Here is a 226504-nt window from a genome sequence, read left to right as displayed (position 1 = left end):
TGATCCGCCGCAGCGGCTCCTCGGGCACGCCGCTCTGCAGCGCCACCTCGATGCGCCGCTCGAGCGCGGCGTCGGGGTCGCTCGCGGCGAGCTTCACGTGGTCGTAGTTGGGGTGCATCCACAGCTCGCACCCCGAGCGCTGGACGACGGTCGCCGCCTCGCCGTAGTGGTCGGAGTGCGCGTGCGTGCACACGAGCAGACGCACGTGCTCGAGGCGCAGGCCGACCTGGTCGAGCGCCCGCTCGAGGTGCGCGAGCGAGCCGGGCTCGTGGATGCCGCAGTCGACGAGGACGATCCCGTCGCCGGCCGCGAGCGCCCACGCGTTGCAGTGCGGCACGCCGGGCCACGGCAGCGGCAGGCGCAGTCGCCAGATGCCCGGCAGCACCCGCTCGCCCCGCCCGACCTCACGCCGTCTCGTCGCCATCGAGCGGCCGACTCTACAAGCGCGGGAGTAGCCTCCGGCCATGGCCGCCACCGACGTGACGACGACGCGCGACGCCGGAGCGGTCGCGCGCGACTACTTCCCCTCGATCACCGCCGGCAGCGCGCAGCCACAGCGCGACAACTACGCGGCGGACGCGGTGATCAACGTGCCCGGCATCCTCGGCGATGCCTCCCCTCGCGACCTGATCGCGTACTTCGAGGAGCTGTGGGGCGCCGTCCCCGACTTCAAGTTCGAGGTGCTCGACATCGTCGCCGAGGGCGATCAGGCGGCCTGCCACTGGCGCGTCACCGGCACGTTCGCCGGGCCGGGGCTGCTGCAGGGCCTCGAGCCGACCGGCGCGCGCGTTGACGTCCGCGGCGTCGACTTCATCACGGTGCGCGACGGGCGGATCGTGCGCAACGACGCGTACACGGACGGCATGACGCTCGCCGAGCAGCTCGGCGTGATGCCGCCGAAGGGCTCCAAGCAGCAGCAGCGCATGCAGGGGCTGATCAACGGCAAGACGAAGCTGGCGCGCCGCTTCCAGGCGGGCGACGCCGAGCAGATCGCCGAGGGCGTCCGGCGCGTCCAGGGGCACGACCCCGCGAAGTGCAACGTCTACTTCGTGCGCGACGGCGACGGCGTGCTCATGTTCGACGCGGGCGCGCGCGTCATGGCGCCCGCGGTCGCGCGGGCGGCGGCGCAGCTCGGCGGGCTGACGCGGATCGTCCTCGGCCACGGGCACACCGACCACCGCGGCACCGCGCCGTCGTTCCACGTGCCCGTCCTCTGCCACGCCGACGACGTGCAGGACGCGGAGGGCAGCGGCGGCTGGCGCTACTGGGATCCGAAGCTGAGCTTCCTGCCGGCGTGGCAGCGGCCGGCCCACAAGTTCCTCCACAAGCGCGTGTGGGACGGCGGGCCGGTGAAGATCGCCGGCACGGTGGCCGAGGGCGACGACGTCGCGGGCTTCCGGGTGGTGCACCTCCCCGGCCACGCGCCCGGGCTGATCGCCCTGTGGCGGGAGAGCGACCGCGTGGCGCTCACCTCCGACGCGTTCTACACGCTCGACCTGCGGGGCAAGGACGTCCCGCCGCAGGTGCCGATCGCCGGCTACAACCTCGACACCGAGCAGGCGCGCGCGTCGCTGCGCAAGCTCGCCGCGCTGGAGCCGGCCGCCGCGTGGCCCGGGCACGCGGGTGCGGTGACCGGCGACGTACGGGCGCAGCTCGAGCGCGCCGCCGCGGCGACCTGATGGGCCGTCGATCTCGCGATCGCGCCCGGCGGGCCGAAGGCGCCGGCGACCTGCAGGCGCCGACCTCGTCCTACTCCGACCCCGCCGGCAACGTCCTCGTGCTGCGGGGGTCGATGACGCCCGCGACGCGGCGGGAGTACGCCGAGCTGCGCCCGCAGGTGCGCGAGGACCTGTGGCAGCGGCAGGTCGAGTTCCTCTTCGAGCGCCTCGCGGTCTCGTGGACCGTGTCGGGTGTGGAATGGACGAAGCAGAAGGAGCTGCTGCAGCGCTACCGGCTCGCCTCGGCCGACGAGCGGTCCGGGGTGCGCGATGCGCTCCGTTCTCATCTTCTTGAGTGGTTCCCCGACGTGGAGGCGCCGTGATCCCCGATCGTCTGCTCCTGGGCTCCGGCCCGTCGCCCGTGCCGCCGCGGGTGCTGGACGCGCTCGCGCAGCACACCATCGGCCATCTCGATCCCGCCTTCGCCGCGGTGATGGAGGAGACGGCCGACCTGCTCCGCCGCACGTTCGGCACCGCGAACCGCGCGACGTTCCCCGTCAGCGGCACCGGCAGCGCGGGGATGGACGCGATGGTCGCGAACCTGATCGAGCCGGGCGACCGCGTCGTCTGCGGCGTGAACGGCCTGTTCGGCGAGCGCATGGCCGACGCGCTCGGCCGTGCCGGGGCCGAGGTGATCCAGGTCTTCGCGCCGTGGGGCCGCGCGATCCCTGTCGAGGACCTCGCTCGCGCGCTGTCGGACGGCGCCGACGCGCTGTTCGTCGTGCACGGCGAGACGTCGACGGGCGTCTGCCAGCCGCTCGACGGGCTCGGCGAGGCGTGCCGGTCGCACGACGCGCTCTTCCTCGTCGACTGTGTCACGTCGCTGAGCGGTCAGCGGCTGCTGCTGGACGAGGCCGGCGTCGACGCGGCGTTCAGCGGAACGCAGAAGTGCCTCAACTGCCCGCCGGGCCTCGCCCCGTTCACCATCGGCGAGCGCGCGATCGCCAAGGTGCAGCGACGGCAGACGCCGGTGCGGTCGTGGTACTTCGACTTCGGCCTCGTGCTGTCCTACTGGCTCGAGGGCTCCGGCGGCCGCGCGTACCACCACACCGCCCCGATCAACCTGGTCTACGCGCTGCGCGAGGCGCTCGTTATCGTCCAGGAGGAGGGCCTCGAGGCGCGGTGGGAGCGCCACGCCGTCGCCCACCAGCGGCTGCACGCGGCGCTGCGCGTCCTCGGCTGCGAGCGCCTCGCCCCGGAGGGCGAGCAGCTGCACCCGCTCCTCGCCGTCCACCCGCCCGAGGGCGTCGACGGGGAGGCGGTTCGGAAGCGGTTGCTGACCGAGCACGACATCGAGATCAGCGGCGGGCTCGGCGACCTCAAGGGCCGCCTCTGGCGAGTCGGCGTGATGGGCGTCGGCGCCGAGCTCGAACCCCAGCAGCGCCTCGTCCGCGCCCTCGCCACCGAGCTCGGGAGAGACGTGGAGGAGCCGCTCGCCGCGCTCGAAGCGACGGCGAAGGCATGACGCTCGACCCGGCGCTCTTCGCGCGTCTTCTGACGGGCTACTGCCTGGAGGTCCAACCCGATCAACAGGTGGTGGTGCGTTCGACGACCCTGGCGGCGCCGCTCCTCCTCGAGCTGCAACGGGAGATCCTCGAGGCCGGCGCGTGGCCTCTCCTCCGGACGGAGCTGCCCGGCCAGACGGCGGGCTACTACGAGCATGCGCGCGACGTGCACCTCGACGGCTACAGCGGCCTCGCGATGGACGAGGCGAAGAAGGCGGACGCGTCGCTGGCGATCCAGGCGCCGGAGAACACGCGCGCGCTGGTGGGGATCGACCCCGAGAAGCTCTCCCGAGCGGCGATCGGACGGCAGCCGATCCGGCAGCAGGCGCTCAAGCGGCGGTGGTGCATCACGGTGTGGCCAACGGAGGCGCTCGCGCAGGAGGCGGGCATGTCGCTGCGCGCGTTCACCGATCTCGTCCGCAGCGCGCTCTTCCTCGACCGCCCCGACCCCGTCGCCGCGTGGGGCGGCCTGCGCCACTTCCAGGAGGGCCTGATCGGCAAGCTCGAGAAGGCGGACACCGTTCGCATCGAGGCCGAGGGCACCGACCTGACGCTGAAGGTCAAGGGCCGCACCTGGGTCAACAGCGACGGCCGCCGCAACATGCCGAGCGGCGAGGTCTTCACCGGCCCCCACGAGACGTCGGCCAGCGGCCGCATCCGCTTCGACATCCCGTCCTCGCCGGCCGGCGTCCACGTCCAGGGCGTCGAGCTCGAGTTCCGCGACGGCGTCGTGGTCAACGCCCGCGCCGACCACGGCGACGACTACCTCCAGCGCACGCTCGAGACCGACGAGGGCGCCCGCCGCCTAGGTGAGCTCGGCATCGGCACGAACTTCGGCATCACCCGCCCCGTCGGCACGATCCTCTTCGACGAGAAGATCGGCGGAACGGTCCACCTCGCGCTCGGCCGCTCGTACCCCGAGACCGGCGGCAAGAACGAGTCCGCGGTCCACTGGGACCTGATCTGCGATCTTCGCCGAGGCGGCCGCCTCAGCGCCGATGGCGAGGTCATCCAGGAGAACGGCCGCTTCGCCACCTGAGGCGCCGCGGTTCGGTCATCCGTCCACGTTCCTCAACTCGGCCGCTCAGCCGCCGATCCAAGACCTCGAGTCCGGGCGCTTCGTCTCACACCGAGGACCCGAGGCCGACTGCTGTACGTGCGCCCCGCCGGGCCCCCCTGTCTCGGCGGGGCGCACGTGCAAGGTGAACCGCCCTATCGTGCCCCCGGTGCGACGCACGAAGATCGTGGCGACGATCGGGCCCGCCTCCCGCGATCCGGAGGTGCTGGTTCAGCTGATCGAGGCGGGCATGGACGTCGTCCGCCTGAACTTCTCGCACGGGACGCACGAGCAGCACGCCGAGACGGCGCAGTGGGTTCGTGCCGCCGCCGGCCGTGCCGGCCGTCCCGTCGCGATCCTCCAGGACCTCCCGGGACCGAAGCTGCGGATCGGCAAGCTCGTCAACGGCGTGGCCGAGCTGAAGCCCGGCGACGTCGTGACCTTCCGCTGCGGCGTCGAGGACGGCGAGGGCGACGCCCGCCACATGACGATCTCGTGGGACGGGCTCGCCGACTCGGTCGAGACCGGCGAGGTGCTGTACCTCGCCGACGGCGCCGTCCGGCTGCGCACGCAGGCCGTCCGGGCGCCGGAACGCGAGCTCGACGCGCGCGTCGAGATCGGCGGCACCGTCGCGTCGCGGCAGGGCGTGAACCTGCCCGGCGAGACGTCCGCGCTGCCCGCCGTGCCCGAGGAGGACATCGAGCACCTGCAGGCCGGCATGCAGATGGGCGTCGACATGGTCGCGCTGTCGTTCGTCCGCTCGCCCGACGACGTCACGACGGTTCGCGAGCACACGCGCGTCCCGCTCATCGCGAAGTTCGAGAAGCCGCAGGCGATCGAGCGCGCGGAGGAGATCCTCAAGGTCTCCGACTGCATCATGGTCGCCCGCGGCGACCTGGGGATCGAGCTGCCGATCGAGGAGGTGCCGATCGTGCAGAAGCGGCTGCTCGCGCTCGCGGGCGCCTACGCGCGCCCGGCGATCACCGCGACGCAGATGCTGGACTCGATGGTGACCTCGTCACGGCCGACGCGCGCGGAGGTCGCCGACGTCGCGAACGCGATCCTCGACGGCACCGACGCCGTGATGCTCTCGCAGGAGACCGCCGTCGGCGCGCACCCGGTCGGCGCCGTCGAGATGATGGCCGCGATCGCGCGGCAGACCGAGAAGGTCGCGCCGTACGACCGATGGATCGACCACCGCGTCCGCCGCGACGAGCGTGACCCCGGCTACACCGTCGCCTACAACGCCTGCCGCGCCGCGCGGGAGCTCGACCTCGCCGCGCTCGTCATCCCGACGCTCTCGGGCCGCTCCGCGCGCCTCGTCTCCGCGCACCGCCCCGACGTCCCGATCTTCGTGCTCTCCCCCGGCCGCGAGACCGTCCGCCGCTGCCAGCTCATGTGGGGCGTGCGCGCCGCGTCGATCCCCCGCTTCGACATCACCGAGGAGCTCATCGCCGCGTCGGCCCAGCGCGTCGTCGAGCTCGGCTGGTGCAAGCGCGGCACGCGCGTCGGCATCACCGCGGGCCTGCCGAGCGGCCGCCCCGGGACGACGTCGCTGCTGCAGATCCAGCAGCTCTAGGCGGCGCGGCTAGCGTAGAAGTCGGCCTCGAGGCGGCCGAGCTCCGTCACCGGCGGGTCGTCGTAGACCCACTCGCGGGCGATGCGATGCCAGTTGTTCGACGCGCGCAGCTGGGAGAGGACGGCGAGCGTCAGCGTCTCGAGGCGGCGGCCGAAGAGATGGTCGGGCGGGACGGTCTCGTGGCGCATCTGGGCGTACCACGTCGACCGCGGGTCGCTCATGTCGATCATGACCTGCGTCGCGATCTCCGGCGTGAGGACGAGCTCCTCGTCCTCCGTGTACCACCACGTCAGGTCGCGGAACTGGGCGAGCAGCTTGCCGGCGTTCGCGCCGGCGCGGTCGCGGATGAAGCCCGAGTCGACGAGCGCGTCGAGCAGCGCGTCGGCGTCCTGCTCGATCCCGGCCCTCCCGATGCGGATCTCGGCGTCGCGCACCGACTGCGGGATCCGCTTGAACAGGCCGAAGTCGAGGAACGCCATCCGGCCGTCGTCGAGCAGCAGCGAGTTGCCGGGATGCGGGTCGCCGGAGAACTGGCGGTGGCGGTACATGCAGCCGAAGTAGAAGCGGAAGATGATCTCGCCGATCCGGTCCCGCTCGTCCTGCGGCAGCTGCTTGAGCTCCTCGAACCCGCGGCCGGAGACGAACTCGCTGACGACGACCTTCTCGTGCGACAGCGACGTGACGACGTCCGGGACGACGATGAACGGGTGCTCGCGGAAGATGCGCGCGAGCGTCTTCTGGTTCGACGCCTCGAGCTCGTAGTCGAGCTCCTCGTGGATCCGCTCGCGGATCTCCTGCGTCAGCGACTGCACGTCCAGCCCCGGGAACACCTGACGCAGCAGGCGCATGATCACCCCGAGGTTCTGCATGTCCGCGCGGACCGCGGCGGCGACGCCGGGGTACTGGACCTTGACCGCGACGTGGCGCCCGTCGTTGAGCGTCGCCTTGTAGACCTGACCGATCGACGCGGCCGCGATCGGCACCGGGTCGAACGTCTCGAAGACCTCGTCGAGCGGCTCGTCGTACTCGCTCTCGAGGACCTTCTTCATGTCCTTGAACGAGACCTTCGGCGCGGCGTCGCGCAGCTCGGCGAGCTTGCGCTGGAACTCCTCGCGGTAGTCCTCGGGGACCAGGCCGACATCGAGGAACGACAGGACCTGGCCGAGCTTCATGGCCGCGCCCTTCATCGTCCCGAGCACGGCGACGATCTGCTCGGCCGCCTCGATCTGGCGCTTCTCGAGCGCGGCCTGCTTGCCGTCGTCGTCGCGCACGACGTTCGCCGCGCGCGTGCCGGCCTGCTTGGCGGCCTGGCCGGCGGCGAGCCGCCCGATGGTGCTCAGCCGCCGCAGGCGGGAAGTCGGGATCGGGTCCTTCTCGCGCGCCATGACGGGCGGGGGCTACCCCTGCCGCTTGACCTGCGAACCCGGCACGATGTCGTCGCTGCCGTCCTCCCAGCGGATCCACGCCTTGTAGCCGCCGTCGTAGTCGGGCCCGAGGAGCACGAGCTGCGCCTTCTGGTCCCACACGGTGACGGTCTCGGATCCCTCGGAGTCCAGGCCGCGCCACAGGCGGATGAAGGGGTTCGACTCCCACTCCTCGCCGACCGTGGTGGGATCGGTGTGCCCGGGCCGGATGACCGTCTGCGGGTCGAGCTCCATGAGCTTGCCCATGATCGAGTCGCGCAGGTCCTCGTACGTCGTGTGCTCGGGCGCGCGCACGCCGCCGACCGAGCCCTTGAACAGCGTGTCGCCGGTGAAGACCTCGTTGCCGGCGACGAAGTTGAGCATCCCCTTCGTGTGACCGGGCGTGTGGACGACCATGATCGGCAGGCCGCCGGCCTCGAGCTCCTCGCCCTCGGAGATCGTCCCGGTCGTCCCCTCCACGAGGTCCTCCTCGAGCGGGTGGATCAGCACCTCCGCGTCGGGGAACGCCTCCTTGAGCTTCGGCAGCTCCGAGACGTGGTCGTGGTGGTGGTGCGTGAGCAGGACGTGCGTGACCTCGAGGCCGCGCTCGCGCGCGCGATCGATGAGCGGCTCCACCGGACCGCCGGCGTCGACGAAGAACGCCTTGCCGCCGTCCCCTTCCACGAGGTAGGTGCACGACACGAAGTCGTCGTTCATCGAGCGCATGGTCTCCATGGCTTGCGATGCTACGACGCGATGCCTGCTCAGCTCATCCACACCTGCTACCGCATCGGCGACATCGACCGCTCCGTCGCCTTCTACGAGGCGCTCGGCTTCGAGGAGATGGCCCGCATGCCGATCCGCGACGAGGCGATCAACGTCTTCATGGGCCTGCCCGGCGACGGCGCGCGGCTCGAGCTGACGTACAACCACGGCGTCGACTCGTACGAGCTCGGCACGGGCTACAACCACATCGCGATCACCGCCGAGGACCTCGACGCGACGCTCGGCCGGCTCGCCGAGCAGGGCATCGAGCCCGAGAAGCCGCCGTACACGGTGCGCGAGGGCGGCAGCCGGCTGTGCTTCGTGCGCGATCCGGATGGCTACCGCATCGAGCTCATCGAAGTCGCGGCTTGACGCCTACGGCGGCTGCGTGTCGCGCGCAAGCGCTCTAGCCGGCGATCAACGCCTTCCCAGCGGGCGCGCAGAGGGCGACGACGGTGATCTTGGCGGTCTCGCTCGTCACACCGGCGGAGATGTTCACCGGGGGTGTGAACGCGTAGACGATGTAGCGGTTCTCCCGCCGAGCCGGGCCCGCGACGTTGATCCTCGCGTGCTGGCCGGTGCTGGCGAAGCCGCCGCTGATGACCTTCGTGCCCTTGGGGCACTGCGCGTAGCCGTCGGCCGCGTTGCCGTTGCTGACGGTGAACGTCGACTTCACGACCTCCACGTTCCCTGCGGCGGCGGCGGACGGGCGCGGGTCGCTCCGCGCGTTGCCGCCGAGGGCGATGACCAGAGCAACGGAAGCGATCACCAGAGCGGCCGACGAACGGTGACCAGGGTCGATGCGGCGAGATCGCGTCATCTCACGCCTCCCGATGTGAACTGCAGGGTCGAGCTCCGAGGCTCCAGTCCGACGCTAGGCCGCGTCCCGCGCGCCGTCAACATCTGGGCGAGAACGGCTCGTCGGAACGCGCCAACTGAGGGAATAGGCGCGGGCACAAGGCGTTCTCTCGAGATGGGACCGCCATGACCGACCGCCACCTGCCACCCGACGACGAAGCCGATCTCGCCGCTCTTGCGGACGATCGGCTGGATCCGGAGCGCCGGGCGCGGCTGGAGGAGCGGCTTCGCTCCGACCCCGCGCTGGCCGCGCGCCTCGAGCGCCAGCGCGAGGCGGTCTCGGTCATCGCGAGCGCGGTCGGCGACACGAGCGCGCCGTTCGCGCTGCGGGAGCGCCTGTCCCGGGGAGAGCAGGCGGCGCCGGCCCGGCGGCGCCGCCTGCGCCGGTGGCTCGCGCCCGCCGCGGCGGTGCTCGCCGCGACCGTTGCCGCGGTCGCGATCACGGTCTCCGACGGGCTGACGGTGGAGGAGACCCTGGCCGCGGCACGGCGGCCGCCCGCCTTCGCCGCGACGCCGGATCCCACGGAGCCCGCGCTGCTGCGCGACCGCGTCGACGGCGTGCGCTTCCCGAACTTCGCCGCCAAGTTCGGCTGGCGGCCGGCCGGCGTACGCACCGACGAGATCGGCGGCCGCAAGACGCGCACGGTCTTCTACCGCAAGGGCGAACGGACCGTGGCGTACACGGTCGTGGACGGCGACCCGCTCGACGAGTCGGGCCGCGCGGGGCAGTACGAGGGCATCGACGTGCGGACGTTCGCCGCGGACGGACGCCGCGTCGTGACGTGGGAGCGCAACGGGCGCACGTGCATCCTGTCCGGGACCGGCGTCGGCACCGAGACGCTGCTCGACCTCGCCACCTGGAAGGGCAAGGGCTCGGTCGAGTTCTGATCAGTCGCGGACCGCGCGGGCGACCCGGTCGCGCCCGCGGTACAGCCGGCTCATGATCGTGCCGACGGGCACCTCGAGTGCGGTGGCGGCCTCGCCGTACGCGAGCCCCATCACGTCGACGGCGACGACCGCGTCGCGGTAGTCCGGCGGCAGCGCGGCGATCGCGGCGAACACCTCCTTGGCTTCGAGCACGCCCGTCGGCGAGAGGGAGGCCGGCGCGGCCAGCCGGTGCTCGGTGTCCTCGAGCGGGGCCGTCCGCGGCCGGCGCGAACGCTTGCGCAGCGTCGAGACGTACGTGTTGCGTAGCGCGGCGAGCAGGTACGGGAGCGTGTCCTCGTCGGCGGCGATCTGCCGCGGCTTGCTCAGAACGCGCGCGTAAGTCTCCTGCACGAGGTCCTCGGCGTCTTCGCGGGATCCCGAGAGCGCCCAGGCCGCCCGGTACAGGCGGTCGAGGTGGTCTCCGAGCGTGGCGGTGCGCAGCTGCGGGTTCACCCGGGCCCAAGCATGGCCGAATCCGCGAGCGCCCGCGAACTTCTCGCGGGCCGGGAATAGCCGGCGCCCGTCGGCGTTCGGTGTGTCGTACCCCAAGCCACCGCAGGAGCTCCAAGACCCATGACACGCCCCGTTCCCAAGCTGACCCGCGCCACGGCGCTGGCCGCAGCGACCGCCGCCGCCGCGCTGGCCCTCCCGGCGGGCGCGAACGCCGCGCTCCCCGCGTCCATCACCGGCACGAGCGTCACCTTCCGCGGCGACGAAGCGCCGGACGTCCTCATCATCGGCGACGACGGCACGCACCTCACCCACAACCGCGATGGCCTCGACCAGTTCGCCTCGCCGACGGACTTCGACAGCGGCACGCCCGGCGTCCAGGCGCTGCCGGCCGACGGCACGATCTCGCTGACCGTCAACGCGGGCGACGGCAACGATCAGGTCACCATCGCGACCAACTTGCTCGCCTCCGTGACCGTCGACGGCCAGGGCGGCAACGACGTGATCACCGGCGCGGCGAACGACGACGACCTCCGCGGCGGCGATGGCAACGACCAGCTGCGCGGCGGCGCCGGCAACGACCAGCTCACCGGCGGCCCCGGCACCGACGACGTCGAGGGCGGCGCCGGCAACGACGTCGCGACGTGGAACAACCGCGACGGCAACGACGTCGTGGACGGAGACGCCGGTGCGGACGAGACGGTCGTGAACGGCGCGTCCACCGCGGGCGACGTCTTCACCATCAAGCCGGATCCCGCCGTCGCCGGGCGCGTGCGCTTCGACCGGACGAACCTCGTGCCGTTCTTCATCGACCTCACGAGCGAGAAGCTGACGGTCAACGGGCTCAGCGGCGACGACGTGGTCACCTCGCAGAACGGGCTCGCGCCGCTGACCACGCTGGCGCTGTCCGGCGATCAGGGCAACGACGAGCTGTCCGGCGCCGACGGTCCCGACGTCATCCGCGGCGGCGACGGCTCGGACGTCCTGACCGGCGCCGGCGGCGACGACAGCCTGACCGGCGACCGCGGCGGCGACGTCGCGATCGGCGGGTCCGGCGATGATGTGATGGTCTGGAACAACGGCGACGGCACCGACGTCAACGAGGGCGACGACGGCTTCGACACCGTCGAGGTCAACGGCGCCCCGACGGCGGGTGACGGCTTCGGGGTGGCGCCCGACTTCACGCACGCGCAGCAGGTCCGGTTCACGCGCGGGAACCTCGTTCCGTTCTCGATCGGCATCTCGACGAGCGAGGTGCTCGCCGTCAACGGCCTCGGCGGCGATGACACGTTCGCCGCGGCGGACGGCACCGGGCTCGACATGGTCGTCGCGGGCGGGTCGGGCAACGACACGCTGCGCGGCAGCGAGCGCGGCGACACGCTCGCCGGCGGCTCGGGCAACGACACGCTCGTGGGCAACGCGGGCGCCGACGCGCTCGACGGCCAGGACGGCGACGACATGCTGCTCGCGCGCGACGGCGAGTCGGACCTCGTCCGCGGCGGCGCCGGGACCGACGCGGCCGAGACCGACCAGCCGCGTGTCGACGTCCTCGACGGCGTCGAGCAGGTCAGCGCGCTGCCGGTGCAGTCCAACCGGCCGCCCGACGCCGGCCCGCCGGCGCCGCCCGCCGCCCCGCCGGTCTCACCCGCCCCGCAGGGCAGCAAGACGGCCACGGGCGTCGCGACGCTCGTCTCGAAGCGCGTCGTCTTCAAGCGCGCCCGGCACGGCTTCGTGGCCACCGTCCGCGTCCGCGCCCCGCGGGGCACCCGCGTGCGCGGTGACGTCGAGCTGCTGACGGCCCGCCGGGTCCGGCTCGCCGGCATCGCCGCGCAGCTCGCGCTCGGCATCGGCCGCTTCGACCTCCCCGCGGGCACGACCGCGTCCGTCCGGGTCCGGGTCTCCGCCATCCCCCGGCGGGTCCTGCGGCACGGCGTGATCGCTGCGCGCGTCCGTACGGCGTCTACGGACGCCGGCACCGCGGTGCCGCGCCTCGCGCGCCTCACCGTCGTGCGCCGCTGAGGGGGGGACGCCCGCCGTGTCCCGCGATCACCGGAGGGATCGCGGGACGGCGGCCGTCCGCATCACCAGCCCGCGGCGCGGGCGAGGCCGAGCGCGTAGTCCGGCCACCAGGCCCCGGCGACGGGGCCGCCGTTGCATGTCCCGTCGCTCTCGCCCGGCCGCTTGATCCACAGCGTCGCGTCGAGCCGGCTCTCCGCCGACCACGTCGACGGGACGGCGCCGAGCGCGCGGCCGCCCGGGTTGCACCACTGGCCGTCGGGCGCCGGGCCGAGTCCGTTGCGGCTCGTGTCGAGCACGTAGTGCTTGCCGCCCGCGGCCTCGGCGAGCGCGCGGGCGTAGGGCAGGAGCTCCGCGGTGGAGCGGAAGTTCGAGACGTTCAGCGAGAAGCCCTGGGCGTTCTCCGCACCGGCCTTGACGAGGCGCGCGGCGGCCTCGCTCGTAGTCAGCCAGGCGGAGTGGCCGGCGTCGAGGTAGACGCTCGCGCCGGGCTTCGCGGCGAGGACGGAGACGGCGTCGCGCAGCAGCGCGAAGCGGGTGTCGCGATCGGCGGCCGAGAGGCAGCCGGTGAGCGCGAGCGCGTCGGGCTCGATGACCACGATCGCGCGGCGGGTCCCGATGCCGCTCGCGAACGCGCGGATCCACACGCGGTACGCGTCGGCCGAGCCGCTGCCTCCCGCCGACAGCCCGCCGCAGTCGCGCTGCGGGATGTCGTAGGCCACGAGCGTCGGCACGGCGCCGGCGGCGGTGGCGGCGGTGACCTCCGCGTCGACGGCGGCGCGGACGTCGCCCGACCACGCGCCGAGCCACTTCGCGGCGGGCTGGGCGGCGAGGCGGTCCATCACCGCGGCGTCGGCGGGGCGCGAGAGGCGCCACGCGGCGGCCTGCTTCGCGGCGTCCGAACCGGGCGCGACGTAGAGCTTGCTCCAGCGCAGCGGCGTGGCCGCGGTCGACGTGAAGGCGAGCCGGTCGACGTGCAGGTTGCGGTCGCAGCCGGTGCCCGTCGCGTCGTTGGTGAAGCGCACGACGACGGAGTGCGCGCCGTCGGCGAGCGACACGTCGGCGGCCACGGTGGTCCAGGTCGTGCTGGGCACGGACGCGGTCAGGACGCGGCGGCTGTCGACGTCGACGGCCACCTCGGGCGCCCCGTTGCACTGGTCGCCGCGCACGCGCACCGACAGCCGGCGGGCCGCCGCGGTCGTGACCGAGCCGCCGGCGCTCGCGGTGCTCCAGAGCATGAGCGCCTTGCCGCCGCTCGCGGAGGCATCGGTGCGGATCATGCCCGCGGACGAGGCGAACGCGAGCGTCTCGGCCTCGCGGTTGACGGTCGCGGCGGCGGCGACGACGGGCAGGGCGAGGGTGAGGAGCGCGGCGCCCGGGAGGGCGGCGCGCAGGCGGCGGTGAAGGGACATGCGGCCGGGTCATCGACCGCCCGGCGCGGCCCTTCACCCGCCGGCGCCTCACCCTGGACGGTCAACGCCTAGCCTCTTGACGGTGAGCGATCGCCTCGCCGTCATCGACCTCGGGTCGAACTCGTTCCGCCTCGTGGTGTTCGCGGTCGAGGGCGAGGCGTGGAAGCGGTCGGACGAGATCTACGAGCCCGTCCGCATCGGCGAGGGCCAGCCGGTCGACGGCCCGCTCGGCGACGAGCCGCAGCGCCGGGCGCTCAACACGCTCGAGCTGTTCGCCCACTTCTGCCGCGCGACCGGGCTGAGCGGCGACCACGTCGACCCGGTGGCGACCAGCGCGATCCGCAGCGCGTCCAACCGCGACGCGTTCCTCGACGAGGCGCGCAAGCGGACGGGCCTGCAGATCCGGGTGCTCAGCGAGGAGGACGAGGCCCGCTACGGCTACCTCGCCGCGGTCAACTCGACGTCGCTGAAGGACGGGGCCGTGCTCGACATCGGCGGCGGCTCGCTGCAGATCGTGCGCGTGAAGGACCGGCGGGCGAAGCATCTCCGCTCGTGGCCGCTCGGCGCCGTCCGGATGACCGAGCGCTTCCTGCCGGACGACGGGCCGGCGAAGCCGAAGCACCTCAAGGCGCTGCGCGCGCACGTCGCCGAGCAGCTCGCCGACTCGCCGTGGATCCAGAAGACCGGCGACCGGCTCGTGGCGATCGGCGGCACGGTGCGCAACCTCGCCGTCGCCGCGCAGATCGCGGCCGACGTCCCGACGTTCGGCGTCCAGGGGTTCGTGCTCACCCGCGAGGCGCTGGACGACCTCGTGACGCGGCTGGCCGAGCTGCCGCCCTCCAAGCGCAACGAGGTCGCCGGCATCAAGGCCTCGCGCGCCGACGTCATCCTCGGCGGCGCGGCGGCGATCCAGGCCGTGCTCGAGGCCGGTGACTGGAACGGGCTTGAGGCCACGGAGGCCGGGCTGCGCGAGGGCGTCTTCTTCGAGCGCCACCTCGCTCCCGACGGGATCTTCGACGACGTCCGCCGCGCCTCGGTCTGCAACCTCCACGCCCAGTACGACGCCGTCGACAGCGTGCACGTCGAGCACGTGGCGCGGCTGGCGCTCGGCATGTTCGACGAGCTCGCCAACGCCGGTGTGCATCCCGGGGACGCGGGCGAGCGGGAGCTGCTGTGGGCCGCGGCGATGCTGCACGACATCGGCGTGAGCGTCGACTACGACGACCACCACAAGCACTCGCGGTACCTGATCCTGAACGCGGGCCTGCCGGGCTACACGCAGCGCGAGATCGCGCTGATCGCGCAGATCGCGCGGTACCACCGCAAGGGCACGCCCGGCCTCGACGACCTCGCGCCGCTCGGCGAGAAGGGCGACCGCGAGCTCGTCACCCGCTGCTCGGCGCTGCTGCGGCTCGCCGAGCAGATGGAGCGCAGCCGCGACCAGCTCGTCTCCGCCGCGCACGTCAGCGTCGCCAACGGCGCGGTCGAGCTGCGCCTCGAGGGCGAGGACACGGCGCTCGCGCGCTGGGCGACGAACCGCGAGACGTCCGTCTTCCAGCGCGCCTTCGACAAGCAGCTGACGGTCGTCTGAGCCGCGCGGAGGGCGCGGGCTTCAGGGTCGCCCGGGTCTAGCGCTCGTCCTGCCGCATCGGCAGGGCCACCGGCGTCGTCGCGACCGCCTCGACGACCTCGGTCTCCTCGACGCTCTCCTCGTCCTCCTGGTGCGAGCCGTCGCACAGGACGCGGAAGTTGCCGGAGACGCCGCCGTCGTTGTGGATCGTGATGCCGGGCAGGATCGTCTCGCCCTCGTCGAAGCCGAGCCGCTCCATGTCGAAGTGGGCGAGGCCGATGCCCCACGCGGTGTGGTCGGGGTTCTCGCGGTCGTGGACGTTGACCGCGATCTGGAACGCCTGGAGGTTCTTGGCGATCTTCGACGTGTCCGTCATGCCGTTGCGGTCAGCGTACCCGCTGCCCGACGGCCTCCACCAGCTCCGCCACCGACGGCGCCGCCAAGCCGTGACGAGCGGCGGCGCGCAGCACGGCGCCGCCGATCGCGTCAAGCTCGTCGGGCTCGCCGTTCAGCACGTCGCGGGCGAGCGAGCTCGTCTGCCCGGGGTCGAGGTCGAGCAGCTCGCGAAGCGTCTTGTCGGCGTCCGCGCCGGCGCCCTCGGCGCGCGCCACCGCCGCCGTCTCGTCGACCGCGCCCTGCAGCAGCGTCCGCCAGCGCGGGTGGTCGAGCACCGCGCCGATCGGCAGCCCGGAGGCGGCGGTGGCGAGCGCGAGCGCGTTCAGCCGCGCGAGCTTCGACCACAGCACCTCCGCCTCGTCGTCGAGGACCTTCGCCGGGATCTCCGCCGCACGCAGCACGTGCGCGAACGCGCGGACCGGCAGCTCGTCCGGCGCCAGCTCGATCCGGAACACCGCGCTCGTGTGCACGACGTGGCCCGGCTCCACGCGCTCCGCGGCGATGCGGATCGAGCCGGCGACCGCGCGGTCGCCGAAGCGCGCCCGCAGCACCGCGAGGTGCTCGACGCCGTTCAGCAGCGGGACGACGAGCTTCGGATCGGCGTGCACGCGCTCGAGCGCTCCCTCCAGCGCCGGCGCCTTCACCGCGATGACGCAGACGTCGACCGGCACCTCGAGCGCCGTCGCGACGCGCGGGGACGCGGTGAACGAGCCGAGCCGCACGCTGTCCACCTGCAACCCGTCGCGCGCGAGCACCGCGGCGGTCTCCTCGCGCGCGACCACCGTCACGTCGTTGCCGGCGCGCGCCAGCGCGCCCGCCACGAAGCCCCCGACGCCGCCCGGCCCGACGACGGCGACGGTGGCCCTCACCTCACCTCCCGACGTCCGCCGTGGTGGTGACCCGGGTGTAGTGCGAGATGTAGTCCTTGGCCTCGAGCTGGAGCTCGTAGGTGCCGCGGCGCGACGGCGTCCACGTGTACTGCTGCGTGCCGCGCCCCAGCAGCAGCGTCGGAAGCACGGCGACGACGCTGCCGTTGCGGCGGACGACGAGGTTCACGGACGAGACCTTGGACAAGCTGAAGCGGATCTTCGCGGGCTTGCCGGCGCGCAGCTTCGGCAGCGCGAGGAACCGGACGCGCGTGCGCTCGTGCATGTACTCGGTGAAGCGCTCGGCCATCGAGCAGTAGAGGTCGCGCTCGGTCCGCGCGCACATCGCCTCGAGGAAGTCGCGCACGAGGCGGTGGTAGCCGAGGTCGGACTCGCGGCCGCCCTGGCTGTAGAGCGACCACGCGCCGGTGTCGGCGGAGGGCAGCACGGCGTACGCCTCGGCCTCGCCGGCGGCGAAGAGGTCGCGCGCCTGCTGGTCCTGCGCGGCCTCGGCGTAGTCGTACAGCCCGACGAGCGCCTGGAGGAACCCGTTGTACACGCGCAGCGACGGGTCGAACGAGTAGAGGAGGTAGTGGTTGCCCCGGCTCGTCGCGACGCGGACGCCGGTCGGCGCCTTGACCTGGAACGCGCCGAGCGCCGTCTTCGCCGCGTCGAGGTACGCGGGCGCCTGGAGGTACTGCGCGCCACGCGCGAGCGCCTGCATCGCGGTCGCGGTCGCCATCCCGCTGATCCAGGGCGGCGTGCCGCGGCCGAAGGCGAAGTAGTACTCCCAGGCGCGGAACCCGCCGCGGTCGACCATGAGGCCGACGAGCGCGTCGAGCGACTGGCGGAGCTTGTTCGGGCGGCAGCGGCTCTTGCCGGCGTCCGGCTCGGTGCACGCCTTCGCGTAGCCGTTCGCGCGCCCCGCCGTCGCGAGCTGCTGGATCTGCAGGCCCTGGCCGGGGTACCACTGGTAGACGACGTCGTCGAAGGTGACGCGGTTGCTCGCCGACGCCGCCGTCGCGCAGGGACCGCCGCCCGCGGCCGCCGCGCGCGCCGTCGCCGCCGGCGGGCCGGACCGGCTCCACCAGTTCGTGTTCACGTCGAGCTGCCGGAAGAGCACCGGCATGCGCGAGACCGACAGCAGCTTCTTGCGCGCGATCGTCTCGAGCGTCGTGATGACCGACGAGAGCTCGGTCTTCTGCGAGCCGTACAGCCGCTTGCGCGCCGCGATCGCGTCGGTGTACGACGTCTCGTAGCCCTGCGCCACCTCCGGCGTGATGACGCCCGCGTCGGCGGCGGCGCGGATCACCGCCTTGACGCTCGGGCCCTTCTTCGCCGCGGCGGCGGTCGCGACGGGCGTCGACGGTGCGGTGGGCAGGCAGCCGGGGCCCGAGGCCGCCAGGGCGGACGCGGGCGTGACGATCAGGACGATCAACGCGGTGAAGAGGGCTCTCACGGGGGACCGGAACACGGGACTTGCCAGAACGGCGCGCTGTGCAGAGGATCGTGCGATGAGGTTCGCTTCGCCGCTCGCCGCCGTCTTCCTCGCCCTCTTCGCCGCTTCCGCCGCCGCAGCGGAACGCTCGATCACCGTCACCCGCGGTGGCGTGACCGCCACGATCCGCGGCGACGCCGAGTCGCGTGAGCCGCGCTTCGGGATCCTGCGGCGCGTCAAGGACCTCACCGTACGGGTGGAGAGCGCGGGCGCGGTGGCCTTCGACGGCGCGCTGCCCGCGTGCCGGCCGGACTGCGGCGAGAGCTTCACGGGCACAGCCGCCGAGCTGCGCATCCGCGACCTCGACGGCGACGGGACGCCCGAGGTGCTCGTCGACCGGTTCATCAGCGGGGACATCTGCTGCAGCGACTCGACCACGGTGCTCGACGTCCTCGGCGGCGCGTGGACGGCGCTGCGGCCCGTGCGCTTCGGATCGGCCGTGGCGCTGAAGGACATGGACGGCGACGGCGATCCCGACCTCGCCGGGGACGACCCGCGATTCTTCACCCGCTTCGCCCCGCGTGTCCTCGGCGTCTTCCTCCCGCTGCGGGTCCACCGCTACGAGGGCGACGGCGTCTTCGTCGACATCACGATGGCGCTGCGGCCGCGGCTGCGCGCCCAGCGCAAGGAGTTCCTCTCGTACCTCGCGGGCGCGCCGAAGGGCGTCACGCGCGCGGCGCTCCCGTCGATCGCGGCCCTCGACCACCTGCTGGGCGAGCACTGGAGAGCGGACCGGAGGTTCGCCGCGGCGGTGAAGGCCAAGCGGATCTCGTCCGCCCTCGCGGCGCGGATGAAGCGCTTCCTCAAGCGCAGCGGCTACTGCGCCGGATGTCCGGCGCCGAGCCCGATCGACGCGAAGATCCCTTAGGGGACCGGATCGACGAGGACGCCGGGGTTGAGGATCCCGGCGGGGTCGAGCTCCTTCTTCGCGGCGCGCAGCGCGGCGGCGAACGGGTCGGGACGCTGGCGGTCGTACCAGGGACGGTGGTCGCGGCCGACGGCGTGGTGGTGGGTGATCGTGCCGCCGGCGGCGATGACCGCGTCGGAGGCGGCGGCCTTGATCGCGGCCCACTGGTCGACTTCCTCGCCGCGCCGCGCGGTCGTGAGGACCGTGTAGTACGGCGCCGGGCCGTTCGGGTAGACGTGGGTGAAGCGGCAGGAGACGAGCGCGCCGTCGCCCGCGGCCTCACGGGTCGCGGCGAGCACCTGCTCGTGGAAGGCCGGGAAGCGCTCCCACGTGATCGCGGTCTCGAAGGTGTCGCTCATGACGCCGATCGCGACGAAGGTGTCGCGCAGGTACGGCGCGCGGAGGAACGCGTTGCGCCACTGGCCCTCGGCGCCGCTGCGGTCCTCGCGGATCTCGACGTCGCCGCCGTGCTCCTTCACGAGCGCGACGGCTTGGTCGAAGGCGGGCCCGACGTCGTGGCCGGCGGACTCGAAGCCGAGCACGAGCACCGCCGCGCTGCCGTCGGCCGCGCCCGTGTACTGCGCCTCGAGCGGGTCGATGAGGCGGCAGTTGCTCGGCCGCAGGCCGGACTGCGCCACCGCGCGCACCGCCTCGGCGCCCTCCAGGAAGGTGGGGAACCGCACCGCCGCCGAGCGGCGGGACGTCGGCCGCGGGCGCACGCGCACCCACGCCTCGGTGACGACGCCGAGCGTCCCCTCGCTGCCGACGAGCAGGCGGTCGGGCGACGGGCCCGCGCCCGAGCCGGGCAGCCGCCGCGAGTGCCACGTGCCCGACGGCGTGATCGCGCGGACCGACTCGACGAGGTCGTCGATGTGCGTCTCGACCATCGCGAAGTGGCCGCCGGCGCGCGTCACGACCCAGCCGCCGAGCGTCGAGAACTCGAAGGACTGCGGGAAGTGGCGCAGCGTGAAGCCGCGCTCGCCGAGCTGCGCCTCGAGCGCGGGGCCGAACGTGCCGGCCTGGATCCGCGCGCTCCACGCGACGTCGTCGAGCTCGAGGACCCGGTCCAGGTGCGAGAGGTCGAGCGAGATCCGCGGTCCGTCGACCATCGGCGTCACGCCGCCGACGACGCTCGTGCCGCCGCCGAACGGGATCACGGCGACGCCTTCGGCCGCCGCCCACTCCAGCGCCGCCTCGATCCCCGCCTCGTCGCGCGGCCGCACGACCGCGTCCGGCGCGTACGGGAACTGGCCCCGGAAGCCGCGCACGACGTCGCTGTACGACTTCCCCCACGCGTGCGAGGCGCGCGCGTGGACCGAGTCGTCCCACGCGTCCTTCAGCGCAGGCGGCGCCGCGACGCGCGGGTCCGGCAGCGACACCCGCTCGAGCGGCACCGGCGTCTCCACGGTCCCATCGCCGAGACCCAGGACGTCCTTGATCCCACCGGCCGCCGCCCGCAGCTCGCTCTCCGTCGGCTGGTCGTCCTCGAACCCCCAGCCCCAGTGCTTGCGGCGGCGAGAGCCGGTGGGGGTGCCCCCGCCCGGGAGATCTCCGGAGGGGGCGGTCCCTCCACGACGATCTCCGGCGGAGGCGCCGCCGTCCGGGGTCTCCGCGGCAGTGGTGTCTTGCGACGTCTGGTCGGCCACGCTCGTACCTTCTCACGTGATGCCGGACGCACCCGCGCTCCTCGCCCGCGGCCCGTGGGACCTCGATCGGGTCGCGGTGACGTGGCGCGACGAGACCTTCGAGGCCGCCGACGAGCACGTCGCGCAGGCCGACGCGGCGATCGCGTCGCTGCGCGACCGGGGCTCGCCGAGCCACGACGGCGTCGCCGCGCGGCTCGTCGCGTTCGAGCAGGACGAGGACGAGCTGCGCCTCGAGCTGCAGCCGCTGCGCTGGGCGCTGAGGCTCGTGCCCGGCGATGCGTCGGACTCGCTCGCCGCGCTGTGCGTCATCCGCGACGCCGAGGGGCGCTGGCTCGCGGGGCGGCGCGCGATGTGGCTCGCGTCCTGGCCCGGCCGCTGGGCGCTCGGCGCCGGCGGGTCGGTCGAGGTCGGCGAGAGCCCCGCCGAGACGCTGCTGCGCGAGCTCGACGAGGAGTGGTCGGTCCGGCCGGAGCGCGCCCGCGCCGAGGCGCTCATCCGCCTGCCCCACGGCCTCGTGATGCTCGTCGGCCAGGCCTGGCTCGCCGCCGGCGCGGAGGTCACGCCCGACGACGAGCACGACACCTACGCCTGGTGGCCGGCCGATCCAGCGGCCTGGCCCGCCGAGGCCGACGAGCCCCTGCGCCGCATGGGCACCATGCTCGCCGCGTCGTCGTGAAGCTCACCTACACCTTCATCAAGCGCTGCTCGTTCGCGCACTCGGCGATCTACGCCTGCCTGCTCGCCGCCTGGGCGATCCCCGGAGCGCAGACCGCCGAGACCGTGTTCGGCTTCGCCCACGGCATCGGCTGGTTCTGCATGGTCGGCCTGAGCTTCGCCGGCGTCCACCGGCGCGTCCTGCCGTTCTGGCTCGGGTTCCTCGTGGCCGTCGGCGGAGCGGTCGGCCCCTTCATCGGCTCGGCCGCCTTCGTGTGGCGAGACCGCAAGGGCGCGCCGCGGACGACCGCGCTCAGCCGGCCCTGATCTTCTTGTACGGCGTGTAGAAGGAGGCCAGGACCGGGTTGCCGCTCCAGCGGATCCGGACCTTCAGCCGCCCGTTGCCGAGCCGCTTCTTCGACTTGAAGGTCACGGAGATGCCCCAGGAGCAGTTCGTCCGGATCTTCACGCGGCGGCTCGAGAACGTCGTGCCGCGGGCGCTCTTCGTCTGCGCCTGCATCGTCCCCGACCGGCACGCCTGCCGCGCGGTCACGCCCGCCGGCAGCGGGATCTTCCCCGCGAACCGGTAGGAGAACGGCGCACGCCGGTCGCGCTTCGGGGTCGGGAGGAACGTCGGCGCGACGACGCGGAACTTGTTGACGCCCACGGACCGGAAGTCCGACCCGCTCTGCTCCGACGTGTCGATCGCGACCGCGATCAGCGTGTTGCGCCCGACGTCGCTGCCGAGCGGCTTGTAGAGGAACTCGTACGGCGCGGTGGTGTCGACGGCGACCTGCTTGCCGTCGTCGAGCAGCCGCACCTCCTTGACCCCGCGGTCGTCGGAGGCGTTGACCACGACGGGCACGCCGAGCCCGGCGTCGACCCGCGCCGCGGCGAGCGGCGTGACGATCGACACCACCGGCTGGGCGTCCTGCAGCGCCGGCGCGACGGCGAGCCGGTCGACCAGCTCGCAGTCGGCCCGCACGCGGTCGAGCTGGTCGACCGTCGCCTTGTCCGTGCCGCGGCCGCAGATGACGTCGTCCGCGTAGCCGTCGCGCGCGCTGATCGCATCGTCGCGGTCGCCCGCGTCGATGACGTCGCTGCCGCCCAGCGCGTCGATGACGTCGTCGCCCGGCCCCGCGCTGATCGTGTTGAACGCGTCGCTGCCGCGGATCGTGTCGTTGCCCGATCCCGTCGTGACGTTCTCGACGTCCGCGGCGACGTCGTCGGACTGGCCCTCCGGCCCGTCATCGGCCGCGCCGTCGAGCGACACGCGCACCGGAAGCGACGTGTACGCCGTCGTGACGGGGTCGACGTACTCGGCGTGCAGCTCGGCGACGTCGACGCCGTCGCCGCCGTTGAACATGTCGCTGCCGTCGCGCTTGACGTCGTCCGGCGCCGGGCCGAAGAACCCGGAGCCCAGCAGGTAGTCGTCGCCCGCCCCGCCGTTGAGCTGGTCGGAGCCGACGCCGCCGCCGAGGTAGTCGTCGCCGTCCTCGCCGTTGAGCACGTCGTCGCCTCCGCCGGCGCCGCCGAAGTCGCCGATGAGCGCGTCGTCGCCCGCCCCCCCAACGAGCGTGTCGTTGCCCGCGTACCCGTAGAGCCGGTTGATGCCCGCGTCGCCGATGAGCAGGTCGGCGCCGCTGCCGCCGTCGACGTTCTCGATGTTCTTGAGCACGTCCCCGTCCGGCCCGGACCCCGTCGCGAGGTTCACGGTGAGCGCGGCGGTACGCGCGCTGTAGTCGGCGGTGTCCGCGCGATCGGGTCCCGGCGTCACGCCGCTGCCCGGCGCGGGCGTGCTCGTCACGTTCGCTCCGCCATCGAGCTCGTCCGCGCCCGGCGAGCCGATGAGCCGGTCCTCGCCCGCGCCCGCGTTGACGATCGCCTTCCCGTTGGTCAGCCCGCTGAAGCTGGCCTTGTCGTCGAGGTCGTCCAGCGACGCCGTGAAGGTCACGGCGGTCGCCGAGAGCACCGCGCACTCCACCGTGTTCGGCGTCGCCGGGCCGTCGGGGTTCGTGCAGCCGCCGCCGGTCGTGATGGCGGCGGCGCCCGTGTCGCTCAGGTTCACCGAGTCCGAGTCGCGCGTGACGACGAGGTCGTTCGTCTCGCCGGCCGCCGCCGTGAAGGTGATCGATCCGCCGCTGCGCGTCACCGTCGCCGCCTGCGCCGAGAGCGCGCCGAGGAGGAGCAGGGCGAGGGCGAGCGCGGCGGCGAGCGCCGTTCTCCGGGTGGTCATGGCAGCGCATGGAACACCCTGTGCGTAGGTAGTGCCAACAGGGGTACGTTCGGCCACGGCGAACAACCGTTCCGACGCGCTAGTCTCAGCGAAGGCCACATGGCGGTCACGACGACCATCCAAGTAACGCTCCCCGCAATGGGGGAATCGGTGTCAGAGGGCACGGTCCTCGAATGGCACAAGCAGGAGGGCGACACCGTCGAGGCCGACGAGACGATCGTCGAGATCTCGACGGACAAGGTCGACGCCGAGGTGCCCGCCCCGGCATCGGGCACCGTCACCAAGATCCACTTCGCCGAGGGCGACACCGTCGAGGTCGGCGCCGTGCTGGCGGAGATCTCCACGAACGGCGCCGGCGGCAACGGCGCCGGGCCCGCCGCGGAGGCCGAGGCTGAGGCCGCGCCCGCCGAGAGCGCCGCGCCCGAGGCCGCCGAGGGCAACGGCGGCGGGGCGACCGCCACCGGCCAGATCATCGACATCGTCACGCCGCAGGCCGGCGAGTCCGTCGCCGAGGGCACGATCCTCGAGTGGACCAAGCAGATCGGCGACGCCGTCGAGGCCGACGAGACGATCGTCGAGATCTCCACGGACAAGGTCGACATGGAGCTGCCCGCCCCCGCGGCCGGGACGCTCACGGAGATCCTCGCCGAGGAGGGCGAGACCGTCGGCGTCGGCCAGGTCATCGCGCGCATGGAGGTCGGCGCGGGCGCCGGCGCTCCGAAGCCGGCCGCCGAGCCGAGCGCCGGCAACGGCGCCGCCGCGGCTCCCTCCGCCCCCGCCGTCGTCCCCGACGACGCCAAGATCTCCCCCGTCGCCCGCCGCGTCGCCGCCGCCGAGGGCGTCGACCTCACCGGGGTCACGGGCACCGGCCCGAAGGGCCGCATCACCAAGGACGACGTGCTGGCCGCCAAGAACGGCACGTCGGCCGCTCCGGCCCCCGCGGCCGCCGGCGAGAAGGCCGCAAGCTCGACGCTCATCAAGGGCGGCGCGGCGATGCTCGCGCGCTACATGGACGAGAGCCGGTCGATCCCGACCGCGACCTCGTTCCGCACGATCACCGTCACGGTGATGGACGGCCGCCGCAAGGAGCTCAAGAACGCCGGGCTCAAGGTCTCCTTCACCCACCTCATCGCCTACGCGATCGCGCTGGCCGTCCAGCAGGACATGCCGGTCATGTCGCACACGTTCGAGGAGGTCGACGGCAAGCCGCATCGCGTCGACGCCGGCGCCGTCAACCTCGGCATCGCGGTCGACGTCACGAACAAGAAGGGCGAGCGGACCCTCATGGTCCCGGTCATCCGCGACGCGGGCCGCATGTCGTTCGCCGACTTCAAGGCCGCCTTCGACGATCTCATCGCGCGCTCGCGCGAGAACAAGCTCACCGCCGACGACCTCACGGGCGGGAACATCTCGCTCACGAACCCCGGCGGCATCGGCACGATCGCGTCGGTCCCGCGGCTCATGGTCGGCCAGGGCACGATCGTCGCGACGGGCTCGATCGCCTACCCGGTCGGCCTCGGGAACATCGGCGCGATGATCGGCGCCGAGAAGGTCATGACGATGACCTCGACCTACGACCACCGCATCATCCAGGGTGCGGAGTCGGGTCAGTTCCTGCAGGTCGTCGAGTCCTACCTGCAGGGCGAGAACGGCTTCTACGACGGCGTCTTCGGCTCGCTCGGCGTGGAGCTCGGCGCGCCGCCCGCACCGCCCGCCCCGGCCGCCGCGGCCGCCGCCGCGCGCGAGCCGGCCAAGGCCCCGGTCCGCGAGGGCGCCATCGACGAGGAGCTGCTGCAGGCCGTCCAGGCCGCGACGTCGCTCGTCAAGGCGCACCGCACGCACGGCCACCTCGCCGCGAAGCTCGACCCGCTCGGCGCCGAGCCCGAGGGCGATCCCGCGCTCGACCCGAACCAGGTCGGCCTGACGCCCGAGCTGATGGCGCGGATCCCGTCGTCGATCCTGCGCGTGTACGTCCCGGGCGCGACGCTCGCCGATGCGCTGCCGCACCTCAAGGAGACCTACTGCGGCACGATCGCCTACGAGATCGAGCACATCTCGTCGCATCGCCAGCGCGTCTGGCTGCGCGAGAAGATCGAGTCCGGCGAGTACCGCAAGCCGCTGACGACCGACGAGCAGAAGTGGCTGCTCGGCCGGCTCGTCAAGGTCGACGCGTTCGAGCGCTTCATCCACAAGGCCTACCTCGGCCAGAAGCAGTTCTCGATCGAGGGCCTCGACCTGACGGTGCCGATGCTCGACGAGCTCATCCAGCTCGCCGCCGCGCACGGCGCCCGCGAGGTCGTCGTCGGCATGGCGCACCGCGGCCGGCTCAACGTGCTCGCGCACAACCTCGGCCGCCCGTACGACACGATCTTCGCGGAGTTCGAGGGCGCCAACACGCTCGAGGCGGTCACCACGATCCCCCAGGGCGGCACCGGCGACGTCAAGTACCACCACGGCGCCCAGGGCTCCTACCAGCTGCAGAGCGGCGAGGCGATCCTCGTCAACCTCGAGTCGAACCCGTCCCACCTCGAGTTCGTCGACCCGGTCGTGGTCGGCGCGACCCGCGCGGCGCAGACGACCCGACAGGGCCCGCACGCCCACCAGGACGCAAGCTCGGCGGTGCCGGTGCTGCTGCACGGCGACGCCGCGTTCCCCGGCCAAGGCGTCGTCGCGGAGACGCTCAACCTCCAGGCGCTCGACGGCTACCAGGTCGGCGGCACGGTCCACCTCATCACGAACAACCAGGTCGGCTTCACGACCGAGCCCGACGACTCGCGCTCGACGCGGTGGGCGTCCGATCTGGCGAAGGGCTTCGACGTCCCGATCATCCACGTCAACGCCGACGACCCGGCCGCGTGCATCTCCGCCGTGCGCCTCGCGTTCGCGTTCCGCCAGGAGTTCGGCCACGACGTCGTCATCGACCTCATCGGCTACCGCCGCTACGGCCACAACGAGGCCGACGAGCCGGCGTACACGCAGCCCGAGATGTACGGCCGGATCAAGGGCCACAAGCGCGTGCCGGACCTCTTCGCCGAGCGCCTCGTCGACCAGGGCGTCATCACGCAGGACGAGGTCGACGAGCGCAAGAACGCGATCTGGGACGAGCTGACCTCGCTGCACCAGGACCTCAAGCAGCAGATCGCCGCCGCGGCGGCCGAGGGCGAGCACGAGCAGCCGACGGGCGAGTACCAGCTCGACCGCTCCCCGTCGCCCGAGGTCAAGACCGCGGTGTCGGCCGAGCGGCTCCTGCAGCTCAACGACGAGCTGCTGCGCGTCCCCGAGGGCTTCACCGTCCACCCGAAGCTCGTCCGCCAGCTCGACCGGCGCCGCAACGCGCTCGGCGAGGACGGCGGGATCGACTGGGCGCACGCCGAGGCGCTCGCGTTCGCGTCGCTGCTGACGGAGGGCACGCCGGTCCGCCTGACCGGCCAGGACGCCGAGCGCGGCACGTTCTCGCAGCGCCACCTCGTCCTGCACGACGCGAAGAACGGCCAGAGCGTCTGCCCGATCCAGAACCTCCCCGGCGCGCTGGCCCCGTTCGAGCTGCACAACTCGCCGCTCAGCGAGATGGCGTGCGTCGGCTTCGAGTACGGCTACTCGCAGGAGGCGCCGGAGACGCTCGTCATCTGGGAGGCCCAGTTCGGCGACTTCGCCAACGGCGCGCAGGTCATCATCGACCAGTTCATCGTGAGCGGCCTCGCGAAGTGGGGCCAGACCTCGCGGCTGACCCTGCTGCTGCCGCACGGCTACGAGGGCTCCGGCCCCGAGCACTCCTCCGGCCGCCTCGAGCGCTGGCTGCAGCTCGCCGCCGAGGGCAACATCCGCGTCGCGAACGTCTCGACGCCGGCCCAGTACTTCCACCTGCTGCGCCGCCAGGCGCGCATCGCCAAGCAGCGGCCGCTGATCATCATGAGCCCGAAGTCGCTGCTGCGCCTGCCGCAGGCGACGAACCGGATCGAGCACCTCTCCGAGACGAAGTTCTTCCCCGTCCTCGGCGAGCCGCGCGTCCCGGTCGAGAAGGTCAACCGGCTCATCCTCTGCACCGGCAAGATCTACTACGACCTCGTGCACGCGCCGCAGCGCGAGGGCAACGAGGGCGTCGCGATCGGCCGCGTCGAGCTGCTCTACCCGTTCCCGCAGAGCGAGGTGCTGGAGCTCATCAACACCTACCCGAACCTCCGCGAGGTCGTGTGGGTGCAGGAGGAGCCGCGCAACATGGGCGCCCGCGCGCACATGTCGCCGCGCCTCATGCAGATCATGCCCGAGCACCTCTCCTTCGGGTACATCGGGCGGCCCGAGCGCGCCTCACCGGGCGAGGGCTACCCGGTCGCCCACTCCGAGGAGCAGGCCCGCATCATCGGCACCGCGCTGGACCTCTCGATCCCGGTGTCGCTCTACCCGCGCAAGGAGCCGGGCCAGCGCTAGGGGCGCGGCTCGGCGAGGCCCTCGATCACGACCATCGCCTCGCGCGCGTTCGCCGCGTAGCGGACGCGCGGGTCCTCGCGCACGTCGTCCGGCACGCCCATGCCGCCGACGAGGATGCCGCTCGGTGCGTGACCGGAGGCGAGGATCTCGTCGAGGGCGCTCGCCAGGTTCGATGCCGACGCCGCCATCGTGACCGACAGGCCGACGATCTCGGGGGCGTGCTTGGCGACGATCGGGGCGATCGACTCGACGGGCACGGCGGCGCCGAGGTAGTGGACGTCGAACCCGGCGCCCTCGGCGAGGTCGCCGATCATCCGCAGGCCGGTGACGTGGCCCTCGGAGCCGACCGCGGCGAGCAGGATGCGCTCGCGCGAGCGGCGCGGGTGCCGCGTCGCCTGCCGGCTCGTGAGCTTCATGACGTCGTAGGCGATGCCGGTCGCGAGGTGCTCGTCGGCGATCGACATCCGCCCGTGCTCCCACTGGTGGCCGACGTGCGCCAGCGCGGGGCCGATGACGTCGACGTAGAGGTCCGCGACGCTGAGGCCCTCCTGCGCGATCGCGTCGAGGGCGATGACCTCCGCGAGGTTCGCGTCCCCCTTCTCCAGCGCGCGCGTGAACTCGTTGCGGAGCGCCACTGCCTCCGTGCTGCTGCTCGCCATCCCCGACTGGTTGTACCCGATCAGCCGTCAGGAGAGAGCGGCTGAGCGCCGAGCGCGTCCCGCACGGCCCCGGCGCCGGGTGCGATGTCGTCGCCGAGGCGCGGCAGCAGGTCCGCGAGGCGGGGCTCGAGCTCGTAGGCGCGGCGGACCCGTTCGACGCCCGTCGCGAAGTCGCCCGTCGCGGCGGCGAAGAGCCCCGACCAGAAGAGCAGCTCGCCGCTCTCGGGTGCGAGCTCGCCCGCCTCCTCGTAGCGCCGCGCGGCCTCCTCGGGGCGCCCCTCGGCCATGAGCTCGTCGGCCTCGCCGGCCAGCGAGAACGCGCGGTTGAGGCGGAGCAGGCGCCGGAGCTCCGCGTGCGGGTCCGGGTGGTCCTCGACTCGCAGCTCGACCACCCTGCCCCACGGGTCGCCGAAGGCCGGGATGACGACGAGCGCGGCGGACTGCCGGCCGCGGACGTCGCCGCCGACGGCCTCGCCGGCGTCGAGCGCGGTGAGCAGCCGGTCGGCGAGCGGCAGCGCCGGGTCGGCGGCCGCGAACGCCTCCGCCATCGCCGGCCACACCTCGGCCGAGCTCATCATGTTCCCCTGCGACGACCAGCCGTCGGCGAGGTGGTGGCCGGCGTCGCCGACGCAGCCGTCGCCGGTGTGGACGGCGATGCGTCCCTGCACGTCGACGACGGCGGTCTGGCGGTACGACGCCGCCTCGTCACCGGCGAGCACCGCCTCGAGCGCCTCGTCGGGCGTCGCGCCGCGCTCGAGCAGATCGAGGATGCGCGGGCCGTGCGACGGCTCGGGCACCGACTGCGTCGCGACTGCGCCCACGCCGGGGCGCACGTGCGGCACGACCGAGCCGACGCTGAACCAGTGCGACTGGACCGCCACGCCGAGCTGGCCGGCGTCGCGATCGAAGGCGATGAGGCTGTAGGTCACGCTCGGAACCTTGCCATCTGCACGCGGTCGCCATCGAAGCGGACGCCCTCGGCGATGAGGAGCTCCTTCTGGCGCTGCCCCTTCGCCAGCGAGCCGTCGGCGCGGACGACGCGGTGCCACGGCAGATCGGGCTCGTGCGTCTCTGAGAGCACGCGGCCGGCCATCCGCGGCGCGTGCGGCGTGATGTCCGAGTAGGCGGCGACGCGGCCGTGCGGGATCGCGCGGACGCGCGCGAGGACCTCGGCGACTTCCATGCCCGTAGTGTGATGGCGCGTGTGGGCGCAGCGGGACATCACCCTCCGGGCGCGATCGCGAGGCTTCCACCTCGTGACCGGCGAGATCGAGGACGCGATGCCGGAGCTGCGCGAGCTGCGCGTCGGCCTCGCGCACCTCTTCATCCGCCACACCAGCGCCGGGCTGACCCTGAACGAGAACGCCTCGCCGGACGTGCGCCGCGACTTCGCCGCGTGGTTCGACCGCGCCGTCCCCGAGAACGCGCCGTGGTGGACGCACACGCTCGAGGGGCCGGACGACATGCCCGCGCACATCAAGGCGTCGCTGCTCGGCCCGTCGCTGCAGCTGCCGGTCAGGGACGGCCGCCTCCACCTGGGTACGTGGCAGGGCGTCTACCTCTGCGAGCTGCGTGACCGCGGCGGCGCCCGCACCGTCACCGTGACGCTGCAGGGCGAGTGACGGTCTACGGCACGCTCGTCGAGCGGCACGGCCTCGCCGCGAGCCACGCGCTCCTCCTCGAGGAGGTCCCGCCCGCGAGCCGCGTGCTCGACGTCGGCTGCGCCGAGGGCTACCTCGCCGCGCTGCTGAAGGAGAAGGGGTGCGAGGTCGTCGGCATGGAAGCCGACGCGCGCGCGGCGGAGATCGCGCGGTCGCGCGGCGTCGTCGTGATCGAGGGAGACGTCGAGGACGCGGAGAACCGCGATCGCGCGGCCGCCGCCGGAGGCACCTGCGGCGCCGCCGCCTCCGGCGGGGACTCGTCGCTGCCGTACGACCGCGTGCTGTTCGGCGACGTCCTCGAGCACCTCCGCGATCCCGCGGCGCTCCTGCGGTGGGCGCTCGGCGTGGCGCCGGTCGCCGTGGTCTCGCTGCCGAACATCGGCCACTGGACCGCGCGCCGGGAGGTCCTGCGTGGCCGCTTCCCGCAGGCCGATCACGGGTTGTTCGACCGCACGCACCTGCGGTTCTTCACGCGCGAGACCGCGCGCGACCTCGTCGAGGACGCCGGGTGGCGCGTGACGCGCGAGCAGTTCGCCGGTGCGCCGTTGCCGCTGGAGAGCCGGGTGCCCGCGCTGGGCCGCCTGCGCCCCGCGCTCGTCAGCCGCCGCCCTGAGCTCTTCGCGCTCCAGGTCGTGCTGACGTGCGCAGCCGGCGCAGCTCCATGACGGCGAACGGCGCGCGGCGCTCGAGGCGCCGGCGCGACTGCAGCTCCTCCACCTCGAGCTCGGTCACCGAGTCCCGCGACGCGTAGATCGCGCGGCGGCCCGGCCGCGAGGACACGACGCGCACGAGCCGCCGGTCGCGGAAGAGCAGCCCCACACCGTCGTCGGCGGCCCAGCCCGGCGGGATGTCGCCGCGGGCGACGGCGTCGAGGAAGACGGGCTCGCGCTCGGGCTCGCCGTCCAGGTGCACGCTCAGCGACCCCGGCAGCAGCCCGAGGCCGAGCGCCGGATCCGGCCGCCCGCTCGACGTCGTGATGCCGGCCTCGAACCAGCACATCGCGCCCGCGCTCAGCCCCGCGAGGGTCACGCCGGCGTTCCAGCAGTCGACGAGGATCCCGTCGAGCCCGTGCTCGCGCCAGATGGCGAGCATGTTGCGCATCGAGCCGCCGCCGACGTAGATGACGTCCTGCGCCAGCAGGTGCTCGCGCACGTCGATCTTGGTCGAGCCGAGCCGGAACAGCGAGAGGTGGGACGGCTCGCACTGCATGTCGCCGAACGTCGCCTGGAAGCGGCGGACCTGCTCGTCCGCGTCGCCGCTCGCCGTGGGCAGGAAGCAGACCTTCGGCGTCGCGGCGCTGCAGAGGTCGAGGATGTACTCGTCGAGCGCGGGCTCGTCCGGCTCCATCGTGAAGCCGCCACCGCCCATCGCGAAGATGGTGCGCACTCAGGCGGCCGCGCTCAACGCGCCCAGGTACCTGCTCTCGAGCGGGACCACCCCGTCCGCGTCGACCCGGTAGGCCCGCGCGTCCGGGCGCGAGGTCACGACCCCGGCGAGCTCCGTGCCGGTGAAGTGCAGCGCCGCCCCGTCCTCGGCGGCATAGCCCGCGCGCATCCCGTCGCCGACGAGCGCGGTGAACGCGTCGAGGCGCTCGGGCTCTGCGTCGACGTGCACGCAGTTCGAGTGCGGCAGCAGCCCGAGGCCGCTCACGGCGCCGGGCCGGCCGCGGAACGCGGTCAGCGCGTCGGCGAACCAGCACAGCGAGCCGGCGCTGACCCCGCACAGCACGACGCCGCGCTCCCACGCCTCGCGCAGCGCCTCGTCGATCCCGTGCGCGCGCCAGACGCCGAGCAGGCTGCGCACGCACCCTCCCCCGACGTAGATGACGTCCTGCTCGAGCAGGTGCTCGGCCGGCTCCGGCGCGGTCCGGTCGCGACGGAACAGCGAGACGTGGCTCGGCTCGCACCGCGCGGGCGAGAACGCGCGGTAGAAGCGCACGACGTAGTGGTCCGCGTCGCCGCTCGCGGTCGGCATGAAGCACACGCGCGGGCGGTCGGTCGCCGCGAGGGACAGCACGTAGTCGTCGAGCAGCGGGTTGCCTGCCTCCATGCTGAACCCGCCACCGCCGAAGGCGACGATCTGCGACACGCGGCGGAGGCTAGGTGCGTGCCCGGGCCCACGTCTTCGGACCGGCGGTCGGAACCCGGTTCGACCTCAGGTCCCGGTCCAGACCGGGTCGCGCTTCTCGGCGAACGCGATCGAGCCCTCGCGGGCGTCGTTCGACACGAACACGGGGCCGATGACCTCGCCCTGCTTCTGCCAGAAGTCCGCCTCCGCCCAGTCGCGCTGGGCCTGCAGCACCTGCTTGGTCGCGATGAGCGCGAGCGGCGCGTTGCGCGCGATGGTCGCCGCCAGCTCGAGCGCGGCGTCGACCGCGCCGCCCGGCTCGGCCAGCCGGTCGACGAGCCCGATCGCGTGGGCCTCCTCGGCGCCGATCGGCTCGCCGGTCAGCGCCAGCTCCATCGCCCTGCCGTACGGCACGCGCTGCGGCAAGCGCAGCAGCGCGCCGCCGCCCGCGACGAGCGACCGCTTGACCTCGGGCAGCGCGAACCGCGCGTCGCGCGCGGAGACGATGAGATCGCACGACAGCGCGACCTCCAGCCCGCCCGCCATCGCGAACCCCTCGATCGCGGCGATGAGCGGCTTGCGCGACGCCCGCTGCGTGATCCCCGCGAAGCCGCGGCCGTCGACGTACGGCCGCTCGCCCGCGACGAACGCCTTCAGGTCCATCCCGGCGCTGAACCCCTTCCCCGCGCCGGTCAGCACGCCGACCGCGAGGTCGTTCGCATCGTCGAGCTCGTCGAGCGCGGCGCCGACCCCCTCGGCCAGCGCCTTGTTCACCGCGTTGCGCGCGTCGGGACGGTTCAGCGTGATGAGCAGGACGCCGTCGCGCCGCTCGGTGAGGACCTCGTCGGACATGTCGCGGGACGCTACGGGACGCTACGGGAGGCAGGTCCGGAAGCGCCGCACGGCGCGGAGCTTGTGGCCCTTCGTGGTCGTCGCGGTGATCGTCACCGTGTACTGGCCCTTGCCGAGCCCCTGGAGGTTCACGGGCACGCGCGTGCGCCGGTGCTTGTTGATGATCCGGGAGCGCAGCTTGCCGCCCTTGAACGACTGGGCCTTCTTCCCGGTCACCTTCACGCGCGCGGTGCGGATCCTCTCCTTGCGCGCGGTCCGCAGGCTCACGCGGATGATGCGCCGGCTGAAGCACGGCACGCGCTGGCCGTTGGAGGTGATAGTGGTCGACGAGCTCGTCGGCGCCGGCACGGTGACCGGGTTCGCCGCCGAGGACTGGCCGCTGCAGTCGCCGTCGCCGCGCAGCGCCGGCCCGGACGTCTGGCGCACGAAGAGCGGCAACGCGACCGGCCGCTGCCCGCCGCTGACCGGATCGGGCGAGTACGTGTCGCCGGTCGCGATGAGCACGCATCCGACGGAGTCGACGCTGTTGGTGAAGAAGTCGCCGAGCCGCCGGTCCTCGCCGGTGGCGACGCACGTCGTGCCGGACTGGCAGATGTTCGAGTTGACGCTGATCGGCCGGCCGACCGGGTCGATCGTCTCGCCCTTCGGGCTGTCGGTGTCGGCGCCGAGCAGCGTCGCCGTGCGCACCGAGATGTCGGCGTTCTCGCACGCGAGGTCGACGACCTCGTTCGTCTCGTACCAGACGACGTTGACCTTGCCGCGGTCGCCCGCCGTGATCCACGGCCAGAACACGCGCTTGCCCTGCGGCGCCGCGATCGTGACGGGCGCGTTCCAGTGCTCGCCGAAGTCCGGGGAGTACGCCATCCGGATGCTGTTCGCGACCGGCGTGGGATCGCCGCCGCAGCCGCCGCTCGTGCCCTCCGCGCGCGGGTCGTCGTCCCACACGAGGTAGACGCCGCCCTCGTCGTCGAGCGCGATCGACGGCCAGTGCGCGTACATCGTGCTCTTCACCGCGACGTGGTTCTTCAGCTCCGTGTCCGTCGGCTTGCCGGTCGCGACGCCGATGCCGCCGTCGCCGGTGTTGATCGGCTCGATCAGCCGGCCGCTCGCGTGGTCGTAGAAGAGCTTGCCGTTGCCGTCCGGGCTGGAGATGCCCGTCTGCTCGCAGCTGTTGCCGCCGTCCGACGAGCGGAAGATGCGGTGCCCGAGCGCGCCCGACGCCGTGTTGGTGGCGAGGAACACCTCGTCCTTCTTGCCGCCCGCGAGCCACGGGCGGTCGCCGTCGTGGCACTGCGCGGTGCCCTGGTCCCAGGTGACGCCGCCGTCGGTCGACGAGAACAGCGCGTCGTTGGCGAGGTTGATGCCGGTGTTGTAGAGCCGGCCGCCCTCGTCGGTCGTCAGGTCCGGATCGGAGAAGCCGTTGTTCTGGCTCGGGTCCTGCGTGAAGCCGGCGAACGCGTTGACGTGGTTCCAGCTGCGCCCGTCGTCCTTGGACCACCACATGTTCACCTGGTTGCGGTAGCTGCCCAGGAACGTGAACGTCGTCAGCGCGGGCAGGCCCTGGCGGTAGATGTGCGTCGTGCCCTCGTGGCTCGTGTAGAGCAGGATGTGGCGGGTCGGATCCTCGGTGACGAGCGGCTCGCCGCCCGCGAGCTGCTGGTCGACGTAGGACGGCCTGGTGAACTCCAGCGGCGCGGCATCGGCGGTGACGACGGCGAGCAGCGAGGCGGCGAGCGCCATGCAAGGAGCGAGGATCCGGCGCATCATCGGCGCGACGCTACTCCTGGGCGAACGTGGATGCGTCACCGCCGGTCCGGGAAGTGGTGCGCTGTAGCTTCGCGCCGTGATGAACCAGGTCGCAACGAACGTCTGGCAGCTCCCGCTCACGCCCCGCAACGGGGTCAACGCGTACGTCGTCGGCGATGTCCTCGTCGACGCCGGGACGGCCGGTCAGGGCAAGGGCATCCCGGCCAAGCTCGCGGGCCGTGCGATCACCGCGCACATGATCACCCACGCGCATCCCGACCACGTCGGCGGCTCGCGCGCCGTGATCGACGCGCTGGACGTGCCGTTCTGGGCGCCGGCGGGCGACGCCGTCGCCTGCGAGGCGGGCGCATCGGTCGTCGGGCCGTCGCGGATCGAGGGGCTCATGAAGCGGGGGAACAAGTTCCCCGCCGTGCCGGTGGCGCGGCAGCTGCGCGAGGGCGACGTCGTCGCGGGCTTCATCGTGCTCGACACGCCGGGCCACTCGCCGGGCCACGTCTCGCTGTGGCGCGAGGCCGACCGCGTGCTCATCTGCGGCGACGTCTTCTTCAACCTGCACCTGCTGACGTTCCGGTACGGGCTGCGCCAGCCGCCGGGCCCGTTCACCGTCGACCCCGCGCGGAACCGGGCGTCGGAGAAGCGGCTCGCGGAACTCGAGCCGTCGATCGTCTGCTTCGGCCACGGCCAGGTGCTGCGCGACGCGGCGCCGAAGCTCCGCGCGTTCGTCGACCGGCTCTAGACGAAGAGCGTCAGCTCGGGCTCGCGCTCGCCGCGCAGGACCGCGAGGTCCACGTCGACGCAGTCGATGCCCCGAGCCTCGGCGAGCACGCGCGCCTGCGGCTTGAAGACCTGGGCGGCCAGGACGCCGCGGCAGTCCTGCATCGCCGGGTCGAGCTGGATGCGCTCGAGGTAGCGGTGCAGCTGCTCGACCGCGTCGATCGTCGCCACCCGTTTGATCTCGACGGCGATCCAGCCGTCGTCGTCGTCGCGGCACATCAGGTCGACGGGCCCGATGTCGGTCGGCCACTCGCGGCGAACGAGGCGGAACCCCTCGCCGCACCAATGCGGCTGCTCGGCCAGCAGCAGCTGCAGGTCGCGCTCCACGCCGTCCTTCACGAGCATGGCGCCGGCCTCCGGCTCCCCCATCTCGTGGCTGACGTCCGAGAGCACCTCATGGAGGCGGATGTCGAGAGCGTCATCGCCCTTGAGCTTCCGCACGACGATCCGTTCCCCTTCCTCCTCGATGACCGTGGGCGGCGTCATCCAGTTCAGGGGCTTGTAGCCGCCGGCGTCGGCGTGCACCATGACCGACCCGTCCGCCTTGATCATGATCAGGCGCAGGGCCTCGGGCAGGTACGCGGTCAGGCGGCCGGAGTAACCGACCTCGCAGCGGGCGACGATCAACCTCATGCGGCCGCCGAGGCTAGCCCGGCGCACGGACGGCGCCGGGCTCGACCCCGGAACTTGCGGGGAACGCCGGATCAGGCCTCCGGCTGCTTGTAGAAGGCGTAGTCCGCCTCGTACGGGATCTCCGCGCGCGCCCCGGCCGTCATCGCGGTGCACGTCGATGCCGCGGGGGCGAGGCCGCCGACCGTGTGGATGCGCTGGATCGCGTTCGTGTGGGCGAACCGGTCGCCGTCGGGCCCGGCCGTCGCCGACGTCGCGGCGAGCAGCAGCCAGTCGACCGCGGTCGGGTCGACCTTCGCGCCGGCGGCGCGGGCGGCCTTCACGGTGCTGCCGTCGGCGGCCTGCCAGGTCGGGCCGCCGGAGTGCGTGCCGATCTTGCCGCCGCTCGGGCCGTAGAGGTCGGCGCGCGGTGCGACCAGCCGCCACTCGTGAGCGGTCCCTGTGGCGGTGCAGTCGTAGATCTGCACGCCGACGGCGTGGGCGATCAGGAAGAGCTTGCTGCCCTCGGGCGGCGCGAGCGTGCCGGGAACGCCGTCGGGCGCGGCCGGGCCGGCCTGGGCGGCCTGCGCGAGGGCAAGCGCGGCGAGGGTGGTGAGGAGCGCGGTCTTGAACATGGCGCGCACCGTCGCTCGCGGACCCTGCACGAACCCTTCGCAGACCCTGCACCGGGCACGAACCGGCGCACGGAACGGGCTCCCTGCGGTACTTCATCGCCCGTGCTCTCCCGTCTCGTGGTCCCGCTCGTCGTCGTCTTCACGCTCGTCGCGGCCGCCCCCTTGCACGCGCAGGCCGTCACCGACCAGGTCGTCGATCCCGACGGCCCGCTCGTCTACGTCGTCTCCTTCGACGCGCTCGACGGCGATCGCGTCGACGCCGGCAAGGCGCCGTACCTGAGCCAGCTGCTCTCCGGCGCGAACGGCAACCGCGCGACGTACTACAAGGAGTCGCGCTCGATCATGGTCGCCGAGACCAACCCGAACCACGTCGCGATGGCGACCGGCGCGTTCGGCGCGACGTCGGGCATCCCCGGCAACGCGTTCGCGGTCTACGGCGACCAGGCGCGCAAGGACTGCAACGCCGGCGCGGACGGGACGACGGACGGCGAGGTCGCGACGTGCCTGCTCGCCGAGACGTTCTTCGCCGCGGCCAAGCGCCAGGACCCGGGCCGGATCACGACCGCGGGCATCTTCGGCAAGCCCAAGCTCGCCGATCTGTTCGCCACCAAGCGCGTCGACCCGAACGCCTACGACGCCGACTTCCTCTGGTCTCCGTGCAACCCGTCGACGCCGACGCCGTACTGCGACCCGTCGGCGCCGGCGCGCCCGAACGACGGCTACGCGGTGCAGGACAGCGAGGTCATGGACGTCGTCCTGCGCACGATCGACCAGGGCGTCACGAAGGACGGGAAGCAGCGGCGCCCGAACCTGACGTTCGTCAACCTGCCGACCATCGACTCCGCCGGCCACGCGTTCGGCACGGAGTCCGGCGCCTACGACCAGGCGATCGCGCTGGCGGACGCCGAGCTCAAGCGATTGGTCGACACCCTGCAGCGACGCGGCCTGTGGGCGCGGTCCGTGCTCTTCGTCGTCTCGGACCACAGCATGGACACGACGATGGGCAAGACGTCGATGGCCGATGCCTTCGGATCCGACGCGGACGGCACGACCATCGTGCAGAACGGGTCCGTCGACATGGTCTACCTCGCCAACCGCTCCGACCCGAACCGGTTCGCGAAGCTCAAGACGCTGCGCGAGAAGGCGCTCGCGTCCCCGGGCGTCGACGAGGCGCTGTACCGCGAGCCGAACCCGCTCGACGGCGGCACCGCGAACACGCTCGACGGCGCGCATCCCGGCTGGCGGATCGGCGGCGAGCGGACCGGCGACCTCTTCATCACCCACGCGGTCGGCGGCGCGTTCTCCGATCCGGCGAACCCGCTGACCGGCAACCACGGCTCGCCGTACACGTCCGACAACATGTTCGCCGTCATCTCCGGCGGCACGCTCGCGCGGCAGCAGACGGTCGGCGGCATCGTCGGCCCGCGCTTCGATGACACGCTCCTGAACCCGGACGAGGCGCAGAACGTCGACGTCGCGCCGACGGCGCTGGCGCTCCTCGGCCTCTCCCCCACGGCGAACAACGAGGGCCGCGTGCTGAGCGAGGCCTTCGAGGCCGGCGTCATCCCGCAGTCCCTCGGCGGCACCGGGCCGCCGACGACGCCCGTCGCGTCGTGCCGCGCGCCGTCGCCGCTCGTGAGCGTGGGGATCAAGCTGCAGCGCTCGCGGTTCGCGGTGACCGGCCGCAAGGACCTCGGCCGGCTGCGCATCGACGTGCTCCGCAACGGCAAGCGCATCGCGCGCTTCCGCCGCGCCGCGGGCTTCCGCGCGAAGGCGGCGTTCGGGCGGCGCGGGTCGTACGTCGTCGAGGTCCGCGGCCGGGGAGCGGTCCGCCGCTTCGCGCTGCGCCGCCGCGGCGGCTGGTTCATCTCCTCTGCGGCCGCCGACGCCCAGCCGGCCTGCGGCCCGCTCGTGTCCGCGCGGTTGACCGCACCGGTCGCGCGTCGGTCGACGACGCTCGTCGTCCGCACCACGACGCAGGGCAAGTTCACCGCGCAGCTCATCCGCGGCCGGCGCGTCCTGCGGCGCTACACCGGAACCGGCGCCGGGTCGTCCCAGCGCGTCCGCATCGCAACCGCGGGGCTGAAGCCCGGCAAGTACCGCGTCCGCGTCGTCGGCACGGGCGGCCCGACCGGCGCCGAGAACGGCCGCGCCACGATCGGCTTCATCCGCGGCTAGCGCATCAACCGAGGACGAGCTCGGCCGCGGTCCGGAGCGTCGCCGGATCGTGCGCCTGGACGAGCAGCGTGGTGACGAGCGAGTCGCGCCACGCCTCGAGGTCGTGGCGCACCTTGTCCTTCGGCCCGACGAGGGCGAGCTGCTCGACCAGCCGCGTCGGCACCTTCGCGGCCGCGTCGTCCTTGCGCCCGGAGAGGAAGAGCTCCTTGATCTCCGCCACCTCGGCCTCGTAGCCCATGCGGATCGCGACGTCGGCGTGGAAGTTCTTGTCCTTCGCGCCCATGCCCCCGAAGTAGAGGGCGTACATCGGCCGCAGCATGTCGGCGGCGCGCTCGACGTCGTCGTCGATGACGATCGGCACGCCGGCCGCGACCTCGAAGTCGTCGAACGACCGCCGCGCGCCGTCGCGGCCGAAGCCCTCGGCGAGGGCGTCCCGGTAGAAGTCCTCGTAGCCCGGCGAGAAGAACAGCGCGAGCCAGCCGTCGCACAGCTCGGCCGCCAGCGCGATGTTCTTCGGGCCCTCCGCGCCGAGGAAGATCGGGATGTCCTCGCGCAGCGGATGGATCGTCGTCTTGAGGGGCTTGCCGAGCCCGGTGCCCCGCCCCTCCGGCAGCGGCAGCGGGTAGTGCGGTCCGTCGCTCGTCACGCGCTCGCGCGCCCAGACCGACCGCATGATCCCGATGTACTCGCGGGTGCGGGCGAGCGGCTTGGCGAACGGCTGCCCGTACCAGCCCTCGACGACCTGCGGCCCGGACACGCCGATGCCGCAGATGAACCGCCCGCCGCTCAGGAAGTCGAGCGTCTGCGCCGCCATCGCGGTCGCCGTCGGCTGCCGCGCCGACAGCTGGAACAGCGCGGTCCCGAGCCGGATCCGCTCCGTCCGCGACCCCCACCACGCCAGCGGCGTCAGCACGTCCGATCCGTACGCCTCCGCGGTCCACACGGAGTCGAACCCGAGCCGCTCGGCCTCCAGCACCAGCTCCTGCGCGTTCGGCGGCGGGCCCGCTCCCCAGTACCCGACGTTGAGTCCCAGGGAGAGGTCGCGCGTCATGGAGGGGACCTTGTCATGCTCCGCGCGTGCGACTCGCAGTCATCGTGCTCGTGCTCCTCGCGCTCGGCGCCGCGCCGGCCGGGGCGCGCAAGGGGCCGCCGCTGCGCCCGTTCGCGCTGTCGAGCACGCGGGCGTGGGCCGACGGCTGGCAGGTCGCGTGGTTCGACCGCAGCGGCCGGCCGGTCGTCCTCGATGCGCGCACCGGCCAGCGCCGGACGCTGGCGCGGCCGCTCTGCGACCAGCAAGTCCCGTTCGACTTCCGCGTCGGCGTGTTCGCGGTCGAGTGCATCGACGGCGACCACCTCTTCTCCGCCGCCAGCGGGCGCTCCCTGGTCGCGGGGCGCGACATCACGCGCTTCGGGCGGCGGTGGGTCCTCGTCGACGGGCGCTGGGTGAACCGCCGGACCGGCGAGACGCGCACGCCGTCCGACTCAGCGACGACGTGGGAGGACCCCGATGCGCGCGGGCTCGTCCGCCGGGTCTGCTCGCCGTTCGTGCGCAGGCCGCTCGACACCGGCGGCTTCATCAGCTTCGAGCAGCACAGCGGCTGGGCGATGCGCAACGCGATGGAGCTGCTGCGCTGCGGGCGCCGCGGCACGCGCCTCGAACAGCCCGGCTGCCGGCTCGAGACGCGCCTGCTCCCGCGGCTCACCGGCTGCATCCCGTTCGCGTTCGCGGCGTTCGGCGACACCGTGCACGAGGCGGTCGAGGTCTGGCGGCTGCCGTCGCTGCGGCGCTTCACCTGGCCGTTCGCCGACATGCCGGACGAGGCGCGCACGCAGGTGCCCGCGTTCACGCCGCGCTGGCTCTTCGTCGCCTACGACGTCCGCTATCTCGAGTGGAAGGTGCTCCGCGCGCGGATCCCGCGCTAGCCCGCGGCTAGCGCTGGGGGCTCACGACCGCGGTGCTCGTCGCGGACTTCGTGCCGTCGGTCTCCGAGGTCGCGACGAGGTCGAGCGTCGTCGGCTCGAGCCGCTTGGCGTCCGTGATCGTCACGTAGACCGGGACGTCGACGGTGTCGCCGGCCGGGACGTCGATGACCTCGGATAGTCCGACCAGGTCATGTCCTCGGGGAGCACCCACGACTTCGGATCGATGGGAGCGGGCGGCGTGGCGAGGCCGGCGGTGCGCTTCGCGGCGCGCCCCACCGCTTTCTTGCGCGTCAGGCCGCGGGTAGGACGCGCGGGGCGATCTCGCGCAGCCGGTCGAGGAGGTCGGTGACCTCTCCGTCGGCGCCGAGGATCATCGCGCGCTCGGCCGCCTCGATGCCCTCCGTCACGCGATCGGTGCGGGCGAGCGCGAAGGCGTGGCGGGTCCAGGCGTTCACGGACTCCGGGTCGAGCGCGGTCGCCTGCTCGGTCGCGGTGACCTCGGCTCCGACGTCGCCGGCGAGGTGGTAGGCGAGCGCGAGGTCGAGCAGGCCGTCGACGCTGGGGCCGAGGCGGCGGGCCTGCTCGAGCGCGCGCAGCGCGGCGTCGCGCTGCATGAGCCGCAGGCGCAGACGGCCGACGCGCTCGTGGGCGTCGGCGTCGGAGGGCGCCCGGTCGACGGCGCGGTCGGCGGCCTCGGCGGCGAGGTCGATCGCTCCCATGTCCTCGTAGATGCGCGCGGCGTAGCGGTGGGGAGCGGGGCGCTCGCGGTCGGCGCGCGCCCAGTCGCGCACCGCCCGGCCGGCCGCGGCGAGGTCGCCCGCCTGCCAGAACGCGAGCGTCAGAAGCCGCAGGACGGCGACGTTGCCCGGTTCCGCGTCGCGCGCGTACACGAGGCGCTGCGCGGCGAGCTTGAAGTCGCCCTCGGCGAGCGCATGCTGCGCGGCGGTCATGAACCGCTGCACGCGGTCGGCGCCCGGGTCCGGCTTCGAGAAGTCGACGAACTGCAGCGAGCCCGCGGGCACGGTCCGGACGCCCTCGCTGAAGCGCATCCGCGCCCACTGCTTGACGTCGTCGCCGTCGCCGGTGAAGTAGATGCCCTCCACCGTCCCGACGCCCCATTCGGGGTACGAGAGGCAGCGCGCGTACTTGTGCACGACCGAGTGGTCCGGCACGCGGGAGCCGAACGGGTCGTGCTTCTGCCGGTCGGCCGCCTCGGCGCGCATCCTCTGCTCGGCCTCGTAGGCGCGGCGGCCCTCCTCGGCGCGCGCGGCGCGGGCGGCCGCGGCGCTCACCTTCACCGCGTTCTTCGTGACGCGGCCGCCGCGCGAGGTCTCCGCCAGCGACTCGAGCTGGTCGGCGGCCTCGTTGATCGCCTTGAGGTGCCGCTCGTGCTCGTGCTGCTTGCCCGGCGGCGCGATGTCGGGGTGCCAGAGCTTCGCCTGCCGGCGCCTCGCGAGCTGGACTTCGCGCTTCCCGAACGGCGGCTCGAGCTCCAGCAGGAGGAGGGCTTGTTCGAGGTCCAGCACCTGAGGCATGAACCCCTCATTCTAGACTCGGCCCTGTGTCGAGCCAGTACGTCTTCACGATGAACCGCGTCTCCAAGCGGTACCCGCCGGACAAGGTCGTGTTCGACGACCTGACGCTGGCGTTCTACCCCGGCGCGAAGATCGGCGTGCTCGGCTACAACGGCGCCGGCAAGTCGTCGCTGCTGAAGATCATGGCCGGCATCGACGAGGACTACCGCGGCGAGGCGCAGCTCGGCACCAACCGCACCGTCGGGATGCTCCAGCAGGAGCCGCAGCTCAACGAGTCCAAGGACGTCAAGGGCAACGTCGAGGAGGGCGTCGCCGAGACGAAGGCGCTGATCGACCGGTTCAACGAGCTCTCGATGAACTACTCCGAGGAGACCGCCGACGAGATGGCGCGGCTCCAGGACCAGATCGACGCCGCGGACGCGTGGAACCTCGACACGCAGCTCGAGTACGCGATGGACGCCCTGCGGCTGCCGCCGGCCGACGCCGACGTCACGAAGCTCTCCGGCGGCGAGCGGCGCCGCGTCGCGCTCTGCCGCCTGCTGCTCCAGCAGCCGGATCTGCTGCTTCTCGACGAGCCCACGAACCACCTCGACGCCGAGTCCGTCGCTTGGCTCGAGCGCTACCTCGCCGAGTACGCCGGCGCCGTCGTCGCCGTCACCCACGATCGCTACTTCCTCGACAACGTCGCGGGCTGGATCCTCGAGCTCGACCGCGCCAAGGGCTACCCCTTCGAGGGCAACTACTCGGCGTGGCTCGAGATGAAGGCCAAGCGCCTCGCGATGGCCGAGCGCCAGGACAAGGCGCGCGAGCGCGTCATCTCCGCCGAGCTCGAGTGGGTGCGCACCAACCCGAAGGGCCGGCGCACGAAGAGCAAGGCGCGTCTGCAGCGCTACGAGGAGCTCGTCAACGCCGAGAAGCAGGTCCGGCTCGACGAGGTCCAGATCCACATCCCGCCGGGGCCGCGGCTGGGCTCGACCGTCATCCGCGTCGACCACCTCAAGAAGGGCTTCGGCGACCGCCTGCTCATCGAGGACCTCTCGTTCGACCTCCCGCGCGCCGGGATCGTCGGCATCATCGGCGCGAACGGCGCCGGCAAGACGACGCTCTTCCGGATGCTCACCGGCAACGAGCAGCCGGACGCCGGCACGATCGAGATCGGCGACTCCGTCGAGTTCGCGTACGTCGACCAGTCGCGCGACGCGCTCGACCCGGACAAGACGGTCTGGGAGGAGATCTCCGGCGGCTACGACCACGTCAAGGTCGGCGACCAGGAGATGAACTCGCGGCAGTACGTGTCCGGGTTCAACTTCAAGAAGGGCGACCAGCAGAAGAAGGTCGGCAAGCTCTCCGGCGGCGAGCGCAACCGCGTCCACCTCGCGAAGCTGCTCAAGACCGGCGGCAACGTCCTCCTGCTCGACGAGCCGACGAACGACCTCGACGTCGAGACGCTCCGCGCGCTCGAGCAGGCGCTGCTCGACTTCCCCGGCTGCGCGGTGATCATCTCCCACGACCGCTGGTTCCTCGACCGCATCTGCACGCACGTCCTCGCGTTCGAGGGCGACTCGCAGGTCGTCTGGTTCGAGGGGAACTTCGAGGCCTACGAGGAGCACCGCCGCGAGCGCCTCGGAGCCGAGGCCGACCGCCCGCACCGCATCTCGTACAAGCGCCTCACGCGCGCCTAGCCGCCCCGCCCGTCGGGCGGGTCTGGGAGAGTCCGCGCCGGTGGACGAGCCGACCCCCGCTCCCATCATCAGGCCCCGCCTGCGGATCGCGCTCGTCACCGTCGAGATCGGCGCCGTCGCCCTGACCCTCGGGATCCAGGCCGTCAATCCGGACCTGATCCTCCGCGACCGCCCGAGCATCGGCGCGGGCGTCGAGACCGCCGCCGGCCTCATCGCGTTGCTCACGGCGTACCTCTCGGCGGGCCGCTTCACCCGGACCGCGCGGCGCACGGACCTCGCGCTGGCGACGGCGCTGGCCGTGCTCGCGCTCACGAACCTCCTCTACAGCACGTTCCCGTCGCTCGCCGACAAGCTCGAGGAGAGCCAGATCTGGAGCGCGGTGATCGGGCACGTCATCGCCGCCGCGATGTTCACCTACGCGGGCTGGACGAGGTCGCGGCTCGAGCCCAACCCCCGGCGCGCGTACTACCGGTCGGGGGGCCTTCTGCTGGGCGCGCTGCTCATCTCGGCGTTCGGCGGCGCAGCCCTCGCGGCGATCGCGTCGCGGCCCACCCGCGTCGATCCCTCGGGCGTCCACGCGAGCGGCGTCCTGCTCGCCGCGCTGATCACGGGAGGCGTCCTCTACGCGATCGCCGCCTTCGGGTTCCTGCGCCGGTACGAGCGGACGAGCGACGAGCTGATGGCCTGGCTCGCGGGCGGCACCGCGCTGGCCGCGGCGTCCCGCCTGGCGTACTGCTTCACGCCGTCGATCGAGGCCACCGACGTGGCGCTCGGCGACTTCCTGCGGCTCGGCTTCTTCGGGATGATGCTCGTCGGGGCGGCGCGCGAGATCCTCCAGTACCAGCGGTCGGTCGCCCGCCTGGCGTTGTCGGAGGAGCGAAGGCGCGTCGCGCGCGACCTCCACGACGGCCTTCAGCAGGACCTGGCGTTCCTGGCGTCGCAGACGGCGTGGCTCGAGAGCCGTCAGCCGGACGATCCGGTCACGCGACGCATCGCGGCGGCGGCGCGTCAGGCGCTCGACGACTCGCGCGCGACGGTCACCGCGCTCAACGCGGACATCGACGCGCCGCTGGCCGAGGTGGTCGCCGGCGTCGCGCGCGAGCTGACGAGCCGCGAGGACGTCGGGCTCGAGCTCGCGATCGACCGCGGGGTCGACGTCACGCCGGAGCAGCGGCAGACCATCGCGCGCATCGTCCGCGAGGCGGTGGCGAACGGGATCCGCCACGGCGGCGCGACGACGATCCGGGTAGAGCTCGCGCCCGATCCGCCGCGCGTGGTCGTGCGGGACGACGGGCGCGGCTTCGACCCCGACGCTCCGCGGACGCACGGCTTCGGCCTGCTGGGCATGCGCGAGCGCGCGGCGGGCATGGGCGCCGCCTTCCAGCTCATCTCGGACCCCGGCCACGGGACCACGATCGAGGTGCGGTTGAACGGCGCCGGAGGCGGCGTTCAACATTGAACGGTAGGTATGGCCGCTCAGCTTTCGAGCCGATGGCAACCTTCGTCGCGTCAGCATGGGTGTCGAGAGAACGGGCCAGTCGTCCCCCTAGTTCCGGGTGGGGACGCCGAGCTGAGCTTCTGGCGGCAACCTGGCACAGCGAGCTCGTCGACATCGACCCCTTCCATGCGTGACACAGTCGCGCCGGCGCCCGACTTGAGTCCCCGGGCGCCGGCGCGACGGGTGCTTCCCGGGGCCGCGGCTACGGCCGCGGCATCGGGTGCCTAGACGAGCCGGCGGTCCGTCGCGACGACGGCGGCCTGGACGCGGTTCTCGACGCCGAGCTTCGTGAGGATCGCCGAGACGTTCGCCTTGACGGTGCCGGCGCTGAGGTGCAGCTCGCTCGCGATCGTCGCGTTGTCGAGCCCGCGGACGAGGAGGCGGAGGACCTCGGTCTCGCGCTCGGTCAGCGCGGCGGCTCCGGCGGGGGCGGGCGCGGGAGCCATGACGGACCGCATCTGCTCGAGGATCCCCGGCGAGAGCCAGGTCGCGCGCTGCGCGGCGGCGCGGACGGACGCGGCGATCTCGTCGGGCGGCGCGTCCTTGATGACGTAGCCGACCGCGCCCGCGTCGACGGCCTCGGCGACGTCCTGGATCGCGGTGGAGACGGTCATGGCGAGCACGGGAGGGCTGGTCTCGCCCGCGCTCAGGCGGCGGATCGCCTCGACGCCGCCGATGCCCGGCATGTGGATGTCCATGACGACGACGTCGGGCCGGACCTCCCCGGCAACCCGGATGCCCGCCTCGCCGCAGTCGGCCATGCCGACGACGTCGAAGCCGAGCTCGCGCAGGACGTCGGCCAGGCCATGCCGGAAGAGGCCGTGGTCGTCGACGATGACGACCCGGCGGGGACGCTCGGCGATCATGACCACCGCGCTTCCTCCAGCAGCGCGGCGGCCTCGCGGCGGTCGGCCGCGCCGAGCTTGTGGACGAGCGACGAGATGTGCCGCCGGACCGTCACGGTGCTGACGCCGAGCGTCTGCGCGGTGTCCTTCGTCGAGCGGTGCGCGCGCAGCGCCTCGGCGGTGCTGCGCTCGCGCGCGGTGAGGCGCACCTCGCGCCCATCGGGCAGCGCGACGCGGGCGGGCCCGCGCGGCCGGCGGACCTCGTCGAGCAGGTCGACGAGCAACGCCCGCGGGAACGCGGTCTCGCCCCGGACGACGGCCTCGACGACGACCGGCAGGCGCGACGGATCGACGCCCGTGTCGAGGTACCCGACCGCACCGGCGCGCACGGCGTCCAGCAGCTCGCGGCCGTCACAGGAGTCGCTCAGCACGATGACGCGCGCCCCCGGGGCGACGCCGTGCACCTTGCTGACGACGCCGATGCCGCCGCCGGGCAGGCGACTCGACATGACGACGACATCCGGCCGTGACGTGGCCGCGGCGAAGACGACGTCCGGCCCGTCGGATGCGTCCTCGCAGATCCGGAAGCCGGCCGGCTCGAGTGCAGCCCTCAGTCCGGCGCGCAGGCCGACGCCCGTGACACCGATCAGCACCACCGCACCGGTCGGTGGCGGCGCCTCGGGCCATGCAGTCGTCTCCAGCGCCGTCACGGGAGCAAGCCAAGCCGCTCGAAAGCAGTCGTTCAAGTTCTGAACGGGATTCTGGACGAATTGACGAGGTGAAGATCATCCCCACCCCCGAGCCGACGGAGGGCAGTGGAGGTCCGCGGAGGCCACAGACGCCATTCCGGTGCATAAGCGCGGCGCCTGCGATGTCGAGCGTTCTTGACGCTGCACGAAGGCTGATCACTCAACCGGTGGACCGCCGCTGGCGCGAGGTTGACTCTCGTGTCGCGGTTCTGGTTGGGTCGAACCCAGGCACACGGTTCGGTGCCGCGCATAGAACGGAAGCGCGAACCCCACCCGCGAAGGACGCAGGGACGCTCCGGACAAGTCGAAGGCTCACGAGACCGTGAGCCGTGGTCGGAGGTTGTTCTGATGCGGACTTCGCCGTGCTCAGACACGCTGCTGTCGTCGTCTTCAGTCCGCGCATCGCGCGATCGCCTCACCCGGTTCACCGTCGTCCGTGCGATGTGCGCCGTGCTCGTCGTCGCCGTCTGCGCACTCGGCTTCGTCGCCGCGTCGGCGTCCGCCGTGACGATCCCGTCGAACTACTTCAAGGTCAAGGACCAGCAGGGCGCGAACGACCAGCCGTCTCAGGTCGACCTGACGCAGATGGGCCGGGACGAGTCCGACCTCAACACGTACAAGCTGTTCTGGAGCTGGGACTCCACGGACGACTGGACCGGGGGCGGGCAGACGGGCGACGCGTGCGCGCTCTTCGACAGCGACGGCGACGGCAACATCAACACCGTCGTGTGCGTTCGGGTCTCGAACCCGACCACGGCCCCGTCGACGGTGACGCAGAACGCCGGCTCGCCCTACCTCTTCAGCTGCTCCGACGCCCGCACGGACCGCTGCTCCCAGCCGAACGGCCCGCTGCCGTTCACGAGCACCGACATCAAGACGGGAGCGCTGTCCGCCACCGGGCCGGTCTCCGGAGCGAACCTCATCACGGACACCGATCCGTTCGCGAACCTCCTGCCGGACCAGAACTGGCCCAACGACTCGACGATCGAGGTCTGGATCAACAAGCTGGTGCTTCCGGCGAACTCGGTCCTGGTGAACGTCTGCTCGTACCCGTCGGCGGGCGCCGGCGGCAACAACGCCCCGTTCGACTGCATCGTCTCGCCTGGCGGCGGCTTGCTCCTGATCAAGAAGATCGCCCCGAACGGCGCGACGCAGACCTTCACGTTCGCGGCGAACAGCACGGCCACCGGCAACGACCCCATCAACGCCTCGGCGACCGTGCCGGCGAACGGTCAGTCGGACCCGATCGGCCTCTACATCGGCACGAACAACACCGTCACCGAGACCGTCCCCTCCGGCTGGGCCCTCAGCAGCGCGACCTGCAAGACCTCGAGCGGCGCGTCGACGGGAACGCTGAACGTCGCCACGGTGAGCGGGATCCTCATCGAGTCCGGCAAGGTCACGACGTGCGAGTTCACGAACCTCGCCAAGCCCGCCCTGACGGTGGTGAAGGACAACGACGCCGACCACGACCTGGCGTACAACGACACGGAGACCGTCCCGTCCAGCGCGAGCTACCCGTGGACGGTGACCTACAAGGCGACCATCAGCAACGCCTCGACGAGCTCGTCGGCCACCATCACGGCGATCTCGGACAACAAGGTCTCGGGGACGCTGCGCTCCGCGTCCACGACCGACACGGACTGCGCTGACGTGATCGGCACGTCGATCGCCGGCGGCGCCTCGGTGACCTGCTACTTCGACGCACCCGCGTTCGCCAACGCGAACACGTCGCAGGTGCAGAACACGCTGAGCGTGACGGCGACCAACAGCGCCGGCTCGGACACCAAGACCGACACGTCGACGGTGAACTTCACGCCGGCGCCGAGCATCGATCTGGTCAAGTCGGCGACACCGAACTTCAGCAGCCCGCCGAAGGCCGGCGACAAGATCGACTACTCGTTCACGATCAAGAACACCGGCAACGTGACGCTCACCGGCGTGAAGCTGACCGACGCGCTCGTGGGCCTCAGCGGCGCGACGTGCGGCAGCGTCACCTCGCTCGCGCCGGGCGCATCGACGACGTGCACGGCGAGCTACACGCTCACGCAGGCCGACATCAACGCGGGCAAGGTCGACAACTCGGCGACCGCCAAGGGCACCCCGCCAGCCGGGTCCGATGTCTCGGACACCGACGGCACGTCCACGCCCATAACGCGGGCAGCGAGCATCGAGCTGACCAAGTCGGCCACGCCGAGCTTCAGCAGCCCGGCGAAGGCCGGCGACACGATCGACTACTCGTTCACGATCAAGAACACCGGCAACGTGACGCTCGGCAGCGTGCAGCTGACCGATGCGCTCGTCGGTCTGAGCAACGCGACGTGCGGTGGGATCGGCGCCCTGTCGCCCGGCGGGTCGACGACCTGCACCGCCACCTACACGCTCACGCAGGCCGACATCAACGCCGGCAAGGTCGAGAACTCGGCGACCGCCAAGGGGACTCCGCCGAGCGGTTCCGACGTCGCAGACACGGATGGCACCACGACGCCGATCACTGGGACGCCGCGCATCGAGCTGACCAAGACCGCCACTCCGGACTTCAGCAGCCCGCCGAAGGCCGGCGACACGATCGGCTACTCCTTCACGATCAAGAACACCGGCAACGTGACGCTCAGCAGCGTGCAGCTGAGCGACGCGCTCGTCGCTTTCAACGGCGCGACCTGCGGCAGCGTCACCTCGCTCACTCCGGGCGCGTCGACGACGTGCACGGCGAGCTACACGCTGAAGCAGTCCGACATCGACGCGGGGAAGGTCGACAACGAAGCGACCGCCAAGGGGACTGCGCCGGCGGGCGACGACGTGACCGACAAGGACGGCACGTCGACGCCGATCACCCGCGCCGCGAGCATCGCACTGACCAAGTCCGCCACGCCCGACTTCAGCAGCCCGCCGAAGGCTGGCGACGAGATCGACTACTCGTTCAAGCTCGAGAACACCGGCAACGTCACGCTCACGGGCGTCGAGCTGACCGACGCGCTCGTCGCGTTCAACGGAGCGACCTGCGAGAAGACCAGCCTCGCCCCGGGTGAGACCGCGACGTGCACGGCGAGCTACACGCTCAAGCAGTCCGACGTCAACGCGGGCAAGGTCGACAACGAGGCGACCGCCAAGGGCACCCCGCCGGCCGGTGACGACGTGACCGACAAGGACGGCACGACGACGCCGATCACCCGGGCGCCGAAGATCGATCTGACCAAGTCCGCGACGCCGAAGTTCGGTGCCGACAACACCGCGCAGGCGGGCGAGAAGGTCGAGTACTCGTTCCTCATCGAGAACACCGGCAACGTGACGCTGACGGGCGTGCAGCTGAGCGACGCGCTTGTCAGCCTCAACGGGGCCACCTGCGGCAGCGTCACGTCGCTTGCGCCGGGCGCGTCGACGACGTGCACGGCGACGTACACGCTCACGCAGGCCGACATCGATGCCGGCAAGGTCGACAACGAGGCGACCGCCAAGGGCACCCCGCCGGCGGGCGATGACGTGACCGACAAGGACGCCGCCACGGTCCCGCTCGACGAGGCGCCGCTGGTGGTCCTCGTCAAGGCGGCGACGCCGGACTTCGGCGCCGATGGCGTTCCGCAGTCGGGGGAGAAGATCTCCTACAAGTTCACGATCACCAACACCGGCAACGTCACGCTCACGAGCGTCGACCTGACCGACGCGCTGGTCGGCTACACCGACGCCACCTGCGAGAAGACCAGCCTCGCCCCCGGCGAGATCGCGACCTGCACGGCGAGCTACCCCCTCACGCAGGGCGACATCGACGCCGGCAAGGTCGACAACAAGGCGACCGCATGTGGTCTGTCGCCGACCAGCAGCGAGGTGTGTGACGAGGCCACCACGAGCACGACGCTGACCGCGGCGCCGAAGATCGATCTGACCAAGTCCGCGACGCCGCAGTTCGGTGCCGACATCACGGCGCAGGCCGGGGAGAAGGTCGAGTACTCGTTCCTCATCGAGAACACCGGCAACGTGACGCTCACCGGCGTACAGCTGACCGACGCCCTGGTGGGTCTGAGCGGCGCGACGTGCGAGAAGACGAGCCTGGCTCCCGGCGAGACCGCCACCTGCACGGCGAGCTACACGCTCAAGCAGTCCGACATCGACGCCGGCAAGGTCGACAACGAAGCGACCGCCAAGGGCACCCCGCCGACCGGTGACGACGTGACCGACAAGGACGCCGCTTCGGTGCCGCTCGACGAGGCCCCGCTGGTGGTGCTCGTCAAGGCAGCGACGCCCGACTTCGGCGCCGATGGCGTTCCGCAGGCCGGGGAGAAGATCTCCTACAAGTTCACGATCACCAACACCGGCAACGTCACGCTCACGAGCGTCGACCTGACCGACGCGCTGGTCGGCTACACCGACGCCACCTGCGAGAAGACGAGCCTCGCCCCCGGCGAGATCGCCACCTGCACGGCGAGCTACACGCTGACCCAGGCCGACATCGACGCCGGCAAGGTCGACAACAAGGCGACCGCGTGCGGTCTGTCGCCCACCAGCAGCGAGGTGTGTGACGAGGCCACCACGAGCACGACCCTGACTGCGGCGCCGAAGATCGATCTGACCAAGTCGGCGACGCCGCAGTTCGGCACCGACGACACGGCGCAGGCCGGCGAGAAGATCGACTACTCGTTCACGATCGAGAACACGGGCAACGTGACGCTCACCGGCGTGCAGCTGACCGATGCGCTCGTGAGCCTCAGCGGGGCGACGTGCGAGAAGACGAGCCTCGCTCCCGGCGAGACGGCGACCTGCACGGCGAGCTACACGCTCAAGCAGTCCGACATCGACGCCGGCAAGGTCGACAACGAAGCGACCGCGAAGGGCACCCCGCCGACGGGTGACGACGTGACCGACAAGGACGGCACGTCGACGCCGATCACCCGGGCGCCGAAGATCGATCTGACGAAGTCCGCGACGCCGAAGTTCGGTGCCGACAACACCGCGCAGGCCGGCGAGAAGATCGACTACTCGTTCCTCATCGAGAACACCGGCAACGTGTCGCTGTCGGGCGTGCAGCTGACCGACGCGCTCGTGAGCCTCAACGGGGCGACGTGCGAGAAGACCAGCCTGGCTCCCGGCGAGACGGCGACCTGCACGGCGAGCTACACGCTCAAGCAGTCCGACATCGACGCCGGCAAGGTCGATAACGAGGCGACGGCCAAGGGCACCCCGCCCGCCGGCGATGACGTGACCGACAAGGACAGCGCCAGCGTTCCGCTCGCGTCGGGGCCGAGCATCGACCTGACCAAGTCGGCGACGCCGCAGTTCGGTGCCGACAACACCGCGCAGGCCGGCGAGAAGGTCGAGTACTCGTTCCTGATCGAGAACACGGGCAACGTGACGCTCACCGGCGTGCAGCTGACTGACGCCCTGGTGGGTCTGAGCGGCGCGACGTGCGAGAAGACGAGCCTCGCCCCCGGCGAGACGGCGACCTGCACGGCGAGCTACACGCTCAAGCAGTCCGACATCGACGCCGGCAAGGTCGACAACGAGGCGACCGCCAAGGGCACCCCGCCCACGGGCGACGACGTGACCGACAAGGACGCCGCCACGGTGCCGCTCGATGAGGCGCCGCTGGTGGTCCTCGTCAAGGCGGCGACGCCGGACTTCGGCGCCGACGGGATCCCGCAGGCCGGGGAGAAGATCTCCTACAAGTTCACGATCACCAACACCGGCAACGTGACGTTGTCGGGCGTGGACTTGGACGACAGCCTGCTGGGCTACACCGACAAGGAGTGCGAGAAGAGCACCCTGGCGCCGGGTGAGAGCGCCACCTGCACGGCGAGCTACACGCTGACGCAGGGCGACGTCGACGCCGGCAAGGTCACCAACAAGGCGACCGCGTGCGGCCTGTCGCCGACCAGCAGCGAGGTCTGCGACGACGACACCACGACCACCACGCTGACCGCCGCGCCGAAGATCGACCTGACCAAGTCGGCGACGCCGCAGTTCGGTGCCGACAACACCGCGCAGGCGGGCGAGAAGATCGAGTACTCGTTCCTCATCGAGAACACGGGCAACGTGACGCTCACCGGCGTGCAGCTGACCGACGCACTCGTGAGCCTCAACGGGGCGACGTGCGAGAAGACGAGCTTGGCTCCCGGCGAGACGGCCACCTGCACGGCGAGCTACACGCTCAAGCAGTCCGACATCGACGCCGGCAAGGTCGACAACGAGGCGACCGCCAAGGGCACCCCGCCCGCCGGCGATGACGTGACCGACAAGGACAGCGCCTCGGTTCCGCTCGCGTCGGGGCCGAGCATCGACCTGACGAAGTCCGCAACGCCGAACTTCAGCAGCCCGCCGAAGGCCGGCGACAAGATCGACTACTCGTTCACGATCAAGAACAGCGGCAACGTCACGTTGACCGGCGTGCAGCTGACCGACGCGCTCGTCGCGTTCAACGGGGCGACCTGCGAGAAGACCAGCCTCGCCCCGAGCGAGAGCGCCACCTGCACGGCGAGCTACACGCTCAAGCAGTCCGACATCGACGCGGGCAAGGTCGACAACGAGGCGACCGCGAAGGGCACCCCGCCGACCGGTGACGACGTGACCGACAAGGACGGCACGACGACGCCGATCACCCGCGCGCCGAAGATCGATCTGACGAAGTCCGCGACGCCGAAGTTCGGTGCCGACAACACCGCCCAGGCCGGCGAGAAGATCGAGTACTCGTTCCTCATCGAGAACACCGGCAACGTGACGCTCAGCAGCGTGCAGCTGACCGACGCGCTCGTCAGCCTCAGTGGCGCGACGTGCGAGAAGACCAGCCTGGCGCCGGGCGAGACGGCGACCTGCACGGCGAGCTACACGCTCAAGCAGTCCGACATCGACGCCGGCAAGGTCGACAACGAGGCGACCGCGAAGGGCACGCCGCCCGCCGGCGATGACGTGACCGACAAGGACGCCGCCACGGTGCCGCTCGACGAGGCGCCGCTGGTGGTGCTCGTCAAGGCGGCGACGCCGGACTTCGGCGCCGACGGCGTCCCGCAGGCCGGCGAGAAGGTCTCTTACAAGTTCACGATCACCAACACCGGCAACGTGACGCTGTCCGGGGTCGACCTGACCGATGCGCTGGTCGGCTACTCCGACGCGACCTGCGAGAAGACCAGCCTGGCGCCGGGTGAGACCGCCACGTGCATGGCGAACTACACCCTGACGCAGGGCGACATCGACGCCGGCAAGGTCACGAACAAGGCGACCGCCTGCGGCCTGTCGCCGACCAGCGGCGAGGTGTGCGACGAGGACACGACGACGACCACGCTGACGGCCGCGGCGAAGATCGATCTGACCAAGTCCGCCACGCCGAGCTTCAGCAGCCCGCCGAAGGCCGGCGACAAGATCGACTACTCGTTCACGATCAAGAACACTGGCAACGTCACGCTCAGCAGCGTGCAGCTGACCGACGCCCTCGTGGCGCTCAACGGGGCGACCTGCGGTGGCTCGTCGTCGCTCGCGCCGGGCGCGTCGACGACGTGCACGGCGAGCTACACGCTCAAGCAGTCCGACATCGACGCCGGCAAGGTCACCAACGAGGCGACCGCCAAGGGCACCCCGCCGACCGGTGCCGACGTGACCGACAAGGACGGTACGACGACGTCGATCACGGGCGGTGCGGCGCTGCAGCTGACGAAGCAGGCCAGCCCGGCGACGTACTCGGCGGCCGGTCAGGTGATCACCTACACCTACGGCCTCAAGAACACCGGCAACGTGACCCTGACCGGGCCGTTCGTGGTCACCGATGACAAGATCACGGGACCGGTCACCTGCGGTACCTCGAGCTCGACGCTGGCACCGGGCGCCACGTTCGGGGGCACCTGCACGGCGAACTACACGATCCAGTCCGGCGATCTGAACGCCACCGGCACCGGCTCGGTCACCAACAAGGCGACCGCGACGGCGAAGGACCCGCAGGGGTCGACGGTGACATCGAACCAGGCCACGGCCACCGTCAACCAGATCGTGATCGAGAAGGTCGCCCGGATCACGCCGACGCAGACGACGTGCGCGACGTTCGCCGATGGCACGTCGCCGGACCTGAACACGCTGTCGTACAACGTCCAGCGGAACAAGGTGAACAACGTGGCGCCGGGCGTGATGTTCTACTACGTGAAGATCACGGCTCCGTCCTCGTCGTTCACCATCGGCGTCCCGCAGTCGAACGACGGCGGCTGGAAGCTGATGCCCATCCAGGACGTCGGCCAGATCGTGCTCTACAACAGCAACTGCACGAAGAGCGCAAGCCAGGGCACGACGAGGTTCGACAACCGGACCGGGCTCTCGACGATCCAGGTCGGCGCAGCCACGACGGGCGCCGTCTACTACGTCGGGATCAAGTACAGCCCGAGCGGTCTCTCCGGGCAGGCGGTCAAGGCGCCGTTCCCGACGGTGACCTACTCGTTCTCGACCACGCTCGACGGGACGGCCGTCGGCGGGAGCCAGGACTCGATCACCGTGGTCCCCAAGTAGGCGCGATCAGCCCGTGACGAGGAAGCTCGTGGTTGCCAGCACCGTGCGCCGGCTGTAATCGGCGCTGAACTTCACGAGGCTCAGGCGGCAGGTGGCGCCACCTCCCAGCCAGAGCTGCCGGATGGGATCGAGGAGCTGGAAGACGCCCGGCGTCGGCCCGCTCGGGTAGATGCTGCGGTACTGCGACCAGATGACATCGCCGGGCGTGTACGACCCATCCCCCGGATCGCCGAGCACGGTGTCGGGACCCGCCCAGCACTCGGCGAGTCCCCATGGCTGGGTCGTCTTCGACGTGTACCCGGCGGTGAAGGTCGAGCCGTACGCAAGCGCGCCATCCGTGGCGCGGGCGGTGGCGGACTCGACCCAGATGGCATCGCCTTTCGGGGCGGCCGCGGTCGCACTTGCGGCTGGGACGACCGCGGCGACGGCTGCTGCCGCCGCGCCGGCGTGCAGCAGCTTCCGCATCCAGTTCGTCGAGCGCATGACGGTACCTCCGTGGACAGGCGGTTGAGGACGGTGCTCGTCCGACCGCAACATCGGCCCGCCTCTCCGTTGCCACGACGGAACGTGCGTGCTGCTGGACGCAAATGGCGCGACGCCAGGCCGTCCATGTGGCGCCGGTGGACGCCGATCAGTGGGTACGACCGGACGCACATGGCTCTTCCGACACCGACTTCCGACACCTTCGTCCTCGTCTCCGGCGCCTCCGGCGGGATCGGCGAGGCCCTCGCCCGTGAGCTCGCGCGCCGCGGCTACGGCCTGACCCTCGTCGCCCGGCGGCGCAAGCTGCTGGCCGCGCTGGCCGAGGAACTGCGATCCGAGCACGACGTGACCGTGAAGGTGCACGTCGCCGACGTCTCGCGCGACGAGGAGCGCGCGCGGCTGATCGCCGCCGTCCGCGATGACGAACGCAGCTTCGTCGGGCTGTGCAACAACGCCGGGACCGGGCAGTTCGGCCGCGTGGTCGACCACGAGCCCGCCGACGACGAGGCGGTCTTCCGGACGAACGCGCTCGCGCTCTTCGACCTGACGAACCAGCTCGTCCACGACCTCGCCGCCCGCGGCGAGGGCGCGATCCTCAACACCGCCTCGATCCTCGCGTTCGCGCCGCAGCCGCAGAACGCGACCTACGCGGCGACGAAGGCGTTCGTGCAGTCGTTCTCCGAGGCGCTGCACGCCGAGCTGGGCGGCACCGGCGTCTCGTGCACCGTCGTCAACCCCGGGCCGACGCGCACGGAGATCTTCGACCGCTCGGGCGCGCCCGGCGCGGCCGGCTTCGGCCCCGGCGTGCTGTGGCAGGACCCGGACGACGTCGCGCGCGACGCCGTGGAGGGCATGGTGCGCGGCAAGCGGTCCGTGACGCCCGGCCTCACGAACAAGCTCGCGGTGCTCGGCTACCGGTTCACGCCGCGTACGGCGCTGCTGCCGCTCACGCGCGTCGCGCAGTCCGGGCCGGTCCGGAAGGCGCTGCTGGGCGACGAAGCCAACTAGAGCGCGTCGTCACCGGCCGCCCACGCGGCGCGCCTTCGAGCGCGCCGCGGTGAGGCGGTCGTTGCCCACGAAGCGCGCCTTCGCGCGCAGGACGCCGCGGCGGTCAACGTGGAGGCGGGCGGCGAACGTGCAGTCCGGCCTGAGACCCGCCACGCGGCGGGCGACCGTCCGGCCCGCCCTCGTCGCCACGCTCACGACCACACGTCCGGCGCACGCCGAGATGCCGTTGGGGGCGAGGACCTCTCCCGCGACCCGCACGGTCCTCTCGCGACGCGTCGCACGGTCGATGACGACGCGCGGCCGCTCCCGGCGCGCGGTGCCGAAGGTCGCGACGAGGTCGCGGAAGCGGGCGAACGCGGGCTTCGGCACGTAGTCGTCGCGCAGCAGGCCAACGGCGGAGAAGAGGTCGGTCCCGTCGGAGACGTTGTCGCGGAGGTTGAACCAGCGGTAGTCGGTGACGCCGAGCTCGCCGGACCACTTCGCGACCGCGCGCACCGTCGAGTCGAGCGCGGTGTCCTGCGCCGCCTCGCTCCGGCCGAGGTTCGTGGCGTAGCCGTTCTCGCTCACCCACAGCGCGACGCCGTCGCCGAGACCGGCCTTCGGGAAGTAGCACCGCCGCACGAGCGTCAGCGCCTCGATCGCCTCGTCGCCCGCCGACACGTCCGGCCGCGGCACGGGCGGCCACACGAGGCCGGGGTAGACCTGCAGCCCGACCTCGGTCAGCGCGGCGCGGAACGCCGGCGTCGCCTTCGCGGCGACCTCCTCCCAGAACTTCCGGTCGCTGTCCGGCGACCAGCGCCACATGACGTTGAAGCCGAGGTCGACGCCGCGCCGGCCGAGCCCGTCGAGCTCCTCCCGCGCGGCCACGACCCCGCGGACGAGCGCGTCGACGACCCCGTCGTACGCGCCGTCGGACGTGTTCGGCGAGATCGGGAGGTTCGCCTCGTTGGTGATCGTGAAGCCGGTGACCGACGGCCGCGCGCCGAGCGTCCGCACCGCCTCGCGCACGAACGCGACGAACCCGTCGACGTCGCCCTCGTGCCCGTCGGGCGGGTGGTAGCGGACCTGCAGCTCGGTGCGCAGGCCGGCGCGCGCGTAGCGATCGACATCCGCGGCGGCGCGGCGGATCCCCTCGGCGCCGTCGGACCAGAAGAGGCGGTTGATACGCAGGACCAGCTCGCGCCCCGGCGGGCGCAGCGACTGCAGCGCGGCGACCGTGCGCGCGGGATCGATCGGCGCGGGCGTCTCCTGCGCCGCGCCCGCCGTTCCCGCCATCCCCGGCGTGATGCCGAACCGCAGCGGCGTCGCCGGCTTCGTCACCGGCGGGAGGTCCGCCATGAGGCAGTCCCCGCCGTCCTGCGCGCGCGCCGGAGCCGCCACGACGCACGTGATGAGGACCGCCGCGAGACCCACGCGCCGTCGCATGCGGCGGATCGTAGGCGCACGGACGACTGGGCACCGCCAGTTCGAGCGAACGAGCGCGTTCAAGGCCGCATGTCCCGCCTCGCGCCCGCGCTTGTCGCCGGCCTGCTGCTCGCCCTCCTGTCCACCGGCGTGGCGCCCGCCGGCACGCTGCGCGCCGGCGTCGCCACGGTCGACGCGACGTACCACGTCGGCTCGAGCGCCGGCCAGTACGCCTCGACGCGCGACGGCGGCTACGGCGACTTCGACCCGCACCTGCAGCAGGGCAAGAACCAGGCGTCGTACGGCGTGCAGTCGCGGCTGTCGATCCGGGCGCTCGTCGTGCAGGCCGACGGCGGCGACAAGCTCGCGCTCGTCAAGGTCGACAACTACATCCCGCAGGACATGCTGTGGCGCCGCGCCGCGCAGCTGCTCGAGGCGAAGGGCATCGGCATCGGCAAGCGGAACCTGAGCATGACGGTCACGCACGACCACTCGTCGCCCTACTACACCTCGACGGCGTGGGGCGCCTGGGCGTTTCAGGACGTGCTCGACGTGCGGTTCTTCGACTACCAGGCGCGGCGGATCGTCTCCGCCGTCGAGAAGGCGAACGCGTCGCTCGCGCGCGTGCGGGTCAGCGCGTCGACGGGCGAGATCGACCAGCTCCACAAGCACTCGTTCGGGCCGGCGACCGCGGACGACGGCACGCCCGCCGGCTACCCGGAGTCCGACGCCGAGCACGTGTTCTCGCTCGTGCGCTTCGACCGGCTCGACGGCCGGAAGGCGACGCCGCTCGCCAACCTCCTCACCTACTCGGGTCACCCCGAGATGCTCGAGGGCAACGACCTCATCTCGGCCGACTACGTCGGCGCGCTCGAGCGCATGCTCGACCGCCGGACCGGCGCCACGACGATCTTCACGCAGAACGCCGTCGGGACCGCCGAGCCCGAGCGCTCCCGCTACCACGACGTGCATCAGCGCCTCGAGTTCGATCACCGCCAGTACGGGCAGATGGAGGTCGCTGCCAGCCTGCTCGCCGATGCCGTGATGGGGACGTGGAACGCGATCGGCGCGCAGAAGGCGGGTGGCCGGACGCTCGTTCCGTGGATGACCGACGCGCCGCTGAAGGTGAGCGACCGCTGGTTCCCCGGCCCGCTCTCGCACCCGTACCCCGGCGTGTCGAACTGCCGCACCGACCAGGCGCTCTCGGGCAACCCGGGCATCCCGGTCGTCGGGCTGCCGGACTGCAACCGCGACGCCGACGGGCGCGGCGTCTTCGAGGCGGCCAAGCCCGTGTTCGAGCAGACGCCGTTCGGGCCCGGGCTCGACACCGACGACGCGGAGGCGCTGGGCGTGCCGATCCCGGAGAACTACTCCGCTCCCTCGTACGCGGCGCTCCAGGAGACGGTCGGGATCCACCTGCAGGCGTTCCGGCTCGGCGACGTGCTCTTCACGCTGTGCTCCTGCGAGCAGTGGAAGGACCAGGCGCGCAACATCCAGACGCGCACGGATCGCGTGCCGGACAACGAGTGGCTCGGCTACGACTGGAGCGAGTCGTGCACGCCGCGCGACTCGCTCGCGTGCCGGCGGATGTGGGCGCAGGTCCACAACGACGCGGCCGGATGGAACGACGTCGCCTACCTGCCGTACGCGGAGAGCGAGCCGGCCGAGCCGTCGGAGATCAAGGGCAACTACACGCACGACGACCTCGACGACTTCGGCGGCCGGGCGCAGACGGAGGCGTACGCCCGGTCGCACGGCTACGCGCTGACGGTGCCGATCTCGATGGCGAACGACTACAACGGCTACATCGCGACGTACCGCGAGTACCAGCGCGGCGACCACTACCGCAAGGCGCTGACGGGGTACGGCCCGCACTCGAGCGACTACCTCGCGACACGGCTCGTACGGATGGGGCAGGAGCTGAGCGGCGACACGGCCGCGGCGACGGAGCTCGACGGCGAGCCGCTCGGCCCCAAGGAGATCGCGAACCAGGCGCACGCCGACGCGAAGGCGCGGGCGATCGGCGAGGTCGCGAGCGGCGTCGCGTCGGCGTACGCGGCGACCCTCGGCGACGACGCCGGGGCGCCGGGCGCGGTCTCGGAGCCCGCGGACGTGGAGCGCTTCGGCGCCGCGCTGTTCCGCTGGCGCGGCGGCGACAACTACGTCGACAACCCGGCCGTCCGGGTGGAGCGCCGCGCCGGATCGCGCTGGGTGCCGTACGCCGACCAGTCCGGCGAGGTCGTCACGCACGTGACCTACCCGTCGCTGCCGGACGGCGCGGTGAACGCGTACACCGGGCGGCACGAATGGGAGTGGACGGCGACGTGGGAGGCGTTCGTCTCGGGCGTGCCGCTGGTCGATGCGTCCGGCGTGAAGCGGCGCGCGACGCCGGCCGGCACCTACCGCTTCGTCGTGTCCGGGCAGCGGCGGACGGGCGGCAGGACCGTGCCGTACTCGGTGACGTCGCGGGCGTTCGCGGTCCGTCCGTGGGATGGCGTGAGCGTCGCGCCGGCCGGCCTCGTCGACGGCCGCCCCGCGTTCATGGCCGGCCCGGGCGGCGACCGCGACGGCGTGCTCATGAAGGAGGACGACAAGCCCGTCCGTGGCCCCGTCGCCGGCATCGACTTCCCCGACACGTACACGTCGCCCCTGCGTCCCCGCTTCATCCGCGACGGCCGCGCCGCCGTCCGCGACCCCGCCGCGCCGGACGACATGACGCGCCTCGAGTGGTACCGCCTCGACTGCTCCTTCCGGCCGTGGCTCGACCGCGCCGACCCCGCGACCGTCGTCATCACGATCCGCGACGCGGCCGGCGACGAGACGCGCGTGAAGGCGTCGCGCATCGGAGACACGTGGGTCGCCCCGCGCGCGCTCGCGAAAGGCGAGACGGCGTACGTCGCCCGCGGCGACGCCCGCGACGCCTGGGGGAACTTCAACGGCTCCCCCTCCGCGCGCATCGAGGGGGTCTGACCCCCTCCATGCGCATGCATGGGGTCAGACCCCATGCATGCGCATGGTGCCTGACCCGTCGTTGCGTGTGCAGTACCTTCGGGCGGGTGCTTCACCTGGTCCTGCGCTGCGCGCTCGCGGCCGTCCTCCTCGCCGCCGCCGCGGCGAAGCTCCGCCGGCCCGCGGAGAGCCGCGCCGCACTCAGGACGCTCGCCGGGCCTCTTCCCCTCGCCGTCCTCGTCGGCCTCGAGCTCGCGCTCTCGGCCGGCGTCGTCGCGGGACTCGACGTCGCGGCGTTCGCGGCGGCCGCGTTCCTCGCCGCCTCGGCCGGGCTGCTCGCCGGCGCGCTGCGGCGCGGGAAGGCCGGGGCGCCGTGCGGGTGCTTCGGCGCTCGGTCGAGGATCAGCCGCGTCGCGGTCGCCCGCGCCGGGATCCTCGCGGCCGCGTTCGCCGTGCTGCCGCTCGTTCCGCGTGACGATCCGTCGCACGACACGCTGCTGACGATCGGCCTCGTGGTCGCGCTGCTCGCGGTCGCCGGGCTCGGCGTCGCCGTGCTCGCGCTGGCGCGGGAGGTCGGGATGCTGCGGCTCGCGATCGGGCCGCAGGCCGCGCTGGAGATCCCCGAGGAGGGCCCGCCGCTCGGCGGCGACAGCGGGCTCGCCGCCGCGCTGGATCCGCGGCCCGGCGCCGACCTCGCGCTCGCCGTCTTCACCTCGGAGGGCTGCCGGATGTGCCAGGCGCTGCAGCCGGCGATCGCGTCGCTCGCCCGGCACCCGCACCTCTCCGTCATCGCGCTCGACGAGGTCCGCGACGCCGAGCACTGGCGCCGCCTCGAGATCCCCGGCAGCCCGTACGCGATCGCCCTCGACCGCACCGGGACCGTGCTCGCGAAGGGCACCTTCAACTCGCTCGCCCAGCTCGAGTCCGTGCTCGGCACCGCGGAGCGCCGGAGGGCGCCCGCCCATGCGTGACCTCGGCCGGCGTCGCCGGCGCGAAGACGATCAGGGGCCTCCGGCGCCGAGCCTCACGGAGGATCTCGCCCTCTCCACCTCGCGGCGTGGGCTGCTCGCGAAGGTCGGTGCGGGGCTGCTCGGCGCGACCGCGGGGTCGGCGGTGAAGGCGGTCATCGATCCCGGCGAGGCCGACGCGTACCACTTCTGCGGCCACATCTACACGACCGACTCGTGCCCGCACCCGACCGGTCTTCCGCGCATCGACGCGCGCGGGCTGCCGCTGCGCGCGAAGGACGGCCAGCCGATCGACAACACCGGGCGGGTCGTGAACAAGAAGGGCCAGCCGGTCGACGCCAGCGGTCGCGTCCTCACCGATCCGGACGGCAAGCCGCTCCCCTCCGCCCCGCGCACGCCCGTCTGCGACCAGGTCGCCGAGCGCTATGGCTTCGCCACGAAGGTCGACGGCGCCTGGTACCGCTGCTGCGGCGGGCACGTGCGCAAGCTCGTCGACTGCTGCTCGAAGTCGAAGAAGCGCATCAACGGCGACGCCTCCCTGACCGGCTACTGCTACGCCGGCCGCCGGGTGTTCTGCGTCATGTACTACGACACGAAGGTGCCCTGCTGAGAGCTGCGCCGCTCGGCGTCGCGGCGATCGTCGTCGCGCTCCTGCTCCCCGGTGCCGCGAGCGCCCGCACGCTGAGCGCGGTCTCCGCGGCCGACGGGCGCATCACGGTCGCCGACGGCTCGAAGGCGATCCTGCACGAGGCGGCGGCCGGGACGCCGGGGCGCTTCGGCGTCCGCGTCGGCGGCCGCTGGTACCCCGCGACCACGCCCACCGCGGGCGGCGCGACTGCGGCGGGCGGCTTGGACGTCACGTACGCGACCGCCGACCCGGCGGGCCATGGCATCCACCTGACGGCCGCGCGCGACGGAGAGGGCGCGCTGCGGCTCACCGCGCAGGCCACCGGCGACCTCCCGAGCGTCGAGGCCGTCGGCGTGTCGTTCGAGGCGGTCGCGGGCGAGCGGTACCTCGGCTTCGGCGAGCGCTCCGACGTCGTCGACCAGCGCGGCAACGAGGTCCTCAACCGCGTCGAGGAGGGCCCCTACCTGCCCGACGACTACGCGGCGGTGCGCGGCTCGATCCCGCCGTGGGCGCTGCGCGAGTCGCGTGACGCCTCCTCGTACCCGATCCCGTGGCTGCTGTCGACGCGCGGCGTGGGCGTCCTCGTCGACGAGGACCGCGACACCCGCTTCCGGCTCGCCCGCGGCGGGACCGGCAGCTGGGACGTCGACACCGACGGACCGCGCCTGCGGCTGCTCGTCCTCGCCGGGCTGCGGCCGGCCGACGCGCTGCGGCGCCTGACCGACCGGATCGGCCGCCAGCCCGCTCCCGCCGCGCCGTGGCAGTGGGGCGCGTGGTTCCAGACCGGCCACGAGAACACCGAGCCGGACGAGCTCGCCCACGTCGACGAGCTGCGGCGCGCGGACGTCCCGGTGAGCGCCGTCGAGACGCACATGCGCTACATGCCGTGCGGCGCCGATCGCGGCCACGAGGCGGAGGAGCGCGCGCGGACCGCGGCCTTCCACGCCCGCGGCCTCGCGGCGCTCACCTACGTCCGCGAGGCCATCTGCTCCGACGACGCCGCCGCGTTCGCCGACGGCGAGCGACGCGGGGCCTTCACGCGCGGCCCGGACGGCCGGACGCGGAGCTACGAGGCGTTCGTCGGCGGCCGGACCACGCAGGTCGCCCAGATCGACTTCAGCTCGGCCGCGGGCGACGCGTTCCACGCCGACCAGCTCGGCCGCGCGGTCGCCAACGGCTACGACGGCTGGATGGAGGACTACGGCGAGTACACGCCGCCGGACGCGGTGAGCGCGGACGGCACCCCGGCCGCCGAGATGCACAACCGCTACCCCGTCCTCTACCACCGGTCCGGCTACCGGTTCGCCACGAGCCGGGCGCGGGAGATCATCCGCTTCCAGCGCTCCGGGTGGACCGGCGCCGCGCCCTACGCGCAGGTCGTCTGGGGCGGTGACCCGAGCACCGGCTGGGGCTTCGACGGCCTGCGCTCCGTCGTGACGCAGGCGCTGAGCATGGGGCTCTCGGGCATCTCGACGTGGGGCTCGGACATCGGCGGGTTCTTCACGATCGGCGAGCCCCGCCTCACGCCCGAGCTGCTCAAGCGCTGGATCGAGGTCGGCGCCGTGTCGGGCGTCATGCGCACGAAGGCGGCGGGCATCGGCGTCGCCAAGTCCGGCCGGCCGCAGATCTGGGACCGCGACGTCCTCCCCGTCTGGCGCCGCTACACGAAGATCCGCACGCAGCTGCTGCCCTACCTCCAGGCGGCCGATGCCGAGTACCGCCGGACCGGCATGCCGATCATGCGGCACTTCGCGCTCGCCTTCCCCGGCGACGCAGGCGCCGCCGGCGTGGAGGACGCCTTCGCGTTCGGCCCCGATCTCGTCGCTGCGCCGATCCTCGATCCCGGCAAGCGGCGGCGGACGGTGCGCGTGCCGCGCGGCCGGTGGGTCGAGCTGTGGCGGGCGTTCAGGTACGCGGGGCGGACCGGCGCGCTGAGCCTCGGCACCCGCCCCGCGCGGGTGATGAGCGGCGGGCGCGTGCGCACGCTGCGCGGCGCGCTCGAGGAGCTGCCGCTGCTCGTCCGCGCCGGCGCCCTGCTGCCTCTCCTGCCCGCCGACGTCGACACGCTCGCCGACCGCTACGACACCCGCGCGCTCACCTCGCTGCGTGAACGCGCCGGACGGCTGCGGATCCTCGCGCTGCCGCGCGGCCGGTCGAGCGCACGCGCGGGAACGGACGTCCGGATGAGCTCACGCGAGGGTGCCCGCGGCTGGTCGCTCACGGTCCGCGCGAGCCGGCCGCGCTCGATCACCGTCGAAGCGTCGCTGGCGACGCTGCGCCGCCCCTTCCGGCCGCGGTCGGTATGGGCCGGAGGACGCGCCGTCCCGAGGACCCGCTGGTCCTACGACCGGCGCTCGCGCGTGCTGCGCGTCCGCGGCCTGCGCGGCCGGTCGATCGGCCTGACCGCGCTCAGAGGTCCGGCAGGGTGATCGCGCCGCGGTCGACGCAGGTCTTGTAGGTGCGCTTCGCCTTGATGAGCTTGCCGGTCTTCGTCCGCGCCGTGATGCGCAGGACGTAGGACCCCGGGGCGCGGCCGCGGAGGTCGACGCGGGCGGTCCAGCGGCCGGCGCGGCGGGTGACCTCGAGCTTCTTCGAGCCGAGCGTCATCACCACGTGGCGGAAGGTCCGGCCGATGTTCCGGCGCAGGTGGACGGTGAAGACGCGCTCGCTCGCGCACGGCTCCAGCGCGGGGGCGACCACGGCGGACGTGGGCAGCACGCCGATCGCCGCGGGCGGGAGCGCGAGCGGCCGGGCGTTGTCCTCCGGCGCCGGGTCGGTCTCGTTGCCGGCTGCGCTGGCGACGGTCGCGATCGACGCCGGGTCGGTGCCGGGGTCGAGCGAGAGCACGATCGCCACGCGGACGTCGGCGCCGACCGGCATGTCGCCGATCACGCAGCGCACGCGCCCGGAGGCGTCGACGGTGCACGAGCCGCCCTCGACGGTCGCGCTCGCGACCCGCGCGCCCGGGAACGGCCCGTCGGTGAGCACGACGCCGGTCGCCGGCGCCGGCCCCTCGTTGTGGACCGTGAGCCCGTAGCGGTACTCGCTGCCGCCCGTGCTGCGCGGCGCATCGGTCACACGGACCTGGACGTCGGCGACGGCGGGCGGAGCGGGAGGCGCCGGAGGCGTGGGCGCCGGCGCCGGAGCGACGGGATCCTCGGCGAGGCCGAAATCGGGCACCGCCGGCGCCGACCCGCTCGTCACCGTCACCGCCGACCAGCACGGCGCCGGCCGCTTGCACGACCAGCCCGCCGGCACGACGATCCGCACGCGGTACGCGCCCGGCGCGACGCCGGTGAACGAGAAGCTGCCGTCGGCCGCGGTCGAGAGCTGCGGCTCGCCGCCGTTGCGGATGCCATCGGCGTTCACGTCGAGGAACACGCTGCGCCCGGCGGCCCCCGGCTCGCCGGCCTCGCGCGCCGCGCCATTGGCATCGCTGTCGACGAACACGGTCCCGGCGACGGTCGAGTCCTGCCACGTCGCGACGTCCCGGACGGCGCTCTGCCCCGCGGCCAGCGTCAGGGCCGAGCCGCAGCCGCCGGTGCAGTGCCGGTCGGCCGGCAGATCGACGCGCAGCCTGTAGGTGCCCGCCGCGAGGCCGGTGATCGCGTACGTGCCGCCCGCGGTCGTGACGGCCTGCGCCTCGCCCGCGTCGGCCACGCCGTCATCGTCGTCGTCGAGGAACACGGTCACGCCGGGCAGCGCCGGCTCGCCCGCATCGACGGCGCCATCGCCGTCGAGGTCGTCGACGACCGTGCCGCTGACGTCGGCCGGCGGCACCACGACCGGCACGGTCGAGTTGCCGAAGTCCACGCCGCTCGCGTTGCCGCGCGAGACGACGGCGACCGTCTGCGCGCACGCGCCGGTCGTGCAGCTCCAGCCGGCGTCGACCACCTGGCGGAAGCGGTGCGAGCCGGGCGCGAGGGTCATCGACCACGCGCCGCCCGCACCGGTGGCCACCCCGGGCTCGCTCGCGTCCTTGTTGCCGTCGCGGTCGACGTCGTCGAACACCGTCACGCCGGCGCGACCGGTCTCACCCGCGTCGCGCACGCCGTCGCCGTCGGCGTCGTCGAACACCACGCCCGAGGCGTCGCCGTCGGTGTACGCGCCGAAGTTCACGTCCTGCGCCTGCTCGCCGGCCTCGAGCGAGATGTCGGTCCGGCAGGGGCTCGGGTAGGAGCACGTCCAGTCCGCCGGCTGGTCCTCGGAGCGCACGACGTACGAGCGTGGGGCGAGCCCGGTGAAGGAGAAGTCGCCGTCGGCGTCCGTCTGCGTCGACGGCTCGCCGCCGTCCAGCGCGCCGTTGCCGTTCGCGTCGAGGTAGACGGTGCGGCCGGCGAGCGCGGCGTCGGTCGGCTCGGGGTAGTCGCCGGCGCCGTCGGCGTCCTCGAAGTACGTGCCGGTGAACGACGCCGGCGTCCACGACGAGAACGTCCGGCCGGTCACGGCGTCGCCGCTCGACAGCGTCACGCCGTGCACGCACGGCGACGGGATCGAGCACGTCCACCCGGCGGGCAGCACCTGCCGCACGCGGTACGCGCCCGGCTGCAGGTCGTCGAAGCGGAAGTTGCCGAGGTCGTCGGTCGTCTCCGTCGGCTCGCCCGCGTCGACGGAGCCGTCGTCGTCGAGGTCCAGCCACACGGTCCGCTCGGGCTGGTCGTTCTCGCCGAACACCTGCGCGCCGCCGTCGGCGTCACGGTCGGTGAAGAGGTGGCCGGCGATCGAGCCGGTCGCGTGCACGCCGATGGCGGGCGCGACCGCGTGCTGGCCGGACACCAGGGAGAGCGTGACGGCGCAGGGCACCGGCGAGTCGCACGGCGCGCCCGCCGGGAGATCGAGCCGCAGCTTCCACGTCCGGGCGACCAGCCCGCTGAACGCGTACGAGCCGTCGGCGGCGGTGAGCGTCGTCGGCTCATCGGCATCGCGCGTCCCGTCGTCGTCGCGGTCGAGGTAGACGCGGCGCGCCGAGGCGCCCGGCTCGCCGGCCTCGCGGGCGGCGCCATCGGCGTCGAGGTCAACGAACACCGTGCCCGCGACGTCGGCGCCCTCGTACGAGCCGAAGTCCCCGCCGCCGACCGTCGCGCCCGACACCACGTCCGCGGCGAACGAGCAGGACGATGGGTACGAGCACGCCCAGCCTGCGGGCAGGACCGGCCGGACCACGTAGTGGCCGGGGCGCAGTCCGGACAGCGTGTACGCACCGCCGCCGGTCGTCGTTGCGCGCGGCTCAGCGGCGTCCCAAGCGCCATCGTCGTCGAGATCGGCGTAGACGTCGCGGCCGTCGAGCAGCGGATCGCCGCCGACGCGCGCCGAGCCGTCGAAGTCGGCGTCCTCGTACGCCGTGCCCGCGATCGCGCCCGGCGTGTAGGAGGCGAACGCACGAGTCGCGGACGAGCGCGACGTGACCGTCACGGAGAACGCCGGCGTCGCCGGAGCGCTCTGCGTCCAGCCGCCCGGCAGCACCTGCCGCACGGCGTACGTGCCCGGCGCCAGCGCCGGGAAGCTCCACGAGCCGTCGCCCGCGGTGGTCGTCGAGGTGTCGCCGCCGTCGAGCGAGCCGTTGCCGTTCGCGTCGAGGAAGATCGTGCGGCCGGAGATCGCGGTGTCGCCGCCCTCGAGCGCGGCGCCGTCGGCGTCCGCGTCGGCGTACGCCGAGCCACCGATCGAGCCGGTCGTGGACGTGCCGAAGTCACGGCCGCTCAGCCCGCCGGCCGACGTCGTGATCGTGTGGGCGCACGTCGGGGCGGGACGCGTGCACGTCCAGCCCGCGCTCGAAGCGAGCCGGACGGTGTACGTGCCGGGGTTGAGGCCCGCGATCGACCACGCGCCCGCCGCGTCGGTCGTCGCCGACGCCTCGCCCGCGTCCTTGACGCCGTTGGCCGGGTTGTTGTCGACGTACACCGTGCGGCCCGAGACCCCGCCCTCGCCGGCCTCGCGCGCGGCGCCGTCGGCGTCCAGGTCCTCGAAGACCGTGCCCGACAGCGTGACCGGCCCGTAGACGCCGAAGTTGCGCCCGGTGTCCGACTGGCCCGAGCCGATCGAACCCGTCTGGATGCACCCGGCGGGCGTCGAGCACGTCCAGCCGCCCTGCACGACGACGCGCACCTTGTAGTTGCCGTTCGGCAGCCCGGTCAGCGAGTAGACGCCGAGCGAGTTCGTGAGCGAGGTGGGCTCGCCCGCCTGGTAGGCGTTGTCGCTGTTGGCGTCGTAGTAGACGCGCCAGCCCTCGAGCCCGGCCTCGCCGGCCTCGGGGCCGGTCGCGTTCGCGTTCAAGTCGTTGAAGACGGTGCCCGAGATCGAGCGCGACACGAAGTCGCGGAAGTTGCGCGCCGTGACGGTCGCGTTGGTGCCGATCGCCAGCGCGTAGGTGCACGGCGACGGCGAGGTGCACGCGTAGGCCCCGTTCGGCGCCTGGCGCAGCGTCCACGTGCCGGCGGCGACGCCGGTGATCGTGTAGGCCCCGCTGCTGCCGGAGACGGCCGATGGCTCGTTCGCGTCGAGCGTGTTGTCGCCGTCGTAGTCGACCCACTGCGTGAAGCCCGCGAGGCCAGTGCTCGAGGTGTCGTCGACGACCGTGCCCGAGACGGTCGAGAAGCGCGACGCGCCGAAGTCGCGACCGGCCGCCGTCAGCCCGGAGGTGGCGGTCACGCTGTGCTCGCAGGCGGCCGGCGTCGCCGCGGGGCGAGTGCAGTACCAGCTCGCCGAGGCCGGGACGAGACGCACGACGTACGTGCCCGGGATCAGGCCGGAGAGGCTGTAGAGGCCGGAGGCCGAAGTCGTCGAGGCCGGCTCGCCGAGGTCGAACGCGTCGTTGCCGTTCGTGTCGGCGTAGACCTGCCAGCCCGATAGCGCCGCGTCGGCCCCGTTCATCGCCGCGCCGTCGCCGTCGGCGTCCTCGAAGACGCGCCCGCCGATCGTCGCCGCCGCGTACGCGCCGAAGACCATGCCCGACGCGGCCGAGCCCGACGTGAACGTGCGCTGCGCGGAGCACGGCGACGGCGTCGAGCAGGTCCAGCCCGCACCGAGCGCCGGGCGCAGCTTCGTGGTTCCCGCCGGGACGTCGGAGACGGTCCAGGAACCGTCGCCGGCGCTCGTGCCGGCCGGCTCGCCCGCGTCGCGGACGCCGTCGTCGTCGAGGTCGGCGAACACGTCGACGCCGCCGAGGCCCGGCTCGCCCGCGTCGAGGACGCCGTCGCCGTCGAGGTCGTCGAAGAGCGAGCCCGACGCGGTCGACGGGCCGACGTCGCCGAAGTCGTTGCCGGTCGAGTTGCCGCCGACCGGGATCGAGCGCTGGTAGGAGCAGGGGCTCGGCGCCGAGCACGACCAGCCGGCGCGCGGCGCCTGGCGGATGCGGACGGTGCCCGACGGGACGTCCAGGATGCGGTAGAAGCCGGTCGCGTCCGAGACGCCCGACGGCTCGCCCGCGTCCCAGGTGCCGTCGTCGTCGGCGTCCGCGTACATGCGGAAGCCGGACAGCGGCACCTCGCCGCCGTCGCGCGTGCCGTTGCCGTTGGAGTCCTGGAAGACCGACCCGGTCGCCGCGCACGACTGCAGGTTGACCGGCACCGGCGTCGTGTAGTCGATCATCGCGGACGAGATCGAGGACGACGAGCGCGAGTGGATCTGCATCTGGACGAAGCCGAAGCAGGGGCTCTCGCCCATCGACCGCAGCACGGCCGGGAGGTCGACCGCCGCCTCGCCGAAGGCGTTCGCCGGGAAGAGCGCGCCGTAGGCCGACGGGTCGACGAAGTTCTGGATGCCGGCCGCACCGTTCATCGCGCCCTGGAAGCTCGTGCCCGGGGCGATCGGGCCGGAGCCGCTGAACGTGCCGGTGCCGCCGTACGGGCACGGGTGGCCGGGCGCCGGGGTGAGGTCGCCGCGCCACTTGTAGAGCGCAGACGTGACGGTCGAGCCGCCGACCTCGAAGGAGAGCAGCAGGTCGCCGTTGGACCGGCACGGGATCGTGGTGCCCGTCGCGTTCGTCCACGACGTGCCCGCCTGGTTGAGCTCGAACGTCAGGAACGAGTTGCCCGTCGTGTCGTTGCGGAAGAACGCGAAGTGGCCGAAGCTGGTCAACGCCGTCGTCTCGGAGTTCACGTAGCCGACGCGGAGGTTCGACTTGCCCGGCGTGCAGCCGCCGGCCGAGCGGTTGAACGCCCAGTCCTTCGGCGCGAGCTCCTTCACGCCGCCGACGAAGCAGTCGTCGTTGGCGTCGGGCGACACCTTCACGCGGCCGGCGGTCGAGGCGCCCTGCCAGTCGAGGGCGACGGCGTCCTCCTGGTTGCCGTCGCCGGTGTCGAAGGCCGAGCCGGACAGCGGCGCCGCGTGCGCGGGCGCGGCGGCGAGCAGGAGGGCGAGGAGCGTGAGGAGGAGGAGGACCGGTCCGCGGGCGGGCATGCGGCGGCGTCCGCGAACGGAGTGGGGCACGGCCACTTCAGTCGCCCGGCTTCCGGTGCGCTTGAGCCCGGTGGCGCGCCGGCGTTCGCGCATCGGCCGATCGGCCGGGGGTGCAACGCGGCCGCTAGCCTGCCGCGGCGTGCTGACCGCGCTGCTCTGCGCCGCCGCGTTCGTCGCCGGGCTGACCGGCGCCTGGTCGCCGTGCGGCTTCTCGATGGTGGCGACGATCGGCGAGCACGGCGGGTCGCGCGGGCTCAAGCTCGCCGCCTGCCTCGCGTTCCTGCCGGGCGCGCTGCTCGGCGGCGCGATCACCTTCGGCGCCGCGGCCGCGCTCGGATCCCTCGCCGGCGGGGGAACGGTCGCGATCGCGCTGGCCGTCGTGATCGCGACGGCGGGCGCGCTGGCCGAGGCGGCGGGCCTCCGCATCGCGCCGCAGATCCGCCGCCAGGTGCCCGAGCACTGGCGCCGCACGTGGCCGCTGCCGCTGGCCGTCGGCGCCTACGGCGTCCTGCTCGGGCTCGGGTTCACCACGTTCGTCCTCACCTTCGCCGTCCCGGCGCTGACCGGCGTCGCGCTGGCCGTCGGATCGCTCGAGACCGGCCTCGCCATGGGTGTCGCGTTCGGCCTCGGCCGCGCGCTGCCGGTCGTCGCGCTCGCGCCCTTCGCCACGGCGCCGCTGGGCCTGCGCGCCACCGAGCTGATGGCCGAGCGGCCCGCGATCCTGCGCGGCTTCCGGCTCGCCGACGGCGTTGCGCTCGCCGCGTGCGCGCTCGCGCTCGGCCTCTCCGGCGCGCCCGCGCAGGCCGCCACCGTCGCGGCGCCCGTGACGCTTGCCGCGCCGGCGACCGACCCGTCCGCCGCCGGGACGGAGCTCGCCTACGGCTTCCCGGGCGGGACCGCCGGGGCGCTCCTGCGCGACGGCGCCACGACGCCGCTCGACGTCGCCCGCCCCGCGATCGGCGGGTCGCTGCTCGCGGTCATGGCCGGCACGGAGCTCCGCGTCGCGCGCCGCGCCACCGGCGAGCCGGTCAAGGCGTTCCAGGCACCCGGCGCCGACGCGCTCGCGGTCTCGGACCGCTGGGTCGTCTACCGGCTGCCCGGCCCGCCGCAGCAGCTCATCGCCGTGCCGTTCGACGGCCGCCCGTGGGTCATCGCCGCGTCCGTCGGCGGCTCGTCGACGCTCGGGCGCCCGGCGCTCGACGGCGACCGGCTCGTCTTCCACGTCGCCGGCGCGACGTCGAGCCGCATCACCGAGTTCGACCTCGCCGCCGGCACGCGCCGCACCGTGCGCCGCAGCTCGCGCGTGCTGCTGACGAACCCGTCGATCCGCGGCGCATGGATGCTCTACGTCGAGACCACGCCGTACAGCCAGTCGCTGCGCCTCGCGCCCCGGACCGGCAGGGGCAGCCGGACGCTGCTGCGCATCGCACCCGCGATCCGCGCGGACGCCGGGCACGAGCCGGGCCTGAAGCCGCACCGTCCGTCGCAGGCGCCGGAGCGCCCGGCGAAGGACGGGCCGGCGGGCTCGACGACGACGCTGTGGACGACCGCGCTCGCCAACGACGCCGCCTACGTCACGCGGCTGCGCGAGCTCGCCGACGGCACGCTCGACACCGCGCTGCTGAAGCTCGCGCGCTAGAGCACGGAGAGCAGCTCGCGCGCCGACGAGACGACCGCGTCCGCGTCGCCGAGGTCCTCGCGCCGGAACGGCCCCGTCGTCACGCCGATCACGCGGACGCCGTCGGCCCGCGCGCACGCGATGTCGAGCGGCGTGTCGCCGATGACGACCGTCTTCTCGCGCGGATACGGCTCGTCGCGCGTGCCCGCACGGGCGCGGGCGATGCCCGGCAGCATCGTGCGGTCCTCGTCGTCGGACCCGAAGCCGCCCTGGCCGCGCGCGAAGAAGCGCCCGATGCCGGCGCACGCGAGCTTGTGGTGCGCGATGCGCTCGAGGTTGCCGGTGACGAGGCTGAGCGTCACGTCCTTGCGGCCGTGCAGCTCGGCCAGCACGTCGAGCACGCCCGGCGCGACGTGCGGCGAGAGGTCCGGGCGGCAGCGCCGCCGGTACTCCTCGACGGCGATCTGCCGGAAGGCGGGCATCCGCTCGTCGATGCGTTCAGCCGAGACGCCGTGGCGCAGCAGCAGCGCCCGCGCGATCCACGGGTCGGTCCGCCCGGCGGTCTGCACCTTCGCCTCGCGGACGTCGTCGACGCGCCACACGCGCCGGATCGCCGCGAGGATCGCCTCCCGGTGGTCGTCGGCCGCCTTGATGAGGAGCGTGCCGTCGATGTCGAAGAGCAGCAGCACCTGCCCCGCACCGTACTCTTCCCGCCTTGTCCGAGGACCTCGCACCGGTCGCGACCGGCACCTTCGATCACGACACCCGCCTCGCGCCGCTCGGCGACGGCGCCTACGAGGGCGTCATCGGCGACACCTGGTGGACGCCGCGCGGGCCGCTCGGCGGCTACGTCATGGCGATCGTCCTGCGCGGGCTGCAGCTCGCAGTCGGCGACGACGCGCGCCAGCCGCGCTCGTTCACGATGCACTTCCTGCGCCCGCCGAAGGCCGGCCCGGTCGTCGTGCGGCCGGTGGTCGAGCGCGCGGGCCGGTCGCTGACGAGCGCGAGCGCGCGGCTCGAGCAGGACGGCGAGCTGCTCGGCCTCGCGATCGCCGCCTTCTCGGGCGCGTGGCCGGGGCCGCTGCTGACCGAGGAGGCGATCGCCGCGCCCGAGGTCGCGCCGCCCGACGGCCGGATCGCGCCGCCGCCGCTGCCGGGCAGCGACGCGCCGTCGTTCCTCGGCCAGCTCTCGATGCAGCCGCGCTTCGGCGCGCCGCCGTTCACCGGCGCCGACCACGGCGAGGTCGGCGGCTGGCTCGGGCTGCGCGAGGAGCGCCCGCTCGACGCCCTCGCCGTCGCGCTGCTCGCCGACGCGTGGTTCCCGGCGCCGTGGCCGCGCCTGCGCCGCCTCGCCCCCGCGCCGACGATCGACCTCACCGTCCACTTCCGCGCGCCGCTGCCGCTGCCCGACGGGCTCCTGCTCGCCCGCTTCCGCTCGCGCCTCGTCCGCGACGGGTTCTTCGAGGAGGACGGCGAGCTGTGGGCCGCCGACGGCACGCTCGTCGCGCAGTCCCGGCAGCTCGGCCTCCTCATCGGCGCGGACGGCTGAGTGCGCGCGGCGACGGTCACCGTCAGCACGCTCCTGCCGGCCGCCGACCCCCGCGCGCTGTGGGCGCGAGCGCGGACGATGGCCGGTGTCAACGACGAGCTGCGCCCGCTCGCCCGCATGACCGTCCCGCGCCGCGCCCGCGGGCTGACGATCGACAACGCGCCCATCGGCGAGCGGGCGTTCACGAGCGTCGTGCTCGCCTTCGGCGTCGTCCCGTTCGACCTCCACCGGCTGACGATCGCCGAGCACCGCGAGCGCGGCTTCCTCGAGCGCTCCTCGTCGCTGCTCCAGCGGACGTGGGAGCACGAGCGCTCGATCTCGGGCGAGGCCGGCGGGGCGCGCGTGACCGACCGCGTCACCTTCGCGCCGCGCCTGCCGTTCCTCGCGCCGGTCGCGCGATGGGCGGTGGGTCGCGTCTTCGCCCACCGCCATCGCCGTCTCGCGCGCTAGCTCACGTCGAGCGTGACGCGCTTGCTGAACCCGTTGACGTGCTCGAGGTCGCCGGGCACCTTCACCCGGTAGACGCCGTCGCGGGAGACGCGGACGCGCATCGAGTACGTCGACAGCTCGGTGCCCGCGTCCTGGAGCACCGTGCGCGCGACCGTCGTGAACCTCCCGGTCGACGACCGGCGCTGGATCAGCACCGCGCGGCCGTCCTTCGCGGGCCGGACGGAGCCACGGAAGCGCACTCGCGTCCCGGCCTTCGGCGTCGTGTCGGAGACGATGACGCCGACCTTCGTCCGCACGGTCACGAGGCGCCCGGCGCTCGCGAGCCGCGGCGAGAGCTCGGCGATCGCCCGCTACTGCGTGTTGAGCGCCGGCTTGACGGTGAACGAGAACTTCCCGGACGGGTCGCTCGTCACGGTGGTGACGTCGTCGTACTTGTCGCCGTACGGCCGGGTCGTGTCGGCCTGCAGCCGCACGACCGTGCCGGCCGCGGCCGATCCGATCAGCCGGCCCGAGACGGCGGTGGCGGCGCCGAACACGACGGGGTTCGGCTTGGCGTCGAGCTTCGAGATCGCCGTGTTCCCGGCCTTGGGACGCTTCTTGCTCTGGGCGATCGCGCCGGGCGTCAGCGCTGCGAGCGCGACGGCGGCGACCACCGGCATGGTCTTGCGGTGCACCGATCCTCCGGATGTCGGGTTGACCCTGTGCAGGTGGAACGCCGCAGCGGTCCGGAAGTTGGCGTCAGTGCGCCGTACGGACGTGCTCGCGGAACGAGCGCCAGCGCAGCGTCTCGTAGACCGTGAGCAGGATCCAGATCGCGGCGAGCAGCGCGAGCGCGGCGCCGCCCGAGACCTCGGTCGCGACGGGGATGACGGCGAGGCAGGCGAGCGCGGTGACGATGCGGGCCCGCGCGACGGTCTGCGTGTTGCGCAGGCGGAACGCGACGTGGGCGAGCGCGTACAGCGCGAGCCCGGCGCACAGCGCGACCGCCGGCATGTCCTTCATCGCGTCGCCGGTGTGCTCGAGCACCTTCTTCGTCCCGAGTGCGAACAGCACGATGCCCGCGACCATCGGGAAGTGCAGCAGCGCGTAGGAGTGCAGCGCGATCTTCAGCTGCGCGACGCCGACCGCCTCGCGGAACTTGCGCTCGGCGACGAGCGCGTAGAGGTCGAAGTACGCCCACCACAGCATCGCGACGACCACCATCCCGGCGACCGCGGCGAAGATCTCGCCCGCGCCCAGCTCCGTCCCCTCGACGCCGACGCCGATCGCGACGATCGACTCGCCGAGGGCGATGATGATCACAAGCCCGAACCGCTCGGCGAAGTGCGCCGCCTGCACGTGCCAGCCCTCGACGCCGTAGGCGAGGACGATGCCGTAGTCGAGCACCACGGCGGCGAGCCACAGCAGGTCGCGCGCCGTCCCGTCGAACGCGATGCCGGACAGGATGATGAGGCCGGCGCCGGGGATGATCGAGAACACGAGCGACGTCACCTGGTGGGCGAGCTCGCGGTCGCCCACGCCCCGCGCCGCCAGCGCGAAGAGCGCGGCGTGCAGCAACCGGACGAGCGCGTACGAGACGCCCCACAGGACCGTGTCGTCGCCGAACGCGTGCGGCGTGGCGAGCGCGATGAGCAGCATCGCCGCCATCGCCGCGAACATCACGACGCGCGTGAGGACCTGCTCGGGGTCGACGGTCGACGTCAGCCACGCGTAGCCCGACCACGCCCACCAGATGATCGCCAGCACGATCATCGCCCGCCCCATCGACGCGAACGTCGGGTCGGCGGCCATGAACGCCGTGACCTGCGTCAGCGCGAAGACGAAGACCAGGTCGAAGAAGAGCTCGAGCGGCGACACGTGCGCGTCGGACTCGGCGCGCATGAGCCGCCGCGCGCGGACCGCCTCGACCTCGGCCCCGCCGGCCATCAGCGCAGGAAGGACGTCTCCGCGGTCAGCCGCTGGGCGAACGCCGCGATCAGCCGCGCCGCGTCCTCGACGTCCGACAGCTGCACGACCTCGACCGGGGAGTGCATGTAGCGCAGCGGCACGGAGACGATGCCCGTCGGGATGCCGCCGCGCGAGAGGTGGAACGCGTCGGCGTCGGTGTACGAGCCGCGCGGCGTCGCCTCGTCGGAGTGGCGGATGCCCTCCGCGTCCGCGGTCTCGCGCAGCAGCCCGACGACCGCCGGATGCAGGATCGAGCCGGCGTTGATCACCGCGCCGCCGCCGAGGCCGTGGTCGCCCTCGGTCCTCTTCTCGACGCCGGGAGCGTCCGTCGCGTGCGTCACGTCGACCACGATCGCGACGTCCGGGCGCAGCGAGTGCGCCGTGGTGGTCGAGCCCCCGAACGACGTCTCCTCCTGCGCGACCGCGCACGCGACCACGTCGCCCGGCGCGCCGCCGGCCTCGGAGACCAGGCGCGCCGCCTCGAGCGCGACCCAGCAGCCGAGCCGGTTGTCCATCGACCGCGACGCGAACCGCCCGCCGCGCAGCTCGACCGGCTCGCCGGCGATGACCGCCCAGTCCCCCACGCGCACGGCCGACCGCGCCTCGTCGCGAGTCGACGCGCCGATGTCGATGTGGAGGTCCTTGAGCTTGGGCGCCTTCTCGCGCTCCTCGTTCTCGAGCAGGTGGATCGGCTTCTTGCCCACCACGCCGGTCACGGTCCCGTTCGCCGTGTGCAGCTCGACGCGCTGGCCGACCAGGTTCACCGGGTCCCAGCCGCCGACGCCGCCGAACCAGAGGTAGCCGTCGTCGTCGATGTGCTTGACCATCAAGCCGATCTCGTCGATGTGCCCGACGACCGCCAGCGTCGGCCCGCCGGCGGTGCCTTCCACCCGCGCCGTCGACGACCCCACGACGTCCGTCTGGACGTCGTCGGTGAACGCGCGGGCGGCGGCCTGCCAGGCGGCGGCCGCCGCTCGCTCGCGCCCGGAGGGCCCGGGCGCGGTGAGCAGGGAGCGGAGGTGATCGGGAAGCGCGGCCATGAGCGCCCCGACCCTATCCGCTATCCGGCGTCTCGAAGCGAGCGCAGCACGTACTGGAGGATCCCGCCGTGGCGGAAGTACTCCGCCTCCTTCGGGGTGTCGATGCGGACCCGCGCCTTCAGCTCCCTGCCGTCGGCGGTGACCGTCACCTCCTTCGGCAACTCCCCGTTGTTGAGCGGCTCGGCGAGCCCGGTGATGGTGATCTGCTCCTCACCGGTCAGATCGACCCCGCCTTCCACCTGCAGGGGCAGCACGCCCATGCCGACGAGGTTCGACCGGTGGATGCGCTCGAACGACTCGGCGATGACTGCGCGGACGCCGAGGAGCTTGGTCCCCTTCGCCGCCCAGTCGCGCGAGGAGCCCGACCCGTACTCCTTGCCGCCGAGCACGACGAGCGGCACGCCCTCCTCGGCGTACTTCATCGCGGCGTCGTAGATCGACATCTCCTCGCCGTCCGGAAGGTGGCGCGTCACCCCGCCCTCCGTGCCCGGCGCGAGCTGGTTGCGCAGGCGGATGTTCGCGAACGTGCCGCGGATCATCACCTCGTGGTTGCCGCGCCGCGAGCCGTACGAGTTGAAGTCGCGCGGCTCGACGCCGTGCTCCTGGAGGTACCTGCCCGCGGGCGAGTCCTTCTTGATGGAGCCGGCCGGCGAGATGTGGTCGGTCGTGACCGAGTCGCCGAGCTTGGCGAGCACGCGCGCGTTCTCGACGTCCTGGACGGGCTCGGGCTCGGCGGGCAGGCCGTCGAAGTACGGCGCGTGGCGCACGTACGTCGAGTCGTCCGCCCAGGCGAACCGGTCGCCGGTCGGGACGTCGAGCGAGTTCCAGCGCTCGTCGCCCGAGAACACCTCGGCGTACGAGGACCGGAACATGTCGGACTGCACGGCCCGCTCGATCGTCTCGGCGACCTCCTGCTCGGACGGCCAGATGTCACGCAGGTAGACGTCCGAGCCCGGGAACGGGTCGTTGAACGGGTCCCAGTCCATCGTCCCGGCGAGCGCGTAGGCCACGACGAGCGGCGGCGACGCGAGGTAGTTCATCTTCACGTCGGGGTTGATGCGCCCCTCGAAGTTGCGGTTGCCCGACAGGACCGACACGACGGCGAGGTCGTGCTCGTTGACCGCCTCGGAGATCTCCTCCGGCAGCGGGCCGGAGTTGCCGATGCACGTCGTGCAGCCGTAGCCGACGAGGTTGAAGCCGAGCTGCTCGAGCGGCTCCGTCAGGCCCGCCTTCTCGTAGTACTCGGTGACGACGAGCGAGCCCGGCGCCAGCGACGTCTTGACCCAGGGCTTGCGCTCGAGGCCCTTCTCCACCGCGTTGCGGGCGAGGATGCCCGCGCCGAGCATGACCGACGGGTTCGAGGTGTTCGTGCACGACGTGATCGCCGCGATCACGACGTGGCCGTGGTCGAGGTCGGTCTCGGTGCCGTCGGCGAGCGTGACGGGCGCCGTCGTGCGGACGCGCTCGGCGACGCTCGAGTGGTCGTGGGACCGCGCCGGCGACGGGTGCGGGTCGCGGGCGCCGTCGCCGTTGACCGGCTCGACGGACGAGGGCGGGTCGCTCGCGGGGAACGACTCGGCGTTGTCGTCCTCGGCCGCGGAGCGGTGCGGCGGCACGCCCGCCTTGTCGCCCTCGTTGTCCTTGTCCGGCGTCCCGGCGAACTCCTGCAGCGCCTCGCGGAACTCGACCTGCGCGTCGGACAGCGACACGCGGTCCTGCGGGCGGCGCGGGCCGGCGATCGACGGGACGACGTCCCCGAGGTCGAGCTCGATGAGGTCCGAGTACGTCGGGTCCTCGCTGTTCTCGTCGTGCCAGAGGCCCTGCTCGCGCGCGTACGCCTCGACGAGCTCGATGTGGTCCTTCGGCCGGCCGGTGAACTCCAGGTAGCGCAGGGTCTCGGCGTCGATCGGGAAGATCGCGCACGTCGACCCGAACTCCGGGCTCATGTTGCCGATCGTCGCCCGGTCGGCGAGCGGGAGGTTCGCCAGGCCGTGGCCGTAGAACTCGACGAACTTCCCGACGACGCCGCGCTCGCGCAGCATCTCGGTGACGGTGAGCACGAGGTCGGTGGCCGTCGCGCCCTCCGGCAGCTCGCCCGAGAGCTTGAAGCCGAGCACCTGCGGGATGAGCATCGACATCGGCTGGCCGAGCATCGCCGCCTCGGCCTCGATGCCGCCGACGCCCCAGCCGAGGACGCCGAGGCCGTTGACCATCGTGGTGTGCGAGTCCGTGCCGACGAGGGTGTCGGGGTACGCCTGCCCGGTCTTGTCGTTCGGGAAGACGACGCGGGCGAGGTACTCGATGTTGACCTGGTGGACGATCCCGGTGTCCGGCGGGACGACCGAGAAGTCGGCGAAGGCGCCCTGGCCCCAGCGCAGGAACGCGTAGCGCTCCTGGTTGCGCTCGAACTCGCGCTCCGCGTTGCGTTCGAAGGCGTCGCGGGTGCCGAAGAAGTCGACCTGCACGCTGTGGTCGATGACGAGCTCGGCGGGGACGAGCGGGTTGATCTTCGACGGGTCGCCGCCGATCTCGTCGGCCATCGCGTCGCGCATCGCGGCGAGGTCGACGACGGCGGGGACGCCGGTGAAGTCCTGCATGAGCACGCGGGCGGGCGAGAAGGCGATCTCCTTGCTCGGGTCGGCCTTCGCGTCCCAGGTCGCGAGCGCCTCGATGTCAGCCGCGTCGACCGAGCCGTTGCCCTCGGTGCGCAGGAGGTTCTCGAGGAGGATCTTGAGCGAGTAGGGCAGGCGCGCCACGTCGTACTTCGCCTGCAGGGCATCCAGCCGGAAGATCTCGTAGGACTTGCCCCCGACCTCGAGCGAGGCGCGGGCGTCGTAGCTGTTCGGGTTCGGCATCGTGATCTCCAATTGAGGAAGCTTCCATCTTCGCACCGTGCCCGCTCGCGCTGCCCTCATCACCCTCGCCGCCTTCCTGCTCGTGGCGGCACCGGCCGCGGCGGCGCCGATCCCGGGCTGCCCGATCGACGCGGGCGCGCTCTGCACGCGCGTGACGGTGCCGCTCGACCGCGCCAACCCATCGCTCGGGACCGTGCGGCTGCTCGTCGCGCGGCGCCCCGCGGACGGGCGGCGGCAGCGGACGCTGCTGGTGCTGGCCGGCGGCCCCGGGGAGAGCGCCACCACGACGTTCGGCTCGACGCTCGACGCCGTCGGCGACGCGGTCCTGCGCCGGACCGACGTCGTGTCGTTCGACGCCCGCGGCACCGGCTACTCCGGCCTCGTCGTCTGCGCCGGCATGCAGCGCGACCCGAAGCAGCGGTCCACGGGTGCGGCGGCGGCGTGCGCGCGCAAGCTCGGCGCCCGGCGCGGGGCGTACACCGCCGCGGACCAGGTGGAGGACATCGAGGCGGTCCGCAGCGCGCTCGGGATCCGCAGGCTCGACCTCTACGGGACGTCGTTCGGCACGAAGATCGCGCTGCAGTACGCGCAGGCCCACCCGGACCGCGTCGGGCGCCTGCTGCTCGACTCGGTGCTGAAGCCGAGCGGCCCGTCGGCGATCGGCACCGAGGTGCTCGGAGCGCTGCCGCGCGTGCTGCGCGCGTCGTGCCGGCCGCCGCGCTGCCGGTTCACGAAGGACCTCATCGGCGACCTCGCCGCCGTGGTCCGTCGCGTGCGCGCGCGCGAGACGCGCGGGACGGCGTACGACCGCTTCGGCCGCGCGCACCGCGACGTGCTCGGGCCGGTGGCGATCCTCGACCTCCTGCTGGAGGGCGACTTCGCGCCCGCGCTGCGCGATGCGATGCCGGCGGCCATCGTGGCGGCGCGCCGCGGCGACCCGGCGCCGCTGCTGCGCCTCGCCCGGATCGACGCGCTCGCCCAGACCGAGTTCCGCACGCGCGACTTCTCCTCGGGCGCGTACGCGGCCGGCAGCTGCGAGGACCTCGTCGCGCCATGGGATCCGGCGGCCGACCCGGCGACCCGCCGCGAGCAGGCGCGCTCGTACCTGACGGGCCTCGGGCCGCAAGCGCTGTTCCCGTTCGACGCCGAGACGATCCTGCGCGCCGACTACCTCGCGCTGTGCCTGCGGTGGCCCGCGCCGATCCACCCGCCGCACCGGCCGGCCGACGATCTCCCGGACGTCCCGATGCTGCTCGTCGAGGGACGCCAGGACCTGCGCACGCCGCTCGAGGACTCGCTCGAGCTCGCCCGCCGCGCGCCGAACGCGCAGGTGCTGTCGGTGCCCGGCGTCGGCCATGCCGTGCTCGTCTCGGATCCGGGGTCCTGCTCGCGCCGCGTCGCGCGGCGCTTCCTGCTGCGGCTGCCGACCCGCGGCGCGCGCTGCCGCGGGCCGGCGCCCGAGGGGAGCCAGCCCGCCGTGCCGCCCCGGTCGCTGCGCCGGCTCGGGACCGTCCGCGGGCTCCCCGCGCGGGTCGGCCGCACGCTGCGCGCCGTCGACCGGACGCTCGACGACGTCGTCGTCTCGCTGCAGATCGGGGCACCGTACGGCGGCGGCCTGCGCGGCGGCTCGTACCGCCTCGCCGACTCGGGCGTCGTCCTCAGGCGCTACGCGTACGTCCCCGGCGTCGCCGTCACCACGATCACCAACCGCGGCGACGGCGTCCTGCTGCGCATCGGCGGGGCGGCGGCCGCGCGCGGCCGCCTCCGCCTGCGTTCGAGCGGGGCCTACCGAGGCGTGCTCGGTGGCCGCGCGATCACCGGGCGTCTGAGCGCGGGACCGCCGGGGGGAGCCTGAGCGACACCTCGCCGAAGTCGAGGCGCACGGGCTGCTTGCCGCCCTCCGGCACGCGCCACGAGATGGTCAGCGGGACGGTCTGCCCCGGCTTGATCGTCGCGATCTGCCCGAGCCGCCTGCGCTCGAAGTCGCCGACCCGGTCGGGCATCTGCGACCACGCGTAGAGCCCGTGCGCGAACACCGGCAGGAACCGTGCCGCGGTCCGCACCGCGTGCCCGTCGGGATCGAGCGCCCGGATGTCGTCCGCGGTGAGCTTGACGTCGCGCAGCGAGTCGTTGCGCAGCTGGGCCTGGAAGACGCGGTCGGTGGGCTTGCCGGACTGCATCAGCAGCGGCTTGCCCTGCCACGCCAGCGACGAGCGCTCGTCCTCCCCGCCGCCGAGCAGCACGACGGCGGCGATCGCCACGGCGAGCACAAGGCCGGCCGCGGCCGCCAACCGCGTGCGCGTCGCGGTCGTCATGGCTTCGCCGGCTTCGGCGGCGTGTTGAACCAGGTGCAGCCGGGCGGATCCTGGTTGTCCTTCGGGTTCCACGTGGCGCAGGGCACCTCGGGCGCGATCTTGTCCGGCCGCGACACCAGCCCGGCCGAGCCGCCCGACTTGCAGTCCGGCAGCGGGTCCGGATCGCTGACGATCGCCCCGCCGGGGCCGACGCCCTTGTTGCCCTCCCAGCAGTTGCCGTCGCCCTGCTCGTCCCAGAAGACGTCGTTGCCGTTCGGGAGCACCTCGCCGTTCGGCGCGATCCCGAACGTGTTGTTCGTGATCTGGTTGTTGTGCGAGGTGTCGCGCTGCGCCTCCGGGCTGTTGTCGCCGCGGATCGACCCCGGCACCCAGAAGAGCCGGTAGCCGGACCGCCAGTTGTCCCAGATGCGGTTGTTGCGGATCACGTTCCCGTTCGCGCCGTAGAACGCGAAGCCGGTGCCGACCGGGCTCTGGAACTGCGGGCACACGTGCTCGCGCGGGCGCTTCTCGAACGGGGTCGCCGCGCAGTACTGCTGGTTGCTCTGCTCGAAGAAGTTCTGGTTGTTCGAGTAGACGAGGTTGTCCTCCCACTTCGAGCAGTCCTGCGGCATGCCCGGGTGGCCCGAGGCGAACGAGTCGTTGACGATCCCGACGCCGTTGTCGAACCACTTCGAGTCGTGCACCCACGTGCCGTTGCCGGCGGTGCCCGACTGGCCGAGCACGTTGTCGTGCGAGCTGGAGTTCTTGATCTCGATCCCGAACCGCAGGCAGTGGCCCTCGGGGCCCGAGCCCGGGTAGATGCCCGAGTCGCCGTTGCGGTAGCCCTCGACGCGGTTGTAGAGGCCGTTGTCCGAGGTGAAGGTCAGGACGCCGTAGTTCTGGTTGTACCGGCCGACGACGTCCTCGATCAGGAACCCGTTCGTCTCGACGACGTCGAGGCCGTTGAACGACGCCTGCTCGGCCGCGACGTTCTTGATGACGAACCCGTCGGCGCGGTCGGCGCGGATGACGTCGCGCTTCAGGCGGTCGCCGACGAAGAGCACGTCGGTGGGCTTGCGGCCCATGCCCTCGATCTGGAGGTTGCAGCGCTGGTCGCACTCGCGGTCGGGGTCGTTCGGGTCGTCGCCGAGGATCTGGACGAGGTTGCGGGAGTTCTTGCAGTCCCACTGGAACTGGTAGGTCGGGACCTTGCCGTCCTCGCCGTGGCTGTCGTTCGTCGGCTCCCAGTACTTCGTGTCGTCGCGCGAGCACTTGGGGTCGTTGTAGGGGACCTTGCGGCTCGGCTCCTCGCGGTAGGTGCCGGGGAAGATGCGGATCCGGTCGTTGCTGCGCGCCGCGTCGACGGCGGCCTGGAGGTTGCGGAACTTGCAGGTCTTGAGCTGCTTCAGGCGGAGCCGCCGGGTGCGGGCGGTCTGCTTGCCCTTGCCCTTCCAGAGCTGGTTGACGAGCCGCTTGGACTCGGGCCGGCAGACGGTCAGCAGCTTGCCCCCGGTGGCGCGGTACGTCGGGACCTTGCCCTTGCGCCAGTCGGGGAAGAAGGTCGTCCGCTCGGGGTGTGCGTGCGCGGCGGCGATCGGGACGAGCAGCGCCGCCAGCGCGAGAAGGGGAATCCATTTCCGCATAGGGACCGGTTTCTAGCCGAGGACCCGCACAGATGTCTCAGTTCATGTGGTACAAGCCGGTTGTGCCGCCGGTCCGGGTCCCCCAGCAGGCGCGAGGAGAGGAACGCAGGGAGCGCATCCTGCGGGCCACCCTCGCGGTCATCAGCCGTCAGGGCATCGGCGCGGTGACCCATCGCGGCGTGGCGGGCGAGGCCGGCGTGCCGCTGGGAACGCTCACCTACTGGTTCGCCGCCAAGGACGACCTCCTGCGCGAGGCGCTCCTGCTCTTCGTCGAGGAGGAGACGTCGCGGCTGCGGCGCGTCGAGAGCACGCTCGAGGAGGGGCTGCCGGTCGAGGAGATCGCCGAGCGGTTCGCGGCCGCGCTCGCCGGCGGCCAGGCCGACTCCGTCGCGCAGTTCGAGCTCTACCTCGAGGCGTCGCGCAACCCCGCGCTGCGCGAGGCGGCCGAGCAGTGCTTCGCCGCGTACGACGACGTCGTCCGCGCGGCGCTCCGGGCCGCCGGCGTGGGCGACTTGGGCGACGAGGCCGCGCTCTTCGTGTCGCTGGCCGACGGGATCGGGCTGCGGCGGATGGCGACCGTCGACGCCCCGGCGCTGCGGGAAGGCCTGCTCGCGCTGTTCGCTGGCCTCGCCGCGCGACAGCGCGCCTAGCCGCGCTGGAACCGCCGGCGCCGGCGGTCGACTTCGAACCAGACGCGCGTGCCGTTCTCGTCGTGGTCGACGCCCCACCGGGCGGCGAGCGCGTCGAGCATGCGCAGGCCGAAACCGGACGCGTCGTGGCGGACGTCGGGGTCGAAGCCGGGGCCCTGGTCGCGGACCTCGATCCGCGCGAAGTCGGGCTTCAGCCGCGCGGCGAGCACGATCTTCGCGCCGCCGCCGGTCTCGCTGTGACGGATCGCGTTCGTGACCAGCTCCGACACGAGCAGGCACACGGTGTGGTCGAGGTCGGGGTCGAGCCCCTCGCCGATGAGCAGGCGCCGCGCAGCGCCGGCCGCCTTCGGATCGACCGGCAGCGCGACCACCACGTCGTTCGTCTGCTGGGTGAGGGTCACGTCATGCACTGTTGCCGCTACAACGCACCAACATGCACCATCTTGCGGTGTCAAGAGCTCTTGGCGCCCCGAGCCTAGGCGTGTCAGCGTTCGTTGAACCGGGGACAACGATGGCATGAGCGACCGCTTCCGGCGCGAAGGCGACCCCGAGGACGGCGCCGTCTCCGCCACGACCACGACGACCCACGAGCCTCCGACCGAGGCGACCCGGGTCCACGAGACCGACCGCGAGCCCGTGCGGGAGCGCATCGCCGGTGCGCCGCTGGACCGCGAGACCATGCGGACCGTGCGTGCCCGCCAGCGCGAGGAGTTCGGCGGCATCAACTGGGGCGCGTCGTTCTTCGGCTGGCTGTCGGCCATGGGCCTCGCCGCGATCCTCGTGGCGATCCTCAGCGCCGCCGGCACCGCGCTCGCCATCTCCAACGACGCCGACAACGGCGACGCGGGGACCATCGGCATCGCGGGCGGCATCGCCGTCCTCGTCGTGCTCGCAGTCGCGTACTTCGCGGGCGGCTACGTCGCCGGCCGGATGTCGCGCTTCGACGGTGCTCGCCAGGGCCTCGGCGTGTGGATCATCGCGCTCGTCGTCGCGGTCGTGCTCGCGGTCGCCGGCGTCCTGCTCGGCGGCGAGTACAACGTGCTCTCCAAGCTCGACCTCCCGCGCATCCCCGTCGACGAGGGCGACGTCACCACCGGCGGGATCATCGCACTGGCCATCGGGCTCGTCGTCACGATCCTCGCCGCGATGGCGGGCGGCAAGGCCGGCGAGCGCTACCACCGGCGCGTCGACCGCGCCGTCGTCGCCGACTGAGCCGAGCAGGTTGAGACCAGCCTGACACTGACCTCATGGGCGGCCGTGCTTACGGTCCGCCCATGGGATTCTTCAAGGACGTCCGGCAGCTGCAGAAGCAGGCGAAGGAGATGACGCCGCCCGAGCATCGCGGGGTGATGGGCGGCTTCCGCGCGATGAAGGACCTGACGGCGCAGGGCGCGGCCGTCATGGGCGACATGGCCGCGGACGGCAAGAAGGCCCAGCACCTGATGGCGAACGGCCGCGTCGGCTCGGCGACGATCACCGCGGTCCGCCAGACGGGCATGTTCGTCAACGAGAACCCGCAGGTCGAGATGGACCTCCAGGTCTCGCTCGACGGCAGCGCGCCCTACGCCGCGACGCACCGCCAGGTCGTCGCGATGATCGCCATCCCGAGCTTCCAGCCCGGCGCGACCGTCCCCGTGCGCGTCGACCCGCAGGATCCGCAGTCGCTCATCGTCGCCTGACCTCCCGACCCGGAGCACCCGACCTCCGGCCGCTCAGACGTGGCGAGGCGGCCGAAGGCGCCCGCGCGGCGCCGTGCCCCGATCAACCGGAGATCGTCAGGGGTGCGGCGCCGTCGGGATGCGGTCCTCGCTGCGCGGCTTGCGCTTGCCGAACAGCCGCTGGTACGTGAGCTTGGCGAGCTTGGTCGCGCCCCGGCGCCGCTCGGCGTCGGTCGAGCCGCGGACCGTGAACCCGACGATCAGCATCGTGCCGTCGCGGTAGGCGACGAGGCGGTTCAGCGACGGGGTCCAGAACGCGCCGGCGCCGCCGTACGTGCGGTCCTGACCGACGCCGCGGACGAGCCGCGGCCGCCGCGTCTCGTCCGGAGCGTGGAACTCCTGCTGCTCCTCGATCCGGTACCAGTAGCGGCGCGCCGCGTCGACGGCGCGGTCGACCGTCACCCACGTCGCGGCGCCGCGCACGTGGAAGCGGCAGTCCGAGAGCTCCTCGGACGCGTGGCCCGTGCGTTCGATCTTCGCGACGCGCGCGCCCGCCGCGCTGAGGATGGGGCGCACGTCGGCTTGGGAGATCGCCCGGCAGGCGGTCTTGCCCTTCGGTCCCCGCGTGTGCGCGGGCGGGGCGTCGGACCCGTCGGCCTGCGCGTCCGCCGCGGTCTCGGCCGCGGCGTCCTCGGCCATGGCGCCGACCGTCACGATCGGGTCGGGTCGGTCATCGGAACGCTCCCCTCCGTCGCCGCACGCCGCGGGGAACACGGCGGCGGCGGCGAGGAGGGCGACGAGTGGACGTGGAGGCATCGCCCACATCGTGGCGCATCGACGATCGCCGTTCATCGTCCATCAGGAGGATGTGACGCCCGTCGAAGGACTGAGGGAGCGGGCTAGCGGCGTATGCCCCGGGGCGGCGGCCTTCCCCGTCGCGGCGGCGCCGCGCGCTCCGTCAGCGCGCGAAGACCACGCGCACCGGGTCTCCTGAGGACCGGCCCTACTGCGGTTCGTTCCATGCGGAGATGGTGCTCGCGGGGCCGGTTCGCCACCACCGACCGGCGGTCCCGATCTGCCTCGACCAGCGGTCCCCGGCGGGGTAGCTTGGCGGAGAACCGAACCCCCCTCTGCGGGATTCCCCCGGTGTCGGGTGCATCGGTTGCGGGCACACTGGATCCCGTGCGCGTCCTGATCGTCGACGACCACTCCGGTTTCCGTGCCATGGCACGGCGGATGCTCGAGGCCGAGGGCCACGACGTGGTCGGCGAGGCCGCCGACGGCGCGGAGGCGATCGCCGAGGCGGGGCGCTGCTCCCCCGACGTCGTGCTGCTCGACCTCCACCTCCCGGACACGAGCGGGCTGCAGGTCGCCGAGGCGCTGACGGCGTCGGCGAACGCGCCCGCGGTGGTGCTCACCTCGACGCACGACGAGGCGGAGCTCGCCGAGCTCGCGCGGCAGCGTGGCGCGCGCGGCTTCGTGCCCAAGACGCAGCTCAGCGGCGCGGCACTGGCAGCGGTCAGCGGCGCCGGTTAGGGTCGGCCCTCCGGAGGAGGGATGACCACGCAACCGCCGACAACGGCCCCGCTCCGCGAGCGGCTCCACAGCGACATGGACGCCGTGCTGGACGCGGCGCTCGACTGCGTGGTCGCGATGGATTCGTTCGGCCGCGTCGTCGCGTTCAACCGCGCCGCGGAGAGGACGTTCGGCCACGCCGCCGCGGATGCGGTCGGCCGCGACATGGCGGAGCTGATCATCCCCGCGCGGCTGCGCAGCGCGCACCGCGCCGGGCTCATGAAGCACCTGCACGGCGGCCCGACGACCGTGCTCGACCGGCGCATCGAGATCGAGGCGCTGCGCAGCGACGGCACCGAGTTCCCCGTCGAGCTGACGGTCACGCGCGTCGCCGGCGAGGGCGAGCCGCTCTTCGTCGGCTACCTGCGCGACATCAGCGAACGCCGCGCGCACGAGTCCGAGCTGCGCGCCTCGCGGGTGCGCATCGTCGAGGCGGCCGACGCGGCGCGCAAGCGGATCGAGCGCGACCTCCACGACGGGGCGCAGCAGCGGCTCGTGATGCTGTCGTACCTGCTGCGCACCGCGCAGTCCAAGGCGGGCTCCGGCGACGACGCGTCGGGGCTGCTGGACGAGGCGGTCGCCGAGCTCGAGACCGCGATCGCGGAGCTGCGCGAGCTCGCCCGCGGCATCCACCCTGCGGTGCTGAGCGAGGGCGGCCTCGCTCCCGCGCTGAAGTCGCTCGCGTCGCGCGCGCCGCTGCCCGTCTCGCTGACCGTGCCCGCCGACTGGGGGCGGCGGTACCCGGAGTCCGTCGAGGCGACCGCCTACTTCTTCGTCGCCGAGGCCCTGACGAACGTCGCGAGGCACGCGGGCGCCTCGGAGGCCTGGATCGTGATCACCGAGCAGCGGTCGTGCCTCGAGGTCGCCGTCCGGGACGACGGCGCCGGCGGCGCCTCGCCCGACGGCGGCAGCGGTTTGAACGGGCTGCTCGACCGCGTCGTCGCGCTCGGCGGGACGCTGCGGGTCGACAGCCCAACCGGAGAGGGGACCACCGTGACCGCAGAGCTGCCATGCGAGTTCTGATCGCCGACGACTCGTTCCTCGTGCGCGAGGGCGCCGCGCGGATCCTGCGCGACGCGGGGATGGAGGTGGTCGCTCAGGCGGCGGACGCCGAGGACCTCATGCGCAAGGTCCGCGCGCACAAGCCCGACGTGGCCATCGTCGACGTGCGGATGCCGCCGGGCGACGGGCCCGAGGGGCTGCGCGCCGCCCGTGTGATCCGGCGCGAGCTGCCCGACACCGGCGTGCTCATGCTGTCGCAGTACGTCGAGGAGCACTACGTGCAGGAGCTGCTGGCCGACGGCGCCGAGGGCGTCGGCTACCTGCTCAAGGACCGCGTCGCCGACGTCGACCGCTTCGCCGACGCGATCCGCCGCGTCGCGCAGGGCGGGTCGGTGCTCGACCCCGAGGTCGTCGCGATGATCATGGGCGGCTCCAAGGGCTCCGCCGACGACGGCCTGACCGCGCGCGAGCGCGAGGTGCTCGCGCTGATGGCCGAGGGCCGGACGAACAGGGGCATCGCCGAGGAGCTCGTCGTCACCGAGCGCGCCGTCGAGCGCCACGTCACGAGCATCTTCTCCAAGCTCGGCCTCACCACCGACGACCACGCCCACCGGAGAGTGCTCGCGGTCCTCCGGCACCTCGGGCACGTCTGAGCGCCGCAGGGTTGTCACCCGCGGGGTCGCGGTGAGACGATCTCCCTGCAACGAGCGGATCGGAGGATCCACATGGAAACCGCTCCCATCGACCCCGAGGAGACCGTCTTCCACCTCGGCCTCACGCGGGCGCAGATGAAGCTCACACACACCGCGCTCCACACGCTGCTCGACGGCTTCGGGCACGAGGAGCGCGACGTCGCGGCGATCGTGCGGGAGGTGCTCGCGAAGCTCCCGTCCGATCAGGACATGCGGGCGATCGACCTGACGACGGAGCTGAGCCGCCGGCGGACTGCTGCGTAGGGCCGGCTCGGCGAGGGTCCCTTCGAGCGGGAGCGACGGGACTCGAACCCGCGACCTCCGGCGTGACAGGCCGTTGCGGTGAGGGCGACGCAGGACGACGACACAGTCGAAGCGGCTGCAAACCTGACAGTTCTGACGGTGCGCCGGGCGAACCCCTCCCGCGAGCGCTGGCCGAGCCGCCAGGTCGTCTGGGCCACAACTGGGCCACGCCCGACCGGCTCACCGCGATCCGCTGATGTCGGGCGGGACCGGACCGCTGACGCCCGCGGAGCGCGCGGAGCTCGTGAGGCACGAGGCCACGATCGAGCGGGGCTTGCGGGCCTTCGCAGAGACCGCTGAGGCGCTCTGGGCCATCCGCGAGCGCCGGCTCTACCGCGAGTCGCACTCGTCGTTCAAGGCGTACACCCGCGAGCGCTGGGACTTCGACGACAGCCGCGGCCGGCAGCTCGCCGACGCGTGGCCGACCGTTACCGCGGTAACGGCCGCGGGGCTGCCCGCGCCGGCCAACGAGCGCGTCGCGCGGGTGCTCGTCGCGCTCGACGGCGACGACGAGAGGCTCCGCGTGTGGGCCGAGGCGGTCGAGCGCCACGGCGCGCCGGACAGCACTGACGTCGCGGCCGTCGTCGCCGACGTCGGCGAGGTGGCCCTACGGGAGCGCGCCGCCCGCGCGCGCCGCGACGCGGCGCTGCGGCGGCTGCGCGGAGACTTCAACGGCGGGTTCGTCACCGCCAGCGCGAGGCTCGATGCGCTCGCCTGCGCCGAGGGCGGCTGGGAGGCGCTGAGCGACGAGCGCGCCGACGCGCTGGCCGCAGAGCTTGGGGCGCGGCTCGCGGCACACGACCGGCTGCGCCGCCGGTCGGGGTCGTCGACGGCGAGCGAGGAGCTGGAGCGGCGGGCCGTTGACGCGGGCGGCTGGGCCGCGCTCGCCGACGACGCGCACCGCGACGCGCTCGTCGACGGGGTAGCCGACTGGGCCGCGGCGCGCGACGCGGAGCACGACCGGCGTGCGATCGAGCGGCTCGGACGCGACGCCGCGGGACTGCCAGGCGGTCCGGACCGGTGGCCGTCGTCATCGCCGCCCGGCGCCCCGCGCTGGGGCCGGTTCGCCCCGTGGCACGAGCCGACGCCGGAGACGCAGAAGCGCCGCTCCCTGCTGCTCGACGCGCTCGCCGACGTGACGGTGACCGCCATCATCGACCGCGCGCTCGACGCGACCGCGCCGACGCTGCGGCGAGAGCTCGAGGCCGACCGCGCATCGCTCGTCGTCGAGACGCAGGCGCTCATCGAGGCCTTTATGAGCCGCCTGCTCGGGTTTAGGCCGGTCGCGCTTCCGGCGCCTTCCATCGCGACCGGTGCGAGGTCGGCTGGGCTCGCGGAGCACTGCGTCACCGACGCGCCCACCAACGACACGATCGTTGCACCGACCCGCTGGACGGAGGACGTCGCATGACCGGCGCTAATAAGCCGGAGCGCTGCGAGTCGTGCGGCGCGTCCGGAGTCGAAGTTCATCGCTGTGACGCACATGGCCTCACCGTCTGCTCGGACTGCCGCCCCCCGCTTCTCGACACCACCGGCAGTTGCACGAACACAAGCCCTTGCACTAACACAGCAAAGATCCCTTGCTCCGTAGCCGAGGGTGTTCGTGCGTGTGTTGGTGCAACCGATGGTGTTCGTGCAACGGGCCCCGACCGGCTGCAGTCCCAGGACCTGCTCGACCTGAGGGACCGCGGCGAGCTCGCGGCGCGACCGGTCTGGCTCGGAGATTGGCCGGAGGGAGCCCTGCGCGACTCGGCCGCGTTTGTGGCGATGCTGTTCGGCCTGCAGGCCGCGGCGGGCGAGAGCTGGCCTCTTCCGATCGGGTGCGAATGGGCCTCGCGCTACGTGGGGCGGAGCAAGCGGGCCGTCGCCTACGCGCTTCGCGTCCTCTGCGAAGCGAAGTTCCTCACCGTTCGGCCGGGCGCTCGGCCGGCGCGGCGCTACGTCCTCGGGCCGCGGGCGCTGCTAGGTGAGCCCGCGCAAGTTCGTTCGGCCCTCAGCCCAGTCGCGCCGGGCAACGTCGAAGGACGCGAACGGGCTGCCCTCGGGCCAGCCCGGCCGCTCCGGCCCGGTCCCGTCGAGCCACTCGGCGAAGCCGACGACCAGCGCAGTGTGCGGCGCGCAGTACGGACTCGGCCCGCGAAGGGCCTGGACGGGCTCAGCGCAGCCGCGGGCGGCGCAGCGGGGGAACGCTCGATCGGGCGGCATGCCGCCGATGCTAGGCCGACGGTCGGCGGAGAGGAATACGTGCACGACCCCGCCGACCCCGACGTCGAGCGGGCTGAGCGCCTCGCGCAGCGCCACGCGGATGACCTGTGGCGGCGTACTTAGGCGTCGGGCCGCTTGCGAGCCGACCGGAGCTTCACGACTGTCCCGGGAGGCACGATGAGTCGGTCGTCATCTGTGTGAAGCTGAGCGTGCTGCGGCGATCCGAACCCGTCTCTACGCAATACGCCGTCGCCGTCGACGACCGCCCAGCCGCGCGTCGGACCTGTCGGAGGCTCCACCGTAGGAATCGCATCCTTTGGACGCCAGTCCTGCGGATCTCGCGCATCGCTGCTTGGGCCGCGGTGACCGTCGCGGGGAGTGAGCGGGCTCGTCCGCTCGGTGAAGATCCCGGTGCGAGGCGAACGTGGTCGGGCGCCGCGGCTCGGCATGCTCGCAACCTAAGCGACCAGGCAGGTGGCGGGAAGCCCTAACGGCACACGGGACCGCTAGGACGTTGATGAGGACGCATACAGCGGCGCAGGATTGCGTCGGACAGCCGGACGCAGGGGCGACGCAGGGCGCGCTCGTTCGCGGCTTTCTAAGGCCTCAAGAACCGCGGCTCGTCCGGCAGCGGGCCGACCTCCACAGCAATCCCGCCGACCGCGAGGCTCAGCGTGTCGCCGCTCACCCGCGCCCACCGCAGCGCCGCGGCGTCGACGAGCAGGCTCGACGAGTCGCCGACTCCCGCCTCGATACCGCCGCCCACGACGGTCGGGGCGGAGAGCTCGCCCTCAAGGATCGCTGCCAGCGGCGGCTCGGCGTCGGCGGCGCCGACGCTCACGACGACCGTGCGGCCGGTCCGGCGGCGAAGGAAGTCGAGCGCGAGGTCGAACGACTCATCCGGCATCGGCTGCGGACCTACCCGCGATCATCGCGACGATGCGCCGTCCGCGCGTCGTACTGCGTGTCGACGATCGAGTGTGATCGCTCGATCAACGCCGTGCGGTCCGCGGCCTGTCGGGCTTGGTGCCGTACCAGTCGACGATCAGCCGTTTGCTGTCGGGGTCAAGCGCGAAGTACACGCGGCCGACCTCGTTAGACGACTTGGCGTCGTCGATCTTCACGTGCGGCAGGCGGGAGTACCAGGTGCCGTCGTACTCGAAGTGGCAATCGTTCTCGTAGGTGGAGTCTTGAAGTGCAACCTCGAGGCCGCCCTCCTGGAGAGCGAAATCTTCGAAGCGCATGTTGAGGCGGGCACCTAGCTCGTTGTAGGCGCGCCCGACCCGCTCAAGGCGGCGAAGCGCGTCCCAGATCCGATCGGGATGTGGGTAGCGACCGTCTCCCGTCGCACACTGCAGCGCCTGATCGGTCAGCCGGAAGCCCGGCCCATCGAGCGTCGGCAGGTGCTCCGCGAGCTCCTCCCAGGAACCCACGTCGATCGTCGCCGGGTCGGCATCTTCCTCGGCCGTAGCGTCGTCGCCCGCACCCTCCTTGAACCGCGTGAGCGTTTCAAGGTTCGTCCGCAGGCTCGCGCTCTCGGCCTCCAGGGTGGCGATGCGCTTCCCTTGGTCCTCGGCGCGAGCCGCCAGCTCGAGCGATTCCTCGATCACGCGCAGTTCGGCCTCCGCAGCCTGCTCCGCGTCGCGTTGAGCGGCATCCCGCTCCGCCTCGGCCTCGTGGACCTCCTCCTCCAACGCGGCGATCCGCGTCTTCAGATCGTCGACGACGTCGGCCGCGACGCGCCCTTGATCCTGCTCCTGCCGCTCCCGCTCGAGCTCCCTCCGCCGGTCTCGCTCACGTCGCGCACGCTCACGCTGAGCCTGCTCTCGTTCGCGACGCTCGCGCGACACGCGCAGGACGAACTCGCGGCGAGCACGCAACAGACCTGGGTCCGTAGGCACCCGGCCGGTGGAGATCGGAGCCAGCAGCGCTACGAGCTGAGCGACTACTGAGCGCCCTCCTCGACGGCCCGCTTGCAGCTGAGCCGCTGTCCAGTACGGATGTCGCAACGTGTCGTCCGGCGAACCAAAGCCGGGCCAGAACAGCCGCAGGCCGCCGCGAGGCACCTCGTACCCCTCGCGGCTCAGGGCCGCGCGCACCGCCTGGTCCGCCTCGCTGTCGCTCGCACGGACGACCTGCGCGAGTCCCGCGAGAGCTCGCGAGAGCGTGTCGACCAAACCGCCGTAGACGTCACACGCTGCCATCAGAACCGGCAGCGCGCGACCGGGCGCCCGAAGGACGTCCGCGATGAAGGCCTCTTCGTCGGCCGCTGCGACGGTGCGTGATCCGGGCGCCAGCTCAAGGGTCCCTGCGTAGGCCAACAGCGGCGGCCGCATTAGGTCCTGCACAACCCCCGGTGCCCGCAGCTCGATGCGCCAAGGCTGGAGGACGTGCACGCTCGCTCCCCGCTCGAGCCGGACGGTCGCGCGCACCGTGTCGTCGACGTCGCTGATGGTGACCGTCGCCTGCCAAGTCAACGAGCTGTCTTTCGCGTCCGGGTGCCTCAGCCGGAGCTCGACGGCGCGCGCCGGGCCTTCTAGGAGCGTCCACCACTCCACCACGGCATCGGTCGGACGAGGAGCGGCTGGCCACCTCCCGGTAGACGCCTCGCGGAAGTCAGGCGGGTCGCCGGCAACGCGCTGCCACGCCCAAGCGGCCGCGCGCTCCGTGGCGATGTCGAAAGCGTTGGCGCCGCCGATGTCGACGAGCTGCATCGTGGTCGCGTACAAGTCGCGCATGGGGTCGCGCATTGTCGGCACCGCCGGGGTTTGCAGTCAAGTCTCTGAGTGGTTTACGGCTTCGTCGACCGCGGCGGAGGTCGTCCCGTTGGCCACGACCCTGCACTCTGCGGGATCTGAGCACTTGTACGGCCTAGACAACGACCGCCGCGGTTGGTACGGTCGGCGGGCAATCGACCCTGTGGCCATCACGATGGCGCAGGAGGAAGGGGACAGAGACATGTCCACGCAGGTGCATCAGTTCCAGCAGATCCTCGAGCAGCTGGACGAGGAGGTCGAGCGCGGCATCGCGAACGTCCTCAGCGCGGACGGCTACGTCGACGAGTACGGCGAGCCCTCCGACGACGCGATGCGCGACGCGGCGTTCAAGGTCATCGTCGACAACGCGGTCGCGAACTCGAAGGCGGAGCGCTCGAAGCGGGCGCTCACGAAGGGCGACCTCTACGCGGCGGTGTTCCCGTCCGGCCCCAAGGACGAGGACGCCAACGGAGACCCGGTCCAGCAGCGCATCCTCGACAAGCTGTCGTCCGCGGTGTGGGGGCTGACGCAGACGGCCCGGTCCGGCTACGTCCAGCGGCGCTTCGACGAGGAGGAGTCGACGCTCGTGCTGTGCCGGACGAAGGTCTACCGGAACGCGGAGCAGAAGCAGGCGGTCTACGCCACGGACTCCGAGGTCCTCATCAAGGAGGACGCGGTCGACAAGGAGATCAAGGCGCTCGCGAAGCGGGTCAGCGCGGTCCGCCGCGACTTCAGCATGCTGATCGAGCGGCACCCGAAGCTGAGGAAGGCGATCTCCGACCAGCTCGGGGTCGAGGTTCGCAAGATGACCTCGGAGCTCGACTTCAGCGCGGACCCGGCGGCGAACGGCTCGCGGAAGCAGCTGAACGCCTAGCAGCGCCGGAATCGAGTCGCCGGCTGCGCTAGTCGCAGCCGGCGGTTCGGCCGGCAAATGCCTCGGAGCGATGAACAGTTGAGCGAGAAGAGCAACCGCGAGATCGTCCTTGACCTCCTGCTCGACGGAGTCGAGCGGACTGATGCGGAGATCGCGGACGAGACGGGCGTGCCCGTCAACAAGGCCTCCGGCGCGCGAGCGACGCTGTGGGAGCAGGGCCTCGTCGAGCGCGTCGAGAAGGACGAGAACAACCGTAGGTACCGGTGGCGCATCTGCCCGCCCGAGCGACAGGAGCAGGCGCGGCGCGCCTTCAGGGACAGCTCTGAGCGGCGCACTGTTGGGCGTCTACGACAGCTGAGCACCGGCGAGCGCGCGAACATTGTCGCCGAGCTGCTGTCCGACGATCAGGTGAACGACGCCGTCGTCGCACAGCTCGAGCGGGGCAAGGAGTGGCGTCGTGCGCGCGCGAAGGCCAACGAGATCCGGGCGGAGCGTGCTGCGGCGCGGCGGGTCCGGCGGAGCGAGCTGCGCCGAGCCGCCCTTGAGGGAGATCCGAAGCTCCAGTTCATGACGCAGCTCAGCTACTTGCGCGACACGATCGATGGCCTCTTCGCGATGCGCCGCTGCGTCGAGGACGAGCAGGCGCGGCTCGGCGCCGGGGACGATCCGCAGATCCAGACCTCGGACTGGCTCTCGCTCGCTCGCAATGTCCGCGAGGTTCTCGAGCTCGGCCAAGTTCTGTTCGCCGACGTTGCCGAGCTCGTCGGGGAGCCGATCAGTAGTTGCCCACTCTGCGGCGAGCGGCTGCATAGCGCCGCCGTTCACATCGGCGAGGGCTACATCGACGTCGAGATCCTCGAGGACGAGGAGACCGTCAACACCTGACCAGCGGCGGCCCCGGCCGTCCGCACGGTCGCCGGAGGAGCGGGCACCCGAGCTGCGTCATCACGATGCCGCAGCGATGATGCGCCCGTGAAGCGGCAGGGACGTCAGCGTCCCTGCCGTCCCTCCGCGCCGACAGCCCTGGCCGGCGAAAGGCGCTCGCCGCGAACCGCTGTCTCCACGCGGTCCGCCGCGTCCGCCGGGGGCTCATGCTCCCAGACCCGCACGACGGTCCAGCCGGCCTCGAGCAGCGCGGCGTCGTCTGCCCGATCGCGCGAAACGTTGCGGCTGAACTTCTCCCGCCAGAAGTCGGCATTGGCGCGTGGCTCGGTGGAGTGCTCGGGACAGCGGTGCCAGAAGCAGCCATCCACGAAGACGGCGACCCTCGGGCCGGCGAAGACGAGGTCCGGACGGACGCGGCGGTCCGCCGCCTCCACGCGCGAGTCCTTGCGGAAGCGCAGGCCGCGACGGTGGAGCTCGGAGCGCAGCAGCCGCTCGGGCTTCGTGTTCGCCCGCCGGTTCGCCTCCATGGTCCGGCGCGCGACGTAGCTACTCGGCGGCGGCGAATCGCCCACCGCGCAGACGCTAGCTCGCCGGGCCGAATCCGAGCGCACGCGCGACGGCGAGCGCGACGTGGTAGCCGACGGGCGGCGCCACGGAGTTACCGATCTGGCCGAGCGACATGTACACCGCGCCGTGGAACGTCCACCACGACGGGAACCCCTGTAGCAGGGCGACCTCCGGAACTGACAGGCGGTGGTGACCGTTCTCGGTCGGAAACCGGCGCGCCGCGAGACGGCTCCTGGCGACGCCGTTCGGCCACACGTGAATCGCCGCCCAGGCGCGCTGCGCAGCCGTGCTGCTCAGCACGGACGTCGTGTGCCGCGGCCCCGTGAGCGTGCTGCGCACCGTCGGCGCGAGTGAGTCGACGCCGACCGGATGCAGGCCGAGCGCCTCCCGGACGCCCATCGTCCGCTTCAATCCCGTCTCGTCGACGGGCGCGGCCGGCCCGCGATGGAGGTGGTCGGCCCGATGCGTCGGTCCGGGCACTCGGAACCGGCTCAGGTGGTCGGCGCGGCGAAAGCCGACGAAGAACACCCGGTGGCGGACCTGTGGGACGCCGAACTCATGCGCGCTGAGCTGGAACCGCGCGATCTTGTACTGGCGGCCAAGCGGGCCGAAGAACGCCTTCTCGAGGTATGGCGCGAACTTCGGACCGCCGAGCGCTCTCACGTTCTCGCACACGAACGCGAGCGGTCGCGCCTGCCGCACGGCCCTGACGAACTCGGGGATCATGTTGCGCTCGTCCTCGTGGCCGCGCTGCCTGCCTGCCGAGCTGAACGGCTGGCACGGGGGGCCGCCGTGGAGGACGGCGAGTTCGCCCCGGTAGGCCGTCCAGTCGACGCCGCGGACGTCGCCCTCATCCCCCGACCGCACGGTCCAGCTCGGGCGGTTCTCGCGGAGCGTCTCGCCGGCGGCGTCGAGGGTGTCGAAGGAAGCGACGTGCGCGAAGCCCGCACGCTCGAATCCGAGGTCGAGTCCGCCGCCGCCCGAGAACAGCGACAGCGCTGGAAGCAGATGCGGCGCGACCCGGGGCATGAGCGCCGCGGGGTCGAGCGACGGTCGGTGCATCGGCTCGGAGGCGTCGTGCTCCTTCTCCAGTGCCGCGATCTTGGCGAGGCGGGACCTGACCGCCTTGTCGCGGAAGAAGGCGCGCTGCTCTTCCGTCAGGTCGCGCGGTTGGTACCACGGAGCGGCGGTGCCGCCTTGGTGGTCGAACAGGGTCGCGGGTACGTCGGCCATGCGCCGCGCACCCTATGAGGAGTTCCGGATCGACCGCGCTCGGGCCCCTTAAGGGGCCCTAGGCGAGGTCGGCAGATGCTACGCGGCCAGCTCGACGCCGTGGGCGTCGCTGAGCGACTCCACGACGAGCTCGCGGAGGCGCGCCGCGTGATCGTCGGTGATCCGCTCCCAGCCTGCGAAGTAGCTCGGCGGGATGTGCGGGTTGTTCAGCGTCGACCCGCGGTGGATCACGTAGGCCAGCCGCCGGCGCAGCATGTCCAGCATGGCCGCGCGGGAGAACATGCCGCCCGGCAGATCGGCCGCCGCCCGGTAGTCCGCAGCCTTGAAGTGGTTCTTCATGAGCCTCTTGGCGTCCTCGGGCGTGAACTGCTCCGCGTCGCCGAGCACCGAGCTCAGTGTCTCGTCGGTGAGCAGCGCTGGCACGCACGTCTCGAGCGCGACGTCCGGGGCGATGTACTCGGCCTTCTGGTTGAACCACGCCGCCATGGCTTGCGGGCTCCCGTATAGGCAGTACTGCAGCTCCTGATCGCCGCTCGAGTTGCGGTCGTAGACGCCGATGATCCAGTGAAGCCGGCGCCACTTCTCGATGTGGTGTAGCCCCATGTCGCGCACCGTCGAGACGTCCGGCAGGCCGCCGGTCGACGACTTCAACTCGAAGTCGATCGTCATCCCGCGGAACTCCTCGGGGATGGCCGCTCCCTTGAGCTCGAGTAGGGCGTCCTCGTCGGAGCGCCCGGCGCCGTCCTTGCGCTTGAGGTTGAAGAGGGTGCGCATCTCCCTCTCGCGTGCGTCGTCCTGTGCAGGCATGGACGACATGACAGCAGTCGCCAACATCTGTGTCAAGAACATCTGTTGCCAGCTTTCCGTCTGAATACCGCTTAGCTTCGCGGCTTCTCTTCGACATCTGTCGTTGCGAGATGGGTTGCGAAGGGTCGGACAGTGACGCATGCTGATGACATGCAGAGCACCGGCAGATCTCGCGAAGCACGCTCGGACTCCGACACCATCCAGCGCCGGCTCCATGGGAGCACTTCGACGGCTGGGCCCATTGCCGTCGCTAACGCGTATCGCGCTCTCATCGCGGCCGAAGCCACCGTCGAGGAAGCTCGCTGCCACGCGGAGACCGCTCGCGAAGCGCTGGACGCTGCGCTCGCCGCGCTCGGCTGGCATCGTCGACCCGTCGTTGCAGAGGGCGCCTACTACGCAGACCCAGCCCGGCCGGACGAACTCGCGACGCTCGACACAGTCCTTCGAACGATGGGCGTCAGTTCAGCCGGTGGATCGCAGGTGCAGCAGCACATCGAAGGCGCGGCATGAGCGCGTTGATGCAGGAGATGCAGGCGAGGCTGGACGCCGTGCTGAGCGCTCCAACGGGGCGGCACCGCGTCGCGGAGCTCGCTCGTGAGCGTGCGAAAGACGGCAGACCCAACGGCGTGCTCGTCAAGCAGGCGGCCGTGACGGAGGCGACAGCGAAGGCGACCGACGAGACGACCGGCGCGTTCGTTGCGCTCGTCGCGACCTGGTGCGTCGACCGCCAGGGCGAGCGATTCGTCGTAGGCGCTTGGGACCGCGCCCTCGCGACGCTTCGCGAGAACGGCCGGCCGCTCCCAGTGCTCTACAGCCACGCCGTAGACCACCCGGACAGCGTCATCGGGCTCGCCATGCCGAACGACCTCTGGGTCGACGCGGAGGGCCTCTGGCTCCGCGGGCAGATCGACACCGGCGACCAGACCGGCCGCCGCATCTGGCGGATGGTCCAGCGCGGCGCGCTCGCGTGGAGCGTCGGCTTCCGGGGACCCAAGAAGCGGCGCCGCGCCGACGGGGTAGTCGAGATCTCCGAGGTTGCGGAGTTGCTCGAGGTGAGCGCCACGCCGTGCCCCGCGAATCCCAAGACGAGGACGACGGGTGCCAAGTCCGTGCACCAGGCGCCGACGATGGCGGACCTGCGTGACAGGGAACACGCGATGGGGCTCTTCGATCGGCGCTCAAGGGACCCCGCCTCGAGCCCTTGGCCGGCGACGGAGGATCCCGACACCCGACGCATCCCCTCGCACTTGGAGCGGATCAGACAAGGCATGCACGACGAGATGGTGAAGGCCCTCGGCGGTCCGATCGACCCGCTGCTCGGCCGGGCGCGCCGGGTCGAGCGCGAGTTCGAAGATCAGCTGGCTCTTGAGCGACTTGCAGAGCGAGCGCGACTCATCGAGGCCGAGTTCGGCGAAGGACCCTGAGGCGTGACTCGGGCTGCATAGAGCCCACCCCCAGGCTCAAGGAGAGCTTGGGGCGACGCTGCATAGATCGATCGCCATCTAGGGGTCGCGGGGGCTGTCCATTCGCGTAGGCTGCGCTCAGTTGGACGCTGCGCACCGCGCATTGCTCGCTGAGATCCGCCGCCGCCTGGAGGCGGCGCGTGACGATCCGCGCGTGACAAACGCCGACGGCTCCAACTACTGGGGTCCGTACGTGACGCGCGCCGTCAACGAGCGCGCGGACGACGGTCCTGCGCTCGTCCAGTACATCCAGGCCGTCCTTCGCAAGCCCGGTGACTCCGAGGGCTGGAGCGCGCTGCTCGAGGCCGACCGGCTGGACATCTCGTTCGAGGAGATGGTCGCGAACGCGGTGGACCCGATCCGCGGCCTGTTCACGGACGCGGACCGAGCGATCGCGCAGCGGTCCCTGGGAGGACAGCAGCAAGAGCTCGACCGCCGGCGAGAAGCTGCCGAGGCAGCCGAGGTCGAGCGCGACCACCGGATCGTGGCCGACGTCGCGGCGCGTCGCCGGGCGGCGGGGAAGCCGTGGACGGCCGAGATGGAAGAGCGAATGCTCGCCGAACGCGCAGCGCGAAGGCGCGGTGACTAAGGAGAGAGGCCGCCGAGCGGAGTTCGGGACGGATCCCGCCCCTCCGGGCTGAAGAGGCGGGATCGTGAGCCTTGCCGAAGCCTTGCCCCAGGGAGCCCAGCGGAGCCCAGCCGTGACCAGCGAGGTCCAGTCCATGACTCTGCCAGTGTGCTTCAGGGTCCGGTGCGGCAGGGACGATTCTCCGCGACCGTGGCAGCTCTCGTCAAGGCGTCGTGTTAACGAATCAACCTCACCCCGTCAGGCCCGGTGTCGGTCTCGATTCGACGTGCCAACGTGGCGAGTGCCGTCGTGCCACAGCAGCCAGAGCGACGGCATGCCTCGGACGTGCCACGAGGAAGGAAGGGGGGGAGGGTTCAGGTGGATAACGGCGTTATGCAGGACCGCGGCGTGGGTCAGCGGGAAGAAGACGATCGCGATTCCGACCCCCCTGGCGGCGCGGCCGGCGTCCTCGACGAGCGGACGCTGCGCGAGCTGGAGCGGCTGGCGCGCAGCCGCCCGCGGTCGAGCCGCGGGGTGGCGGTGAAGATCTCAGCGATCCGAACGCTTGAGCGCGTCGGGCGTCGCCGCCTCAAGCGCGAGATTCCCCCGATGCCGGACGGCTGGCACCCGCACCCGCAGGACCGCTGGGGCGAGCTCGACGCCGACGACTCGGAGGCGACGCGCGAGCGCTGGTGGGCGGCGCTGAACCGGTGAGCGATTGGCGGCCCCTGCACGCAGACCATCCACAAACGGTGGACGAACGGTCAGTTGTGTTGGTGTGCACGCGATGCTTACGGTCCTCGGCATGCGCCCACGGATTTGGCTCTCGATGTTGACCCTCGCGCTCGTCGCTCTCACGCCAGCAGCCGCCGCGGCGCAGGACTACAACGAACCGCTTCCGATGGGTTCCTTCAGCCCTCAGGACGGCGCTAGCTTCGACGTCCGGAACGGAGTTCCGATCGCGTGGGAGATCACCGACAGCATTAGGGCGAGAGGGGCCTTCAGCCCCAACATTGAGGTTGCGACGCAGAACGTCGCAGGGCAGGACGGCACGCTGGCGGACGACTTCGTGGTGGACTTCTTCGGCCTGTATGAGAGCGACGCAACGCCGGGGATCTACCGCGGCCAATCGAACCGGGGCGGCACCCGCGGCGGACAGTGGCTCGACGCTCCGGGCACGTACTACTGGCAGGCGCACGGCCATTACAGCGACTACTCCACGCCTGTGATGACGCTGCGTTACTACAAGTCGCCGGTCTTCACGATCGTCATCAAGGCGAGGTCGACGCCCACGCCCGCGCCCGCGCCCGCGCCCGCGCCGAGCATGGTCAGCGACACGGCGGCTCAGTGCGATTACTGGGCCGCGCAAGAGAACAAGCGATGGAGCGCCTATCGCAAAGCAAAGCGGCTGTACGGCAAGCGGAAGACGCCTGCGCGTCGCCGGGCCATGAAGGCTGCCCTCAGGCGGCTGAAGACCGCGCAGACCAAAGCGAAGCTTGCGTGCGACGTGTGAGCCGGAGGGCGAGCACGTCTAGTAACAGTTGAGCTTGCGCACCCTCTCGTCCGCGGCTTCGGCGTAGCCCTCGCTCCACGTGCGCTGCTCGGAGCCGGGCTCGCGGGCCTCGGCATTGTCCATCGCCTGGTCGAACTCCGCCTGAAGCTTCGCGCAGGACTTCGGACTCCTACCTCACACGCGACCGCGAAGGGGGGCGGACTCCTACCTCACACGCGACCAATCTTCCGGATGCGCTTGTAGGCGGCCGGGTTGCCAGGTCGGTCGTCGGCGCGGCTTGGCTTCGACGCCTCGCCGCTGTGGTCGCTTTCGCCGCCGGCCGTCTCGCCGCATCCCGGCAGCACCGCTGCCGTCACCACCACCACACCGAATGTCCGTAACACGGCGCGGCACCCTACGCGAGGAAGTGCACAGTCGCCCGCGCTGGGACGTCTTCCGGGGCGACGGGTCGAGCTGTGGGCCCGTCCGGTGAGCGGCGGCCGCGAATGCTCGCCCATCGCGTGGGCGATGGGCGGTGCACTACGGACGCGCGGTCGCGAACGGGCCCCTAATGTCGTGGCATGCCAAAGCTGAACCCGCAGCAGAAGGCGCAGGCGGGCGAGCACCTCGTGGCCGCGGAGATCCACCGGCGGGGCGGCTACGCCGTGACGTTCAGCGGCAACATGCCGCAGATCGACCTGCTCGCGAGCGACGTCGAGCAGGAGCGCACCGTCACGATCCAGGTGAAGACGATGTCCGGCGTGAAGTGGCAGGCGTCGACGGCCATCGGAAAACCGCGGACGGAGCAGCCGGCCGAGAGCCACTTCTGGGTCCTCGTGGACATCGGGACGGAGCCCGGGCGGGCCGCGGACTTCTGGATCATCCCCCAGTGGTGGCTGGAGAACCACGTCCATGAGGAATTCGAGGCGTACAAGGCGCGCCACGGCGGCGCGCGGCCGAAGAACCCGGCGTCGACGCACTGGGCGATCGAACCGGACGAGGTCGCCGAGTGGCGGGACAGGTGGGAGGTGCTGGGCATCACGCCGGAGTGGCTTTGACGCCTGCGACGTCATCGTCCACCGAGCGCTCGATCGCACCGGCCATGCTGATGCCGTGATCACGGGGGCTCATCGCGATCTCTGGACTGCGACGGGTGGGTGTCCAGTCCTGCCCGAGGACCCCGTCGAGCGCGAGCAGCGCATCGCGCGCGACATCGCCGAGTTCCTGTACCTCTGCCGGTTCGAGGGTCTGCATGTGCCCTCGTCCGAAGAGGTCCGGAGCGAGCTGATCACCGAGTAGCTCGCTCCCCGGCGCCGGATCGGGGGACGACACCCTGCGAGCGGATGCCTGAGACCGCGACCCGGCCACCCAACGGGCTCAAGAAGCGCCGCCGGGGCGGGCCGCGCCTGCTGCTGCGCCACCTGCTCCAAGGGGGCCTCTCCGACGAGGCCGTTCCCTTCGCAGCGGGCCTGTGCGTCGAACTCGACGCACAGGCGCGGCGCGCGCGAGAGTCACGAGGCGATCCAAACTCGGCGGCGGACGCGAGCCCGCGAACCTCTCCCTGACGACGGCGCGCCGTCCGCTTGCGGCCGCCGGATCGAGGGCTCCCGTCGAGCTTCTCGCGGACGTCGCGACATCCGCATTCCGCGAGCCGCGCTCCAGTCGGCGAGTTCGACGAGTTCCCGAGCTGACCGCCAGCCCTCATGAGGGTGTCGAGTCCAACGAGGAGCATTCGATGGAGATGGACTTCCACGAAGTCGACGCGCTCGTCGGCGCCGACGGGACACTCACTTCCATCCAAACCTCTCTCGCGCGGGCGGCAAGACGTGGGGCGAGAGGCCCTGCAAACCAAGCACATCTTGGTCGCGCCGACGTAGCATCGGCACGGCCGAAGCGCATTCCCGGCAACCCGACGGCCGCCAACCGTCCCGAACGCCCGCCCGCAACACGGCGGGCGTTCGCGCTTGTACGGCCCCGATTTCGACACGACCGGCACTTACGGTGCTTCGCGCCCCGGCTGGCACCGGGGCGGACGGACACCGGGAATGCACTGGATCTCCACAGCCCCCGACCGACTCGGCGCGGAATGACCGGCCGGCTGCTCACGACCCGCGAGGTCGCGGACCGGCTCGCCGTCAGCAGCGAGACGGTGCTGCGCTGGAGGCGCCAGGGCACGGGGCCGCCGTCGCTCACGCTTCCCGGCCGGGCGGTGCGCTTCCCCGAGGACTCGCTCGAGGCGTGGCTCGTAGAGCGGGGCGACGCCCAGTCGAGGAGTGTCACCAACCCCGGAGGACGCCGCCCGCACGCCACCATAGGGCTCGTCACCAACCCCTGAAGTCGAGGAGGCATCATGCCGCCCATCCAGCGAGGCCACGCGTACCGGCTCGGTCCAAACCGCTGGGGCCTGCGCTACCGCGAGGCCGACGGAGCGCAGCGCCGCAAGAGCCCCTTCCGGTCGAAGTCGGCAGCGCTTGCTCACTACCGGGACGTGATCGAGCCGCGGCTCCGCGGCGACGCACCGAGTGCGCCGGACATCAATCTCGCCGAGTTCGTCGAGCGCTACCTGGAGCGTCGCAAGGCATCGGTGCGGCCGCGCACGATCGACACGCTTCGCGAGCGGCTGGGGTACGCGGGCACCGCGTTCGGCGACGTGCCCCTTCGGGACCTTGAGCGCATGGCGGGCGAGATCGCGACGTGGCAGGCGAGGCTGCCCGACCGCAGCCGCTACGGCATCGTGCAGGCCCTTCGGCAGACCCTCGAGGCAGCGGTGCGGTGGGACCACATAAGCCGCAACCCCGCGAAGCTGGCGGGTCAGAATCGTCAGCCGTCCCCGCGCGAAGTTCGGGTCTTCGCCCCCGACGAGCTCGAGGCGATCGAGGCCGAACTGTCGCCCGCGTACGCACCGCTGCCGATGTTCGTCTCGGCGACCGGGTTGCGGCCCGAGGAGTGGCAGGCGCTCGATCGTCGGGACGTTGACCGCCGAGGCCGCGTGCTGCGCATCGAGCGAACCGTGAGCGGCGGAGAGGTCGTGCCGCTCGGCAAGACCGACGGAGCGCGTCGCGAGGTCCCGCTGTCCCGGCGAGCCATCGCGGCGCTCGACGCGCTGCCGACCCGGCTCGACACGCCGTTGCTCTTCCCCGCGCCGAAGGGCTCTGTCCTCAATCTGAACAACTGGCGCCGCCGCGAGTGGGCCCCGGCGATCGAGGCGTCCGCGACGCGCAGGCCCGCGCGCGTCTACGACCTCCGCAGCACCTTCGCGAGCGACGCGCTCGCCGCGGGAGTCTCAGTGTTCGAGCTCGCGCGCATCATGGGCACGAGCGTCCGGATGATCGAACGGCACTACGGGAGGCTGCTCGACGGGGCCGGAGCCGCGATCGCTCACCGCCTAGACACCTTCGACGCTGAGCGTCGGCACGGTGGGCACCGAGAGGCCGGCGATGCCTGACGCGTCTGGGCCGCTTCTGGGCCAGGGGTCCGGACCGCGCACCGAGGGTCTCTGGACGAACTCGCCGCGTTTGCTGGGGGTCCGCGAGGCGGGAGCGACGGGACTCGAACCCGCGACCTCCGGCGTGACAGGCCGGCGCTCTAACCAACTGAGCTACGCCCCCTCGACGGGAGGCCTGAGGATAGCGCCTGGATCGCGGCGCAACCCGCCCGCGGTTGGCGTGTTCTGCTTGCTGCGGATGCGAAGCCCTCGACCCGTCACCCTGCTGCCCTTCACGGGTGGCGTGATCGCTCTCTCCCTGGCCGCGGCCACGCTCGCGTTCGGCGCCGCGGTGACGGGCGACGACCGCCCGGAGCGGATCGTCGGAACGGCCGAGGTCGACGTGGTGTCGGCGGGCGGCGGCGCGGACTTCGTCGACGCGCTCGGCGGCAAGGACCTCGTCTACGGCGACGAGGGGCGCGACACGCTGCTCGGCGGCTCGGGCGACGACGCGGTCTTCGGCGGGCCCGGCGACGATCGCGTCTTCGGCGGCTTCGGCGACGACCCGACGCTCGACGGCGGTCCGGGCGACGACGTCGTGGTCGGCGGTCCCGGCGACGACGCGCTCGACGGCGGTCCGGGCGCGGACGTCGGCGACGGCGGGATGGGCGACGACCGGATCGACGGCGGACTGAGCGGCCTGGTCGCCGGCGACCGGCTGCGCGGCGGCGCGGGCCACGACGTGATCGACGGCCATGATGGGCGCGACCGGATCGAGGGCGGCGATGGCGACGACCGGCTCTCCGGCGGAGACGGCGACGACCGTCTCGACGGCAACCGCGGCGCGGACGTGCTCTTCGGCGGAAACGGCGCCGACGTCCTGCAGGCGCGAGCGGCCGACGACGCGCGCGACACGGACGGTCGCGGCGACGAGCTGCACGGCGAGGCCGGCGACGACGTCCTGCGCGCCCGCGACGGCGAGGCGGACCGCATCGACTGCGGCGACGGGAACGACGTCGCGGTCCTGGACTTGGACGACGTGATCGTGGACGCCACGGCGGCCGAGCCGAACGGCTCCTGCGAGCGGGTCGACCGGCTCGCCGCGAAGGCGGGACGGCGTGGCGGCGACGAGACGGAGGGCGCCCGGCGGTAGGGGACGGGATCAACGCCCGAACGCCGGTCGCCCAACCGCCTCACGGGCGACCGGTGGACCGCCCGGCCGCATGACGCGGCGGGTGTCCGACAGAACGGCCCGCGCCCCGGACGCGGGCCGTTCCCGTTCCCCGGCCCTGCCTCTTCCGCCCCGAGGTGCCTGGTACCGCGGTGTCATGATCCGGCGCGGATGGCTCTGTCCCCGCCTCCTCCCGTCTCGACGAACCCGTTCAAGCGGCTTGCCGCGGACTGGCGGATGGAGCGCGACGCGGATGGGCCGTGGCCGCCCGGCGACACGAAGCCGAGCCTGAAGCGCACGCAGCAGGCCGCGCGCAACCCGCTGCCGATGCTGCTCGACGCCTACGAGCGCTACGGGCCCGTCTTCACGCTGCGGATCTTCCACGGGCGGATCGTGTTCATGCTCGGCCCGGCGGCGAACCACTACGTGCTCGTCTCGCACGCCGACAACTTCCGCTGGCGCGACGGGCACTTCGGCGACCTCATCCCGCTGCTCGGCGACGGGCTCCTGACGATCGACGGCGACTTCCACCGTCGCTCGCGCAAGGCGATGCTCCCCGCGTTCCACCGCGAGCGGATCGCCGCCGCCAGCCGGACGATCCTCGACGAGGCGACCGCCGGCGTGGGGCAGCTGCAGCCGCACGAGACCGTCGACCTCTTCGGCTGGACCCGCCGCCTCGCGCTGCGGATCGCCATTCGCGCGCTCTTCGGGCTCGACCCCGACCGGGCGACGCGCGGCGTCGACATGGCGCACGCGTTCGAGGAGGGGCTCGGGTTCTACAGCCGCGACTACTTCCTCCAGACGATGCGTGGGCCGGGCACGCCGTTCTGGCGGATGCAACGCGCGCGGCGGCTGCTCGACCGCGTGATCTTCGCCGAGATCGCCGACCGCAGGCGGACGGGCGAGCGCGGCGACGACCTGCTGTCGCTGCTGCTCGACGCCCGCGACGAGGACGGCCGCGCGCTCGACGACCGGCACGTGCGCGACGAGGTCATGACGCTGCTCTTCGCCGGGCACGACACGACGACCTCGACCGTCGCGTTCCTCTTCTACGAGCTCGCCCGCAACCCGGAGGCCGCCGAGGTCGTGGAGCGTGAGCTCGACGACGTGCTCGGGGGCGATCCGCCCGCGGTCGAGCACCTCTCCGGCACCGCGCTGCCGCAGCTCGAGATGGCGATCGACGAGACGCTGCGCCTGTACCCGCCCGCGTGGATCGGCCCGCGCCGGTCGGTCGAGCCGTTCGAGTTCGCCGGCCACCGGGTGCCCGGCGACGTCTTCGTCGAGTACTGCTCGTGGGCGAGCCATCACCTCCCCGACGTCTTCGAGGACCCGGAGGCGTTCCGGCCCGAGCGCATGGCGCCCGAGCGGAAGGCCGCGCTGCCGAAGGGCGCGTACGTCCCGTTCGGCGGCGGGTCGCGGACGTGCATCGGGATGCGGTTCGGGCAGGCGGAGGTCCGCGCGCTCGCGATCCTCCTGCTGCAGGCCGGGCGGTTCGAGCTGCAGCCGGGCTACGCGCTGAAGATCCGCCAGGCGCCGACGATCGGGCCGCGCGGTGGGCTGCCGATGACGCTGCGCCCGCGCCGCTAGAACGGGTCGCGGCGGCCCATCGCCGCGCGCGCGAGGGGAACGGAGAGGAGCGCGCGGCGGAGGCGGGCGGAGGCATCTTCGAGGGCGGCGGCTCGGTCGAGCTCTTCCCGGGCGGCGGACCAGCGGCGCTCGCGGATGAGGCCGGCGGCGAGGGCGCGGCGGTCGGCGGCTTCGACGCGGCGGCGAGTGGCGGGGTCGACGAGGGCGGCGTGGGTCTCGTGGAGCGCGAGCTGCTCGCGTGCGAGCGCGGCGATGTCGCCGCTCATCGCTCCGGGGTGCCGGCGGTAGGCGACGACGGCGCCGGGCGCGACCGTCAGCGTCTCCCCCGCCCCGAGCAGCCGCAGCCAGAGGTCCCAGTCCGCGACCGCCGGCGTTCCGCGGGCGATGCCGCCGGCGCGCTGCACGGTGTCGGCGCGGAGCAGCGCGCCCGACACCGCGTACGGGTTGCGTTCGAAGAGCTGCGGCAGGCGGGCGGGCGGCAGCGGCCACTTCTCCCCGGTGGGGCGTCCGTCGGGGCCGATGATCTCCGCGCGGGCGAGGACGGCCGCCGCCGAGGGCCGGCGCCGCAGCGCGGTGAGCTGCGCGCGCAGCTTCCCCGGCCGCCAGACGTCGTCGGCGTCGCAGAGCGCGATGAGCGGCACGTCGCGCAGCGCGGCGACCCCCGCGGTGCGCGCTGCCGGCAGGCCGCCGCGCTCGGGCAGCGTGACGAGGCGGCAGCGGGCGGCGTGCTCCACGTGCAGCGCGATCGGCTCCGGTGAGCCGTCGTCGACGACCACGACGTCGTCGGGCGCCGGGTCCTGGGAGAGGATCCCGTCGAGCGTCTCGGCCAGGTACGGCGCCCAGCCGTGGATGGGGACGACGACGCCGACACGCACGGCGCGGAGACTAGACGCGGGCGGCGCGGACATGGCGCATGCGGACTAGACCGGCGCTGACGGGGTATGGCGTGCGCCGGTGCCCGATCCCACCCCCTCGACTGCCCCTGCCCGCGTCACGTTCCCGCGGACCGCGTGGATCGTCCTGGCCGCGTTCGCGACGCTGCAGCTCGGACTGCTGGTCGCGCAGTTCGCGCTGCAGCGCGATCAGCAGACGACCGTCGACGCGCAGCTGCGAACCGCCGTGCGGCAGGCGAATCAGGCCCTGCCGCTGCTCGAGGACGCGCGGCCGCTCGTGCAGGACCTGCGCGACAGCGAGCCCGGCCTGCGGCGGGTCGGCCGCAAGGGCGAGGCGCTCGCCGACACGCTGCTCCCGCTCGCGCGCGAGCTGCGCAACGCCCGCGCCGACGAGGTCGCGCGTGAGGTCGGCGCGCTCTCGCGCACCCTCCTCAACGCCGACGTCGGCGCGACGACGCGCGCGGTGAGGGACCTCGCCGTCCGGCTGCAGCCCGTCGGCGACGTCACCGACGAGCTCCTCCGTCAGGACCGCTTGCGGCGCCTGCTCGTCCGCTCGACGTCGGTGCTCGGTGAAGTGCGCCAACGCGACCTCGTCGCCAAGGGCGCCGCGGCGGCGGAGGCGGTGCCCGCGGAGATCGTGCCGCTGCTCAAGCGGACGATCCAGCTGCAGCAGGAGCTGCTGGAGATCGCGCGCTCGACGGAGCGCCACGCCGCCAGCCTCGACAGGAAGACGGGAGGAGAGGTGCCCTCAGCGGGTACGACCCTTCCATGATCATCGGAGCTGTCATCGCCTTCTGCATCCTGCTGCTGATCCTCGCCTTCCTCTTCCCGCGCATGTCGCGGCACGTGGAGCGGGGCGGGCAGAAGCCGCTGGGTGTCGGAAGCCGCGCCGGGGGCAAGGCGCCGGGCCCGCTCGGCCGCCTGTTCTCCAAGCCGTTCAACTCGGCCCAGAAGGCCGTGTCGAAGAGCGGCTCGGCCGGCCGCCGCGGCCGCGGCAAGGCGCCGGTCTGAGCACCGCCGTCCGGACGATGCGGCCGCGATGATCGCGGCCGCTGGGTAGTCCCAGCCGGTGCCTGTCGCTCTCGCGCCCGGTTGGGACGCGCTCGAGCCCTATGCCCTGGGGCTGCTCTTCGTCGGCGCCGTCATGTTCGTGGCGGTCGCCGCGCTTTCGCACGAGCACGACCGCACGTGGTCGGCGACCGTCGTCTACCTCGTGCTCGGCATCGCGGGCGCGGTCGCGCTCGAGGTGCTCGACATCGCCCCGCTCGACCCGTTCGCCGAGGACGGCCTCGTCATCGAGCGGATCACCGAGCTCGCGCTCGTCGTCGCCGTCTTCGCCGCCGGCCTGGCCGTCGAGGGCTCGATCAGCGCCCGCAAGTGGATCAACGTCGCCAAGCTGCTGCTCGTCGTCATGCCGCTGACCATCGGCCTCGTCGCTCTGTTCGGCGTGTGGGCGATGGGGCTGTCGGTGGGCGCGGCGATCCTGCTCGGCGCGATCCTCGCGCCGACCGACCCGGTGCTCGCCGGCGACGTGGGGCTCGGCGCGCCCGGCGAGAACACGGAGTCCTCCGAGCCGCGCTTCAGCCTCCACACCGAGGCCGGCATGAACGACGGGCTCGCGTCGCCGTTCGTGGTGCTCGGCCTGCTCGTGGCGGAGCACGACGACGAGGCGGGCGGCTGGCTCGGCTCGTGGTTCGCGGTCGACCTGCTCTACGCCGCGGGGGTCGCCGTCCTCATCGGCGGCGCGCTCGGCTACGCCATCGCCGGCGGCACCGTCCGGTTGCGCAACCGCCGCTTCCTCGCCCCGGAGTTCGACCAGTACGTCGGCCTCGCCGCCGCGCTCGTCAGCTACGGCGCGACGGAGGCCGCGGGCGGCTACGGGCTGCTCGGCGTGTTCGTCGCCGGCTTCGCGTTCCGCCACTACGAGTTCGGCCACGAGGTCAACCGCCGCGTCCACGACGGCGCCGAGGGCTACGGCAAGCTGCTCGAGCTCGCGGTGATCCTCATGCTCGGGTCGCTCGTCACCTTCGACCGGCTCGAGGTCCCCGGCGTCGCGGGCTGGCTGCTCGCGCCGGTGCTGCTGTTCCTCATCCGTCCGGGGCTCGTCGTCCCGCTCGCGGACCGCACGCTGATGAGCGCGAAGGAGCGGCTGTTCCTCGGCTGGTTCGGCGTGCGCGGCGTCGCGGCGCTGTTCTACGCCGCGTTCGTCGTGCGCGAGGGGGTGCTCGACCGCGACGAGGCGACGACCGTGTTCTGGACCGTCGCCGCCGTCGTCATGGTCTCGATCGTCCTGCACGGGCTCACGGCCACGCCGCTCACACGGCGCTGGCTGGACCCGAAGACCTAGGCGGTCACCTCCGCGCGCTCGCGCGCGATGACCGTCGTCACGGGCAGCCCGAGCCCGTTGAGCTTGTGCGGCAGGTCCAGCCGCAGCCACCGCGACACCCGCTTCGGCAGCGTCGAGACGATGATCTCGTCGAACCCGTGGGCGTTCACCGCGTCCTCGATCGCGCTCAGCGGGTTGGCGTCGCCGACGAGCGACTCGACCGGCCGGCCCGCCGCCTCCTCGAGCATCGGCAGCGCGAGCTCGATCACCTGCTGGGCCTCGTCGACCGTCACGTCCTCGGGATCGGCCACACGATCGAGGCCGTGCACCGACTTGGGGACGAGGAGGGTGAACGTCGCGTCCCCGCGCGCGGCGCGCTCGCGGACGGCCTCGATCAGCGCTGGCGTCGCCGCGGTCTTGTGCGCGACGACGAGCACTCGTGCGGATGCGCTCATGGCCGACGAAGCTACGCCCGAAGGGCGCCGCGGTCAATGCGCGGCGGCGGTGCCGACGGCGACCGGCGTGCCGTCCTCCTCGCGCGTCAACCGCTGCGCGAAGTACACGGGGATGAACGAGAGGAGGATCACGAAGACCGCGACGACGTTGACGATCGGGAGGTTCCGCGGGCGCGACAGGTTCGTGAGGATCCAGATCGGCAGCGTCTCCTCCGACCCCGCGGTGAACGTCGTGACGATGACCTCGTCGAACGACAGGGCGAACGCCAGCAGCGCACCCGCGAGCATCGCGCTGCGCAGCGCCGGGAACGTCACGAACCGGAACGTCTGGAACTGGGTGGCGCCGAGGTCCATCGACGCCTCCTCGAACGACATCGACGTGCGCCGCATCCGCGCGACGACGTTGTTGTAGATGACGACGATGCAGAAGGTCGCGTGGCCGACGATGATCGTGAAGAGGCCGAGCGACACGCCGAAGGGCTCGAGCACCTCGCGGAACGTCGCGTTCAGCGCCATGCCGGTGACGATGCCCGGCAGCGCGATCGGCAGGAGCACGAGGAACGAGATCGTCTCGCGCCCGAAGAAGCGGTAGCGCGCGACCGCCATCGCCGCGAGCGTCCCGAGCAGGAGCGCCAGCGCCGTCGCCCCGCACGCCGCCTTGATCGACATCCACAGCGCGTCGCGGGCGCCCGGGTTGTGCACCGCCTTGTCGAACCAGTCGAGCGTCAGCCCGGGCGGCGGCCACGACTGGATGCGCGCCTTGTTGAACGCGTAGACGACGATCACCGCGAGCGGGATGTAGATGAACGCCAGCGTGATCGCGGTGCCGATCCGCAGCGCGATGCGTGCTCCGCGGCTCAGCCTCACAGCGCGTCGAACGCGCCGAGCCGGCGCGCGATCAGGAGGTACACGATCATCACGATCACGGGGATCGTCGCGAACGCCGCGGCGAGCGGCAGGTTGTTCGCCACGCCGACGTTCGTGTAGACGACGTTGCCGATGAACTGCGTCTTGGAGACGAGCGGCGGCGTGATGTAGTCGCCGAGCGTCAGCGAGAACGTGAAGATCGACCCGGCCACGACCGCCGGAAGCGCCAGCGGCAGCACGACGCGGCGGAACGTCAGCCACGTGCCGCCGCCGAGGTCGCTCGACGCGTCGACGAGCGAGTTCGGGATCCGCTCCAGCCCCGCGTAGATCGGGATGACCATGTACGGCAGCCAGAGGTACGTGAAGACGAGCCAGATGGCGACGTTCCCGTAGCCGGGCCCCTTGAGGCCGATCGGGTCGAGCGCCCAGTTGAGGATCCCGTCCTCGCTGAGGATCGTCCGCCACGCGTAGACCTTCACGAGGTAGCTCGACCACAGCGGGACGAGCACGGCGACGACGAGCAGCGCGCGCACGCGCGGCTTCGCGACCTTCGCCATGTAGAACGCGATCGGGAACGCGAGGATCGCGTCGGCGATCGTCACCAGCGCCGCGATCACCACGGTGCGGACGACGATGTCCTTGTAGACGCCCGAGTTGACGAGCGTCTCGAAGTTCTGCGTCCCGTACTCGTGGATGACGCGGCCCGAGAACGGGTCGAGCTTCCAGAACGCCGCGACGAACAGCACGGCGAGCGAGCCGAGGTACGCGATGACCAGCCAGCCGACCGGCCCCGCCAGCAGCAGAGAGAGCCGCAGACGGGGCCGGCGGTGCAGCGTGGTGGCGAGCGCCGCCATCAGACGTCCTCACGCATGACGACGGCGCCGCTCGGTGCTAGCCCTTGACTTCGGTCCAGGCCTGGACCCACTCCGAGTAGTCCTTGCAGACGGCGCCTCGCGAGTCGCCGCACTGCTTGGTCGGGGTGGTCCAGAACGAGACCTTGTCGAAGTAGGCCTCGTCGTTCGCGTGGAAGATGTCGCAGTGCTCCTTCACCGCGGTCTCCGCGCACGCCTTCGGGTTCGACGGGGCCTCGCCGAACCACTCGGCCACGGCGGCGTTCGCCTTCGGGCTGATGATGTGGTTCATCCACATGTACATGCAGTTCGGGTGCTTGGCCTTGGACGAGATCATCCACGTGTCCGACCACCCGGTGGAGCCCTCCTTCGGCAGCACCGTCCCGACCTTCACCTTCTTGTCGGCCTCGATGAGGTTCGCGATGACCTGCCACGTCGTGCCGACGACGGTGTCGCCGTTGTTGAAGGCGGCCTGCTCCTTCGTGTAGTCCGACCAGTACTCGCCGATGATCGCCTTCTGCTGCTTGAGCAGGTCGATCGCGGCCTGGAACTGCTTGTCGTCGAGCTCGTACGGGTTCTCGATCTTCAGGTCGGGCTGCGTGGCCTTCAGGTACAGCGCCGCGTCGGCGATGTAGATCGGGCTGTCGTACGCGGTCGTCTTGCCCTTGTACTTCGAGTTCGGGTCGAACACGATGCCCCAGCTGTCGGGCGCCGGCTTGACCTTGCTCTTGTTCCACATGAGCAGGTTCGCGCCGCGGCCGTGCGGGATGCCGTACATCTGCCCGTCGACCGAGTTGAACGCGCGGTTCTTCAGCGCGTCGTAGACGTCCGCGTAGTTCGGGACGAGGTCGGTGTTGACCGGCGCCACGTCGCCGCCGGCGATGAGGCGCAGCGTCGCGTCACCGGACGCCGACACGCCGTCGTAGTTGCCGGTGCGCATCAGGGTCACCATCTCGTCGGACGTGTTGCCGACCTTGACGTTGACCTGGCAGCCGGTGTCCTTCTCGAAGTCGCTGACCCAGTCGACCTTCGGATCCGTCGAGCCATCCTCGACGTAGCCGGCCCACGCGATCAGGTTGACCTTGCCCTCGCCCTTCCCGAGCGACGCCATCGGCTCGAGGTCCTTCGGCGGCGTCACCTGGGCGGCGACGCCGTCCTGGCTCTCGCTGGTGCTGGCGCCACCGCCGCTGTCGCCTTCGTCGTCGCCGCAGCCGATGGCTGCGAACGCCAGCGCGGCGGTGAGACACAGCACCGCCGCCAAGAAGCGTGACTGGATCACGGACTCTCCTCCTCGTCGCGGATGGCCGACGCCTGCTCGGCGCGCCACCCGACCTTGACCTTCCTCCCGCGTGCCTCCAGCGCCTCGGACGACGTCGTCGCGAGGTTCTGTGAGACCACCTGCAACGTCTCGCCGCCGTCGAGCTCCACGAGGTACTTCGTGACCATCCCCGCGTAGCTGGCGTCGGCGATCCGCCCTCCTTCGACGTGCCAGCCGGACCGATCCGCGCTGTCGTGCTCGTCGAGCAGGTGGACCTTCTCGGGGCGGACCGTGAAGCGGCGGCCGTCCCGTTCGAGCACGTTCGACGTCCCCACGAAGCCGGCCACGAACTCCGTCTCCGGATGCTCGTAGACGTCGGCGGGGGCGCCGACCTGCTCGATGCGCCCTTCGTTGAACACCGCCAGGCGGTCGCTCATCGTCAGGGCTTCCTCCTGGTCGTGCGTCACGTAGACGAACGTGATGCCGACCTCCTGCTGGATCCGCTTGAGCTCGAACTGCATCTCCTGGCGGAGCTTCAGGTCGAGTGCGCCGAGCGGCTCGTCGAGCAGCAGCACCCTTGGGCGGTTGACGATCGCTCGCGCGAGCGCCACCCGCTGCCGCTGCCCGCCGCTCAGCTGGGCCGGCTTGCGCGTGCCGTACCCCGTCAGGCGGACCATCTGCAGCGCGTCCTCGGCGCGCTGCCTGCGCTCGGGCTTCGGGACCTTCTTGATCCGGAGCCCGTACTCCACGTTCTCCTGCACGGTCATGTGCGGGAAGAGCGCGTAGTCCTGGAAGACCGTGTTGACGTCGCGGTTGAACGGCGGCTCGTTCGCGACGTCCTCGCCGCCGAGCCGGACCTCGCCCGAGTCGGGCAGCTCGAACCCGGCGATGAGCCGCAGCGTCGTCGTCTTGCCCGAGCCGCTGGGGCCGAGCATCGTGAAGAACTCGCCGTGGCGGACGTCGAGGTCGATGCCGTCGACGGCTCGCACGTCGCCGTACGTCTTGACGAGCGCGCGCAGCGCGATGTCCGGCGTCTGGGCGCCGTTCTTCTCGGGGGATGAGATGTCGGAGGTCCGCGCCGTCGACGCCATAGGTCCGCAGGGCGAACCTATTCGACGACGCGGATGAGACGCAAGCGAAGGATCCTGCGCAGGAACCCGGCCGGCGCGGGCGAACGTCCGTCCAGGTTCTCGGGCGTCATGGGCGGGGCCGGACTCGAACCGGCGACTCTCACGGTGTAAGCGTGATGCTCTGACCAACTGAGCTACCCGCCCGCGGGACCCCGAGCCTAGTGGCGAGCTGCCAACCGTGACCACCGACACCGACCCCTTCGAGAAGTCCACGCGGATCTCGCGCGATCCATCGGCGCCCGTTGCTCCAGCGTCGCGGCGCGACGGCGGGGTGGGTCAGCCGATCGGGCCGACGGTGATCCGCATCGATCGGTTGATGCAGGTTGCGGTGGGGATCGCGGTCCTGCTCGTGCTCGTGTCGCTGGCGAACACGTTCGCCGACGTCGTGCTCGATCGAGGGTCGGTCGAGTTCGTGAACATCGACCAGGAGGCGAACCTGCCCAGCTGGTTCCAGTCCGGCCTGCTGGCGGCGTCGGGGCTCGTTGCGCTGGCCATCGCGGCCGCGGTGCGGCGGGTGCGCGGTCCGTGGCTGTGGCACTGGCTCGGGCTGGCGGTGCTGATGACGTGGGTCTCGATCGACGAGGCCTCGCAGGTGCACGAGCTGCTCATCGATCCCGTGCGCGACGCTCTGCACACCGACGGGATCCTCTACTGGGGCTGGGTCATCCCCGGCTTCGCGGTCGTCGTCGTGCTGGCGTTCGCATACCTGGGGTTCATCCGCGCGCAGCCGGCGCGGTTGCGCAACGGGCTGTTCCTCGCGGCGGTGCTCTACGTGAGCGGCGCCTTGGTCATGGAGGCCGTGAGCGGGACGATCGACAGCGAGACGCTCTACAAGCTGAGCACGACGCTCGAGGAGTCGCTGGAGTTGTCCGGCCAGCTCGTGCTGCTGTGGACCCTGCTGCGCGCGTGGGCGCCCGGCGGGACGCTGGTCATCACGCCCGAGCGGTAGCTTCCCGCCCCGTGGATCTCGGGCTCGCCGGTCGTGTCGCGCTCGTCACCGCGGGGTCGCGCGGGATCGGGCGGGCGATCGCCGCGGAGCTCGTCGCCGAGGGGTGCCGCGTGGCGATCACGTCGCGGGATCCCGCGGCCGCCGCCGCCGAGCTGGGTGTGCTCGGCGTTCCCCACGACTCGCACGACTTGGACGCCGTGCCGTCCGTCGTCGCGTCGGTGTCGGAGGAGCTGGGCGGGCCGATCGAGGTGCTCGTGGTGAACACCGGCGGACCGCCGGGCGGCGAGCCGCTGTCGTTCACCCGGGATCAGTGGGAGAGCGCGTACCGCGAGCTCGTCCTGCACCCCATGGCGTTCGTCGAGGAGGTCATCGGCGGGATGCGGTCGCGCGGCTGGGGCCGGATCGTCAACGTCGTCTCCACGAGCGTCCGCGAGCCCCTCCCCGCCCTCATGCTCTCGAACGCCCACCGCTCCGCGACGCTGGCGGCCTGGAAGACCCTCGCCCGCGAGGTCGCCGGCGACGGCGTGACCCTCAACAGCGTGCTCCCCGGCCAGATCGCCACTGACCGCATTGCGTCGTTGCATGGCGGGTCCCTCGACGCCGCCCAGGAAGCAGCCCGCTCCAACATCCCCGCGGGCCGCCTCGGCGAACCCGCCGAGATGGCCGCCGCGGCCGCGTTCCTCTGCTCCGACCGAGCGGCCTACATCACCGGCGTCGCGCTCCTCGTCGACGGCGGTCTGACCCGGTCCGTCTAGTACCCGGGGGACTCGGACCGACGCCTGCCGAGTGGACGGTCGCCCAACGCGCCGGCCGCTGTGGCGATGCCTCCTTCGCCTCGCCTGAACGTTGGTCACCCGCCTCCCGGACGCAGCTCCCGGCACCGCTCAGCGCATCTTCCCGATCCCGTCCGTCCGGTCATGGCTAGCGTCGCGGCGACCGACCGAAGGAGAGGTGAGATGAGGCGGATGAGGACGTTCGCGCTGCTGTGGGCGGCGCTCGCTCTGACGATCGGCTCGGCGACCGCAACCGCGACAGCGGGTGTGCTGCCGGCGAAGGCGCGCGCCGGCGGTCAGTCGCTGACCGAGCTCCTCGCGGCCGCGAACCGGTTGGCGCTCGAGAGCCCGTTCGAGACGAACCCGCTGGGCGGCGACCCATGCGCCATGCTCACCGACCGCATCATCGCGCCGGCCGCTCCCGGCGGAGAGACCACCCACTGCACCGTCCCGTCGGGCACCCGCGTCCTCCTCGTCGGCAGCTTCGCGGAGTGCAGCGACGCAGAGGACCCGCCGTTCGACCTGGCGGCGTTCCCCAACCCGGCTGTTTGCCCCGAGGCGTTCATCGCCGGGCTCGGCATCACCGGTCACACCATCACGCTGGACGGGCGCACGACGGATCTGCTGGCCCGCGAGCCCGTCACCACCACGCTCGACACCGTCGTGCTCCCCGAGGACAACATCCTCGGTGTCCCGGCGCAGACGACGCGCACGATCGCAAGCGGCTGGCTTGCGTTGACGTCGCCGCTGAGCGTCGGACAGCACACCATCGTGATGACGGCGACCGGAGGGCTCGCGGAGTCGCTCCCCTGGACGTTCGTGATCGACGTCGTGCCGCGCGGGCAGGCTTAGCCGGCTCGCGCACGAGCTTACCGGCCTGCCTCCCCGCCGAGGCGATGACTCGCCTAGTACCCCCAACGGGACTCGAACCCGTGATCTCCTCCTTGAAAGGGAGGCGTCCTAACCACTAGACCATGGGGGCCTGTCGTCGGGAGTCTAGGCCGTCTCTCGGGGGCGCCCCGCGGACCGTCGGATCCGGCTCACCGCTCTACAGTTGCCGCTGGCCCCCGTGGCGTAGTGGTTAGCGCACGCGCCTTTTAAGCGCTGAGGCGAAGGTTCGAATCCTTCCGGGGGCACTACGCATGCGGGTCGAGGAGCCCGACGGCCCAGTGGTCGTCTTCTCGCCAGCACGTCGCGGTCGCGAGCGTACGCAGCCGGTGGCAGTTCGCGCAGCGGACGTCGCATTTCGCGATCTCCAGCTCGAGCGTTCTGAGACTACAGCCTCCCGCCAGGCGCACGACGGCTGCGCGCTTGTCCGCTCGGTGATCGAACTCGAGGACGATCGGGTCGTGCTCACCGCAATCGACGCAGCCGGATCGTCGCAGGGTCTCGATGAGATGGTCCTGGTTCCGACGCTGTGGACCGGTCCAACTGACCGGAGGAACGCCGGAGGCCCGGTAGGTCCCCGCTCTGCGCGCCGTCCTGCGGCGGTGGCAGTTGACGCAGACGACCTCACAGCGTTCGAGCTCTGCTCGGACGACATCGAGACGGCGACCATCCGCAAGCAGCGTGGCGACGTTGGCGGTCTTCTCGCCCAAGTGATGGTCGAACTCCAGGACGAGCAGCTCGTCCTCCCCGCAGTCGACGCACGAGTCCCCCTTCAGGCGCTCCAGCACCAGAGCGCGCGCAGCCTCGCGGCGCCGCCGGTGCGCAGCTGCCGACTGCTCGCGGTGGTGGTCGCCCCGCGCGCGGAAGTAGTCGCGGAAGCAGTCCCGGCACCAGTGCTGGTGACCGTCGCCGTCGCGGCTGAACGCGGCGAGCGGCAGGATCCTCTCGCACCGCGGACAGCCCTTCGAAGGATCTCCCGGCTCGACCCTGATCGACACCGGCGACGGGCCGCTCGGGCGGCCGGCCTTCCGGACCTTCGTTGGGCGGGGCGGCGGGGGGATGTCGCGGACCCACACGCTGACTGAAGAGGCCGAAACTCCGAGCTCCTTCGCGATCCGCTTTACGCTCCAGCCCTCCGTGCGGAGCCGCCGTGCCTCTTCTCGCTCGCGATCCTTGCGTTGCACGAACCTATGTTCGCATCTGAACCGGACGTAGGACCGGCCGCTGCGGCGAGCTTGACGGGGTTCTTCAGGGCCGCTCGGCGGGACTACGGGTTGGTGGTGCTGGAGGGGTTCCATCCGGTGAAGCACGCCGTTCGGTTCGGGGCGGAGGTCGTGCGGTTGGTGGCCGTGGAGGGCGCGGACGTCGCCGGGTTGGCCGGGGCGCTTGCGCCGGACGTCGCCGATGTCGTCGGGCGGGCGGAGGTGGTGGCGGCTTCGGCGTTCGAGGGGCTGGCTCCTCAGGTCCCGCGGACGGGGGTGATCGCGGTGGCGCGGCGGCCGGTCGTCGATGCGGCGGCGGTGCTCGCGGCGGGTGGGGCTCCTTGCGTGCTGCTCGATGCGCCGCAGGACCTCGGGAACGTCGGTGCTTGCGTGCGCGTCGCCGCGGCGGCCGGTGCTCGAGGGGTGGTGACGACGGGCGGGAAGGATCCGTGGAGCCCGGCGGCGCTGCGGGGGTCGGCGGGGTTGCACTACGCGCTGCCGGTCGCTCGGGTCGAGCGGTGCGACGTGCCGGTGATCGCGCTCGATCCGGAGGGTGAGCCGCTGACGCCGGGTGCGATCGGCGACGGCGCGGTGCTGGCGTTCGGGACCGAGCGGGACGGGCTGAGTGACGAGGTGCTCGCCCAAGCCACCGCCCGCCTCGCACTGCCCATGCAACCAGGCGTCTCCAGCCTCAACCTCGCGACCGCGGTGAGCGCGGTGATGTACGCGTGGCGACTCGGGCGCGGAGAGGCGTGAGAGCGCAGCCGCGCGGAGAGGCGTGAGAGCGCGGCCGCGCGGCGCCGCGTCGCCTCAGCGCGCGGCGGCGGTGCGGCGGCGGGGCTTCGACTTCGTGCGGTCGAGCTCGCGGAGGAGGAGCTCGATCGACTTCTCGAGCTGGGCGATCGTCGCCGCCTCGACCGTGCGGACGCCGCACTCGCGGTTGAGCCAGCCGTTGATCTCGTTGAACGAGCGGCCGTCGATGCGGCGCAGGGTGGCGACGAGCTCGTGGCGCTGGGCGCGCAGGGCGGCGCGCTTCTCGAACGCGGAGAGCGGCGGCTCTTCCTCTTCCGGCGCGGACGCGACCGCGCTCGGGAACGAGACCGCGGGCGGCGCGGCCGGCGGGATCGCCGCGGGGATCGGCGGCGTCTCGGGCGCCCCGAACAGCGCCATCTGCGGCGCCACGTCGGCGGCGAGGGGGACGAACCCGGCCTCGGAGGGCTCGGTCTCCACGCGCGCGGCGCGCTCGAGCAGGTCGTCGTCGAGGAGCCCCTCGTCGACCCCGCCGTCCGAGGGCGGCCGGAGGTTGTGGCGCAGCTCGGTCTCGACGTCGGCGGCGAGCGTCCGCAGCCCGCGGTCGGCCGGCAGGTACACCCAGGCGTGCTCACGCGGGCGGCCGGGGATGACGCGGACGAAGCGCCCGACGATCTGGCGGAACAGCAGCGGCGTCTTCGCCACCGTCGCGTAGACGCCGACGCGCAGGCGCGGGATGTCGACGCCCTCGGAGACCATGTTCACGGCGACGATCCACGGCTCGCCCGACCGGCGGAACGCGTCGAGCTTCTTGTGAGCGTTCGCCTCCGTGTGCAGCACGACCGTCGGCAGCGTGCCCGTGATCTCGCGCATCGCCTTCGCGACCGCCCGCGCGTGCTCGGAGTCCGCGGTGACGACGAGCCCGCCGGCGTCCGGATGCCCCGCTCCTCGCGCCTCCACGAGCTTCGCGTGCGCGGCGCGGAGGATGCGCGGGAGCCCGTCGGGCAGCTCGGTCGAGATCGCCGTGCGGTAGCGGCGCCCCTCCTCGCGCTTGGAGAGCACCTCGTCGAACGACGTCTCGATCACGTCGTCGCCCGACTGCCACTGCAGCGTCCCGTCGTACGGCACGAACGCGACGCGCCGGCACACGCCGTCGCGCACCGCGTCGGCGTACGTGTACGAGATGTCCGGGACCGCGAGGCCGTCGTCGTAGCGGACGCCGGGGATCGCGGACTGGTCGGAGCGGAACGGCGTCCCCGACAGCAGGAGCCAGCGGCGGGCGGCGCGGAACGCCGCCGCGAACCCGTCGCCCCACGCGAGGTCCTCGCCGAGGTGATGCGCCTCGTCGGCGATCACGAGCGTCCCCGGCGAGCACGTCTTCGCGTACTCCGCGGGCGACGTGGCGATGCGCGCGTACGTGATCGACACGCCCTGGAAGTCGCCGGGCGGCCGCAGCGTGGGCGCGTCGGGCAGGAGGTGCAGGCCGAGGCGCGCCGCCGCGCGCGCCCACTGGCGGGTCAGCGGGGAGGTCGGCGTGATGACCGCGACGCGGCGGATCTTGCCGGCGCGCAACTGCTCGGCCGCGAAGACGAGCGCCGGGTGCGTCTTGCCCGCGCCGGGCGCCGCCGAGATGAGGAAGGAGCCCTCCTCCCAGCTCGCCATGGCGTCGAGCGCACGGCGTTGCCAGTCGCGAAGTGTCGGTCCGGGAGCAGACACGGGCGCGCCAGTGTGGGGCACGCACCGGACGGACGCGGACGGCCCTCGGGAGAAGCCCGCAAGGAGCGCGGAAGTGGGTGCGAAGGCGCACGAGGACGTGCGGCCGCGGCGCTAGCGGCGCTAGTGGCGGAAGTGGCGGCGGCGCGTGAAGACCATCGCCGCGCCCGCGGCGTCGACCGCCGCGATGACCTCGTCGTCGCGCACCGACCCGCCGGGCTGGACGATCGCGGTGACGCCGTTCTCCATCGCCAGCTCGGGCCCGTCGGAGAACGGGAAGAACGCGTCGGAGGCGAGCGCGACGCCCTGCAGCGGCTCGAGCCGCGCCTTCTCGATCGCGAGCCGCACGGAGTCGACGCGGCTCATCTGCCCGGCGCCGATGCCGATCGTCGCGAGGTCCTTGGAGAGCACGATCGCGTTCGACTTCACGTGTTTGGAGATGCGCCAGGCGAAGAGGAGGTCCTCCCACTCCTGCTCGGTCGGCGCACGAGCGCTGACGACCTCCATCTCCGACCGCTCCGTCACCCCGGTGTCGCGGTCCTGGACGAGCAGGCCGCCGAGCACCTGACGCTCGTCCTGGTCGCCGACGAGCGGGAGGCGCCGCTCGTTGTCCTCGAGGATCCGGATGTTCTGCTTCTGCGTCAGGACCTCGAGCGCCGCGTCGTCGTAGGCGGGCGCGAAGAGCACCTCGATGAACTGCTTGTTCAGCGCCTCGGCGAGCTCCTTGTCCACCGCGCGGTTCAGCACGATGATCCCGCCGAACGCGCTGACCGGGTCGCACTCGAACGCGCGCTGGTAGGCCTCGAGCGGCGTCCGCCCGACGGCCGCGCCGCACGGGTTGTTGTGCTTGACGATCACGCACGCGGGGACGCTGAACTCGCGCGCGATCCGGCGCGCGGAGTCGAGGTCGAGCAGGTTGTTGTACGAGAGCTGCTTGCCGTGGTGCTGGCGGACCATCGACAGCACGTGCATGCGCGCGCCGACCTGCGCGTAGTAGGCGGCGCGCTGGTGCGGGTTCTCGCCGTACGCGAGGTCGACGACCTTCTCGAACGCGCGCACGTGGAGGTCGGGGAAGTCCTCGCCGCGCTCGGCGAACCAGCGCGCGATCGACGTGTCGTACCGCGCGGTGTAGGCGAACGCCTCGGCCGCGAGCGACTCGCGCGTCTGCGGCGAGAGGTCGCCGCCGCTCATCCGCAGCTCCTCCAACACGGCGTCGTACGACGCGGGCGAGACGATGACCGTCGTGTACGCGTGGTTCTTCGCCGTCGCGCGGATCATCGTCGGGCCGCCGATGTCGATGTTCTCGATCACCTCGGCGTCGCTGGCGCCGCGCCGGGCCGCGGTCTGCTCGAACGGGTAGAGGTTCACGCAGACGAGGTCGACCACCTCGATGCCGTGCTCGTCGATGGCCTGCTGGTGGCTCGGGTCGTCGCGGACGGCGAGCAGCCCCGCGTAGAGCCGCGGGTGCAGCGTCTTGACCCGGCCGTCCATGATCTCGGGGAAGCCGGTGAAGTCCTCGATCGAGCGGACCTCGAGCCCGGCCTCCGCGAGTGCCTTCGCCGTCCCGCCGGTGGAGACGATCTCGATGCCCAGGTCGGCGAGGCCGCGGGCGAAGTCGACGAGGCCGGTCTTGTCCGAGACCGACAGGAGCGCGCGCTTGACGGTGACCGGCTTCGGATCCACCGCCGTCAGGGGATGGGCGTGAGCCACGCGAGCGGAGCTTAGTGGTCCGGGGTGTCGGCTTGCGCGCCGGGGGGAAGATGACGCTCATGGACGCGGAACGGCAGGAGAAGGGGATCGACGAGGCGGCGGCGCCGCTCGAGGAGTCGCAGCGGGAGATGGAGCACGAGCTCGACCGCCTCGGCGACGAGATCGACGAGGCGAAGGCGGCGGCGGACCAGCGGCCCGAGGCGGGCTCCGACTCGCTCGGCGACGTCGCCGGGGACTGGGAGGACGAGGCCACCGGGTCGCAGCAGGGCGAGGACGCCGAGGACACCGAGAGCGAGAAGGCGCCGGAGGCGCACGACCGCGAGGGCTCGACGGAGGGCTAGTCGGCGACGATCACCCGGCGCGACGAGGCCGGGTCGAACGAGACCTTGCCGGCGGCGATCCGGCGGACCGCCTCGGGGAGGAGCTCGTGCTCGAGCGGCTGGAGCCGCGCGTGAAGCTCCTCGGGCTCGGACGTGTCGCCGATCTCGAGCGTCCGCTGAAAGATGATCGCGCCCGTGTCGACGCCCTCGTCGACGAAGTGGACGGTGACGCCGGTGACCTTGGCGCCGTACGCGAGCGCCTGGGCGATCGCGCCGATCCCCGGGAACGCCGGCAGCAGCGACGGGTGGACGTTGATGACGCGCTGGGGGAAGTGCGCGAGGAACACCGGGCTGACGAGCTGCATGTAGCCGGCGAGCACGACCAGCTCGACCCCGCGGTCCAGCAGCCACTCGGCCATCGCGACGTCGCGCGCCTCGCGGTCGGCGAAGTCGTCGCGCGGGAAGACGCGGGTCTCGACGCCCGCGTCGCGCGCGCGGTCGAGCGCCTTCGCCTCCGCCTTGTCCGACGCGACGGCGACGACCTCCGCCTCGCGGCCGTGGACCGTGTCGAGCAGCGCCTGGAGGTTGGTCCCCGAGCCGCTGGCGAGGACGCCGACGCGCAGGCTCACCGCGTGACTTCGAGCTTCGGGTAGTGGCCGCCGGTGGAGCGCAGGCGGCCGGCGGCGATGAGCTCGTCGACCCGCGAGAGGACCTCCTCGTTGCGGAGGTGGCCGAACGTGCCGTACCCCGGCAGACCGTCGTACGAGTACTTCTGCACGACCTTCGACCGGCCGCCGCGGAGGATCTCCACGGCGCGCGTGCGGCCGACGGTCGGGTCGGCGGTCGCGACGACGTCGAGGATCGCGTCGTCGAGATCCAATGCGCCCCCGCCGGGCAGTCGCGTCGTGCGCGGCGGCGCCGCGGCGGCCGGCACGAGGGACGGTTCGCACACGTCGCAGCACAGGCCGTCGGGCGCGGGCGCGGCGCGGTCGCCGAAGTGGCGCAGCAGCGCGACCCTCCGGCACGCCTGGCCCTCGACGAACTTCCACACGTCGCGGTAGTGGCGCCAGCGGATCTTCTGGCCCTCGGAGGCGAGCGTCTTCGCGTGGGCGCGGGCGCGCCCGTTCCACTCGCCGACGTGGCGGCCCCGGACGCGGTCCGGCGACGACGGGGCCGGCTGGACGACGCCGGCGCGCGCGAGGATGCCGACGATCGCGCGGATCTGGTCCTCGTCGCAGTCGCCGGCGATCAGCTCCTCGACCGGGACGTCGTAGCGGCCGTCGATCGCGGCGCTCAGCAGGCGGCGCGCGACGCGGACGACGTCCTGCTCATCGAGCTCGCCGCGCTGGATGAAGAAGACGTGCAGGCCCTTGTCGCGGCCCTCCGCGAAGAGGAGGCAGCGCGCGGGAAGACCGTCGCGGCCCGCGCGGCCGGCCTCCTGGTAGTACGCCTCGACGGAGCCCGGCACCGCGTCGTGGCACACCGTCCGCACGTCGGCCTTGTCGACGCCCATGCCGAACGCGTTCGTCGCCACGACGACGTCGACCTCGCCCGCCATGAACCGGCGCTGCGCGTCGGCGCGCTGCTCGCGGCCCAGGCCGGCGTGGTACGCGAGGACGTCGCGGTCGAGCGCGCTCGCGAGCCGGTCGGCCAGCTCGTCCGTCCGCGCCCGCGTGCCCGCGTAGACGATCGCCGGCAGCGCGCCCTCCTCCTCGAGCGCGGCGACGAGCCGCCGCTCCTTGTCCGTGCGCGACTTGCACGGCACGACGGCGAAGGAGAGGTTCGGGCGGTCGAAGCCCGTCGCGACGCGAACGGGGTCCTGCAGTCCGAGGCGCGTCGCGATGTCGGCGGCGACCTGCGGCGTGGCCGTCGCGGTCGACGCGACGATCGCCTGCGCGCCGAGCCACCGCGCCGCGTCGGCGAGCCGGAAGTAGTCCGGCCGGAAGTCGTGGCCCCACTGCGACACGCAGTGCGCCTCGTCGACGACGAAGAGCCCGACCGACGCCGCGCGGATCTGCTCGAGGAAGCCTGGCGACGAGAACCGCTCGGGCGCGACGTAGAGGATCCGGTGCTCGCCCCGCACCGCCCGCGCGATCGTCGCCCGGTTGGCGTCGGCGTCGCGCTGCGCGTTGACGAGCCCCACGGCGCCGGGCGCGACCCGCTCGAGCGCTTCGACCTGGTCCTGCATGAGCGACACGAGCGGCGAGACGACGATCGTCAGGTCGCCCCGCATGAGCGCCGGAAGCTGGTAGCAGAGCGACTTCCCCGCGCCGGTCGGCATGACGACGAGGACGTCCCGGCCTTCCAGCGCCGCCTCGACCGCCTCCCGCTGACCGGGGCGGAAGTCGTCGAAGCCGAAGGTGGAACGGAGGGCGGCGCGGGGGTCCATGGAGTCGCCGACCGTAGCGGCCGACCCGGAAGGCAACAGCCCCCCGAACGACATCTGCGACAGATCCTTCACAGTGCGTGTGGGAGGCGCTTCTCCCACATCTCGAGCCGGCCGAGGCGGCGGTAGCCGAGCTTCGCGTAGACGGGCTCGCCGGCCTTGGACGCCTCGAGCGACGTGGACTCGCAGCCGCGGTCGCGGGCGGCGCGGAGCGCCTGCTTCATGAGCGCCGGGCACAGCCCGCGGCCCTGTGCCGACGGGTGGGTGGCGACGAGGCCCATCCAGCAGTCGCCGTCGACCTCGTACGACGCGACGACGGCCTCGCCTGGCACGCCGAGCACGTGCAGGCCCTCGAGCGGCGGGCCGGCCATCGCGCCCGCCGGCATCCGGTAGGCCGCCTCGTTGATCGCGATGACGTCGTCCCACCCCAGCGGCTCGCCGAGGTCGTCGCCGTCGAGATCCAGATCCCGCAGCCACGCTCCCATCGACTCGGGAGTCGCGTCGAGCACATGCCCGCCTGACGCGAGCGCGTCGGCCAGCGAGCGGTCCTCGGTGTTCACCCACACCGTCCACGCGCGCACGCCGCGCGACGCGTAGAGCGCCTCGACCTCGTCGCGCACGGCGATCAGCGCCGCCGGGTCCTCGTAGACGACGGCGTTGAACAGAGAACGCTCGGGCAGTGACGGCGTCACGGCCGCCCACGCGCCGTCGAAGGCCACGCCGTCGAAGAGCCGGTAGAACGCTGCCTCGGACCGGCGGCGACGCGCTTCGAGCGCGTCGGGCATCAGACCTTGACGAGCGGGAGCTCGTTCTCGAAGGCGAACTTGTCGGCGCGCGGCTCGCCCGTCGCGAGCGGGTAGTTGCCGCTGAAGCACGCGTCGCAGTGCGTTTTGCGCGACCCGCGGACCGCCTCGTAGACGCCGTCGAGCGACAGGTACGCCAGCGAGTCGCAGCCGAGCTCGGCCGCGATCTCGTCGACCGTCCGCCCGTGCGCGACCATCTCCTCGCGCGTCGACATGTCGACGCCGTAGTGGCACGGGTGCTTGATCGGCGGCGCCGAGATGCGCATGTGCACCGCGGCGGCACCGGCGTCGCGCAGCATCTGCACGATCTGCCGCGTCGTGTTGCCGCGCACGATCGAGTCGTCCACGACGACGATCGACTTGCCGCCGACGATCTCGGGCAGCGGGTTGAACTTCATCCGCAGGCCGTGCTTGCGCAGCTCCTGGCCCGGCTGGATGAACGTGCGGGCGACGTAGCGGTTCTTGATGAGCCCGTCGTCCTGCGGCAGCCCCGAGGCGCGAGCGAAGCCGCGGGCCGCGGGCGTGCCGGAGTCGGGCACCGGGATGACGAGGTCGGCGTCGGGCGCCGGCGCCTCGCGCGCGAGGATCTCGCCCATCCGGCCGCGGGCGGCCTGCAGCAGCTCCCCGTTCATGCGCGAGTCGGGACGCGCGAAGTAGATGTACTCGAAGACGCAGAACGCCTGGCGAGCGTTCTCGACCGCCATGCGCGACTCGATGCCGCGCTCGCTCAGCGTCACGACCTCGCCCGGCAGCACGTCGCGCAGGTGCTTGGCGCCGATGATGTCGAACGCGCACGTCTCGCTGGCGACGCAGTAGCGGTCGCCGATCATGCCGAGCGCCAGCGGCCGCAAGCCGGCCGGATCGCGGAACGCGATCACGCGGTCCTTCGCGAGCACGACCGTGGAGAACGCGCCCTCGAGGCGGGGCATGACGTCGCACACCGCGTCCTCGAGCCGGTCGGCCGGGTGGTCGGCGAGCAGCGCGGCGATGATCTCGGAGTCCGAAGTGGAGCTGAACCGGACGCCGCCTCGGCGCATCTCGGCGTGCAGCTCGACCGCGTTGACGAGGTTGCCGTTGTGGGCCAGCGCCAGCTGGTGGTGATCGGACCGGTAGACGGGCTGCGTGTTCTCCCACGCGTCCGAGCCGGTGGTCGAGTAGCGGACGTGCCCGACGGCCAGCTCGCCGCCGAGGGTACGCAGCTTCTGCTCGTCGAACACCTGGCTGACGAGACCTCGATCGCGCAGCGTCATGATGTGTCCGTCGCGATCGCAGCTGGCGATCCCCGCCGACTCCTGCCCCCGGTGCTGCAGGGCGTAGAGGGCGAAGTAGGCGAGCCGGGAGACGTCGTGGCCGGGTCCGTAGATCCCGAAGACGCCGCACTCGTCGCGCGGACCGTCGCGAAGGTCCATGGCGCTGGCGAGCGTAGCAGCGGCAGCGGCGGTCAACCGTGGGTCGATCGGCCCCGAACGGATCTGGACGCCGCACGATGCGAGGTGAAAGCGTCCAGTCCGGTCGACGGGGAGTCAACTTGTTGGCGTTCGTGCCGATCCATCCGGGGCTATGAGCAGGTTCGTCGTGTCTCTCGCGGCCGTCGCAGCGGCGATGGCCTTCGCGGGGTGTGGGGAGGAGGAGCGCGCGCTGCCGCCCGAGCTGGGGACGCCGCGCGTGGCGCTGACGCTCGACTGGCCGGGCGTCGCGCCGTGGGCCCTCATCACCTACGCCCGGCAGGACGGCTCGCAGTGCGCAGCGCTCGGCTCGCTGACGAAGGCGGGTCCGCGCGTGCTCGGCGCGATGCAGCTGGATCTGGCGACCGGGCTCGCGACACGTGGGCGGTGCTTCGAGCCCAACGGCTCGGTGCTCGTCGACGTGGACGAGTCGCCCGGCCGTGAGGTGCAGATCGTCGGCGGCCTCGCGGCCGACGGAGTCGTGCGCCTGCGGATCGCCGGGCGGGTCGTGAAGCCGCGCGAGAACGGTGCCTTCCTCCTCATCACCGACGGCGCCCGGCCGGTTGGCCGCACGCTCGTCGTGGAGCGGCGGGGCGGTCGTCGCGAGACGGTCGCCCTGCCGCCCCAGCGCTCTTCCTGAGCCTCTCGCCGGCGCCTGGTCGCGGCGATGAGAAGGACGGCCGCCCGGCCCGGCAGGAGCCGGGCGGCCGCCCGATTGCGAGAGATGCGGCGCGGAGAACCCGCGAGGTGGGGCGTCAGGGGAAGAGCGGCGCGAGGCTCGCGTGCACCTGCGCGAGCTCGTCGAGCCTGGCGTCGATCCGCTCGCCGCCGGCGGTGACGAGGAGGCGGTCGCCCTTGACGCGGCCGACGAGCTGCAGCTCGACCCGCTCGCCCAGGCGGCGGAGCGCGTCCTCGCTGCCGGAGACGACGAAGCCGCCGGGGGCCTCGCCGAAGAGCCGCGTCTCGAGAGCGCCGGCCGGGCCGAGACCGTCGGCTGCGTCGTCCACGGGGCCGAGGTCGACGACCGCGCCGACCTCGCCGGCGAGGACGCTCTCCGCGAGGGCGACGAGCAGGCCGCCCTCGGCGATGTCGTGGGCGCTCGCGAGGTCGCCGGCGCGGACGGCGTCGCGCACCGCCTCCTGGGCCGCGCGGACCGCGGCGATGTCGATCTCCGGCAGCCCGTCGGGCAGCGGCTCGCCGCGGAGCTTCGCCAGCTCTGACCCGGGCAGCGCCGGGCGGAACGGCCCGCAGACCGCGATCGCGTCGCCCTCGGCGGCGAAGCCGAGGCGTCCGGCGCGCGCCGGGTCGGGCAGCTCCCCGACCATGCCGATGACCGGCGTCGGGTAGATCGGCCCCGCGGTCGCGCCCTCGTTGTAGAGCGAGACGTTGCCGCCGACGATCGGCGCCTCGAGAGCACGGCAGGCGTCGCCGATGCCCCGCACCGCCTCGGTCAGCTGCCACGCGATGTGCGGCTTCTCGGGGTTGCCGAAGTTGAGGTTGTTCGTCGTGCCGAGCGGCTCGGCGCCGACGCACGCGAGGTTCGACGCGCACTCGAGCACGACGCCCACCGTGCCCCAGTACGGGTCGCACGCGACGCGCCGGCCGTTCCCGTCGATGCTCGTCGCGACGGCGTTCCCGCCCGCGAGCTGCAGCACCGCGGCGTCGGCCTGCGCCGGCCGGCGGACGGTCCGCGACTGGACGATCCAGTCGTACTGCTGGAAGAGCGGCAGCCGCGACGCGAGGTTCGGCGAGCCGAGCAGCGCGAGCAGCGCGTCGCGCGGCGTGCCGCCCGCGAACGTCCGCGGCGGCGCCGGGTACAGCGGCGAACTGGGCTTGGCCGGCTCGAGGTCGTAGAGCGGGCAGTCGTCGACGAGGGCGACAACCGGCATGTCGCCGACGACGCGGTCGCCGTCGCGGACGACGACGTGATGCGTGTCGGTGACCGAGCCGATCGCCGTCCCGTGGACCTCCCACTTCGCGCAGATCGCGAGCACCTCGTCGACGCGCGCGGGCTCGACGACGCAGAGCATCCGCTCCTGCGACTCGGAGACCATGATCTCGAAGGGCGCCATCCCGGCCTCGCGCAGCGGCACCTTCGCGATGTCGATCTCGACGCCGACCTCGCCCTTCGACGCCATCTCCGACGCCGACGAGGTCAACCCGGCCGCGCCGAGGTCCTGGAGGGAGACGAGGAGTCCGCGCTCGAGCAGCTCGAGCGAGCACTCGAGCAGCTTCTTCTCCTCGAACGGATCGCCGACCTGGACGGTCGGGCGCTTGTCCTCGTCCGCCTCGCCGAGCTCCGCGCTCGCCAGCACCGACGCGCCGCCGATCCCGTCGCGCCCGGTCGACGCGCCGAAGAGGACGAGCACGTTGCCGACGCCCGCGGCGGCGCTGCGGATCATGTCGTCAGCGCGCGCGAGGCCGAGCGCCATCGCGTTGACCAGGCAGTTCTGCTCGTACGGCCCCTCGAAGTAGACCTCGCCACCAACCGTGGGGACGCCGATCGAGTTGCCGTAGTGCCCGATGCCCGCGACCGCGTGGTCGAGCAGGTAGCGCGAGCGGGCGCTCGTCGGCTCGCCGAAGCGCAGCGAGTCGAGCACCGCGATCGGCCGCGCGCCGATGGCGAAGATGTCGCGCAGGATGCCGCCGACGCCGGTGGCGGCGCCCTGGAACGGCTCGACCGCGGACGGGTGGTTGTGCGACTCGACCTTGAACGCGACGGCCATCCCGTCGCCGACGTCGACCGCGCCCGCGTTCTCCCCCGGGCCCATGACGACCTTCGGGCCCTCGGTCGGCAGCGTGCGCAGGAGCTTCTTCGAGTGCTTGTAGGCGCAGTGCTCGCTCCACAGCAGCGAGAACATCGCCAGCTCGACGTCGTTCGGCGGCCGGCCGAGCTTGTCGACCACGAGCGCGTACTCGTCGCGCGTCAGGCCGAGCGCGACGGCGTCCTCGACCGAGGGCAGCGTCGTCTCAGGCACGGACGAGCGCGACCGACTCGAACAGCTTGAGCCCGTCGGCCGAGCCGGTCAGCGGATCGACCGCGTGCTCCGGATGCGGCATGAGCCCGACGACGTTGCCGGCGGCGTTCGCGACGCCCGCGATGTCGTTGGTCGAGCCGTTCGGGTTGCCGTCGTGGGCGTACCGGAACACGACGCGCACGTCGTCGCGCTGGTCCTCCGGGACGTAGTAGCGGCCCGACTGGTGCTTGACGGGGATCGAGAGCACGTCGCCGTTGCCGGCCGCGGACGTCCACTGGGTTCCCTCGTCGACGACCTCGAGGCCGACCTGGCGGCAGATGAAGCGCCGCTCGAGGTTCGGCAGCAGCGCGCCGGGCAGCAGGCCCGCCTCGCAGAGGACCTGGAAGCCGTTGCAGATGCCGAGCACCGGGCCGCCCGCGCGGGAGAACTCCGCCACCGCGGTCATGACCGGCGAGAACCGCGCGATCGCGCCGGCGCGCAGGTAGTCGCCGTAGGAGAACCCGCCGGGGACGACGACCGCGTCGACGCCCTTGAGGTCGGCGTCGCCGTGCCACAGCAGCTCCGCCTCCCCCACGCGCTCGCACGCCTGGAGCGCGTCGACCTCGTCGCACGAGCCGGGGAACCGGATGACGCCGAAGCGCGTCACGCCACGACCTCGTAGTCCTCGACGAGCGGGTTGGCGAGCAGCTTCTCGCACATCTCCGGCACCCGGGATGCGTCCTCGACGTCCAGCTCGATCAGCCGGCCGACGTGCACGTTGCGCACGCCGTCGAAGCCGAGCGCCGGCAGCGCCTGCTCGACGGCCTGTCCCTGCGGGTCGAGGATGCCCTCCTTCGGCCGGACGAGGACGCGAACGCGCGGCATCACGCGCTCCCGGTGCGCTGCAGCCAGGCGTCGAACTCCTCGCCCGTGATCTTCTCGTACGCCTCGACGTACTTCGCGCGCGTGCCCGCGACGACGTCGTCGGGGATCTCCGGCGCCGGCGGCGTCTTGTCCCACCCGGTCGACGAGGCCCAGTCGCGGACGAACTGCTTGTCGTAGCTCTTCTGACCGCGGCCCGCCTCGTAGTCGTCGGCGGGCCAGAAGCGCGAGGAGTCGGGCGTGAGCACCTCGTCGCCGAGGACCAGCTCGCCCTTCTCGTCGAGGCCGAACTCGAACTTCGTGTCGGCGAGGATCACGCCGCGCTCGCGAGCGTGGTCGGCGGCGAACTGGTAGAGCGCGATCGAGACGTCGCGCAGCCGGCCGACGAGGTCGCGGTCGCCGACGGCCTCCGCGGCCTGGTCGAAGTCGATGGTCTCGTCGTGGCCGACCTCGGCCTTCGTCGACGGCGTGAAGATGGGGGTCGGCAGGCGCTCGGACTCCTGGAGTCCGGGCGGCAGCTCGATGCCAGAGACCTTCCCGGTCGCCTGGTAGTCCTTCCAGCCCGAGCCCGTGATGTAGCCGCGCACGACGCACTCGACGGGCAGCATCTTGAGCTTGCGGGCGACGATCGCGCGGCCGCGCGCCTCCCCGGGGACGCCCTCGGTGGCCGAGATGAAGTGGTTCGGGATGATGTGGCCGGTCCGGCCGAACCAGAAGACCGACAGCCCGGTGAGCACCTTGCCCTTGTCCGGGATCCCGTTCGGGTGGACGACGTCGTACGTCGAGATCCGGTCCGACGCGACCATCAGAAGGCGGTCGCCCAGGTCGTACATCTCGCGGACCTTCCCGGACGCGAGGAGGGGCAGGTCGGCGAGTGCGGTAGTCACTGTCCGCAGGCTACCAACGGGTTATGACGACCGGCCGCCGCCCCGGCGGGTCGTCACAGCTCCTCGAGCACGTAGGCCGCGACCGGCTCGCGACGGCCCTTGACCTGCAGGTCGCCGAGCGGCGTGACGCGCGCGCCGGAGAGCCCGGAGAGCGTCTCCGCGCTGACCACGACGCCGCCCACCGGCGCGGCCGCCTCGAGCCGCGCCGCGGTGTTCACGGTGTCGCCGATGATCGTGTAGGTCCGGCCGTCGCGCGGCCCCACCATCCCGACGCGCGCCTCGCCGGTGTTCACGCCGGCGCGGAAGCGCGGCCACTCGGGATGCTCACGGGAGAGCCGGGCGGTCTCGCGCTGGAGGTCGAGCGCGGCCAGCGCGGCGCGGCGGGCGTGGTCCGGCTGGTCGCCGCGCGTGTTGAACGTCGCCATGATCGCGTCGCCGATGACCCGGTCGATGTCGCCCCCGTGGCGGCGGACGATCGGCGGCACCGCCGCGTCGAAGTACGCGTTGAGCATCTCCGCGACCTCGTCCGGGTCGCGGCCCTCGCTGAACGCCGTGTAGCCGGCGAGGTCGGCGAAGAGCACGCTCAGCCGGCGCCGGCCTCCGGCCGTCCGGTCGAGGTAGAGGTCGCCGAAGCGCTCCTCGGCGGGCTCGCGGCGCACCGCGACGGCGATCGCGGCGAAGGCCACGAGCATGAGGACGTGCCAGAGCCACCAGCTCGCGTGCCAGTTGCGCGCGAAGGCGATCGCCGTCATCGCCTCGGCGAGCAGCACGAACGCGGCCGCGCAGGCGAGCAGCACCGTCGCGCGGCGGCGCGTCCACAGCCGCAGGAAGCTCAGCGAGGCGCCTGCGTACGCGACCACCGCGACGAGGGCCGGCACCACGAGCGGGCCGGACGCGCGCTCGACCGGCCGGGGCGAGTCGAGCGGCGGCAGGTCGGCGAGCGACACGATCGCCCAGACGCCGCAGAGCCCGAGCAGGCCGTACCGCAGCGCGCGCTCGTGCCGGACGACCCGCTGCGCCGTTCCCTCGTCGAGGGGCGCCGCCGCCGCGGCGGCGAAGAGCGCGGCGAGCACCAGGCCCACCGGCGTGGCGAAGACGAACCCGGCGTTCGGGTGATCGAGGAGCACGCGCGGCGTCGCGAGCGCGTGCAACCCGAGGAACGCCGCCGCCGACAGGAAGGCGAGCGACACGAGCACGAGGCGGGCGTCGGCGCGGCGGCGCGCCACCGCCTCGGTCGCCAGCGCCAGCGCCACGTTGACCCCGGCCGTGATCGTGACGAGCCAGAAGTGCGACGGGTGGTGCTCCCACCGCACGTCGGCGGACGGCGCCGCGAGCAGCAGCACGAGCCCGCCGAGGGGCGCGAGCAGGGCCGCGGCGAGCGGGACGGACGGGGACACCGCGCCATCTTCGCTTACCGGCGGGGGCCGAGTTCAAGTGCGCAGGTGATCGACGAGCCGTGAGGCCAGGCCCGTGTACTCGAGCGGCGTGAGCTCGAGCAGGCGGGCCCGGTCGGCCTCGTCGAGGTCCGCCTCGCGGACGAAGGCGCGGAGCTTCGGCTCGTCGATCCGGGCGCCGCGGGTGAGTGCCTTGAGCTGGTCGTAGGGGTCCTCCCCGCCGCGCTTGCGCATGACGGTCTGGACCGCCTCGGCCAGGACCTCCCACGCGTCGGCGAGCTCGCCGCGCATGGCCGCCTCGTCGACGTCGATCTTGCCCAGCCCGCGCAGCGCCGCGCGGATGGCGAGCAGCGAGTGGCCGACGACGACCCCCGCGTTGCGGATGAGCGAGGAGTCGGAGAGGTCGCGCTGCAGCCGCGAGACGGCGAGCGTCGACGCCATGTGGTTCCCCAGCGCGGTCGACACGCCCGCGTTGGCCTCCGAGTTCTCGAAGTCGATCGGGTTGACCTTGTGCGGCATCGTCGACGAGCCGACCTCGCCTGCCACGACGCGCTGCTTGACGAGGCCCCGCGAGATGTAGGCCCAGACGTCGCGGTCGAAGTCGACGAGCACCTGGTTGAAGCGGCCGAGCGCGTGGAACAGCTCGGCGATCCAGTCGTGCGACTCGATCTGCGTCGTCAGCGGCGCCCACGTCAGCCCGAGCGACGTGACGAAGCGCTGAGAGATCGCCTCCCAGTCGCGATCGGGGTGCGCGATCGCCAGCGCGCCGTACGTCCCGACCGCGCCGTTGAGCTTGCCGCGGAACTCCTGGCGGTCGACGAACGCGATCTGCCGGCGCCAGCGGTCCACGAAGACCGCCATCTCCTTGCCGAACGTCGTCGGCGTCGCCGGCTGGCCGTGCGTGCGGGAGAGCAGCGGGACGTCGCGCGTGGCCTCGGCCAGCGCGGTCACGCCGCTGACGAGCTCCTGCGCCGCCGGCCGCCACGCCTCGGTGATGGCGCCGTGCAGCATCAGCGCGTGCGAGAGGTTGTTGACGTCCTCGGAGGTCAGGCCGAAGTGGACGAGCTCGCGCACCTCGGCGGGCACGCGCTCGCGCAGGAAGTACTCGACGGCCTTGACGTCGTGGTTCGTGCGCCGCTCGATCGCCTTGACCTCCTCGGCCTCCGCGTCGCCGAAGGCCTCGTGGACCTGCCGCAGCGGCGTGGGATCGAGCTGCGGGGCGAGCACGAGCAGCCACTCGATCTCGACGCGCACGCGGGCGCGGATGAGCGCCCACTCCGACACGTGGTCGTGCAGGTCGCCGAGCTGCCGCGCGTAGCGGCCATCCAGCGGCGAGATGGCGCGCAGACTCACAGCGCGATGCCCCGGATGCGCAGGAGCTCCCACGCCGCGAGCGTCGCCGCGTCGCGGATCTCGCCCGCGAGGACCATCGCGTCGACCTCCTCGCGCGTGAAGCCGCGCGACTGGATGCCGACCTCGGTGGACTCCGGCCGCGCCTCCCCCGCCTCGAGGTCGGTGGCGAGCCACAGGTCGAAGCCCTGCGACGACATCCCCGGCGAGTAGAAGAGCTTCCCGAGATGCGTCAGCGTGCCGGCGGTGAAGCCGGTCTCCTCGAGCAGCTCGGTCCGGGCGGTCTCCTCGGGCGACGCGTCGCGATCGTCGATCGCGCCCTGCGGAAGCTCCCAGAAGAACCCGCCGACGGGGTACTTGACCTGACCGACGAGGTGGACGCGCTCGCCGTCCCACGGGATGACGAGCGAGCCCTCGTTCTTGTCGACGACGGCGTAGATCCCCGGCGAGCCGTCCTCGCGCTCGATCGCGTCCTCGCGGACGCGCAGCCAGGCGTTCTCGTAGACGGTCCGCGAGGAGAGCGTCTTGATGGTCACGCAGACAGGATGCGCAGCGCCAGGTGCGCGGCGTTGCGGGGGTTGTCGAGCCCCACGCAGCCGACCGGCACGCCCGGCGGCATCTGCACGATCGAGAGGATCGCGTCCAGGCCGCCGGCCGCGGTGAGGCGGCTGGTGAGCGGGACGCCGATGACCGGCAGGTCGGTGTGCGCGGCGGCGACGCCCGGCAGCGCGGCGGAGATGCCGGCGCCGGCGATGATCACGCGCAGGCCGCGGATCCGCGCGTTCTTGCAGTAGTCGGCGACGAGGTCCGGGTCGCGGTGGGCCGACATGACGCGCAGCTCGTACATGACGCCGGCGTCCTCGAGCACCTTGCCGGCCTTCTCCATCTGCTCCTTGTCGGACTCGGAGCCCATGATGATCCCGACGCGCGGCGCGTCCTCGGCCAGCGCGTCGAGGTCGGCGGTCTCGGTCTCGGTGATGGGGGCGGTCTGCTGCTCGGTCATGGATGCTCCACGGCACGCAGCGCGATGTCGCGCCTCAGCTGCCGTCCGTCGAAGGTGATCAGGTCGGCGGCAGCATAGGCCGCTTCCCGCGCGGTGGCCGCATCGGGGCCGAGCGCGGTGACGTTCAGCACGCGGCCGCCGGCGGTGACGATCGCGCCGTCGCGCTCCGCCGTTCCCGCGTGGGTGACCTCGATCCCGGCGGGGACGTCGTCAAGGCCGCTGATGACGTCGCCCTTCGAAGCCGACTCGGGGTAGCCGCCGCTGGCGAGCACGAGCGTCACCGCGTGCTCGGGCGACCAGTCGAGCTGCGCGTCCGCGAGCCCGCCGGCCCGCGACGCCGCCTCGAGCAGCGCGAGCAGGTCGCTGCGCAGCCGCGGCAGCACCGCCTGCGTCTCCGGGTCGCCGAAGCGGACGTTGTACTCGAGGACCTTCGGGCCGTCGCCCGTGAGCATCAGGCCCGCGTAGAGGACGCCGTGGAACGGCGTGCCGCGCTCGCGGAGCAGGTCGACGACCGGCTGGTGGACCGCCGCGCAGACCGCGTCGACGTCGACGCCGGGAACCGGGGAGTAGGCGCCCATGCCGCCGGTGTTCGGGCCCTCGTCGCCGTCGAAGATCCGCTTGTAGTCCCGGGCCGGCGCCAGCGGGATGGCGCGCTCGCCGTCGCAGATCGCCAGCAGCGAGAGCTCGCTGCCGTCGAGGAACTCCTCGACGAGCACGTCGCCCTCGCCGAAGCGGCGCTCGACCAGCATCGCCTCGAGGGCGGCGCGCGCCTCGTCCTCGGTCTGCGCGATGACGACGCCCTTGCCCGCCGCCAGCCCGTCGAACTTGATGACGACCGGCAGCGAGGTGACGGCGCCCATGCCCTGGTCGACGTCGCCGACCGTCCGGCTCGCCGCGGTCGGGACGCCGGCGGCGAGCATGACCTCCTTGGCGTGCGCCTTCGAGCCCTCGAGCTTCGCCGCCTCCTGCGACGGGCCGAACGCGGCGATGCCCGCGCGGTCCAGCGCATCGACGAGGCCGACGACGAGCGGCGCTTCGGGCCCGACGACAACGAGGTCGACGCCCTCGTCGCCCGCGAGCTTCACGAGGCCCTCCACGTCGTCGACCGCGACGGCGGCGCAGGTCGCGTCGAGCGCGATCCCGGGGTTGCCGGGCGCGGCGATCAGCTCCGGCCGCTGGGGCGAGCGCGCGAGCGCGCGGACGATCGCGTGCTCGCGGCCGCCCGCGCCGACGACGAGGACCCGCACCTACAGGTTGGAGATGAAGTCGTCGATCGGGATCGCCGACAGCGTCTCGTAGTGCGACGTGCCGCGCGACCCGAGCTCGAGCGAGACGCGCGTCATCGTCTGGTCGTCGGGGGCCTCGACGACGCTGATGAAGTCGAAGTGCCCGAGGGTCGCCCACTGCGCCTTCACCTGGGCGCCGAGCTGCTCGACCTCGCGGTTGACCTCGCGGATGCGCTGCGGGTTGTTCTTGACCGTCTGGACGCCCTCGGGCGTCAGGGTCGAGAGCATGATGTACGTGGGCATACGTCGAAATCTACGGATTTCGTCCGGCCGGACCTCGCAAGCTCGGTCCTCTGGACGACGTCACGTTTCCAACACGTCGAGCACTCGATCCACATCTTCCACTGAGTTGTAGGCGTGCCATGAGGCGCGAAGGCGACCCGCGCGAACCGCGGCCACGATCCCTGCAGCCTCCAGTCGCTCGGCGCCATCGGCCTCGGCGACCACGATCGGGCTGTCGCCGGGCGGGAGCCCGAGGCCTTCTCGGAACCGGTTCGCGAGCTCGAGGTCGTGCGCGTGGATGCGGTCGACGCCGAGCTCCTCGACCACCGCGAGCGTCGCGGCCGTGCCGACCCAGTTGTGCCACGCGGGCGACGTGTCGAGCCGCCGCGCGTCAGCCGCGAGCCGCAGCGGCGTGCCGTAGTACGAGCCGTGCACGTCGTCGCCGGCGAACCAGTTCGCCGTCCACGGGACGATGTCGTCGAGCCGGTCGCGGCGCACGGACAGGAACGCCGTGCCGCGCGGCGACATCAGCCACTTGTACGCGTGCGCGGCGACGACGTCGAAGCGCGACGCGTCGAACGGCAGCCAGCCGATCGCCTGGGTGGCGTCGACGATCGTCATCGCCGCGCACGCGGCGAGCGCATCGAGATCGGCGATCGTGCCGTCGCTCGACTGCACGGCGCTGAACGCGACGACGTCGGCGTCGGCCGCCGCGTCGGCGAGGTCCGCGAGCGGGACGACGCGCGCGCCGCGCACGAGGAACGGCCACAGCAGCGACGTGAAGTCGCCCTCGGGCACGACGATCCGCGCGCCCTCCGGCAGCGACGACGCGACCGTGCCGAGGAAGCCCGCGACCGTCGCGCCGATCGCGACGTCGCCGGCGGCGACGTTTACCAGGCGAGCGAACGACCCACGCGCGTCCTCCGTCGTCGCGGCCCAGCCCTCCCAGCTCGTCCTCCCTCCCCTCCACGCGGAGAGGGCCTCCTGCAGCGCGTCCCACGCCGGCGTGGGCGGGAGCCCGTAGGACGCCGTGTTCAGGTAGACGCCTTCGGGCTCCCAGAGCGGCGCGAGCACGCCGCCGACACTAACGGCGGCGTGCCTTGCCGTACCGCGCCTCGAGCTTCGTCATGCGCGCGACGTCGGTCGCGCAGAAGGGCTGATCGGTCCAGGCCTTGCGCGCGATCTGCTTCGTGCCGTTGTTGAACCACTTCGACGTCGGGTCGGTCGACAGCGAGTGCCCGAGGTTCGTGAACGCGCGAACGCCGCACCGCTTGGCGCCGCCGAACTGGACCGCCTGGATGTAGGTCTGGCCCGCCGTCACGCCGGTGTAGCCCTTGGCCGGGTCGAACGTCGTCTGCAGCACGTTGAACGACCCGAGCTCGCTGAGCCCGCCGTGCAGCGGGATGCGCTCGCCACGGACCTCGTACTGCCACGCCGTTAGCGGCGCGTCGAGCGGCATGCCGGCGTTCTGCAGGTCGGCGATCGCCTCGTGCAGCGCCAGATGGACGGCCGGGTTGGCGGTGTTCAGGCCGCGCGGCGTGCCCACGGGGTCATTCGGGTCGAAGGGCACGCTGAACGGCGAGCCGGGCGCCCGCAGCGCGCGCGAGGCGAAGCGCCGGAAGAGCAGCGCGCCGCGCGCGTCGAGGTCGTCCCGGCCGCTCCAGCGCGCGAGCATGTCGCACGCCTCGGCGGGCACGCCCGGCTCGGCGCGGCACATCGCGACGAGCTCGGGACGCCAGAGCTCCTCGGCGAGCAGGCGGTTGTTGAACATCGTCTCCTTGAGCGACTCGAGCGTGAACTTGCCCCCGTTGCGCAGGCCGTCCTCGATGAGGATCAGGCCCATCCGCTGGCGGAGGCTGCGCGGCGTCCGCTCGCTGCCCATGATGCGCGGGAAGCCCTCGAGCCTGGTCCTCGCGTTCGACAGCCAGTACGAGTCGTTCGAGTTCTCGGTGTAGTCGCTGCGCCGCAGGGACGGCTGGTTGCGCGCCGGCATGAGCCCGGCATCGCACGCCGACCGCGAGCCGTCGAGGACGAAGACGCGCGCCGCCGCCTCGAGGCCCTGGCCCATCGGCGTCGAGCACGTGTCGAGCTTCGCGTTGGTGACGCCCGGCTGCGACCCGATGTCCGCGTAGTACGCGTCTCCCGCCCGGTCCGCGGCGATCGTGTTGACCCACGGGATCCCCCGGTACTTGCGCACGATCCGGTCGAGCTCCTTGACCGACTTGGCGCGGTCGGTGAAGAAGTAGTGGTTCATGAGCCGCCCGAGGTTCCCGGCGTTCGCGTCGAACATCGCGAAGGCCTTGGCGTTCGTCCACGGGAAGATGGGCACGCCCTGCAGCGACGTCAGCACCGGGCCCCGGTCGGTGCTGTACAGCGTTCGGGTCCGGTCCTCGAGCCCGCCGTCGGGGCGCCGCGCCTTCACCGTCACCGTCGTGCGCCGCATCTGCTTCGGCTTGCCGTCGACGACGTAGGTGGTCGGCGAGCCCGGCGCGAGCTGCAGCTCGTAGATCGCGAACCGGCGCGCCGTCGAGACGGTGTGGCTCCACGCCAGGTGCCGGTTGAAGCCGATGTTCACCACCGGCGCGCCGTACAGCGCGGCGCCGGAGACGTCGACCTTGCCCGGCACGGTGAGCTGGGCCTGGTAGAAGCGCTCCGAGCCCGTCCACGGCTGGTGCGGGTTGCCGAGCAGCATGCCCCTGCCGTTGTCGGTGGCGCTGCGGCCCAGCGCGATGGCGTTGGAGCCGACGCCGCGGGGCGCGAAGCGCTCCGCGAGGTCGTCCGCCGCGAGCGGGCTCACCGCGCGCGGCGTCGCCGCGGGCGCGGGCGGCTGGGCGCCGCCGATGCCGTCCACGGCGACCATCCCCGAGGCGAGGAGCGAGAGCTGGTAGAAGCGGCGGTAGGCGTCGATCTCGCGGATCGGCTTCACCCACGGCTTCCCGGCGCACGCCGGGTCCTCGACCGCCGAGCGCTCCTTGCGGACGACGTCGTTGTAGCCCTTCGTGTAGCCGCGGACGACCGCCCGGATCGGCGCCACCGGGCCGCGCGGCGGCTTCTGCGCGAGCAGCTTCTCGACGACGCGGTTCTTCGCGATCTTCGCCCACAGGAAGTCGCTGGCGAGGTTGTTCGGCGTCGTGGACGTGTTCTCGATCGCGTAGGTCGCGTCGGGGCCGAAGTACCGCGAGCGCTCGGCGCGCACCGTCGCGTACATGTTCGCCAGCACGCAGAGGTTGTCGTGGGCATGGGCGCGCGCGAAGCCGTACCCGAGCCCCTCCCACGTCGTCGCACGGACGTGCGGCGTCCCGTCGGAGCCGCGGCGGATCGTGACCTCGCCGGGCGGGGCGGCGAAGGCGGACGAGGCGAGCGCGAGGAGGGCGAGGACGCCGGCGAGGAGGGACAGCCGCATGCGGGCAACCTACGGCGTCCCTCCCCGGAACGACGTTCCGGTGACCGCCGGTCAGATCGTGATCGCGGGGTCGCCGAGCGGGACGACGCCCTTCATGAAGACGAGCTCGCCGTCGCCGGCGTCGACCTTCACGACGTCGCCCTCGCGGAACTCGCCGTCGAGGACCGCCATCGCCAGCTTGTCGACGAGCGTCTTCTGGATCACGCGCTTCAGCGGGCGGGCGCCGTACGTCGGGTCGTAGCCGAGGTTCCCGAGCAGCGTGCGCGCCGCATCGGTGAGCTCGACGGTGATCCCGCGGCCGGCGATCCGCTGCAGCACGCGCTCGGTCTGCAGGTCGACGATCGACCCGATCTGCTCGCGGCTGAGCGGCGCGAACTCGACGATGTCGTCCAGGCGGTTGATGAACTCCGGCCGGAAGTGGCCCTCCGCGCCGGCCCTGCCGCCCGGGATGTTCGAGGTCATGATCAGGACGACGTTCTTGAAGTCGACCGTCCGGCCCTGGCCGTCGGTCAGGCGCCCGTCGTCCATCACCTGCAGGAGGATGTTGAAGACGTCCGGGTGGGCCTTCTCGACCTCGTCGAGCAGCACGACGCCGTACGGCCGGCGGCGGACCGCCTCGGTGAGCTGGCCGCCCTCCTCGTAGCCGACGTAGCCCGGGGGCGCGCCGACGAGCCGCGCGACCGCGTGCTTCTCCATGTACTCCGACATGTCGATGCGGGTCATCGCGTCCTGCGAGTCGAACATGAACTCCGCCAGCGCGCGGGCCAGCTCCGTCTTGCCGACGCCCGTCGGGCCGAGGAAGAGGAACGTGCCGATCGGCCGGTCCGGATCCGACAGCCCCGCGCGCGAGCGGCGCAGCGCGTTGGAGACGGCCTCGACGGCCTCGTCCTGGCCGACGACGCGCCGGTGGAGGCGCTCCTCCATGTGCACGAGCTTCTCGACCTCGCCCTCCATGAGGCGCGAGACCGGGATGCCGGTCCACTTGGCGACGACCTCGGCGATGTCCTCGGAGGTGACGACCTCCTGGAGGAACCCGGTGTTGCCGTCGGTGCGCTCCTCGGCGGCCGCGAGCTCCTTCTCGAGCTCGGGGATCGTGCCGTAGCGCAGCTCGGCCGCCCGCTGCAGGTCGGCCGAGCGCTCGGCGACCTCGGTGTCGTGGCGCGCGCGCTCGAGCTGCTCGCGCAGCCGGCCGACGTGCTCGATCGCGTCCTTCTCGGCCTGCCACTCGGCCTTCATCTCCGACGAGCGCTCGCGCAGGTCGGCGAGCTCCTTCTCGATCGCCTCGCGCCGGTCGGCCGACGCGGGGTCGGTCTCCTTCTCGAGCGAGGTCAGCTCGATCTCGAGCTGCATGACGCGCCGCTCGACCTCGTCGATCTCGGTCGGCAGCGAGTCGATCTCGATGCGCAGGCGCGACGACGCCTCGTCGATGAGATCGATCGCCTTGTCGGGCAGGAAGCGGTCGGCGATGTAGCGGTGCGAGAGCGTCGCCGCGGCGATGATCGCCGGGTCGGAGATGCGCACGTTGTGGTGCACCTCGTAGCGCTCCTTGAGCCCGCGGAGGATCGCGATCGCGTCCTCGACCGACGGCTCGTCGACGAGCACGGGCTGGAAGCGGCGCTCGAGCGCGGCGTCCTTCTCGATGTGCTTGCGGTACTCGTCGAGCGTCGTGGCGCCGACCGCGCGCAGCTCGCCGCGGGCCAGCATCGGCTTCAGGAGGTTCGCGGCGTCGACCGCGCCCTCGGCCGCGCCGGCGCCGACGATCGTGTGCAGCTCGTCGATGAACAGGATGATCTGGCCCGAGGCCTCCTTGACCTCGTTGAGGACGGCCTTCAGCCGGTCCTCGAACTCGCCGCGGTACTTCGACCCCGCGATGAGCGCGCCGATGTCGAGCGCGACGACGCGGCGGTCGCGCAGCGACTCGGGCACGTCGCCGGAGACGATGCGCTGGGCGAGCCCCTCGGCGATCGCGGTCTTGCCGACGCCCGGCTCGCCGATGAGCACGGGGTTGTTCTTCGTCCGGCGGCTGAGGACCTGGATGACGCGGCGGATCTCGTCGTCGCGGCCGATGACCGGGTCGAGCTCGCCGCGGGCGGCGCGCTCGGTGAGGTCGACGCCGAACTTCTCGAGCGCCTGGATCTTGTCCTCGGGCGACTGGTCGGTGACGCGGGCCGAGCCGCGCACCTCGGAGATCGCGCGGACGAGCTGGTCCTTCGTCGCGCCGGCGGAGCGCAGCGCGTCGCCCGCCTTCGAGCCGTGGCCGGCGAGCGAGAGCAGCAGGTGCTCCGTCGAGACGTACTCGTCCTTGAGCTCGCGCATCTCGTGCTCCGACGCGCGGAGCACCTGGACGAGCTCCGACGACGGCTGGCCGGAGACCTCGCCACCGGCTCCCATCGTCGGGAGGCCGTCGAGGGCGGCGGTCAGCGGGCCGCGCACCTGCGCGGACTCGACACCGAGCTTACGCAGCACCGCGGGGACGATCCCGCCGTCCTGCTCGAGCAGCACCGCGAGGAGGTGCTCCGGGGTCGCCTGCGGGTTGCGGCGCTCCTCCGCGAGCCGGCCCGCGGCGGCAATGGCTTCCTGTGACTTGATGGTGAATCGATCTGGCTGCATGAAATCTCAGTCGCGATGACTTAGATCGAGTGTAGCGGTCGAAACGCGACCTGTCACGCGTGGCGGTTCGGCGTCGCGGGTACTCCGAACCCCATGACTCCCGATCACAACGAGAAGCTGCAGGGCCACGAGAAGGCGCGCTTCCCGTTGCTCCTGCTGCTCGGCGTCGCGCTGGCCGTCGTCGTGATCGTCGTCGCGATGGTGGCGCTCGACTCGGAGTACGGCATCCCGATCGCGCTGCTGACGCTCATCTGCGTCATCGCCGCGGTCGGCTTCAGGCTGATCGCCGGCTCGAACCGCACCGACGCCGACTCGTCGGACAACGTCCCGAAGCAGCCGGCCCGCAGCGAGCGGCCGCTCGGCGACACGCCCGAGGCGCACGACGAGATCAACCCGCACGACGTCCCGCTCGACAACCCCGGCCGTCCCGAGGTCGAGCGCGAGGCGCGGACCGTCGAGGGCACGACGACCGGCACGCGCGACGGCCGCTCGGTCGCCGGCTAGGCGCTCGACCCGTCCGCTTCGCGGTTGAGGTTGCGCACGGGCACGACCTCGCCGCGGCGGTACTGGACGAGCTCGCCGCCGCGCTCGCGCCGCAGCTGCTCGTTCTCGGCGCGGGCCTGCGCGAGCTGGCGCTCGAGCGTCTCGGCCTTGCGCGTGGCGCGGGCGAGCTGCGCCTCGAGCTCGAGCACGCGCTCGACGCCCGCGAGGTTGAGCCCGAGCTCGGCCGTCATCTCCTGGATGCGGCGCAGCCGCTCGACGTCGCGGTACGAGTAGAGGCGGGTGCCCTTCGGGGAGCGCTGGGGCTCGATGAGCCCGCGCGCCTCGTACATCCGCAGCGTCTGCGGATGCATCTCGGCGAGCTCCGCCGCGACGGAGATCATGAAGACGCCGCGGTCGTGGGAGACCTCGATGCGCGTCGTCGTACGCCGCCGCATGCTCATGCGAAGAGCCTCCCGCGCGGGTTGCCGTTCATGACGGAGGCGAGCTCGTCGATCGCCTTCTGCTGCTCGGACGTCAGCTGGTCGGGGACGTCGATGATGAAGCGATAGTGGATGTCGCCGCGGCCCTTGCCGCCGAGCAGCGGCGGGCCCTCGCCGCGCAGGCGCTGGACGGTGCCGTGCTTCGTGCCGGCGGGGACGCGCAGGCGCTTGCGGCCGTTGAGCGTCGGGACCTCGATCTCGGCGCCGCGCAGCGCCTCGGGGATCGTGAGCGGCACCTCGACCTCGAGGTGGTCGCCCTTGCGCTTGAACACCGGCGAGTCGGCGACGTGGGTGATGACGAAGAGGTCGCCGGTCGCGCCGCCGTTGCGGCCCGGCTCGCCCTTGCCTGCCAGCCGGATGCGGCTGCCCTCGCGCACGCCCGCGGGGATGTTCACGCGGTACTTCTTGACCGTCCGCGTCGCGCCGCTGCCGGCGCACGTCGGGCACGGGTCCTCGATGACCGTCCCGCTGCCGCCGCACTGCGTGCACGGCTGCGAGATCGAGAAGAGCCCCTGGCCCTGCGACTCGACGCCGCGGCCCTGGCAGCGCGGGCACACCTTCGGCGTGGTGCCGGGCTTCGCGCCCGTGCCGTGGCACGTCGTGCACGTCGCCGACATCGGCACCTGCAGCGACACCTGCGCGCCCTCGACCGCCTGCTCGAACGTGAGCTGGACCTCGGTCTCGAGGTCGCGGCCGCGCTCGGTCCGCGGCGCGCCGGCCTTGCCGCGGCCCGCGCGCCCGCCGGCCGCGCCGCCCGCGGCGCCGCCGAACAGGTTCGAGAGGATGTCGCTGAACGACCCGCCGGGATCGAAGGTGCCCGACCCGCCGGGGCCGCCCCCGAAGCCGCCGGGCCCACCGGCGCCGAAGGGGTTGAACCCCCCGCGGTCGTACTGCTTGCGCTTGTCGGGATCGCCCAGGACGTCGTACGCGTGCTGGACCTCCTTGAAGCGCTCCTCCGCCTTGGGGTCGTCCGGGTTGCGGTCCGGGTGGTACTGGCGGACGAGCTTGCGGTGCGCCTTCTTGATCTGGTCGGCCGTCGCCTTCTTGTCGACGCCGAGCACCTTGTAGAGGTCCTTCTCCGGCATGGGGCGCTCCTAGGCGGCGACGATCACCTTCGCGGGACGGATGACGTCCCCGCTCGTGAGCCGGTAGCCGGACTGGTAGACCTCGACGACGATGCCGCTCGCCGCGTCCTCGACGGGTTGCTGCGCCATGGCCTCGTGCACGTTCGGGTCGAACGCCTCGCCCTTCGGCGAGTACGCCTCGACGCCCACGCGCCCGATCGCGGCGAGCACCTCGGCCTGCACGAGGCGGAAGCCCTCGATGAGGTGGTCCTCGGCGTGCTCGGCGGCCGCGAGCGCGCGCTCGAAGTTGTCGAGCGCGGGCAGGAGCTCCTTCACCACGCGCGCGACGCCGCGGTGCTCGGCCAGCGAGGCCTCGCGCGCGGCGCGCTTGCGGAAGTTCTCGAAGTCCGCCTGCGTGCGCTGGGCCAGCTGGAGGAACTCGTCGCGCTGGGCCGCCTTGGCCTGCAGCTCCTCGAGGTCGTGCTGGACCTCGGCGGCCGCCTCGGCCTCCTGCTGCTCGGGCGACGGCGGCGGAGCAGCGGCCTCGGCGGGCGCCGCGTCGTGCGCGGCGCCCTCCACGGCCGGCTCGGTGATGCGAGCCTCGTGCTCCACTAGCGACCCTCGTCCACGACCTCGGCGTCGACGACGTCCTCCTCGGTGGAGGCGTCGCCCGTCGCGCCGTTGGCCTCGGCGGTCGCGCCGTCGGCCGCGGCCTGCTGCTGGGCGCGCTGGTACATCTGCTCGCTGACCGCGTGGAAGGCGGTCTGCAGCGCCTCGGCCTTGGCGTTGATCTCGTTCGGGTCCTCGCTCGTCACGACCTCGCGGACGTCCTTGATCCGCTGCTCGATGTCGCTCTTGGAGGACTCGTCGATCTGCTCGGCCAGGTCCTTGAGCTGGCGCTCGGCCTGGTAGGCGGCGTTCTCGGCGTTGTTGCGCGCCTCGGCGAGCTCCCGCGCCTTGCGGTCCTCGTCGGCGTGCGACTCCGCGTCGCTGACCATCCGCTTGATCTCGTCGTCGGACAGGCCGCCGCCCGCGCGGATCTCGATCTTCTGCTCCTTGCCCGTGCCGAGGTCCTTCGCGGTCACGTTGAGGATGCCGTTCGCGTCGATGTCGAAGCCGACCTCGATCTGCGGCACGCCCCGCGGCGCCGGCGGGATGCCGGTGAGCTGGAACTTCCCGAGCGACTTGTTGTACGTCGCCATCTCGCGCTCGCCCTGGAGCACGTGGATCTCCACCGACGGCTGGTTGTCCTCGGCCGTCGAGAAGACCTCCGACTTGCGGGTCGGGATGGTCGTGTTGCGCTCGATGAGCTTGGTCATGACGCCACCCTTGGTCTCGATGCCGAGGGTCAGCGGCGTGACGTCGAGCAGGAGGACGTCCTTGACGTCGCCGGACAGCACGCCCGCCTGGACGGCCGCGCCGACGGCGACGACCTCGTCCGGGTTGACGCCGCGGTGCGGGTCCTTGCCCGTGAGCTCCTTCACCTTGTCCTGCACGGCCGGCATGCGGGTCATGCCGCCGACGAGCACGACGTGGTCGACGTCGGTGACGCCCTTCTCCTTGGCGTCGTCGAGCGCTTGGCGGACCGGGGCGACGACGCGGTCGAGCAGGTCCGACGTGAGCTCGTTGAACTTCGCGCGGGTGAGGCGCTGGTCCAGGTGCTTCGGGCCGGACTGGTCGGCGGTGATGAACGGCAGGTTGATCTGCGTCTCCTGCGCCGTCGACAGCTCGATCTTCGCCTTCTCCGCGGCCTCGAAGAGGCGCTGGAGCGCCATCGGGTCCTTGGACAGGTCGATGGCCTGGTCCTGCTTGAACTGCGAGACGAGCCAGTCGACGACCGCCTTGTCGAAGTTGTCGCCGCCGAGGTGGTTGTCGCCCGAGGTCGACTTCACCTCGAAGACGCCGTCGCCGATCTCGAGCACCGACACGTCGAACGTGCCGCCGCCGAGGTCGAAGACCAGGATCGTCTGGTCGGCCTCCTTGTCGAGGCCGTAGGCGAGCGACGCGGCCGTCGGCTCGTTGATGATGCGCTTGACGTCGAGGCCGGCGATCCTGCCGGCGTCCTTCGTCGCCTGGCGCTGATCGTCGTTGAAGTACGCCGGGACGGTGATGACCGCGCTGTCGACGGTGTCGCCGAGGTACGCCTCCGCGTCCGCCTTGAGCTTCTGGAGGATCATCGCGCTGATCTCCGGCGGGGAGTACTGCTTGCCGTCGATCTCCACGCGCGCGTCGCCGCCGGGGCCGGAGACGACCTGGTACGGCACCATCGACTCCTCCTCGCGGACCTCGGCCTCCTTGCGGCCGACGAAGCGCTTGATGGAGAAGACGGTGCGGCCCGGGTTGGTGACCGCCTGCCGCTTGGCGACGGTGCCCACCAGCCGCTCGTTGCCCTGGGTGAAGGCGACGACGGACGGCGTCGTCCGACCACCCTCGGCGTTGGGGATGACGGTGGGCTCGCCGCCCTCGAGGACGGCCATGCACGAGTTCGTCGTGCCGAGGTCGATGCCGATCGTCTTTGGCATGGTGCTAGTCGGGTGCTCCTGAGCCAGTCGTTTGGAAGAGATCTGAGCCAGAGTGTAGTAGATCTTCAGCGGTCCACCAGGCCGCGTGACTCGATCGTCTCCCGCACGACCCGGAAGCCCCGGCGCTGGTAGTTGGCGAGCGCGTGCGGCCCGTCGAGGTCGCAAGTGTTGACCTTCACGAGCGGGGCGAGCGCGAGCGCCCGCGCGGTGATCACGGCCAGGAAGGCGCCGCCCAGGCCGCGCCCGCGGAACGGGGCGAGCAGCCCGTACATCTCGATCGCGGCGAAGGGGCCGTGCCCGCGCAGCTCGGCGTAGCCCGCGGGCGTCCCGTCCTCGTGGAGGAGCCACGTCTCGACCGAGTCGGCGTAGGCCTGCCAGCGGTTCGCGCTCCAGCGCAGCCGGTCGATCCAGTGGAAGTCCGCGCCGATCTCCTCGTAGAACCAGCGGTTGAGCGGCCCGAACGGGACGGCGGCGTGCTCCGCGCGGGCGGACGGCGGGAGCGGCTTGGCCGGTGCGAGCTCGGTGAGCTCGAGGTCCCAGACCTTCGTGGCTACGCGCGGCGGCTCGGGCACAGGCGGCGCAGCTCGCAGCGTTCGCACGCCGGCCGCTGCGAGTGGCAGGTGCGGCGGCCGTGGCGCAGGAGGTTGACGTGCAGCTCGAGCTCGGCGCCGCGCGGCGTCAGCGCGAGCATCGCGTCGTGCAGGCGGTCGAAGCTCTTCGTCTCCGGGAACAGGCCGAGGCGCTCGCCGACGCGGGAGACGTGCGTGTCGACCGGCACGTCGCGCATCCCGAAGCTGAACAGCAGCACGCACGCCGCCGTCTTCCGGCCCACGCCGGGCAGCGCGGTCAGCCGCTGCTGCGCCTCCGGCACCGGCAGCTGCTCGAGATCGTCCAGCGAGAGCGGATCCCCGATCGCCTCGAGGATCTGCTTGATGCGCACCGACTTCTGTCGGTGCAGCCCGCCCGGCTGGATCGCCTCCTCGATCTCCTCGGTCGGCGCCGCCCGCACGGCCTCCCAGTCGACGCCTCCCGGAGAGGCCGTCGCGCGGGCCTCCCCCGCGCCCTCTTCGGCGGGCCCGCCCGCGAATCGCTCCCGCAGCCGGAGGAAGGCGACGTCCCGGTTGCGGTCGTTGGTCGACTGGGAGAGGACGGTGAGGATGAGCTCGTCGATCGGGGCGCGGTGCGGTGGCATCACGGGGACGCCGTAGGTCTCGCGCAGGCGCTCGCGGATCCGGCGAACGCGGCCCCTCACGCCACGGCGCCCCACCGCTGCGTCGCCGCGCCCGCTTCCTGGACGGCGTCGCGCATGGCGGCGGCGATCGCCGGCGGGTAGAAGCCGGTCGCTGCGAGCCCGGCGAGGATCGTTCCCATGAACGCGTCGCCGGCGCCGACGGTGCTGACGGGCTTGAGCACCTGGGCGGGGACGTCGGCGCGCAGGCCGCCGCCGCGGAGGATCGCGCCGTCCGGGCGGGTGACGATGACGTGCTTGGCGCCCATCGCGATGAGCCCCTCCGCCGCCGCGGCCGGGTCCTCCTCGCCGGAGAGCAGCCGCGCCTCCTCGGCGTTGCACTTGCAGAGGAACGCGCCCTTGACGAGCGCGCGCGCCTCCGACGCCGCTTCCGCGGGCGCGTTCCAGCGGTGCAGGCGGAGGTTCGGGTCGACCAGAACCGGCTTGCCGAGCTCGATCGCGCGATCGCGCGCCGAGAACGTCAAGGCGCGTTCACGCTCGCCCACGATCGTGTTCGAGGTGAGGAAGAGCGCGTCGCTCGCCGCCACCGCGTCGAGCAGCCGCGGCCCGAGCGCCTCGACGACGGCCTGGATCGTGTCGCCGTAGATCGCGTACGACGGCTCGCCGCCCTCGTCGACGGTGACGAACGCGACCGGTGTGACGAGCCCCTGGTGCAGCTCGAACCAGCTGAGCCCGATCCCTTCGCTTTGCAGGCGTTCCTGGAGCCAGGCGCCCCACGCGTCGTCGCCGGCGCCGCCCGCCAGCTCCACTTTGGCGCCCCGCCGCGCGGCCGTGACGGCCACGTTGGCGACCGCCCCGCCGAAGTGCGGGACGAACGCGTCGGCGTCAGCGAGCACTGACACAGGGCGCTCGCAGATGAGATCGACGAGCGCCTCTCCAAGGAGAAGGGTGGGCACGCGGAGAAGATGCCACGTGCGAGCCGGGCCACGTCGGAATCCGTCGCTAGGGTGCCCCGCTCGTCGTCCTCGCGGCCCTCCCCGGGCCGTGCGTCCCACCTCGTCCAGAACCATGCGCCGCTTGCTCGTCGCCGCGCCCCGCTGCGCGTTCTCACCGGTCCCGGCCGTACCGGCCGTCTCCGTCCGGAGACTCGCCCGGAGGCTGCTCTCCGTCGCGGCTGCCGCCTTCTTCATCGCCGCGCCCTCCGCCGGCGCCGAGGTGTGGCTGCCGGGCGCCTCCTTCGCCCCCCGCTCCGCGACCTCGTCGTCGCTGTCGCCGGTCGAGCGGTCGGTGCTGCGGCGCATCAACGCGCTGCGGTCGATCAACGGGGTGCGGCCGCTGCGCGCCTCGGCGGCGCTCACGGTCGCGGCGCGTGAGAAGGCGGCCGAGGTCCAGTGGTCGTCGCACCTCGAGCACGACTCCGAGGACGGCACGCCGATGGCGACGCGGCTGCGCCGGTACGTCCGTGCGCGGGCGGTCGGCGAGACGCTGGGGATGCTGTCGCCGGACACGCCCGACCGGGCGGCTGCGATCGTGAGCATGTGGATGAGCTCGCCGACGCACCGGTCGACGCTGCTGTCGCCGGCGTACCGCCGCGCGGGCGTCGCGCTCGTGCAGGGGGAGCGGTTCGACGTCGTCGCGGTCGACCTGGCCAGCCTCCGCTAGCGCTCGTCGCCGCCGTCATCGGCGGCCTCCTCTACATCGCGTTCGCGCCGCCGACAGCCGACCTCGCCGCCGCCTCCTTCCGCGCCGACCTCTTCGCGCGCGAGGGGTTCACGCTCTACAGCACCGCCTGGTACGGCGGCCACCACACGCCCGGCTACAGCGTCCTCTACCCGCCGCTCGCCGCGCTGCTGGGCGTCCGCCTCCTCGCCGCGCTCTCCGTCGTCGCCGCGACCGCCGCGATGTCGTGGCTCGGCGGCCGCACCGCCGCGCTCTGCGCCCTCCCCGCCCTGCTCGCCGGCATCGTCAGCGGCCGCGGCCCCTTCACCCTCGGCGCCGCCCTCGGGATCGCCGCGGTCGCCGCCGCGGTCCGGAGAGGACCCGGTCTGGCAGCCATCCTCGCCGTCCTCACCGCCTTCGCCTCCCCCGTCGCCGCCCTCTTCGTCGCGCTGGCGGGAGCCGCGCTGATCGCCACGCCTCTCCGCCCAGCGGGCGAAGAGGAGCTCGCCGGGCGCCTCCCGGCCCTCCGCAGCCGGCCGGGGGCCGCGGCCGGTCTTGCGCTGATCGCCGGAGCGGCGGTCCCGACCGCGTTCCTCGTCGCGCTGTTCCCGGAGGGCGGGACGTTCCCGTTCGTGGTGAGCGCGTTCCTGCCGTGCGTCGTCGCCGCGGCGGCGGTCGCGATCGCGTCTCCGCCGGGACCGGTGCGGACCGGGGCGGTGTTGTACGGGGTGCTGTGCGTCGCCGCGTTCGTCGTCCCGTCGCCGATCGGGGGGAACGCGGTGCGGCTGGGGGCGCTCGCGATCGCGCCGATCGCCGTTGCGCTGCTGTGGCCGCGAAGGAAGGTCCTGCTCGCCGTGCTCGCGCTGCCGCTCGCCTACTGGATCCTCCAGCCGGCCGCCCGCGACGCCCTGCGGACGATCGGCGACCCGGCGACGGAGGCGTCGTTCTACCGGCCGCTGACCGACTTCCTCAAGGACCGCCCGCCGGGACGCGTCGAGATCCCCTTCACCCAGAACCACTGGGAGACGCGGTACGTCGCCGACGACCTCCCGATCGCCCGCGGCTGGGAGCGCCAGGTCGACCGCGACCGAAACGGCCTCTTCTACGAAGGCACCCTCACGCCCGCCCGCTACGAACGATGGCTCCGCGAGAACGCGATCGCCTACGTCGCGCTGCCGCTGGGGATCCCGCGGGACGCGTCGGGAGAGGCCGAGGCTCGCCTCGTCGCGAAGGGGCTCCCGTTCCTCGAGGAGATCGACACGCCGGGGCGCTGGCGGGTCTTCGCGGTGCGGAACGCGGCGCCGGCCGCGGATGGGGCGGCGCGGTTGATCTCCTTCACGCCGACCGGCGCGGAGCTGCGGTTCGACCGGCCCGGGCGGTCGGTCGTGAAGCTGCGCTGGACCCCGTTCTGGCGGGACGGTTCCGCGTGCGTGCGCGAGGCGCCGGGCGGCTGGACCGAGGTGACGAGCGCCGCGGCCGGGACGGTGCGGCTGTCCGCGAGCCATCCGTTAGGTCTCGTTAGGAACGCCGAAGCCGTGTGCACGCCTGGTTAACATCGTGCCCTGTGCCCGTCCGCGCACAGCGCATCCTCGCCCTCCTACCGCATGGTCCGATGGACGCGATGCGGCAGGTCGCGCTGTTCTGGTGCGCCTACCAGGGCTACAGCATCGTGCGCGGCTTCGCGGACGATCCGGGCGCTGCCAGCCGGGCGTTCGAGAACGGCCGCGGGATCATCTCGCTCGAGCGCACGCTGCACGTCTTCGTGGAGCCGAGCGTCCAGGCGTGGGTCAGCGGTTCCGGCTTCATAACGGACGTCGCGTCGTGGATCTACCTCAACGCGCAGACGTCCGTGACGCTCGGCGCGCTCTTCTTCATCTACATCTGGCGCAACGAGAGCTTCTACTTCGTGCGGAACATGATGATGGTCGCGATGGGCCTCGCCCTCGTGGGCTACATCCTCTATCCGACGGCGCCGCCGCGCTTCTTCCCCGAGTGGGGCTTCTTCGACAGCGTCAGCGACTTCGCCGGCGTGAAGTCCGACAGCACGATGGCCGACGCGCTCTTCAACCCGTACGCCGCGGTGCCATCGATGCACGTGGCCTTCTCGCTCATGATCGGGTGGTCGCTCAGCCGCTTGGTCCGCAACCGCTACGGCCGCGCGTTCTGGCGCGCGTACCCGGCCCTCATCACGTTCGTGATCGTCGCGACCGCGAACCACTTCATCATCGACGCCGTGCTTGGGGCTACCGTGGCTGCGGTCTCCGCGCTCGCCGCGCGTGAGCTCGGGCGCGCCCGCCCGGCCGCGTGGCAGTTCGCCCCCCGACCCGCCACGCTTTGAGCACCTACGCCACCCGTCGCGAGCAGGCCCGCAACCTGCTCATCGAGTCACGCCTGACGCCGAACGCGATCTCGCTCACCGGCCTGGCGCTGAACGTCCTCGCCGCCGTCCTGGTCTACCTGGACTACTTCTTCCTCGGCGGCATTGCCTTCATCGTCGGCTCGATCTGCGACACGCTCGACGGGCGCTACTCGCGGATGTCCGGCAAGGGCACGCAGTTCGGCGCGTTCCTGGACTCGACGCTCGACCGCGCGTCCGAGGGGATCGTGCTCTCCGCGGTCGCCGCGCAGTTCTCCGACGCGGGGAACGACTTCGCCGTCGCGGCCACCGTGATCGCGGTGCTCAGCTCGGTGATGGTGTCCTACACGCGCGCTCGCGCGGAGGCGCTCGGCATCAAGGGCGACGTCGGGATCGCGCCGCGGGCCATCCGCGTCGTGATCCTCTCAGTGGGGCTGCTCTTCGCCAAAGGTGCTTCACTTGGTGACTTCGAGCTCCTCGAGCCGGCGGTCTACGTGCTGGCCGTGCTGAGCATCGTGACGGTCTTCCAGCGGATCTTCTTCGTTCGTCGACAGCTCGCGGGCAGCTGACCGCAGCGCGCGTAACGCGGGCGTCGACCCGGGGTAAACAAGCTCCGGAACTTCAGGAGGCAACTTGACCAGCAGCAACGGACACACGGCCGCCGCCAACGGGAACGGCGCCACGAACGGGCGCCAGACCGACAAGGTGCGCGTCGCGATCATCGGAGTCGGCAACTGCGCGAGCGCGTTCGTGCAGGGCGTCCAGTACTACAAGGACGCCAGCCCGGACGAGCCCGTCCCCGGGCTCATGCACACCGATCTCGGCGGCTACCACGTCCGTGACATCGAGTTCACGGCCGCGTTCGACATCGACAGCGAGAAGGTCGGCAAGGACCTGGGCGAGGCCATCTGGTCCGGCCAGAACAACACGATGAAGTTCGCCGAGGTCCCGGCGAAGCTCGGTGTGCAGGTCCATCGCGGGATGACCCACGACGGCCTCGGCAAGTACCTCTCGCAGCGGATCACGAAGGCCGAGGGCAAGACCGCCGACATCGTCAAGATCCTCCAGGAGACGCAGACCGACGTCGTCGTGTCGTACCTCCCGGTCGGGTCGGAGCAGGCGACGAAGTGGTACGTCGAGCAGATCCTCGAGGCCGGTTGCGGCTTCGTGAACTGCATCCCGGTGTTCATTGCCCGCGAGGACTACTGGAACGACCGGTTCAAGGCGAAGGGCCTGCCGATCGTCGGCGACGACATCAAGTCGCAGGTCGGCGCGACGATCGTGCACCGCACGCTCGCCCGCCTGTTCCACGACCGCGGCGTGAAGATGCTGCGCACGTCGCAGCTGAACGTCGGCGGCAACATGGACTTCTTCAACATGCTCGAGCGCGAGCGCCTGGAGTCCAAGAAGATCTCGAAGACCAACGCGGTCACGTCGATCATGGGCCACACGCTGCCCGAGGACGACGTCTACATCGGGCCGTCGGACTACGTGCCGTGGCTCACGGACCGCAAGTGGGCGCACATCCGCGTCGAGGGCCAGGCCTTCGGCGACGTGCCGCTCAACGTCGAGATGAAGCTCGAGGTGTGGGACTCGCCGAACTCGGCGGGCATCGTCATCGACGCCGTGCGCTGCTGCAAGCTCGCGCTGAACAACGGCGTCGGCGGCCAGCTCGACGGCCCGAGCTCCTACCTCATGAAGTCGCCGATGAACCAGCGCCCGGACGACCTGGCGCGCATCAAGACCGAGGAGTTCATCGAGGCGCACTCCAAGACGAAGTCGGCCGCCGCGCGGGCGACGAAGGCCAAGGAGGCCGTCAAGGAGGACTCCGCCTCGGTCGCGAAGCAGGCCTAGCCCGCCGCGACACCGCTGTCCGTACGAAGGCCCGCCCCCGGCGGGCCTTCGTCTTGTTCGGCCTAGACTTCCCGTTTCCCGTGCCCGAGCCGCTGACGATCGCGCAGGTCACGCCGTACGCGCTGGAGTCGGCGCACGAGGTCAACCTCCACGCCCGCCGCGTGACCGAGCAGCTGCGCGAACGGGGCCACACCGTCGTCCTCATCGCACCCTCGCGCGAGCAGGAGCGCATCCGCTCGTCGCGCGCCGACATCAAGGCCGGCCGCGCGCTCGAGCAGGAGGTGCTCGCCATCGGCGAGGTGCTGCCCGAGCTGCCGACGTCGGCGAGGGCGCGCGCACCGGGCCTGCCGCTCGACGTCGCCCGCACGATCGAGGAGCTGCTGACGACCACGCCGTTCGACGTCGTCCACGTGCACGAGCCGTTCGCGCCGTCGGCGGCGAGCGCGGCGCTGCGCAACAGCCGCGCGCTGAACGTCGGCACGTTCCACGCGCCGGCCGAGCGGCTCGTCTCCACGCAGCTCGCCCGCAAGGTCGTCCAGCTCGTCTTCGGCCGCCTCGACGCGCGCCTGGCGAGCTACGGCGCGACCGCCGACCTCATGCAGCGCGCGTTCGGCGGCGAGTACCGCGTGCTGACGCCCGGCGCCGACGTCGTGGACCGCGGCGCTCGTGAGGACGGCCCGGTCCGCATCGCGTTCGTCGATACGGAGGAGCGCCAGGCGCTGCGCCTGTTCCTGCGCGGCCTGCGGCGCCTCGAGCGCGGCCTCGACTGGGAGGCCGTGATCGTCAGCCGCCGCGATCCGATGCTGCCGCCCGCGCTGCGCGACCGCATCCGGGTCGTCGCCGCCGAGGACGGCGTGCTCGCGCGCGCGGACGTCGTCGTGGCGGCGTCGGACGGCACCGCCCCGGCTCCCGGCGTCGTGCTGCGCGCGATGGCGTCCGGCGCCGTTCCGCTCACCCCGTCGCTTGCGGTCTACGAGGACCTGCTGGCCGACGGCGAGCGCGGTCTGCTCTACGCCGCCGACGACGCGATGACGCTGGCCGCCCAGCTCGGCCGGCTGATCGGCGACGCCGACCTGCGCGCCCGCTTGGCCGGCGCCGCGGCGCCGCTGCGCGCCGACCTGAGCTGGGACCGCGTCACCGGCGAGCTCGAGGACGTCTACGACGGCCTCGTCGCGCGCCGCCACCCCACCGAGGGCAACGCCGAGGTGCGTAAGCGGATCGCCGGCAACCGCCGCATCGACGTCGACCTGCACATGCACACCGACCACTCGGGCGACTGCGCCACGCCGGTCGAGGTGCTGCTGCGAACCGCGCGCGACCAGGGCCTCGGCGCGATCGCGGTCACCGACCACAACGAGGTCTCCGGCGCCTTCGAGGCGCAGGAGAAGGCCGCCGAGTACGGCGTGAAGGTCATCATCGGCGAGGAGGTCAAGACCGCCCACCAGGGCGAGGTCATCGGCCTGTTCCTCCAGGAGAAGATCCCGCGCGGGCTGACGCTCGAGGAGACCGTCGCCGAGATCAAACGCCAGGGCGGCGTCGTCTACGTGCCGCACCCGTTCGACCGCATGCACGCGGTCCCCGACTACGAGCACCTGCTGAAGATCATCGACGACGTCGACGCGATCGAGATTTACAACCCGCGCGTGGCGATCGGCTCCTTCAACGAGGAGGCCGAGCGCTTCGCCGCCAAGTACCGGATCCTCGCCGCCGCCGGCAGCGACAGCCACGTCGCCCAGGGGCTCGGCTCGGTCCGCGTGCGGATGCCGGACTTCGACGGCCCGGAGGAGTTCGTCGAGGCGCTGCGCGAGGCGGAGATCATCACGAAGCCGTCGAGCCTGCTGTACGTGCAGGCCCTGAAGTTCCTCGAGACGAAGGCCACGCCGGCCGGCGCTCGGCAGGCGGTCAAGCGCCGACGTGTCCGGAGGGCCGAGCGCAAGGCGTGATGCACGGGGAGGGAGAGCGCCGCGCGGAGCAGAACAGGGTGGGGCGCATGCCGGCCACCGACGACGAGATCCGCGAGAAGTACCTCGAGCGAGCGATCCGCGAGCTCAACGCCCTCACCCGCGAGGTCCAGAGCTGCTCGCTCTGCCCCCGCGGCAACCTGATGCCCGTCCTCGGCTCCGGCCACCCGCGAGCCGACGTGATGCTGCTGAAGCTGGCCCCGACCATGAGCGAGATCGAGGAGGGCGTCGCGTTCTACGGCCGCTCCGGGACCGCGCTCATGAAGGCGCTGCGCCGTCTGCAGATCGATCCGCTCGCCGTCTACGGGACGCTCTTCGCGAAGTGCCCCGTGGGCCATACCGAGCAGGCGGATCCCGTCTGCATGGCGCGCGTGCTCGAGGAGATCGCGATCGTGCAGCCCAAGATCATCGTGGTCATGGGCGAGGACGCGCTCTTCGAGCTCAACGACCTGCAGGTGCCGCTGTCGCGGCCGCTGGAGCTGCGGCCCGGCGAGATCCAGCAGCTGACCCCCTCGATCGACGCCCTCTTCGTCCCGAACATCGACGGCGCCCTGGACGAGGAGGCGGCCAAGCGCGAGTTCTGGACCGCCTTCCGCGTGCTCGGGACGTGGTACGCCGATCTGCCCCCGTACTAGCGGCGGGCCTGGCCGTCGCGCTGGCGACGGCGTACTTCCTCCTGATCGACGACCTGCCGAGCGTGTCCGGGGACGGCGGCCGGATGCTCGCCGCCTTCTTCGGCGCCGTCGCGGTGGGGGTGTGCGCGCTCGCGCCGCTGCCGTGGCGCCACGACGTCGCCGGGCTGGTGGTCCTCGGGATCGGAGCCGCGCTGCTGGCCACCGCGCTGACCGGGCAGGACGTCGGCGCCGCCGCGAACCCGGTCGAGGCGATCTTCGCCGCCGCCGTCGGCCTGCTCTTCGCACGCGCGTTCGCGCTGCCGCTGGCGGTCGTCGCGCTGCCGGTGCTCGTCGCGGGGATCGACGCCGCGTCGGTCTTCGCGAGCTCCGACCACGAGGTCGCGGACTTCGATCCCGTCGACGTCCTCACGTTCGACCTACCCGCCTGGGGCGGCGGCGCGAGCATCACGAGCCTCGGGTTCCTCGACGCCGCGTTCCTCGCCCTGTTCGCCGCGTGGGCCATCCGCTACGGCCTGCGCCCGCGGGTCGCGATCCCGCTCATGGTCGCTGGCCTCGCGCTGTCGACCGTGCTGGCCGTAGCGGTGGACCGGCCGATCCCGGCGCTGCCCTTCCTCGCGGTTGCCTTCCTGGCGCCCGGGGCGAGGCGGCTGCCACGCTTGTTGCGAAGCGCCTAACCTCTTGGGCATGTCGCTCGAGGAGAAGACCGTCGATCCCGCGGTCCCCGACCGGTGTCAGGTGTGCGGCGCTCCGCTCATCCCCTCCGAGCAGCGCGCCATCCTCGACTCCGGCAGTCCGCCGCTCTGCTCCATCCACGCCACGGAGGACGTGCCGCTGGAGGAGGAGCAGGGCGCCGAGGCGCCGCCGGGCTGACGGTCAGGGAAGCAGGACGATCTTGCCGAGCTTGCCGCCGCTCGTGAAGCGGTCGTAGGCGGCCTCGGCCTCGTCCAGCGCGAAGGTCGCCGCGACGGGCACCCGGACGGCGCCGCGCTCGAGCAGCGGGAGCACCTGCTGCTCCATGAGGCGTGCGGTCTGCGCCTTCTCCTCCAGCGGGCGCGCGCGCAGCGTCGAGGCGCGCAGCGACGCGCGCTTGCCCATGAGCGCGACCAGGTTGACCTCCGCCTTGAAGCCGGCGCCCACGCCGATGACGACGATCCGCCCGCCGGTCTCCAGCACCTTCAGGTCGCCGGGCACGTTCGGGGCGCCGACCAGCTCGAGCACGACATCGAACGGGCCGAGTCCCTCGAAGTCTGCGGGGTCGACGACCTCGTCGGCGCCGAGCTCCACGACGGCGTCGCGCAGGCTCTCGTTGCGGACCGTCGCGGTGACGCGCGCGCCCGCCGCGCGGCCGAGCTGCACCGCCGCCGTGCCGACGCCGCCCGCCGCGCCGTGGACCAGCAGCCGCTCCCCCGGCTTCAGCCCGCACTGCGTGAAGACGGCGTCGTGAGCCGTCGTGAAGACCTCGGGCGTGCCGCCCGCCGCGGGCCAGTCCAGCGACGATGGAACGGGCATGAGCTGGCGCTCGTGGACCACCGCGAGCTCGGCCTGCCCTCCGCCTCCGACGATGCCCATGACGCGGTCGCCCTCCGCGAAGCGCGTGGCGCCCGGGCCGAGCGCGGCGACCTCGCCGGCGAGCTCGAGTCCCGGGATGTCCTGCGGCGAGCCGGGCGGCGCCGGGTAGGCGCCCTTGCGCTGCAGGATGTCGGCGCCGTTGATGCCGGCGGCGCGGACGCGGACGAGCACCTCGCCGTTCCCCGGCTCGGGGTCGGGATGCTCGGCGATGGTCAGGGCTCCGTCGGCGATCGTCACGGCAAGCATGGCGCGGCAGGATGGCACGTCCCCGTCTTTGCGTACTGTGCGCGGGCGATGGCCGACCCCGACCTCGAGAAGCGGGCCGCCGGCCGGGCCGCAGCCGCGCTCGTCAAGGATGGGATGACGGTCGGGCTCGGCACCGGCTCGACCGTGAAGCACTTCGTCGACGCGCTCGCCGAGCGCGGCCTCGAGGGCCTGCGCTGCGTCGCGACGTCGCCGGGGACCGAGCACCAGGCGCGCGGGCTCGGGCTGGCGGTCGAGTCGTTCGACCGGCTCGAGCGGCTGGACATCGCGGTCGACGGCGCCGACCAGATCGCGCCCGACGGGTGGATCGTCAAGGGCGGCGGCGGGGCGCACCTGCGCGAGAAGGTCGTCGCGGCCGCGTCGAACCGCTTCGTCGTCATCGCCGACAGCACGAAGGTCGTCGACGAGATCCGCGCGCCGATCCCGCTGGAGCTGCTCGCCTTCGGCGCGCCCGCCACGCTCGCGGCGCTCAAGACCGCCGCGTTCCGCCACGCGCCGCCGAGCCCCGACGGGGGGCTGATCGCGGACTTCCTCGGCGACGTCGGAGATCCGGCGGAGCTCGCGGCCCGGCTCGCCGCGGTCCCCGGCGTGGTGGAGCACGGCCTGTTCCCGCCGGACTTGACGACCGATGTCGTGATCGCGCGCGGCGACGAGATCGAGCGGAGGGCGATCTCGTGACCGGGATCCTCGACGAGCTCGGCGAGCTCGACCTCCCGCAGGCGGTGCGTGAGGCGGTGGCGGCGGACAGGGTCGCCGCGGTCATCGGCGACGGCAGCCGCGTGCTGGCCTCGACGACGCCGTACCTCGACATGGTCGGGTTCACCCGCGCCGAGCTCGACGCCGGCGAGCTGTCGTGGATGCGGCTCACGCGGCCCGAGTCGCTGACCGCCGACGCCCGCGCGATCGGCGAGGCGCGCGCCACGGGCCGGGCGCGGCCGTACGAGAAGACCTACGTCCGGCGCGACGGCTCGATCGTGCACGTCGTCGTCAGCCTGCTGCTCGTGTCCGTCGAGCCGCTGCGCCTGTTCGCCGTCATCGCCGAGCAGCAGGACGACGAGGGCCGCGCGCTCTGCGAGGCCCTCGGGACCGGCGCGCCCTAGCCGCGCTCGAGCACCGCGACGCACTCGATGTGGTGCGTCTGCGGGAACATGTCGACGGGGCGCACGCGCTTGAGCACCCAGCCCGCCTCGGCGAGCTGCGCGGCGTTCGGCGCGAGCGTCGTCGGGTTGCAGGAGACGTAGACGATCCGCTTCGGCGCGGTCTCGATGACGCGCCGCACGACCTTCTGCGAGAGCCCCGCCCGCGGCGGGTCGACGACCACCACGTCGGGCTTGCCGGCCTTCTCGGCCAGCTCGCGCAGCGCGAGCCGCACGTCGCCCGCGAAGAACCGCGCGTTGCCGACCTCGTTGCGCCGCGCGTTGTTGATCGCGTCGGCGATCGCCTCCTCGACGACCTCGAGCCCCCAGACCTCGCCGGCGCGCGGCGCCAGCGTCAGCCCGATCGTGCCCATGCCGCAGTACAGGTCGTAGATGCGCTCGTAGCCCTTCAGGTCGGCGTACTCGCCGGCGATCGCGTACAGCCGCTCGGCCATCGTCGTGTTCGTCTGGAAGAACGCCTCGGGGGAGATCCGGAACTCGAGGCCCGACAGCTCCTCGCGCAGCTGCGGCGCCCCGGCGAGGTGCTCGGTGACGCCGCCCATCGTCGTCTCGCCGACGGTCTGGATGCGCGTCCAGAAGAGCCCCGCGCCGTCGCTCGCCCGCTCGAGGCCGTCCTCGCCGTCGAGCACGCCTTCGCTCGTCACGAGCCGGACCTGGAGGTCGCCGCTGCGGCGGCCCTCGCGCAGCACGAGGTTGCGCAGGAAGCCGCGCTGCTCGCGGCGGTCGTACGCCGTCAGCCCGGTCTCGCGGGCCCAGTCGACGATGCGGCGGCGCTGCTCGTTGATCGCCTCGGAGGCGAGCAGGTCGTCCTCGACGTGGACGATCTCCTCCCACGAGCCGGGCTTGTGGAACCCGCACACGAGCTTGCCGTCGTCGCCGGTGCCGAACGAGTACTCGAGCTTGTTGCGGTAGCGCCACTGCTCGTCGGCGGGGACGATCGGCTCCAGCTCGAAGCCGTCGAGGCGGCCGATGCGCCGCAGCGCGTCGTCGACCTGCTCGGTCTTGACCTCGAGCTGGCGCTCGTACGGCAGCACCTGCCACGACGCGCCGGGATGGCCGGGCGCCTGCGGCACCACCCGGTCCGGCGACGGCGTGAGCACCTCGAGCGTCCGCGCCTCGGCGTAGGCGCGCTTGCGCTTGGTGACGACGGCGCGCACGCGGTCGCCGGGTACGGCGCCCCCGACGAAGACGACGTAGCCGTCCATGCGCGCGACGCCGTTGCCGCCGTACGCGAGCGCGTCGACGGTCAGCTCGAGCTCTTGCCCTCGCTCGGGACGCTGGACCTGTGAGGTGGACGCGGACACCCCACGACGGTAGCGTCGGCCTGGCATCCAACAAGGAGGCACCATGCGGTACTTCGTCGACTGCCGGGAGATGCCGAGCGAGTCGAACTGCACGATCGCGATCTCCGCCGACTCGGAGGACGAGCTGGTCGAGGCCGCCGTGCAGCACGCCGTGGCCGTGCACGGCCACGAGGACAACGCCGAGCTGCGCGAGGGCATCCGCAGCGGCGTCCACGAGGGCATGCCCGCCTAGGACGCGTTCGCGGGGCGACGTCCGCGCCGCCCCGCCTCCGGCCGCTCGGGCCGGGTCAGCGCAGGCGCTTCTCGGCGGCCGCGAGCACCGACTTGCGGTTCGCGTTGCGCTTCTCGTAGTCGACGAGCACGCGCAGGTCGGCCGGCTCGAGGTCGTCCAGGCGCGACGTGATCTGCGCGGCCGTCAGCTCGTCGTACAGCTCGATCGGCAGCGCCGGCTCCTGGCTGCCGGCGTTCCGGCGGGCTCGGTCGACCTGCCGCACCGCACGGGTCACCGGCCCGGCGCCGGGCACCATCCGCTCGAGCCGGGCGAGCACGTCGTCGGTCTGCTGGCGGCCCGCCTCGACGAGGCGGTCGACGAGCTCCTCCGCGTCGCTGCGGGTGATCCTGCCGCGGCGCACGGCGTCCTCGACGGTCTCCCGCAGCCGCTCGCTCGGGAGGAGCAGCAGATCGCGCAGGGCGATCAGCGCGTTGCGGGCGTCGTCGTCGTCGGCCGTCGTCGCGCCCCGACCCGAGGGCTTCTTCGGCTGCGGCATGAGCGGGACGGTACTACCGGACCGGCTGGACCCACCCCGGGTCACCCACGAGCAGCTCGAGCAGCGCCTTCTGCGCGTGGCGCCGGTTCTCGGCCTGGTCCCAGATCCGCTGGCGCGGGCCGTAGAGGACCTCGGCGGTGATCTCCTCGCCGGGATGCGCGGGCAGGCAGTGCAGCGCGATCGCTCCGTCCGCCGCGCGGTCGAGCAGCGCGTCGTCGATGCGGTACGGCGCGAGGTCCGCCCGCCGCTGGTCGGCCGTCGCCTCGTCGCCCATCGAGACCCACACGTCGGCGTAGATCGCGTGGGCGCCCGCGACCGCCTCGGCGGGGTCGGTCGTCAGCGTGGCGGGCAGGCCGTCCTCGAGCGTGTAGCCCTCGGGCGATGCGATCGCGACCTCGACGCCGGCGAGCGAGCCGACGAGCGCGAGCGATCGCGCGACGTTGTTGCCGTCGCCCACGTAGGCGAGCTTCAGCCCCTCCAGGCGGCCGAACGTCTCGCGCAGCGTCTGCAGGTCCGCGAGCGCCTGGACCGGGTGGTGGCCCGCGGTGAGCATGTTGAAGACCGGCACGTCGCTGTGGGCGGCGAGCTCCTCGAGGTCGGCGTCCGGGCCGGTGCGCACGCCGATCGCGGCGACGTGGCGGCTGAGGACGAGCGCGGTGTCGCGCAGCGACTCGCCGCGCGACAGCTGCAGGTCCTCGGACTTGAGCACGACCGGGTGGCCGCCGAGCTCGAAGATGCCGGCCTCGAACGACAGCCGCGTGCGCGTCGAGGGCTTCTCGAAGATGAGCGCGACGGACCGGCCGCGGAGCGCGCTGCAGGCGTGCGGGTCGGCCTTGAGCTCCGCCGCCCGATCGAGCAGCGTCTCGAGCTCGTCGCGATTGAGCTCCGTCCCCGTGAGGAAGTGCCTTGACACGGCCGATGAGCATGACAGCGCTGACCTGGAACCTCTTCCACGGCCGCTCGCGGCCGCCGGCCGGGCGCGACCTGCGGCCGGAGTTCACCGCGGCGCTCGCCGGGTGGGACTGGGACGTCGCGATGCTGCAGGAGGTTCCGCCGTGGTGGCCGCTCCCCCTCGCCCGCGCCTGCGGCGCGTCGATGCGCATGGCGCTGACGAGCCGCAACGCGTTCCTGCCGGTGCGCAAGGCGATCGCGGTGCTCGCCCCCGACCTCATCAAGTCCGGCGGTGGCGGGTGCAACGCGATCCTCGTGCGCGGCGCACGGATCGCCGAGCACCGGAAGCTCCTGCTCACCCGCCGGCCCGAGCGGCGCGTGGTGCACGCCGTGCGGCTCGAACCCGCCGGCGTCTGGGTCGCCAACGTGCACGCGTCGAAGCAGGAGCCGCGCGCGCGGGCGCTCGCCGACGTCGCGCGCGCCGCGGACGCCATCACCCGATGGGCCGGGGAGGCGCCGGTCGTGTGGGGCGGCGACTTCAACATCGGCGACCCCGCTCCGCCCGGCTTCACGCGCGCGGCGTCGCATGGGGTCGACCACGTGCTGCTGCGCGGGCGCGCCGCGCAGGGAGCGGGAACGACGCTCGACGCCGGCCCGCTGTCGGACCACCGCCCCCTGCGGCTCGAGATCGCCTAGCGGCCGCGGAGCTGCTCGACGAGCTGCGGCTCGATCGCCGCCGCCTCGTCGTTGGGCACCTGGCAGGTGCCGGCCGCGACGTGACCGCCGCCGCCGTAGCGCAGCATCAGCTCGCCGATGTCGACCGGCGAGGTGCGGTCGATGATCGACTTGCCGCAGGCGAAGACCGTGTTCTGCTGCTTGAGGCCCCAGAGCACGTGGACCGAGACGCGCGTCTGCGGGAAGAGCGCGTAGATCATGAAGCGGTTCGTCGGGTGGATGACCTCCTCGTTGCGGAGGTCGAGCACGACGACGTCGCCCTCGACGCGCGCGCAGCGGCGCAGCTGCTCGACGGCGCGCGCGGCATGCGCGTGGTACAGCTCGACGCGCTCGGCGACGTCGGGCGTGCGGAGGATCTCCGTGACGCTGAGCTCGGTGCACGCGTCGATCAGCTGCATCATCAGCTGGTAGTTCGAGATGCGGAAGTCGCGGAAGCGGCCGAGGCCGGTCCGCGGGTCCATGAGGAAGCTGAGGAGGATCCAGCCGGTCGGCTCGAGGATCTCGGCCTCGCTGAAGTTCGCCGAGTCGGCCTTGTCGACCGCCGCGAGGATCTCGTACCAGGGGCTGCCGCCGAACGTGCCGTCGCCGCCGAAGTGGTCGTAGACGACCCGCGCCGCGGAGCGGGCGTTCGGGTCGATGATGTGGTTGGCGGGCGACTCCTCGCCGAGGCGCTCGAGCTCGGAGTCGTGGTGGTCGAAGGCGAGGTGGACGCCGGGGACGTACGGGAGGTTCGTGGTGATGTCCGTCGGGCGGAGCTCGATCTTGCCGTCCTGCATGTCCTTGGGATGGACGAAGAGGATGTCCTCGAGCATGCCGAGCCGCTTCAGCAGCGCGGCGCAGACCAGGCCATCGAAATCGGAGCGCGTGACCAGGCGGTGACGGGTAGCGGTGTCGGTGGCCATGTACGCGTACGTCGGCCGCTGGGCCCGGGAGTTGAGCAAGGGAGCGCCCGGGATCGGCCGTTCGGCCGGTCCCTACTGGCGCGAGCGAAGGCCGAAGCCGCGCAGCATGAGCAGCGCCTTGCCGCCCAGCGACCCCCGCTCGGGGAGGATCCCGAGCTGCACCCCGGCGTGGTAGGCGTCGAGGAACGTGCGGACGCGGAAGATGCGCTCCTCCTCCTCGGCGAGCTCGCAGACGAAGACGGCGTGCACGACGACGAAGCGGCCGGTCGCGGGCAGGCCCTCGAGCTCGCCGCGGTGCGTCGCGACGAGCTTGACCGGGTCGCTGACGTGGCGGTCGCCGATCATGAGCGGGCCGGTGCGCTCGATCCGCACGTCCGGGAACGCCTCCCACATCTGCTGCACGTGGGCGGCGAGCGCCTGCGGGCCGTCGACGGGCTCGGGTAGCAGCGGGTCCTCGTAGTGGACGTCGGGCGTGCAGAGCGGCGCGAACGCGCCGGGGTCCTTGCTCGCCCATGCCGCGTCCCAGGCGTCGAAGAGGTCGTCGATGGCGTTCAGAACTGCGGCACCCCTTCGCTGGTCGTCGACTCCTCGGCGTAGCGGCGCCGCGGGATGCGCCCGGCGCCGCGGGCGAGCAGCCCCGCCTGGACGGCGAGCGCGATCGCCCGCCCCATCGCGATCGGGTCCTGCGCCTTGGCGATCGCGCTGGCGGCCATGACGCCGTCGCAGCCGAGCTCCATCGCCAGCGCCGCGTCGCTCGCCGTGCCGACGCCCGCGTCGAGGATCACCGGCACGCCGGCCTGCTCGACGATGAGGCTGAGGTTGTACGGGTTGCGGATGCCCATGCCGCTGCCGATCGGCGACCCGAGCGGCATGACGGCCGCACAGCCGACGTCCTCGAGGCGGCGCGCGAGCACGGGGTCGTCGGTCGTGTAGGGCAGCACGGTGAAGCCGGCCTCGACGAGCTCCTCGGCAGCGAGCAGCAGCTCGGGCGCGTCGGGCAGCAGCGTACGGTCGTCGCCGATGACCTCGAGCTTGATCCAGTCCGTCCCGAAGGCCTCCCGGGCGAGCTTCGCGGTGATGACGGCGTCGCGCGCCGTGTAGCAGCCGGCGGTGTTCGGCAGGACGTCGACGCCGGCCCGGTCGAGCACGTCGACGAGCCCGGTGCGCCCGACGGTGTCGACGCGCCGCAGCGCGACGGTCACGAGCTCCGCCTCGGTCGCCGAGATCGCGGTCTCGAGCAGATCCAGCGTCGGGAACCCGGTCCCCAGGATGAGGTGACTCGTGTACGTGCGGTCGGCGATCGTCAGCACGTCTCGGTCAACCTCCCTGCACCGCGGTGACGACCTCGACCTGCGCGCCGTCTTGGAGGTGATGGCGCGGCCATTCGCCGCGCGGCACGACCTCCGCATCGACCGCGACCGCCACGCCGCGGCCCTCCGCCGGCACCTCGAGATGCGTGAGCAGCGAGGCGATCGTCGTCCCGTCGGCGACCGTCTCCGGCCGCCCGTTCACCACGATCGCGGTCACGCCGTCACCAGCCCGAGCGTCTCGACGACCTGGCGGGCGGTCGCCGGCGCGAGGAGCACGCCGTTGCGGAAGTGGCCGGTCGCGATCGTCACGCGGCCCTCCCGGCGGACGATCGGGAGGTTGCCGGGCGAGCCGGGGCGCAGGCCGGCGATGGTCTCCTCGACGACGAGCTCGGACAGGCCGGGGACGATCTCGGTGGCGTCGCGTAGGAGCTCGAACAGCCCGCCGGCCGTGACCGTGGTGTCGAAGCCGCGCTCCTCCATCGTCGCGCCGAGGACGTACCGGCCGTCGCCGCGCGGAACGAGGTAGCCGCCCTCGAAGCGCAGCACCCGGGCGACGAGCGGGGCGTCGTCGCGGTGGCCGGGGTCGCGCAGGCGCAGCGTCTGGCCCTTCACCGGCCGGACGGGCACGTCGGCGAGCGCGCCGGTCCACGCGCCCGCGGCGACGACGACCTCGCCGTCGATCTCGTCGAGGCTCGTGATCTCGCGGGTCTCGACGGGAACCCGTTCCTTCAAGGCGGCGACGACCGCGCGCGGGTCGACCGCGAAGTCGCCGGGCACCTCGAGCGCGGCGCGGATCGCAGGCGCCAGCGCGGGCTCGAGCCGCCGCGCCGCGCTCGGCCGCAGACGCTCCACCGGCAGGCCGAGCCGCTCGCGGAACGCCGCCTCGCGTTCGAGCGCCTCGGCCTCGTCGCGGTCGCGTGCGACGTGCAGCGTTCCCGCCGTGTGCATCGGCACGCCGAGCTCCGCGGCGAACGCCGGCCACGCCGCCGCCGCCTCGAGCCCGAGCTCCAGCAGCTCCGGGTTCGAGAACTCCGCCTCCGAGACCGGCGCCAGCATCCCCGCCGCGACACGCCACGCCCCGTCGCCGCCGCGGTCGTAGACGACGACGTCCCACCCCGCCTGCTGCGCCCGGTACGCGATCGAGAGGCCGACGATCCCGCCGCCCACGACGGTCAGCGGCTCTGCGGTCTTCGGGTGATGAGTGGAGGTCAAGAGGTCTCCCTTCGCCGGCATGATCCGGATCAGGTCGTGACGGTCGGCGCTGTGCCCTCTCAGCCCGCGTCGCGGGCTCCCGTGTCACGCTGAAGGCTAGTGCAAGGTCTCGCGACTGCTCGGCTCTACTTCGTCTGCGGCTGCCGTCCCGGCGGGCGGCCGCTTGCCGACGTGCTGCGCCCGGCGCTCGCCGCGGGCGTCGACGTCTTCCAGCTGCGCGAGAAGGACGGGCCCGACGACGTCGTCCTCCGCCACGCCGAGCAGGCGCGCGCGCTGTGCGACGAGCACGGCGCGACGTTCATCCTCAACGACCGTCCCGACCTCGTCGCGGCGGCCGGTGCGGACGGGGTGCACGTCGGCCAGGACGACACGCCGGTCGCCGAAGCCCGCGCGGTCGTCGGCGACGACCGGATCGTCGGGCTCTCGACCCATTCCGAGGCGCAGGCCGACGCGGCGGGCGGCGTCGACTACTTCGCCGTCGGCCCGGTACACGCGACGCCGACCAAGGAAGGACGGCCGGCGATCGGTCTGGCTCCGGTGCGCCACGCGGCGGAGACGGCGACCGTGCCGTGGTTCGCGATCGGCGGGATCGACGCCGACACGATCGGCCCGGTGCTCGACGCCGGCGCGGCCCGCGTCGTCGTCGTCCGCGCGATCGCCGAGGCGGACGATCCCGGCGCGGCGACGCGCGCGCTTCGCCACCGGCTGGAGGTGATGGTCTAGATGGGCCAGCGGAGCCGGAAGCGGCGCGATCCCGCGGAGGAGCCCTCGCCGGGCGACGCGATGCGGCGCGGATACGCCCGCGGCCGCGAGCGCGACGAGCAGCTCCGCGCGGAGCTCGAGCCGCTCGCAGCGGGCGAGCGGCCGGGCGCCGTCACCGTCGCGGCGATCGTCGCCGCCCTCATCGCCATCGCGAACGTCGTCCTCTGGGCGGCCGGCGTCGAGGTCGACGGGAGGAAGCCCGCGGCCGGCGGGACCTTCGTCTTCGCCGGGCTGATGGCCGCCGCCGCGATCGGCATGTGGCGGGCGCGGTACTGGGCGGTGATCGGCTTCCAGACCCTGCTCGCGCTCGTCCTCGTCATCGCCGCGCTGAACGTCTTCGTGGTCAAGGACGTGCTCGCCGGGATCGCCTACGTGGCGATCCTCGTCCTGGGCGGTTTGTTGTTCTGGAAGCTCATCCGAGCGATGGCTCGCTTGCAGATGCCGGCACGCGGCTAGATTCCTGCCCCATGCCCGAGAGCTCCTACGACTGCATCGTCATCGGTTCCGGACCGGGCGGGTACGTCGCGGCGATCCGCGCGGCCCAGCTCGGCATGAAGACGGCCGTGGTCGAGAAGGGAGAGGTCGGCGGCCGCTGCCTGAACGTCGCGTGCATCCCCGCCAAGGCCGTCCTCCGCTCGGCCGACATCCTCACCGAGGTTCGCGAGGCCGGCGACTTCGGCATCACCGTCGCCGAGCCGAGCGTCGACTTCGGCGCCGTCAGCGACCGCCGCAAGAAGGTCATCAAGACCCTCACGGGCGGCGTCGCGGGGCTCTTCAAGAAGAACGGCATCGACGTCATCGAGGGCGTCGGCGCGCTGACCGCGGACGGGAACGTCAAGGTCGGCGAGAGCGAGATCGGGGCGGGCAAGGTCATCATCGCGACCGGGTCGGTTCCGAAGCCGATCCCCGGCACGGAGTTCGGCGGGCGCGTCATCGGCACGGAGGAGGCGTGGGCGTTCGAGGAGCTCCCGGGTTCCCTGGCCGTCGTGGGCGCCGGCGCGTCGGGCAGCGAGATCGCGTCGGCCTACGCGCGGCTCGGCACCGAGGTGCTTTTGTTTGAGGCGCTCGACCGCGTGCTGCCGACCGAGGACCCGGACATCTCGAAGCTCGTCGAGCGCGGTCTGAAGAAGCAGGGCATGAAGGTGCTCACGAAGACGCTCGTCGAGAACGTCAAGAGCGGCGACGACGGCGTGACCTTCACCTACGGCGACAACGAGGGCAAGGTCGACTGGCTCGTCATCGCGGCCGGCCGCGGGCCGGACGTCGAGGCGCTGGGCCTCGACGCGGCGGGCATCGAGCTCGACGACCGCGGGCTCATCGCCGTCGACGGCGCGCTGCGCACGTCGAAGGAGAACGTGTACGCGATCGGCGACCTCGTCGCGGGCCCCGCGCTCGCCCACAAGGCGTCGGACGAGGGCATCATCGCGGCCGAGGACGCGGCCGGGAACGAGACCCACCCGCTCACCCACGTCGACATCCCGCGCGCGACGTTCTGCACGCCGAACGTCGGCTCGTTCGGCCTCACCGAGCAGCAGGCCAAGGACGCCGGCTACGACGTCGTCGTCGGCAAGCTGCAGTACGGCGCGGTCGGCGCCGGCACGGTCTACGGCGACCGCACGGGCCTCGTGAAGGTCGTCGGCGAGCGCAAGTACGGCGAGCTGCTGGGCGGCCACATCGTCGGGACGCGCGCGACGGAGCTCATCCAGGAGCTCGTCAACGTCCGCGAGCTCGAGGGCGGCTACAGCGAGGTCGCGCGCATCGTGCACGGCCACCCGACGCTGAGCGAGGCGGTCATGGAGGCCGCGCGCGACGCCGATGGCTGGCTCATCCACGGGTAGCCACACCGTCGTCGACCTCGCCCCGGCGGAGGAGCCGGCGGGGCGCGCCTTCTACTTCGATCTCTCCTCGCCGGACGCGTGGCTCGCGGCCGAGCGCGTCCTGCAGGTCGTCGAGCAGCCGTGCGAGTGGATCCCAGTCGAGCTGCCGTTCGACCCCGCGTTCCGCTGCGCGGAGGAGGAGGCGTCCTACCGCGAGGACGTCGAGCGCGCGGCCGCGGCGCAGGCGCTGCCGGGGGTCCGGTGGCCGGCGTCGTTCCCGTTCGACTCGTCGCTCGCCCAGCGCGCGGCGACGTTCGCGAAGGGCGGCGGCAAGGCGGTCGGGTTCGCGCTCGCCGCGTTCCGCCAGGCGTTCAACGGCGGCAAGGGGCTCGACGACGAGGCGACGGTGCTGATCGCGGGCGCGGCGGTCGAGCTGCACCCGCGCGCGCTGCTGATCGGAGCGGACAGCAAGGCGACGCGCCGCCGCCTCGAGGAGGCGACGGCGCTTGCGGTCGAGCGCGGCGTGACGAGCACGCCCGCGCTGTGGGTCGACGGCAGCGTGAGCGAAGTGCCGCGCACGCACGGTGCCTGACCCCGTTGTTGCGCTAGCGGACGGCCAGCCGCTTCTTGGCGGTCTGGGCGGCGCCTCCGGCGTTCGGGCTGAAGGTGACGGTGGTGGCGAGCTTGCCGCGCAGCGCGCGGCGCTTCTTCGCCGCGAGGCGGATCGTCAGCGTCTTCGGCCCGGCCTTCGCGACCTTCGCGCGGGCCTTGCCGGCGCCCTTCACCGTCACGGCGAGCGTCCCGGCGCCGGGGGCGACGACCCTCACCGCGAGGCCCTTCGAGGTGCGGCGCAGCGACGACGCCGTCACGCGGCCCGCCGCGGCGCCCGTGGTGGGAGCGGCGACCGGGGCCTGCGGGGCGGCGACCGGGGCGGCGGGCGCCGCGGGCTTCGCCGGGCGGCTCGCCGGGACGTCGGCGGGACCCCAGTCGGGCTGCTTGGCGCCGGGCACGATCACCTTCAGCGCCGCGCCGGCCGGCAGCGCGCAGGCGCCGCTCAGGTCGACGCCGGTGACGACCTGCACGCCCTCCGCGTCGGAGTAGGCGAGGCCGGTGCCATCGGGCGACCACGACGGGCTCGCCGGCGCCGTCTCCTTCGAGTCGTGCTTGCCCTCGGGCGTGATGCGGAAGCACGCCTCGGGTTCGGCCGGGATCACGCCGTTCGTGCGGTAGACGCGGATGTGCCAGTCGACGGGCGAGGGCTCCCTCGCGACCGCCGCGAGCTTCGACCCGTCACGCGACAGCTCCGGGTCCTTGACGTCCCACGAGCCCATGATGCCCTCGCGGAACCAGCGCACGAGCGTGCTCTTGCCGCCCGCCGCGATCCCGTCGTTGACGACCGCGTGCTCCGACAGCGGGACGCCCGCGTCGGAGCGCATCAGCGAGTCGTCGTCGATCCACGACCCGTCCTTCCAGCCGGTCAGGTTGCCGCCGAACTCGTCCCACGCCGTGAGCCGGTCGGGGTGCGTGATCGCGGTCCCGCTCTCCAGCCGGTTCTCCATCACGTTGAGGATCGGGTTGTACGAGTAGTGCTGCCAGTAGTACGTGTAGGAGACCTTCGAGCCGTCGGGCGAGATCTCCGGGTCGAACGGCCCGTGGAAGTAGTTCGTCGACGTGTCCTTCGAGTCGGGCGCCGATGCGGGCGGCGGGCCGTCCGAGACCGGCGTCTGGAGCTCCGCGGTCACGTTCCCGAGCCGGTCCAGACGATGGAGCGTCTCACCGGTCAGCGCCATGATCGTCCCGTCGTCGGCCTGCGAGGCGTAGCTGTACGCGCCGGAGTCCGTGACCTGGAACTGCCGCGCGCCGTCGGGCGTCGTCAGCCAGACGTTGCCGTCCTTGATGTACGAGATCGAGTCGGCCGACGCGACGTCGGCGGCGGCGCCGACGGCGAGCGCGGTGGCGGCGATGGCGAGGAGGGAGCGGGGAGCGGGCATGGCCGGGACGATCGCCCCACCACCCACGGCGTACATCGGGGGTGTCCCCGGTGTTCGCGCAAGATCAGACCCGGGTCGTAGGGGGTGTCCGACCCCGATCGGCCACCCGGGCGAGGTTGCGCACGAGCAGCTGCACGACCGGCGCGTAGGTCACCTTCAGCGCCGCCTCGACGGCCGGCGACGCGATGATGTCGACGGCGACGGTCGCGCCGCCGGGGCGCGGCTCCACCCGGTGCACGAGCTCGGCGGGGCCGACGCGCCACGTCCACGAGCGACCCGGCTCCTTCGCGGTGATCCGGGCCGGGATCGGCACGACGCCGAGCAGCCGGGCGGCGCCGAACGCTCCTTCGCGGACCTCCGGCTCCCCCAGCCCCCACGCGCCGCGCAGGTGCGGCGCCCACTGCGACCAGAGCGCCGGGCGAGCCAGCAGCTCCCATGCCCGCTCGGGGCTGGCCGTGGTGTCCGCGGAGCACGTGAGCACATCGTCTCGACTACCCGCCGAGCCGCGCTAGTGTGCGCCACGACGGATGGCAGAGCGCGTCGCCGATCGTTCGCAGGACCACGAGCTCCCGGAGCCCGATCAGGCGCGTGAGTGGCTCACCGCGATGGTCCTCATCCGCCGCTTCGAGGAGCGCGCCGGCGAGATGTACGCCAAGGCGAAGGTCGGCGGGTTCCTGCATCTCGCGATCGGCGAGGAGGCGACGATCATGGGGTCGGTCCGCGCGCTGCGCGACGAGGACTACCTGATCTCGACGTACCGCTCGCACGGCCACGCGCTCGCCCGCGGGACGCACCCGAACGCCGTGATGGCGGAGCTCTTCGGCAAGGAGACCGGCTGCTCGAAGGGCCGCGGCGGGTCGATGCACATGTTCGACCACGAGAAGCGGTTCATGGGCGGCTACGGGATCGTCGGCGGCAACCTGCCGCTCGGCGCCGGCCTGGCGCTCGCGTCCGACTACCAGGGAACGGACGACGTGACGCTGTGCGTGTTCGGCGACGGCGCGTCGAACCAGGGCACGTTCGGCGAGACGATGAACCTCGCCGCGCTGTGGAAGCTGCCCATCGTCTTCCTCGTCACCAACAACCGCTTCGGCATGGGCACCGCGGTCGAGCGCCATTCCGCGGTCACCGACCTCAAGCTCAAGGGCGAGTCCTTCGGCGTCCCCGGCTTCGACTGCGACGGCATGGATCCGGTCGCGACGTACGAGGCGACGCGGGAGGCCGTGCGCCTCGCGCGGGAGGAGCGCAAGCCGGTGCTCGTCGAGGCCGAGACGTACCGCTTCCGCGGGCACTCGATGGCCGACCCCGAGGAGTACCGGTCGAAGGAGGAGGTCGAGGAGTGGCGCAAGCGCGACCCGATCGAGACCTTCGGCAAGCGCCTGGTGGACGAGGGCGTGCTCTCCGAGGACGAGCTGTCGAAGCTCGACGAGGAGGCCGTCGCGCGCGTCGACGAGGCGGTGCAGTTCGCCGACGAGTCGGACTTCCCGCCGCCCGAGTCGCTCTACGACCACATCTACGTGCTCGGCGACCAGGTCAAGGGCTGGCACTCCGTCGACACCCGCGGCGAGGGCGTCCACCGCGGTGAGGACGAGCGCTCGATGGGCGAGCTCGGCGCCCGCGCCGCCGGCCACCGCGAGGCGAGCAACAGCGGCGGCGACGCCGAGGACTCGCCGGGAGACGAGTAGGTGGCCGAGCTCCGCTACCGCGAGGCGCTCAACGCGGCGCTGCGCGAGGAGATGGACCGCGACGAGCGCGTCTTCCTTATGGGCGAGGACATCGGCGTCTTCAACGGCGCGTTCAAGGTCACGAACGGGCTGCTGAAGGACTACGGCGAGAAGCGCGTCCGCGACACGCCGATCTCCGAGAACACGATCGTCGGGATGGGGGTCGGCGCGGCGATGGGCGGGCTGAGGCCGGTCGTCGAGCTCATGACGATCAACTTCTCGCTGCTGGCGATGGACCAGATCGTCAACCACGCCGCCGCGATCCACTACATGTTCGGCGGAGCGGTCAAGGTGCCGATGGTGGTGCGCATGCCGCAGGGCGCCGGGCACCAGCTCGGCCCGACGCACTCGCACTCGTTCGAGGCGCTCTACCTCCACGTGCCCGGGCTGCTCGTCGCCGTGCCCACCACGGCGGCCGATGCGAAGGGGCTGCTGAAGGCGGCGATCCGCGACGACAACCCGGTCGTCTTCATCGAGCACGAGTCGCTGTACGGGCAGCGCGGCGAGGTGCCCGACGACGACGACCACCTCGTCGAGTTCGGGAAGGCGCGGGTCGCGCGCGAGGGCGGCGACGTGACGATCGTCGGCATCTCGCGCATGGCGCTGACCGCCGAGAAGGCGGCGGAGACGCTCGCGTCCGAGCACGACATCGAGGCCGAGGTCATCGATCCGCGCACGCTGCGCCCGCTCGACCTCGACACGATCCTGCAGTCGGTCGAGAAGACCAACCGCGCGGTCATCGTCGAGGAGGGCTGGCCGCACGGCGGTGTCGGCGCGAACCTCGCGGCGCTCATCCAGGAGCAGGCGTTCGACCACCTCGACGCGCCCGTCGCCCGCGTGACCGGCGCCGACCTGCCGATGCCCTACTCGAGGCCGCTCGAGCAGATCGCCTTCCCCCACGAGCCGCAGATCATCGAAGCGGTCCTCGGAACGTTCCGGGACCTGTGAGGAGAGCCCGTTGCCCGACGTCGTGATGCCCCGTCTCTCGGACTCGATGGAGGAAGGGACCATCCTGCGCTGGCTCAAGCAGGAGGGCGACGAGGTCAAGAAGGGCGACGAGCTCGCGGAGATCGAGACCGACAAGGCCACCCTCACCTACGAGGCCGACGCCGACGGGATCTTCACCCCGGTCGCCTCCGAGGGGGACACCCTCGCGATCGGCGAGGTGATCGCGAAGATCGGCGAGGCGAGCGAGTCGTCTTCGGCCGGCGACGACTCCTCTTCGGCCGGCGAGGAGAAGAAGGGCGGCGAAGACGAGGAGGGCGACGACTCCTCTCCGCGCGCCGACGAAGAGGAGGAGGGCGGCGGCGAAGAGGACGAGGGCGGCGAAGAGGAGGGCGGAGACGACTCGCCTCCCGCCGGCGAAGAGGACGAAGGGGACGGCGACGAGGACGACGAGGCCTCTTCGAACGGCGCGGGTGATGGGGAGCGGGTGAAGGCGTCTCCGGTTGCGCGGCGGATCGCGAAGGAGCGGGGCGTCGATCTCGCGTCGGTCGAGGGGACCGGTCCGGGTGGGCGGATCATCAAGTCCGACGTGGAGGGCGCGGAGGAGAAGGCGCCGGCGAAGGAGGCCGAGGAGCACGAGCCGACGCCGGCTGCGGCGGCGTCCGCGGCGCCGCCGCCGAAGTCCGAGCCGGACGTCGCCGAGCGCGGGACCGCGAAGGGCGACGTGCGGATCGAGGAGCTGACGCGGACGCAGCAGATCGTCGCGCGGCGGATGGCGGAGTCGCGGGCGACCGTCCCGGACTTCACGGTCCAGACCGAGGTCGACATGGAGCGCTGCGTCGAGCTGCGCGAGGAGCTCAAGCGCGCCGCCGGCGAGGACGGGATCGCGCCGTCGTACAACGACATGGTCGTCAAGGCCGTGGCGATGGCGCTCAAGGAGTTCCCGCGGGCCAACGGCGCGTACCGGGACGGCCGCTACGAGCTCTACTCGCGCGTCAACATCGGCGTCGCCGTCGCGGCGCAGGACTCGCTCGTCGTCCCGACGATCCACGACGCCGACCTCAAGAACCTCGGCACGATCGCGCGCGACACCCGCAAGCTCGCCGCGCGGGTCCGCGACGGCACGATCACGCCGCCCGAGTTGTCGGGCGGCACGTTCACCGTCTCGAACCTCGGCATGTACGGCGTCACCGAGTTCACCGCCGTCATCAACCCGCCACAGGCGGCGATCCTCGCCGTCGGCTCGATGGTCCCGACGCCGGTGGTGCGCGACGGCGAGGTGGTGGTGCGGAACGTCATGAAGATGACGCTCGTCTGCGACCACCGGATCCTCTACGGCGCGGACGCGGGCCAGTTCCTGAGCCGGGTGCGCGAGCTGCTCGAGGAGCCGCTCGGGATGGCGCTCTAGGGCTGCTGCTGCTGCAGCACGGCGACCGTGCCGCCGACGACGTCGTCGACCTGCTGCACGGCGCGCCCGGTGTTCCGAACGGTGTCGGCCACCGCGCCGGCCGTCCCGCGCACGGGGTCGCCGCTGCTCGGCACGACCTGGTCCGCAGCGGCGCCGGCGGCGTCGCCGGCCTGCTGGACGGTGCCGGCGACGGCCGATGTCGTCTGCTCGACGGCAGGTGAGACATCGGGCGTCGCCGGCGTGTCCGGCTTCGGGACGGGCGTGCCGGGAAGGTCGGAAGCCGGAGTGGGCGCCGTGGTGGGCGTCGCCGTCGCGGGGCGCTGCGGCGCCGTGCCGGTCGTGGGAAGGACCGACGTGCGGCGTTCCACGGAAGGCCGTCGCGCGGGGGTGCGGCCGAGCACGATCGGGGCCGCGGCCGGTCGGCGCGGGCGCAGGGCGGCGCCCGGAGCGCTGGCGGCGCGGGCGCCGGCAGCGGCTGCGGCCGGCGTGGCCAGCGGCACGTCGCTGAGGACGATCCGGGTGACGTCGTCCTCGGGGTCGATCCCCGGCCAGCCCCGCACGGCGACGGCGGCGCTGATGAGGAAGAGCAAGGTCACCGAAGCAGCGACGAGGGACATGCCCGCACCGCAGCTCGCGACGAACGCTCGCGTTACCCGCACATCCACCTCATCGTCACGACCTCCGGGTTCCTTGAATCACGTCAGAACCCTGCGGTCCGGCTGAGCGATTCGTTCGATTCGCGGTTCTCGTCGACCTTGATGCCGGGCGGCGTCGTGTCGGTCCGGACGAGCACGCAGAACCACCGCTTCGGGTCCGGACCCGGCGAGCAGGTGCGGTAGAGGTCCTCGTCGACGCGCAGCACCGTCGCCTGCTCCGGATGGCGGCGGAACTCGGCCGGCGCGTTGCGGTGCGCGAACGAACGCCCGGCGAGCAGCGCCGCGGTCGCGTCGCGCCGCTCGGCGTCGCGTCCCGCGTCGTGCGCGAGCCCGCCCGCGAGCAGCCCGGCCGACACGCACAGCAGCGCCACCCGGCCCGTGTAGTCCTGCGCGACGACCCGCGGGAGGTCGGGGCGCCGGCGCCGCAGCGGGATCGCGGCGAGCGGCCCCACGACGGCGACCGCGAGCAGGTTGAAGAAGCCCGCCAGGAGCAGCGCCGGCACCAGATCGGTGCCGCGGTCGCCGGCCAGCGGGAACTGCCCGAGGAACACCGCGTCGGCGATCGTGAGCAGCCCGAAGAGGGGCCACAGGAGGGCGCCCCGCCAGCGCCAGCGCAGTCGTGCCCGCCACAGCGACTCGGTCGCCATCGACCGGAGAGTAGGGCGTTCGCGCCCATTGCCACGAACACCGCAAGGAACCGCAGCCGCCTCCGTTGTGTCCGACATGGGGTCGACGAGCGTGGTGATCGGTGGTCGCAACGCGGCCGTGCGGGAGGCGATGCGCGAAGCGCTCTCCTTCGCTGGGATGACCGTCGCCTTCGAGGCGGTCAGCGGAGAGGAGGCTGCGCTGCTCTGCGGCCTTGAACGACCCGGCGCCATCGCGCTGGCCTTCGACCCGACGCTGCTCGAGGCACCGCGGGAGCTGATCGAGCTGCGCAACGCCGTCCCCGAGGTGCCGATCGTCGTCGTGTCGTCGGCGACCGGCCGGCGCCCGGTCGACAAGGCGCTGCGCAACGGCGCCTGCGGCTACGTGTACGCCGACCAGGTCCATCGCACGCTGCCGGCGGCCATCGCGGCGGTTCGCGCCGGGCTCATCGCGGTGCCGACGTCGCTGCGCCGCCACGCGGTGGCGCCGACGTTCTCCATGCGCGAGAAGCAGGTGCTCGACCTGGCGGTGCAGGGCTACACGAACACGCAGATCGCGCACGAGCTGTTCCTCGCCGAGAGCACGGTCAAGAGCCACCTGTCGGCCTGCTTCCGCAAGCTCGGCGTGAGCTCGCGGTCCGAGGCCGCCGAGGCCCTCGCCCACACGTAGAGCGCGTGCCACACTGGAGGTCGTGCGGGACGACCTCTGGGTGTGCCGGCTGGGACGGCAGTCGTACGGCGACGCGCTCGCCCTGCAGCACCAGCTGCGCGAGGCGCGGCAGGCCGGCGAGGTGCCCGACCTGCTTCTGCTGCTCGAGCACGACCCGGTCTACACGCGCGGCCGCCGCAGCGACCCGTCCGAGCTGCCGATGGACACCGGCATCGAGGTCGTCGACGTCGACCGCGGCGGCAAGGTCACCTACCACGGCCCCGGGCAGCTCGTCGGCTACCCGATCATGGCCGTCGACGACGTCCTCGCGTTCGTGCGCACGATGGAGCGGGCGATGATCACCGCGCTCGCCGACGAGGGCATCGCCGCCCGCTCGCGCGCCGACGAGGGCCGCGACTACACGGGCGTGTGGGTCGAGGACCGCAAGATCGCCTCGATCGGCGTGCACATCCAGCGCGGCGTGAGCACGCACGGCTTCGCGGTGAACGTCGACGCCGACCTGCGGCCGTTCGAGTGGATCGTCCCGTGCGGCCTGTCCGGCGTCGCGATGACGTCGGTCGAGCGCGAGCGCGGCGACGCCGACATGGACTGCTTCCGCAAGCGCATGGCGTTCCGGTTCGCCGAGGCCTTCGACAAGCGCCAGCGGCTGGTGTCGCGGGACCGGTTGAGCCGCTCGCTAGTCTCGGCTACGTGAGCACCGACGCTCCTCGCAAGCACCAGACGCGCTCGCGGGCGAACCCGGGCGGGATGGACGTCCTCAAGGTGCTCGGCGGCGAGGTCCGCCCGCTGCGTGAGCGCAAGCCGCCGTGGTTCAAGGTCCCGGCGCCCGGCGGGAAGCGGTACCTCGAGCTGCAGGGGCGGATCAAGGAGGAGAACCTCCACACCGTCTGCCAGGAGGCCGCCTGCCCCAACATCGGCGACTGCTGGGAGCGCGGGACGGCGACCTTCATGATCCTCGGCGACACGTGCACGCGCCGCTGCGGGTTCTGCAACGTCAAGACGGGCAAGCCGACGTGGAACGACCCGCTCGAGCCCGCGCGCGTCGCCCGCTCCGTCGCCCGGATGGGCCTGCGCTACGCGGTCGTGACGAGCGTCGACCGCGACGACCTGCCCGACAAGGGCGCGCGCATCTGGGCCGCGACCATCCGCCAGATCCGACGCCAGGCGCCGAGCTGCAAGGTCGAGGTCCTCACCCCCGACTTCCAGGGCCACGAGATGCCGCTGGCGACCGTCATCGCCGAGCGCCCCGACGTCTTCAACCACAACGTCGAGGTCGCGCCGCGCCTGTACCCGGTCGCGCGCCGCGGGTCGCGCTGGCACCGCTCGCTGCGCGTGCTCTCCAACGCCAAGGAGATGGGCGAGGGCGAGGTCAGGACGAAGTCCGGCTTCATGGTCGGGCTCGGCGAGACGCACGAGGAGCTCGTCGAGGCGTTCGGCGACCTGCGCGAGCACGGCGTCGACTTCCTCACCGTCGGCCAGTACCTCCGCCCGAGCGAGCGCCATCTCCCCGTCGTCCGCTACTGGCACCCGGACGAGTTCAAGGCGCTCGAGGACGCGGCGTACGCGCTCGGCTTCGAGCACGTGGCGGCCGGCCCGCTCGTGCGGTCGAGCTACCACGCCGACGAGGCGGTCAAGCACGACCAGCCCGGCGTCGGCCCGCTCGCGGCCGCGCAGTAGCCCGGCCCGCTCCGCCGCTTGTTCCCGCTCAAGGACAACATCCCGACCGATCGGCTGCCGATCGTCACGCTCGCGCTCATCGTCGCGAACGTGCTCGTCTACTTCTTCCTGCAGGACGGCGGCTGGGAGGTCACCTCGAACACCGCGGGAGCGTGGCCGGTCAGCGACTACGCGGCCGTCCCGTGCGAGCTGAGCGGCGAGTGCGCGTCGTCCGGCTCGGTCGCCGACATCCCGACCGTGTTCACCTCGATGTTCATGCACGGCGGCCTGCTGCACCTCGGCGGCAACATGCTGTTCCTGTGGATCTTCGGCAACAACGTCGAGGACGCCATGGGGCCGGTGAAGTACCTGCTCTTCTACCTCGCGGGCGGCGTCGCGGCGATGGCGCTGCAGACGCTCGTCGACCTCGACGGGGTGACGCCGACGCTCGGCGCCTCGGGCGCGGTCAGCGCGGTGCTCGGCGCGTACATCGTCCTGCACCCGCGGGCGCGGGTCATCACGCTCATCTTCATCGTCCTCTTCTTCACGATCGTCGAGCTGCCGGCGATGCTCGTGCTCGGCCTGTGGTTCCTCCAGCAGCTCGCGTTCGCCGCGCTCGACTACGGCAGCGCCGGCGAGGGCGGCGGCGTCGCCTACTTCGCGCACATCGGCGGGTTCGTGTTCGGCCTCCTGCTGGTGCGGGTGCTCGCGACGCGCGAGCGGCCGTCGGCGCCCGCGAGGTACCGCGTGTGAACCGCAACCCGGTGCTCGTCGCGGCGCTGCTCTTCATCGTCCTGCTCGCCGTGCTGACGATCGTCGTCGCCGTGCGCAACGGACCGGACGTGCTGACCCTCGCCTCGCTGCTCGTCCTGGCGATGTTCGGGTTCGGCATCGTCGGCGCGTTGCGCGATCCTCCGCAGGGATGAGCGGTCCGTTCCTCGACACGCCGCGCCGACGGCGCGAGGAGCAGCGACGCCGTCGGGTCCGCCGGCGCCGCGTCGTCGCCGTGGTCGTGCTCGCGCTGATGCTGGGCCTCGGCGTCATGGCGGTGCGCGCCGACAGCCCCGGCGGGCGCGGTCCTGCGCGGGCCGCTGCGCCGCCGGTCGACGCGCGTGCGCCCGGCGGGCAGACCGCGCTCGGCCCGCTGTCGTCGGCCGTCGATCTGACGGTGCCCGACCGCCTGCGCGTGCCGTTCAAGAAGCCCCCGCGCGCGGGCCTGCTCGTCAACGTCGACACCGGCGAGGTGCTGTGGCGCCGCAACGCGACGCGCGCCCTGCCGATCGCGTCGGTGACGAAGATGATGACCGCGCTCGTCGCCGTCGACCACCTCGGGCCGGACGACAAGGCGCGCATCACGAAGGCCGTCCTGAACTACAGCGGCTCGGGCGTCGGCGTGCTTCCGAAGGGCAAGCGCGTGAAGGCCGAGACGCTGCTCTACGGCCTGCTGCTGCCTTCGGGCAACGACGCGGCGCGGGCGCTCGCCTTCCGGGTCGCCGGCAGCCTGAACGGGATGGTGCGGATGATGAACGAGCGGGCCGCGTCCATGGGCCTTCGCTGCACGCGCTTCGCGTCGGTCGAGGGGCTGAGCGACCGCAACCGCTCGTGCCCCGCTGACCTCGCGGTCATCGCGCGGCGGCTGCTCGACACGCCGCGGCTGGCGAAGATCGTCCGTACGCGCACGATCCGGCTGCCGATGCAGATCAAGGGCGGGCGCGCGGAGATGTGGAACCACAACCCGCTCGTCCTGCGCGGCTACCCGGGCGTGCTGGGGATCAAGACCGGCTTCACCGACGCCGCGGGGCGCTGCCTCGTCGCCGCGGCGCGCCGGCGCGGCGTGCGGCTCGCGGCGATCGTCCTGCACTCGCCCGACCCGGGCAAGCAGGCGCGCCAGCTGCTCGACCGTGGCTTCCGAACGCTCGACTGAACCTCACGGCGTCCCCGCGCGTACACCCGGGGACGATGCCGATCCCTGCCCGCAAGGCGGAGCACCTCACCATCGCCGCGGACGGCGGCGTCGAGCACCGGTCGAGCACGGGCCTGGAGGCCGTGCGGCTGCTGCACCGCGCCCTGCCGGGGCGCGACCTCGGCGACGTCTCGCTGGCGACCACGCTGCTCGGCTTCGAGCTGGGCGCGCCGCTCATGGTGAGCGCGATGACCGGCGGAACGCCCGAGGCGGCGGCGATCAACGAGGCGCTCGCCCGCGCGGCGGTGGAGCACGGGACGGCGATGGTGCTCGGCTCCGGCCGCGCATTGCTCGAGGACCCCGGGCTGCTGAGCACCTACCGGCGCGGCCCGCGGCCGCCGCTGCTGCTCGCGAACCTGGGTGTCGTCGGGCTCGACCCGGAGAGCGCGAAGCGGCTCGTCGACCTGCTCGGCGCCGACGGGCTGTCGGTGCACCTCAACGCCGTCCAGGAGGCGGTGCAGCCGGAAGGCGAGCCGCACTTCGCCGACGCCGCGGAGCGGATCGCGGCGGTCGTGGAGGCGCTCGCGCCGCTGCCCGTCGTGGTCAAGGAGGTCGGCTTCGGCATGTCCGCGCGCGACGTCCTGGAGCTGAGCCGCGCGGGCGCGGCCGCGGTCGACGTCGCGGGCGCGGGCGGGACGAACTGGGCGACGATCGAGGGGCGCCGGACGCCGTCGGCCGGCGCGGTGGCGGCGGCGTTCGGCGACTGGGGCGTCCCGACTGCGCGGGCCGTGACGTCGGCAGTGCGTGCCGCGCCCGGGTTCCCCGTGCTGGCGAGCGGCGGGCTGAAGGACGGCGTCGACGTCGCGAAGTGCCTGGCGCTCGGCGCGTCGGCGGCCGGCCTGGCGCGGCCGCTGCTCATCGCCGCGCAGGCGGGGCGGGCCGGCGAGGCGCTCGGCGTGGTGGTCGAGCAGCTGCGCATCGCGACGTGGGCGTGTGGCGCCGAATCGGCGTCCGCGCTCGACGGAGCGCACGTCGTATGAGGGTCGTCGTGATCGGCGCGGGGCTCGGCGGGCTCGGCGCGGCGCTGCGCCTGCAGGGCGCGGGTCACGACGTCGTCGTGGTCGAGCAGCGCGACCGCCCCGGCGGCCGGGCCTACCAGCTGCGCGACGCCGGGTTCACGTGGGACACCGGGCCGTCGCTCGTGACGATGCCGTGGGTCCTCGAGGACGTCTTCGCCGCGGGCGGGATGGACCTCCACCGCGAGGTGGCGCTCGAGCGGCTCGACCCCTTCTACCGGATCTTCTGGGACGGCGAGGACGAGCACCTCGACTTCGTCGCCGACCGCGATCGCATGCGGGGCGAGATCGCGAAGTTCTCGCCGCGCGACGCGTCGCGGTTCGACGGCTTCATGGACGCGATGCGGCCGGTGTACGAGGAGGGCATCCTGGCGGCCGGCCGGCGGGAGTTCTCCTCGCTGGTGGACCTCGCGCGCTTCACGCCGAAGATGCTGCGGCTCGGCGCCGCGGCGCCGTTGTGGCACGCGGTCGGCCGGCACTTCTCGCACCCGCGCATCCGCGAGGCCTTCTCGTTCCACTCGCTGTTCATCGGCGGCGATCCGTTCCGGGTGCCGGCGATCTACGGGGCGCTCGTGTACCTGCAGTTCCTCGACGGCGTCTGGTACGCCCGCGGCGGCGTCTACTCGATCGTCGAGGCGATGGCGCGGGCGCTCGACGTGCGCTGCGGGGTCGCGGCGACGCGCGTGCTGCACCGCGGCGGGCGCGTGACGGGCGTGGCGCTCGCGGACGGGACGACGCTGCCCGCCGACGCGGTCGTCTCGAACGCCGATGCGCTGCGGACGCACGAGCTCGTCGGCCGGCGCCCGCCCGTGAGGCGGCAGCGACCGACGATGTCGTGCTTCCTGCTCTACCTCGGGACGGATCGCCAGGTCCCGAAGCTGCTGCACCACACGCTCTTCGTGGGACGCGGCTTCAAGCCGTTCATCCGCGACGTGACGCGCACCGGGAGGCTGCCGTCGACGTTCTCCACCTACGTCCACGCGCCGTCGCGGACCGAGCCGGCGATGGCCGCGCGCGGCGGCGACTCGGTCTGCGTGCTGCTGCCCGTGCCGAACCTGCGTGCGCGGGGCGTGGCGTGGGATCGCGGCTCCGCGGACCGGCTGCGCGACGCGCTGGTGCGCGACCTCGAGACGACGTTCGGGCTCGACGGGCTCTCGGCGTCGGTGGTGGTCGAGCACCGGATGACCCCGGCCGACTTCGCGTCCGAGCTCGGCGCGGTCGACGGCAACGCGTTCGCGATCGAGCCGACGCTGCACCAGTCCGCCGCGCTGCGGCCGCCGAACCGCGACCGGGGACTGCGCGGCCTCTACCAGGTCGGGGGCGGCACGCATCCCGGCGCGGGCATCCCCGGCGTGCTCCTCGGCGCGGAGGTCACGGCGTCGCTCGTGCAGTCCGACTTCGGGCCCGCGCGGTCCGTGCGAAGGGAGGTGGCCCGTGTCGGCTCCTGACACGACGCTGCTCGAGGCGCGGACGACGACGCGGCGGGTGGCGCGGACGTTCTCGATCGCCTGCCGGCTGCTGCCGCGGGCGGTCCGCGACGACGTGTACCGGCTCTACCTCGTGTTCCGCACGCTCGACGACCTCGTCGACTTCGGCGACCCGGGCGCCGAGGCGGCGGTCGCGGCGGTCGAGGCGTGGTGCCGCGGCGGGTTCCCGGTGTCGCGCGAGGCGCTGATCCTCGACGAGCTCGACCGCTTGTACGGGCTGCCGCGCGGGGCGCTGCTCGACTTCTGCCGCGGGATGCGCGACGACCTCGCGGGCGAGCCGATCCTCACCGAGGAGGCGCTCGACACGTACTGCTACCGCGTCGCCGGGACGGTCGGGATCGTGATGGCGTCCGTGCTGGGGACGCGGCCGGGCAGCGATGCGCTCGGCGCCGCCGCCGCGCTGGGCAAGGCCATGCAGCGCACGAACATCCTGCGCGACATCGACGAGGACATGGCCGCGGGGCGGATCTACCTGGCGCGCGAGACGGTCGAGCGGTTCGGATCGGTGGCGCCGGGCCGCCGCGCGGCGCTGCTGCGCGACCAGATCGCGCGCGCCGACGCGCTGTACGACGAGGGCTGCGGCGGCATCGACCTGCTGCTGAGCGGCCGGCGGGCGATCCGCGCCGCGGCCGGGATGTACCGGGAGATCCTGCGGCAGATCGAGCGCGAGGGCTACGGCGCCCGCGCGGGCCGCGTCGTCGTCCCGCGGTCGCGCAAGCTGCTCGTCGCCGCGCGGAACGGCGTGGTCGGGAGCGGCGCGGCGTCGATCCTCTCGGCGTGAGCGCCCCGGCTCGCCCTCGCGCCACACTGCGGTCCGTGTTCCGCGTGCTCTTCGCCTCCGTCGTCGCGGCCCAGGTCGCCTACTCGAGGCTGCCGGCCTCGCGACGCGTGGCGGCCACGCGGGGGATCGTGCTGCTGGTTCTCGCGACGTCCTTCGCCGAGGCGGCCGGTTCGCGCGGAGGCCGCCGGGCGGCGGCGCTGCTCGGCTCGGCCGGGGGCGTCGGGTTCGGCGCCGAGCTGCTCGGCGTCGCCACCGGGAAGCCGTTCGGCCACTACACGTACAGCGGCGGCCTCGGGCCGCGCGTGCGCGGCGTGCCGCTGCTCGCCGCGGCGGCGTGGGCGATGATGGCCCGGCCGGCGTGGGTCGTCGGTGGGCTCGTGGCGCGGTCGCCGCTGCAGCGGATCGTGGTCTCCGCGGGCGCGCTGGCGGCCTGGGACGTCTTCCTCGACCCGCGGATGGTCCGCGAGGGCTACTGGACCTGGCCGGGCGGCGGCGCGTACGAGGACGTGCCGCTCTCGAACTTCGCGGGCTGGGTCGGCACGGCGGCGGGCGTCTTCGCCGCGTGGTCGGTCCTGGATCCCGGCGACGACCCCCGCGGAGACGGTGACGGCGCCCTCGCGCTCTACATCTGGACGTGGGCCGGGGAGACGTTCGCCAACACGGTCCTGTGGCGCCGTCCCCGGGTCGCGCTCGCCGGTGGCGCCGCGATGGGCGCCTTCGCGGTCCCCGCGCTCGTGGCCCGGCGGCGCGAGGGCGCATGAGCCGCGTCGTCGTCGTCGGCGCCGGTGTCGGCGGGCTCGCCGCGGCGGTGCGGCTGCTGGAGGACGGGCATGACGTGACGGTCCTCGAGGCGGGCCCTGCGCCGGGCGGCAAGGCCGGGCGGCTCGAGCGCGACGGGTACCGCTTCGACACCGGCCCATCGCTGCTGACGATGCCGTGGGTGTTCCGCGACCTGCTCGGCGACGCGCTGCCGGAGCTCATCCGCGTCGAGCCCGTCACCACGTACCGGTTCGCGGACGGGAGCTCGGTCGAGCTGTCGGCGGACCTTCCGCGCGCGCTCGAGGCGCTGGAGGCGTGGTCGCCCGGCGCCGGCGACGACTGGGCCCGCTTCCTCGGCGTCTGCGCGTCTATGTGGCGCGCGTCGGTCCCCGTCCTCACCGGCGAGCCGCCGTGGCCCCCACGCCGCCCGGGACCCGGCGAGCGGCCGCCCGATCCCCGCGACCTGCTGCGCGTGCGACCGTGGTCGACGTTGCGCGGCCTCGCCCGGTCCGTCGCCCGCGACGACCGCCTGCTCCTCGTCATCGAACGGTTCGCGACATACGCCGGCGCCGACCCGCGGCGCGCCCCGGCCGCGCTGGCGGTCGCCGGCTACGTCGAGCACGCCTTCGGCGCCTGGCACGTCCGCGGCGGCATCCACGAGCTGATCCTCGCCCTCGCCCGGCGCGTCGAGACCCTCGGCGGCCGGATCGCCTACGACACGACCGCGACCGGCATGCGCCGCTCCGGCAACCGCGTCACCGCCGTCTCGATCGCCTCCACGCCCTCAAAGCCAGGCACCTCGGGGGGCGAAGACGTCGTTGCGGCGCCCGGGACCTCGGTGCCAGGCACCTCGGGGGGCGAGGATGTCGTCGGGGCGGACTGGGTGGTGTGGAACGGCGAGGCGGCGGCGATTGACCGCCTGCTCGGCGCGGCGCCGCGGCGCCGGCGCGAGCGGTCCCTTTCCGGCTACGTGCTCATGCTGGGCGTGCCGCGCCGGACGGGAATCGGGCACCACACGATCGCGTTCCCGCGCTCGTACGACGCGGAGTTCGACGACGTCTTCGCGGCGCGACGGCCGGTGCGGGACCCCACGCTCTACGTCAGCGTCCCGACCGTCACCGACCCGACAGACGCGCCGGACGGCGGCGAGACCTGGTTCGTGCTCGTCAACGCGCCCGCCGGGCTGCCCGCGCACGCGTGGGACGGCTACGACGAGCACCTCCTCGCGCGGCTGCGCGCGGCGGGGCTCGACCCCGGCGAGGTGGAGGTGCGCGCGGTCCGCTCGCCCGCCGACCTCGAGCGCGAGACCGGGGCCGCCGGCGGGGCGATCTACGGCGATGCGCCGCACGGGCGGCTCGGGACGCTCGGCCGGCCGGGGCCGCGGGTTCGCGGCGCCGAGAACGTGCTGCGCGCCGGCGGGACCGCGCATCCGGGCGGCGGCCTGCCGCTCGTCGCCTTGAGCGGGATGCTGGCCGCGCGCATCGCCGGCGCCGGCTGATCAGCGTGCGCTCAGCGGATCGGCGGCGTCCCACGTGCCGCGCGCACCGTACGGCCGGAAGCGGGCGAACAGCTCCTCGGAGTACCAGCCCTCCTCGCGCGTGCGGCGGATGACGTCGCGGTGCACGTCGTCGGCGTACGCGAAGGCGCGGGCGTCGGCGAACGCCCGCCAGATGGAGAACGTCGCCTGCCGCCCGACCGGCCACTCGCCGATGCCCACCGAGGCCAGGAGGCCGGGCGAGTGCAGGAGCCGCTGCGTCGGCGGCGCGATCGCGCGGTGGAACGGCATGAGGCGCCGCGGGCTGATCGTCGCGCGGGTGAGGATCGCGACCGGCTCGTCGGCCTCCAGTCGCCCCGCCGCCCCGGCGAACAGCGGGTGGCCGCTCCATGACCCGTGCGCGCGCACCGGGTCCAGCCGCACGTGGTACGTCTCCTCGGCGTGCTGCGCCCACCGCGCCGCCACGGGCGAGGCGCGCAGGAACCCGTCGAGGTCGCGTTCCGTCTCCCAGACGGCGAAGAGCGCCCACCGGCGCAGGTCGGCGCTCGCCGTCATCGTCCGCCCGCGGCCGGTTCCGAGGAGCTTCCAGAACGCCAGCCCCGGCGTCGCGCGCAGGAGGGGGCGATCGAGGCCCATGCGCGAGAGCCCCGCGCGGGCGGCCGGCCGGCCGTACCGGATGAGATGGAAGGAGGCGAGCGCCACGGGACGCCTGCAAGGCTAGGCGGAGGATGGAGACCGTCCGCGCCATCGAGCGCCTGCGAGGCTAGGCGGCGGATGGGGACCGTCCGCGCCATCGAGGGCCTGCGAGGCTAGGCGGCGGTGGAGACCGTCCTCGCCTGCGTGATCGGCTACCTGCTCGGCTCGGTGCCAGTTGCGCTCATCGTGGCGCGCCGCCACGGCGTCGACCTGCTCACGGTGGGCGACGGCAACCCCGGCGCATGGAACGCGCTCGACCACCTGGGCCCGCGGAGGGCGCTGCCGGCGTTCCTCGGCGACGGCCTCAAGGGGCTGCTCGCCGGGGTCGTCGGCCACCTGCTCGGCGACGTGTGGACGGCGTACGCCGCGGTCGCGGCGGCGATGGTCGGGCACGCGCTGCCGGTCTTCGCGCGGTTCCACGGCGGCAAGTCGGTCATGACGTTCGTCGGCGGCGCGTTCGCGCTCGCGCCGCTCGCCGCGCTCGTCTCACTAGTCGTCGGCACCGCGGCCGGCGTCGCGCGCCGGTCCGCGGCGACGTTCGCGCGCGTCGGCGTCTTCACCTTCCCGGTCTGGCAGCTCGCCCTCTACCCGGTCGAGCAGGCGGCGGCGACGGGCGGGCTCATGTGCATCATCGGCGTCCTGTTCGTCCTCCGGCGTAGACCCGCCCGCGCCACTCGCGCGGAGGACGCAGCACCGACAGCGTGAGCCGCACGGCGGTCGCGGGATCGGCGAGCGGCGAGAGCAGGAACGCGAGCCCGCGCGGCCGGTAGCCGCGGGCCTGAGCCGCGACGAACGCGCAGCGCACCGCCACCAGCACGCGGTCGAGCGCGGTCGCCCGGCCGGTCAGCAGCCGCAGCACCGGCAGCGCCATCGCGCCCCACACGACGACGAGGTCGAGCGCGACGCGCGGCGGCGTGCTCACCGCCGGATCGATGATCGACCGCCCCCAGCCGTGCCACGTCTCGCGCAGCGACTCGTACATCCGCACCTCGAGCAGGTCCGCCGCGTCCGCGAAGCCGACCCGCCAGCCGATCGCGCGCAGCGACCGCGCGAGCGCGACGTCCTCGGTCATGTAGCCCGCGACGCGCGACCACCCGCCCACGCGCAGGAACGGCTCGCGCCGGACGACCACGCACTGGCCGTTGAGGATGGTGCGGTGCAGCGGCGGCGGGTCGCCGATCGCGTCGCCGGGCCCGAAGCGGTAGACGATCGTGGCCAGCAGCGACGGGTGCAGCCACTGCTCCCCGGCCGACTCGACGACGAACCGCGGGCCGGCGCTCAGCACGTCGTAGGCGGCGGCGCGCTCGACCAGCGCTGCGATGAGGCCCCGCTTCGGCCGCGTGTCGGCATCGAGCGAGACGACCCACGCTCCCCGCGCCGCCAGCACGCCCTGGTGCAGCGCCCACGTCTTGCCCGCCCAGCCGGGCGGCGCGGGAGCGCCCGCGACGACCCGCGCGCCGAGCGATCGCGCCAGCGCCGCCGTCCCGTCGGACGACTCGTCGTCGACGACGATGACCTCGACCACGCCCGGCTCCCCGCGCAGCGGCTCGAGCACGCCGGCCAGGCGCCGCTCCTCGTTTCGCGCGGGCACGACGACGGACACCCCGCCGTCGGGCTCGGGTGCGCCCGCGGCCAGCGGCGGATGGCGATGGCGGCCGCGTGCGAGGCGGCGGAAGGCGAGCATGGCACCGAGCAGGCGGATCACGCCGTGTATGTTCCGACTTCGACTGGTCGGTCAGCCAAGCGAGGGAGATCCGTGGACCTCAACGACAGTCCTGAACAGGCGCAGTACCGCGAGAAGGTGCGCGCCTGGCTGGAGGAGCACAAGGGCGAAGCGCCGGTCCTGGAAGGACCGGACGCCATCACCGACGAGGACGAGATCGTCGCCGCGCGGCGCGTGTGGCAGCGCAAGCTCGCCGAGGGCGGTCTCGCCGGCGCGACGTGGCCCAAGGAGTACGGCGGGCAGGGGCTCGGTCCCATCGAGCAGGTGATCATCTCCCAGGAGATCGCCCGCGCGGGCGTGCCGGGGATCCTCGACGTCATCGGCGTCGGCATGCTCGGGCCGACGATCATCGCCCACGGCACCGACGAGCAGAAGCAGCGCTACCTCGGGCCGATGCTCCACGCCGACGAGGTGTGGTGCCAGCTCTTCTCCGAGCCCGCCGCGGGCTCCGACCTGGCCGGCATCCAGACGCGGGCGCGGCAGGAGGACGGCGGCTTCTCGATCTCGGGCCAGAAGGTCTGGACGACGAACGCGCAGTTCAGCGCCTACGGCCTGCTCCTCGCCCGGACGGACGCGGACGTCCCGAAGCACAAGGGCCTCACGATGTTCATCGTTCCGATGGACGCCGAGGGCGTGACGATCCGCGGCCTGCGGCAGATCTCCGGCGAGGCCGAGTTCAACGAGGTCTTCTTCGACGACGTGAGGCTCGGCGACGAGAACGTCGTCGGCGGCGTCGGCAACGGCTGGGGCACGGCGCTCACGACGCTGATGTTCGAGCGCGTGACGATCGGCTTCGGGTCCGAGGGCATGGGCTACCGGCCCGAGCGCTTCGCGACGCGGCTCGCGCAGGACGAGGCGAGCGCGCGCAACGGCGAGGTCCGCCAGCGGCTCGGTCACATCGCGAGCGAGCTGCTCGCGGTCAAGTTCACCGGCTACCGGATGCTCTCGGCGCTGCAGCAGGGCCAGATCCCCGGTCCCGAGGCGGGCCTGTCGAAGATCACGACGGTGAACGCCGGCATCGCGGCGTGCGACCTCGTCGCCGACGCGATCGGGCCCGACGCGCTGCGCGAGGACGTCGAGAACCCGTTCAGCTACCACACGTCGTTCCTGCCCGGCCTGAAGTCGGCGGGCGGCACGGAGGAGATCCTGCGCAACACCATCGGTGAGCGCGTGCTGGGGCTGCCGCCCGAGCCGCGCCTTGACAAGGGCATCCCGTTCAGCGAGCTGCGGGCCAAGGAGCGGGAGGCGGCCGCGTCATGAACCTCGAACTCAACGACGAGCAGGTCTTCCTGCGCGACGCGGCGCGCCAGGCGCTGTCGCGGACGAACACGATTGAGGCCGCACGCGAGACGCTCGACGGCGGCTCGCGGCCGGACCTGTGGCCGACGGCGGTCGAGGCAGGCTGGACCGGCCTGCTGGTGGGCGACGAGCGCGGCGGCGCCGGGCTGAGCGCCTTCGACGCGATGCTCGTCCTGCAGGAGACGGGCCGCCGGCTGGCGGGCGTCGAGCTGATCGGGCACCTGCCGGCGACGGCGCTGCTCGAGGCGGCCGGCTACGACGGGATCGAGGAGATCGCGGCGGGCTCGAAGCGGGCGGTGTTCGTTCCCGCGCAGCCGCCCGGCGATCTCGATCCGGGCTGGACGGTCGAGGCGCGCGAGGGGCTCTCGCGCGGCGCGGCACCGTCGGTGGGCGACGACGGCTCGGTGAGCGGCGTCGTCTCCTGGGTCGTCGACGCGCCCGGCGCCGACGTCTTCGTCGTGGTCGGCGAGGGCGGTGCCGTGGCGGTCGTCGAGGCCGGCTCGGGCGTGTCGGTCGAGGAGGTCTTCCGCTACGACCCGACGCGCAGCATCGGCCACGTGACGTTCGACGGCGCGTCCGGGACGCGGCTGCCGGTGTCGGCGGACGACGCCGCGCGGGCGTGGTACCTCGCGCAGGCGCTGCTGGCCGCCGAGTGCGTGGGCGCGGTCGAGACGTGTCTCGAGATGGCGGTCCAGTACGCGAAGGAGCGGTTCACGTTCGGCCGCGCCATCGGCTCCTACCAGGCGGTCAAGCACGGGCTGGTCGAGGTGCTGCGGCGGCTCGAGAACGCGCGCTCGCTCCTGTACTACGCGGGCTGGGCGTACGAGGACGGCCACGACGAGTTCGCCGTGGCGGCGTCGGCGGCGCGGTCGTCGGCGGGCGAGGCGCTCGACTTCGCGGCGCGCGACAACATCGCGGTGCACGGCGGGATCGGCGCGACGTGGGAGCACGACGCTCCGCTGTTCTTCCGCCGCGCGCAGCTGTCGCGGCGGCTGCTCGGCGGGACGTCCGGCTCGACCGACCGCGTGGCGGGCGAGCTGCTGCGCCAAGCCGGCGGCTCGCTGCCGACGACGGCGGCGGCGCAGTCCACGCCCGCGACCGCGACCGCGACCGCGACCGCGACGAGCGTCTAGAGGGTCACCGGGAGGCGGTGGGCGGCGAAGTTGCGCCGCCCGCCGCACTTCGGCGCGCTCGGCCTCGCCGCGCGTGCCAGGATCAGTCGCCGTGCGCTTCTGGGCCCACGACCGGCATGTCATCCCGCTGCCGCCGGGGCACCGGTTCCCGGCGAGCAAGTACCGGCTGCTGCGCGAGCGCGTCGAGGCGCTCGGGCTCGGCGGGGTCGTGCACGCCGGCGCCGCGCCGTGGGACGCGCTCGCCCTGGTGCACACGCCCGAGTACCTCCACCGCCTGCAGGCGGGTGAGCTGACGCGGCGCGAGGAGCGCGGCCTCGGCCTGCCGTGGTCGCCCGAGCTCGTCGAGCGCGGCCGCCGGTCCTCGTGGGCGACCGTCGAGGCGGCGCGGGACGCCCTGCGCGACGGCTACGGGATGAACCTCGGCGGCGGCACGCACCACGCGTTCGCCGACAGCGGCCGCGGGTTCTGCGTCTTCAACGACGTCGTCCTCGCGACGCGCGTCCTGCGCGCCGGGCACGAGCTGCAGCGGGTGCTCGTCGTCGACTGCGACGTCCACCAGGGCGACGGCACCGCGACGCTGTGCGCCGGCGATCCGCTCGCGTTCACCCTGTCCGTCCACGCCGCGGCGAACTACCCGTTCCACCGCGCGACCTCCGACCTCGACGTCGACCTCCCGACGGGCACGACCGACGAGCCGTACCTCGAGGCCCTCGAGCGTGCTCTCGACGAGGCGATCCCCGTCGCCCGCCCCGACCTCCTCTTCTTCCTCGCCGGCGCCGACCCGTGGGAAGGAGACGCCCTCGGCCGCCTCGCCCTCACCAAGCAGGGCCTCCGGGCCCGGGACGAGCTCGTCCTCGCCACCGCCGACGCGATCGGCGTCCCCGTCTGCGTCACGCTCGCCGGCGGCTACGCCCCCGACATCGCCGACACCGTCGACATCAACCTCCAGACCACACGCGCTCTGCTCGACCGCACGGCCGACTTCCTACAGTTCTGAGTCTCACCGGGGGCGTGGTGCTAACGGGAACACGCGGCCTTTGCAAGGCTGAGTTGGGGGTTCGATTCCCCCCGCCTCCACTCCCGCGACGTGGCGCTCCGCCCGTGCGAGGGATAGGGTGCGCCACCGGGTCACATGGCCGGCACCGAGGAGAGCCAGCAGCAGCAGGCGGGCCGCGATGCGGCGGTCCCCGAGGAGAACGGCGTCGACCGCTCCCCGCGCGTCGCCAACCGCGCCGCCTTCACGAAGCCCGCCGAGATCTCGAGCTACGAGATCGTCACGCGGTACTTCGAGGACGCCGCCGATCAGCTCGGCCTCGAGGAGGACGTGCGGGCGGTGCTGCGCTCCTCCTACCGCGAGGTGCAGGTGCAGGTCCCGGTCCGCCGGCGCGACGGGCGGATCCACGTCTACTCGGGCTACCGCGTCCAGCACAACGGGGCGCGCGGGCCGTACAAGGGCGGCGTGCGCTTCCACCCGGACGTCGAGCTCGACGAGGTGCGCGCGCTCGCCGCGCTCATGACGTGGAAGACCGCGATCGTCGGCGTCCCCTACGGCGGCGCCAAGGGCGGCGTCAACTGCCCGGCCCGCGACCTCGAGCCCGACGAGCTCGAGGCCGTCACCCGCGACTTCATGCAGAAGATCGACAGCGTCGTCGGCCCGATGCGCGACATCCCCGCCCCGGACGTCAACACGAACGCCCAGATCATGGCGTGGATGATGGACGAGTACGGCAAGAAGCACGGGCACACGCCGGCGATCGTGACGGGCAAGCCGATCGCGCTCGGCGGCTCGTACGGGCGTGAGGCGGCGACCGGCCGCGGGCTCGTCTACGCCTTCCGCGAGGCGGCGCCGCAGATCGGCCTCAAGCCGCAGGACGCGCGCGTGGTCATCCAGGGCTTCGGCAACGTCGGCAGCTGGGCGGGCCGGATCCTGGAGGAGCTCGGCTCGAAGATCATCGCCGTCCAGGACATGGACGGCGAGATCCGCAACGACGACGGCATCGACACCCGCGCGCTGACCGAGCACCTCAAGGCCGGCCGTCACATCGAGGAGTTCCCCGGCGCGACGCCGCTCCCCGTCGAGGAGTACATGGCGACCGATTGCGACGTGTTCATCCCCGCGGCGCTCGGCGGCATGATCCACGGCGACAACGCCCACCTCCTGAGCACCCGCATGATCGTCGAGGGCGCGAACAGCCCGATGACGCCGCGGGCGAACGACATGCTCGAGGAGAAGGGCGTCCTGATCGTCCCGGACGTGATCGCCAACGCCGGCGGCGTCGTCGTCTCCTACTTCGAGTGGGTCCAGAACCTCCAGCACTTCACGTGGGACGAGCGCGAGGTCAACGACAAGCTCGGGACCATCATGCGGCGCGCGTTCCGCGAGGTGCTGCAGCGCTCTCGCGACAGCGACTGCTCGCTGCGGGTGGCGGGCTACACGCTCGGGATCGAGCGCGTCGTCGAGGCGGCCAGGACCCGCGGCTACATCTAGTGTCGTGATCCGCAAGTTCGGCTGCAGCTGGTGGATGCCGAATCGTGCCTGACGGCGACCGGCATCCACTGTCGTACTGGTAGTCCGGCCGTGGATGCCGGGTGCCGTCAGGCGCGATAGCGGCGCCGCCAGATGCCGGCGAACTTGCGGATCACGGCACTGACACGAAGAGCGCCTCGGCCATGGAACCGAGGCGCTCTCCAGTGCGTCCTTGCCCTCCGGGTGGCAAGTCGCGTGGCGGCTGTTCCCCAACGCCGCTCACGCGTCCGTCACGCCCCTCATCGGTGGCGCCCCGGCCGTGCTCGACGTTCACGAGGCCCTGATCGAACGGGCGTCCAGCGCTAGAGGAGGACGGTGCCGCGGGCGACGACGACGGTGTCTCCGCCGACGCGGACGCGATCCCCGTCGACCGAGCACTCGAGGCGGCTCGGGCGGCCCATCTCGAGCCCCTGCTCGACCACCAGCCGGTCGATCCCCGTGCGGGCGTGGAGGTACGCCATGAGCGGCCCGGCGGAGGAGCCGGTGGCGGGGTCCTCGCTGACGCCGGCGGGCTCGAGGTAGAACGAGCGGGCCCGCGCGCGCTCGCCGTCGACGATGGCGTAGTAGAGCGTGATCGCCCCGTGCGCCCCGAGCAGCTTCTCGAGGTCGCTGAACGCCGGCGCCGGGCGGTCGAGCGTCGTCACCGGCACGATGACCTGCGGCACGCCGCACGAGACGACCTGCGGCACGAGGTCCGGGTCGGCGGCGTTGCCGGCCAGCGCCGCGGCGGGATCGAGCTCCGGCCCCATGACGGCGGGCTCCTGCAGCATCGAGGCCCGCGCGGTACGCCCGTCGGCCGCGACCTCGACGTCGACGGGCTGGAGCCCCGCCGGCGTCTGCTGGACGTAGGTGGCGTCGCGGTCGCCGCGCGCCATCGCCACGGCCACGGCGGTGCCGAGCGACGGGTGCCCGGCGAAGTCGAGCTCGCCCCGCGTCATCCAGATGCGGTTGCGGTAGTCGGCGCCGTCGCGTGTCGGCGCCTGCACGAACGTCGTCTCCGACAGCCGCGTCTCGCGGGCCAGGGCGAGCATCGCGCCGTCCGAGACGCCGTCGGCGTCGTGGACGACCGCGAGCTGGTTGCCCGTGAGCGGCGTCGCCGTGAAGACGTCCAGCCAGGTGAGCGGGAGGTCGGCCAGGGCCGCGCGAAGCTAGAAGTCGAAGTCCTTCGGCGGGCGCTGCTCGAACCAGAGCCGGTCGTGCTCCGGCGTCTCCTGGAGGAACTCGGGGGTCTCCTCGAGCACGTCCTCGTCGCGCTGCTCGCCCTCGGCGGGAGCCCGGTCGTCGAGCGGCGGCGGGTCGCTCCAGCCGATGTCGTCGTCGGCCGGGGCGCGGAAGCGATCGGCCGAGACGGCGCCGTGGTGCTCCTGCGTGGAGGGCAGGGCCTCGGAGGCGTCGGGCAGGTCCTCGTTGAGGTCGCCGAACGGCTCCGCGCGGTCCTCCTCGGGGGCCGGACGGTCCTCCGGCAAGGTCGCCGACGCGCCAGGTGCCTCCGCGGATGCCGGCGCCGGCGCGTCGGGGATCGCGGGCATCTGCCCCGGCCCGAAGGCCTCGCGCTCCTGCGCGGCGACCTCGCCGGGATCGGCGCCGTGGCGGCGCTTGAGCTCCAGATGCTCGCGGATCGCGTCGTCGAGCAATCCCATGTGGCCGGAGACTAGCGGGCGCGCCGGGCGCTCTCGGCCACGGCCCGCTCGCTGCGGTTCTTCCCCGCCCGCTTGGCCGCGTAGAGCGCGCCGTCGGCGGCCGCGACGAGCGACGGGTGGTCGGTGGCGGATTCCGGGATCGCGGCGGCGCCGAAGCTGGCGGTCACCTTCACGATGCCGCCGTCGGGCAGCGGGATGTCGAGCTGCGCGATGCCGGTGCGGACGCGTTCGGCGAGGTTGAAGGCGCCCTCGAGGTCGGTGCCGGGCAGGACGACGGCGAGCTCCTCGCCGCCGTAGCGGGCGGGCTCGTCGATCTCGCGCGACTGCTCGCGCAGCACCCTGGCGACCTCGGCGAGGACGCGGTCGCCGGTCTGGTGGCCGTACGTGTCGTTGACCTGCTTGAAGTTGTCGATGTCGAGCATCACGAGGCCCACGCCGCTCTCGAAGCGGCGGGCGCGCTCGATCTCGCTCGCCAGCGTCTCCTGGAACCGGCGGTGGTTCGACAGGCCGGTGAGGTCGTCGGTGACCGCCTGGCGCTGCACGGTCTCGTGCAGGGCGACGTTCTCCAGCGAGACCCCGACTTGGCCGGCGAGGTAGTGGAAGAGCTCGGTCTCCGAGGACGTGAACGTCCCGCCGCTGCGCCACACGGTGACGACGCCGAGCACGTCCTCGCCTTCGGCGCCGCGCAGCGGGTGGGCGAGCGCGCTGCCCTCGTCCGACGTGACGTCCGAGCTCTGGCCCGTCTCCATCGCCTCGCGCTCGGCGCGGAGGATGAGCTCGCCAAGCGCGCCCGGCTCGCCGCTGGCCGACCGCAGGTCGCCCTCGTGGGAGAGCGCGCGGCCGCCGTCGGCTCCCACGCCCTCGGCCGTCGTGCTGACGGCGATCCCGAGCAGCGCGTCGCGGTCGAGGTTCGACGCGAACGCCTCGCCGAGGCGGTGCAGCGTCTTCTCCAGCCGCGTCCGCTCCCGCCGCAGGTCGGCCAATCGCCCTTCGAGCTGCCGCGCCATCCGGTTGAACTCGCCGCCGAGCGCCGCGAACTCGTCGCGGCCGTGCGTCGGCACCTGGGTCGTGAAGTCGCCGCGGCCGAGCCGCCGTGCGGCCTGGAGGAACGATCCGATCTGGGCCTGCAGCGACCGCGACACGAGGATCGCGCAGGTGATGGCGAGGATGAAGAAGCCCGCGAGCACGCCGCCGGCGAGCAGGCGGCTGCGGCGGATGTCCGAGTCGACCGCGCTGAGCGGCGACGTCACGGAGACCGTGACCCGGTCGTCGCCGAAGCCGCGCGCGTCGAAGCTCGCGACGCGGTAGTCGTCGTCGCCGACGGAGACCTCGCCGACGCGCGGCAGCGGCTTGTCGCCCACGCCCTGCAGCGTCGACGCGAGCTTGCGCTGCGCCGTGCGGACGACCACGCCGAGGCTCGCGACTTGGTCGACCTCGCGGGCGTAGACCGGCGCGGTGCGGTCGGAGATCTGCAGCTCGCCGAAGCGGTTGCCCTGCGCATCCTCGAGCGGCCGGCGCGACGGGGCGATCGCGTCCTTGGCGCCGACGTCGACCCGCTCCCCGGAGCGGTCCTCGATGCGGATGCGGGCGAGCCCCAGCTCGGTGAGCAGCTCGGTTGCCCGCTTCGTCGCCGCGGCGTCGTCGCCCCGGCGCAGCGCGGTGGCCAGCTCCCGGTCGCCGCCGACCTTCGGCGAGAGCTTGAACGCCTGGTCGCGGTCGCGCGCGTAGATGTTCCCGGCGACCTCCTGGCGGGCGCGCAGCTCGGCGTCCGCCTTGCCCCGCTCGTTGTCGGAGATGAGGCTGAAGAGGACGAACGCCACCGAGACCATCGGCACGATGACGATCGCCACGAAGAACAGCGTGAGGCGATTGCGGAAGCTCACGTGCCGGTCCCAGTTCCCTCGAGCCCTCAGGGTAGGGCTCAAGGGTCATTCTCCCTTGACGCCGGGCCCCCTGCACCCGGCGTCGACTATCCTTGCTCCTCCGCGGGGCTATAGCTCAGTTGGGAGAGCGCCTGGATCGCACCCAGGAGGTCGCCGGTTCGAGTCCGGCTAGCTCCATCACCTCCACGGCCCGCGGCGCCACACCTCGTTAGCGACCGCGCGGCCGATCCGCTGGCCGTCGACGTCGGAGGTCCGGAAGTGGATGCCGGACCAGACGCGGGCGTCGACGATCTCGGCGATGGCCTGCGAGAAGCTCGAGAAGCTCCGGGTCAGGCCCGCGTTCGTCGTGTCCGTCCAGCCGATGTCGTCGGTGCCGAAGAAGTGCTGGAGCGTCTTGACGATCGCACCGCTCAGGCCCGCGTGCCCGGAAGGCTCGTCCGGGTACGGCGGCGTCGGGATCAGCGGCGTCCACCCGGCCTGCGGCTGCGTGCGGGGGTTGCCGTCGGAGGCCGCCTCGCGGATCGCGGTGATCGGCCGCCACGACAGCCACACCGCCTTGTCGTCCCAGACCGCGATGAGGGCGTCGGTCCCGGCCATGTAGAGCATCGCGAAGAGGCGCGCGTTGCCGGCCAGCGACACGTGCTGCTGGGCCGACAGCGTCCGGAAGACGCGGCTCCACGTCGCCGGCGGGTTCTCGGCCCAGTACCGCGCGGCGTGGGTCTGATCCGCCGTGCGCTCCGTGCTGTCGGACGCGCCGACCGCCTTGACCTCGTTGAGCTCCTTCGCGTACTTCGGGCTGTCCAGTGGCAGCGGGCCATCGGAGCGGTACGCCGCCGGGTCCTCGATGACGAACGGCTTGACGTCCTTCAGCCACGCGTTCGGGTCGTTGACGAACGCCGGCAGGACGGGCCGCCAGACGCCGGGCTCCATGCCGGTGGAGAACCGGAAGGGACCGAAGCGGCCGTCGTTCGCCCGCTCGGCGAGCATCGCGGCCGCCGCGGCATGCCCGGCCTCGACGCCGCCGGTCTTCCCGGGGCCGTCCGGCACGCCGGCCAGCGACGTCGCCAGCTTCGCGTCGAGCCCGCCGGCCTGCGCCGGCACGAGCGCCACGAGCACGTCGTGTGCGGCGGTCGCCACCGCCGCCTCCTTCGAGTCCGACGGCGAGCCGAGCGGTGCGTTGACGGCGTCGAGGACGGCGCCGTGGACCATCGCCATGTGCGGCATCGACTGCTGCGGCGGCTGCGCCGCGGTGGCCATCAGCGCGGTCGTCGCGTGCTGGTTCCACTCGGTCACGGCGTCCGCGCGGGCGGATGCAGCGGGCACGAGCAGGGCCGAGCAGACCGCCAGCAGGCCGAGCCCGGAGCGGGTCGGGGAACGTCTCATCTCTGCACCTCCATCGGGGTGACGCCGGTGTGGACCGGCACGTCGTTGCGGAACAGGTCGAGGACGGGGGCGTGCGCCTCCACGAGGCGCAGCAGCTCCTCGTAGCGGTTCGATGGGGCCGAGCCGCGGACGTGGATCGCGACGCGCACCGCCGCGAAGCCCGGCCGGACGCCGGCGGCCAGGCCCAGCGCGGCGCCGAGGTCGATGTCGCCCCGGACGTCGACGCGCAGCTCGTCGAACGCGATCCCGGTGCGGCCGGACCAGTAGCGGAATGTGATCGCGGTGCTCGCGCCGAGCGCGGCGAGCGCGTACTGCTCGGGCGTCGGGGCGGTCCCCTGCCCCCCGAGGGCATGCGGCTCGTCGACCGGCACCGCGCGGCCGCCGAGACGCACCACGACGGTGGTGGGGCCGGTGAGCAGCGCCCGCGCCGGCACGGTGACGACCGGCTCCGGCTGCTCGGCGATGTGCGCCGCCGCCGCCGCGAACGGCGTCTCCGGGATGGTCCTCTGCATCGTCGCCTCCTCGTCGGTCGCCGAGTTCATGGCGGGAGGAGTACGGGCGGCCGGTTGCAGTCCGGTTGTGGATGGGCGAAAGTCGGGCTGCAGCGCCCGTTCGGTCGCCATGGAGTTCCGTGTTCTGGGTCCACTGGAGGTGTCCGAGGACGGCCGTCCGGTCGATCTCGGCGGCCCCACGCAGCAAGCGCTGCTCGCCGTGTTGCTGCTGCACGCCAGCGAGGTCGTCTCGGTCGACCGGCTGGTCGACGAGCTGTGGGGCGAGGAGCCGCCGGCGACCGCCGTCAAGACGCTGCAGGCCCACGTCTCGCGGCTGCGGCGGGCGCTGAACGGCGCCGCGGACGGGCGGCTGGAGACGCGCGGCCACGGCTACGCGCTGCGCGTGCGGCCCGGCGAGCTGGACGCGGACCTCTTCCGCGACCTCGTCGAGGAGGGGCGCCGCCGCCTTGCCAACGGCGACACCGACGGGGCGGCGACGACGCTGCGCAGCGCGCTCGAGCTGTGGCGCGGCCCCGCCCTCGCGGGCGTCGGCCGCACCGCGTTCGCGCGGTCGGAGATCGCGCGGCTCGAGGAGCTGCGGCTCGGCGCGATCGAGGAGCGCATCGACGCGGACCTGTCGGGCGGCCGGCACGCCGAGCTCGTGCCCGAGCTGGAGCGGCTCGTCGCGCAGCACCCGCTGCGCGAGCGCCTGCGGGGCCAGCTCATGCTCGCGCTGTACCGCAGCGACCGCCAGGCGGAGGCGCTGGCGAGCTACCAGGAGGCGCGCCGTGCGCTCGCCGAGGACCTCGGGCTCGAGCCGAGCCAGAGCCTGCGGCGCCTCGAGCGCCAGATCCTCGAGCAGGACCCGGCGCTCGCGGCCCCACGCGCGCCGAGCCGTGCCGCGAGCCGCGCCGCCCCGCCGCGCAGCCGCCGGCGCCTCCCGCTGCTGCGAACGCTCGCCGCGGCGCTGGTGGTGCTCGCGGCCGCCGCCGTCGTGGTGCTGCTCGCAAGCGGCGGCGAAGGCGACGACCCGGAGGCCCCGCGCCTGGAGCGGGCGGGCGCGTACCTCCTCGATCCGGCGACGGGCGCGCCGCGCACCGCGGTGCCGCTCGGCCGTTCCCCCGCGGAGGTGGTGGCCGGCCGGGACGCGGTCTGGACGCTCGACGCCGACGACCGCACGATCTCGCTCATCGACCGCCGCGAACCGTCGGACGTGCGCCGGTTCAGCACGGCGACCACGCCGACCGACGTCGCCGTCGGCGCCGGCGCCGTCTGGGTCGGCAACGCGTCGCCCACGTCCCGGTTCGGCAGCTTCCCGGTCAGCGTCTCCCGCCTCGATCCCGAGTCGGGGGCCGTCGACGCGACCGTCGCGCTGCCCGGAGCGACGAGCGGCTCGTACTTCCACGGCGGCGGCCAGAGCAAGCCGCGGGTCGCGGTCGCGGATGACGCCGTGTGGGTCGTCAACCCCGATCGCACGCTGTCGCGCATCGACGCGCGGACGAACCGCCGCGCGGCGCGGATCCGGGGCCTCGTCGCCGAGAGCGTGGCGGCTGGCCCCGAGGGCGTCTGGGTCGTCGACGAGGGTCCGGACGGTGCGGGCCTCGCGCAGATCGATCCGCGGACGAACGGGATCGCGCGGCGCGTCCCCATCGCCGCGGAGAGCCTGACGGCCGTCGCGGTGGGCGGCGGGTCGGTGTGGGTCGCCGATCCGGTGGGCGGGAGCGTGTGGCGCGTGAAGCCGGTGCCCGAGCCGGTGCTCCGGCAGATCCCCCTCGAGCTCGGCGTCCGCGGGATCGCCTTCGGCGCCGGGCGCCTCTGGGTCACCAACGAGGTCTCGGGCGCCGTCCATGCGATCGACCCGGCGTCCAATCGGGCACGCATGGTGGCCCGGCTGCCCGCCGCGCAGGACGTCGCGGTCGGCGCCGGGGGCGTCTGGGTGACCACCCTGGGCGCGCCCTCCCGGGACGAGACGCTGCCGTCGGCGACCTGCGGCGCCATCCGGTTCCGGAGCGCCGGCCGTCCCGGCCTGCTCGTCGTCTCCGACCTCCCGCTGCAGGGCGACGGCCGCCGGTTCGTGCAGCCGATCGCGGAGGGCATCCGGTTCGTGTTCGAGCGCCGCGGCTTCCGAGCCGGGCGGCACACGGTCGGCTATGGCTCCTGCGACGACTCGACCGCGCAGGCGGGCGGCACCGACGTGTCGCGCTGCTTCGCCAACGCCACGCTCTACGCGCGCACGCCGGACGTCGTCGGCGTCATCGGCGCGTACCACTCGTTCTGCTCCGGCATCGAGATCCCCATCGCCAACCAGGCGCCGGGCGGCCCGCTCGCGATGCTCAGCCCGTCGAACACGGTGCTCGGCCTCACGCGGGCGTACCGCAACGGCCCGCCCGGCGAGCTCGAACGGATGTACCCGACGGGCGAGCGCAACTTCGCGCGCATCGCCGCGGCGGACCACCTCGCGCCCGTCGCGATGGCGCGCACCGCCGCGGACCTCGGGCGCCGGCGCGCCGTCGTGCTGTGGGACGGCGAGGACTCCGACGTCGAGGAGTTCGCCACGACGCTCCGCGCGGCGGCGCGCACGCTGGGCATCGACGTCGTCGACGCCTTCCCGTGGGATCCCGGCGCCCGGCGCTTCACCTCGCTCGCGCGCCGCGTCGGCGGCGGCCGGCCGGACGTCGTGCTGCTGGCCGGGGCGGCTCCCCCCGAGAGCGACGCGCTGCTGCGCGACCTGCGCAGCCAGCTGGGGCGCGGACCCGCGCTCATCGCCAGCGACGGCTTCGCCGCCTTCGACACCTTGAAGGAGAGCGGCCGGGCCGGCCACGGCTTGTACGTCGCGAACTACGGCATCCCGAACAGCCACCTGCCCCCGGCAGGGCGGAAGCTCATGCGGGATGCCGGGCGACCGTCCGACGATCCGGACGCCGGGTTCGCGTACGGCGCGCAGGCGGCCGACATCATGCTCGACGCGATCGCCCGCTCGGATGGCACGCGTGCGTCGGTCACGCGGGCGCTGCGCGCGACGCGCGTCGAGGACGGCATCCTCGGCGACATCCGCTTCGACGCGAACGGGGACCTCGTCGAGGGGCCGGTGACGATCTACCGGATGACGTCCCGCGGACCGCGCGTCGATCGCGTCGTCACCGTGCGGGCGCCGGGCGGCAACTGACCGCCGCGCGTGCCGCCCCGAGCCGGCTAGGCGGCGGTACCGCGGGCTGCCACGAAGGCGCGCGTGCCCTCGGCGGCGCGGCCGTCGGCGATCCAGGCGGCGCAGGCGGCCACCGAGAAGCCGCCGCCGAGCAGGCAGACGCCGGTCCAGCCGTCCGCCTCCCACGCCCACGCGGCGAGCGCCGAGGCGACCGCTCCGCAGAGGAAGTTCACGGTCATGTAGGCGGTCGTGACGCGGCTGCGGGCCTCCGGGCGCAGGGCGTAGATCGTCGTCTGGTTGAGGATGTGCTGGCCCTGCACGCCGAGGTCGAGGACGACGATCCCGGCGAGGAGCGGCAGGACGTGCGAGCGGCCGGCGAGGAGGAGCACCCAGCCGGCGACGATCGCCGCCCAGAACGCGCCGGTCGCACGGTGCGTCCGTCCGCGGTCGGCGAGCCGGCCCGCCGCCTGCGCCGCGACGGCGCCCGCCAGGCCGGCGAGGCCGAAGAGGCCGATGATCGCCTCGGAGTAGTCGAACGGCGGCCGCGCGAGCAGCAGCGCCAGCGACGTCCACAGCACCGTGAACGTCGCCATCCCGAGCGCGCCGTACACCATGCGGCGACGCAGGAGCGGCTCCTCCCGCACGAGCGTTGCGATCGACGCGAGCAGGCGGCCGTACGACGGGCGGTCCTCGCGACGGCCACCCGGCAGCGCGCGGGCGAGCGCGACGGCGAGGACGAGCATGAGCCCGGCCGCGACCGCGTAGACGAGCCGCCATCCGCCCGCCGCGGCGATCAGGCCGCTGATCGTGCGCGCCGCGAGGATCCCGATGAGCAGGCCGCTCATCACGACCCCGACGACCCGGCCGCGCTCGTCTTCCGCGGCGAGCTCGCTCGCGAAGGGCACGAGCACCTGCGCGACGACCGAGGTCACGCCGACGACCGCGATGGCTGCGGCGAGGACGCCGAGGCCGGGAGCCGCCGCGGCCGCCGCGAGGCCGAAGGCGGTGAGGACGAGCATGCGCGAGACCATCCGCCGCCGGTCGAGCAGGTCGCCGAGCGGGACGAGCAACAGCAGCCCGGCCGCGTAGCCGATCTGCGAGGCGGTGACGAGCAGCGCCGCCGTCGACGGCGAGACCCCGAGGTCGTCCGCGATCTCGTTGAGCAGCGGCTGCGCGTAGTAGAGGTTCGCGACCGCGCCGCCGCACGCGACCGCCAGCAGCAGCACCAGGCCGCGGGAGAGCGATCGGTGAGGCGAGGTCACCGACCGAGCGTACGCACACGGACTTGAGCACATCACCTCAGTCCCCTTGCAGCGAGCAGTCGGCGGTGGGAGGGTTGGTCCATCCGAACGAGGAGGGAGCGATGCGCTGCATCAAGCCGCTCATCCTGGTCGGGGCGCTGGCCGTCACTGCGGCCGTCACAGCGGCCTCTCTGGCGACGACGCCCGGCACCAACGGCCAGATCGCGTTCCGCCGATGGCTCAACGACGAGACCACGCGCAGCGCGCTCTACACGATCAACCCGGATGGCACTGGCGTGCGCCAGATCGTGCCCCGGCAACCGCGCGGCCACGACGACCAACCCGATTGGTCGCCCGACGGGAGGCAGCTCGCGTTCACCCGCTTCCCCGACGACGGGCCGGCCTGGATCAGCGTGGTCAACAGCGACCGCACCGGGCTGCGGCGCGTGACGCCGCGCTGCACGCGCAAGCCGGCGCCCGGTCGCGTTCCGCGCGGCTGCGAAGACGCGGCCAACGTCTCGTTCACCCCGGACGGCGGGCACCTCCTGTACTCGCGGGCGACGGGGCGCATTCGCCAGTTCCCGCGCTACGAGTGGGACCAGATCGAGCACTCCGCCGTGGCGACCATCGCGCTCGACGGCACGGCCGAACGCGAGATCCTGCGGCTCGGGCGCTACGCGGGCGACATCAACTTCCCGCAGATGTCTCCGGATGGGCGCTTCATCCTCTTCGAGCGCCACAACTCGCCGCTGCGCAAGCCGCGGCTGGGCGTGGCGATCTTCGTGATGAACGCGGACGGCACGGACGTCCATCGCGTCACCCCCTGGAAGCTCCGCGGAGGCGACAACCCCGACTGGGCGCCCGACAGCTCGCGGATCCTGTTCCACTCGCAGGAGGACGCCGACGTGGAGCGAGCGCAGCTGTACACGGTGCGGCCCGACGGGACCGGCCTGACCCGGCTCACGAACTTCCCCAACGAGCGCAGACGGGTGTTCTCCGCGTCGTTCTCCCCCGACGGCACGCAGATCGTCTACGCGCGGGCCAACGACCGCAGGCAGCGTGGCGACCTCTGGGTCATGAACGCCGACGGCACGAACCATCGTCCGCTCTACGCCGTCGCGGCCGCTGACAGCGCACCGGATTGGGGCGTGTCGGCCGGGCCGCCGTAGCGAGTCAGCGCGGGCGCGGCGCGCCGAGATGGGTGAACACGACGGCCGTGCCGTCGACCCGCACCGTGAAGCGGTTCGCCTCGCCGGATGCGGCCACGAAGCGGAGCTGGTGAGAGCCGACGGACGATCGTCCTAGACGCCCTCGGCGCGCGTTGGCGCGCGTCCAGATGCGGGCTCCAGCCGGGCGCGCATGACGGCGATCGCCTCCGGGTTGCTGTCGACGAGGACGTAGCGGCGGTCGAGCTCCGCGCACACGGCCCCGAGCGTTCCGGACCCCGCGAAGAAGTCGAGGCACCATCCGCCGGGTCGCGACGACGCCTGCACCATCCGCCGCACGACGCCCTCGGGCTTCTGCGTCGGGTACCCCGTCCGCTCGCGCCCGGTCGTGTGGACGATCGTGTGCCACCAGACGTCGGTCGGCAGCTTGCCGCGCGCGGCCCGCTCGGGCGAGCGCTGCAGCCCCGGCGCCATGTACGGCTCGCGATCGACCGCCTCGGCGTCGAAGTGGTAGCGCTCGCGGTCCTTGACGTAGACGAGGATCGTGTCGTGCTTCGCCGGCCACCGGCGCTTGGTGCGGGCGCCGTAGTCGTAGGCCCACACGATCTCGTTGAGGAAGCAGTCGCGCCCGAACAGCCCGTCCAGGGCGACCTTGACGTAGTGCGCCTCCCGCGGATCGAGGTGGACGTAGAGCGTCCCGTGGCCGGCGAGGAGCCGCCGCGCGTGCTCGAGGCGCGGTATGAGGAACCCGGCGTAGTCATCGAACGTGTCCGCGTAGCGCCCGGCGTGCAGCGCCTGCACCTTGCCCGTGTTGAACGGCGGGTCCACGTAGACGAGGTCGAACGCGCCGTCGGGCAGCCGCGGCAGCCAGTCGAGGTTGTCGCCCTCGAGGATGAGGTCGTCGGTGAGCGGGAGCGGCACGGCGCGGCGACTCTGGCACGCTGGGTGGACGTTGAGGAACCGCCTGCTCGCCCTGCTCGCGGTGGTCGTCCTCGCTGCGTGGGGCGCCTCCGTGCTGCTCGGCGGCGGGGACGACGGCCGCCCATCGCCGCTCGGCGCGTCGCCCGCTCCGCGTGAGCAGGCGTCCGAGCCGGAGACCGCCGGCGACCGCCCGACGGCGCGCCCGCCCGACCGCTTCGGCCGGATCGACGACCCCTTCGCGTGGACGGCCGACCGCGAGGACGACCTCGTCCGCCACGCCGCGGCGGGCCTCGAGCATCCGCTCTACGCGCAGGTCCCCGGCGGCGCCGTCGCGACGGCAGAGCGCGTGGCGGCGTGGCGGCCGCTCGTCGAGGAGGTCGCGAACCGCGCGAACCTCGACCCGGACGTGCTCGAGGCGATGGTCTACCTCGAGAGCGCCGGCGACCCGACCGCGCGCGCCGGGACGACCGAGGGCGCCGTCGGGCTCACGCAGATCCTCGCCGAGACCGGGCAGAACCTACTCGGGATGCACGTCGACGTCAGCCGCAGCGCGCGGCTGACGCAGCGCATCCGCCGGGCGACTCGCCGCCACAAGCCGCGGGAGGTGCGTCGCCTCCAGGCCCAGCGGCGGCGAGTGGACGACCGCTACGACCCGCGCAAGGCGCTCGAGGCGACGGCTCGGTACCTGACGCTCGCCAAGGAGAAGTTCGGCCGCGACGACCTCGCCGTCGTCTCGTACCACATGGGCATCGGGAACCTCGACACCGTGCGCAGGCGCTTCGGCGCCGGCGACGGCACGTCCTACGCGCAGCTGTACTTCGACTCGACCCCGCTGCGCCACCAGCGCGCGTGGGCGCTGCTCGCGTCGTTCGGCGACGACTCGTCGACGTACTACTGGCGCGTCCTGGCCGCGAAGGACGTCATGCGCCGCTTCCGCGCCAACCCCGAGGCGCTTGCCGAGCGCGCCGAGACGATCACGAGCAAGAACTCGCGCGAGGAGCTGCTGCGCCCCGCCGCGTCGACCGAGCGCTTCGCCGACCCCGACGGCCTGCGCCGCGCGTACGACGCCGGCTCGATCGAGGAGCTGCCGGTGCGCGACCTGCTCGGCGCCGGCGTGCGGGTCGACCGCGACATGGGCGCGCTCGCCCGCCGCCTCAAGCAGCCGCGGACGCTCTACCACGGGCTGCAGCCGGAGGCGCTCGCGCTGCTCGTGTACCTCGCGCGCGCCTCGGAGGCGATCAGCCGCGACCAGCCGCTCATCCTCACGAGCACCGTGCGAGACGAGCGCTACCAGCGCCAGCTGCTGCGCACGAACAGCGAGGCCACCCCCGGCTACTCGCTCCACACCACGGGCTACGCGTTCGACGTGCTCCGCCGGTACCGGTCCCGCAAGCAGGCGCTCGCGTTCCAGTTCGTGCTCGACCGGCTGACCGCGCTCGACGTCATCGCGTGGGTGCGCGAGCCCGCGGCCATCCACGTGACCGTGGGACCGCGGGCCAAGGCCCTGCTGCCGCTGCTGGAGCGGTCGGGCTAGCCGCCGAGCGACTTCGCGACGACGTCGGCGACGTTCGACGCGGTGAAGCCGAAGCGCTCGAGCACCTCGGTGCCCGGCGCCGAGGCGCCGAAGCGGTCGATCGCGACGTGCGTGGTCGCGTAGCGCTCCCACCCCATCGACACCGCGGCCTCCACGGAGGTCGTCTTCGAGCGGTCGCGGAACACCGACCGCTTGTAGTCCTCGTCCTGGTGCTCGAAGAGCTCCCAGCTCGGCATCGACACGACGCGCACGCTGATGCCGCGCCCGGCGAGCTGCTCGCGCGCCGCCATGCACACCCACACCTCGGCGCCGGTCGAGACGATCGTGCCATCGTCGCCGTCGGCGAGCACGTACGCGCCCCGCAGCACGCCCGGTCCCGTGCCCTCGAGCACCGGCAGGTCCTGCCGCGAGAGCGCCATCGCGGCCGGGCCCTCGAGCTCCTCGATGATCACGCGCCACGCCTCGGCGGTCTCGTTGGCGTCGGCGGGACGCAGCACGGTCAGCCCGGGGATCGCGCGCAGCGCGGCGAGGTGCTCGACCGGCTGGTGCGTCGGGCCGTCCTCGCCGAGCGCGACGGAGTCGTGCGTGAACACCCACGCGACGTCGAGCGCCTGCAGCGCCGACAGGCGGATCGCGCCGCGCATGTAGTCGGCGAACTGCAGGAAGGTCGAGCCGTACGGCCGCAGGATCCCGCCGTGGGCGGCCATGCCGTTGACCGCGCCGCCCATCCCGTGCTCGCGCACGCCGAAGAAGACGTTGCGGCCCGCCTCCTCCTTCGTGTACTTCGCGCTGTCGGGGAAGATCGTCTTCGTCGACTCGGTGAGGTCCGCGGCGCCGCCGACCATCGTCGGCGTCTGCGGCTCGAACGCCGCCATGACCTTGCCGCCGGCCGAGCGCGTGGCGATCTTGTCGCCCGGCTCCCAACGCGGCAGCACCTTCGCGAGGTCGGTCATCGGCCGGTTGTTCCAGCCCGAGTCCCACTCGGCGGCCAGCTCGGCATCCTGCGTGCGCCACGCCTCGAACCGCTCGCGCCACGCGGCGTGCGCCTCGGCGCCGCGCTCCGGGTCGAACGCCGCGTACACGCCCTCGGGAACGAGGAAGTGGGCGTCGGGATCCCAGCCCAGCGCCTCCTTCGTCTTGCGGACGTTCTCCTCGCCGAGCGCCTTGCCGTGGACGTCGGAGGTGCCCATCTCGGGCGACGGCCAGCCGATGATCGAGTGGACGTCGATGAGCGTCGGCCGCTCCTCCTCCGCCTGGCCCGCGCGGATCGCCTCGCGCAGGGCGTCGAGGTCGTTCGCGTCCTCGACGTGCAGGACGTGCCAGCCGTAGGCCTCGAAGCGCTTGGCGCGGTCCTCGACGTTGAAGCTGAGCGATGCGGGGCCGTCGAGCGTGACGTCGTTGTCGTCGTAGAGGTAGATGAGGCGGCCGAGCCCGACCTGCCCCGCCAGCGACGCCGCCTCCGACGCGATGCCCTCCATGAGGTCGCCGTCGGAGACGATCGCGTAGACGTGGTGGTCCATGACGTCGGTCCCGAAGCGCTCGCGCAGGAAGCGCTCGGCGAGCGCCATGCCGACGCCGTTCGCGAAGCCCTGGCCGAGCGGGCCTGTCGTCACCTCGACGCCGGGCGTCACGTGAACGCGGTCGCGCTCGGGGTGGCCGGGGGTGAGCGAGCCCCACGCGCGGAACTTCTTGAGCTCGTCCAGCGGGAGGTCGTAGCCGGCGAGGTGCAGCGACGCGTACAGCAGCATCGAGCCGTGACCGGCCGAGAGGACGAAGCGATCGCGGTCGGGCCAGCCCGGCGCCTTCGGGTCGTGATCCATGATCTCCGCGTACAGCAGGTACGCCGCCGGCGCCATCGCCAGAGGCATCCCGGGGTGACCGCTGTTGGCCTTCTGCACCGCGTCCATCGCGAGGGTCCGGATGGTGTTGATGGCGGTCTGGGCGTCCGCCGCTGTGGAGGTGGCCATAGCATCGGAGCATGACGACTGACGACGTGGTGCGCGTTCCCGACGACGCCTTCGCCGGGCTGCCGGACTTCGACTACGAGCCCCGGTACCGGCAGAGCGGCGACCTGCGCCTCGCGTACCTCGACGAGGGCGACGGCCCGCCCGTCGTGTTCTGGCACGGCGAGCCCACCTGGTCGTTCCTCTGGCGCCACGTCTTCCCGCCGGTCCGCGACGCGGGCTTCCGCTGCATCGTCCCCGACATGCCCGGCTTCGGCCGGTCCGACAAGCCGGCGGATCGCGGCTGGTACTCGTACGACCGGCACGTCGAGCACGCCCACTCGCTGCTGACCGACCTCGACCTGCGCGACGCGACGTTCGTCGTCCACGACTGGGGCGGGCCGGTCGGCCTGCGCACCGCGATGGAGGCGGGGATCGAGCGCGTCTCGCGCATCGTCGTGATGGACACCGGCGTCTCCACCGGGCACCAGAAGATGAGCGACCAGTGGCACATGTTCCGCGACTTCGTCGAGCGGACGGAGGACCTGCCGATCGGGATGCTCGTCCAGGGCGCGACCGCGACCGACCTGCCGGACGAGGTCGTCCGCGCCTACGAGGCGCCGTTCCCGACGGCGGCGTCGAAGGCGGGGGCGCGGGCGTTCCCGCTGCTCATCCCGCTCACCCCCGACGCGCCGGGCGCGGCCGAAGGGCGGCGGACGCTCGAGGCGCTGAAGGCCTTCGAGGGCGAGATCCTGCTGCTGTGGGCCGACGGGGACCCGGTGCTGCCCCCGTCGACCGGTCAGCGCTTCGCCGAGGTGCTCGGGCTCCCCGAGCCGGAGCTCATCCCCGGCGCCTCCCACTTCCTGCAGGAGGACCAGGGCGAGCTCATCGGCCGGCGGATCGCCGAGTGGCTCACGGCGTGAGCTGCTTGCGCTCCTCGGCGGGCTCGAGGCCCGGATCGGAGTGGGCGGCGCGCAGCTCGTAGCCCTTGCGCGCGTTGTGGTCGATGTTCGTGAGGACCTGGTCGGCCTTCAGCGCGCGGGCGACCGCCTCGCGGCCACCGCGCGGGAGGATCCCCATGACCTTGTTGATCGGGCCGATCGAGCGCGGGACGTAGACGTCGAAGCGCGGCTCCTGCAGCGCGGAGACGATCTCGGCGGCGACGTCCTCGGGGTTGACGTTCTTGACGCCGCGCGCCTCCTGCAGGCCGCTCGCCAGCTCGGTGTTCACGACGCCCGGCATGACGCACGAGACCTCGATGTCGCTGTCTCGCACCTCGGCGCGGACCGCCTCGCTGACGCCGACGACGAAGTGCTTGGTGCCGCAGTACGTCGCGCCGCCGGGGAAGCCGGCCTTGCCGGCCGTCGACGCGACGTTGACCAGATGCCCGCGGCCGCGCTGGCGGAAGCGGGGCAGCACCGACTTCATGCCGAACAGGACGCCGTTGATGTTGATGTCGATCTGGCGCTGCGCGGTCTCGTCGGACTCGAGCTCGAACGGCCCGAGCGGCATGATCCCCGCGTTGTTGACGAGCACGTCGATCGGGCCGAGCTGCTGCTCGACGGCGTCGAGGAACGCGTCGACCGACGCGCGGTCGGTCACGTTGAGCTCGAGCGCGATCGTGCCGGCGCCGAGCTGATCGGCGGTCCGCTGTGCCTCTGCGAGGTCGAGGTCGCCGATCGCGACCTTCATGCCCTGCCGGACGAACGCCTCGGCGGTCGCCTTCCCGATGCCGCGGGCGGCGCCGGTGATCGCGGCAACCTGGCCCGTGAGGTTGCGGGGTGTCTTCGCCATGCCTGCCCTCCAAGAGAGCGCCGCCGCGGCATCGGCCGTCGGCGGCGCGGTGAATCCGTGACGGAGGCGTCACCTTAGTGGCTCAGGCCGGGATCGTCACCCCGCGCCCCGCCCGCTTGGCCTTGTAGAGCGCCTCGTCGGCGCGCGCGAGCAGCTGCTCGGGGCTCTCGCGCCCGTCGTAGACGACCACGCCCGCCGAGGCGGTCTGGCCGTTCGGCGTCGCGCAGCGGACGCGGTCGACGACCTCGAGCGCCTCGCCGGCGTCGCAGTCGGGCAGGAGGATGCCGAACTCCTCGCCGCCGTAGCGGGCGAGCACGTCGATCGTGCGCAGCTCGCGCCGCCAGGAGGAGGCCGTGCGGCGCAGGTGCGCGTCGCCGGCCTGATGGCCGTGCGCGTCGTTGTAGGCCTTGAAGTGGTCGAGGTCGAGCAGCGCGAGGCAGAGCGGGCGGTTCGTGCGCTCGGCGCGCGCCATCTCGGTGAGGACCGCCTCGTCCCATGCGCGCCGGTTCGGCAGGGCGGTCAGCTCGTCCGTGCGCGCCTGCCGGGCGAGCAGGGCGACGTGGGCGTCGCGCTCGATCGCGCGGGCCGCGTCCTCGGCGAGCACGGCGACGAGGTCGCGCTGGCCCTCGGGCAGCTCGCGCCGGCGCGACCGCCAGCCGAGCAGCAGCACGCCGACGATGCGCCCGTCGCGGTGGACCGGCTGGATGTAGGTGGCACGAACGCCCTCGGCCTCGATGAGCGCGCGGGTCGCCGACTCGACCTTGCGCAGGTCGGCGACGTGGATCGGCGCGCTCGTCAGGAACGCGCGGGCGGCGAGCGAGTGCTGCGGGTCGAGCGGCAGCTGCTCCCCCGCCAGGTGCGCGACGTCGGCGGTGGCGGTGATGTGCAGCGCGTCGCCGCGACGCGTGGGCTCGGCGAGGAACGCCAGGTGCGCGCCCGCGATGCGCTGCGCCGCCGACACGACGCGCCCGCGCGAGCTGCCGTCCTCGGACCAGGCCTGCGCGAGCGCCACGACCGCGTCCTCGGCCGCATGCAGGCGCCGGCCGCGGCGGACGGCGATCAGGACCGCGAGCGCCAGGGCGAGGCAAGCGGCGGCGAGCAGGACTTCAAGGAGGAGCATCGGGGCGTCAGCGCAGGGATGCCCGCGCGCGACAGGCGGTCAAACCGGGTTGCACCCGGTTCTGGACGGATGCCCGACGTGCTTCTACGGGAGGAGGGACTGGTCGACGGCGTCGGCGATCGCCGACCCGCGGGCCTTCGCGCCGTTGCCGTTCCCGCCGCCGTTGCCGGCGGCCGTGGTGGCGTTCCCGTTGCCCTTCGGCGACGGGCCGGCGCCGTGGCGGGCCTTCTTCGGCCCGCGGATCTTGAGCTTCTGCGTCGGGATCGCCGGCACGGGCCCGGCGACGACGGACGTGTGCTTCGGCGTGCGGCGCTTGCGCTGCCCGGGCGGAACGAGCTTGTCGGCCGTGCGCTTGAGCAGGCCGGGCGGGACGAGCTTCTCCGCGGCGCGCTTGAGCTGGCCCGGAGGCACGATCTTGTCGGCGGCTCGCTTGAGCTGACCGGGCGGGTCCTTCTTCGGCCCCCGGCGCTTGAGCTGCCCCGGCGGCACCGCCTTCGGTCCCCGGCGCTTGATCTGGCCGGGCGGCGTGCCCTTCTTGCCCGATCCGGTCGGGGTGGTCGTGCCGGTGGTCGTGTCGACGGTCGTGGTGGTCGTCACCGCGGGCGCGGTCGCGATCGGCGTCGCCTCCCCGTCGGCCGACTTGCGGATCCTCGCGTGCCCGTCCGCGACCGGAGCGCTGTGCTTGCGCACCTTCGCCTTCGTGGCGGTGCCGCCGCCGCGCGACGAGCGATCGGCGGTCGTGGTGGTGGTCGCGGCCGCGGACCGCGTGGCGGCGGCCGCCCGGCGGTCCGTCTGGCGCTGGGCGGCGACCGTGCCGGCGCGCTCGCGCAGCGTCTCCACCAGCTTGACCGCGCCCTGCTCGGACGGGGCGAGCGCGAGCGGATCGCGCGACTCGGCCGGCGCGTCGGAGAGCTCGTCGATCGCCATGAGCCCGCCGCCCGTGGCGGTGCCGGCGACGGCGGCGATCGTGAGGACCTTCGCGGCGAGCCCCTTGGCGCCCGAGGCGGCGAGCAGGCCGCCCGCGGCACCGCCGCCGAGCGCAGCGCCGCCGCCCAGCGCGCTCCCGCCGAACGCGGCGCCCAGCGCCGCCTCGCGCAGGCCGATCGACGGGACGACGGGCAGCATCACGGCCATCGCCGCGCGCTGGCGCTGGACCTCGGACTTGAACTCCTGGCAGGCCGGGCACTGGTCGACGTGCCGGCGGATCTCCGTGCGGCGCAGGGCGCCGCCGCGCAGGACCGACAGCTGCTCCTGGATCTCGCGGCAGTCCGTCTCGCGGGCCTTCCGGGATGCGGCAAGGGACTCCCGGGCCTGGAACACCAGGGCCTTGACCTTGTCCTTGCGCACGCCGAGGCTCACCGCTATCTCCTCGTGCGAGAGGGCTCCGAGCTCGGCGAGGACGAGGGCGGCGCGCTGGTCCTCCGGCAGCGCCTGGAGGTCGCTGAGCATGTCGCGCAGGTCCTGACGGCGCTGGACCTCGGACGAGAGCCCCTCCGTCGCGGGCTCGGCGTCCTCGATGCTGACCTGCTCGCGTCGCGCGCGCAGGATGGAGAGGCAGCGGTTGCGAGCGATCGTGTAGAGCCAGGCCTTGAGCTGGATCGGCTTGTCGGACTCGGTGAGGTCGCGGTAGGCGGCGGCGAAGGTGTGCTGGACGGCGTCCTCGCCCTCCTCGCGGGAGCCGACCATGTGGCGGCAGAAGGCGAGGATCCCGCGGTGGTGGCGGTCGTAGACGACCTCGAACGCGGCTTCGTCCCCGCAGCGCACCAGGCGCACGAGCTCCCCATCGCTTGCGAAGCGCAGCGTGCGACGAGGCCGGCGGATGAAGTCGGCGGTGCGGGCGGGAGCTGTTGTTGTGGCCATGACCTACGGACGCGCACACCGACTGAACGCTCGCGTCCGCGCGAGGTTGGTCGGTCGTGAGGTTTCCTTACCCTGCACCATCGTGCCGACATTCACGCACTTCGGCCACAGGTTGGCTTACACGACGTACGGCCAGGGCGATCGTACGACGATCCTCCTGCATGGTCTGCTCCTGAATCAACGAATGCATGAGCCTCTGGCGCGCGCAATCGCCGCCCGGGGCAACCGCGTCGTGACGCTCGACCTGCTGGGCCACGGACGGTCCGAGCGCCCGCGCGACATGTGGCGCTACTCGATGACCTACTTCGGCGAGCAGACGATCGGGCTGCTCGACCACCTCGAGATCGACCAGGCCGTGGTCCTGGGCACGTCGCTCGGGGCGAACACCGCGCTCGAGGCGGCAGTCGTCGCCCCGGACCGCGTGCGCGGGATGGTCATCGAGATGCCCGTGCTGGACGCTGCGATGGTCGCCTGCGGCATCGCGTTCCTGCCGCCGCTGCTGACCATGAAGTACGCCGCGCCGCTCATGCGCGGCGTGCAGGCGGTCGCGAAGGCGGTGCCGCGGGAGCCGCTGCCGCTGCTGGCCAACATCGTGCTCGACACGATCCGCCAGGACCCCGAGCCGAGCGCCGCCGTGCTGGAAGGCCTGTTCTTCGGCCGCATCGCGCCGCCGCGGCGCGAACGGCGGCAGCTGCGGCAGCCGACGCTCGTGATCGGGCACCCCCGGGATCCGGTCCATCCGTTCTCGGACGCGGACATGCTCGCGAGCGAGCTGCCGGGCGCGCGGCTGCTGGAGGCGAGCTCGATCCTCGAGCTGCGCATGGCGCCCGAGCGCCTCACGAACGAGATCGCCGCGTTCATCGACGAATGCTGGCGGCCGGCGAGCGGCCGTCCCAAGCGGGCAGCGGCCGCAGCGGGGTAGTCCGCCCAGTACGCTGTCGCGCCGTGTCGAGCCGAGCAGAGGAGAAGGAACGCCGGCGCCAGGAGCGCCTCGCCGCCGAGCAGGCGGCGCAGTCCACCGCGGACCGCCGCAAGCGGCTCGCGTTCGTGGGCGGCGGTGTCCTCCTGGCCGCGGTCATCGCGATCGTCGTGCTCGCGGTCGCCTCGGGCGGCGGCGGCGATGACGGCAACGGCGGCGTCAGCGCCGAGGACGCTCCCCCGATCCCGGCCGTCCAGATCGCCGACCTGACCGAGGCCGCCAAGGCCGCCGGCTGCACGGTCAAGGCGTATCCGGTCGAGGGTCGCGGCCACACGACGGAGAAGGTCACCTACAAGACCAACCCGCCGACGTCCGGCGCCCACAACCCCGAGGCCGCCGCCGACGGGATCTACGAGCCGGGCAACGAGCCCGCGGTGGAGCACACCGTGCACTCGCTCGAGCACGGCCGCATCGAGTTCCAGTACAAGCCGGGCACGCCCGAGCGGACGATCGCCCAGCTCGAGCAGCTGTTCAACGAGAAGGTGAAGGGCCAGGAGGGCTACCACTCGCTCCTGTTCCAGAACCAGACCAGCATGACCGCCGCGGTCGCCGCGACGGCGTGGTCGAAGTCGATCACCTGCCCCTCGATGAACGACAAGGTCTTCGACGCCTTCCGGGCCTTCCGGAAGGACTACGTCGACAAGGGCCCTGAGTTCATTCCGTAGGGACGCCTGACCCCGGGCCGGATCTTGCGGGCCGCAACCGAGCGCGGGTCATCGTGTTCGGGAGAAGGTGCGCTTCCTCCCGTCCATCGCCGGCGCGCTCGTCGTGCTCGCCCTTCCCGCGGCCGCCTCGGCGGCTCCGCGGGCCGAGGACTTCTCCCGTCCCGTCGTGACGCCCGGCGCCGCCCGGGCGGCCTCGGCGACCGTGACCGTCTCCCCCGGCCGGCGCTTCGACGTCGTCGGGCTGCGCTGGCGCAGCGCCCCGAGGACCGCCGACCTCGAGCTGCGCGTCCGCGACGGCGGGCGCTGGCGGAAGTGGGTCCATGTCCCGCGCGCCGATGCCGGCGCGCACGGCAGCGACCCGGTCTGGGCGGGCGGCGCCGACGCGCTGCAGCTGCGCGGGACGCGCGGTGTCAAGGGGCTGCGGGCGCACTTCATCCGCGTCTCCGGCAAGCGCCACCGCCCGCGCCCGGTCGCGCGCGCCGCAGCGGGCGAGCAGCCGCCGATCGTGCCGCGCAGCGAGTGGGCGGGGAACCAGTGCCCGCCCCGCAGCGGGCCGTCGATGGGCACGGTGCAGATGGCGTTCGTCCATCACACGGTGTCGGCGAACACCTACGGGCCCGAGGACTCCGAGGCGATGGTGCTCGGGATCTGCCGGTTCCACCGCAACAACAACGGCTGGAACGACATCGGCTACAACTTCCTCGTCGACAAGTACGGCACGATCTTCGAGGGTCGCGCCGGCGGGATCGACCAGCCGGTCGTCGGCGCGCAGGCGCAGGGGTGGAACTCCAACTCGACCGGCATCGCGAACCTCGGCACCTACCAGGACGTGCCGCAGTCCGACGCCGCGATCGAGGCGATGGCGAACCTCATCGCGTGGAAGCTGCCGCTGCACGGCGTGCCGGTCAGCGGCGAGGTCACCGTCGAGTCGGCCGGCGGCGAGACCAACCGCTACCCGAGCGGCCGCTTCGTCACCTTCGACCGCATCAGCGGCCACCGCGACGGCGACTCGACCGAGTGCCCGGGCGAGCAGCTCTACGCGCAGCTGCCGCGCCTGCGCGAGCTCGCCGCCCAGCGCGCCCCGCAGGTCATCCCCGGCACGCCGATGCAGGCGGGGACGATGACGCTGCAGGCCGCCGGGACGCAGCTCGCGTTCCCCGAGCCCGTCCGCCTCTCCGGCCGGCTCACCGACCCCTCCGGCGCGCCGGTGGCGAATGCCCGCGTCCGGCTGCAGATCCTCACGAGCAAGGGGTTCCGGTCGATCGGCGCGGCGGTCGTGACGAACGGGGACGGCGTCTGGACTGCCGAGCTGCCGACGAACCGCAACCGCGTGGTCCGCGCGACCGTCGGCGACGTCGTCTCGCCCCGGATCACGGTGAGCGTGCGCCCGATGCTGACCGCGAAGGTCCCCGGGCCGCGCGTGCTCGCCGGGCGGCGCGCCGTGGTGACCGGGACGATCGAGCCGAACAAGGCGAAGCTCGTCGTCGAGGTCGCGCGCGAGCGCCGCGGGCGCTACGTCCGGATCGGGACGTACCGGACGCAGTCCAGGGGCAAGGGCCGCTTCCGCGCCGCCGTCCCGCTCACCCGGCCGGGCCTCTACCGCCTGCGCGTCCGCTTCGCCGGCGACACGCTGAACACGTCGGCGGTGGCCGCGGACCTCTACGTACGCGCGGTCAGGCGAGCCTCGTCGCTCGGGGGAGCGGCGGCCCCGGCGGCGCGATGATGTCGCGGTCGGTCGGCTGCATCTCGCCGTCGAGCTCGAGCTGCCAGTAGTACCGGGTGAACGTCACGCCGGCGCGGTACTCGCCGACGTGCGGCTCGACGCGCTCGCCCGCGGCCATGCGGACGATGAGCTCCGGGTACGTGCGGCCGGGCAGCGCGGCGTACATCGGCGCCGGGAACGCGCCGCCGAACCGCGTGTTCACGTCGGTGATGCCGAGTCCGATCTCGCGGTCGCGGAACGCCTGCACCGTGCACGGGCCGCGGACGCCGAGCGCCTCGACGACGCGCCGGCCGAGGTCGACGAGCTCCGGGTCGTCGAGCACCGTGCCCTTGATCGACTCGCCGCCGCGCGACTCGATCATCGACCGCGGGATGACGTTCAGGCAGCGCCCGTCGGGATCGGACAGGCAGTCCATCGAGAACTCCGGCCCGTCCATGAAGCGCTGCACCATCGGGTCCTTGTCGCGCAGGTAGCGCGCGAAGAACGCCGCCTCCTCCGCGTCGTGGGCCTTGAAGATCGAGTCCGCGCCCGACCCGCGCCGCGGCTTGAGCATCACCGGGTACGCGCCGGCCTCCTCGCCCGGCAGCACCGTCGGCGGCGACGGCAGCCCCAGCTCGGTCAGCTTGAGGTGCGCGGCGTACTTGTCGTACGTCGCGGTCGCCGTCTCCGGCCCCGGCACGAGCGCCTCCGGCAGCTGCCCGTCGGCTCGCGCCTGCGCCAGCGTCTCGATGTCGAGGTCGGTCAGCGGCACGATCGCGCCGACGCCGAACTCGTCGCACACCCGCCGCAGCGCCGGCACGTAGTCCGGGTCCTTGATGAGCGGCGGGGCGAACCGGTGGTGCGCGGCGTGCTGCGCCGGCGCCAGCGGGCTCGGATCGGCGGCCACGACGGTCGCATGCTGCGCGAACGCGCTGACGATGTCGTAGCGCTTCCCGACGCCGGTGAGGAGGATCGCGGTCAAGGTGGCCGCGCAGACTAGTCTGCGGCGGAATGCGACACCTGCCGTCGACCGACGACCGCGAGGACCACGACAGCCGCTCGCCCGTCGTCCGGTTCTGCGCGGACCTCGCCGACTCGACGGCGTTCAACCTCGCGATCTTCGCGGTCATCCTCGCCAACGCGGTCGTCCTCGGCATCGAGACCTACGACGAGGGCGCGCAGTGGCTGCACACGCTCAACGACCTCTTCCTCGGCGTCTTCGTCGTCGAGCTCGCCATCCGGATCGTCGCGCACGGCAGCCGGCCGCAGGACTTCTTCAAGAGCGGCTGGAACGTCTTCGACTTCTGCGTCATCGCCGCGAGCTTCCTCCCCGGCCTGCGCGAGAACGCGACGCTGCTGCGGCTCGTCCGGCTCGCGCGGATCGTCCGCGTCGTGCGGCTGCTGCCCGACCTGCGGGTGCTCGTCGCCGCGGTGGCCCGCTCGATCCCCGGCGTCTTCAGCCTGGCGATCATGACGCTGCTGCTCGTCTACCTCTACGGCATGGTCGGCTGGGTCATCTACGGCGACGACCTGGCGGCCTTCGAGAACGCCGGCGAGGCGATGCTGACGATGTTCGTCGTGCTCTCGCTCGAGAACCTCCCGACGTACATCGAGGAGGGCCGCGAGGTCTCGGCCTGGACGATCCCGTTCTACGTCAGCTACGTCCTCGTGGCCTCGTTCCTCGTCTTCAACTTCTTCATCGGGGTCATCGTCAACTCGATGGAGCGGGCACGCGAGATCGTCGCCGAGCGCGACGCGGAGGAGGCGCTGGAGCACGGCACGGCGCCTCCCGCTACCGATCCGCACGAGCGGATCGCGTCGCTCAGGGCGCTGCTCGACGAGCTCGAGGACGACCTGCGTCAGGCGCGCCAGCCACCGGTGCGGCCTTTGTAGATCCCCTCGCCCAGGAGGACGATCCGGATCGTCCGGGCGATGATCTTGAGGTCGAGGCGCCAGGAGCGGTGCTCGACGTACCAGAGGTCGAGCTCGATCCGCTCGTCCCAGCGCAGGGAGGCGCGGCCGTTGACCTGCGCCCAGCCGGTGAGGCCGGGGCGGACCGCGAGGCGGCCGCGCTGGCGGTCGGTGTACTGCTCGACCTGGACCTGCACGGTCGGGCGCGGGCCGATGATCGCCATCTCGCCGCGCAGGACGTTCACCAGGTTCGGCAGCTCGTCGATCGAGAAGCGGCGCAGGAACGCCCCGACGCGGGTGATGCGCGGGTCGCCCTCGTTGACCGCGAGGCCCGAGCCGATCGCTTCCGCCCCGACGACCATCGTGCGCAGCTTGAGCATGTCGAACGGCTCGCCGTCCTTGCCGATGCGCCGCTGGCGGTAGATCGGGTGGCCGGGCGACTCGAGGCGGATCGCGAGCAGCGCGCCGAGGAGCACCGGCGAGGTGACGAGCAGCGCGCAGCCGGCGACCACGACGTCGAACGCGCGGCGGATCACCGGGTGCCCTCCGCCTGGCTCCAGCCCGCCTCGGTGCCGTGACGCAGCCAGTCGTAGAGGCCCGCGGCGATCGACGCCTGCGTCAGCACGTAGTAGCGCGCGACCAGCAGCGGCCGCGCCCGGACCCGGCCGCCCAGGGCGGTCGCGGCGAGCAGGACGAGCGACGCCGCCCGCGCCGGGCGCCAGCGCAGCGCGACGAGGTGCAGGAACGGCCCCGCGTAGCGCAGGACGCGGTGGCTGAAGATCATGAGCGCGTAGCCCGGCGGGTAGCCGCGCGGATCGAGCAGCCCGCCGCGGAAGACGATCGGCCACGCGTGGCTCATCATCCGCCGCTTGCGCTGCCACTCGCCCTCGATGCTCGGGACCATCTTCTCGGTCGCCCGCGCCGCCGGCCGGTAGACCGCGCGCCAGCCGTTCTTCACGAAGGTGAACGGGAACGAGAGGTCGTGGCCCATGATCGCGTCGACCACGACGTACGCCTCGCGCCGCGTGGCGTAGATCGCGCCGTTGCCGCCGGTGACGGACGCCAGCCGCGACTCGAACGCGCGCAGGGCCATCTCGTAGCGCCAGTAGAGGCCCTCCTGGTTCGTCCCCGCCTCGTTGACGAACCGGACCTGCCCGCAGACGTAGCCGACGCGCTCGTCGGCGAACGGCGCGACGAGCTCGCGCAGCGCGTCGGCGTCGAGCAGCGCGTTCGCGTCGCTGAACGCCACGATGTCGCCGCGCGCCCGCTCCACCCCGGCGTCCTGCGCGCGGATCTTGCCGCCGCGCGGCAGGTCGAGCACGAGGTCGGCGCCGGCGGTGCGCGCCCGCTCTACGGTCGCGTCGGTGCAGCCGTCGCAGCAGACGACGACCTCGAGCAGGTCGCGCGGGTAGTCGAGCGCGAGCGCGTTGCGCACCTTCGCCTCGATGACCGCGTCCTCGTTGTGCGCGGCGATGACGAGCGTGACGCTTGGCGTGGCGCCGGCAGGCGGCTGATCGAGCGGCGCCGGCGCGACGATCTTCGCCCACAGCGCGAGCAGGCCGAGGTACCCGGCCTGGGCGTAGAGGAGCACGAAGGACGGCAGCCACGTCGTCACGGTCGGCCAATGTAGGGTGAAGCCGGTGGACGGCGCGTTCGTCACCGGTGGCTCGGGCTTCATCGGCGGCCGCCTGATCACGCGTCTCGTCGGCGACGGCGTGCGCGTCCGGGCCCTCTCGCGCTCGGCCGCGTCGGCCGAGAAGGTGCGCGAGCTCGGCGCCGAGCCGATCCACGGCGACGTCAACGACGACGACGCGCTGGCGGCCGGCGCGCGCGGTTGCGAGGTCGTGTTCCACGCCGCCGCGCACGTCGAGGACTGGGGCGACCCGAAGGACTTCCACCGCATCAACGTGCTCGGCACGCGCAGCGTCGTCGCCGCCGCGCGGCGGGCGGGCGCGCGCCGCGTCGTCCACGTCGGCACGGAGGCCGCGCTGCTGGCCGGCGAGCCGCTGATCGCCGCCGACGAGTCGATGCCGCTGCGCTTCGACTCGCCGGTGCTCTACAGCCGCACGAAGGCCGAGGCGGAGGTCGAGGTGCTCACCGGCGCGGGGAACGGCGTCGAGGGCGTCGTCGTTCGGCCGCGGTTCGTCTGGGGACCCGGCGACACGACGCTGCTGCCGGTCATCTCCGCGCAGGTCCGCGCCGGGCAGTGGGCGTGGATCGGCGACGGGATGCACCTGACCTCGACGACCCACGTCGACAACGTCGTCGAGGGGCTCGTCCTGGCGGCGACGCGCGGCGAGGACCGCGGCGTGTGGTTCGTCACCGACGGCGAGCCGATCGCGTTCCGCACGATGATCGAGCGGATGCTGGCGTCGCAGGGCCTCGAGGCGCCCGACCGCAGCGTCCCCGAGCCCGTCGCCCGCGCCCTGGCGGCGACCTTCGAGGGCGTGTGGCGCACGCTGCACCTCCGCGGCCGCCCGCCGCTGACGCGGTTCGCGCTCTGGGCCGCCTCGCAGGAGTGCACGCTCTCGATCGAGAAGGCCCGGCGAGAGCTGGGCTACGAGCCCGTCGTCACCCGCGACGAAGGGCTCGCCGCTCTGGCGGGATGAGCCGCGCAACGTCGGGGTCAGGCACCGTGCGTGCGCACGCACGGTGCCTGACCCCGTTGTTGCGGGTAGGGAGCGGCCGTGCTGGAAGCGCTCTTGTGGGGGTTCGTCGCCGCGTCGTCGTTGTTGATCGGTGCGATCATCGGACTCCGGGTCAAGCTGAAGCCGCGGATGCTCGGCGCGCTCATGGGGCTCGGGGCGGGCGCGCTGATCGCCGGCGTGAGCTTCGAGCTCGCCGACGACGCGATCGAGGTCGGCGGCTTCACGCCGCTCGCGTTCGGGATCGCGATCGGGGCGCTGCTGTTCTACGGCGGCGACCGGCTGCTCGAGGCGCAGGGGAACCGGCGCCGCAGCTCACGGCCGCGCGGCGCGGACGCGCAGG

The 226504-nt window shown here is 72.8% G+C and carries 213 protein-coding genes, 6 tRNA genes and 1 riboswitch (2 of these 220 cut by a window edge); of the genes, 108 read left to right on the top strand and 111 right to left on the bottom strand.

Translation table 11 applies throughout. The features are described 5' to 3' along the window. Positions 1-424 carry the start of an MBL fold metallo-hydrolase gene (locus tag AC1UE4_RS22860; RefSeq protein ID WP_482919638.1) on the bottom strand. Its footprint begins 578 nt before the window's first position, so the window shows 424 of its 1002 coding nt (coding positions 1-424); its start codon is at positions 422-424; its stop codon lies off the left edge, out of view. 40 nt (positions 425-464) lie between these two features. Here AC1UE4_RS22860 and AC1UE4_RS22855 point away from each other — a divergent pair, with 40 nt between their 5' ends. The 5 genes from AC1UE4_RS22855 (at position 465) to pyk (ending at position 5859) form a co-directional block, all read left to right on the top strand. Then, positions 465-1679, top strand: coding sequence for an ester cyclase (locus tag AC1UE4_RS22855; RefSeq protein WP_482919637.1), 1215 nt, complete (start codon positions 465-467; stop codon positions 1677-1679). Beyond that, positions 1679-2041, top strand: a complete 363-nt coding sequence (locus tag AC1UE4_RS22850) for a hypothetical protein (protein ID WP_482919636.1) — start codon at positions 1679-1681, stop codon at positions 2039-2041. Before AC1UE4_RS22855 ends, AC1UE4_RS22850 begins: the two co-directional genes overlap by 1 nt. Continuing rightward, a complete protein-coding gene (locus AC1UE4_RS22845) occupies positions 2038-3183 on the top strand; it encodes a pyridoxal-phosphate-dependent aminotransferase family protein (protein ID WP_482919635.1) in 1146 nt (381 codons plus the stop codon). The genes AC1UE4_RS22850 and AC1UE4_RS22845 overlap by 4 nt, the downstream gene beginning before the upstream one ends. Beyond that, positions 3180-4262: an aminopeptidase gene (locus tag AC1UE4_RS22840; RefSeq protein WP_482919634.1), complete on the top strand. Its 1083-nt coding sequence runs from the start codon at positions 3180-3182 to the stop codon at positions 4260-4262. Before AC1UE4_RS22845 ends, AC1UE4_RS22840 begins: the two co-directional genes overlap by 4 nt. A gap of 187 nt (positions 4263-4449) precedes the next feature. After that, positions 4450-5859, top strand: coding sequence for a pyruvate kinase (pyk, locus tag AC1UE4_RS22835; protein ID WP_482919633.1), 1410 nt, complete (start codon positions 4450-4452; stop codon positions 5857-5859). On the opposite strand, the gene AC1UE4_RS22830 is transcribed toward pyk, so the two are convergent. Together AC1UE4_RS22830 and AC1UE4_RS22825 are read right to left on the bottom strand one after the other, a co-directional pair. Further along, a complete protein-coding gene (locus AC1UE4_RS22830; protein ID WP_482919632.1) occupies positions 5856-7244 on the bottom strand; it encodes an ABC1 kinase family protein in 1389 nt (462 codons plus the stop codon). The two genes, pyk and AC1UE4_RS22830, sit on opposite strands and share 4 nt — an antisense overlap. A 12-nt stretch (positions 7245-7256) precedes the next feature. Continuing rightward, positions 7257-7997, bottom strand: a complete 741-nt coding sequence (locus AC1UE4_RS22825; RefSeq protein ID WP_482919631.1) for an MBL fold metallo-hydrolase — start codon at positions 7995-7997, stop codon at positions 7257-7259. Positions 7998-8018: 21 nt separating this feature from the next. Here AC1UE4_RS22825 and AC1UE4_RS22820 point away from each other — a divergent pair, with 21 nt between their 5' ends. Next, entirely contained in the window at positions 8019-8399 is a 381-nt protein-coding gene (locus AC1UE4_RS22820) for a VOC family protein (protein ID WP_482919630.1), read from the top strand. Positions 8400-8433: 34 nt separating this feature from the next. Here AC1UE4_RS22820 and AC1UE4_RS22815 read toward each other — a convergent pair whose 3' ends face one another. Further along, entirely contained in the window at positions 8434-8796 is a 363-nt protein-coding gene (locus tag AC1UE4_RS22815) for a hypothetical protein (RefSeq protein ID WP_482919629.1), read from the bottom strand. Between the two features lie 215 nt (positions 8797-9011). Between AC1UE4_RS22815 and AC1UE4_RS22810 the strand changes: the two genes are divergently transcribed. Further along, positions 9012-9773: a hypothetical protein gene (locus AC1UE4_RS22810; RefSeq protein WP_482919628.1), complete on the top strand. Its 762-nt coding sequence runs from the start codon at positions 9012-9014 to the stop codon at positions 9771-9773. Here AC1UE4_RS22810 and AC1UE4_RS22805 read toward each other — a convergent pair whose 3' ends face one another. After that, on the bottom strand, positions 9774-10265 hold the full coding sequence (locus AC1UE4_RS22805) for an RNA polymerase sigma factor (RefSeq protein ID WP_482919627.1): 492 nt from the start codon (positions 10263-10265) through the stop codon (positions 9774-9776). A gap of 120 nt (positions 10266-10385) precedes the next feature. On the opposite strand from AC1UE4_RS22805, the gene AC1UE4_RS22800 reads away from it, so the two are divergent. After that, complete coding sequence (locus tag AC1UE4_RS22800) at positions 10386-12281, top strand: calcium-binding protein (protein WP_482919626.1); 1896 nt, start codon at positions 10386-10388, stop codon at positions 12279-12281. A gap of 62 nt (positions 12282-12343) precedes the next feature. Here the strand turns inward: AC1UE4_RS22800 and AC1UE4_RS22795 are convergent, their stop codons facing one another. Next, entirely contained in the window at positions 12344-13690 is a 1347-nt protein-coding gene (locus tag AC1UE4_RS22795) for a glycoside hydrolase family 6 protein (RefSeq protein ID WP_482919625.1), read from the bottom strand. An 82-nt stretch (positions 13691-13772) separates the two neighbouring features. On the opposite strand from AC1UE4_RS22795, the gene AC1UE4_RS22790 reads away from it, so the two are divergent. Further along, positions 13773-15281 carry a Ppx/GppA phosphatase family protein gene (locus AC1UE4_RS22790; protein ID WP_482919624.1) on the top strand — a complete coding sequence of 503 codons (1509 nt, stop codon included), beginning with the start codon at positions 13773-13775 and terminating at the stop codon, positions 15279-15281. Between the two features lie 37 nt (positions 15282-15318). Here the strand turns inward: AC1UE4_RS22790 and AC1UE4_RS22785 are convergent, their stop codons facing one another. The 3 genes from AC1UE4_RS22785 to AC1UE4_RS22775 are packed head-to-tail and all read right to left on the bottom strand — an operon-like array spanning position 15319 to position 17981. Beyond that, complete coding sequence (locus tag AC1UE4_RS22785) at positions 15319-15636, bottom strand: hypothetical protein (RefSeq protein WP_482919623.1); 318 nt, start codon at positions 15634-15636, stop codon at positions 15319-15321. Positions 15637-15646: 10 nt separating this feature from the next. Further along, the gene (locus tag AC1UE4_RS22780; protein WP_482919622.1) at positions 15647-16525 is read right to left on the bottom strand and encodes a ketopantoate reductase family protein; all 879 of its coding nucleotides are present in this window, start codon (positions 16523-16525) and stop codon (positions 15647-15649) included. A 1-nt stretch (position 16526) separates the two neighbouring features. Further along, positions 16527-17981 carry a D-glucuronyl C5-epimerase family protein gene (locus tag AC1UE4_RS22775; RefSeq protein WP_482919621.1) on the bottom strand — a complete coding sequence of 485 codons (1455 nt, stop codon included), beginning with the start codon at positions 17979-17981 and terminating at the stop codon, positions 16527-16529. 55 nt (positions 17982-18036) lie between these two features. Here AC1UE4_RS22775 and AC1UE4_RS22770 point away from each other — a divergent pair, with 55 nt between their 5' ends. After that, entirely contained in the window at positions 18037-18888 is an 852-nt protein-coding gene (locus tag AC1UE4_RS22770) for an FG-GAP repeat domain-containing protein (RefSeq protein WP_482919620.1), read from the top strand. On the opposite strand, the gene AC1UE4_RS22765 is transcribed toward AC1UE4_RS22770, so the two are convergent. Then, entirely contained in the window at positions 18885-20573 is a 1689-nt protein-coding gene (locus AC1UE4_RS22765) for an FAD-binding oxidoreductase (RefSeq protein WP_482919619.1), read from the bottom strand. The genes AC1UE4_RS22770 and AC1UE4_RS22765 overlap by 4 nt on opposite strands. Positions 20574-20592: 19 nt before the next feature. Between AC1UE4_RS22765 and AC1UE4_RS22760 the strand changes: the two genes are divergently transcribed. Together AC1UE4_RS22760 and AC1UE4_RS22755 are read left to right on the top strand one after the other, a co-directional pair. After that, entirely contained in the window at positions 20593-21249 is a 657-nt protein-coding gene (locus tag AC1UE4_RS22760; protein ID WP_482919618.1) for an NUDIX hydrolase, read from the top strand. Continuing rightward, complete coding sequence (locus AC1UE4_RS22755) at positions 21246-21554, top strand: hypothetical protein (protein WP_482919617.1); 309 nt, start codon at positions 21246-21248, stop codon at positions 21552-21554. Before AC1UE4_RS22760 ends, AC1UE4_RS22755 begins: the two co-directional genes overlap by 4 nt. Here the strand turns inward: AC1UE4_RS22755 and AC1UE4_RS22750 are convergent. Further along, the gene (locus AC1UE4_RS22750) at positions 21541-23463 is read right to left on the bottom strand and encodes an Ig-like domain-containing protein (RefSeq protein ID WP_482919616.1); all 1923 of its coding nucleotides are present in this window, start codon (positions 23461-23463) and stop codon (positions 21541-21543) included. The two genes, AC1UE4_RS22755 and AC1UE4_RS22750, sit on opposite strands and share 14 nt — an antisense overlap. Before the next feature lie 99 nt (positions 23464-23562). Here AC1UE4_RS22750 and AC1UE4_RS22745 point away from each other — a divergent pair, with 99 nt between their 5' ends. Further along, positions 23563-27888 carry a multifunctional oxoglutarate decarboxylase/oxoglutarate dehydrogenase thiamine pyrophosphate-binding subunit/dihydrolipoyllysine-residue succinyltransferase subunit gene (locus AC1UE4_RS22745; RefSeq protein ID WP_482919615.1) on the top strand — a complete coding sequence of 1442 codons (4326 nt, stop codon included), beginning with the start codon at positions 23563-23565 and terminating at the stop codon, positions 27886-27888. Here the strand turns inward: AC1UE4_RS22745 and AC1UE4_RS22740 are convergent. The 3 genes from AC1UE4_RS22740 to AC1UE4_RS22730 are packed head-to-tail and all read right to left on the bottom strand — an operon-like array spanning position 27885 to position 29730. Beyond that, positions 27885-28547, bottom strand: coding sequence for a cobalamin B12-binding domain-containing protein (locus AC1UE4_RS22740; RefSeq protein WP_482919614.1), 663 nt, complete (start codon positions 28545-28547; stop codon positions 27885-27887). The two genes, AC1UE4_RS22745 and AC1UE4_RS22740, sit on opposite strands and share 4 nt — an antisense overlap. A gap of 20 nt (positions 28548-28567) precedes the next feature. Further along, complete coding sequence (locus tag AC1UE4_RS22735; protein WP_482919613.1) at positions 28568-29476, bottom strand: DUF1028 domain-containing protein; 909 nt, start codon at positions 29474-29476, stop codon at positions 28568-28570. Further along, on the bottom strand, positions 29473-29730 hold the full coding sequence (locus tag AC1UE4_RS22730; RefSeq protein WP_482919612.1) for an MGMT family protein: 258 nt from the start codon (positions 29728-29730) through the stop codon (positions 29473-29475). The genes AC1UE4_RS22735 and AC1UE4_RS22730 overlap by 4 nt, the downstream gene beginning before the upstream one ends. Before the next feature lie 19 nt (positions 29731-29749). On the opposite strand from AC1UE4_RS22730, the gene AC1UE4_RS22725 reads away from it, so the two are divergent. Beyond that, a complete protein-coding gene (locus AC1UE4_RS22725) occupies positions 29750-30169 on the top strand; it encodes a secondary thiamine-phosphate synthase enzyme YjbQ (RefSeq protein WP_482919611.1) in 420 nt (139 codons plus the stop codon). Next, positions 30166-30873: a methionine biosynthesis protein MetW gene (locus AC1UE4_RS22720; protein ID WP_482919610.1), complete on the top strand. Its 708-nt coding sequence runs from the start codon at positions 30166-30168 to the stop codon at positions 30871-30873. The genes AC1UE4_RS22725 and AC1UE4_RS22720 overlap by 4 nt, the downstream gene beginning before the upstream one ends. On the opposite strand, the gene AC1UE4_RS22715 is transcribed toward AC1UE4_RS22720, so the two are convergent. From AC1UE4_RS22715 to AC1UE4_RS22700, 4 genes are all read right to left on the bottom strand, one after another. After that, positions 30806-31594, bottom strand: a complete 789-nt coding sequence (locus AC1UE4_RS22715; protein ID WP_482919609.1) for a Type 1 glutamine amidotransferase-like domain-containing protein — start codon at positions 31592-31594, stop codon at positions 30806-30808. The genes AC1UE4_RS22720 and AC1UE4_RS22715 overlap by 68 nt on opposite strands. After that, positions 31595-32296 (bottom strand): Type 1 glutamine amidotransferase-like domain-containing protein, encoded by a 702-nt coding sequence (locus AC1UE4_RS22710; protein ID WP_482919608.1) that lies wholly within the window; start codon positions 32294-32296, stop codon positions 31595-31597. Positions 32297-32362: 66 nt separating this feature from the next. Next, the gene (locus tag AC1UE4_RS22705; RefSeq protein WP_482919607.1) at positions 32363-33127 is read right to left on the bottom strand and encodes a crotonase/enoyl-CoA hydratase family protein; all 765 of its coding nucleotides are present in this window, start codon (positions 33125-33127) and stop codon (positions 32363-32365) included. 21 nt (positions 33128-33148) lie between these two features. Further along, the gene (locus tag AC1UE4_RS22700; protein ID WP_482919606.1) at positions 33149-34894 is read right to left on the bottom strand and encodes a hypothetical protein; all 1746 of its coding nucleotides are present in this window, start codon (positions 34892-34894) and stop codon (positions 33149-33151) included. A 79-nt stretch (positions 34895-34973) separates the two neighbouring features. Here AC1UE4_RS22700 and AC1UE4_RS22695 point away from each other — a divergent pair, with 79 nt between their 5' ends. Further along, positions 34974-35630, top strand: a complete 657-nt coding sequence (locus AC1UE4_RS22695) for an MBL fold metallo-hydrolase (RefSeq protein WP_482919605.1) — start codon at positions 34974-34976, stop codon at positions 35628-35630. On the opposite strand, the gene nucS is transcribed toward AC1UE4_RS22695, so the two are convergent. After that, positions 35627-36301 carry an endonuclease NucS gene (gene nucS / locus AC1UE4_RS22690; RefSeq protein WP_482919604.1) on the bottom strand — a complete coding sequence of 225 codons (675 nt, stop codon included), beginning with the start codon at positions 36299-36301 and terminating at the stop codon, positions 35627-35629. The genes AC1UE4_RS22695 and nucS overlap by 4 nt on opposite strands. 71 nt (positions 36302-36372) lie before the next feature. Further along, the gene (locus AC1UE4_RS22685; protein WP_482919603.1) at positions 36373-36912 is read right to left on the bottom strand and encodes a DUF3455 domain-containing protein; all 540 of its coding nucleotides are present in this window, start codon (positions 36910-36912) and stop codon (positions 36373-36375) included. Between the two features lie 102 nt (positions 36913-37014). On the opposite strand from AC1UE4_RS22685, the gene AC1UE4_RS22680 reads away from it, so the two are divergent. Then, positions 37015-39090, top strand: a complete 2076-nt coding sequence (locus AC1UE4_RS22680; RefSeq protein ID WP_482919602.1) for an alkaline phosphatase family protein — start codon at positions 37015-37017, stop codon at positions 39088-39090. A 4-nt stretch (positions 39091-39094) separates the two neighbouring features. Here AC1UE4_RS22680 and AC1UE4_RS22675 read toward each other — a convergent pair whose 3' ends face one another. Beyond that, the gene (locus AC1UE4_RS22675; protein ID WP_482919601.1) at positions 39095-40141 is read right to left on the bottom strand and encodes an LLM class F420-dependent oxidoreductase; all 1047 of its coding nucleotides are present in this window, start codon (positions 40139-40141) and stop codon (positions 39095-39097) included. Between the two features lie 26 nt (positions 40142-40167). Between AC1UE4_RS22675 and AC1UE4_RS22670 the strand changes: the two genes are divergently transcribed. Beyond that, on the top strand, positions 40168-41013 hold the full coding sequence (locus AC1UE4_RS22670; RefSeq protein WP_482919600.1) for a hypothetical protein: 846 nt from the start codon (positions 40168-40170) through the stop codon (positions 41011-41013). A 7-nt stretch (positions 41014-41020) separates the two neighbouring features. Here the strand turns inward: AC1UE4_RS22670 and AC1UE4_RS22665 are convergent, their stop codons facing one another. Both AC1UE4_RS22665 and AC1UE4_RS22660 read right to left on the bottom strand, forming a co-directional pair. Next, a complete protein-coding gene (locus AC1UE4_RS22665) occupies positions 41021-41224 on the bottom strand; it encodes a hypothetical protein (RefSeq protein WP_482919599.1) in 204 nt (67 codons plus the stop codon). Between the two features lie 79 nt (positions 41225-41303). Further along, on the bottom strand, positions 41304-42548 hold the full coding sequence (locus AC1UE4_RS22660; protein WP_482919598.1) for a tetratricopeptide repeat protein: 1245 nt from the start codon (positions 42546-42548) through the stop codon (positions 41304-41306). A gap of 26 nt (positions 42549-42574) precedes the next feature. Between AC1UE4_RS22660 and ettA the strand changes: the two genes are divergently transcribed. Beyond that, the gene (ettA, locus tag AC1UE4_RS22655) at positions 42575-44230 is read left to right on the top strand and encodes an energy-dependent translational throttle protein EttA (RefSeq protein ID WP_482919597.1); all 1656 of its coding nucleotides are present in this window, start codon (positions 42575-42577) and stop codon (positions 44228-44230) included. Between the two features lie 40 nt (positions 44231-44270). Further along, positions 44271-45689, top strand: coding sequence for a sensor histidine kinase (locus AC1UE4_RS22650; protein ID WP_482919596.1), 1419 nt, complete (start codon positions 44271-44273; stop codon positions 45687-45689). Positions 45690-45952: 263 nt separating this feature from the next. On the opposite strand, the gene AC1UE4_RS22645 is transcribed toward AC1UE4_RS22650, so the two are convergent. Together AC1UE4_RS22645 and AC1UE4_RS22640 are read right to left on the bottom strand one after the other, a co-directional pair. Further along, positions 45953-46594 carry a response regulator gene (locus AC1UE4_RS22645; protein ID WP_482919809.1) on the bottom strand — a complete coding sequence of 214 codons (642 nt, stop codon included), beginning with the start codon at positions 46592-46594 and terminating at the stop codon, positions 45953-45955. After that, complete coding sequence (locus tag AC1UE4_RS22640) at positions 46591-47283, bottom strand: LuxR C-terminal-related transcriptional regulator (RefSeq protein ID WP_482919595.1); 693 nt, start codon at positions 47281-47283, stop codon at positions 46591-46593. The genes AC1UE4_RS22645 and AC1UE4_RS22640 overlap by 4 nt, the downstream gene beginning before the upstream one ends. Before the next feature lie 387 nt (positions 47284-47670). Between AC1UE4_RS22640 and AC1UE4_RS22635 the strand changes: the two genes are divergently transcribed. After that, a complete protein-coding gene (locus tag AC1UE4_RS22635) occupies positions 47671-55794 on the top strand; it encodes a CLIPPER-2 domain-containing protein (RefSeq protein ID WP_482919594.1) in 8124 nt (2707 codons plus the stop codon). Between the two features lie 6 nt (positions 55795-55800). Here AC1UE4_RS22635 and AC1UE4_RS22630 read toward each other — a convergent pair whose 3' ends face one another. Further along, positions 55801-56277, bottom strand: coding sequence for a hypothetical protein (locus AC1UE4_RS22630; protein WP_482919593.1), 477 nt, complete (start codon positions 56275-56277; stop codon positions 55801-55803). 171 nt (positions 56278-56448) lie between these two features. Between AC1UE4_RS22630 and AC1UE4_RS22625 the strand changes: the two genes are divergently transcribed. Beyond that, entirely contained in the window at positions 56449-57285 is an 837-nt protein-coding gene (locus AC1UE4_RS22625; protein WP_482919592.1) for an SDR family NAD(P)-dependent oxidoreductase, read from the top strand. A 9-nt stretch (positions 57286-57294) separates the two neighbouring features. On the opposite strand, the gene AC1UE4_RS22620 is transcribed toward AC1UE4_RS22625, so the two are convergent. After that, complete coding sequence (locus AC1UE4_RS22620) at positions 57295-58710, bottom strand: hypothetical protein (RefSeq protein WP_482919591.1); 1416 nt, start codon at positions 58708-58710, stop codon at positions 57295-57297. A gap of 69 nt (positions 58711-58779) precedes the next feature. On the opposite strand from AC1UE4_RS22620, the gene AC1UE4_RS22615 reads away from it, so the two are divergent. From AC1UE4_RS22615 to AC1UE4_RS22600, 4 genes are all read left to right on the top strand, one after another. Next, positions 58780-61659 carry a neutral/alkaline non-lysosomal ceramidase N-terminal domain-containing protein gene (locus AC1UE4_RS22615; protein ID WP_482919590.1) on the top strand — a complete coding sequence of 960 codons (2880 nt, stop codon included), beginning with the start codon at positions 58780-58782 and terminating at the stop codon, positions 61657-61659. An 86-nt stretch (positions 61660-61745) separates the two neighbouring features. Next, positions 61746-62609, top strand: coding sequence for a MauE/DoxX family redox-associated membrane protein (locus AC1UE4_RS22610; protein WP_482919589.1), 864 nt, complete (start codon positions 61746-61748; stop codon positions 62607-62609). Then, entirely contained in the window at positions 62602-63216 is a 615-nt protein-coding gene (locus tag AC1UE4_RS22605; protein ID WP_482919588.1) for a hypothetical protein, read from the top strand. The genes AC1UE4_RS22610 and AC1UE4_RS22605 overlap by 8 nt, the downstream gene beginning before the upstream one ends. 239 nt (positions 63217-63455) lie before the next feature. Next, complete coding sequence (locus AC1UE4_RS22600) at positions 63456-65663, top strand: TIM-barrel domain-containing protein (RefSeq protein WP_482919587.1); 2208 nt, start codon at positions 63456-63458, stop codon at positions 65661-65663. Here AC1UE4_RS22600 and AC1UE4_RS22595 read toward each other — a convergent pair. Continuing rightward, positions 65644-71631: an SdrD B-like domain-containing protein gene (locus tag AC1UE4_RS22595; protein WP_482919586.1), complete on the bottom strand. Its 5988-nt coding sequence runs from the start codon at positions 71629-71631 to the stop codon at positions 65644-65646. The genes AC1UE4_RS22600 and AC1UE4_RS22595 overlap by 20 nt on opposite strands. A gap of 139 nt (positions 71632-71770) precedes the next feature. Here AC1UE4_RS22595 and AC1UE4_RS22590 point away from each other — a divergent pair, with 139 nt between their 5' ends. Further along, positions 71771-73270: a hypothetical protein gene (locus tag AC1UE4_RS22590; RefSeq protein ID WP_482919585.1), complete on the top strand. Its 1500-nt coding sequence runs from the start codon at positions 71771-71773 to the stop codon at positions 73268-73270. On the opposite strand, the gene AC1UE4_RS22585 is transcribed toward AC1UE4_RS22590, so the two are convergent. Beyond that, positions 73267-73938 (bottom strand): HAD family hydrolase, encoded by a 672-nt coding sequence (locus AC1UE4_RS22585; RefSeq protein ID WP_482919584.1) that lies wholly within the window; start codon positions 73936-73938, stop codon positions 73267-73269. The two genes, AC1UE4_RS22590 and AC1UE4_RS22585, sit on opposite strands and share 4 nt — an antisense overlap. 26 nt (positions 73939-73964) lie before the next feature. On the opposite strand from AC1UE4_RS22585, the gene AC1UE4_RS22580 reads away from it, so the two are divergent. Together AC1UE4_RS22580 and AC1UE4_RS22575 are read left to right on the top strand one after the other, a co-directional pair. Then, complete coding sequence (locus tag AC1UE4_RS22580; protein ID WP_482919583.1) at positions 73965-74798, top strand: acyl-CoA thioesterase; 834 nt, start codon at positions 73965-73967, stop codon at positions 74796-74798. Continuing rightward, positions 74799-75248 carry an Rv1443c family protein gene (locus tag AC1UE4_RS22575; protein ID WP_482919582.1) on the top strand — a complete coding sequence of 150 codons (450 nt, stop codon included), beginning with the start codon at positions 74799-74801 and terminating at the stop codon, positions 75246-75248. Here the strand turns inward: AC1UE4_RS22575 and AC1UE4_RS22570 are convergent. The 5 genes from AC1UE4_RS22570 to AC1UE4_RS22550 form a co-directional block, all read right to left on the bottom strand. Continuing rightward, positions 75245-75544 (bottom strand): hypothetical protein, encoded by a 300-nt coding sequence (locus tag AC1UE4_RS22570; RefSeq protein WP_482919581.1) that lies wholly within the window; start codon positions 75542-75544, stop codon positions 75245-75247. The two genes, AC1UE4_RS22575 and AC1UE4_RS22570, sit on opposite strands and share 4 nt — an antisense overlap. Positions 75545-75598: 54 nt before the next feature. Then, positions 75599-75907, bottom strand: a complete 309-nt coding sequence (locus tag AC1UE4_RS22565; protein WP_482919580.1) for a hypothetical protein — start codon at positions 75905-75907, stop codon at positions 75599-75601. A gap of 79 nt (positions 75908-75986) precedes the next feature. Then, positions 75987-77174 (bottom strand): low temperature requirement protein A, encoded by a 1188-nt coding sequence (locus tag AC1UE4_RS22560; protein ID WP_482919579.1) that lies wholly within the window; start codon positions 77172-77174, stop codon positions 75987-75989. After that, positions 77174-78235, bottom strand: a complete 1062-nt coding sequence (locus AC1UE4_RS22555) for a M20/M25/M40 family metallo-hydrolase (RefSeq protein WP_482919578.1) — start codon at positions 78233-78235, stop codon at positions 77174-77176. The genes AC1UE4_RS22560 and AC1UE4_RS22555 overlap by 1 nt, the downstream gene beginning before the upstream one ends. A 20-nt stretch (positions 78236-78255) precedes the next feature. Continuing rightward, positions 78256-81090 (bottom strand): aconitate hydratase, encoded by a 2835-nt coding sequence (locus AC1UE4_RS22550; protein ID WP_482919808.1) that lies wholly within the window; start codon positions 81088-81090, stop codon positions 78256-78258. A 37-nt stretch (positions 81091-81127) separates the two neighbouring features. Between AC1UE4_RS22550 and AC1UE4_RS22545 the strand changes: the two genes are divergently transcribed. Further along, positions 81128-82945 carry an alpha/beta hydrolase gene (locus tag AC1UE4_RS22545; protein ID WP_482919577.1) on the top strand — a complete coding sequence of 606 codons (1818 nt, stop codon included), beginning with the start codon at positions 81128-81130 and terminating at the stop codon, positions 82943-82945. Here the strand turns inward: AC1UE4_RS22545 and AC1UE4_RS22540 are convergent. Next, positions 82905-83405 (bottom strand): hypothetical protein, encoded by a 501-nt coding sequence (locus AC1UE4_RS22540; RefSeq protein WP_482919576.1) that lies wholly within the window; start codon positions 83403-83405, stop codon positions 82905-82907. The genes AC1UE4_RS22545 and AC1UE4_RS22540 overlap by 41 nt on opposite strands. Beyond that, a complete protein-coding gene (locus AC1UE4_RS22535; protein ID WP_482919575.1) occupies positions 83402-85027 on the bottom strand; it encodes a right-handed parallel beta-helix repeat-containing protein in 1626 nt (541 codons plus the stop codon). The genes AC1UE4_RS22540 and AC1UE4_RS22535 overlap by 4 nt, the downstream gene beginning before the upstream one ends. Positions 85028-85059: 32 nt before the next feature. On the opposite strand from AC1UE4_RS22535, the gene AC1UE4_RS22530 reads away from it, so the two are divergent. After that, positions 85060-85677 (top strand): TetR/AcrR family transcriptional regulator, encoded by a 618-nt coding sequence (locus tag AC1UE4_RS22530; protein WP_482919574.1) that lies wholly within the window; start codon positions 85060-85062, stop codon positions 85675-85677. On the opposite strand, the gene AC1UE4_RS22525 is transcribed toward AC1UE4_RS22530, so the two are convergent. Continuing rightward, on the bottom strand, positions 85674-86078 hold the full coding sequence (locus tag AC1UE4_RS22525) for an ATP-binding protein (protein ID WP_482919573.1): 405 nt from the start codon (positions 86076-86078) through the stop codon (positions 85674-85676). The genes AC1UE4_RS22530 and AC1UE4_RS22525 overlap by 4 nt on opposite strands. Before the next feature lie 115 nt (positions 86079-86193). Between AC1UE4_RS22525 and AC1UE4_RS22520 the strand changes: the two genes are divergently transcribed. After that, positions 86194-86889: a hypothetical protein gene (locus AC1UE4_RS22520; protein ID WP_482919572.1), complete on the top strand. Its 696-nt coding sequence runs from the start codon at positions 86194-86196 to the stop codon at positions 86887-86889. 62 nt (positions 86890-86951) lie between these two features. Further along, positions 86952-87356, top strand: a complete 405-nt coding sequence (locus tag AC1UE4_RS22515; RefSeq protein ID WP_482919571.1) for a DUF3592 domain-containing protein — start codon at positions 86952-86954, stop codon at positions 87354-87356. A 96-nt stretch (positions 87357-87452) separates the two neighbouring features. Here AC1UE4_RS22515 and AC1UE4_RS22510 read toward each other — a convergent pair whose 3' ends face one another. Then, positions 87453-88151 (bottom strand): hypothetical protein, encoded by a 699-nt coding sequence (locus tag AC1UE4_RS22510; RefSeq protein WP_482919570.1) that lies wholly within the window; start codon positions 88149-88151, stop codon positions 87453-87455. A gap of 366 nt (positions 88152-88517) precedes the next feature. Between AC1UE4_RS22510 and AC1UE4_RS22505 the strand changes: the two genes are divergently transcribed. From AC1UE4_RS22505 to AC1UE4_RS22485, 5 genes are all read left to right on the top strand, one after another. Further along, positions 88518-88871, top strand: a complete 354-nt coding sequence (locus tag AC1UE4_RS22505) for a response regulator transcription factor (RefSeq protein WP_482919569.1) — start codon at positions 88518-88520, stop codon at positions 88869-88871. A 21-nt stretch (positions 88872-88892) separates the two neighbouring features. After that, complete coding sequence (locus tag AC1UE4_RS22500) at positions 88893-89933, top strand: PAS domain-containing sensor histidine kinase (RefSeq protein ID WP_482919568.1); 1041 nt, start codon at positions 88893-88895, stop codon at positions 89931-89933. Further along, positions 89921-90565, top strand: a complete 645-nt coding sequence (locus tag AC1UE4_RS22495; RefSeq protein ID WP_482919567.1) for a response regulator transcription factor — start codon at positions 89921-89923, stop codon at positions 90563-90565. Before AC1UE4_RS22500 ends, AC1UE4_RS22495 begins: the two co-directional genes overlap by 13 nt. Before the next feature lie 72 nt (positions 90566-90637). Next, positions 90638-90868: a hypothetical protein gene (locus tag AC1UE4_RS22490; protein WP_482919566.1), complete on the top strand. Its 231-nt coding sequence runs from the start codon at positions 90638-90640 to the stop codon at positions 90866-90868. A gap of 235 nt (positions 90869-91103) precedes the next feature. Further along, positions 91104-92318 carry a hypothetical protein gene (locus AC1UE4_RS22485; RefSeq protein ID WP_482919565.1) on the top strand — a complete coding sequence of 405 codons (1215 nt, stop codon included), beginning with the start codon at positions 91104-91106 and terminating at the stop codon, positions 92316-92318. A 551-nt stretch (positions 92319-92869) separates the two neighbouring features. Here the strand turns inward: AC1UE4_RS22485 and AC1UE4_RS22480 are convergent. The 3 genes from AC1UE4_RS22480 to AC1UE4_RS22470 all read right to left on the bottom strand — a co-directional run bounded on the left by AC1UE4_RS22480 (position 92870) and on the right by AC1UE4_RS22470 (position 95850). Next, on the bottom strand, positions 92870-93112 hold the full coding sequence (locus tag AC1UE4_RS22480; RefSeq protein ID WP_482919564.1) for a hypothetical protein: 243 nt from the start codon (positions 93110-93112) through the stop codon (positions 92870-92872). Between the two features lie 598 nt (positions 93113-93710). Then, entirely contained in the window at positions 93711-94019 is a 309-nt protein-coding gene (locus tag AC1UE4_RS22475) for a hypothetical protein (RefSeq protein ID WP_482919563.1), read from the bottom strand. 85 nt (positions 94020-94104) lie between these two features. Continuing rightward, positions 94105-95850 carry a hypothetical protein gene (locus tag AC1UE4_RS22470; RefSeq protein WP_482919562.1) on the bottom strand — a complete coding sequence of 582 codons (1746 nt, stop codon included), beginning with the start codon at positions 95848-95850 and terminating at the stop codon, positions 94105-94107. A 220-nt stretch (positions 95851-96070) separates the two neighbouring features. Between AC1UE4_RS22470 and AC1UE4_RS22465 the strand changes: the two genes are divergently transcribed. Together AC1UE4_RS22465 and AC1UE4_RS22460 are read left to right on the top strand one after the other, a co-directional pair. Continuing rightward, complete coding sequence (locus AC1UE4_RS22465; protein WP_482919561.1) at positions 96071-96742, top strand: hypothetical protein; 672 nt, start codon at positions 96071-96073, stop codon at positions 96740-96742. A 78-nt stretch (positions 96743-96820) separates the two neighbouring features. Next, on the top strand, positions 96821-97627 hold the full coding sequence (locus AC1UE4_RS22460) for a hypothetical protein (RefSeq protein WP_482919560.1): 807 nt from the start codon (positions 96821-96823) through the stop codon (positions 97625-97627). Positions 97628-97731: 104 nt separating this feature from the next. Here the strand turns inward: AC1UE4_RS22460 and AC1UE4_RS22455 are convergent, their stop codons facing one another. The 3 genes from AC1UE4_RS22455 to AC1UE4_RS22445 form a co-directional block, all read right to left on the bottom strand. Further along, positions 97732-98199 (bottom strand): very short patch repair endonuclease, encoded by a 468-nt coding sequence (locus tag AC1UE4_RS22455; protein WP_482919559.1) that lies wholly within the window; start codon positions 98197-98199, stop codon positions 97732-97734. Between the two features lie 10 nt (positions 98200-98209). After that, complete coding sequence (locus AC1UE4_RS22450) at positions 98210-99427, bottom strand: DNA cytosine methyltransferase (RefSeq protein ID WP_482919558.1); 1218 nt, start codon at positions 99425-99427, stop codon at positions 98210-98212. A gap of 78 nt (positions 99428-99505) precedes the next feature. Continuing rightward, positions 99506-100201: a hypothetical protein gene (locus tag AC1UE4_RS22445; protein WP_482919557.1), complete on the bottom strand. Its 696-nt coding sequence runs from the start codon at positions 100199-100201 to the stop codon at positions 99506-99508. Positions 100202-100384: 183 nt separating this feature from the next. Here AC1UE4_RS22445 and AC1UE4_RS22440 point away from each other — a divergent pair, with 183 nt between their 5' ends. From AC1UE4_RS22440 to AC1UE4_RS22420, 5 genes are all read left to right on the top strand, one after another. Beyond that, positions 100385-100744 carry a hypothetical protein gene (locus AC1UE4_RS22440; RefSeq protein WP_482919556.1) on the top strand — a complete coding sequence of 120 codons (360 nt, stop codon included), beginning with the start codon at positions 100385-100387 and terminating at the stop codon, positions 100742-100744. Further along, entirely contained in the window at positions 100741-101658 is a 918-nt protein-coding gene (locus AC1UE4_RS22435) for an HK97 family phage prohead protease (RefSeq protein WP_482919555.1), read from the top strand. The genes AC1UE4_RS22440 and AC1UE4_RS22435 overlap by 4 nt, the downstream gene beginning before the upstream one ends. Positions 101659-101851: 193 nt before the next feature. After that, a complete protein-coding gene (locus AC1UE4_RS22430; protein WP_482919554.1) occupies positions 101852-102286 on the top strand; it encodes a hypothetical protein in 435 nt (144 codons plus the stop codon). A gap of 387 nt (positions 102287-102673) precedes the next feature. After that, positions 102674-102979, top strand: coding sequence for a hypothetical protein (locus tag AC1UE4_RS22425; protein WP_482919553.1), 306 nt, complete (start codon positions 102674-102676; stop codon positions 102977-102979). Positions 102980-103052: 73 nt separating this feature from the next. Next, positions 103053-103778 (top strand): hypothetical protein, encoded by a 726-nt coding sequence (locus AC1UE4_RS22420; RefSeq protein WP_482919552.1) that lies wholly within the window; start codon positions 103053-103055, stop codon positions 103776-103778. Between the two features lie 209 nt (positions 103779-103987). Here the strand turns inward: AC1UE4_RS22420 and AC1UE4_RS22415 are convergent, their stop codons facing one another. Further along, the gene (locus tag AC1UE4_RS22415; protein ID WP_482919551.1) at positions 103988-104161 is read right to left on the bottom strand and encodes a hypothetical protein; all 174 of its coding nucleotides are present in this window, start codon (positions 104159-104161) and stop codon (positions 103988-103990) included. A gap of 177 nt (positions 104162-104338) precedes the next feature. On the opposite strand from AC1UE4_RS22415, the gene AC1UE4_RS22410 reads away from it, so the two are divergent. Next, entirely contained in the window at positions 104339-104815 is a 477-nt protein-coding gene (locus AC1UE4_RS22410; RefSeq protein WP_482919550.1) for a hypothetical protein, read from the top strand. Here the strand turns inward: AC1UE4_RS22410 and AC1UE4_RS22405 are convergent. Further along, positions 104796-105011 carry a hypothetical protein gene (locus AC1UE4_RS22405; RefSeq protein ID WP_482919549.1) on the bottom strand — a complete coding sequence of 72 codons (216 nt, stop codon included), beginning with the start codon at positions 105009-105011 and terminating at the stop codon, positions 104796-104798. The genes AC1UE4_RS22410 and AC1UE4_RS22405 overlap by 20 nt on opposite strands. An 832-nt stretch (positions 105012-105843) precedes the next feature. On the opposite strand from AC1UE4_RS22405, the gene AC1UE4_RS22400 reads away from it, so the two are divergent. Next, positions 105844-106092 (top strand): helix-turn-helix transcriptional regulator, encoded by a 249-nt coding sequence (locus AC1UE4_RS22400; RefSeq protein WP_482919548.1) that lies wholly within the window; start codon positions 105844-105846, stop codon positions 106090-106092. A 15-nt stretch (positions 106093-106107) separates the two neighbouring features. Next, a complete protein-coding gene (locus AC1UE4_RS22395; RefSeq protein ID WP_482919547.1) occupies positions 106108-107202 on the top strand; it encodes a site-specific integrase in 1095 nt (364 codons plus the stop codon). Positions 107203-107291: 89 nt separating this feature from the next. On the opposite strand, the gene AC1UE4_RS22390 is transcribed toward AC1UE4_RS22395, so the two are convergent. Beyond that, a tRNA-Asp gene (locus AC1UE4_RS22390) sits at positions 107292-107365 on the bottom strand. A gap of 120 nt (positions 107366-107485) precedes the next feature. On the opposite strand from AC1UE4_RS22390, the gene AC1UE4_RS22385 reads away from it, so the two are divergent. Continuing rightward, positions 107486-108334, top strand: a complete 849-nt coding sequence (locus AC1UE4_RS22385; protein ID WP_482919546.1) for a calcium-binding protein — start codon at positions 107486-107488, stop codon at positions 108332-108334. A gap of 189 nt (positions 108335-108523) precedes the next feature. Continuing rightward, complete coding sequence (locus tag AC1UE4_RS22380) at positions 108524-109939, top strand: cytochrome P450 (RefSeq protein ID WP_482919545.1); 1416 nt, start codon at positions 108524-108526, stop codon at positions 109937-109939. Here the strand turns inward: AC1UE4_RS22380 and AC1UE4_RS22375 are convergent. Further along, positions 109936-110814, bottom strand: coding sequence for a glycosyltransferase family 2 protein (locus AC1UE4_RS22375; protein WP_482919544.1), 879 nt, complete (start codon positions 110812-110814; stop codon positions 109936-109938). The genes AC1UE4_RS22380 and AC1UE4_RS22375 overlap by 4 nt on opposite strands. A gap of 79 nt (positions 110815-110893) precedes the next feature. Between AC1UE4_RS22375 and AC1UE4_RS22370 the strand changes: the two genes are divergently transcribed. From AC1UE4_RS22370 to AC1UE4_RS22360, 3 genes are read left to right on the top strand one after another with little or no spacing between them, the layout of a single operon-like run. Then, the gene (locus AC1UE4_RS22370) at positions 110894-111604 is read left to right on the top strand and encodes a hypothetical protein (protein WP_482919543.1); all 711 of its coding nucleotides are present in this window, start codon (positions 110894-110896) and stop codon (positions 111602-111604) included. Continuing rightward, complete coding sequence (locus AC1UE4_RS22365) at positions 111601-111843, top strand: DUF6411 family protein (protein WP_482919542.1); 243 nt, start codon at positions 111601-111603, stop codon at positions 111841-111843. The genes AC1UE4_RS22370 and AC1UE4_RS22365 overlap by 4 nt, the downstream gene beginning before the upstream one ends. A 58-nt stretch (positions 111844-111901) precedes the next feature. After that, entirely contained in the window at positions 111902-113179 is a 1278-nt protein-coding gene (locus AC1UE4_RS22360; protein ID WP_482919541.1) for a cation:proton antiporter, read from the top strand. On the opposite strand, the gene AC1UE4_RS22355 is transcribed toward AC1UE4_RS22360, so the two are convergent. The 6 genes from AC1UE4_RS22355 to AC1UE4_RS22330 form a co-directional block, all read right to left on the bottom strand. Next, positions 113176-113613, bottom strand: a complete 438-nt coding sequence (locus tag AC1UE4_RS22355) for a hypothetical protein (protein ID WP_482919540.1) — start codon at positions 113611-113613, stop codon at positions 113176-113178. The two genes, AC1UE4_RS22360 and AC1UE4_RS22355, sit on opposite strands and share 4 nt — an antisense overlap. A 33-nt stretch (positions 113614-113646) precedes the next feature. Next, positions 113647-114480 (bottom strand): ABC transporter permease, encoded by an 834-nt coding sequence (locus tag AC1UE4_RS22350; RefSeq protein ID WP_482919539.1) that lies wholly within the window; start codon positions 114478-114480, stop codon positions 113647-113649. Further along, a complete protein-coding gene (locus AC1UE4_RS22345; protein ID WP_482919538.1) occupies positions 114477-115334 on the bottom strand; it encodes an ABC transporter permease in 858 nt (285 codons plus the stop codon). Before AC1UE4_RS22345 ends, AC1UE4_RS22350 begins: the two co-directional genes overlap by 4 nt. 37 nt (positions 115335-115371) lie before the next feature. Continuing rightward, positions 115372-116583 (bottom strand): ABC transporter substrate-binding protein, encoded by a 1212-nt coding sequence (locus tag AC1UE4_RS22340; protein WP_482919537.1) that lies wholly within the window; start codon positions 116581-116583, stop codon positions 115372-115374. 23 nt (positions 116584-116606) lie between these two features. Next, positions 116607-117680, bottom strand: a complete 1074-nt coding sequence (locus AC1UE4_RS22335) for an ABC transporter ATP-binding protein (protein WP_482919536.1) — start codon at positions 117678-117680, stop codon at positions 116607-116609. A 109-nt stretch (positions 117681-117789) separates the two neighbouring features. Further along, a tRNA-Val gene (locus AC1UE4_RS22330) sits at positions 117790-117863 on the bottom strand. 34 nt (positions 117864-117897) lie between these two features. On the opposite strand from AC1UE4_RS22330, the gene AC1UE4_RS22325 reads away from it, so the two are divergent. The 3 genes from AC1UE4_RS22325 (at position 117898) to AC1UE4_RS22315 (ending at position 120293) form a co-directional block, all read left to right on the top strand. After that, a complete protein-coding gene (locus tag AC1UE4_RS22325; protein ID WP_482919535.1) occupies positions 117898-118668 on the top strand; it encodes a DUF8692 domain-containing protein in 771 nt (256 codons plus the stop codon). Between the two features lie 11 nt (positions 118669-118679). After that, on the top strand, positions 118680-119423 hold the full coding sequence (locus AC1UE4_RS22320) for an SDR family oxidoreductase (RefSeq protein WP_482919534.1): 744 nt from the start codon (positions 118680-118682) through the stop codon (positions 119421-119423). 210 nt (positions 119424-119633) lie between these two features. After that, positions 119634-120293: a hypothetical protein gene (locus AC1UE4_RS22315; protein WP_482919533.1), complete on the top strand. Its 660-nt coding sequence runs from the start codon at positions 119634-119636 to the stop codon at positions 120291-120293. Positions 120294-120350: 57 nt separating this feature from the next. Here the strand turns inward: AC1UE4_RS22315 and AC1UE4_RS22310 are convergent. Then, a tRNA-Glu gene (locus tag AC1UE4_RS22310) sits at positions 120351-120423 on the bottom strand. 81 nt (positions 120424-120504) lie between these two features. Here AC1UE4_RS22310 and AC1UE4_RS22305 point away from each other — a divergent pair. Next, positions 120505-120577, top strand: a tRNA-Lys gene (locus AC1UE4_RS22305). Here AC1UE4_RS22305 and AC1UE4_RS22300 read toward each other — a convergent pair. Next, positions 120578-121513 carry a helix-turn-helix domain-containing protein gene (locus AC1UE4_RS22300; protein WP_482919532.1) on the bottom strand — a complete coding sequence of 312 codons (936 nt, stop codon included), beginning with the start codon at positions 121511-121513 and terminating at the stop codon, positions 120578-120580. Positions 121514-121630: 117 nt separating this feature from the next. Here AC1UE4_RS22300 and AC1UE4_RS22295 point away from each other — a divergent pair, with 117 nt between their 5' ends. Continuing rightward, entirely contained in the window at positions 121631-122287 is a 657-nt protein-coding gene (locus tag AC1UE4_RS22295; RefSeq protein ID WP_482919531.1) for a TrmH family RNA methyltransferase, read from the top strand. A gap of 54 nt (positions 122288-122341) precedes the next feature. Here the strand turns inward: AC1UE4_RS22295 and AC1UE4_RS22290 are convergent, their stop codons facing one another. After that, a complete protein-coding gene (locus tag AC1UE4_RS22290; RefSeq protein WP_482919530.1) occupies positions 122342-123997 on the bottom strand; it encodes a DEAD/DEAH box helicase in 1656 nt (551 codons plus the stop codon). Between the two features lie 120 nt (positions 123998-124117). Then, positions 124118-125704, bottom strand: coding sequence for a bifunctional phosphoribosylaminoimidazolecarboxamide formyltransferase/IMP cyclohydrolase (gene purH, locus AC1UE4_RS22285; protein ID WP_482919529.1), 1587 nt, complete (start codon positions 125702-125704; stop codon positions 124118-124120). A gap of 59 nt (positions 125705-125763) precedes the next feature. Between purH and AC1UE4_RS22280 the strand changes: the two genes are divergently transcribed. Continuing rightward, positions 125764-126045 (top strand): hypothetical protein, encoded by a 282-nt coding sequence (locus AC1UE4_RS22280; RefSeq protein WP_482919528.1) that lies wholly within the window; start codon positions 125764-125766, stop codon positions 126043-126045. Here AC1UE4_RS22280 and purN read toward each other — a convergent pair. From purN to purF, 4 genes are all read right to left on the bottom strand, one after another. After that, positions 126042-126653, bottom strand: a complete 612-nt coding sequence (gene purN, locus AC1UE4_RS22275; protein WP_482919527.1) for a phosphoribosylglycinamide formyltransferase — start codon at positions 126651-126653, stop codon at positions 126042-126044. The two genes, AC1UE4_RS22280 and purN, sit on opposite strands and share 4 nt — an antisense overlap. After that, on the bottom strand, positions 126650-128413 hold the full coding sequence (locus AC1UE4_RS22270) for a RecQ family ATP-dependent DNA helicase (protein ID WP_482919526.1): 1764 nt from the start codon (positions 128411-128413) through the stop codon (positions 126650-126652). The genes purN and AC1UE4_RS22270 overlap by 4 nt, the downstream gene beginning before the upstream one ends. Before the next feature lie 68 nt (positions 128414-128481). Then, positions 128482-129195, bottom strand: coding sequence for a GNAT family N-acetyltransferase (locus tag AC1UE4_RS22265; protein ID WP_482919525.1), 714 nt, complete (start codon positions 129193-129195; stop codon positions 128482-128484). Continuing rightward, complete coding sequence (gene purF, locus AC1UE4_RS22260; RefSeq protein WP_482919524.1) at positions 129195-130622, bottom strand: amidophosphoribosyltransferase; 1428 nt, start codon at positions 130620-130622, stop codon at positions 129195-129197. Before purF ends, AC1UE4_RS22265 begins: the two co-directional genes overlap by 1 nt. Before the next feature lie 166 nt (positions 130623-130788). On the opposite strand from purF, the gene AC1UE4_RS22255 reads away from it, so the two are divergent. Continuing rightward, a complete protein-coding gene (locus AC1UE4_RS22255) occupies positions 130789-131298 on the top strand; it encodes a hypothetical protein (protein WP_482919523.1) in 510 nt (169 codons plus the stop codon). 115 nt (positions 131299-131413) lie between these two features. On the opposite strand, the gene purL is transcribed toward AC1UE4_RS22255, so the two are convergent. Genes purL through clpB form a run of 13 tightly spaced genes read right to left on the bottom strand, consistent with a single transcriptional unit; the run spans position 131414 to position 146652 of the window. Next, positions 131414-133636: a phosphoribosylformylglycinamidine synthase subunit PurL gene (gene purL / locus AC1UE4_RS22250; protein WP_482919522.1), complete on the bottom strand. Its 2223-nt coding sequence runs from the start codon at positions 133634-133636 to the stop codon at positions 131414-131416. Next, the gene (purQ, locus tag AC1UE4_RS22245; protein ID WP_482919521.1) at positions 133629-134282 is read right to left on the bottom strand and encodes a phosphoribosylformylglycinamidine synthase subunit PurQ; all 654 of its coding nucleotides are present in this window, start codon (positions 134280-134282) and stop codon (positions 133629-133631) included. Before purQ ends, purL begins: the two co-directional genes overlap by 8 nt. Further along, positions 134279-134500, bottom strand: coding sequence for a phosphoribosylformylglycinamidine synthase subunit PurS (purS, locus tag AC1UE4_RS22240; protein ID WP_482919520.1), 222 nt, complete (start codon positions 134498-134500; stop codon positions 134279-134281). Before purS ends, purQ begins: the two co-directional genes overlap by 4 nt. Beyond that, positions 134500-135384, bottom strand: a complete 885-nt coding sequence (locus AC1UE4_RS22235) for a phosphoribosylaminoimidazolesuccinocarboxamide synthase (protein WP_482919519.1) — start codon at positions 135382-135384, stop codon at positions 134500-134502. The genes purS and AC1UE4_RS22235 overlap by 1 nt, the downstream gene beginning before the upstream one ends. A gap of 53 nt (positions 135385-135437) precedes the next feature. Then, complete coding sequence (locus tag AC1UE4_RS22230; RefSeq protein ID WP_482919518.1) at positions 135438-136781, bottom strand: adenylate/guanylate cyclase domain-containing protein; 1344 nt, start codon at positions 136779-136781, stop codon at positions 135438-135440. Positions 136782-136814: 33 nt separating this feature from the next. Then, entirely contained in the window at positions 136815-138131 is a 1317-nt protein-coding gene (gene purB / locus AC1UE4_RS22225; RefSeq protein ID WP_482919517.1) for an adenylosuccinate lyase, read from the bottom strand. After that, positions 138128-138664 (bottom strand): NUDIX domain-containing protein, encoded by a 537-nt coding sequence (locus AC1UE4_RS22220; RefSeq protein WP_482919516.1) that lies wholly within the window; start codon positions 138662-138664, stop codon positions 138128-138130. Before AC1UE4_RS22220 ends, purB begins: the two co-directional genes overlap by 4 nt. Then, on the bottom strand, positions 138661-139131 hold the full coding sequence (gene purE / locus AC1UE4_RS22215; RefSeq protein ID WP_482919515.1) for a 5-(carboxyamino)imidazole ribonucleotide mutase: 471 nt from the start codon (positions 139129-139131) through the stop codon (positions 138661-138663). The genes AC1UE4_RS22220 and purE overlap by 4 nt, the downstream gene beginning before the upstream one ends. Then, positions 139128-140378 carry a phosphoribosylamine--glycine ligase gene (gene purD, locus AC1UE4_RS22210; RefSeq protein WP_482919514.1) on the bottom strand — a complete coding sequence of 417 codons (1251 nt, stop codon included), beginning with the start codon at positions 140376-140378 and terminating at the stop codon, positions 139128-139130. The genes purE and purD overlap by 4 nt, the downstream gene beginning before the upstream one ends. Beyond that, positions 140379-140660, bottom strand: coding sequence for a GYD domain-containing protein (locus AC1UE4_RS22205; RefSeq protein ID WP_482919513.1), 282 nt, complete (start codon positions 140658-140660; stop codon positions 140379-140381). 60 nt (positions 140661-140720) lie between these two features. Then, on the bottom strand, positions 140721-141713 hold the full coding sequence (locus AC1UE4_RS22200) for an aminotransferase class V-fold PLP-dependent enzyme (RefSeq protein WP_482919512.1): 993 nt from the start codon (positions 141711-141713) through the stop codon (positions 140721-140723). A gap of 10 nt (positions 141714-141723) precedes the next feature. Then, positions 141724-144042, bottom strand: a complete 2319-nt coding sequence (locus AC1UE4_RS22195) for a penicillin acylase family protein (RefSeq protein ID WP_482919511.1) — start codon at positions 144040-144042, stop codon at positions 141724-141726. A 51-nt stretch (positions 144043-144093) separates the two neighbouring features. After that, the gene (gene clpB / locus AC1UE4_RS22190; RefSeq protein ID WP_482919510.1) at positions 144094-146652 is read right to left on the bottom strand and encodes an ATP-dependent chaperone ClpB; all 2559 of its coding nucleotides are present in this window, start codon (positions 146650-146652) and stop codon (positions 144094-144096) included. A gap of 93 nt (positions 146653-146745) precedes the next feature. Here clpB and AC1UE4_RS22185 point away from each other — a divergent pair, with 93 nt between their 5' ends. Beyond that, complete coding sequence (locus AC1UE4_RS22185) at positions 146746-147156, top strand: hypothetical protein (protein WP_482919509.1); 411 nt, start codon at positions 146746-146748, stop codon at positions 147154-147156. On the opposite strand, the gene AC1UE4_RS22180 is transcribed toward AC1UE4_RS22185, so the two are convergent. The 7 genes from AC1UE4_RS22180 to AC1UE4_RS22150 form a co-directional block, all read right to left on the bottom strand. Further along, entirely contained in the window at positions 147153-147596 is a 444-nt protein-coding gene (locus AC1UE4_RS22180; protein ID WP_482919508.1) for a heat shock protein transcriptional repressor HspR, read from the bottom strand. The genes AC1UE4_RS22185 and AC1UE4_RS22180 overlap by 4 nt on opposite strands. Further along, complete coding sequence (gene dnaJ, locus AC1UE4_RS22175; RefSeq protein ID WP_482919507.1) at positions 147593-148720, bottom strand: molecular chaperone DnaJ; 1128 nt, start codon at positions 148718-148720, stop codon at positions 147593-147595. Before dnaJ ends, AC1UE4_RS22180 begins: the two co-directional genes overlap by 4 nt. A 9-nt stretch (positions 148721-148729) precedes the next feature. Further along, positions 148730-149311 carry a nucleotide exchange factor GrpE gene (locus AC1UE4_RS22170; RefSeq protein ID WP_482919506.1) on the bottom strand — a complete coding sequence of 194 codons (582 nt, stop codon included), beginning with the start codon at positions 149309-149311 and terminating at the stop codon, positions 148730-148732. Further along, complete coding sequence (gene dnaK / locus AC1UE4_RS22165) at positions 149311-151221, bottom strand: molecular chaperone DnaK (protein ID WP_482919505.1); 1911 nt, start codon at positions 151219-151221, stop codon at positions 149311-149313. The genes AC1UE4_RS22170 and dnaK overlap by 1 nt, the downstream gene beginning before the upstream one ends. A gap of 65 nt (positions 151222-151286) precedes the next feature. Further along, complete coding sequence (locus tag AC1UE4_RS22160; RefSeq protein ID WP_482919504.1) at positions 151287-151793, bottom strand: GNAT family N-acetyltransferase; 507 nt, start codon at positions 151791-151793, stop codon at positions 151287-151289. Further along, a complete protein-coding gene (locus AC1UE4_RS22155; RefSeq protein WP_482919503.1) occupies positions 151772-152473 on the bottom strand; it encodes an endonuclease III domain-containing protein in 702 nt (233 codons plus the stop codon). The genes AC1UE4_RS22160 and AC1UE4_RS22155 overlap by 22 nt, the downstream gene beginning before the upstream one ends. After that, on the bottom strand, positions 152470-153366 hold the full coding sequence (locus AC1UE4_RS22150) for a carbohydrate kinase family protein (RefSeq protein ID WP_482919502.1): 897 nt from the start codon (positions 153364-153366) through the stop codon (positions 152470-152472). The genes AC1UE4_RS22155 and AC1UE4_RS22150 overlap by 4 nt, the downstream gene beginning before the upstream one ends. A 112-nt stretch (positions 153367-153478) precedes the next feature. Between AC1UE4_RS22150 and AC1UE4_RS22145 the strand changes: the two genes are divergently transcribed. The 8 genes from AC1UE4_RS22145 (at position 153479) to AC1UE4_RS22110 (ending at position 161745) form a co-directional block, all read left to right on the top strand. After that, complete coding sequence (locus AC1UE4_RS22145) at positions 153479-154072, top strand: CAP domain-containing protein (RefSeq protein WP_482919501.1); 594 nt, start codon at positions 153479-153481, stop codon at positions 154070-154072. Between the two features lie 1609 nt (positions 154073-155681). Continuing rightward, positions 155682-156407 (top strand): phosphatase PAP2 family protein, encoded by a 726-nt coding sequence (locus AC1UE4_RS22140; RefSeq protein ID WP_482919500.1) that lies wholly within the window; start codon positions 155682-155684, stop codon positions 156405-156407. Next, complete coding sequence (locus AC1UE4_RS22135; RefSeq protein WP_482919499.1) at positions 156404-156994, top strand: CDP-alcohol phosphatidyltransferase family protein; 591 nt, start codon at positions 156404-156406, stop codon at positions 156992-156994. Before AC1UE4_RS22140 ends, AC1UE4_RS22135 begins: the two co-directional genes overlap by 4 nt. 136 nt (positions 156995-157130) lie before the next feature. Further along, complete coding sequence (locus AC1UE4_RS22130) at positions 157131-158279, top strand: inositol-3-phosphate synthase (RefSeq protein WP_482919807.1); 1149 nt, start codon at positions 157131-157133, stop codon at positions 158277-158279. Positions 158280-158359: 80 nt separating this feature from the next. After that, the gene (locus AC1UE4_RS22125; RefSeq protein ID WP_482919498.1) at positions 158360-160222 is read left to right on the top strand and encodes a CehA/McbA family metallohydrolase; all 1863 of its coding nucleotides are present in this window, start codon (positions 158360-158362) and stop codon (positions 160220-160222) included. Between the two features lie 47 nt (positions 160223-160269). Continuing rightward, complete coding sequence (locus AC1UE4_RS22120) at positions 160270-160875, top strand: uracil-DNA glycosylase family protein (RefSeq protein WP_482919497.1); 606 nt, start codon at positions 160270-160272, stop codon at positions 160873-160875. Beyond that, on the top strand, positions 160848-161549 hold the full coding sequence (locus tag AC1UE4_RS22115) for a hypothetical protein (protein ID WP_482919496.1): 702 nt from the start codon (positions 160848-160850) through the stop codon (positions 161547-161549). Before AC1UE4_RS22120 ends, AC1UE4_RS22115 begins: the two co-directional genes overlap by 28 nt. Positions 161550-161559: 10 nt before the next feature. Continuing rightward, complete coding sequence (locus AC1UE4_RS22110; RefSeq protein ID WP_482919495.1) at positions 161560-161745, top strand: hypothetical protein; 186 nt, start codon at positions 161560-161562, stop codon at positions 161743-161745. A 3-nt stretch (positions 161746-161748) separates the two neighbouring features. Here AC1UE4_RS22110 and AC1UE4_RS22105 read toward each other — a convergent pair whose 3' ends face one another. Beyond that, positions 161749-162690 (bottom strand): NAD(P)H-quinone oxidoreductase, encoded by a 942-nt coding sequence (locus AC1UE4_RS22105; RefSeq protein WP_482919494.1) that lies wholly within the window; start codon positions 162688-162690, stop codon positions 161749-161751. A 48-nt stretch (positions 162691-162738) separates the two neighbouring features. Here AC1UE4_RS22105 and rpiA point away from each other — a divergent pair, with 48 nt between their 5' ends. Both rpiA and AC1UE4_RS22095 read left to right on the top strand, forming a co-directional pair. Then, positions 162739-163386 (top strand): ribose 5-phosphate isomerase A, encoded by a 648-nt coding sequence (gene rpiA, locus AC1UE4_RS22100; RefSeq protein WP_482919493.1) that lies wholly within the window; start codon positions 162739-162741, stop codon positions 163384-163386. Then, complete coding sequence (locus AC1UE4_RS22095) at positions 163383-163808, top strand: hypothetical protein (RefSeq protein ID WP_482919492.1); 426 nt, start codon at positions 163383-163385, stop codon at positions 163806-163808. The genes rpiA and AC1UE4_RS22095 overlap by 4 nt, the downstream gene beginning before the upstream one ends. On the opposite strand, the gene rlmD is transcribed toward AC1UE4_RS22095, so the two are convergent. Next, the gene (gene rlmD / locus AC1UE4_RS22090; protein ID WP_482919491.1) at positions 163805-165169 is read right to left on the bottom strand and encodes a 23S rRNA (uracil(1939)-C(5))-methyltransferase RlmD; all 1365 of its coding nucleotides are present in this window, start codon (positions 165167-165169) and stop codon (positions 163805-163807) included. The two genes, AC1UE4_RS22095 and rlmD, sit on opposite strands and share 4 nt — an antisense overlap. Before the next feature lie 43 nt (positions 165170-165212). Between rlmD and AC1UE4_RS22085 the strand changes: the two genes are divergently transcribed. After that, a complete protein-coding gene (locus tag AC1UE4_RS22085; RefSeq protein ID WP_482919490.1) occupies positions 165213-165401 on the top strand; it encodes a DUF1059 domain-containing protein in 189 nt (62 codons plus the stop codon). Between the two features lie 55 nt (positions 165402-165456). On the opposite strand, the gene AC1UE4_RS22080 is transcribed toward AC1UE4_RS22085, so the two are convergent. Both AC1UE4_RS22080 and argF read right to left on the bottom strand, forming a co-directional pair. Beyond that, complete coding sequence (locus AC1UE4_RS22080) at positions 165457-165936, bottom strand: hypothetical protein (RefSeq protein WP_482919489.1); 480 nt, start codon at positions 165934-165936, stop codon at positions 165457-165459. 13 nt (positions 165937-165949) lie between these two features. Beyond that, positions 165950-166849, bottom strand: coding sequence for an ornithine carbamoyltransferase (argF, locus tag AC1UE4_RS22075; protein ID WP_482919488.1), 900 nt, complete (start codon positions 166847-166849; stop codon positions 165950-165952). Between the two features lie 11 nt (positions 166850-166860). Between argF and AC1UE4_RS22070 the strand changes: the two genes are divergently transcribed. Beyond that, entirely contained in the window at positions 166861-167523 is a 663-nt protein-coding gene (locus tag AC1UE4_RS22070; protein ID WP_482919487.1) for an endonuclease/exonuclease/phosphatase family protein, read from the top strand. On the opposite strand, the gene AC1UE4_RS22065 is transcribed toward AC1UE4_RS22070, so the two are convergent. The 5 genes from AC1UE4_RS22065 to thiO form a co-directional block, all read right to left on the bottom strand. Further along, the gene (locus AC1UE4_RS22065) at positions 167520-168464 is read right to left on the bottom strand and encodes an exopolyphosphatase (RefSeq protein WP_482919486.1); all 945 of its coding nucleotides are present in this window, start codon (positions 168462-168464) and stop codon (positions 167520-167522) included. The genes AC1UE4_RS22070 and AC1UE4_RS22065 overlap by 4 nt on opposite strands. Before the next feature lie 72 nt (positions 168465-168536). Beyond that, positions 168537-169010 carry an ester cyclase gene (locus AC1UE4_RS22060; RefSeq protein WP_482919806.1) on the bottom strand — a complete coding sequence of 158 codons (474 nt, stop codon included), beginning with the start codon at positions 169008-169010 and terminating at the stop codon, positions 168537-168539. Between the two features lie 5 nt (positions 169011-169015). Then, positions 169016-169774, bottom strand: coding sequence for a thiazole synthase (locus AC1UE4_RS22055; protein ID WP_482919485.1), 759 nt, complete (start codon positions 169772-169774; stop codon positions 169016-169018). 7 nt (positions 169775-169781) lie between these two features. After that, positions 169782-169991 carry a sulfur carrier protein ThiS gene (gene thiS, locus AC1UE4_RS22050; RefSeq protein ID WP_482919484.1) on the bottom strand — a complete coding sequence of 70 codons (210 nt, stop codon included), beginning with the start codon at positions 169989-169991 and terminating at the stop codon, positions 169782-169784. Further along, on the bottom strand, positions 169988-170986 hold the full coding sequence (gene thiO, locus AC1UE4_RS22045; protein ID WP_482919483.1) for a glycine oxidase ThiO: 999 nt from the start codon (positions 170984-170986) through the stop codon (positions 169988-169990). The genes thiS and thiO overlap by 4 nt, the downstream gene beginning before the upstream one ends. After that, a riboswitch (TPP riboswitch) is annotated at positions 170976-171079 on the bottom strand. (Overlaps the previous gene by 11 nt.) Before the next feature lie 6 nt (positions 171080-171085). Between thiO and thiE the strand changes: the two genes are divergently transcribed. The 4 genes from thiE to AC1UE4_RS22025 are packed head-to-tail and all read left to right on the top strand — an operon-like array spanning position 171086 to position 174157. Further along, positions 171086-171709 (top strand): thiamine phosphate synthase, encoded by a 624-nt coding sequence (gene thiE, locus AC1UE4_RS22040; RefSeq protein ID WP_482919482.1) that lies wholly within the window; start codon positions 171086-171088, stop codon positions 171707-171709. After that, positions 171710-172204 carry a hypothetical protein gene (locus AC1UE4_RS22035; protein ID WP_482919481.1) on the top strand — a complete coding sequence of 165 codons (495 nt, stop codon included), beginning with the start codon at positions 171710-171712 and terminating at the stop codon, positions 172202-172204. A gap of 11 nt (positions 172205-172215) precedes the next feature. After that, positions 172216-173586, top strand: a complete 1371-nt coding sequence (gene lpdA / locus AC1UE4_RS22030; RefSeq protein ID WP_482919480.1) for a dihydrolipoyl dehydrogenase — start codon at positions 172216-172218, stop codon at positions 173584-173586. Further along, the gene (locus AC1UE4_RS22025; protein WP_482919479.1) at positions 173564-174157 is read left to right on the top strand and encodes a DsbA family protein; all 594 of its coding nucleotides are present in this window, start codon (positions 173564-173566) and stop codon (positions 174155-174157) included. The genes lpdA and AC1UE4_RS22025 overlap by 23 nt, the downstream gene beginning before the upstream one ends. A gap of 13 nt (positions 174158-174170) precedes the next feature. On the opposite strand, the gene AC1UE4_RS22020 is transcribed toward AC1UE4_RS22025, so the two are convergent. Together AC1UE4_RS22020 and AC1UE4_RS22015 are read right to left on the bottom strand one after the other, a co-directional pair. Beyond that, positions 174171-175556, bottom strand: a complete 1386-nt coding sequence (locus AC1UE4_RS22020) for a TolB family protein (protein ID WP_482919478.1) — start codon at positions 175554-175556, stop codon at positions 174171-174173. Between the two features lie 64 nt (positions 175557-175620). Continuing rightward, entirely contained in the window at positions 175621-176037 is a 417-nt protein-coding gene (locus tag AC1UE4_RS22015; protein ID WP_482919477.1) for an SRPBCC family protein, read from the bottom strand. Between the two features lie 46 nt (positions 176038-176083). On the opposite strand from AC1UE4_RS22015, the gene pdhA reads away from it, so the two are divergent. Genes pdhA through AC1UE4_RS22000 form a run of 3 tightly spaced genes read left to right on the top strand, consistent with a single transcriptional unit; the run spans position 176084 to position 179633 of the window. Beyond that, entirely contained in the window at positions 176084-177241 is a 1158-nt protein-coding gene (pdhA, locus tag AC1UE4_RS22010) for a pyruvate dehydrogenase (acetyl-transferring) E1 component subunit alpha (protein ID WP_482919476.1), read from the top strand. Further along, complete coding sequence (locus AC1UE4_RS22005) at positions 177242-178228, top strand: alpha-ketoacid dehydrogenase subunit beta (protein WP_482919475.1); 987 nt, start codon at positions 177242-177244, stop codon at positions 178226-178228. A 46-nt stretch (positions 178229-178274) separates the two neighbouring features. Further along, positions 178275-179633 (top strand): dihydrolipoamide acetyltransferase family protein, encoded by a 1359-nt coding sequence (locus AC1UE4_RS22000; protein WP_482919474.1) that lies wholly within the window; start codon positions 178275-178277, stop codon positions 179631-179633. On the opposite strand, the gene AC1UE4_RS21995 is transcribed toward AC1UE4_RS22000, so the two are convergent. Continuing rightward, a complete protein-coding gene (locus AC1UE4_RS21995) occupies positions 179630-180250 on the bottom strand; it encodes a hypothetical protein (protein ID WP_482919473.1) in 621 nt (206 codons plus the stop codon). The genes AC1UE4_RS22000 and AC1UE4_RS21995 overlap by 4 nt on opposite strands. Before the next feature lie 83 nt (positions 180251-180333). After that, positions 180334-180936 (bottom strand): hypothetical protein, encoded by a 603-nt coding sequence (locus AC1UE4_RS21990; RefSeq protein WP_482919472.1) that lies wholly within the window; start codon positions 180934-180936, stop codon positions 180334-180336. 157 nt (positions 180937-181093) lie between these two features. Between AC1UE4_RS21990 and AC1UE4_RS21985 the strand changes: the two genes are divergently transcribed. From AC1UE4_RS21985 to AC1UE4_RS21935, 11 genes are read left to right on the top strand one after another with little or no spacing between them, the layout of a single operon-like run. Further along, positions 181094-181603: a LuxR C-terminal-related transcriptional regulator gene (locus AC1UE4_RS21985; protein WP_482919471.1), complete on the top strand. Its 510-nt coding sequence runs from the start codon at positions 181094-181096 to the stop codon at positions 181601-181603. Between the two features lie 22 nt (positions 181604-181625). Beyond that, the gene (gene lipB / locus AC1UE4_RS21980; protein WP_482919470.1) at positions 181626-182297 is read left to right on the top strand and encodes a lipoyl(octanoyl) transferase LipB; all 672 of its coding nucleotides are present in this window, start codon (positions 181626-181628) and stop codon (positions 182295-182297) included. Between the two features lie 53 nt (positions 182298-182350). After that, the gene (gene lipA, locus AC1UE4_RS21975) at positions 182351-183280 is read left to right on the top strand and encodes a lipoyl synthase (RefSeq protein WP_482919805.1); all 930 of its coding nucleotides are present in this window, start codon (positions 182351-182353) and stop codon (positions 183278-183280) included. A gap of 18 nt (positions 183281-183298) precedes the next feature. Beyond that, positions 183299-184012: a rhomboid family intramembrane serine protease gene (locus AC1UE4_RS21970; protein ID WP_482919469.1), complete on the top strand. Its 714-nt coding sequence runs from the start codon at positions 183299-183301 to the stop codon at positions 184010-184012. Beyond that, positions 184009-184185 (top strand): hypothetical protein, encoded by a 177-nt coding sequence (locus tag AC1UE4_RS21965; RefSeq protein WP_482919468.1) that lies wholly within the window; start codon positions 184009-184011, stop codon positions 184183-184185. Before AC1UE4_RS21970 ends, AC1UE4_RS21965 begins: the two co-directional genes overlap by 4 nt. Continuing rightward, positions 184182-185183: a D-alanyl-D-alanine carboxypeptidase family protein gene (locus AC1UE4_RS21960; RefSeq protein WP_482919467.1), complete on the top strand. Its 1002-nt coding sequence runs from the start codon at positions 184182-184184 to the stop codon at positions 185181-185183. Before AC1UE4_RS21965 ends, AC1UE4_RS21960 begins: the two co-directional genes overlap by 4 nt. A gap of 35 nt (positions 185184-185218) precedes the next feature. Then, a complete protein-coding gene (gene fni, locus AC1UE4_RS21955; protein ID WP_482919466.1) occupies positions 185219-186202 on the top strand; it encodes a type 2 isopentenyl-diphosphate Delta-isomerase in 984 nt (327 codons plus the stop codon). Further along, positions 186199-187686 carry a phytoene desaturase family protein gene (gene crtI, locus AC1UE4_RS21950; RefSeq protein ID WP_482919465.1) on the top strand — a complete coding sequence of 496 codons (1488 nt, stop codon included), beginning with the start codon at positions 186199-186201 and terminating at the stop codon, positions 187684-187686. Before fni ends, crtI begins: the two co-directional genes overlap by 4 nt. Further along, complete coding sequence (locus AC1UE4_RS21945; RefSeq protein WP_482919464.1) at positions 187673-188506, top strand: phytoene/squalene synthase family protein; 834 nt, start codon at positions 187673-187675, stop codon at positions 188504-188506. The genes crtI and AC1UE4_RS21945 overlap by 14 nt, the downstream gene beginning before the upstream one ends. A 35-nt stretch (positions 188507-188541) precedes the next feature. After that, entirely contained in the window at positions 188542-189267 is a 726-nt protein-coding gene (locus AC1UE4_RS21940; RefSeq protein ID WP_482919463.1) for a carotenoid biosynthesis protein, read from the top strand. After that, positions 189264-190763, top strand: coding sequence for a phytoene desaturase family protein (locus AC1UE4_RS21935; RefSeq protein ID WP_482919462.1), 1500 nt, complete (start codon positions 189264-189266; stop codon positions 190761-190763). The genes AC1UE4_RS21940 and AC1UE4_RS21935 overlap by 4 nt, the downstream gene beginning before the upstream one ends. Here AC1UE4_RS21935 and AC1UE4_RS21930 read toward each other — a convergent pair whose 3' ends face one another. Continuing rightward, positions 190764-191462, bottom strand: coding sequence for a spheroidene monooxygenase (locus tag AC1UE4_RS21930; protein WP_482919461.1), 699 nt, complete (start codon positions 191460-191462; stop codon positions 190764-190766). A gap of 117 nt (positions 191463-191579) precedes the next feature. Between AC1UE4_RS21930 and AC1UE4_RS21925 the strand changes: the two genes are divergently transcribed. Then, positions 191580-192161 carry a glycerol-3-phosphate acyltransferase gene (locus tag AC1UE4_RS21925; protein WP_482919460.1) on the top strand — a complete coding sequence of 194 codons (582 nt, stop codon included), beginning with the start codon at positions 191580-191582 and terminating at the stop codon, positions 192159-192161. Here the strand turns inward: AC1UE4_RS21925 and AC1UE4_RS21920 are convergent. Further along, complete coding sequence (locus AC1UE4_RS21920; RefSeq protein WP_482919459.1) at positions 192085-193161, bottom strand: glycosyltransferase family 2 protein; 1077 nt, start codon at positions 193159-193161, stop codon at positions 192085-192087. The two genes, AC1UE4_RS21925 and AC1UE4_RS21920, sit on opposite strands and share 77 nt — an antisense overlap. 51 nt (positions 193162-193212) lie before the next feature. On the opposite strand from AC1UE4_RS21920, the gene AC1UE4_RS21915 reads away from it, so the two are divergent. The 5 genes from AC1UE4_RS21915 (at position 193213) to AC1UE4_RS21895 (ending at position 198099) form a co-directional block, all read left to right on the top strand. Next, entirely contained in the window at positions 193213-194439 is a 1227-nt protein-coding gene (locus AC1UE4_RS21915; protein WP_482919458.1) for an acyl-CoA dehydrogenase family protein, read from the top strand. Then, positions 194436-195611 carry an acyl-CoA dehydrogenase family protein gene (locus AC1UE4_RS21910; protein WP_482919457.1) on the top strand — a complete coding sequence of 392 codons (1176 nt, stop codon included), beginning with the start codon at positions 194436-194438 and terminating at the stop codon, positions 195609-195611. Before AC1UE4_RS21915 ends, AC1UE4_RS21910 begins: the two co-directional genes overlap by 4 nt. A 91-nt stretch (positions 195612-195702) precedes the next feature. Then, on the top strand, positions 195703-196608 hold the full coding sequence (locus AC1UE4_RS21905; protein ID WP_482919456.1) for a histone deacetylase family protein: 906 nt from the start codon (positions 195703-195705) through the stop codon (positions 196606-196608). Positions 196609-196616: 8 nt separating this feature from the next. After that, positions 196617-196688 (top strand) — tRNA-Ala (locus tag AC1UE4_RS21900). A gap of 55 nt (positions 196689-196743) precedes the next feature. Continuing rightward, positions 196744-198099: a Glu/Leu/Phe/Val family dehydrogenase gene (locus tag AC1UE4_RS21895; RefSeq protein WP_482919455.1), complete on the top strand. Its 1356-nt coding sequence runs from the start codon at positions 196744-196746 to the stop codon at positions 198097-198099. A gap of 341 nt (positions 198100-198440) precedes the next feature. Here the strand turns inward: AC1UE4_RS21895 and AC1UE4_RS21890 are convergent, their stop codons facing one another. From AC1UE4_RS21890 to AC1UE4_RS21880, 3 genes are read right to left on the bottom strand one after another with little or no spacing between them, the layout of a single operon-like run. Further along, positions 198441-199250: a PhzF family phenazine biosynthesis protein gene (locus AC1UE4_RS21890; RefSeq protein WP_482919804.1), complete on the bottom strand. Its 810-nt coding sequence runs from the start codon at positions 199248-199250 to the stop codon at positions 198441-198443. Positions 199251-199286: 36 nt separating this feature from the next. Continuing rightward, positions 199287-199778: a hypothetical protein gene (locus AC1UE4_RS21885; protein ID WP_482919454.1), complete on the bottom strand. Its 492-nt coding sequence runs from the start codon at positions 199776-199778 to the stop codon at positions 199287-199289. Between the two features lie 11 nt (positions 199779-199789). Next, on the bottom strand, positions 199790-201661 hold the full coding sequence (locus AC1UE4_RS21880; protein ID WP_482919453.1) for a diguanylate cyclase: 1872 nt from the start codon (positions 201659-201661) through the stop codon (positions 199790-199792). A 104-nt stretch (positions 201662-201765) separates the two neighbouring features. On the opposite strand from AC1UE4_RS21880, the gene AC1UE4_RS21875 reads away from it, so the two are divergent. Next, positions 201766-201838 (top strand) — tRNA-Ala (locus tag AC1UE4_RS21875). On the opposite strand, the gene AC1UE4_RS21870 is transcribed toward AC1UE4_RS21875, so the two are convergent. Both AC1UE4_RS21870 and AC1UE4_RS21865 read right to left on the bottom strand, forming a co-directional pair. After that, positions 201839-203044 (bottom strand): vanadium-dependent haloperoxidase, encoded by a 1206-nt coding sequence (locus AC1UE4_RS21870; RefSeq protein WP_482919452.1) that lies wholly within the window; start codon positions 203042-203044, stop codon positions 201839-201841. It abuts the tRNA gene before it with no gap. Then, positions 203041-203586 (bottom strand): OsmC family protein, encoded by a 546-nt coding sequence (locus tag AC1UE4_RS21865; RefSeq protein WP_482919451.1) that lies wholly within the window; start codon positions 203584-203586, stop codon positions 203041-203043. Before AC1UE4_RS21865 ends, AC1UE4_RS21870 begins: the two co-directional genes overlap by 4 nt. A 79-nt stretch (positions 203587-203665) precedes the next feature. Here AC1UE4_RS21865 and AC1UE4_RS21860 point away from each other — a divergent pair, with 79 nt between their 5' ends. Then, complete coding sequence (locus AC1UE4_RS21860; RefSeq protein WP_482919450.1) at positions 203666-206701, top strand: BTAD domain-containing putative transcriptional regulator; 3036 nt, start codon at positions 203666-203668, stop codon at positions 206699-206701. 26 nt (positions 206702-206727) lie between these two features. On the opposite strand, the gene AC1UE4_RS21855 is transcribed toward AC1UE4_RS21860, so the two are convergent. Then, a complete protein-coding gene (locus AC1UE4_RS21855) occupies positions 206728-207942 on the bottom strand; it encodes an MFS transporter (protein WP_482919449.1) in 1215 nt (404 codons plus the stop codon). 101 nt (positions 207943-208043) lie between these two features. Here AC1UE4_RS21855 and AC1UE4_RS21850 point away from each other — a divergent pair, with 101 nt between their 5' ends. Then, entirely contained in the window at positions 208044-209090 is a 1047-nt protein-coding gene (locus AC1UE4_RS21850) for a hypothetical protein (RefSeq protein ID WP_482919448.1), read from the top strand. A 132-nt stretch (positions 209091-209222) separates the two neighbouring features. Here the strand turns inward: AC1UE4_RS21850 and AC1UE4_RS21845 are convergent, their stop codons facing one another. Further along, the gene (locus tag AC1UE4_RS21845; protein ID WP_482919447.1) at positions 209223-210008 is read right to left on the bottom strand and encodes a DNA-methyltransferase; all 786 of its coding nucleotides are present in this window, start codon (positions 210006-210008) and stop codon (positions 209223-209225) included. 31 nt (positions 210009-210039) lie between these two features. On the opposite strand from AC1UE4_RS21845, the gene AC1UE4_RS21840 reads away from it, so the two are divergent. Next, positions 210040-211542, top strand: coding sequence for a DUF5715 family protein (locus tag AC1UE4_RS21840; protein WP_482919446.1), 1503 nt, complete (start codon positions 210040-210042; stop codon positions 211540-211542). Here the strand turns inward: AC1UE4_RS21840 and tkt are convergent. Further along, positions 211539-213509: a transketolase gene (gene tkt, locus AC1UE4_RS21835; RefSeq protein ID WP_482919445.1), complete on the bottom strand. Its 1971-nt coding sequence runs from the start codon at positions 213507-213509 to the stop codon at positions 211539-211541. The two genes, AC1UE4_RS21840 and tkt, sit on opposite strands and share 4 nt — an antisense overlap. A gap of 11 nt (positions 213510-213520) precedes the next feature. On the opposite strand from tkt, the gene AC1UE4_RS21830 reads away from it, so the two are divergent. Next, a complete protein-coding gene (locus AC1UE4_RS21830) occupies positions 213521-214408 on the top strand; it encodes a haloalkane dehalogenase (protein WP_482919444.1) in 888 nt (295 codons plus the stop codon). Here the strand turns inward: AC1UE4_RS21830 and AC1UE4_RS21825 are convergent. The 3 genes from AC1UE4_RS21825 to AC1UE4_RS21815 form a co-directional block, all read right to left on the bottom strand. Beyond that, a complete protein-coding gene (locus AC1UE4_RS21825; protein ID WP_482919443.1) occupies positions 214398-215279 on the bottom strand; it encodes an SDR family oxidoreductase in 882 nt (293 codons plus the stop codon). The two genes, AC1UE4_RS21830 and AC1UE4_RS21825, sit on opposite strands and share 11 nt — an antisense overlap. An 82-nt stretch (positions 215280-215361) precedes the next feature. After that, positions 215362-216399 (bottom strand): GGDEF domain-containing protein, encoded by a 1038-nt coding sequence (locus tag AC1UE4_RS21820; RefSeq protein WP_482919442.1) that lies wholly within the window; start codon positions 216397-216399, stop codon positions 215362-215364. Between the two features lie 84 nt (positions 216400-216483). Further along, on the bottom strand, positions 216484-218259 hold the full coding sequence (locus AC1UE4_RS21815) for an RNA polymerase sigma factor (RefSeq protein WP_482919441.1): 1776 nt from the start codon (positions 218257-218259) through the stop codon (positions 216484-216486). Here AC1UE4_RS21815 and AC1UE4_RS21810 point away from each other — a divergent pair. The 3 genes from AC1UE4_RS21810 (at position 218258) to AC1UE4_RS21800 (ending at position 221626) form a co-directional block, all read left to right on the top strand. Beyond that, complete coding sequence (locus AC1UE4_RS21810; RefSeq protein ID WP_482919803.1) at positions 218258-219181, top strand: alpha/beta fold hydrolase; 924 nt, start codon at positions 218258-218260, stop codon at positions 219179-219181. The genes AC1UE4_RS21815 and AC1UE4_RS21810 overlap by 2 nt on opposite strands. A gap of 23 nt (positions 219182-219204) precedes the next feature. Then, positions 219205-219903 (top strand): DUF3105 domain-containing protein, encoded by a 699-nt coding sequence (locus tag AC1UE4_RS21805; RefSeq protein ID WP_482919440.1) that lies wholly within the window; start codon positions 219205-219207, stop codon positions 219901-219903. 67 nt (positions 219904-219970) lie between these two features. Next, the gene (locus tag AC1UE4_RS21800) at positions 219971-221626 is read left to right on the top strand and encodes an N-acetylmuramoyl-L-alanine amidase (protein ID WP_482919439.1); all 1656 of its coding nucleotides are present in this window, start codon (positions 219971-219973) and stop codon (positions 221624-221626) included. Here the strand turns inward: AC1UE4_RS21800 and AC1UE4_RS21795 are convergent. After that, positions 221577-222587: an ATP-grasp domain-containing protein gene (locus AC1UE4_RS21795; protein WP_482919438.1), complete on the bottom strand. Its 1011-nt coding sequence runs from the start codon at positions 222585-222587 to the stop codon at positions 221577-221579. The two genes, AC1UE4_RS21800 and AC1UE4_RS21795, sit on opposite strands and share 50 nt — an antisense overlap. 29 nt (positions 222588-222616) lie before the next feature. Between AC1UE4_RS21795 and AC1UE4_RS21790 the strand changes: the two genes are divergently transcribed. Further along, entirely contained in the window at positions 222617-223498 is an 882-nt protein-coding gene (locus tag AC1UE4_RS21790) for an ion transporter (protein WP_482919437.1), read from the top strand. Here the strand turns inward: AC1UE4_RS21790 and AC1UE4_RS21785 are convergent. Together AC1UE4_RS21785 and AC1UE4_RS21780 are read right to left on the bottom strand one after the other, a co-directional pair. Then, complete coding sequence (locus AC1UE4_RS21785; RefSeq protein WP_482919436.1) at positions 223465-224052, bottom strand: sugar transferase; 588 nt, start codon at positions 224050-224052, stop codon at positions 223465-223467. The two genes, AC1UE4_RS21790 and AC1UE4_RS21785, sit on opposite strands and share 34 nt — an antisense overlap. Then, positions 224049-225131 (bottom strand): glycosyltransferase family 2 protein, encoded by a 1083-nt coding sequence (locus tag AC1UE4_RS21780; protein ID WP_482919435.1) that lies wholly within the window; start codon positions 225129-225131, stop codon positions 224049-224051. Before AC1UE4_RS21780 ends, AC1UE4_RS21785 begins: the two co-directional genes overlap by 4 nt. 25 nt (positions 225132-225156) lie before the next feature. Between AC1UE4_RS21780 and AC1UE4_RS21775 the strand changes: the two genes are divergently transcribed. Next, positions 225157-226125, top strand: coding sequence for an NAD-dependent epimerase/dehydratase family protein (locus tag AC1UE4_RS21775; RefSeq protein ID WP_482919434.1), 969 nt, complete (start codon positions 225157-225159; stop codon positions 226123-226125). 78 nt (positions 226126-226203) lie between these two features. Continuing rightward, positions 226204-226504, top strand: partial view of a ZIP family metal transporter gene (locus AC1UE4_RS21770; protein ID WP_482919433.1) — the 5' portion only. 431 nt of this gene lie beyond the right edge of the window; 301 of the gene's 732 nt are visible here — the first part of the coding sequence; it begins with the start codon at positions 226204-226206; its stop codon lies beyond the right edge, outside the window.

The sequence above is a fragment of the Parviterribacter kavangonensis genome, assembly GCF_056863335.1.
The sequence above is the reverse complement of the archived record's forward strand: the minus strand, read 5'-3'. Positions and strand labels throughout refer to the sequence as shown.

Coding starts and splice junctions, on each gene's coding strand:
- AC1UE4_RS22855 (WP_482919637.1), top strand. CDS start 465: ATGGCCGCCACCGACGTGACGACGACGCGCGACGCCGGAGCGGTCGCG.
- AC1UE4_RS22850 (WP_482919636.1), top strand. CDS start 1,679: ATGGGCCGTCGATCTCGCGATCGCGCCCGGCGGGCCGAAGGCGCCGGC.
- AC1UE4_RS22840 (WP_482919634.1), top strand. CDS start 3,180: ATGACGCTCGACCCGGCGCTCTTCGCGCGTCTTCTGACGGGCTACTGC.
- AC1UE4_RS22830 (WP_482919632.1), bottom strand. CDS start 7,244: ATGGCGCGCGAGAAGGACCCGATCCCGACTTCCCGCCTGCGGCGGCTG.
- AC1UE4_RS22825 (WP_482919631.1), bottom strand. CDS start 7,997: ATGGAGACCATGCGCTCGATGAACGACGACTTCGTGTCGTGCACCTAC.
- AC1UE4_RS22820 (WP_482919630.1), top strand. CDS start 8,019: ATGCCTGCTCAGCTCATCCACACCTGCTACCGCATCGGCGACATCGAC.
- AC1UE4_RS22810 (WP_482919628.1), top strand. CDS start 9,012: ATGACCGACCGCCACCTGCCACCCGACGACGAAGCCGATCTCGCCGCT.
- AC1UE4_RS22800 (WP_482919626.1), top strand. CDS start 10,386: ATGACACGCCCCGTTCCCAAGCTGACCCGCGCCACGGCGCTGGCCGCA.
- AC1UE4_RS22795 (WP_482919625.1), bottom strand. CDS start 13,690: ATGTCCCTTCACCGCCGCCTGCGCGCCGCCCTCCCGGGCGCCGCGCTC.
- AC1UE4_RS22785 (WP_482919623.1), bottom strand. CDS start 15,636: ATGACGGACACGTCGAAGATCGCCAAGAACCTCCAGGCGTTCCAGATC.
- AC1UE4_RS22770 (WP_482919620.1), top strand. CDS start 18,037: ATGAGGTTCGCTTCGCCGCTCGCCGCCGTCTTCCTCGCCCTCTTCGCC.
- AC1UE4_RS22760 (WP_482919618.1), top strand. CDS start 20,593: ATGCCGGACGCACCCGCGCTCCTCGCCCGCGGCCCGTGGGACCTCGAT.
- AC1UE4_RS22750 (WP_482919616.1), bottom strand. CDS start 23,463: ATGACCACCCGGAGAACGGCGCTCGCCGCCGCGCTCGCCCTCGCCCTG.
- AC1UE4_RS22745 (WP_482919615.1), top strand. CDS start 23,563: ATGGCGGTCACGACGACCATCCAAGTAACGCTCCCCGCAATGGGGGAA.
- AC1UE4_RS22740 (WP_482919614.1), bottom strand. CDS start 28,547: ATGGCGAGCAGCAGCACGGAGGCAGTGGCGCTCCGCAACGAGTTCACG.
- AC1UE4_RS22730 (WP_482919612.1), bottom strand. CDS start 29,730: ATGGAAGTCGCCGAGGTCCTCGCGCGCGTCCGCGCGATCCCGCACGGC.
- AC1UE4_RS22705 (WP_482919607.1), bottom strand. CDS start 33,127: ATGTCCGACGAGGTCCTCACCGAGCGGCGCGACGGCGTCCTGCTCATC.
- AC1UE4_RS22700 (WP_482919606.1), bottom strand. CDS start 34,894: ATGATGCGCCGGATCCTCGCTCCTTGCATGGCGCTCGCCGCCTCGCTG.
- AC1UE4_RS22695 (WP_482919605.1), top strand. CDS start 34,974: ATGAACCAGGTCGCAACGAACGTCTGGCAGCTCCCGCTCACGCCCCGC.
- nucS (WP_482919604.1), bottom strand. CDS start 36,301: ATGAGGTTGATCGTCGCCCGCTGCGAGGTCGGTTACTCCGGCCGCCTG.
- AC1UE4_RS22685 (WP_482919603.1), bottom strand. CDS start 36,912: ATGTTCAAGACCGCGCTCCTCACCACCCTCGCCGCGCTTGCCCTCGCG.
- AC1UE4_RS22675 (WP_482919601.1), bottom strand. CDS start 40,141: ATGACGCGCGACCTCTCCCTGGGACTCAACGTCGGGTACTGGGGAGCG.
- AC1UE4_RS22660 (WP_482919598.1), bottom strand. CDS start 42,548: ATGCCTCAGGTGCTGGACCTCGAACAAGCCCTCCTCCTGCTGGAGCTC.
- AC1UE4_RS22645 (WP_482919809.1), bottom strand. CDS start 46,594: ATGATCGCCGAGCGTCCCCGCCGGGTCGTCATCGTCGACGACCACGGC.
- AC1UE4_RS22635 (WP_482919594.1), top strand. CDS start 47,671: ATGCGGACTTCGCCGTGCTCAGACACGCTGCTGTCGTCGTCTTCAGTC.
- AC1UE4_RS22630 (WP_482919593.1), bottom strand. CDS start 56,277: ATGCGCTCGACGAACTGGATGCGGAAGCTGCTGCACGCCGGCGCGGCG.
- AC1UE4_RS22625 (WP_482919592.1), top strand. CDS start 56,449: ATGGCTCTTCCGACACCGACTTCCGACACCTTCGTCCTCGTCTCCGGC.
- AC1UE4_RS22620 (WP_482919591.1), bottom strand. CDS start 58,710: ATGCGACGGCGCGTGGGTCTCGCGGCGGTCCTCATCACGTGCGTCGTG.
- AC1UE4_RS22615 (WP_482919590.1), top strand. CDS start 58,780: ATGTCCCGCCTCGCGCCCGCGCTTGTCGCCGGCCTGCTGCTCGCCCTC.
- AC1UE4_RS22605 (WP_482919588.1), top strand. CDS start 62,602: ATGCGTGACCTCGGCCGGCGTCGCCGGCGCGAAGACGATCAGGGGCCT.
- AC1UE4_RS22595 (WP_482919586.1), bottom strand. CDS start 71,631: ATGCCCGCCCGCGGACCGGTCCTCCTCCTCCTCACGCTCCTCGCCCTC.
- AC1UE4_RS22565 (WP_482919580.1), bottom strand. CDS start 75,907: ATGCCGGTGGTCGCCGCCGTCGCGCTCGCAGCGCTGACGCCCGGCGCG.
- AC1UE4_RS22560 (WP_482919579.1), bottom strand. CDS start 77,174: ATGGCCGGCGGGGCCGAGGTCGAGGCGGTCCGCGCGCGGCGGCTCATG.
- AC1UE4_RS22555 (WP_482919578.1), bottom strand. CDS start 78,235: ATGGCCGCGCTTCCCGATCACCTCCGCTCCCTGCTCACCGCGCCCGGG.
- AC1UE4_RS22550 (WP_482919808.1), bottom strand. CDS start 81,090: ATGCCGAACCCGAACAGCTACGACGCCCGCGCCTCGCTCGAGGTCGGG.
- AC1UE4_RS22540 (WP_482919576.1), bottom strand. CDS start 83,405: ATGACGACCGCGACGCGCACGCGGTTGGCGGCCGCGGCCGGCCTTGTG.
- AC1UE4_RS22535 (WP_482919575.1), bottom strand. CDS start 85,027: ATGCGGAAATGGATTCCCCTTCTCGCGCTGGCGGCGCTGCTCGTCCCG.
- AC1UE4_RS22530 (WP_482919574.1), top strand. CDS start 85,060: ATGTCTCAGTTCATGTGGTACAAGCCGGTTGTGCCGCCGGTCCGGGTC.
- AC1UE4_RS22520 (WP_482919572.1), top strand. CDS start 86,194: ATGAGCGACCGCTTCCGGCGCGAAGGCGACCCCGAGGACGGCGCCGTC.
- AC1UE4_RS22515 (WP_482919571.1), top strand. CDS start 86,952: ATGGGATTCTTCAAGGACGTCCGGCAGCTGCAGAAGCAGGCGAAGGAG.
- AC1UE4_RS22510 (WP_482919570.1), bottom strand. CDS start 88,151: ATGCCTCCACGTCCACTCGTCGCCCTCCTCGCCGCCGCCGCCGTGTTC.
- AC1UE4_RS22500 (WP_482919568.1), top strand. CDS start 88,893: ATGACCACGCAACCGCCGACAACGGCCCCGCTCCGCGAGCGGCTCCAC.
- AC1UE4_RS22495 (WP_482919567.1), top strand. CDS start 89,921: ATGCGAGTTCTGATCGCCGACGACTCGTTCCTCGTGCGCGAGGGCGCC.
- AC1UE4_RS22490 (WP_482919566.1), top strand. CDS start 90,638: ATGGAAACCGCTCCCATCGACCCCGAGGAGACCGTCTTCCACCTCGGC.
- AC1UE4_RS22485 (WP_482919565.1), top strand. CDS start 91,104: ATGTCGGGCGGGACCGGACCGCTGACGCCCGCGGAGCGCGCGGAGCTC.
- AC1UE4_RS22480 (WP_482919564.1), bottom strand. CDS start 93,112: ATGCCGCCCGATCGAGCGTTCCCCCGCTGCGCCGCCCGCGGCTGCGCT.
- AC1UE4_RS22475 (WP_482919563.1), bottom strand. CDS start 94,019: ATGCCGGATGAGTCGTTCGACCTCGCGCTCGACTTCCTTCGCCGCCGG.
- AC1UE4_RS22470 (WP_482919562.1), bottom strand. CDS start 95,850: ATGCGCGACTTGTACGCGACCACGATGCAGCTCGTCGACATCGGCGGC.
- AC1UE4_RS22465 (WP_482919561.1), top strand. CDS start 96,071: ATGTCCACGCAGGTGCATCAGTTCCAGCAGATCCTCGAGCAGCTGGAC.
- AC1UE4_RS22450 (WP_482919558.1), bottom strand. CDS start 99,427: ATGGCCGACGTACCCGCGACCCTGTTCGACCACCAAGGCGGCACCGCC.
- AC1UE4_RS22445 (WP_482919557.1), bottom strand. CDS start 100,201: ATGCGCACCCTCTTCAACCTCAAGCGCAAGGACGGCGCCGGGCGCTCC.
- AC1UE4_RS22440 (WP_482919556.1), top strand. CDS start 100,385: ATGCAGAGCACCGGCAGATCTCGCGAAGCACGCTCGGACTCCGACACC.
- AC1UE4_RS22435 (WP_482919555.1), top strand. CDS start 100,741: ATGAGCGCGTTGATGCAGGAGATGCAGGCGAGGCTGGACGCCGTGCTG.
- AC1UE4_RS22420 (WP_482919552.1), top strand. CDS start 103,053: ATGCTTACGGTCCTCGGCATGCGCCCACGGATTTGGCTCTCGATGTTG.
- AC1UE4_RS22410 (WP_482919550.1), top strand. CDS start 104,339: ATGCCAAAGCTGAACCCGCAGCAGAAGGCGCAGGCGGGCGAGCACCTC.
- AC1UE4_RS22405 (WP_482919549.1), bottom strand. CDS start 105,011: ATGCAGACCCTCGAACCGGCAGAGGTACAGGAACTCGGCGATGTCGCG.
- AC1UE4_RS22400 (WP_482919548.1), top strand. CDS start 105,844: ATGACCGGCCGGCTGCTCACGACCCGCGAGGTCGCGGACCGGCTCGCC.
- AC1UE4_RS22395 (WP_482919547.1), top strand. CDS start 106,108: ATGCCGCCCATCCAGCGAGGCCACGCGTACCGGCTCGGTCCAAACCGC.
- AC1UE4_RS22380 (WP_482919545.1), top strand. CDS start 108,524: ATGGCTCTGTCCCCGCCTCCTCCCGTCTCGACGAACCCGTTCAAGCGG.
- AC1UE4_RS22365 (WP_482919542.1), top strand. CDS start 111,601: ATGATCATCGGAGCTGTCATCGCCTTCTGCATCCTGCTGCTGATCCTC.
- AC1UE4_RS22355 (WP_482919540.1), bottom strand. CDS start 113,613: ATGAGCGCATCCGCACGAGTGCTCGTCGTCGCGCACAAGACCGCGGCG.
- AC1UE4_RS22345 (WP_482919538.1), bottom strand. CDS start 115,334: ATGGCGGCGCTCGCCACCACGCTGCACCGCCGGCCCCGTCTGCGGCTC.
- AC1UE4_RS22335 (WP_482919536.1), bottom strand. CDS start 117,680: ATGGCGTCGACGGCGCGGACCTCCGACATCTCATCCCCCGAGAAGAAC.
- AC1UE4_RS22315 (WP_482919533.1), top strand. CDS start 119,634: ATGAGGACGTTCGCGCTGCTGTGGGCGGCGCTCGCTCTGACGATCGGC.
- AC1UE4_RS22280 (WP_482919528.1), top strand. CDS start 125,764: ATGGACGCGGAACGGCAGGAGAAGGGGATCGACGAGGCGGCGGCGCCG.
- AC1UE4_RS22270 (WP_482919526.1), bottom strand. CDS start 128,413: ATGGACCCCCGCGCCGCCCTCCGTTCCACCTTCGGCTTCGACGACTTC.
- AC1UE4_RS22265 (WP_482919525.1), bottom strand. CDS start 129,195: ATGCCCGACGCGCTCGAAGCGCGTCGCCGCCGGTCCGAGGCAGCGTTC.
- purF (WP_482919524.1), bottom strand. CDS start 130,622: ATGGACCTTCGCGACGGTCCGCGCGACGAGTGCGGCGTCTTCGGGATC.
- purS (WP_482919520.1), bottom strand. CDS start 134,500: ATGCCGCGCGTTCGCGTCCTCGTCCGGCCGAAGGAGGGCATCCTCGAC.
- purE (WP_482919515.1), bottom strand. CDS start 139,131: ATGACCGAGCAGCAGACCGCCCCCATCACCGAGACCGAGACCGCCGAC.
- AC1UE4_RS22205 (WP_482919513.1), bottom strand. CDS start 140,660: ATGCCCACGTACATCATGCTCTCGACCCTGACGCCCGAGGGCGTCCAG.
- AC1UE4_RS22195 (WP_482919511.1), bottom strand. CDS start 144,042: ATGCGGCTGTCCCTCCTCGCCGGCGTCCTCGCCCTCCTCGCGCTCGCC.
- clpB (WP_482919510.1), bottom strand. CDS start 146,652: ATGCAGCCAGATCGATTCACCATCAAGTCACAGGAAGCCATTGCCGCC.
- AC1UE4_RS22185 (WP_482919509.1), top strand. CDS start 146,746: ATGACTCCCGATCACAACGAGAAGCTGCAGGGCCACGAGAAGGCGCGC.
- AC1UE4_RS22180 (WP_482919508.1), bottom strand. CDS start 147,596: ATGAGCATGCGGCGGCGTACGACGACGCGCATCGAGGTCTCCCACGAC.
- dnaJ (WP_482919507.1), bottom strand. CDS start 148,720: ATGCCGGAGAAGGACCTCTACAAGGTGCTCGGCGTCGACAAGAAGGCG.
- dnaK (WP_482919505.1), bottom strand. CDS start 151,221: ATGCCAAAGACGATCGGCATCGACCTCGGCACGACGAACTCGTGCATG.
- AC1UE4_RS22145 (WP_482919501.1), top strand. CDS start 153,479: ATGCGCCGCTTGCTCGTCGCCGCGCCCCGCTGCGCGTTCTCACCGGTC.
- AC1UE4_RS22140 (WP_482919500.1), top strand. CDS start 155,682: ATGGACGCGATGCGGCAGGTCGCGCTGTTCTGGTGCGCCTACCAGGGC.
- AC1UE4_RS22120 (WP_482919497.1), top strand. CDS start 160,270: ATGCCGGCCACCGACGACGAGATCCGCGAGAAGTACCTCGAGCGAGCG.
- AC1UE4_RS22110 (WP_482919495.1), top strand. CDS start 161,560: ATGTCGCTCGAGGAGAAGACCGTCGATCCCGCGGTCCCCGACCGGTGT.
- AC1UE4_RS22105 (WP_482919494.1), bottom strand. CDS start 162,690: ATGCTTGCCGTGACGATCGCCGACGGAGCCCTGACCATCGCCGAGCAT.
- rpiA (WP_482919493.1), top strand. CDS start 162,739: ATGGCCGACCCCGACCTCGAGAAGCGGGCCGCCGGCCGGGCCGCAGCC.
- AC1UE4_RS22085 (WP_482919490.1), top strand. CDS start 165,213: ATGCGGTACTTCGTCGACTGCCGGGAGATGCCGAGCGAGTCGAACTGC.
- AC1UE4_RS22080 (WP_482919489.1), bottom strand. CDS start 165,936: ATGCCGCAGCCGAAGAAGCCCTCGGGTCGGGGCGCGACGACGGCCGAC.
- AC1UE4_RS22070 (WP_482919487.1), top strand. CDS start 166,861: ATGACAGCGCTGACCTGGAACCTCTTCCACGGCCGCTCGCGGCCGCCG.
- AC1UE4_RS22065 (WP_482919486.1), bottom strand. CDS start 168,464: ATGGCCACCGACACCGCTACCCGTCACCGCCTGGTCACGCGCTCCGAT.
- AC1UE4_RS22035 (WP_482919481.1), top strand. CDS start 171,710: ATGGGCCAGCGGAGCCGGAAGCGGCGCGATCCCGCGGAGGAGCCCTCG.
- lpdA (WP_482919480.1), top strand. CDS start 172,216: ATGCCCGAGAGCTCCTACGACTGCATCGTCATCGGTTCCGGACCGGGC.
- AC1UE4_RS22025 (WP_482919479.1), top strand. CDS start 173,564: ATGGCTGGCTCATCCACGGGTAGCCACACCGTCGTCGACCTCGCCCCG.
- AC1UE4_RS22020 (WP_482919478.1), bottom strand. CDS start 175,556: ATGCCCGCTCCCCGCTCCCTCCTCGCCATCGCCGCCACCGCGCTCGCC.
- pdhA (WP_482919476.1), top strand. CDS start 176,084: ATGGCAGAGCGCGTCGCCGATCGTTCGCAGGACCACGAGCTCCCGGAG.
- AC1UE4_RS22000 (WP_482919474.1), top strand. CDS start 178,275: ATGGAGGAAGGGACCATCCTGCGCTGGCTCAAGCAGGAGGGCGACGAG.
- AC1UE4_RS21995 (WP_482919473.1), bottom strand. CDS start 180,250: ATGTCCCTCGTCGCTGCTTCGGTGACCTTGCTCTTCCTCATCAGCGCC.
- AC1UE4_RS21990 (WP_482919472.1), bottom strand. CDS start 180,936: ATGGCGACCGAGTCGCTGTGGCGGGCACGACTGCGCTGGCGCTGGCGG.
- AC1UE4_RS21985 (WP_482919471.1), top strand. CDS start 181,094: ATGACCGTCGCCTTCGAGGCGGTCAGCGGAGAGGAGGCTGCGCTGCTC.
- lipA (WP_482919805.1), top strand. CDS start 182,351: ATGGACGTCCTCAAGGTGCTCGGCGGCGAGGTCCGCCCGCTGCGTGAG.
- AC1UE4_RS21960 (WP_482919467.1), top strand. CDS start 184,182: ATGAGCGGTCCGTTCCTCGACACGCCGCGCCGACGGCGCGAGGAGCAG.
- fni (WP_482919466.1), top strand. CDS start 185,219: ATGCCGATCCCTGCCCGCAAGGCGGAGCACCTCACCATCGCCGCGGAC.
- crtI (WP_482919465.1), top strand. CDS start 186,199: ATGAGGGTCGTCGTGATCGGCGCGGGGCTCGGCGGGCTCGGCGCGGCG.
- AC1UE4_RS21935 (WP_482919462.1), top strand. CDS start 189,264: ATGAGCCGCGTCGTCGTCGTCGGCGCCGGTGTCGGCGGGCTCGCCGCG.
- AC1UE4_RS21910 (WP_482919457.1), top strand. CDS start 194,436: ATGAACCTCGAACTCAACGACGAGCAGGTCTTCCTGCGCGACGCGGCG.
- AC1UE4_RS21895 (WP_482919455.1), top strand. CDS start 196,744: ATGGCCGGCACCGAGGAGAGCCAGCAGCAGCAGGCGGGCCGCGATGCG.
- AC1UE4_RS21885 (WP_482919454.1), bottom strand. CDS start 199,778: ATGGGATTGCTCGACGACGCGATCCGCGAGCATCTGGAGCTCAAGCGC.
- AC1UE4_RS21870 (WP_482919452.1), bottom strand. CDS start 203,044: ATGAGACGTTCCCCGACCCGCTCCGGGCTCGGCCTGCTGGCGGTCTGC.
- AC1UE4_RS21865 (WP_482919451.1), bottom strand. CDS start 203,586: ATGAACTCGGCGACCGACGAGGAGGCGACGATGCAGAGGACCATCCCG.
- AC1UE4_RS21860 (WP_482919450.1), top strand. CDS start 203,666: ATGGAGTTCCGTGTTCTGGGTCCACTGGAGGTGTCCGAGGACGGCCGT.
- AC1UE4_RS21850 (WP_482919448.1), top strand. CDS start 208,044: ATGCGCTGCATCAAGCCGCTCATCCTGGTCGGGGCGCTGGCCGTCACT.
- tkt (WP_482919445.1), bottom strand. CDS start 213,509: ATGGCCACCTCCACAGCGGCGGACGCCCAGACCGCCATCAACACCATC.
- AC1UE4_RS21830 (WP_482919444.1), top strand. CDS start 213,521: ATGACGACTGACGACGTGGTGCGCGTTCCCGACGACGCCTTCGCCGGG.
- AC1UE4_RS21825 (WP_482919443.1), bottom strand. CDS start 215,279: ATGGCGAAGACACCCCGCAACCTCACGGGCCAGGTTGCCGCGATCACC.
- AC1UE4_RS21820 (WP_482919442.1), bottom strand. CDS start 216,399: ATGCTCCTCCTTGAAGTCCTGCTCGCCGCCGCTTGCCTCGCCCTGGCG.
- AC1UE4_RS21810 (WP_482919803.1), top strand. CDS start 218,258: ATGACCTACGGACGCGCACACCGACTGAACGCTCGCGTCCGCGCGAGG.
- AC1UE4_RS21815 (WP_482919441.1), bottom strand. CDS start 218,259: ATGGCCACAACAACAGCTCCCGCCCGCACCGCCGACTTCATCCGCCGG.
- AC1UE4_RS21790 (WP_482919437.1), top strand. CDS start 222,617: ATGCGACACCTGCCGTCGACCGACGACCGCGAGGACCACGACAGCCGC.